Below are 199,188 nucleotides of genomic sequence, written 5' to 3'. Positions count from 1 at the left end.
TCACAATTGTCCATTCATCATTTACCCTAATTTTAATGTGAATCGTCAATTTTGCTTCGCAAGTGAAATGTCAATTGCTTGCACATATAAAATTCACTATTGACCATTCACCATTCACACTAATTTAATGTGAATCGTCAATTTGCTTCGCAAGTGAAATGTCAATTGTTTACATCTATAAAATTCACAATTGACCATTCGCCATTCACCTTAATTTAATGTGAATCGTCAATTTTGCTTCGCAAGTGAAATGTCAATTGTTAACACCTATAAAATTCACTATTGACCATTCGCCATTCACACTAATTTAATGTGAATCGTCAATTTTGCTTCGCAAGTGAAATGTCAATTGTTTACACCTATAAAATTCACAATTGACCTTTCGCCATTCACCTTAATTACTCTACTATTAAGTTAAGGATTTATTTTTATCAATGCATTAATCCTGTTTTATGAATGTTTTATTTTAACATTTATTAACGAATGACTTTTATTTCTTATTTTTGAAGGATTCAATTTTATACAATGAAATTACATAGATTTTCTTTATTGATGTTGGTTTTGGGGAGTTCTGCAATCGCACAGACCCAAAAATTTACAATGGCGGAGGCAGTAAATGGACTGAGAACAAATCTTGCCGTGAAAAATATATCCCAGTTCTCATGGTCCGCAGATGGTAAATCATATATTCAGGCTGTAAAAGGCGGTTATCTGATTACTGATATGAAGACCAATAAGCAGGATACTTTAGTGTCTCTGACCCAACTGAACAGATCATTTTCAGATGCTAAGCTAAAGGCAGTCCCTCAAATCAAATTTATCGGCGGTTCAAGTGGTTATTTCAACGCGAACGATAAAATGTTCTGGATCGAAAAATCAGGAAACGACTGGAAGGTAAAGACAGCGGCTGCAGTTGATGCAAATGCTTCCAATATGAAAATGTTCGGAGATAACCAGACCTTTGCCTTTACCGTAAAGAATAATTTATATGTAAATAAAAACGGTAAAACAATAGCGGTAACCAATGATTCTGATGACAATATCATCAACGGAGGTGCAGCGGTTCACAGAAATGAGTTCGGAATTGATACAGGAATTTTTCCGGCTCCTAATTCTGATGCTGTGGCATTTTACAGAATGGATCAGACAATGGTGGCAGATTATCCTGTTATTGACTGGTCGGTAACGCCTGCCGTAAATCACAATATCAAGTATCCCATGGCAGGGCAGAAATCCCATGAAGTCACTTTGGGGATTTATAATATCAAAAATCAGTCAACCACTTTTCTGAAAATTGAAGGTGAAAAAGATCAGTACTTAACAGCTGTTACGTGGAGTCCGGATTCCAAATATGTTTTTGTAGGCGTTCTGAATCGCGGGCAGAATCATTTAAAGATGAACCAGTACGATGCTGCTACAGGAAATCTGGTAAAAACCTTATTTGAAGAAACCAGTGATAAATATGTGGAGCCTCAGCATCCGCTTACTTTTTTCCCGAACTCCAATACAGATTTCATCTGGCAAAGCCAGAGAACAGGCTATAATCACCTGTTTCACTACAGTCTTGAAAAAGGACTTGTTGCCCAAATCACTAAAGGAGACTGGCTGGTAACGGACATTCTGGGTTTTAATGAAAAGAAAAAAGAGATTTACTTCACGTCTACGAAAGAAACACCGCTTGAAAAGCATTTATATAAGATCAACTGGACGAACTTTAAAATGCAGCGAATGGATGATGCGCCCGGTGTACATACAGGAATCCTGAGCAGCGACGGGAATTATCTTTATGATACCTACAGCAATGCAGGTACACCAAGATCGGTGAATATTATCAATACCAACATGGCGAAATCTACGAATATCCTGACAGCAGAAAATACACTGAAAAATTATCAGAGGCCTGAAATTAAAAATGTGGAATTAAAAGCAGATGACGGAACACCGCTTTACGGGAAAATCATTCTCCCGACAGATTTTGACGCCAGTAAAAAATATCCGGTTATCGTTTACCTGTACAACGGGCCACACCTTCAGTTGGTAACCAATACGTTCCCGGCATCAGGAAACCTTTGGTACGAGTATATGGCCCAAAACGGTTACATTATTTTCACAATGGACGGAAGAGGTTCCGCCAACCGTGGAATGAAATTCGAGCAGGCTGTTTTCAGAAACCTTGGAACAACGGAAATGAACGACCAGATGAAAGGAGTGAATTATTTAAAATCTCTTCCTTATGTGGATGCCCAGAGAATGGGGATCCACGGATGGAGCTTTGGCGGATTTATGACGACAAGCTTCATGCTTCGTCAGCCTGATGTTTTCAAAGTGGGAGTTGCCGGGGGTCCGGTGATCGACTGGAAAATGTATGAGATCATGTATGGTGAAAGATATATGGATACACCTCAGGAAAATCCACAGGGGTATGCCACGGCTAACCTATTGGATAAAGTTCAGAATTTAAAAGGAAAATTACTGATGATCCATGGTGCCCAGGACGATGTGGTGGTATGGCAGCATTCCATTAAATTTATAAAGTCCGCAGTAGATAATGGAGTTCAGCTGGATTACTTTGTTTATCCGGGACATCCGCATAATGTGATTGGGAAAGACAGGGTTCACCTGATGCAGAAAGTGACGGATTATTTTGATCAGTATCTTAAAAAATAATAGTAAAATCCAGCCTTAGGCTGGATTTTTTATTGATAACAGTATTCTTGAATAGCAATCCGTTCTTAACAAACATCAATGTTTTTGAGCTTTTTCATTCGTAATTTTGTCTATCTAAAATCTAAAAATATGGAATTAGGAATAGGAATGTTTGGTGATCTGGCCTTTGACCAGGTAACCGGAAAATATAGAGACGCAGGAATAAAGATTCGTGAAATACTGGATCAGGTAAAATTGATGGATGAGGTGGGAATAGATGTTTTTGCGATGGGAGAGCACCACCGCCCGGACTATGCAGTTTCGTCACCGGAGATGGTTTTGGCTGCTGCAGCAAGCATCACCAAAAATATAAAGCTGGCAAGTGGAGTTACGGTTTTGAGCTCTTCAGAACCAGTAAAAGTATATGAAGATTTTTCAACCCTGGACCTGATTTCAGACGGACGAGCTGAAATATTTGTCGGAAGAGGAAGCTTTATCGAGTCATTTCCGCTTTATGGTTATTCATTAAATGACTATGAAGAGCTTTTTGATGAAAAACTGGAATTGCTGTTAAAGATCAACTCAGAGGAAAATGTAACCTGGTCAGGAAAACTCCGCGCACCGATGCAGAACCAGACTGTTTATCCACGAGCAAAAAACGACGGAAAATTATCGATCTGGCGAGCAGTAGGTGGAACTCCGCAATCTGTTTTAAGTGCGGCAAAATTAGGAATGCCTTTGGTGGTAGCCATCATCGGAGGAATGCCGGTACAGTTTAAAAATCTGGTAGAATTTTACAAGCAGGAATATCAGAAAGCAGGACATGACGCATCCAAAATGCAGATCGCGATTCATTCGCACACATTTGTCAGTAATGATCAGGCTGTAGTGGACGGATATTTCAATAACTATAAATCTCAGATGGACAGAATAGGGGCAACCAGAGGCTGGGCACCTTACACGAAAATGCAGTATGACGGCGGAAGGGGAAGAGATGGTGCTTTATTTATCGGAAGTCCTGCAGAAGTTGCTGATAAAATTGCTTACATGAAGGAAATTTTTGGAATCACAAGATTTATTGGACATATGGATATTGGTGATCCTGCTCACGATATTATGATGAAGTCGATTGAACTGTTCGGGGGCGAAGTGAAACCGGCTATTCAGGATCTATAAGCTATAAAAAACTCTCCGCTAATTGTTTAGCGGAGTTTTTATTGACAACTGGCAATTCATTGAAAGGTATTACCTGTTTTTCTGTTATTCAAGTCAGGGAAAAGAAAAATAATTTCAATTAAATTCACAGTTTCTGGTGTGGGATATACAGGCGGAAATTTCCATATCAACTTATATTATTCTACTTTTACAAAAAAAATAACAATGCAGGAACCGTCAAAAGACCCGCTACACGGAAAAAGGCTTGATACCATTCTTGAGGAACTGGTAGAATATTACGGAGGTTTCGAGAAGCTTGGCGAGCAGATCAATATAAAATGCTTTACAGACAATCCAAGTATTAATTCTTCTTTGAAGTTTCTGAGAAAAACAGACTGGGCCAGAGCCAAGGTGGAAAGCCTTTACCTCTATGTATTGAGGCAGAAAAAACGGGATGAAACAAAGAACGGAAAATGAAAGGGTGCTGTTTTGAGATTTTTGTTCTAGTATTTTCCCAAAGCCAATCATTTCAAAAATAGTATATTTGTGACGTTAATCGTGAAAAACATCACGAAAAAAAGATAAAATATGACAATTGAAAACAACCATGTTGTAGCAGTAAGCTACATACTTCACACGATCGAAGAAGATGGAAGTAAAATTCTTGTAGAAGAAACAACAGCAGAAAATCCACTTACATTTTTATATGGTGTAGGAATGATGATTCCAAAATTTGAGCAAAATATTCTGGGCTTGAAAGCCGGTGATAAAGCTTCTTTTATCATTCAGGCAGAAGAAGCTTACGGAGAAAAAGACCCAAATTCAATCGTGCAGCTTCCTATTGATATGTTCCAGGAATCGGGAACTCCACCTTTGGGCGCTATTTTGCCTTTATCAGATGGACAGGGAAATAATTTCCAGGCATTTGTATTAGAGGTAACCCCTGAAGCAGTAGTGGCAGACCTTAACCATCCAATGGCTGGGAAAGTTTTAGATTTCCAGGTAGAAATTGTAAATACACGTCCTGCGACAGAAGAAGAACTGGCACATGGTCACGCTCATGGAGCTGACGGAACAGAGGCCCACTAAATTATAATCAATGTCCGGATATTTTCCGGACATTTTTCTTTATTCTAAAAATTCTCCACTTACATAAAACCAACGGTTTTGAATCATTTTGAATGTTGATAGTTCATGATGGATTTGCTCATGTTCTTCTTCATCAGTATAAAAGGCCTTAAACTCAACTTTGCTGACGGAAGGTTTATCTATAATTTCCAGTTTTGTCCATTCGTTAATTTCTCCCCATTCCTGCAGATCTTCTATGTTGTGCAATTTTCTTTTTGCCGGAGATGTAGTTTTCATTAAATATTCTCCGTTCGGAATAGCAAATGCGGAAAATCTGGAACGCATCAGAGCTTCCGCAGTAGGAGCGTTTTTTTCTCCGGTGTGGTAAGGCTTACAGCATTCTTCATAAGATTTTCCTGAACAGCAGGGACAGTTCATATATTAATTTTTGAACCACAAAAATAGAGATTTTAAGAATAGAAACGTGTTTTAGTCCGTGATAGAATGGACGTGTTAAAAACCATATGTTTTTTTATTCAATAGAAATGGGCTTCAGCCCATTTAACCAAATATAAAATCCCATTCATCGGCTTTAGCCAAAACCTATAAAAAAAAGAAGCACCCAATCGGATGCTTCTCTATACAATTTATTTTATAAAACCTCTGTTTCTCAATAAAGGTTTGATATCCGGGTCATGTCCGGTGAAATCTCTGAATGCCTGATTAAGATCTACGGAATTTCCTACAGAAAGAATATATTTTCTAAAACGGTCACCATTTTCTCTTGTCAGGCCTCCATTGTTTTTAATCCATTCCCATGCATCATTATCAAGGGTTTCAGACCATAAGTAAGCATAATATCCAGCGGAATATCCTCCACCCCAGATATGGGCAAAATAAGGAGTATGATATCTTGGTGGTACTGTAGATAAAGTAAACCCATGACTGGCTAATGATTGTTTTTCAAAATCAAGAACAGGAATTAGCTGACTTTCATTCGTCACTGTATGCCAGTCCATATCCAGCGCTGCTGCAGAAACAAGTTCTGTCGTCATATATCCCTGGTTGAATGTAGCTGCCTTTTTAATTTTTTCAACTAAGGCCTGAGGAATCGGCTGTTTTGTTTCGTAGTGAAGGGCATAATTCTTAAGAACAACAGGATCTAAAGCCCAGTGCTCATTGATCTGTGACGGGAATTCCACGAAATCTCTGGGAACACTTGTTCCTGAAAGTGACGGGTATTTCTGACTTGCAAACATACCGTGTATTGAATGACCAAACTCATGAAACATTGTGGAAACATCATCATAGCTAATTAGTGATGGTTTTCCTGGAGCAGGTTTCTGATAATTATAGCAGTTTACGATGACAGGTTTTGTTCCTAAGAGATAAGACTGCTCAACGAAATTACTCATCCATGCACCCCCGTTTTTAGAATCTCTGGTGTAGAAATCGAGATAATAGATTGCGATAGATTTTCCATCGTGGTCAAAAACCTCATACGTTACTACATCCGGATGATAAACCGGAAGGTCAGTTCTTTTTTTGAAAGTAAGTCCGTAGAATTTTTCAGCGGCATAGAAAACCCCTTTTTCCAGAACAGTAGTTACTTCAAAATAAGGCTTGATCTGGTTTTCATCCAGGTCGTATTTTGCTTTTCTTACCTGTTCAGCATAGAAATTCCAGTCCCATGGCTCCACTTTGAAACCGCCTTTCTGCTGATCGATCAGGTCCTGAATATCTTTTGCTTCACGTTTTGCCGTTTCTACTGCAGGAGTGGCAATCTGGTTCATTAATTTGGTAGCTGCCTCAGGTGTTTTAGCCATCTGGTCCTGAAGTTTCCATTCAGCGAAGCTTGCTTTGCCTAAGGTCTGGGCTTTTTTAAGTCTCAGTTTAGCTAATTTTTCAATTGTTTCACGGGTATCGTTTCCGTCACCTTTTTCAGCCCTCAGCCAGGATGCTTTGAACAGTTTTTCTCTGGTTGCTCTGTTTTTCAAATTCTGAAGAAGCGGCTGTTGTGTGGTATTCTGAAGGGCAAGAAGATATTTTCCCGGTTGTCCTGCAGTTTTAGCATCAGTCGCTGCAGCTTCAATCTCGTCGTCGGAAAGTCCGTCAAGTTCTTTAGCATCAGAGAAAAATACACCGCCCTGTTTTCTTGCTTCCAATAGTTTATTGGCATATTGAGTGGAAAGTGAAGCGAGTTCCTGATTGATCTGCTTTAGTTTTTCTTTATCAGCAGAAGAAAGATTCGCTCCTGCAATTTCAAAATTCTGTTTGTAAAACTGGACAAGTTTTTTACTTTCAGCATCAAGACCGTCTTCTTTGATCGATTTGATTCTTTTATATAAATTTTCATTCAGGTACATTTTATCAGAATGCGCTGCAAAAATAGGAGCATATTCTTCATCCAAAGCCTGAAGGGTAGGATTTGTGTTAGCACTGGTAAGGTTAGAAAATACGATAGTGGCTCTTTTTAAAACTTCACCGCTTTTTTCAAGGGCTACAATAGTGTTCTCAAAAGTAGGAGCCTCCGGATTATTCGCGATTTTCAGGATCTCAGCATCGTGCTGTTTTAGTCCAAAATCAAAAGCAGGTTTGAAATGTTCATTTTTAATTTTATTGAATTCCGGAGCTTCATACTGAAGCTTGCTTTTCTTCATAAAAGGGTTTGAAGACAGAGCTGGATCAGTAACAGGAATCTCCTGTTGAGTATCGGTTTTCTTCATTGTAGTACAAGATTGGTTAAGTGCCAGAGCAGAAATTAACAATACCGATGAAATATTTTTCATAAATTAGTTGTTATTAAAGTATAAAGATATTAAAAACTTAATTTATAAAAGCAGTAAACATGAAATCGACAACTCTTTTTATACTTTCAGCCTTCGCGCTGATAACCTCATGCAATGAAAAACATGATAGAAGAAACTATGAAAATAATGACCGTAATGATGATAACGGCTGGGTAGATAAAGTAATAGACAAAGACAGTGGTCCGGTGAAGGAAAAGGTATTTAACGGAGATTTTGACGAAATAGAAGTTTCCCAGGCTATTGATGCTCAGATAATCAAATCCGAAACTGAAAAAGTGGTCATTTCTGCGCCTGAAAATATCCTGAATGAGATTCTTGTGGACAATAGTGGCGGAAAGCTTCATATCCATTATAAACATGGGATCAGGGTTATGAACAGCCATAATGTAAAGGCTAAGATTTATACCAAAGATTTTTCTAAGCTCGTTGCCAATTCTGCAGCAAGTGTTACCATAAAAGATAAATTCACCCAGGAAAAAATGGATGTCGAAATATCCAGTGCAGCAAGCGTTTCCGGAGATCTGGAGGCCAATGATTTTGATCTTTCGGCAGATAGCAGCAGCAGTTTCAACGGAAAAGTATGGGCGGTGGACCTTGATGTTGATGCTTCATCAGCTGCAAGCATCGATATTTCAGGAAAAGCTAAAAATGCAGAGATCAGCTCTTCATCAGGCAGTAGTGTTTCAGCAGAGGGAGTTGTCGCAGAGAATGTAAAAGCTGATGCCTCCAGTGGTGCAAACATTCATATCAGTGCTGTTTCTTCAGTCAATGCCGAAGCTTCTTCAGGAGGAAGTGTAGATGTTTCTAAAAAAGGCGAGCTTAAAAATGTAACTAAGCAGGAGAGCAGTGGCGGAAGCGTCAGTATCCAATAAATCAATTTGGGGTTTCCTCGTCATTGTCGTCATCTACTGACGAGGATCCTTCCCAATTTTTATTGTCAAAATTAAGATTGTCATAAGCCAATAATTCCTCCTCACGCTGGAGGATTTCTTTTGTAGTGAAGGATAGGATTTCATCATCTTCCCTTGCTTTGGACAGCCGTCTGATCGAAGCTTTATCTATCGCCATAAATCTTTGTCCAAGACGTCTGGCAGCATATTTTCTCATGCCGGTTTCATGAAGAACGTCTACCGCCATATCCACGGCGGTTCCCAATGTTTCCCGGTATATGTTTTCAATGCCGTTGTTAAGATAATCATACGCATCGATCCTGTTTTTGGCTCTCACAAAAATTTTAACCTCCGGATAATGTTCGCGCACAAGATCTGCAATGAATTTATTATCCTCCCGGTCATCAAGGCATAAAACCAAAATTTCAGCATCTTCAATTCCTGCAGCCCTCAAAGTGGGAATTCTTGTAGCGTCTCCATAATAAACCTTAAAACCATAGCTTCTTAACAGCTTCACACGGTCTGAGTCCCTGTCCAGAACCGTCGCCGAAATTTTATTGGCCTTTAAAAGGCGGCCCACCGTACTTCCGAAATGTCCGAAGCCGACAATGATGATCTTCTTCTGGGTTACATTGTTATCCAGAATGTTAAAATCATTCTTTTCATCAGGAACTTCTGTAATGAATTTAGACGTAATGAACCGGTCGTTGATGATCAGGAGGATAGGAGTGATGCACATCGTGATCGCAGTAACAGCCATCATTTGTGCATTGAGTTCCGGACTTAACAGATAGAGATCCGAAGCATAATTAATCAGGACAAAAGCAAATTCTCCTACCTGAGAAAGAGCAAATGCATAAAATAAACTCTGGGGAGTATCAATCTTAAAAAACTTTCCGATGGCATAGAGAACTACAAATTTTACAGCCAATACGGCAAAAACAGTAGAGAAAATAAATATAGGATCCTGCTGAATGATGTTAAAATTGATCGTAGAACCTACGCTTACAAAAAACACGGCCAAAAGCAGTCCTTTAAACGGATTGATCTGTGCTTCCAGCTCATGCCGGAATTCACTGTTGGCAAGCATTACCCCGGCAAGGAAAGCTCCCAGCGCCGGCGAAAGTCCTATTGCCACCATGAGTTCTGAAACTCCGATCACAAGGAATAATGACGAAGCAGTAAGCAGTTCCGTCATTCCGGATTTTGAAACATATCGTAAGAAAGGGACAAATACATATCTTCCTAAAAGAATCAGTAGGGCAACCCCTAAAATGACCGTTCCGGCCTGCAGCCATTCCGGGAGTTTCTGGATCAGAATCTGTATGTCATTATCCTCGTGGCTGGCTTTATAGTTGGCGATGATCGGGAGAATAGCCAAAATAGGGATGACGGCAATATCCTGAAACAGAAGGGTAGAGAAAGAAGCTTCCCCGGCCATCGTTTTCAGATTATTTTTTTCCTGCAGGGTCTGCAGTACAATGGCTGTAGAAGAAAGAGCAAAACACATCGCAATGGCAATGGCCTTATCTATCCTCCATCCGGCACTGATGAAAACCAGGAAAAGTAAAGAGATGGAAAGAAGCATCTGCGTGAGGCCGAGTCCCATAATCTTCTTCCGCATTTCCCAGAATTTCCGGGGTTCCAGTTCCAGTCCCACCAAGAAAAGAAGCATGATTACTCCAAACTCACTGGCATGCATGATGTCGTTAACATCTTTTCCGGTAAGCCTTAAAACATATGGACCAATGATGATCCCTCCTAAAATATAACCGATCACAGAGCTCAGTCCGAATTTCCTGGCCAGCGGAACCATAATAATGGCTACACCCAAGAAAATTAATGTATTCATTGCTAAGCTGGACTCCATATATTACTGATTGAGTAGTTCTGCAAATTCTTTTTTATGTAAAATAATGTCTTTTTTGCTCAGTTTATTGGCTTCATAAACAATCTTGATATGTTTGATGTCGGCCTTGAAAACCTTTAAGGAAACGATCAGCCCGCTGACGAGTTCTTCTACGGTATACTGATACGTCCCGTTTTTAGTGAATGATCTTTCCTTACCTCCGGTCGTGATCAGGATATAAATCTCTTTGCCTTCCAATGGATTGGTTTCTCCTTCCTTGAGCCAGTCCCTGTCAAAAACTTCATCGATCCATAATCTGAGTAAAGGAGGCATTCCGAACCAGATCAGCGGAAACTGGAAAATAAAACGGTCATAGCTTTTTAGTCTTTTTCTTTCTCTGAATGCGGCAATGTGAAAATCCGGGTATTCTTCATAAAGATCTCTAAGGGTAAAGTGCTGGTGGCGGACATAGAAATTGATGAGCTCCACATTGGAATTGGAGTGCTCTAAATAGGGATGTGCAAAAACTACCAGCGTCTTTTTCATAAACCTGTTTTCAGTAAATATAATGAAAAAAAAATGATTAAAAAACGGGTTTTGCGTGGTTTTGTTAATTTTCTAATATGAAAATTTGAATTTAATGTTAAGATAAAACAAAGAAATGACTGTATTTTAGCATTTTAAATAAAAAATCGGGCACTAAGCCCGATTATATTGAATTTTGTTATCTTTTAAAATTACCATCCGCCTGAAGCGCCACCTCCTCCGAAGCTTCCTCCACCACCAAAACCGCCGAATCCACCGCCGCCTCCGGAGCTTCCACCTCCAAAACCGCCTCCTCCGAAGCTGCCAGGGAATGGGAAGAATCCGCCAGGATAATTTCTGCGTCCTCTTCTGGTGATGATCACATCGTCGTCATCATTATTGCCACCTCCGCCGCCTCTGCCTCCAAAGATAAAGGCCAGAATGATAAAGATGACAAATGCGATAATAAGGATCTTAAAAGCACTTCCGTTACCCGAAGGTGCTGAGGTTTCCATAGGTTTGAATTTTCCCTGAACAGCCTCCATGATTGCTGAAGTACCACGGTTAATACCATCATACCATTGCCCCTGCCTGAAATTAGGAGTGACAATATAATCAAGGATCTGTCCTGCAACAGAGGCTGTAAGATACTGTTCTACAGCTCTTCCCTGTTGGATAGACATGGTTCTGTCTTCCGTAGCGATCAGGAAAACAACACCGTTATCCACGCCTTTTTTTCCGATTCCCCATTTCTCTCCGAACATAGTTGCCAGAAAGTTAACATCTTCTCCTTTGGTAGAAGGGATAATAACCACTTCAATTTCCGTAGAAGTAGAATCTGCAAATTTGATCAGTTTGTTGTTCAGCTCGTCTTTTTGCTGCTGCGTGAGCAGGCCTGCCTCATCAAACACGGGATACAGAACCGCCGGTTTTGGCGGAATCGTGTATTGTGCTGATACAAACGTGTAAAAGCAGAAGAGTATGAATGAAAATACCAGTTTAAGAGAACGTAATTTCATTAGACAGCTGATTGGGATTTTTTCCTTCTACAGGAAAATGTTTTTTTAATTCAAGACCGGTTTCCAGGATGCCGCTTTTTAAAGCTTTATAATAATTTCCTTTGGCAAATTCAGCAGTGATATAGTCGTGCAGATGATCCCAGTACGACTGGTGTACTTTATCATGGATTCCGATGTCACCAATGATGGTCAGGTATTTCTGTTCGAAATTGACATGAAAAAGCACAGCATTTCTGTCGGCAGTTTTATTCATACAGAGTTCTTTGAAAACCTCAAATGCGGTCTGTGCATTTTCAGTTTCCGTGTTCGAGTCAATGTGTACCCTGATCTCGCCTGTAGAATGTTCTTCTGCCGACTGTATGGCTTCCACAAGGGAAGTGATCTGCTGATTTGTCAGAAAACGGCTCATTATTTAAATACTTCTGGTGCTTTTTCTGCACCGGCTTCAGCCTTGAAGAAAGGTTTTTCTTTAAAGTTTGTAAAATTCGCCAGAATATTATTCGGGAATGTTTTGATTGTTGTGTTGTAATCTTTAGCCGCATCATTATAATAAACCGTTTCAGTTCTGATGCTGTTTTCTATCGCCGTAAATTCCCTCTGGAAATTAATGTACTGCTGGTCAGCTTTTAAATTGGGATAAGACTCCACTACAGCCATTAATCTGCTTAATGCTCCGGATAATTCTCCCTGCGCTGCCTGGAATTTTGCCATATCAGCTTCTGTCATATTCGTAGGATCGATGTTGATAGAAGTTGCTTTGGAACGTGCCTCAACGACTTTAGTCAAAGTTTCCTGCTCAAATTTCGAATACGATTTAACGGTTCTTTCCAGATTCGGAATAAGATTGGCCCTTTTCTGATATACAGTTTCTATATTAGACCATTTGGAGTTTACGTTCTGTTCTTTCGAAACAAAATTATTATACCCGTTTTTCCCCCAGAAGAATATTACTCCTACAATAATAAGCAGTGCAATACCGATAGTTCCTGCGCTAAGGCAGCCTTTATTTTTCATAGTTTATTTTTTTAAATTTTTTGTGCTGATCAAATATACAAATTATGTGCTAATTTTGTAAAAAATTATTAGAATGACAACAATAGTGGTGGCCATGGGAGAGAAGAACGAGATCGGTTTTGAAAATAAACTGCTGTGGCATCTTCCTAAAGACCTGAAACACTTTAAAGATATGACTTCCGGACATCCTGTTATTATGGGAAGAAAAACCTATGAAAGTATAGGAAAACCGCTGCCTAACCGTACCAATATTGTAATTTCCAGAAAGAAAAACTGGTTTGAAGAAGGAATCCTGATCGTAGGGAGTATTAAAGAGGCGGTGAAATTCGCCAAAAAGATTGATGAAGAGATATTCATTATAGGAGGTGGAAATATCTATGAGCAGACTATGGAAATTGTTGATAAACTTGAAGTTACATTAGTTAAGGCGGATCTTGATGCTGATACATTCTTTCCAAAGATCAATCCGAAAGTCTGGAAAAAAACTGAAGAGACCTGTCATGAAAAAGATGAAAAGAATCAATATGATTTTTGCTTTCAGACATATGAACGGATCAAGAGCGAATAGTTATGAAAATTCTAACTTCTTACCTCTAGCTTCTAACCTGTAAATTTTCTATCTTTGCACTTCTAAAACTGAACAATGAATAAGTACATAAAAATTGTAATTGCAGCAGTTCTTATCCTTTTAGGACTTTATATGATGATTTTCACAAGAAGTCTGGGCTGGGGGATCGTAGTATTCCTTCTTGCAGCGCTGCCTATTATACTTTTCATCAAGAATGAATATATTCTCCTTGCCTTCTGGCAATTGAGAAAGCAGAATATGGAAAAAGCCGCACAGTGGTTAAACGGAATTACGAATTATCAGGCGCAGCTTCATAAATCCCAATATGGATATTTTCACTATTTGCAAGGGCTGACCCAGGCTCAGGAGCATCCTGCGAAAGTGGAACCGCTTATGAAAAAAGCTTTGGAATATGGTCTGAATATGAAGCACGACAGAGCAATGGCAACATTGAATCTTGCCGCCGCCGCCATTTCTAAAGGAAGAAAACAGGAAGGGCAGAGGCTTCTGGATGAAGCTAAAAGACTGGACTCGGCAGGAATGATGACAGATCAGATCAAAATGATGAAAGATCAGCTGAAAATGCCTTCTATGCAGAAACATATGCACAACCCGAATATGAGACAGAGAGGAAAATTCTTCTAAGAACAATATACAAAACTGAAAAAGCACCTGATCCAGGTGCTTTTTTTATGTTATGTGAATACATGACCGCTACATCTCAGAATTCTGATCATAGCCATAAAACTTAGGCATCTGCCATTGGTATTTTACGGCGAGAGTTCTGATCGTGACAATGAGAATAATAGTAAATATCTGTATAAACGTATAGGAAAGCGGAATAAACTTTGTCATCAGAAGAAAAGCAGATCCTCCGACGATACAAGCTGTAGCATAGATTTCTTTCCTGAAGATCAGTGGAATCCTGTTGAGGAGAATATCCCGTATGATCCCTCCGAAACAGCCGGTTATAGTTCCCAATGCAATACATATAAATGGATGGATATCAGCATTGAGGCCTTTCTGAACCCCGATAATGGTGAATAATCCGAGTCCAAAGCTGTCAAAAATAAACAAAGTCACTTTGAAATTTTTTTCAATAGATTTGAAGATCATAGCAAAAATGCTTGTTCCCAAAATCAGTGCACACGTTAAAAAATCATGCATCCAGAAAACAGGAATATCCAGCAGGAGATCCCTTACAGTTCCTCCACCTACAGAAGTGACGAATGCAATAATCAGTACCCCGAACGGATCAAGTCGTTTCTGCATCGCTGCAAAACTCCCCGACATCGCAAAGGAAATGGTTCCGAGCACCTCTATGGCAAAATTGAACTGTTCGTGCATAATTTATGAGTAATAGGTAATGGGCAATGGGTAATAAAAATTATGCCATTTAAAGCTGGGATAATCTAAATTTGTACTTAGTCATAACCTTTACAAGTTCTTCACATTCTGATTTTAAATGAATCATTTTTTCAGGACTTAGATATTCCAATTCTTCAATGATCTCAAGCCAAAGTTGAGTCTCATCAATTTCTTCTACAACAATGCAGAGCTTGGCAAACTTTTCCTTTTCAGATCTTGCTCTTGAAACAGCTCTGTAATTTGCTGCCACTGAAGTAGAAGATCTTATAATTTGCTTTCTTATGACCGAAACATCATCTGAATAAGGTAATAATGAAAGAGATTTGATCACAAGAATAGAAAAATTTTTAGTTCTTTCCCGAAAAACTTGATTGTAATCCATATTTCCCAATTAATTATTACCTATTACCCATTACTTATCGTTGTACCCTAACGGCTTCCGGGACCAGCAATTCATATTCTCCGTTGTGGTTGATGATTTCCCTTACGATGCTGCTGCTGATGAAAGATTTTCCGGATGAGGTTAATAAGAATACGGTTTCCAGCTTTTTATGGGCCAAAGTTCTGTTGGTGTGGGCTATTGCTTTTTCAAATTCAAAATCAGCGGGATTCCTTAAACCTCTCAGGATGTACTGCGCGTCCTTTTCAAAACAGTAGTCCACTGTTAATCCTTCAAAAAAGTCCACTTCTACATTGGGGAATTCAGCGACGGAATTTTGAATAAATTCCATTCTTTTCTCCAGGGGAAACATATATTTTTTTTGGGAATTCTGTCCGATCGCAATAATCAGTTTGTCAAAAAGCGGAGCCGCTCTTTCAATAATATCATAATGTCCCAGAGTAATAGGATCAAAGGATCCTGGGAAAACAGCAATTTTCATGTTTTACGTGTTATGATGAGTTACGTGTTGCGAGTTACTGGTGAGGCTGTGAGTTTAGGAATAGTAATTTTCAGGTTCTTAGTGAATTGTTACCTATATTTCCTGTCAAACTTCCATTTACTAATATCTAACCTCTAATTTCTAACTTCTATTATTATTTATTCAGTGCTTTTTCTACTTCATTTCCGCAAAGATCTGTGATGGATATTCCGTAAATTTTTGCCTGTTGCGGAAGAATGCTGGCAGGAGAGAATCCAGGATTGGTATTCATTTCAAGCATGTAAGGAATTCCATCCATAAGGATGAATTCACTTCTTGAAAAACCGCTCATACCAAGGGAATTGTAAGCTCTTTTTGAAATTTCTTCCACTCTGATTCTCGTTGCATCGTCAATTCTTGCCGGGGTAATTTCTTCTGAAGCTCCTTCGTATTTAGCTTCATAATCAAAGAATTCATTGGTGGGCACGATTTCGGTGATCCCTAAAACGATGGTTTCGCCTTTGAAATCTATCACCCCTACAGAAACTTCCATTCCGTTCAGGAAGCTTTCGATAAGGATTTCATCATCTTCTTTGAATGCTATCTCTGTAGCAGCAATTAATTCCGACTTTTCTTTTACTTTTGAAATTCCGAGAGATGATCCGGACTGGTTGGGCTTAACGAAAACGGGAAGACCAAGACTTTCAATAATTTCATCTGTATTGATCTCTTCTCCTTTTCTTAAATAAATGCTTTTGGCTGAAGGAATCCCATATTTTGACAATACGGCTAATGTATCTTTTTTATTGAAGGTCAGAGCGCTTTGATAGAAACCACAGCCGGTATATTTCTGCCCTATGGCATCCCAATAGGCCTGAAGGATTCCGTTTTCACCCGGAGTTCCGTGGATAATGTTGAAACAGACATCGAATTTCAGTTTTTCATTATTATCTAATATCACCGAAAAATCTCCACGGTTGACTTCATATTTTTGATCGTTTTCTCCTAAGAAATACCATTCCTCTTTAAGGATGACCACTTTATATACATCATATAGATTTCTGTCCAGAGAATCGTAGATCAACTGACCGCTTTTTAAGGAAACCACATATTCATCCGAATAGCCTCCCATAACAACGGCAACACTTTTTTTGCTCATAACCATTATAGTATCAATTAAGGCAAATTTAATCATTTTATGTAATGCAATAAGGGAAATTCAGAAATTTTAAAATTGAAATGAATTGTGTTAAATAAAAGCACATTTAAAATTATTAGCTATATTTGCCGTTATAATTAAAGTATTTTTAAGTATGCTTAAATCACTTTTCAATTGGAAAGTTTTACTGAATTTAGCAGTAGCCATCGGTATTTTTGTGGGGTTAGTGTGGCTTACTTTCCGCTGGCTGGAATACCATACCAACCACGGTCAGGAAATTCCTGTGCCCAATGTGATTAATAAATCGGTTTATGATGCCGTAAAAATATTAGAGGATACCGGACTGGAATATGAAGTAGACAGTGCTGAATATAATCCAAAATATAAGCCTTTCCAGGTTTTAAAGATGCACCCTCTATCCAGTTCACGTGTAAAACCGGGATCACTGGTAAGAATTGTAGTTAATCCCAGAACATGGGCTCCAATTACGGTTCCTGATGTGATTAATAAATATTCGGGGCTGGCTTTTCAGAGGCTGGATCAGGTTGGTCTTAAGATCGGCGATACCATCTATGAACCGAGCATTCAGAAAGATGCTCTTTTAAGAGTATTATATAAAGGTAATGCAGTTAATCCGGGGTCACGTCTTCCAAGATTCTCCGTGATTGATGTTGTAGTAGGCTCAGGCCCTATGAGAAATATCTCAATTCCTAATGTAGTAGGCCTTTCGGTAAAAGAAGCAAGAACGGTTATCGCAAAAAGTCTATTTGAAGTAGGTCTTATAGAACATGAAGATGGAAGTAAGGATGAATCGGACATTATCTATTACCAGGATCCGGCTTCCGGAGATGTAAGAGACCAGGGCATGCAGATTGACCTTTGGGCAAGTAAGAGAACGCCTGCGGAGCTTAGAGCTAAAGTAGAGCAGCTGAATTCTATCTACCGAATGAAAGTAGATACATCACTGCCACCGGTACATTATGACGAAGTGCCTAGCTATCCGGAACCGAGTTATGACCCACCTGCAGCAGTACCTGTACCCAAAAAAGAAGTTCCTAAAACTGAACCTGCTAAAACAGAGCCGGTAAAGACAGGCACTACAACTACTGGCACGAAACCTTCGGGAACCGGAGCAGAAAAACCTAAATCTGCTGCAACAAACAGTCAGGGTTCGGGAAGTAAGCCGGCAACAACGACAGGAAATGCAACACAGCAGCCGGTTCAAAAGCCAAAGGCTAAAAAAGTAGTGGTAGAATAACCACGGTTTATTATATAAAATTTAGGCTTCAACTGCAAAATGTTGAGGCCTTTTGCGTAAAAAATAAAATAATGGCAGAAGATAACGAAGACTTTTTAGATGAAGAATTATTAGACTCCGACAGTTTGGAGAACATCGATATTGATGAGGAAAATAAAGGGCTGTATGAGCATCTTAATATCAAAGTTGATAAAAACCAGGAGCCGTTAAGAATTGATAAATTCTTATTAATATACAGACAAAACTCTTCACGAAATAAAATTTCACAGACCTGCAGAGCCGGAAATGTAGTTGTAAACGGAGTTCCGGTAAAACAAAACTACCGTGTGAAGCCCGGCGATCAGATTTCGGTGCTTCTTGCCCATCCGCCGAGAGAAAATGTGATCATTCCTCAGGATATTCCTGTGAATATCATTTACGAAGATGATGATCTGGTAGTGGTAGATAAGGAACCGGGGATGGTTGTGCATCCCGGTCATGGAAACTGGGACAAAACATTGGTGAATGCACTGGCCTTCCATTTTGAAAAGAGCGGTGAAAAATCTGATCTGGACAGAGTAGGGCTTGTACACAGAATTGATAAAGATACCTCCGGCCTTCTGGTGATTGCAAAAAATGAATATGCATTGAGCTTTTTAGCCAAACAGTTTTTTAACAGAACTACCAAAAGATTATACTGGGCTTTCGTGTGGGGAAATCCTCAGGAAGATGAAGGGACTATAAGGGGGCATATCGGGAGGCATCCTAAAAACAGGATGCAGATGTCCGTTTATGAAGACGGAAGCCACGGAAAGCATGCGGTGACGCATTATAAGGTTTTGGAACGCTTTAAATATATGACCTGGGTAGAATGTAAACTTGAAACCGGAAGAACGCACCAGATCCGGGCTCATTTCAAACATATCGGCCATACTTTGTTTAATGACGAAAGATATGAAGGCCATACGCCTCTTCGAGGAGTGAATCTGCCTAAGTATAAGCAGTTTATAAAAAATGTTTTTGAAATTCTTCCTAGGCATGCACTTCATGCGCATACTTTAGGGTTTATACACCCAACTACTAAAAAGGAATTATATTTTGAGAGCCCAATGCCCAAAGATATGGCGGATGCTGTAAAAAAATGGAGAAATTATTTAGAAAACTAAAAATATATTGAGAATTTTTTTATATTTGTTGAATTGAAATCAAGATTTGTTATGAGAAAACTATATGCTATCGTATGTTTAGCTCTTTTGTCAAATGCATACAAAGCACAAGAATCACTACCATACTATCAGCAATATCTTTTGGATGGTGAATTCCTGTTCAACCCAGCTCAGTACGGAAAGACCGATTACGTACAGCTTAATGCTAATTACCACAAACAATTTGACAAGTTCAGCGATTCTCCAAATACGCAGTCTATAGGAATCAACGGGAACATTTTCGACAGAGTGGGAGCAGGGCTCTCTATTTTCAGAGACAGCAATGGCCCTATTTCTGCAGGCGGTATTACAGCGGGAGCTTCATACTTTATTCCACTAAGTAGTGAGGGAGACAGAAAAGACCAGTTCTCTTTCGGTACCAGTGTTTCATTCTATAATATGAACTTCGACTATACTTCAGTGAACGTTGAAGATGGTTACGATCCATTATTGATCGGGAAAGAAGGGAATATTTTTATGGCTTATGCCAACTTCGGTGCAGCGGCTACCTACAGAAACATCTTTGCAGGAGTATCCGTAAACGATATCGCATTAAGCAATGATAAGGCAATCGTAAACGGAATTGAGCCTTCACCAATTAAATTCTTCTTAAACTTAGGATATGACTGGCATTTTGCTGACAATATCTTCGTAACGCCATCAGCATTGATCAACCTGAATACCAATTCAACAAGAATGATCGACTATAACTTAATGGCTACTTTCTTTAATGACATCAATTCATTCTCTGCCGGAGTAAGCTACAGAACGGTACAGAACAGATTTGACAGCCAGCAGCTTCAGGTGGCACCGGTTGTTAAAGTAAGATTTAATAAATTCATGATCGGAGCAACGTATAACATCGGAATGTCTGATATCCAGACGTATGGTGGAAACAGCTTTATGATCAGCTTAGGGTATAACTTTGATAACTTTATTAATCATAGAGGATATAGATATTAATATGATTTAATTTAAATAAATTTGAGCTCTGAAATTTTCAGGGCTTTTTTTATGATATATATTCACATCCCATTCTGCAAACAGAAATGCAGCTATTGCAATTTTCACTTTTCTACCTCTTTGAATTTTAAAGATGAAATGATCCGTGCGATGAAGAACGAAATCAGGCTTAGAAAAGATGAGCTGCAGAATAAGAGTTTAAAATCTCTTTATTTTGGGGGCGGAACACCATCTATTCTTTCAGCAGATGAAATCAGATCGCTCATCGATGAGGTTCTGAAATACTTCAGTTTTGACAATGATATTGAAGTAACTCTGGAAGCCAATCCCGACGATCTGGACAAAAGCTTTTTAAAACTGCTAGCCCAATCTCCGGTCAACAGGCTTTCCATTGGTACCCAGAGTTTTTTTGAGGAAGATCTGAGACTGATGAACCGCGCACATAATGCTTCTGAAGCGGAGGATTCCATCAAAAGAGCACAGGATTTCGGATTTGAAAATTTGAGCATAGATCTGATTTATGGTTCGCCAACCTCTAATCTGGAGATCTGGAAAGAGAATTTAAGAAAAACAATTGCTCTTGAAGTACCCCATATTTCTTCTTATGCCCTTACTGTAGAACCCAAAACTGCTTTGGAGAACTGGATATCTAAAGGCAAAGTGGCCAGCCCGAAAGAAGAAGAACAGAATAAAGAGTTCTATTATCTGTCAGATTTCTTAAAAGACAATGGATTTGAACATTATGAGGTCTCTAATTTTGCAAAACCTGGCTTTCATTCAAGGCATAATTCAGCGTACTGGAAGTATAAAGAGTATCTTGGAATTGGTCCTTCCGCACATTCTTACAACGGATTTGATGTCAGAAGCTGGAATGTAGCCAACAATCAGCAGTATATTAAAAAGCTCCATACCGGAATTCTTGCCAAAGAAGAAGAGATTCTTTCACAGTATGATCAGTTTAATGAAATGATTATGATTGGCTTGAGAACAATTTGGGGAGTTGATATTGAAAGCCTGAACAGCAAATTCAATGATCAGATTATTGAACATTTCCAGCACGAGATAAAATCTAAAATAGAAGAAGGGATTTTAATCAAAGAGGACAATCATTTGAAGATACCGGAAAAGCATTGGTTTATGGCGGATGGAATTGCTTCGGATTTATTTTTGGTATAAGTAAAATATTCATAAAGTTATTTTGACTATGTTCAAGATGATAATGTTAAGCTGATTTTAAATTAGTAGTAGAGATCATGCTGAGTGTGGTCGAAGCATAATTATGAAATTTCTATCTGAAGTTAAATTATAACTGAACCAGTTACAAGTTTAAGAATTTAACACATTTAGTACTTCAATAATAAAGTCCAAAATCTGGAATACAAAAATCTAAAAATCTTTGTATTTTTGTATAAAATTTCAGTTCATTTGAAAACTAAAAAGCAAGATTATTCACATCTTTCACCAAGCCAGCCTATCGGTATCTTCGATAGCGGGGTGGGAGGGCTTACCGTAGCTAAAGAGATCAAAAGACTTCTTCCTCATGAAGATCTGATCTATTTTGGAGATACCAAACACCTTCCGTACGGTGAAAAGTCGAAGGATGCGATCATAGAATATTCTACGAAGATCACCAATTTTCTGCTTCAGCAGAACTGTAAAGCAATTGTCATTGCCTGCAATACAGCTACAGCGAACGCTTTAAACGAAGTGATGCAGTCTGTGAACGGAAAAGTTCCTGTCATAGACGTTATTAATCCCGTTGCCGAAAAAGTAGCCTATGAGATCCATAACAATGTTGGAGTCATTGCCACAAAAGCAACTGTGAATTCCGGATTGTATAAAAAGAGCATCAGGAAACAAAATAAATGGATCAAAGTTGATGAGCTGGCTACTCCGTTGCTGGTGCCTGCTATTGAAGAAGGATTCAAGAACCATCCGATTACGCATGCCATCATTTATAATTATTTAAGCAATAACAAGCTCAAGAATATTGAAACCCTTATTCTGGGGTGCACCCATTATCCTTTGCTGATCGATGAGATCAAGCAGTATTACGGAAACAGGGTCCGCGTGATCGATTCTCCCAATATTGTTGCCAACCACCTGAAGATCATCCTCGATAAATACCATCTTCTGAATGACAATAATCCCAAACCAAACTATCATTTCTACCTTTCGGATCTCACGAAAAACTTTGAAAAGATTTCTAAGAAATTCTTTGGAAAAACTATAGATCTGGAATTGAAAGTATTATAATACAAAAGCTGTTTCAACCCGAAACAGCTTTTATTTTTATGGGAAGGCATGAAATATTAAGGCTCTAAAATAACCATTTCACTCTTCAATCTTCTTTTGGGAGTTGTTTCCGGATGGTTGCTGTCATTTTCATCTCTTTTCCCTATGGCTACTGCAAAAAGTGTCTTATAAGAACTATTTTTAAGGATTTCGTCATATTTTTCGGTCTCAATACCTTCCATCGGAGTGGAATCTATTCCCATAGCTGCGCATGCAGAAAGTAAAACGCCCAGTGAAAGATAAACCTGATGTCCCATCCACGCGCGGATGGCAGCTTCGCCTTGTGGTTTTACCATATTCCTGTAGTAATTGACCGAACCTTCAGGAAGATTTTCTTCGATCTGTTTTTCAAAATCTTCCGGGTTCTTTATCACCTGGAATATAATGATATGGCTGCTGTCCAATACTTTTTCCCTGTTAAAATAGGAAGCTTCTGCCAGTTGCTTTCTGAGTTCAGGCTTATTAATGAAAATAAAATTCCACGGCTGGCTGTTAATAGAAGAAGGACTTAAATTAAGGATCTCCTTCAACTCTGCAATCTGTTCTGCACTGATTTTTCCCTGAGGATCATACTTTTTTACCGTATACCTCTTTTTCATTTGTTCTAAAAAGTTCATAAATTATTGTACTATCATTTTTATAGTTACAAAAGTAATTTAAGTTTAATATCTTTGCAATAACGGTAAAAAAGGATAGTATAAAAAATGTACACAATAGATAACAAAGAATACCCGTGCTGTACCAGCGTCACCATGAAATTTATAGGTGGGAAATGGAAAGCTGTCATTTTATTTCATCTTACAGACGGTGCCAAAAGATATAATGAGCTTAGGAAATTAATTCCTACCATCACAGAAAGAACGTTAAGCCTGCAGCTGAAACAGCTTGAGGAAGACCACATCATCAACAGAAAGGTGTATACCGAAAAACCTCCATTAATGGTAGAATATACGCTGACGGATTTCGGAAAGACACTCCAGCCCGTTATAGAAGCTATTACCAATTGGGGAATGGCTGCACCGGATCTTTCCGTAAAAAAAATAATCAGGAATTAAATTTCCTGATTATCTTCTTTATTCGCTTCGAAAAAACTGAAACTTACATTTCCGTATTTTCGGGTGTCTATTAAGTTGGGATGCTCCAGCTTCATCCTGCTCTGATGTTCTACGATTAGAACTCCGTTGGGCTTAACGAATTTATTGTTTAAAACCAGAGAAAGCAGCTCATAATATTTCTTCTCTTCCATTTCAAAAGGAGCATCGGAAAATACAATCTCAAAGCTTTTCTTATTTCTGAATTTTTTGAGCCAGTCAAAAACATCACCCCTCTGAACGTTGACCTGCAGAGACATATCAAGCTCTGAAGCCGTAGAATTAATAAAGCTGGTATGCTTTGGATTCAGCTCAACCGAAGTCACATCCTGGCATCCCCGGGAAGCAAATTCGAAAGTGATGGAGCCAATGCCTGCAAACAGGTCAAGCACGGAAATCGACTGCATATCATATTTGTTTTCCAGGATACTGAAAAGCGCTTCTTTGGCAAAATCTGTAGTAGGTCTTACATCAAAATTTTTGGGAGCGGCTATTTTTTTGGCTTTCCACTTGCCGGATATTATTCTGAACATATTTGTTTAGGGTTTAGGTAATAGGATTTAGGGATTAGGGAAGACATAGTAAGGCTAGGCCCTGTTCCCTTATTCCTAATCCCTTTAATTAAGTATAAAATTCTTATTAGGAATATTGTCAAAAACAATTCTCATATTTTTAACGAATTTCTGAAGCTCGGAAATAAAGGTTTCATTTTCAGTGGTTTCACCGTAAGCGTAAAAGTTGGTTTCGTTAATTCCGAAGCCTATTTTACTGAGCGTAAACATTACGAAATACAGAAAGTCCACTTCAGAATTCACATCCAGATTATTGTATAAAATAACCTTCTTGTTATCTATAGCAAAAAACTCACATTGATTGTGGTACAGATTGATGTGAATCTCCTTGTTATTTTTATTGTTGATCGAGTTCAGAAACTTTTCCCCTGAAAAATTAAAATGAACCGGAATTGCCAGCTCTTTTATTTTTTTGTAAAAGTTTTTAGGAAATGTATAATAAAACTGTACCCCGAACTTTTTATTGACAGAAAGCATGAGCTCTTCTTTTTCCCTGTCAGCCGGAGCATTAAAAGCAATCAGCTCAAATCCTGCCTCATGCTCAGAAAATCCTTCAGGCATCAGGGTAAAGTGATTCAGTGCCGAAATCACATGGATTTCATCAAACCTCTGCTTAAGGAGAATTTCATCCAGTTTATCTTCAATAAGAGTGTCCGGAGTTTCTTCAGTAACGAAATAAGACTTTTCCTCCTGAATGCTTTTGTTTTTGGCAATCTGGTAGATTAATCCGTCTTTGATAAAAAGTAAATTAAGTACGTTCATATTTCAATTGCTGCAAATTTAGTGAAATTCTATCATAACGGCACCCGATTGATGATGAAGTATTTCCTTATTATAGAAATCGATATCTGTCTGGCTTTCCAAAACATCCATAACCATTTTCTGCAGCGTTCCGTCACCGATCCCGTGAACGATCTCCAGCCTCTTCAGATGATGCTTTCTGCAGAAATCAAGAACTTCTGTTAATTTCGCTTTTTGGATAAAAAGTCTCTCAAAACTGTCATAATCGCTGGGATTCCTTACGAGATTGTGAAAGTGCAGATCCAGAACCATATGATTTTTCTGATGTTTTTTGGAAGTCACTTTCTTCGGTTCTGCTTTTCTCACTACCCGGATATTTTCATAAAGCTCTGCGTTTTTCGGAACCAGCTTCTCTTTCGGATATTGGTAGGTAAAACCATATTCATCTTTGAAAACAACAATATTCCCGTTCACGGAAGTAATGATCCCGCTCAAATCCTCATCTACTACAGAAACTTTGTCTCCGATTTTCATGTATTGTACTCCTTCTTTTATTGTTTTCAAAATTAAATCTTAGGTCCCAGTTCAATGATTTCCAAATCTTTGATCTCTTCACCTTCCACTACGAAACGCATCATTGTCCTCGTCTTATGCCATCCCTGCTTTCCGCAGGCTCCGGGATTCAGGTGAAGGAGGTTATTCTTTTGGTCAAACATGGCTTTTAAAATATGAGAATGTCCTGAAATAAACAGCTTTGGAGCCTTTGCAGAAATTTCTCTGTTTGTCAGTGGTGTGTATTTTCCGGGATATCCACCAATATGGATCATCAAAACTTCAAGATCCTCGCAGAAAAAACGGTTGACTTCAGGAAATTCAGCTCTGATTTTCGCGTTGTCTATATTTCCGTAAACCCCCTTTAAAGGTTTTATTTTTTCCAGTTCTTCAATTACCTCCATACTTCCGAAATCCCCGCAGTGCCAGATTTCATCGGCTTGTGACGCATATTCTAAAATACGGTCATCTATATAGGAATGGGAATCGGAGAGAAGAAGAATTTTCGTCATGAAGATTTGAAATTTTTACAAATTTAGGAAAGATTTATTTTCTATTAAGGATCAGGTTATTTTTAAATAAACAAAGTTTTACAGGAGAAGCCCGCGTCGCCTAATATTTACTAAATTTGAAAAAATTAAAAAAATGAAGCAGAAACTTTCTCTTTTACTTTTTCTTGTAGCGGTAGGGCTTTTCAATGCCCAGGTTGAAGAAAAGAAATTGGATGAACTGATCCGGAATACTTTAAAAACCTTCGATGTTCCGGGAATGTCGGTGGGAATCATAAAAGACGGAAAAGTGATTTATTCCAAAGGGTTCGGACAACGTTCTTTAACCACCAAACAGCCGATGGATGATAATACATTGGTAGGAATTGCATCTAATTCAAAGGGATTTACCTGTACTGCGCTGGCTATTCTGGCTGATAAAGGAAAACTGAACTGGGACGATAAAGTTTCAAAATACATTCCGGAATTTCAGATGTATGATCCGTATGTTTCCCAAAATATAACCATCAAAGATCTTGTAACACACAGAGCCGGATTAGGCTTGGGACAAGGCGACCTGATGTTTTTTCCTGAAGGCGGAAGCCTGACGGTAAATGATATTGTTCACAATGTAAGATATCTGAAGCCGGAGAATCCTTTCAGAACTAAATTAGATTATAATAACATCATGTTCATCGTTGCCGGAGAAGTCATCCACAGGATCTCCGGGCTGAGTTGGGCAGAATTTATCGAGCAGAGAATTATGAAGCCTGTCGGAATGACTTCAAGCTTTGGAAGCTACAACAGAGCGAAAGCCGTATCCAATAAAATTGATGCCCATGCTCCTGTAGATGGGAAAGCCATTGCCGTTCCGCACGACTGGAATGAAACGGGAAATGCAGCAGGAGGAATTATGAGTAATATTAAGGATATGACCATCTGGGCTGATTTCCTTTTAAATAATTTCACAACCAAAGACGGTAAAAAATTAGTTTCAGATAAAAATGTACAGCAGCTATGGAGCTTACAGATTCCGGATAGGGTTGCTTTAAAAAATCCTTATGATACAAGTTTCTACGGATATGGATTAGGATGGTTTTTAAGCGATGTGAAAGGGCACAAACAGATCCAGCATACGGGAGGTCTGATAGGAACCGTTACCCAATTTACCCTGATCCCGGATATGAAACTGGGAATCGTGGTACTAACCAACCAACAGTCCGGAGCCGCTTTTAATACAATCACCAATACAGTAAAAGATTCATATCTGGGAGTAGAAGACAGAAACTGGCTGAAAACCTATGGTGAAAGAATGACAAAAATAAATGCTGAGTATGATAAGCAGAAAAAAGAAGCTTTCGCCAAATCAGAATCCTTTAAAAAAGAAAAAAATCTTCAGCCGAAAGCCGAACAGTTTGTAGGAAAGTACAATGATAAATGGTTTGGCGATGTGGAAATTTCTCAGCAGGGAAGTACTTACAGAATCTCTTGTCAGAACTCTCCAAGGCTTAAAGGTGAACTGCTTCCCTATTCCAATAATTCATTCATTATAAAATGGGACGACAGAAGCTATGATGCCGATGCCTATATTATCTTCAGTTATGATGAAAGTGGAAAGGCGGAGTCTGCAAAACTAAAACCAATATCCGATGTTACAGATTTCAGCTTTGATTTTGATGATCTGGATCTTATGAGAAAGTAGAGTTAATTGCTGAAAGCAAATTAAATAAAAAATAGATAATTTGATAGGAGCGGGCTTTAGCCCGCTTTTTTATGCATGGCTTCAGCCAAAAATCTGAGTATATTAAAATCTTGTCTGGCATGTGAATATTCAGAATTCAACGCTAACATCATTTACCGCAATAGCTTCAATATAGGATTTCTCCTTTTTAGCACATGGAAAAAAGGAGTAAGAATAGCCAAAAGAAGATATAATTATATTTTCCCTGGCTCATAAAAGAACAGAAGTTTTTTCTTGGCACCGTCGAACTCAGACCAGGAATTGCAGTCTATTTCAAAACCGGCAACTCCACAGGTGGGAAAATGAAAAATATCTTCTGAGATGGAATTCGCAAAATTGGAAATTCCGTTATTATGGGAGAAAAAAGCTACAGAACTCACGCTGTCATCCAGGTTGTAGATTACAGATTCAAAATTTCTTTCCGAAGGATTATAAAGCTTATCCTCGGTAGAGACATTAAGCTGATAGGCCTGGTTAAAGATTTTACACGTATTCAGGGCACGCACAGCCGGGCTGGAAATAAACTGATCAATGGAAATATTATTGTTTTTCATGAATCTCGACATGTTCATAGCATCTTTCAATCCTTTGTCTGCCAAAGGTCTGTCGAAGTCCTCCGTTTCTTCCGGCCAGTCGCTTTTCGCATGTCTTACGAGGATGAGTTTCTTCATATTTTCGTTTTTTTGAAGATTAAAATTATAAAAAAAATAATGGAATAAAACATGATTTTTATAAAAAAACTGCGTTATGAATAAAATCATTAAATTTTACTAAATTTGCACACTTATGGGACAGATCCTTGCAATAGACTATGGAAAGGCACGCTGCGGTATCGCTGCAACAGATGATATGCAGATTATTGCAAGCGGACTGGATACCGTTGAGACCCAGTTTTTGATGGAGTTTCTGAAAAAATATTTCACCGAAAATAAAGTGGATGGTGTGGTAGTAGGCCTTCCTACAGATTTGAAAGGAAATGTTTCCGAAGTGGAGACGGATATTTTAAAATTCATTGAAGAATTTCAGAAAGAATTTTCAGGTATTACCGTCCACCGTTTAGACGAAAGGTTTACCTCCAAAATGGCTTCTTTTTTTATCTCCCAAAGTGGGAAAAGCAAAAAAAAGAAACAGGAAAAGGGGTTAATAGATAAAGTAAGCGCAACGATTATATTGCAGAATTTTTTAGAACAAAGAATAAGATGATTTTACCAATTAGAGCTTTTGGGGATCCTGTTTTGAGAAAGGTGGGAAAAGATATAGACAAAGATTATCCCGGTTTACAGGAACTTATAGATAATATGTTCGAAACGATGTACAGTGCGAATGGCATAGGGCTTGCAGCACCCCAAATCGGGTTGGATCTGCGCCTGTTTGTGATTGATGTGACGCCACTTGCAGATGACGAAGATTATGAAGATATCAGGGACGAACTGGCTGAGTTTAAAAAAGTTTTCATTAACGCAAGGATTCTTGAAGAATCCGGAGAAGAATGGAAATTCAACGAAGGATGCCTTTCTATTCCGGATGTAAGAGAAGATGTGAAGAGAAAAGGAACGATCGTTATTGAATATTATGACGAAAATTTTGTGAAACATACAGAAACTTTTTCCGATATTAGAGCCCGCGTAATTCAGCATGAATATGATCATATTGAAGGCGTGCTGTTTACCGATCATCTGAGCGTATTGAAGAAAAAGCTCGTAAAAGGCAAACTGGCGAAAATCTCACAGGGTGATGTAAGCATCAGCTATAAAATGAGATTTCCAAAGTAATTTAAACAAAGATTAAAAAACAAAATAATAAACGGCAAAAAGCCCCGTGCCTATTGCAGAATTTACAAAAAATAAAATTATGCTGTTAGAAAAAATAATTTCAATTTCTGGAAAGCCAGGACTTTTCAAATTAGTTTCTCAACTAAGAAACGGTTTTATCATTGAAGATGTTACCACCAAGAAAAAAGTAAGCATTGGAAACTCAAGTCAGGTGAGCTTATTGGATAATATCGCGATGTTTACATTTGATAAAGAAGTTCCTTTGTTCGAAGTTTTTGAAAATATTGCTAAAAACTACGATTATAAAGAAACAATTTCTCACAAATCTTCCGATGATGTTCTGAAAGAATTCATGACGGCTTCTCTTCCTAACTATGATACAGAAAGAGTATATGCTTCAGATATCAAGAAATTGGCACAGTGGTATAACCTTCTTCAGAAAGCAGGATACATTACTCCTGAGAGCTTCGTAAAAGCAGAGCCTGAAACACTGGATGGTGCACAGGCAGAAGTAAGCATTGAAAAAGAAGCGCCTAAAAAGGCAGCTCAAAAAGCAGAAAAGCCTGCAGCTCCAAAAGTAAAAGCTACTTCTGCAGCCAAAGCAGCTCCAAAAAGCACACATACTAAAAAAGGATAATCTATCCTAAATGTAAATACAAATCCCTGTCAAAGAATATTGACAGGGATTTTTTTCGTTCTTTGTTTCAGGACAAAAGAACTTAATTAAAGATTTACCCTAAATTTGCATCACTTTGAATTCTCGATTATGAATACCAGACAAGAAAAACTAGAAGCTTTCGGAAGATTATTAGACATCATGGATGATCTGCGCGAAAAATGTCCGTGGGATCAGAAACAGACCCTGCAGTCGCTCCGTCATTTGACCCTTGAAGAAACCTACGAGCTTTCAGATGCCATTCTGCAGGAAGATTTGCAGGAAATCAAAAAAGAGTTGGGTGATGTTTTGCTTCATCTTGTTTTTTATGCTAAAATTGGTTCTGAAAAAGAAAGTTTCGATATTGCAGATGTCATCAATTCTTTAAACGAGAAGCTGATTTTTCGTCATCCCCATATCTACGGTGATACAGAGGTGAAAGATGAAGAAGAAGTGAAGCAGAATTGGGAAAAGCTGAAGCTGAAAGAAGGAAATAAATCTATTTTGGGCGGTGTTCCGAAAAGCCTGCCAAGTTTGGTAAAAGCTTACAGGATTCAGGATAAAGTAAAAGGAATCGGGTTTGAATTTCACGATGCAGAAGATGCCTGGAAAAAAGTGGACGAAGAAATTCAGGAATTCCATGCAGAAACTGATTCAGATAAAAAAGAGCTGGAGCTTGGAGATGTATTTTTCTCACTGATCAACTACGCAAGGATTTCAGGACTGAATCCCGATTCTGCGCTGGAAAGAACCAATCTGAAGTTTATCTCAAGATTCCAGAAAATGGAAGGGCTGGCAGAAGAATCAAATGTAAAGCTCGCTGACCTGTCTCTGGAAGAAATGGACGTATTGTGGGAAAAAGCAAAACGGATGTCATAAATAAAAATCACCCTTGTTGAATCTCTGCAGTGGCGGCACTTACATAAAACTTTTTCTGAATATCCGCCAGCAGAATATACAAGTTTTCCGGAAGTTTATTGGAATAGGTTTTGCATGGTTCATCCCGATTTTGATCCTGTAAAATAAAAATGATTCTTATTTTATTGATGGAACCCCGAACGGGGTCATTATCAAAAACATTATTAATACCTTAGAGAAAATATACGGTACCCGTATTTTCAGTTTTAAAAGATTAAAAAAATAACTATGCTGCGTATTCTTACTTTATCTGCTTTTTTATTGTGGAGCTGTAATCCGAAAGCTCAGGATTCTCCTAAAACCGATGAACTGAAGGTGGAATTTTCATTACCTAAAAAATTGAAAGAAGTTTCAGGAATCGTTCTGTCTCAGGATAAAAATATCATTTGGGCGATAGAAGATCAGGGAAATAAAAATGTAGTTTATGGACTGGATAGGCAGGGAAAGCTTACAGCAGATATCCTGGTAGAAAATGCAGAGAATAACGACTGGGAAGATATTACAAAAGATGCTCAGGGAAATATTTACCTCGGGGATTTTGGAAATAATGACAATAACAGGCAGAATCTGGCAATTTTAAAGCTGGATTTGAAGGATGCCTCCCAAAAAACAACCAAAGCTGTTCAGACTACAAAATTTCATTATGAAGGCCAAACTGAATTTCCCCCAAAGAAATCGAACTGGCTGTATGACTGCGAAGCTTTCATAGAAATGAATGGGAATTTCTATCTTTTCACCAAAAACAGAAGCAAAGGTTTCGACGGAACTTTTCTTGTATTCAAGATTCCTAATAAAGAAGGGAATTTTGAAGCCAAACTGATAGGGAAACTTAAACTTGCAGGCAAGTATAGCGATGCTGCTATCACCTCGGCTGCCATCAACACTACCAATGATAAAATAGTTCTGCTTACCCATAAAAATATTCATGTACTTTCCGGATTCACGGCAGATAATTTTAATACAGCTAAAATTGAGAAAGTATCATTAAATCATAATTCCCAGAAAGAAGCTGTTGTTTTCCTTGATGATAAAACACTTCTGATTGCTGACGAAAAAGATAAGGAAACGGGCGGAAATGTATATAGATTTGAATTTAACCCTCAAACTAAATAGCTAGCTGCAAGGGTTAAATTCAAAAAGCTCTTTATGGAGTAAGGTAAGAAATATGAATGTTTCCGGCGGATAATCTGAAATTTTGGGTGTAGACGCAGCGCACCCTAAATGTATCGTTCGTATTAAAATAGGTAATTGAAGACAGATTGTGATTCACCGCTAATGTTCGTTCACCATGTCCGGTAGATGTGGATGCCAGTGTTTCCGTAACAGGAGAAACTTTTTGAATCGAAGACTTTGCTGTTCCTGCCGTATACCCGTTGCCATTTAAGCTGAGATCATACGTGATGTAAGGAACTATGTTGTAATATCCGGGCTTTATGACAGTAAATACTCCCGTGCTTGAGTTGTATTTCAGATACGCATTGTCTATTTTATTACTTACATTATAAACATAACTTTTCGTGTAGCTCTCGTGGGTACTTATCGGGTTGCTGCCGGTACCGGTATAGCTTCCCGAGCTGGGATTGATATCCGTTTTATTGCCGACAAATACGACCTTTAAAAAGTTCTGGGATTCAATAGTGCCCCATGAAGGAGCATTTCCAGCCCCATTGGACATCAGGACTTCACCCCGGTTTCCTGAACTTCCTTTGGTTTTGGCATCACCGCCCACATTTAAATCTTTTACCACCTGAAGGCTTCCGTTAACATGCAATGTATTTTGTGGTGTTGGTGTTTCGATACCGACTTGTGCTTGTACGTGTAAGGACACAGCAAATAGTGCCATGTATGATAGCGTTTTTTTCATCCAATAAGTTTTTTTTGTTGAAATAATTTAAAGCAAATATAAATTCTTTTAAAAACATAGAGTTTTTAAAGGATACATAAGCATATAACCCTATGGATGTGCTTTTTTAAAGCAGGAAAAAATATGAATTAGTTTTTCTGATTGTATTTAATTTATATGTAATGATATACAAATAGAAAACGAAGATTAAAAAATTTATTTTATATTAAATTAATACATAAATCAACTTTTCTGTATAATAAAATACAGACTTTTAAATTGTAAATAAGAAAATGAATTAGATTAAAAAGTCATTCCTACTCCTGCAGAAATCCTTCCTCCGTCAGAGCCATAGAAATAATTCAGTCTTGCGGAAAACATTTCTACAACGCTTAACCAGAATCCTGCTCCTACAGACTGATGCCACTTTTTAGAATCCTCGCCGTCATTCCAGACACGTCCAAGGTCATACCCGATCAGAACCCCCATATTCGCAGGAATAATATTGTTTCTTACCCTTCCAAAATCCCAGCGGATCTCAGAATTGTTGGTGAAATAGGATTTACCTGAAAACCTGTCGTTCCGGAAAGCCCTCATTCCATTGTTGCCACCTATGCTTGCTGCCTGGTAGAATTCGAAATTATTATTGCTGATCCACATGGCATTGCTGGAATTCGCAAAAACGAAATTTCCTCTTTTGTCAAGTCTGTGGTCTATCGTCAGTGTGCCATTCAGGGTAAAGAAATTTTTGTTGGTATCAGAGAGATTGGTTTTCCAGTCTGCATTCATCAGTAATTCCAGCCCTAAAGTAGGAAAGGCATTATTATCAAGATTTTTGAAGCTGAAGGTATAATTGGCCCCTGCAAACTGCTGGCTTTTAAAAACCTCAGGTCTCACGTCAGGTGACTGATCTACAAAACGGTCGCCGTTTCTCTGTACCTTATTATCTTCAAACGTCAGTTGGAACTGATGCTGAAGATTCATCCAGCTCTTTTTAGAGATAGAAGGAGCAAAATTGAACTTGGAAATTCTTGCCCTGTTGTATTCTCTTTCTGCATTTTCTTTATCGTATTTACTCTCATTGGACAGTCCGAAGAAATTTTCAGAAAACCGGGGAGTCGTATAAGCTGCATCAAGATTGAAATCCCATCCGGATATTGCTTTTTTGAAAATTCCTTTGTAGGCGGCATTAAAACCTCCGGTTGCTGTATAAAAATTAACCTTAAGACTATGCTTTTGGGTATAAGGATCGCGGATGAAATTATTGACCGTATAATTAGCCAGAACACCCAGGATCACACCGTCATCCGGGTTGTAATCTGCATTAGGATAGCCGGCAAAGAAATTATATTTCGGATGCTTGTAATTGTAGGTGTTGATATCGTAATCATCAGAAATATTTTTGGTTCCGGAACCATTATAAGTGTTTTTCTGACTTTTAAAATCATAAATCTTCACACTTTTTCCGTCTGCAATATGGTAAACATCATGGTTGTAACCGCCAATCAGCCTGATATTCGTTTTAGGTCTTCCTTCCCCTGATACTTCATAAATATCATCATCTTCAAGGCCATAGATCCAGAGCTCCTTTGTTTTAGAATCTTCGTACGTTTTTTCAAAAACCAATTCTGGATTTTCTTTGTTTTTATCTAATTTATACTGCTTTACATTGATGGAGTGGGCTGTTTTTGTAATAACGAACTTATCAGGATTCACCGTCCCTGCAAGAGGAACCTTTTCCTGCAGCACATCATAATACTGGGCAGCATAATCCTGCAGCTTTGTTTTTCTGATTTTTAATTTACGCTGGATATCAGCAATGGTCTCATCTTTTACTTCTTTAGGAAGATTGCTGAATGCATCGTCAATATCCGCATCAGTAAGATGTTCCTGGATATATTTTGCCTGTGCAGTCCATTCTTCCTGTGAAGCTCCTTTTAAAAAGATAAGGTCCAGCGGATACGGTTCCATATTGATCCACTTTACATTTTTGATTTCCTCCTTAAAGGTCTTCATATGGCGGATAGCCGGAACATTCATAATAAGCTTGAAAGCAGCACCGTCATAACGACTGAAAGCCTGATCCCTGTCCTTCGGGATCGGTTTGTAAACAACATTGTCTCCATCCTGGTATTCCGCCCATTTCCACTGGTCCGAATGCCTGTCCCAGTCACCGATCAGCATATCAAAGATTCTTGCTCTTATGTACGATTCGCGGTCTACGGAATATTTATAATTTTTGGTGAAATTTTTCAGAACATCATCTGTAGAAACAATATCTTTAGCATTGTCCAGCGAAGCCAGCGTTTTAGGATCAGAAGAGAAGCGCTCTTCAATCATGTACATTTCATCGCCATAATTTTTGTTATATTCTCCTAAGGCATATTGCTTCGGGATGTAATATAATTTCGGATTACTATGAAAGATGCCGAGCTTATCAGCCATATTTCCTACTGAAAAAGGGGTGAACGGATGATTGGTCGTATAAAAATCGAGCAGAAACTTTTCAGGAAATGTGTTATTCAGCTCATTCCCGAAAGTACTTTTCTTAAAAGCCATATTATTCAGAAAACGGACGGCACTTTTTTTCACTCCTCTCATCACAAATTCCTGTCCGTCTGCCGCTTTCAGCCTTAAGCTGTTCGATTGATTGCCTCCGCCTTCTCTGAAAGGGGTAAAGCTGCCATTCAGAGAAGCAAGATCTGCCGTAGGCGCCTCAATTGGAATTCCATAATATTTCCGGTAATGCTCGCCCCATAACCAACGGTAAACAGGTCCTTTTTGGGTCAGCTTCACAGGATAAATGCTTGAAGTGGCTGTGGCCGGAAAATCTTTGGGATAATTATTCACAAAAACATCCGGTTTTGAGATCACAGAAATATGGGTAAGTTTTTTAATGCTGTTATCTTTTGTCGAAAAATATTCAACATCTGTGCTCTGGTCTTTTCTGATATTCAGAATGGCGAACCCACTTCCTCCGTAAGAGAAATCGGTTTTTTCAGCAATAGTGGCAGGATCCGTTTTAGAACCTGCGCCGCTGATAATCTGCCTGATATTCCTTTCTTCATGATACTGCAGATTATGATCATGTCCGGAAACAAAAATAATATTTTCCTTATCCTGAACAATGCTCTTTAACCGGTTGGCCAGATCTGCATAGTGCTGGTTGTTAATATCTTCCAAACTTGCTCCTGAAGAACTTCTCAAAATATTGATCACACTTGAAACAACCGGTACGGGAATCTTACTTTTCAATGGATAAAGATGTGATTTTGCAGAATTGAATCCCGCATGGGTTCCGCTGCTGATCACAGGATGGTGCAGGGCAACAATGATCTTTTTATCCTGGTTTTTGTTAACGAGATCTTTAAACTCTGTGAAGAAATCCTCACGTGTTTTGATTGTACAGTTTTTATTGATTCCGGGATATTGATCCCAGTTGACCAATGCCCATTCGGTATCGATGACGATAAGTTTAATATCTTTCGATAAACTGATATCATCAATTCCACAGGAATTTTTAGGAAGAAAAGCTTTTTTGTCGTTGAAGTAGGCTTTCACAAGATCTTCCTGTGCTTTTAGCCCGTCCAGACCACTGTTCCAGTCATGATTTCCCGGAATAACCAGAGTTTTACCTTTGAAATTTTTGGTAATGGCAAGCTGGTTTTCCAGTTTTTGCTTGGCCAATGCATACGCTTTGTCAGATTCTTCAGGCAATCCGTTGGGATAGATATTGTCACCCAGAAAGATCAGCATGGAATTGCTGTCTGCCGAATCCAGTTTGCTTTTCAGTAAGTTTAAGGTGTTCTGTGCCTGAGGCTCATCTGCATTTCCGGCATCCCCGATCAGGAAAATTTTAAAATCATTTTCAGATTTTACATCAGAATTGTTTATTTCAAATAAGTTTTTACCCTTTTTTACGTTATATGTTGCGCACGAATAGAGAACTCCTGCAGATAATACTGTCCGAAAGGCAATAGAAGTTTTTTTTAAATGAGTTTTAAAGGATAAATTCATAAATTTACATTAACAAAAATTCAGGGATGAATATTTTACACAAAGCTAAAGATTATGTAGAAATCTTATTCAAAGATAAGTTATCTTCCGTATACTTTTATCATAATTTTATTCACACGACCTATACGGTAAATAAGGCCGAAGAGATCATGCGAAATATGCCTGTTTCCAAAGAGGATCAGGAGAAGGTGCTTCTGGCACTGTGGTTCCATGATACGGGTTACATAGAATGTGCACAGAATCATGAAGAAAAAGGAGTAGCCATCCTTACTGATTTTCTGAAGCAGGAAAATTATCCTGAAAACTTTATTCATGATGTTTCTCAATTGATTCTGGCTACTAAAATCACCTATGAGCCGCAAAACCTTCTGGAAAAGATTGTAAAAGATGCGGACTGCAGCCATTTTGCTAGCCATGATTACAATGATATTTCCGATGCGCTCAGAAAAGAATGGGAACTTACCAATGTAAAATGTTTCTCCAACGACGAGTGGAACGCCGGAAATCTTGAAATGCTTAAAAATAAGCATCATTATTACACAGATTATGCAAAGGAAAACTGGGAACCTCTGAAAAAGAAAAACATCAAGAAAATAGAAAAAAAGCTCGAAAAAGAAGAGGATAAAAAAGAAAATGCAGATAATAAGAAAGAACCGAAAGAGCCCAAATCTGACCGCAGCGTAGACACGTTGTTCAGAGTAACGCTGAATAATCATACAAGGCTGAGCGATATTGCTGACAGTAAAGCAAATATTCTTCTTTCCGTAAATGCCATCATCATTTCAGTCTGTCTTTCTGTACTGGTTCCCAAACTGGATACCCCAAAGAATGCGCACCTTATCATTCCTAGCTTTGTATTGCTTACTTCAAGTGTACTCACCATTATATTTGCGATCTTGTCCACAAAACCCAATGTAACCAAAACGAATTTTACAGCTCAGGATATTGCAGACAGAAAAGTAAACCTGCTGTTTTTTGGAAACTTTCATCAAATGTTATTCGGCGATTTTCAGGATGCAATGAAAGATCTCATCAAGGACCGGGATTATATTTATGATTCTATGGTGAAAGACCTTTATTTCCTGGGGAAAGTTCTTGACAGGAAATACAAGCTTTTATCTGTAACTTATAAGATATTTATGGCAGGAATTATTATTTCCGTACTTTCTTTTGCCTATGCTTTTCTTTCGCTTTAATAAAAACAGAGACAAATGATTGTAAGACAGCGTACCAATTGGCTGAAAATGTTGTTTATATGGAGAGGTTCCGTATTGAAGAAAATTGTTGTTCAGCTGGGTGTTATTTTAATATTTTCACTGCTGATCTATTTTTTTAAAGGAAAAATTTTCGATTATAAAGTACATCTTAATCCTACTATTTTTACGCTGATAGGCCTTGCACTGGCCATCTTCATGGGATTCTGCAATTCAGCAAGCTATGACCGTTTCTGGGAAGGACGCAAGCTGTGGGGATCATTGGTGATAGAGACAAGGTCTTTTACAAGGCAGATCCTTTCATTGGTAAATGATTTCTCGCCCGAGGCTAAAGAAGAAAAAGAAAAAATCATCAAAATGGTTTCGGCATTCTGCTGGTCCCTGAATTATCAGCTGCGAGACAAGTCCGGAACAGAGCATTTAACGCGACTGCTTTCTCCGGAACATGCGGAACATTTGAAAGATAAAAAATTTATCCCCAGCATCATTCTCGGTTTTATTGCCGACTGGCTGAATGAACAGCGGCAGAAAGGAAATATTGATACGATTGTTATGACTTCTATGGATCACCAGCTGAACCAATTTTCCAATATTTCAGGAGGATGTGAGAGGATTTACAATACGCCTTTGCCTTTTGCTTACAGTGTGCTGCTTCACCGTACGGTTTATCTGTACTGTTTCTGGCTGCCGTTCGGATTGGTGGACAGTCTGGGCTGGATGATGCCTTTGATTGTTTTGCTGATCAGCTATACATTTATTGCCCTGGATGCTATTATTCAGGAAATAGGTGAGCCGTTTGGAGAGGAAGAAAATGATCTTGCCCTGAACAGCATATGCAGAACGATTGAATATTCTATTTTCGAACAGGCAGGAATACCACAGGGTGAGCTGAAAAAGCCGGATTCTTATTTTATTGATTAAAAGTTATTCTATTTCCTTTAAAAATTCACTCACTGATATTCCGAGAGCATCAGAAATTCTCATAAGGCTGAGAACAGAAGTATTGATGATGCCTCTTTCTATTCTGGTAATCTGTGAAATTTCTATGTCTAATATAAAAGCAAGCTCCTTTTGCGTGAGATTTTTCTGTAGACGCAATTCTTGGAGCCGTTTTCCAATATTTTGCAGTCTTATGAAATCCAAATTTCTCACAGGATAAAATTTGGATTTTGTAATTAGTTAGAGGTAAGCAAATTTGCCTACTTTTAGTTTTATATTTATTCATATGTTTGTGAAAATTATATATATTTACAACTTAAAACAAACAAATGATTATAAGAAAAAATTTATTTCTCCGGCTATTCTTGTTGATAGCCCTCAGCACTTTGCTGCATTCCTGCAGGAATAATGAATTACTGACAGAACAGGAAGCATACAACAACAGCAGCCAGTTCAGACCTGTCTCCAAAACAATCCGTTTAGAACAGAGCAAACACCAATTGGTTCTTAAAACCGAATTGCAAAAAGCACAGGACAATCTGCAAAAAATAAAAACCAATGCATCCGGTAAAACAGTTGATTATGCAAATGGTGTTTCTGTTGATACAGACCATGTAACCTACATTGAATATGGACCTGTCTTCCATACCTACACATTCAATCTGATCCGGGAAAACGCCCCTGAAAATGCGCCTGTAGAAAACCTGGTATTGGCTTCTTTACCCGATGGCGGTTATAAAGAACTTTTGGTAACTTATAATTTTACACCTCAGGAAAAGCTCGTCTTAGTTTCAGGAAAAGGAGTGAAAACAGCAGGTAAAACGACAGCCATTGAGCTTGCACCAGGAACGTATAGTGGAGGAATTTCCAATAAGGGGATGGGAGGTACAGAGTCCTGCTCCTACAATACCGTAGATATGTACTTTTCCTGCTATACGGGAGAGCATAACGAGGGAAATGAAAGCAGCTGGGGAGGCTGTAACTGGCAGAGTGAAGGAGGTTACCCGGCCCAGCACCTTACGGTAGTGGCATTAGTTTGTACAGCAGATACCAGTCTTGGAGATGATGGCTCCGGAGGAGGTGTGAGTATTGGAGATACAAGTGGCTTGGGAAGTGGAACCAATGACGGAACTCCTACATTACCCACCCTGACACTTCCAAAACAAACACCCTGTGGGAAAGTGAAAACACTTATTAGCAGGCCAATAATAAAAGATTCTCTTATTTCTTTTAAAGCTTACGCTCAAACCAATAAAAAAACAGAAAGAGGTTTTCAGGAGTTTAAAAGCGGTAGCTTAGTAAAAGGAAATGTAAATGGAGATAATCTACTAGAATTTGGGATAGGGTCAAACTCTTTAGGTACCGTACACACCCACCAGCCAAAAACAATTGGTATACTTGCACCACAGGATATCATGACATTTTTGCATATTGTAAGACAACAGGATCCTAACAGTCTTGGGAATGCATACAGTGGAACGGTTTCTTCCAGTGGAACTTATTTTATTTATTTTACAGGAACGGCATCTGATTTGCCTCCTGAAATGACTGAAGCACAGGAAGAAGCATATGTCAATAATTTAGTTACAAATTATATAGATTTTAATGATTTGACATTAGAAGAAGAAGGAAAAAGTCCAAAAGGAAAATTATCAAATCAAGGTTTAGAAAAACTTTTTAATTATTTAATTAATACGATGGGATTAAGTGGTAAAATAATACTTATCAAAGAAGAAAGTGGGAATACTTCCACAATAGAATTTAATCCAGATGGAAGTCCTAAAATACCAAATCCTTGTTAAAACAAAACATTATGAAAAATAAAACATTCTTATACTTATTAATTATATTATTTTCAATTAGTTGTAAAGCACAACAATATCCATTAAATACGAATTTTACAACAATTCCAAATGGTTCTTATATAAAAGATACCAACAATGAATATAACAAATTTGTTGGAACCTGGAAAGTATTAATAGAAAACAAAGAGGTTTATCTTTATATTACAAAACAAGAAAATAGACCAACAGATCGTATAACTAAAACTTTCTTTCGAGATGTTTTATTAATTAGATATAAAGTTATAATAAATCATCAAATAGTAGAAAACACAATTAATTCTTCTAATGAAAGTATTAATATTGTTAGCACACGAATTGGAATAAATAATTCGGCTATGTTTAGTTATACAGGTGGAAAATGTGGTGTAGGATGGGGAATGATTGATTTAACATATGTAGATTCAACACATTTAAAATGGAATTATCAGCCTCAATCTACGGTAATTACTAATAAGAACTGTTCAGATTACCCTGCTGGTGGTATTAAAATAAATTTACCTGATGAACCTGCTGATATAATTTTCACTAAACAGTAATGAAAAATTTGGGAATATGTTTAGGAATTCTTGCTGTGTTTTCATGTAAAGCACAGCAAGAATATCCCTTATTAACAGATACTTCCAATATCCCTAATAATTCTTATATTAAAGATTTGGATAATGAATATGATTCATTTGTGGGAACTTGGAAGTCAAATTTAAATAATAAGACTGTAACATTGAAAATTACCAAAGTTTTGCAAAAGCCATTACAAAAACTGACTCAATCATATTATTCAGATGTTTTAATTGTCCAATATTCTATTCAGGATAATAATGGAAATATAATTGAGAATAATATTAGTTCAAATTTGAACGATTATAAAGTTATATCAACATTATATAGCAAGAAAGCACAAGTAGCAAAACTCTATTATCAAGGGGGTAAATGTCAAGTTGGCTGGGGAGGTATAAGCTTAAAAATGATAGATCCCACTCATTTTAAATGGAATTACCAACCAGAATCAACAGTTATTACAAATAAAAATTGTTCAGATTATCCAGCTGGAGGTATAAAAATAAATCTGCCATATGAACCTGCTGATATAATTTTCACTAAACAATAATGATATAAACCGCTGAAAGGCGGTTTTTTAATTGTGATAAATATCGATAAAATTAGCAGTTTGATTAAACCAAAGACACCCTCAATGCCAGCAATCCCGTAATTCCCTGCAAATCCTCTACTTTTAAAAACTCTATATCATTCTGCAGAATTTCTTTTTTCTGAAGCTTATTGATGTATTCCAGGTATTCTTTCTGGTTTTCCATCCCGAAATAAACGATGGTAATTTTTCCTGGGCAGGTAATTCTTTCTGAAGAGTCTTTGATGTGGGCTTTATCCAGTCGTTTTTTTACAATTTCATAATACGAATTGTAGGCACCGTCTACATCAAAACGTTTTTCATCCATCCTGAAGCGGATATCTATCTTTTCATTATAGACAAAAAGCAATGAGGCGATATCAAGCTGTATCGGCAGGCTTTTTTTGAAAGTCTGGAATTCGCGTTCCATACTGCATATCGTCTTCAGCTGCCAGTATCTTAATTTGTGGACCACTTTGGATGTATAGCTGAGATCCGGAGCAATATTATGCCCGATATACAGATTGTGCTCTACACCATCAGATTTAAACCTCTCATAATAATGCGGGAAGATCTGCTGGGCTTTCACCTGGCTCTCATCCAGCATGTCGGCAAGTTTTCTGTTGACCAGCGTTATGGAATCATCTAAATTTTTTCTGTTGGCATAGAACAGATCGGTTTGAGCAAAAACCTGTGTAAAATAATCTTTGATTTTATTTTTTATTTCCCTGTCGGTTTTCAGTTCCAGTTTCCCCTGCAGATAGGGGTGGACTTCCTCTCTCAAAAGTCTCTGAAGACGCTGTTCCGTATCAGCCTTGATTTCGTTGTTCAGTTCATTTTCAAAAACATCAAGAGCCAGAAGGTATTTTTCTGAATCGGAATTGATGAGCGTGAAAATATCATGAAGGCTTTCAAGCTGCTGGTTGAGGTCTTCAAGCATCAGATTAAAGCGTTTCTCTGAAGAGGAACGGATATCCGAGAACCCGAACAGTGGTGTCAGGTTTTTGAAGGAGATCTGTTTCAGTGTGTACATTTTTTTTCCCAGTGAAGCATTGAAATATTTTTCGGCTTCGTTCCTGAATTTCCATACTACACTGTCGTGGATAGAGGTGTATTCACGCTGGATAATGGCTTCTATCTGGTAGTTTTTTTCAAAGCTGAATCTGTTCAGGGAGAACAGGATCATATCGGTGAAAAACTCCATTTTTTTCAGTTTTAAACCGTTGAAACTGTTGGCTTGCGGAGATGTAAATTCCATAATAGCCAGAAGCTCGTTATCCTTCATGATCGGAATCACCATGAAGCTGTTGATATTGTTGTCCCTTAAAATACTGAAAGAAGGAAGTTCTTTGATGCTGTCATCCAGATTGTCCACATTCGAAATGACAATCGGTTTGGAATTATGATTTAAATTGGTAAAAGTATTTTTCCGGGTTTCCTCATCAAATGCATTGATCCAGAAATCCAGGACATGATGGGTGAAAACATTTTCGTAGATAGGAAGCCTGCCAAGTTTCTGATCTTTCTTGTCGAAAAGCATGAGCCCGAAATTAAGCTCCGGGACATCAAAATATGACTTGAAAATTTCAACAAGATTTTCATCCGGGCTCAAATCCTCCGGATCAATTTCTATCATACTGGACTTAAGATCGGAAAGGGCCACTTCAGAAGTGCAGTCTACCAGGGAAACAATAGTGAAGCCTTTTAACACCCATGATTTTGAAGGGAAATATTTTTTCCAGAGTTTAAAATCGTCCAGATTTTCAAGCAGCATATCCAGCACATCATCCGTTGGGATTTTTGCCTCCTCAGTGGGATAAACCTCTGTAAAATCTGAATTGACTGTAATTTTGTAATGTTTCATGATTCCCAGTTTGTTTGGGATATCATAATAAAGAGGCATGGTACTTTTGATGTCTCTTTTGAAGTAACTCTGAAGGATAAGGCAGCAGCAGAAGACATAAAATTCATCGTCCCCGATATTCCTCAGCTCTATTTCAAAATCCTTTCCGGCATCTTTAAGTATACCTTTAAATCTTTCGGTATAGTTGAAAGTAGTTTTGGAAAGCGGAACACTGGCGGCTTTGATTTCATTGTGTGTAAGACCGGTAGGGAAGAGGTCTGCAAGAAGCTGCCTGATGAGGTCTTCATGTTTTTCGAGAAGGGCTTCATCCAGGAATCCGTCTCTTAGCTCAGGAAATTTTTTTGTTCTTTCAATTAAAGATTGGGCATAATTAACCCTGTACTCCAAGCGGTCGTTGTAACGGATATGTTCCAGTACATCCAAATATTTTTTGAATGATATGAGAACCTGAAATGGAGCGTCTTTTTTGTAAAGATTAGCCAAGAGCTGTAATTTAAAGTAAAGTTATGAAAAAAACACCACTTTCAAGTACACTGTAAATGGATGAAAACCATATTTATAACAGCTTTGCGTATTTTTCTTAAACAAAATCCGAATATTGATACAGCATTATTTGTTACTTCTTTTCTTTTTTGAAAAATTCTGCAGTTTTGCGAAAAAATATGAGGGTGAAAGCTGAGAGTATATTTTTAAGATAAAAAATTATTGTTCATATTTTATCTTTAACGCAAAGTTTTATCTTGATACTTTATATTTTTAGGTTGCAAAGAAGGAATCAATCTTTGATTGATTTGATGAAGTACATGTTTTATCCAGCAGCTTAATCAGCGGCTTGTCATACCTCTTTGCTTTCCTTAAATTGAGCGGTTTTTAAAATAGAACTTTGCATTAAAAATCTATTAGACTTTAATATCTCTTGTTATAGCCACAAAAAAAGCACAACCGAAAAGTTGTGCTTTGTATATTTTGATATTGGGATCTTACAATCCGAACTGTCTAGCAAACAGATCAGGGAAAATTCCTAATATGATAATTGATGCAATTACAAATACGGCTACAATATTGTAAGTAAGGGTTACTTTTTCTGAAGATTTGAATGTTGTTTCTTTGAAGAAGAACATTGAAATGATCAGTCTTAAATAGTATGCAATAGATACTGCAGAACCTAATACAGCTACCAATACTAAGAAAACCCCGTGCGTTGAATTCATTGCCTGGGAGAATAAAGCAAATTTCCCCATGAAACCGGCTGTTAGCGGAACTCCTGCCATTGAAAGCATAGATATCGCCGCAACTGTAGCCAATAGAGGTTCAGATTTTGCCAATCCTTTGAAAGCCCCGAAGGAAGTTTCTCTTTTTAATTTTTCAACATAAATCAGACACATGAAAACTCCTACCGTTGATAAGGCATAAGCAAATAAATAGAACGCTAAATTATAAGTAGAAAGACTTGTCATTCCGAAGAAAACCAATCCGATATATCCTGCGTGGGAAACAGAGGAGTAGGCGAGCATCCTTTTTGCATTGGTCTGGGCAAGACCCATAACGTTGGCTAAAAGCAATGTGATGATCAGGAATACGCCAAACACATTGATCCATTCTTCAGTAACGCCTCCAAATCCGATAGTCATTAATCTGAATAAAGCAAAGAATCCTGAGATTTTTACCACACTGGCCATAAATGCAGTAATGAGTGAAGGGGCTCCATAATATACATCAGGACTCCACATGTGGAAAGGTGCCAATGCTACTTTGAATGCCAGCGCACAAAGAATAAGAAGAACTCCTAAAATAAACATAACGTCTTTAGGGTTTTTCACTCCGAAATCCTGGATCTTATATAAATCAAAACTTCCGGTACTTCCATAAATAAATGCAATCCCAAACAGCAAGAAACCTGTCGCAAATGCACCCATCAGGAAATACTTGATCGAAGCTTCATTTGATCTTAAATCTGTTTTGTTGGCACCGGCCATTACATACAGCGGAATGGAAAGAATTTCTACTCCCAAGAAAAGGGTTACCATATTCTGGAATCCAAAAAGAATGATTCCTCCGCATAATGCAAAAAGCATCAGTGCATATAATTCCGACTGGTGGCTTCTGTGGTTGCTGAACGCAAAACCTCCCAGAAAGAATAACAATAAGGTTGTTACAATAGATATTTTGGTGAATAACGCTGTATTTGCAGTATATTCATACATGTGTCTGTACTTTTCGAAGAAAGCACATTCAGGTAAAAAGCTTACATATAAAGCGACGATCAATCCTAAAATCCCAATGTATCTTGCGAATTTTCCCTGTTCAAAAACTCCTGAAAATAACGCAATAACTGCAGTTAGGAAAACAATAATTAAAACACTCATAATATAGATTTGAGATGTGAGATTTTAAGTTGAGAGTTTAAAGTTTAAGGTTCAGAGTTTAAAGCCCAGTGGAATAATCTCCCGTCTCTAATCTCCTTGTCTCCTTTCTTCTTACTCTTCTCTAATCTCTTAATTTTTTAATTTTTAAATCTTTTAATTTTTAGCTGGCCATTGCTGTGTAAATAAACGTCAGCGAGCTATTCACCATATTGATTATCGGTTGTGGGAAGATACCAAATACGATCACAAAAACCGCTATACTTGCCAATACAGAAAACTCTACTGCAGATAAGTCTTTTGCGGTACTTAATACTGCATCATTTCCCTGTCCGAACATTGCTTTTCCGTAGAATCTCAATAGATACACAGCAGCAAAAATTACCGTAAGACCAGCAATTACTGCAGCCAAACCGTTGAAATCATATACCGATTTCAGCAAAATAAATTCTCCGATAAATCCATTAGTCAATGGAACTCCCATTGAACCTAATATAATAATAAGAAACAGCACGGCAAATTTCGGCGCCACTTTCGCTAACCCTCCCATTTGTCTGATGTCTCTTGATTTAAATCTCTTGTATAAGATATCACAGCAGTAGAATAATCCCACTACGTTGATACCGTGGGCAAAAGTCTGTACCAATGCTCCTTCAGCTCCTTCAATATTGAATGTTCCTCTTAAAGTGATCACCGCAGAAGAGAAAATACCCGCCACCATTAATCCTACGTGAGAGAAAGAAGAATACGCAATGATTCTCTTCATATCGCTCTGGATGATCGCGATCAATGCACCGTGAACAATCCCTACGATAGCCAGAATAATGACGATCTGTCCTGAGATTCCTGCAATAGGAAGCGGAGTGATCGGAAGTAAATAACGGATAACACCGTACACCGCCATCTTCAGCATGATCCCTGATAAAAGCATGGATCCCTGAGTAGGAGAGTAGGTATACGTATCCGGCTGCCACGTATGGAAAGGGAATACCGGCAATTTCACTGCAAATGCAAAGAAGATAAACCAGAATACCACCGTCTGTTGTGTTTCATTAAGCTGAGCGTTATATAAATCTGTTAAAGCGAATGATGCAGAGTTGTTGTACACATAAATCAATCCGGCTAACATAAATAATGACCCAACGAATGTATAAACGAAGAATTTCGTAGTGAATTCAAATCTTTTATTTTCCTGGCCCCAAAGTCCGGCAATGAACCAGATCGGAATCAGGGTTACTTCCCAGAAAATGTAGAACAACAGTCCGTCTAAAGAAGTGAATACTCCAACAAGACCGAATTGCATCAGCAGGATCAGGCCGTAGAATGTATTTCTGTAGCTTACATTTTCGTTGAAAGAAGATAAAATAATGATTGGCGTTAAAATATTGGTCAGCAATAATAGAAGCAGACTCATTCCGTCAATACCGAAATGCAGTGAGCTTTTGATAAATTGTGACCAGGGATAATTGATCTCGTGCTGCAGTACACTGTCTACCGTTGGATTAAAATTAAAATCCGCTGTGATGTAGAAAGTAATAAGCATTTGGATCAAAGCTATTCCTAGCGCCAAATATTTGCTGGATTTATTTTTCCATGCAAAAACTAATCCCGAACCTACTAGAGGTAATAGTAATAATGTTAATAATAAACCAGACATTATTGTAATATAAAGTTAACAATCAGTATAATTCCCACTGCTAAAGACATGATAAGAATATAAGTCTCTACATTCCCGTTCTGGATACGCTTCATCGCTTTTCCGCTGTCTTCAGCGCCTTCGCCTACGAAGTCTACAAAACGGTCTAAGATCCCCTTATCGAACATCTTTCCTCCGCGTCCTAATCCTTCAACAGTTTTTACAATCAATGCATTGTAAAGTTCGTCTACATATAATTTCTTAGCAGAAAGTTTTTCCCATCCGGTATAGCTTTCTTCTGCCAGAGCCATTTTTTTCTTTTTCACGTAGGTATTTTTCACGATAAACCATACGGAGAAGAACATCAGCACTGTAGCCCCCAATAAGATCATTTCAGTCCCAAACGGAACTCCCGAAAGGGTAGCTTCCATCTGCTTGTAGCTCTGCTCGGTAAGAACAGGTTTCAGCCATTCCATTAATTTTGCATAATGACCGTGTCCGATGAAGTGAGGAAGGTTAATAAAACCTCCAAGCACAGAAAGGATAGCCAGAACGATCAACGGAAGGGTCATATTAGACGGGCTTTCGTGTAAATGGTGCTTCTGATCTTCAGTACCTCTGAACTCTCCGTGGAATGTAAGATAGTACAGTCTGAACATATAGGTTGCAGTCATGGCCGCTAAAGCAAATAAGATAACCCAGTAAACAGGGTTTTTAGCGAATGCTGCTACTAAAATTTCGTCTTTTGAGATCATCCCTGATAATAGAGGGAAACCTGAGATGGCCAATGTTCCGATAAGGAAAGTAGCGTGTGTGATAGGGATATATTTTTTCAGACCTCCCATGAAACGCATATCCTGCTCGTTGCTCATTGCGTGGATTACAGAACCGGCACCTAAGAATAATAAAGCTTTGAAGAATGCATGGGTCATTACGTGGAACATCGCTGTCGTATAAGCTCCCAATCCTAAAGCAATGAACATGAATCCAAGCTGTGAAACGGTAGAGTAGGCCAATACTTTTTTGATGTCGTTCTGACGGAGTGCATAGAATCCAGCCAAAGCAGCTGTTAAAAATCCGATGAATAAAATTCCTCCCTGAACCGTAGGTGCCAAAGTAAATAAGAAGTTTGATCTTACCACCAAATAGATACCTGCCGTTACCATTGTTGCCGCGTGGATCAACGCTGATACTGGAGTAGGTCCGGCCATCGCATCCGGTAACCATGTATATAAAGGAACCTGAGCAGATTTACCGGTAGCTCCGATAAATAAACTGGCTGTAATAAAGATAATTACTGTTCCGTCTAATTCAAATTTTGAAGAGTTCTGTGCTACTGTAAGATAATCCACCGCATTAGTCTGAGCAGCGATCATAAAAATTCCGATCAGTAAGGCAAGGTCACCAATTCTGTTCATGATGAACGCTTTTCTTGCTGCTTTACCGTATTCTTCATTGGTATACCAGAATCCGATTAACAGATAAGAACAAAGACCTACACCTTCCCATCCGATAAACAGGATCAGGTAGTTGCTTCCCATCACTAAAAGTAGCATGGAGAAGATGAAAAGATTCAGATAAGTAAAGAACTTATAGAAACCTTTATCGTGGCTCATATATCCGATAGAGTATAAATGGATCAATGAACCGATCCCTGTGATGATCATGACCATCATTAAAGAAAGCTGATCGATCTGGAATCCGAAATTGATCTGAACCCCGTTTACGGTGAACCACTCAAATGCTTTTACAATGATCGGCTGACTTTCAGAATCAAATTTCATGAAAAGACTTACTGCGATACAGAATGATCCGAAAACCACAGCTGTAGCCAGAGAGCCTACAAATATTTTTGGAAGATTTTTCCCGAATAAACCGTTAATAAGAAACCCTAATAGTGGTAAAAGTACTATTGCATACACTAAATTTTCCATTCCTTATCCTCTTAATTTATTAAATATACTAACATCCACAGAACGGGTATTTCTATACAGCATAGCAATAATTGCCAGACCTACCGCTACTTCAGCGGCGGCTACCACCATAATGAAGAAAACTAAAAGCTGTCCGTCTCCGTTTCCTTTATACGCTGAAAAAGCAGCCAATAAAAGGTTTACAGAATTCAGCATAAGCTCTACACAGCCCAAAATAACAATAGCGTTTTTTCTTAACAATACTCCCAATACTCCTAGAGAAAACAATACTGAAGAAAGTATGATGAAATAGTTAAGAGGGACGCTTTGTATAAATGTATTTACTTCTCCCATAATTTTATAAATCTTTTTTACCGATTAATACCGCACCTACAATACCTGCCAAAATCAGGATAGAAGCAAGCTCAAACGGTAAAACATATTGATTAAACAAAAGTCTGCCCAGATTTTTCGTAAGACCTACACCCTTATCTACATTCTCAACAACAATGTGATTGTCCTGAACGCCTCTGAATACCCCTAAAATTCCAATTAACAGAAGACCGGCTGTAAAAACTCCAACAAATTTTAAAGTATTGTTCTTCTTACTTTCGTCTTGCTTATTAAGGTTAAGCATCATCAGGATATAAAGGAATAATACCATGATGGCTCCGGCATATACTATAATCTGAATGATCGCAAGGAACTGGGCATTCAGAAGAATGTACATTCCGGCAATTGAAAACATCGTAACAATTAATGACAGAATAGCATAGAGAGGATTTCTTGCAAATACAAAATATACTGCACTAGCTACTGCTAAAAACGCCACCAAGAAAAATAAAAACTGATCCATTATTTTACCGCATTTTTTTGTTTCTCGGACTGTCTTGTCGTAATATCAATCCTTTCATTTATTTTTTCAACCAATTTATCTTTTCCATAGATGAAAGAGCCTCTGTTGGTTTCTACATCCACCAATCTGTCTGTAAGATAAATAGCAGATTTCGGACAGGCTTCTTCACACATCCCGCAGAAAATACATCTCAGCATATTGATTTCATATACAGAAGCATATTTTTCTTCTCTGTAAAGACCTTTTTCCTCTTTTGTTCTTTCCGCAGCCGTCATGGTAATGGCTTCTGCAGGACAGGCTACAGCACAAAGTCCGCAAGCCGTACATCTTTCCCTGCCTTCTTCGTCTCTTTTCAGAACGTGCTGACCTCTCCAGATGGTAGTTCTCGGTTTCTGTACTTCCGGATATGAATATACTGCGGGAGCACCTTTTATCACGGTTCTTACAGCATGCTTAAATGTAATCCCCATCCCTGTAAAAATAGCAGGAAGGTAGATTTTTTCAGCAAGGGTCATTTCTTTTTTGGAAACAACTTTTGATCTGTTTGTAAGTTTCATTTAATTATAGATGTTAGATGTTAGACGTTAGATGTTAGAAGATGGAAGTGGGTTTTTATTTCCCGCATCACCATATTATCACATCATCACATCATCTCATTTTCAAATTATTCTAGTTGGCAAATGCTAAAATTACAGCACCTGTAATCAATAGGTTTACTAATGCCATCGGGATCAAAGTTTTCCATCCTAAGTGCATCAGTTGGTCATATCTAAATCTTGGAAGCGTCCATCTGATCCACATGAAGATCAGAATTCCGATTACCGTTTTCGTTAAGAATGCTACGATACTCAATATTCCTGCAGCGTTTTCACCCCAGTTCTGAGTTACCCATTCGATTCCGGGATAGTTGTAACCACCGAAGAAAAGAACAACCATGAAAGCATTGGAGATAAACATGTTCACATATTCGCCGAACATATATAATCCCAGTTTCATGGAAGAATATTCCGTAGAATATCCTGTTACTAATTCAGATTCGCATTCAGGTAAATCGAAAGGGTGTCTGTTGGTTTCTGCCAGGGCAGCTACAAAGAATACAAGGAAAGCAATCGGCTGGTAGAAAATGTTCCAGTTTAAACCGGAAACCCAGGGAATAACTCCCCAAAGTTTTCCTGTAGTCTGGCTTTCTGTAATTTCTTTTAAATCCAAACTTCCCGTCATCATAATGATAGAAAGTAATGCTAATCCCATTGCCAGCTCGTAAGAGATCATTTGGGAAGAAGCACGGATAGCACCTAATAATGAATATTTGTTATTCGAAGCCCATCCTCCGATCATGATTCCGTATACGCCGATGGAAGCCATTCCGATGATGAAAAGTACACCAACATCGATATTTGCTACTTGTAAATCGTAAGAAATTCCACCAAAATTCAAGGTTTTACCCCAAGGGATAACCGCTCCTGTAATTAATGAAATAAACATAACCAAAGCCGGCCCTAATACGAAAAGAAACTTTTCAGCATTGGCAGGGGTAAAATCTTCCTTAAAGAAAAACTTTCCACCGTCGGCAAGAGGCTGCAGCAATCCGAAAGGTCCTGCTCTGTTGGGACCAATTCTATCCTGCATGATAGATGCAACTTTTCTTTCTGCCCAGGTAGAGTAGGCTGCTATCGTAAGAGATAACAGGAAAAGCGCCAGTACAAGTATAATTTTAAATGTTAGTAAATCCATTCTGAATTTTAGATTTTAGATTTTAAATTATAGATTTTAAATGACTTCATAATCTATAATTTAAAATTTATAATTTATTATTATTTTTCGTCTTTTTCACTGATTTCTTTCGCCATAGGATTATCTAATACTCTCAGCTCATCCTTAGGTTTTTCGTAGTGGTTCAATGAAATTACCGAGTGTCTGTCGATATGTCTAGGGCCTTCGATATTCCAGTCAGAAAGTTCTTTTCTTTCGAAACGGCAGGTATCGCAGATAAATTCTTCTACTTCACCCCACTGGTCTTTTCTGGCAGTAACTCTTACAATTTCATCACCTTTCATCCAAACTACAGCTTTTCCTGAACATTTATCACATTTACAAGAAGCATTCATCGGTTTTGTGAACCAAACTCTGCTTGCAAAACGGGAAGTTCTGTCTGTTAAGGCTCCAACCGGGCAAACATCAATAATGTTTCCGATGAAGTCGTTATCCAAAGCTTTATTTAAATAGGTAGAAATTTCAGCGTGATCTCCTCTGAAAAGAATTCCGTGTTCTCTTTCACCAGTTAACTGGTTGGCTGCCAATACACATCTTGCACAAAGAATACAACGGTTCATATTCAGCTTGATATTCGGACCAAGATCGTCTGCTTCGTAAGTATTTCTTTCAAATTCGGTTCTTGTCTCAAGGTTTCCGTGCTCGTACCCAAGATCCTGTAGGTGACATTCACCGGCCTGGTCGCAGATAGGGCAATCCAGAGGATGGTTTACCAATAGGAATTCGGTAACGGCTTTTCTGCCTTCCTGAGCTTTTTCGGAAGAAAGATTCTTCACTTCCATACCGTCCATTACGTTAGTTCTGCAACTTGCAACTAATTTAGGCATAGGACGCGGATCTGCTTCGGATCCTTTCGAAACTTCGACCAAGCAAGTTCTACATCTCCCTCCGCTGGTTTCCAATTTGCTGTAGTAGCACATTGCAGGAGGTACAGATTTTCCACCAATTTGTCTGGCAGCTTCCAAAATAGAAGTCCCAGGCAAAACTTCGGTAGTCTGTCCGTCTATAGTTATTTTGAATTTTTTAACCTCTTCGCTCATATTCTATGCTTTCGCTTATGCTTTTAAGGCGTTAAGCTATATTTTAATTATACTTCTTCGTGTTAAATGTATACCCGACTCCTGCAAGGACCTGTCCGAAAACAAAATCCTGACGGGCTTTATCCGGTTTGTTATTCAATGTAGTTTTAATATCCCACATATTGATATATCCGGCTTTTGCTTCTGCTCTGATCATCCAGTTTTTCCAGAAAACCAGGTTAAGGCTGGATCTGAGATCGGTTCCCATTCCTGCAACGTGAAAACGGTCACTTCTTTCATTTCCAAAAAGCCTTACATTACTTTTAGGAAACATAACCCCGATTCCTGCTCCGTAAGACCATATTAAATCTATATTTTTCTTATGAATAAGATTTTTATATTTCTCAAGACCTAAATTTTCATAATTAAGTCCGTCTGTGTGCTCGAAAGTAAGGAACTCAGTATCTGCTAAATTCACCTGTCCGTTATGCACCATCGCTGCATATTTAGGATCTGAAATTGTTCCTGAAAAATCAACCGTCTGGTCCTGTTTCATTACATATTTCATATGATCTATTCCTAGAACAAGGGCTAAATTATCTTTTATAAAATATCCGATTCTGAAATTGTACTGCGTTACGGTAAACCAGCTTGGATCAATATATACGATTCCGAACTTGGTAGGTTTATCTCTTGCCTGTACATTATTCAACTGAAAATCATATCCGTTTCCGGTAAAATGGATATCAGAATTACTGAAAGCTCCTCTGTTCCATCCGTAAAAAACAAAGACCTGACCTTTCTTGCTCAAAGGATTAGGTTTCTGCCTCTTCTCTTTCTTTGGAGCTACCTCCAGTTTATATTCTTTGTCTAATGTATCCTGTTTTATTTGCCCAAAAGCAAATCCCGACATCATTAAGCCGACAACCAATAACTTCTTCATCTTTTAGTTATGCATTTTTTTCAACAGCCGGAATTGGATCTGCATAATTTGCCAATCCATAATTTTGTGTTTGAGACAGTTCCGGGTTTTTAATATGCCATTCAAATTCATCTCTGAAATGGCGGATCGCTGCTGCAACCGGCCAAGCTGCTGCATCACCCAATGGACAAATAGTATTTCCTTCTATTTTTCTCTGTATATCCCAAAGAAGGTCAATGTCTTCCATTTTTCCTTCTCCTTTTTCAATTTTTTTCAGGATTTTGTACATCCATCCCGTTCCTTCACGACAAGGGGTACATTGTCCACAACTTTCGTGATTATAAAATCTCGCTAAAGTCATGGTGTGCTCCACGATACACTGGTCTTCATCCAAAACGATGAAACCTCCTGAACCCATCATGGTTCCGGTAGCAAAACCGCCGTCAGCCAATGATTCATAGTTCATGTATCTTGGTTCTCCGTTTACAGTTCTCAGTAATAAATTAGCTGGAACAATAGGAACAGAGCTTCCTCCCGGAATACAGGCTTTTAGTCTTTTTCCGTCTTTAATACCACCGCAGTATTCATCAGAATAGATGAATTCTTCAACAGTAATCGTCATATCGATTTCGTAAACTCCGGGCTTGTTGATGTTTCCGCAGGCAGAAATTAATTTCGTTCCTGTAGATCTTCCAACCCCGATTTTAGCATATTCGGCTCCTGTAATATCAATGATTGGAACGATAGCTGCGATAGATTCTACGTTATTTACCACCGTTGGTCTTTCCCAAAGTCCTTTTACAGCCGGGAATGGTGGTTTTAATCTTGGGTTTCCTCTTTTACCTTCAAGGGATTCAAGCAATGCAGTTTCTTCACCACAGATATAAGCTCCACCACCTCTCTGAACATAAATTTCACAGTCGAATCCGGTTCCTAAAATATTTTTACCTAAAAATCCTGCTGCTTTGGCTTCTTCAATTGCTTCTTCTAAAATATCAGGAATCCATGAGTATTCTCCACGGATATAGATATAAGAAACGTTTGACCCTAAACAGTAAGAGGATATAAGCATACCTTCGATCAGTAAATGAGGAAGAAACTCCATCAGATATCTGTCTTTGAAAGTTCCCGGTTCAGATTCATCAGCATTCACGACCAGGTGTCTTGGTACTCCTTCCGGTTTTGCCAGAAAGCTCCATTTCATTCCTGTCGGGAATCCTGCTCCACCACGTCCACGAAGTCCTGAAGCTTTTACTTCTTCAAGAATTTCGTCAGGGGTCATTTTCAAGGCTTTTTCTGCAGCGGTGTAACCTCCCTGTTTACGGTAAGTTTCAAAGTAGCGAATGCCTTCTATATGTGCATCTTTAAGTAAAAGTTTTTTACTCATCGTATATTTTAATTAATCTAAAGCAACCTGTCCCTGTCTGCAAAGATCAAGGATTTCGTCTACTTTTTCTATCGTTAAATTTTCATGAAAGAATTTCCCCAACTGCATCATTGGTGCGTATCCGCAGGCTCCAAGACATTCAGCAGGCTTCAGGGTAAACATACCGTCTTCGGTAGTTTCTCCGTCTTTAATATTCAGTTTGGTTCTGATGTGGTCAAGGATTTTTTCGCTTCCGCACACCATGCAAGGTCCTGTTCTGCATACTTCCAAAACATATTTACCAACCGGCTTCATATTGAACATGGTATAAAAAGTAGCTACCTCATATACTTCAATTGGCTTAATACTTAATAATTCAGCAACATAATCCATTACAGGAACGTCTAACCATCCTCCGAATTCTTTCTGTGCTAAGTGAAGTACAGGAAGAAGAGCAGACTTTTGTCTTCCCTCAGGATATCTTGCGATAATTTTGTGTACCTGTTCTAAACTTTCCGGTTTAAAAGCTATTGTTTCGCTCATATTTAAAGATTTTAGATTTTAGATTATAAATTTTAGATGAAAAAATCATAGTCTAAAAATCTTATCATTTTTTATTATTTATCTTGAACACTTATTTTAGATTAATTTAAAATTTGTAATCTAAAATTTATAATTTCAATTATGCGTCTAATTCTCCTGCAATAATATTCATACTACACATCGTAACGATGGCATCTGAAATTACAGAACCTGTGATCATTTCAGGGTATGCCTGGTAATAGATGAAGCATGGTCTTCTGAAGTGAAGTCTGTAAGGGCTTCTTCCTCCGTCACTCACCAAATAGAATCCTAATTCTCCGTTTCCACCTTCTACAGCATGATAAACTTCTCCTTTTGGCACATCGGTTTCTCCCATAACGATTTTGAAATGGTAGATCAAAGCTTCCATTTTCTGATAAACATCAGCCTTTTCAGGAAGATAGAAGTCAGGGACATCCGCATGGAATGGTCCTTCAGGAAGATTGTCGTATGCCTGATTGATAATTTTAAGTGATTCCCAGATTTCCTGCTGACGAACCATGAAACGGTCGTAGGTGTCACCTGCAGTTCCTACAGGAATAATGAAATCGAAATCTTCGTAAGAAGAATAAGGCTGCGCAACTCTTACATCATAATCCACGCCTGCTGCACGTAAGTTTGGACCTGTAAAACCATAGCTTAAAGCTCTTTCCGCAGAAATTGCTCCTGCTCCGATAGTTCTGTCCATGAAAATCCTGTTTCTTTCCAATAAAGTACAGAATTCTTTAAATCTTGCCGGGAATGTTTTTAGAAAGTCTTTTAATAACTCATGGAATTTTGGAGTGAAATCTCTTTCAAAACCTCCGATTCTTCCCATATTGGTTGTCATTCTTGCGCCGCAAATCTGCTCATACATATCGTAAATACGTTCTCTTTCGATAAACATATAAGTAAGACCTGTAATAGCTCCTGAGTCCATTCCGGTTACCCCGTTACAGATCAGGTGATCACCGATTCTGGCTAATTCCATTAAAATAACACGCATATAGTCTACACGCTTTGGAACCTGTACCCCAATCAGTTTTTCTACTGTCATATGCCATCCAAGGTTATTGATAGGCGCTGAGCAGTAATTCATACGGTCGGTAAGGGTCGTTATCTGAGAATAATTTCTTCTTTCAGAAATTTTTTCAAATGCTCTGTGAATATAGCCCACTGTTTGCTCCGCATGAAGAATTCTTTCTCCGTCCATCGTTAAGATATTCTGGAAGATCCCGTGGGTCGCAGGGTGAGTAGGCCCCAAATTGAGGGTATAAAGCTGCCCGTCAATCTGCTCCTTACTTTCGTATTGGTTAAGTATATTAGATAATGAGTTATCTTTCATAATTTAAATGCTTTAGGCTCTAGGCTCTAGGCTTTAAGCTTATTGCTTATTGCTTATCGCTTATTGCATTATTTTTATCTTCCGAACATATTATCGTCCTTATCTGTTCTGGTGCCATCTTCAAGACGGTATTCTTTCAGCATAGGGTGGTATCCGAGATCTTCCATATTCAGGATAGGTCTCAGGTCAGGATGTCCTTTGAATTTAATTCCGTAGAAATCAAACGTTTCCCTTTCCATCCAGTTCGCTCCGGCAAATAAATCTACAAGAGAATCCACTTCGATATTTTCTCTGGACATAAAGATCTTCAGGCGTAATCTGACATTAGCCATCATATTGTGCAGGTGATACACCACACCGATTTCCTTGTCCGGAAATTCAGGATAATGGATACCGCAGATATCGGTAAGAAAGTTAAATTCCAATGATGAATCTTTCAGATAATGAATAATCTTTTTGATATCATCTTTTTTTACTTCAATAGTTAACATTCCATAAGGCTCTGAACTAGAGATTACAGATTCCGGAAATTCTCTTGTGATTGCTTCTAATACAAATTCGTTCGTCATTTCCGTTTTAGTTGCTAATGTTGTAAGAATCTAACAATTTTTGGTATTCAGGCATATCTCTCCTTCTGATGCTTTCGCTCTCTGCCAAAGCCTGAACCTGCATTACGCCTTCAATGATCTGCTCCGGTCTTGGAGGACATCCGGGAACATAAACGTCTACCGGAATAATTTTATCAATTCCCTGTAAAACAGAGTAGGTGTCAAAAATACCACCGCTGGAAGCACAGGCTCCAACAGCAACCACCCATTTTGGCTCGGCCATCTGGGTGTACACTTCTTTTAGGACAGGTCCTAATTTTTTAGATATAGTCCCGCAAACCATCAGCATATCTGCCTGTCTTGGCGAGAAAGAGTTTCTTTCCATACCAAATCTTGAAGCGTCATACGTAGGGTTCAGGGTAGCCATAAACTCGATACCACAACAAGAGGTTGCAAATGGTAACGGCCAAAGAGAGAATTTTCTGGCCATCCCAATTACACTGCTCAGTTTCGTTGCGAAAAACCCTTCTCCTTCAAATCCTTCGGGAGCAGGTGCATCTGTTCTTATTACTGGTTTGTTATCTGACATCTTGTAGATGATTTTAGATTTTAAATTTTAGATTTTAAATTAACTTCTCATTGATTTAATTTAAAATCCCCATCTAAAATTTTTAATTTAAAATTTTTAATTTCTCTATTTGTCCCAATCTAATGCACCGCGCTTCCATACATAGAAAAATGCCATGAAGAAAATTGCGACAAATGTAAGTACAGCAAGGAATCCTTCCATCCCAAATTCTCTGAAGTTTACAGCATATGGATAAAAAAATACGATTTCAATATCGAATAGTACGAATAATACCGCTGTCAGGAAATATTTGATAGAAAACGGTGTTCTCGCATTTCCCTCTACAGGAACTCCACATTCCCAGCTTTGGTTTTTCACAGAATTTCCTTTTTTCTGTTTTGGTCCCAGAAAATGGGCTCCAAGCAAAGAAACGGCTACGAATGCGATAGCTACACCTGCTTGAATAAGGATTGGAATATAACTTTCAGGTAAATTCATTTTTGCATTATTATCTCAATTTGCAAATTTAGCGAATAAACAAGAAAGCATGAAATTAATAAGCTTAAAAGTGGGATTAAAATAGGGAAAAGCAGTAATTTAGAATCAATAAAAATAGTATTTATTTCTTCATTTTTTTGAGGATAGAATAGGCCATGAACGATATATATCCAAAAAGAATGCTGGCAAGTGCTATATTAACTACAGTATTCATCCTGTCGTCTTCGATCTTAAAAAAGAGGTTATAAGCGATAAATGCTGCAATGAGAACGGCGAAAACAATGAGGTGTGGTTTCATAGGATAAATTTACGAAAGAAATTCAGGTTTTTAGTGCAGTTTTTTTGAAGTGTAAAATATGAATTATCAGTTTCCGGATTAAAATAAGTCACTAATAACTCATGATCTGTCATCTATCATTAATCAATAATGAATAAGTTTTTCTTCTTTTATGATTGACCGGGTTATAGTCCTGCCACAGTACCTGAACGCTTTTATTTTCTTCCAGTTCAGGATTGGTTTCAGCAAATTCAATCCCCATGCTGGTAAAACGCACAAAAATTTCTTTGAATATAATGGCTGTAACGCCCCGTCTCTGGTATTCAGGATGAATTCCGATCAGGTAAAAGTTGGCGCGGTCATTTTTCTTTCCTGCCTGTAAAAAATGCCACCATCCGAAAGGAAACAGCTTCCCTTTAGATTTTTGTAAAGCCTTTGAATAAGAAGGCATTGTGATGGCAAATGATACCAGTTCGTTATTTTCATCCACTACACAGATTACGTAGTTTTTGTCTATAAAAGGGAAGTATTTTTCCCTGTAAGTCTGTATCTGTTCGTCCGAAATGGGAGTGTAGGTTGAAAGGTGTTTATAAGTTTCGTCAAGCAGTTTAAACATGGGTTCCACAAAAGGCAGAATTTCCTGTTTTGATTTGAAGTTGAGAACTTTAAGTTTGTATTTCTGTGCAATCAGCCCACTGAATTTTTCTACTTTTTCCGGCAAGACTTTAGGGAAATTCATCTCATATTCTACCCATTCTTTTTCTTTGGTCAGGCCAAGATCTTCCATGTGTTTCGGATAGTATTCATAATTGTAGATCCCGATCATAGTGGCCAGCTTATCAAAACCCATGGTAAGCATTCCTGCTTTATCAAGATTGGTAAAGCCCATGGGCCCTTCAATCTTATCAATATTGTTTTCTTTGGCGTAATCTATTGCTTTTTGGATCAGAGCTTTGGAAACTTCTTTATCATCAATAAAATCGATCCATCCAAAACGCACTTTTCTGATGCCTAACTCCTTTTCTTCCTTGTGATTGATGATCACGGCTATTCTTCCAGCCACTTTATCGTCTTTCAGGGCAAGAAACTGCCTGGATTTTGAATAATTTAAGGCCGGATTTTCTTTTATGTCCCAAATTTTAAATTCGTCTTTAATAAAGGAAGGGACATAATAGGGGTTGTTTTTATAAAGATCCATGGGAAACCTTACGAATTTTTTTAATTCGTCTTGATTCTTCACTTCAATAACTGAAACTTTAGACATAGATAAAGGGATAATTAGAGAGCAAATATAGATAATAAAATGTAATACTTTGGCACAGTTTTTACATCATTATGCTTAAAATTTAAACACAAAAATCTATATAAAATGATGGGTTATTATATTATTATCGGTGTTTCAATGCTGATAAGCTGGTGGGTTTCGTCCAGATTAAAATCGAAATTTGAATACTATTCCAATGTACATCTTAGAAATGGTCTTTCTGGAAAAGAAATTGCGGAAAAAATGCTGAGAGATAACGGAATCACTGATGTACAGGTAATTTCTGTTCCCGGCCAGCTGACGGATCACTATAACCCGGCGGATAAAACAGTTAACCTTTCAGAAGGAGTCTATATGCAGAGAAATGCAGCAGCTGCAGCAGTAGCAGCACATGAATGCGGACATGCAGTACAGCATGCTGTAGGCTATTCGATGCTGAATCTGCGTTCAAAGCTGGTTCCCGTTGTGAATATAAGTTCTAATCTGATGCAGTTTGTTCTTATTGCAGGGATCGGCATTATGGCTGCAACACGATCTATTGATGATCCCAATGGAAATACTACAGTTTTGGCGATAGGAGTGGCAATGTTTGCATTGACTACACTTTTTGCTTTTGTAACGCTTCCTGTGGAATATGATGCGAGTGACAGAGCAATGAAATGGATTAAAGATACGGGAACGGTTACCCAGGAAGAATTTGTAGGAGTACAGGACAGTTTAAAATGGGCAGCAAGAACTTATGTTGTGGCAGCCCTCGGATCGCTGGCTCAGCTTCTTTATTGGGGTTCTTTACTCCTTGGTGGAAGAAGGAATTAATCTTTAAATTCAAATGAAACATATTGCATCTCGGATAATTTATCTGAGATGCTTTCTTTTTGAGCTAATTTTAAAGATGCGGTGAGAATGCAGTTTTCATTGGCATCAAAATTCAAAACTTTAGCATCAAATTTGGAAAGCAAAGTGAAAATAGTATTCTGCTGGTTGAAGTTGAACTGAATTTCAATTTCTGTTTCAAGCTCTTTGGTGATGATCTTGGCCTCTTCCAATGTAATCTTTGCGCATTCTTTGTAAGCTTTTACAAGACCTGAAACCCCGAGCTTTGTTCCGCCATAATAACGGACTGATATAACCAGAACATTGGTAATTTCATGGGCTAAAAGCTGATTGTAGATGGGCAGGCCTGCACTTCCTGATGGTTCTCCGTCGTCATTTGCCCTGTAATTTTCACCTTCCAGGCCCATTCTGAATGCATAACAGTGGTGGGTAGCCTTAGGATGTTCTGTCCGGATTTTTTCCAATGCTTCTTTCAGCTCCCTTTCGTTATTGACCGGAAAGGCAAATCCGATGAACTTGCTTCCTTTTTCTTTTAATAAGGTATTTTCTATGGGTTTTTCTATGGTTTTGTATTCGAACGTCATTACAGCCGGCTTTATCAATGCAAAAGTATAAATACAACATAAGTTATGCAATCATAAATAAATAAGCCGTCAATATTTTGACGGCTTATTTATCTTTCATGTGATACGTTGAATTCTCCTATGATCCGCAATAATCTAAGGGAAGTAAACACATATAACTGGTAGGACTGCAGAAGTCCTGAGGACATTTGTCTCTGCATCTTGTAGGTTCACCGGTAGGTAATGTGCAGTTTACAAATACTCCACCTGTAATAGTCTTTAAACCAATTCTGGAAATTTTCTTTAGATTTTTCATTTAATTATAATTTGGATTTCAAAGCTTTAATTCACTATGAAGTTAATTATTTATTTTAAATTAAAATGCAATTTTGTAAAATTTTTATTATGTTAAATTGATTTTCTGATATTATTAAACTATAGAATAATAAAAATGGATTAATATTATTTTTACAAGCATAGATTACCAGTTTATATCTATGGGAGATAAAATGAAACTGTATTGTCTCTGATTATTTTAGTTTCGTGAGGCTTTAAATCCAGCTTGGGCGCTTTGGTTCCATTTTTCAGTTCCAGGCTTTCATTTCTTATCACAATAGCTTCATCCCAAAGTTTTGCATTGATAAACTGTAGTAGAGTATAGCTGCCTCCTTCTATGATGACAGATTGGATTTGTTCCTGATAAAAGGTATTCATCAGATCGTGCAGGAAGCTTTCTTTTCCGGCTTTTATAAATTTTATGTTGTTTTCAGACCCTTCTTTTTTACTGTTGATGACCAAAGTTGGTGCTTCATCATTATAAATTTTGAAATCTTCCGGTACTTTCAGATCAAAATCAATGAGGATTCTCACAGGATTTGTTCCTTCAACATTTCTTACGGTCAGGCTTGGATTATCGTTCAAAGCAGTTTGAGTTCCTACTAATATAGCATGTTCGTCGGCTCTTAGCTGATGTACAAACTGGTTGGCCAAAGAATTTGAAATGGCTGTTGGTTTAAAATCTTTATCAAGAAATCCGTCTCCTGATTCGGCCCATTTCAGTATGATGTAAGGTCTTTTCTTTTCATGATAGGTGAAAAATCTTTTATTCAGTTCGATACATTCTTTTTCCAGTATTCCAGAAACCGCTTCAATACCTGCATCCTGAATGATTTTTTTTCCTTTCCCGTTCACTTTGTCATGGGAATCCATGGCGCCGATAACAACTTTTCTGAAGCCAAGTTCTTTAATTTTTAAAGCACAAGGTGGCGTTTTTCCATAATGGGCGCAGGGCTCCAGTGAAACATAGATCGTAGATTCCGGTATAAGATCTTTTTTTTCTACAGAATCGATCGCGTTGATTTCAGCGTGGTTTTCTCCGGCTTTATGATGGTATCCTTCTCCGATAATTTTTCCGTTGTGAACGATCACGCTGCCGACAAGCGGGTTGGGGTAGGTTTTGCCCAGTGCTTTCTGAGCAAGCTCAATGCATCTTTTTATATATAATTCGTCGTTGTTCATAAAGTAAAAAGAAAAAGCGAAGACAAATTTCTTTGCTCCGCCTTTTTTATATTATTTAATAAATTAATCTCCGGTAATGATATTGTGAAGATTCTGCTTTAAGGTTTCCAGATGAGCCTTCTTCTCGTCGATAGTATTGAATGTATCTCTAAGAAGAGGATTTTCTCTTGACGGCTTGTTGAAGAATGCCAGGTTGTTTTCCAGTTTTACAATTTCGCCCTCAAGATCAGAAATCTGGCTCTTGATCTTTCTGGCTTTATCTGTAAGCTGGTTTTCCGTTAAGCCTTCTTCTTTCAGCTCAAGCTCATTGATCTTATTCAGCTTCAGCTTTTCTCTTAACGTTCTGTTGAACTCGGTATTGATTGAGATCTTGTCTCTCGGTACTTTCCCGATATTGTTCCATGCGGTTTTTATGGCTTCTATTCTTTCGATACTGCCTTCGTCATTGGAAACGGTTTTCAGTTCTTCAAGAATTTCTTTTTTCTGTTTGTAATTCTCTTTCCAGTTATCGTTGGAAGCATTGTTTTTCTCTCTGTAATTGTTGAAGAACGTATTACAGGCGTCACGGAATTCGTCCCAGATTTTATTGGTCATGCTCTTTGGAACGTGTCCGATTTTTTTCCAGTCTTCCTGAAGCTTTTTGAAAAGAGGAACGGCGATATCCCATTCTTCATTGTTCATATTGTCCTGAGCAGTCTGGATGAGCTTTAATTTTTCTTCCAGGTTGGTTTGCTGGGAACCTTTGAGAGATTTATAATAATTATTTTTTGTTGTATTGAAAGCTCTGAGGGTTGTTTTGAAATCATTCCAGTTCTGGTTGGACAGTTTTCGGGGAACACTTCCTGTTTTTAAGAATTCAGTACGAAGGTCTTCAACTCTTTTGATCGAATTCTGCCAGTAGCTGTGGTTAGGAGTTTCAGAAGGTTCAGACAGTTTTTTGATTTCTGCGATGATCTCGTTTTTCTTTTCAAGATTATCATTCTGTTCGCCTTCAATGGCTGCAGAGAGTTCAGATTTTCTTTCGTGGATCTTGTTGGAGATCTCTTTGAACTCTTCCCATGTTTTTTCACGGAATTCCTCTGCTACAGGTTCAGCTTCTTCTTTCCAAAGCTTGTGAAGATACTGAAGCTCATTCAGGGCTTTCTGAATTACAGGCTCACTTTCCAGTTCTTTAGCGCGTGCAATGATATGCTGTCTTTTCTCTAAATTATGGCTGAATTCCTGCTCCAGAAATTCTTTATTCAGGTCCAGCATCTGATAAAACTGGTTCAGATGGTGGAAGTAATTATTATTAAGGATCTTGAATTCAGATTTTGCAACCTGGCCGGCTTTTGACCATTCTTCTTTGATCTCACGGATGGATTTGAAGAGATTGGTTCCCGGTTCAGAATTGGTATAAAGGTTTTTAAGTCTTTCTATGATGTTCTGGCGGTGGTCAAGGTTTTTCTTCTGCTCTTCATCCTGAGATTTCTGGTAGCTGTCATGTTTTTCCCTGAAAATATTAACCAGAGCGGAGAATTTGGATTGTAAAGGATGTTCATAGCTGAAGTTTTCAGGAGCATTTCCGGCTTCTGTATATTCATGCTTTTTGTCTTCCACTTCATCATGAATGTAATGGCTTGCTATTTCTTTTAACTGATTGAATCTTTTGAAATTTTCACCGGCATTGGCCGAGTTGATGATAGTTTCCATTTCTTTCAAAGCATCAGCCAGAGAAATATCGTTAGCATGCTCCTCTTCAAGATGTTCTGCGTCATCTTCATGAGCGCTTTCACCATGAGGTACAGGTGTTTCAGATGTTTCTTCTTGAGATACTTCGTTAGAATTTTTGTTTTCTTCGTTTTCAGAAAGATTGTTTTCTGTAATCATAGCAAATCTTTTATGTGAGTGGCGTTAATATCCTTATTGTATATAGCCGCAAAGCCAATTAAGGTACTAATTTAGTTTATTTTTTTTGAAAATTCCAAATTTCCCAAGCTTTTTCTGCTTGCTGTTCAAGCATATAATAGCCATTCACAGTTTTGGCTCCTTTTTCAGAAGCTTTAATGATGAACTGGGTGTAGTTCGGGTTGTAGATCAGGTCAATAATCAGGTGTTCCGGGGTGATACCTTCAAAAGGAAATTGCAGGCAGTCTTCCACATTTGGAAATGTTCCTACCGGAGTGCACTGAATGATGATCTTATGGTTCCGGACTGTCTCACTGTCGATATTCTTGAAATTGATTTCGGAATTTCTGGAAATGGTGAGTGATGGAATTCCATGTTTATCCATCATATATTTTACCGCTTTTGCGGCACCTCCGTTCCCTAGAATCAGCGCTTTGTCCTGATGGGCTTTTTTGTGGAGCAGAAGTGTTTTTTCAAAACCGAAGGCATCAGTATTGTAGCCTGTTTTTTTACCGTCTCTGATCAGAACACAATTGACGGCACCAATCTTTTCTGCTTCGTCGCTGAGTTCGTCAAGATAATCAACAATCTTTTCTTTGTAAGGAATGGTAACATTGAATCCTAACAGTTCAGGATCGTTCATGAGGGTTTCTACTTCACCAATTTCATTCAGATCAAAAATATCGTAAGTAAAGTCTTTCAGCATCAGCTTCTGGAACTTGTCTTCAAAGAATTTTTTGGAAAAGGAATAGGAAATATTCTTTCCTATCAGTCCTAATTTTTTATTGGAATCCATGTATCAAAAATAAAAAAAAGACCGAATAAATCGGTCTTTGTGATCAAATATTTTTTACAGTTTAGTCTACCATGAATTTTGTAGAGAAACGGTCTGTTTTCAGGATGTAATTTCCTTTTGTAAGTCCTTTGATATTGATCTTATTGGAGTTTTTGAAAGGATTTGAAATTACTTCAATCAGTTTTCCGGAAAGGTCATAGATCTCAGCTTTTGAAATTTTGCTTAAGTTTTCACCTTTTACGAATAATTCGTTATTTTTTACCGGGTTAGGATAGATGGTGAATTCAGAATTATTCTTTTTCACATCTGAAGTTCCCAGTGAACCGAAGCATGTCCATGTAAGATCATCTATAGCAACTCTGTTTGAGCCAGGGTTAGTGATCTTAATAATTGCATTTCCACTGATATTTGCGTTAACTGTTGTCGTAGTTACTGTTGTGCTGTATGGAACAGTTCCTATCACAGTTCCATTAACTTCAATATTCAAATTACCATTTGAACCCGTAGTGAATTTTCGTTGAGTGGTTATTGTTATAGACTGTACTCCTCCTGAAATTGTAGAACTTGTTAAATCTCCACCCTGAATAGTAATTGCTCTTCCGTTAATGGTCTGGTCTGTTCTTGCAAAGTTAGCTGTCCATGAAATATTATTATTTGTCCATGTTCTTGTTAAGTATTGGGAATCTGATGCCGGAATATTCTCAAAGTTTTCAGTTCCACAGCTTGTATTTCCGCCAGGCTGTCCTGCGAGAGTTGTTCCGTCTGCGTTATTGCTTGGTGGAGAAGAGTTTCCTGAAGCATCTTTAGCAATGACATAGAAAGTATAGGTAGTAGACGGAGATAATCCCTGAACAGTCGCTGTAGTCCCTGCAACTGTAGTTTTCAGTATTCCGTTAGCATAAACATCATAAGCTGTAACACCGATATTGTCTGTAGCAGCAGTCCAGCTTAAAGAAATCGTATTCGAAGTTGGATTCAGAGTAATAAGATTGGTCGCAGCAGTTGGAGCCTGTGTATCTATAACCGGTGTTCCCCAGATCTGTTCAGCATAAGAAGGATTGTCTATAAACGGATTTCTGTTTCCCTGATAAGTATATGATGCATTATTTCTGGCAATTTCTTCAGCTGAAACGGGATCCATTACATGCCATGCCAAAAGCTGGTTCAGTTCCCATGCCTGAAGCCCAGGATAGGTAGATCCGCCCAGCATATTTCCGGTACTGAAACCTGGAAGTTCAGCTTCATATCTCGTTACAAAATAGAAGATCATTCTTGCTACGTCACCTTTAAAAGCATCGATGGGTTCAAATACGGTCCCTCCATATCCCGGTGATACTGAATTTCCAAGTTTAGATCCGTTATATGATGTATAAGAGGCAGTCTGTACTTTACCAAAAGGGTAGTTTGATCTCATACCATTTACTTTTCCATCGGTGGCACGGATGAAATGGATATCTGCTACCATTGGACTGGCTGAACTGAATAGGCTTTGAGGTACAATGTGCTCTCTGTTGTAGCAGTCACCTTCACCGTTATAACCACTGCCGCCACATTGGTTTGTACCTAAAGTATATGCGTAAGAGTCCGGTCCGTTCGGGTTTTCGGAATAAATATCCAAAATCGTTCCGTCATTTTCGTAAAAAAAGTCACGGTCAGTCGTTGCATATCCTGTCCACAGGCCGCCGTAGCCGTGGTCCTGATGTCCCTGTTTGATTATATTTTTAAGAGCCGTTTTAAGCGGGGCGCCTGTAAATCCTGCAGCGTTATCATAATAACCGGCAGGAGCCTGAGCTGAAGCGAAAATAAATGCAGCACTCAGCAGAAAAAAAGATAAAATTCGTTTCATTTAAAAAAAATTGGGCCGTAAAGGTACAAAAAATTGAAAGTGAAGCCGATTTTATTTCAAATCAGACATATTAACTTTTAGTAATATAATCTTTGCTGATTTTAGAAAAGAACCATGAAATGATGATTCCAAACAGGGAGGCGGTAAACGCTACAATAAGATAATTTTTTCCAACAATTTTTACAGGGAAAGGAAGTATTTCATTAGCTCTGAAAAATTCCGTATAAAGTTGGAAATAGCAGAGTAGGGTTCCTGCAATCAATCCGGAAATCACTCCGGAAACCACGATAAGAAGGCCGGTATAGAAATAGGTCATTCTTAAATGGCTGATCGGAAAGCCTAGTGAAATAAGAGATCTTGACTGTTCTCTTTTGTCAAGCTGAAGAATAATGATAGCTCCTGCCAGATTGAACGTAGTAATGAAGATCACCAGTGCAAAGATAAGATAGATGAACATTTTTTCTGTATTGATCATCTTCCAGAACGCAGCATTCTCTTCTTCCTTGGTTTTTATTTCAATATTTTTTCCCAATGAGGCAAGAAGACTCTGCTTTACAGCATCAGCATTTTCCGGATTTTTTAATTTAATTACAATCTGGTAGGCTGATTTTTTTGGAAGGCTGAGTAATTCTTCTGTAAGCTCTATTGGGGCGATGATATAACTGTCCAGCTGCTCTTTTCCCGGGAAAACTCCAGTCACAAGAAAATCTCTTTTATTATAGATATCTTCTTCTTTGTTAATGATACCGGTTCCCGGCTTGGGCATAAAGATTGTCGCGTAATTGCTTGTGGAATCTATAGGAATTGAAAGTCTGTTGTGCAGGTTCGTTTCCATTAACACCTCATTGGAAAACTCGAAACTTGGGTAAGTTCCATAGAATACATCTTTATCAATAGGATTCACTTTTGTGTAAGCGGAATCAACTCCTCTTAAGTAAGCGATGTCACCTTTACCTTTATAATTAACATACACTTTTTCCTCAATGACGCGAGAAAAGCTGCTGATTGCCTTGTTGTTTTTTAAAATTGTGATGACCTTATCCAGATCTTTCACTGTTTTTCCTGAAATACTTTTCAGTGTCAGATCTGCGTGAAGATTGGAGATCAGATCTTTGTTCAGGGTCTCAAGTCCTGAAAATACTGAAATAATCACAAACATTGCAGTCACAGCAACCGTCATGGCCCCTACCGAAAGCCACGTTATGAATGTCACGGCAGTGCTACCTTTTTTAGCCAAAAGGTATCTGGATGCTATGTAAAATGCAATATTTTTCAAGATTTATAAAACCGGATTGTCGCCTTCGCCTCTTAATTCTCTTTCCAATTTTTCAACATCATCAAGAGCAGTGTCCAGATAAAAGTTAAGCTGCGGAATAATACGTACCTGTTTTGCCATTTTCTGGCCAATAAAATTTCTGTACTGAGGTTTGTTTTCTTCAATTTCCTTCATCACCGCGGAACGGAATTCCTGCGGGAAAATACTTAAATAAATTTTAGCAATACCCAGATCTGCCGATACTTTTACATCTGAAACGGATACCAATATGCTCTGCTTGCTTTCTGAAGCCTGTTTGCGGAAAAGCTCTGCGAAGTCTTCCTGAATGATCTGTGCTACTTTTCTTTGTCTGTTACTTTCCATAAGTTATGCAAATTTAGTACTTTTGTTTGAATTGATACCTTTGAAATTCAGCTCCGGTATCAAATTTACGATTTAATTATATTTATTAGTATTTATGAAGCTAGAACATATCGGTATTGCCGTAAAATCTTTAGGAATTTCTGATGACCTTTTTACCAAACTGTTAGGAAAAGATTCCTATAAAAAAGAAAGTGTGGAAAGGGAAGGGGTTGTCACTTCTTTTTACGAAACCGGTGAAAGTAAAATCGAGCTGTTAGAAGCCAGTAATCCGGAAAGCCCGATCTCGAAGTTTATTGATAAAAAAGGTGAAGGTATCCATCATTTAGCATTTGGTGTAGAAAATATCCTTGAAGAGATTGAAAGATTAAAAAAAGAAGGATTTCAGTTTATCTCCGAAGAACCGAAAGAAGGTGCTGATAACAAATTAGTTGTCTTCCTGCACCCAAAATCCACGAATGGGGTGCTGGTAGAACTTTGTCAAGAAAAGCAATAAAAAGTTTTGTAGTGAAAGAAATTTTGCTATTTTTGCAATCACAAAATTTAACCAAGTTTTGAGGTCCTATAGCTCAGTTGGTTAGAGCACCTGACTCATAATCAGGTGGTCCCTGGTTCGAGCCCAGGTGGGACCACAACAAAAAACCGTAATACTCTAATAAAAGTATTACGGTTTTTATTTTTCCATGGAGCAATATTTAACTTTTCATATTCAATCTTTCCTCCTGAAGATCGAGTAAACGAAGATGTTTTCTGATGATTTCCTCATCTAGTAGAAGTTCTTCGCGGTTTTTATTAATAAGCCAGATTCTTTGAGTTTCAAGAATGTCAATATAAATATTCCGGTATTCATTGTAATTAATAATGATTTCGGAACTGCTCAGCTGTTTTTCATATTTCTGTAGTTGATCCTTTAATGCCGGGAAGCTTTCTATTTTGTGAGCATAATCACTACGGATTTTATCAACTGCCACCTGAGCAAGACTGTTCTGAATTTCATAATCGATTTCCTTTTCACTTCTCACAAAATCCCGGTCTATTGGAGGGAATTTTTTTAATAAAAAAGGAAGCGTAAGTCCCTGAACAAGCAATGTTAAAAGAATCACAACAAATGTGATGAAAAGAATCAGATTTCTTTGTGGAAAAGGAGTTCCGTCTTCTAAAGTCAGGGGAATTGAAAGTGCGGCAGCTAAAGAAACTACGCCTCTCATTCCCGTCCAGCCAATGATCATAGGCGTTTTCCAGCCAGGAGATTGTGCATCTGCAACGGTGATGAAATTTCTCATAATTAGGGTTGTAACCACCGCTGCATAGCCTGCCAGAATTCTAACAATAACCAAAACTGCGGTAACGGCAACTCCATAGCGGATTGCTGTGTAAATATCGGTCTCACCTAAGCCGGAAACAATCTCAGGCAGATCTAAGCCGATGAGCATGAAAACAATCCCATTGAGCAAAAAACAAAAACTTTCCCAAACTGTTACAGTACGTATTCTGGATGCACTGCTCAAAAAATCATGACTGCGATAGGAGAGAAATAAACCACCACTTACCACCGCCAGAACTCCGGAAGCGTGAAGTTGTTCTGCTGCCAGATACATCGAAAAAGGCGCAATAAAAGTGAGTAAAATATCAGTGTTTGAATCGGTGGGTAAGATCTTGTGCATTTTCAGAAAAATATAAGCGATTGCAAGGCCTATTCCTACACCACCAATGCACATCCATACAAAACTTCCCGCTGCTTCGTGCCATACAAATTGCCCGGTTGCTGCAGCAATCATGGCAAAACGGAAAATGATTAAGGAAGAAGCATCATTCAGCAAACTTTCGCCTTCGAGAATGGAAGCTAGCCTTTTGGGCACTTTTACAAATTTCAGAATCGCTCCGGCACTTACTGCATCGGGTGGAGAAACAATCCCGCCCAATAAAAAGCCTAGTGCTAAGGAAAATCCCGGGATAAAATAATTGGCGAAAACCGCAACCGATAAGGCCGTGAAAAACACCACTACGAAAGCAAAACTGAAGATTATCCTGCGCCACCGCCAAAGTTCTTTCCATGAGGTAGACCAGGCTGCTTCATACAATAAAGGGGGCAGAAAAATAATAAATATTAATTCAGGTTCTATTTTTATCGGAGGTACTCCTGGAATAAAGCTTATTAAAAGCCCTGCCAGCACAAGCAAAACAGGATAGGCAACCTTAATTTTTTTTGCCAGCATAATAAGCATGGTAATGAGCAGAACCAGAAAAAGATAGAATTCGAAATTTTCTAACATGCATAAATTTTAGATAAATATATAGTAAATTTTAGAAATATTGAAAGCCTGTTTAAAAATTAAACCGGCTCTAAATGTTGGAGATATATAAATGTTACCAATTAAATTGGACTCTACTATTATCATTTACATTAGCTCTTTCATGAGCTATTAAAATCCCATATAAGTGATATATTTCATGTTGTTTTGCTTTTTTCACTGAACGTTGAATATTACTTTTGTTGAAAATTTTAAAAACTATGAAAAAACAAATTTTACTTTGCATCAGCACATTGCTGATGCTTTTCATGGCTTCATGTTCTTCAGAAGAGCTGAACACTGAAGTGACATCTGAGAATCCGGGAAAAGAGAGTCGTATAGCCGCCGGAAAATTTGCAGGTGACGGGCAATATGATGTTCTGGGCCATGGTTATAACGCAACAGGTGAATACGCAAATGCGAGTGCAGCAGGCTTTAAAGTAATTGATATTGACAGATTCAAAGCTGAGCAGGGTCCCAGATTGGTTGCTGAAAATACGCTTTCACAGGATTATGTTGAAGAGTATGGTGAAAATGCTGAAACCTATTCTAAAATGGTGTCGACCAAAGTGGATGTAACGGCTGGTATCCCATTATTTAAGAAAACACTTTCTGTGGGCTTCAATTCTGCAGTGACTAACACCAATAAGTTCGATGCAAAATATATTTATGGAAGCTACAATCTTTTAATCAAACAAAGAAGATTGAGATTCAATGCAACCACAGACATGTTGGGAGATTATCTGACTCCTGAATTTGTGCAGGATTTACAGACAAAAACGCCTCAGCAAATTGTTCAGGATTATGGTACCCATGTAACGGTAGATATTTATACAGGGGCTAAAATGGATGTTATATTCCAATCCGAAACCACTAATGAATCCCGTGACCGTGCAGCCAGAATCGGTGTGAAAGTCGGGATGAAAGGTATTTTTGATGTCAATGTAGAGAATGATGTAAATACATCGGAATCACACAAAAATTTCTCCAGGAAGTTATCATATAGAACAAGAGGGGGAGATCCTTCAAAAGGTCTGATCGGTGAATTGAACCTGGACCAATCCAATCCTAAAATCAATATCGCCAACTGGCAAAACAGTTCTACTGCGAATAATGCTGTTTTGGTAGATTTTGGAAACAATGGACTGGTATTTATTTATGACCTAGTAAAAGACCCTGTAAAAAAAGCTCAGCTTCAGGCATATGTTAATCAGTATCTGATTGATAATAAAGTTTTCTTAGATTATATTCCTGTTCCGGTTTACGGTTTTTATAGTCCTGGAGACAGAGATCATTACCTTGCAACTTCTCCCGGAACACCTTATAATTATCAGGCTGAAGGCGAGCAGTTTAAAGCATATACTTATAAAGCCCCGAATACTGTTCCTGTTTATCAGTTCTACAGTGGAAGCGAAAGAGATCACTATTATTCCACTCATTCCGGAACGCCTAACCAATATGCCTATGAAGGAATTGCATTTTATGCAACAATGGACAGTTCAAAAAAACCTATTTATCAGTTCTATAGTGGAAGTGAAAGAGATCACTATTATTCTACTTATCCCGGAACTCCAATTAATTATGTAGCAGAGGGCATTCCTTTTTATGCCTATTAATTAAATATATTTGTTGATATCTTTACAGGAGGCCGTCTCACATCAAGGTGAGACGGTTTTTTATTGGGTTCAATTTCAATAAGTTTTATTATGAATATTTGTTTTGATTCTGTGGTGAAAAAAATGATACACTTATACGATGAGGCAAATAATTTCAAATCCTTAACTTTGTAGTTTTCAAAGGGTATTAAACTCGTGAAAAAAAATTCATATAACCAAAAGAAATAACAATGTCAATAACAAATGAACATGAATTGGCAGGAATGCAGAAAGTGAGTGAAGCTGTAGCCTATACCTTAAAAGAAATGATTAATTATGCCCAACCCGGCATGACGACAAAAGAAATTGATGAATACGGGGCTAAGATTCTTTCCGGTTTCGGTGCAAAATCAGCTCCTTATTTAACGTATGGTTTTCCGGGCTGGACCTGTATCAGTGTAGATAATGAATTTTGTCACGGTATTCCGACCGATGAACGGATTTTAAAAGAAGGAGATCTTATTAACATTGATGTTTCAGCAGAGCTTAACGGATATTGGGCAGATAACGGAGGTTCTTTTATCATTGGAAAAGATATTAATTTCCATCAAAAACTGGTAGATGCTTCCAAAGATATTTTACAGAAAGCCATCAATTCTATAAAAGGAGGCGTAAAAATAGCTGATATTGGATTTCTGATGGAAACTGAAGCTAAGAAAAGAGGTTTTAAAGTGATTAAGAATCTTGCCGGGCATGGTGTTGGGAAAAGCTTACATGAGCAGCCTGATGAGCTGTTTAATTATAAAAACCGTTTCGATTCCAGACGGTTCAAGAAGAATTCTGTGGTGGCTATCGAAACATTTATTTCAACTTCTTCAAACTTAGCTGTAGAACTCAATGACGGTTGGACTATGGTAGGGAACAAAGGAGGGTATATGGCACAGCACGAACATACCATTGTGGTGACGGATGGAAAACCCATCATTTTAACACAGATGAATGAAATCCTGAACTAAGAATTTACTCTTCATATAGAATAAAAAGACACTTACATCAATGCAAGTGTCTTTTTTAGCTATTATTCTTGTTAACTTATATGTTTGCAAGCAGGCTGGCACCACTGATTTTTTATTTTTATTTTCCTCCGCCGCTATTTTTCTCTACATCCGTCTTGGTATTTCCTTTTACTTTCTGATTTCCGAAACGTTTCACAAAAGTAAGTGAAAATCCATACCAGTCGGATCTGGTAGAGCTTCTGTTGGTTCCGACCTGGCTGAAGCTAGTGGAATCAAAATTGGGTCTGCTGAAAATATTCATCAGCTGAAGGCTTATCTCCATCTGTGTTTTAGGGAATATTTTGGTGGCAGAGATATTATGGAAGATATTCGTTTTGTTCGCATATGAGTTTCCGTTGTTCTGGTTGGAGAGCTCTACCCATGCACTCAGGTTAATATTTTTATTAAACAGGTTGGTGTACGACAGGTTGGCCGAAGCGCCCAGATAGCTTATATAATTTTTACCCTTCAGATTATTGACTTCGTTGAAGTCATGATTGTCAATATAGTACCATCCAACACCCACATTCACATTCATTTTATTTTTCAGGAAAGTCTGGTTGGTATTCGCAAACAGATAATACTTTTGCACCTTTCCGTTGAAATTGGCAGGCAGGCTGACCGTTCTGCCGTTTTCCTCTGCGATAGATGTCCAGTAATCCCTGTCAGTATACATATACCTGGCTGAAAGAAAATACTTTTTCAGGATCCCGAATTTCATATAAAGCCTGTGGCTCGGGTTGGGTTCCAGGTCCATGTTTCCGCGTGAGTACGTTCCGTCATTGGTAGGGACAAGAAAAGGATTAAATTCCGAATACCACGGACGCCAGAGATTACGGTTATAGGTCAAGCTCAGATCATATTTATCCGAAAAAGAATATTTCACCAGTAAATTGGGAAGCAGAGTACTGTAAGAATCTTTTCTTTCCGTGCCGGCTATATCCTGTCTCATTTTATAATCGATGTGTTCATAACGGACTCCCACTCTTGTTTCCAGCTTTTCGAAGAAAGTTTTGCTGTAGTTTACATACAGGGAATTAATATTATCTTCGTAATGGAACACATCGTTCGGACGGAGGTTATCTGCGTTGTTCCCGGACAGATTATTAGGAATCACATTGTTATTGAAATCCATTTTTCCACCCACTTCAAAGTTTCCGCCCTTTCCAAGGGGTTGTGTATAATCTACTTTTAAATAATAGTTTCGGGTTTGTTCGTGAGAATTCAGACCTAGCAAGCTCACATCCGGTGTTATGTTGGATGTTTTTAGAAACTCATTTGTATTTTCCTGGGAATTGTAATTGGCTACTAAATTGACATCCAATATCCTGTTTTTCTCTTTATCGTAATATTTATAAAAGACATTCGTTCCCAGTGTGCGGTTACGCCCTGTTGCATCCTGATCCTGGTGATAAGAATCGAACAGCAGATCATTCTTTGTCCTTATGAAGTCAGAATCCGAGGTTGTGGAATTTTTGCTTTGATAATATTCAAGGATAAGCCCTATATTATTTTTATCATTCAGCTCATATTCAGATGTTGAGGAAAGGGAAGGGCTTTTATTTCTGCTTATGTTTTCATTATTGGTTTGGGTAACATCATTATCCTTGTATAAAGAGTTGATATATAGGCTTTTCTGTGCCCAGGTGTTGTCGCTGTAGCTTCCGACAAGCGTTTGTGTGAAATTTTTCTTATGATAATTAAGATTAAGATTGGTATACTGAGAATTCTTAGTATTCTGCCTGTTATTGAGGGTGATACTGCCCTTCATACCCTCATCATCTCTCTTTTTGAGCACGATATTAATGACCGATCCGGCTGTTTCGTAACGGGATGACGGACTTGTGATCACCTCAATTTTCATCAGGTTATCCGCGGGAATGGTTTTCAGGTATTCCTTTAATTCTTTCCCTGTGAAAACAGACTTTCTGTCATTGATGTAAACCGTCACCGATTCGCCCTCCGCTTTTATAGCATCATTATTGTCAATGCTCACCAAAGGCGTCATTCTAAGGACATCCCAGGTTGTATTTCCTGCAAGTATAGAGCTGTTGGATACATTAAACACTGTTCTGTCTACCTTAGATTCTACAGTAGGTTTTCTTGCTGTTAACGTAACTCCCTCAATCTTATTTTCCTTTTCCTTGATGGTGTCATTTTTTACTTGTGCAAATGTTAAAGAACCTATTAATAATGCAGCTGAAGATATAATTATTTTCATTCAAAGTGATATTTCACCAATAAGACAGTTATTGAAGAAGATTTGTTACATCGTATTAAGAAATAATTAAAAAAATTAATTTATGTAATCATTTTTATGAAAATCATACTATGAAAGCCAGGGCCTTGTGTAAAAAGATATGTGGCCATATAAAGTAAAATACGCCCTTTATTCGTTGATTCATATAAATAAGAAAATCTATTCTTATATTTATTCATCTGATACATCTTAATGACCAGATCGATTCAGAGCAAAAAACAGTGAAATGAATTTAAAGAAACAAATGGGACAGTTTCCCAACGAGAAAAGAAAAACCTATTTCAGTACGCTGACCAACTATATCCACGGGAAATTTCAGAATATACTTCCCACACCCGCATTACTGGAAGGAGAAAGTATGACCAAATTACTCCTGCAGGCATTATGTACAATAGAAAATGCAACTCCCAAAACACCCATTCCATTTGTAATCACAAATCTGAAAAACCTTAAACCGGAAGAAAATGTTCTCGTATGGTTCGGGCACAGCTCTTACTTTATCCAGGTCGATGGCAAAAAATTCCTTGTAGATCCTGTCTTCAGTGGAAATGCCTCACCAATGCCGGGTTCAATAAAAGCCTTTTCCGGATCAGATCATTACAAGCCTGAAGATATGCCGGACATAGATTTCCTCCTGATTTCACATGATCACTGGGATCACCTGGATTATTCCACGGTCCAGGCACTCAAAGACAAAGTAGATCAGGTGATATGCGGACTGGGGACAGGGCAGCATTTCGAGTACTGGGGATGGGATCCCGAAAAAATTATTGAAAAAAACTGGTGGGACAGCATTCATCCGGCAGATGGTTTCACCATTACACTGACTCCTGCAAGACATTTCTCGGGAAGACTCCTGAACCGGAATATCTCACTGTGGACCTCCTTTGTATTACAGACCCCATCTAAAAAATTGTTCTTAGGTGGCGACAGTGGTTACGGAGATCACTTTTCAGAGATCGGGGCGAAATACGGACCGTTTGATCTTGCGGTGATGGAATGCGGTCAGTATAATGAAAAATGGCCTTACATCCACAGCCTTCCGGAACAGATCATCAAAGAAGTGCAGGAACTCAGAGCCGGGAACTTTATTCCGGTCCATCATTCAAAATTTAAATTGGCCCAGCATCCCTGGTTTGAACCCCTGGAGCTTGTTTCAAAATATGCAGAAGAAAACAACATACCGGTTACCCATCCGATGATCGGAGAAAAAGTAGACCTGGATGTGCTGGGAAAGATACGATGGAAAAAATGGTGGGAAGAATTGATGTAATTCGGAGCTTTGTAAACAATCTTGATTCTGTATATCAATCTTATAAAATATCTGTAAATGGATATGTTTAAATCCTGTATTCCACTAATTTCAGATCCCTGGAAAGAAAAATATCAGGCAGTTCTTGCCGTAGAGCATCTGCAGATTATAGAAGATAATATCCTGAAATTTCGGAATAACACGCTGGAATGGGAGCTTCCCTATTTTAATGAAGAAATTAAAACAGACAGAAAAGAAAGTTCTGACCTCTTTATCAATGTATTTCGGAGCAATGATACAGATGAGGTGAAAGCAGCTGCGCTTGAAAAAATTCCGTTTGAACACTGGCTGAATATTTTAGGACAGAGGCTTACCTCTGCCAGCATTCGTGACGAAAATGCGATTCCGCCTTTACGGGACACATTGCTGCAAGCCTGCAGGAAGCCCTTTAACAGCGAAATTACCATTGCGCAGAGAGCATGGGAAAAGCATATCGGAAGAATGGATGATGAATTCTGGGGCGAAATCAAAGGAAATAATCTGCAGAAACAGGAAAAGGTTATGGAGAAGATCAGCTATATTCTGGACAACAGAACCTGGTGGAATGTTTTCTATCATTACAAACATGAACTTGTTTTTGAAGCCAGGGAAAAAGAAGGTCACGGGATTCGCTGGAGCCATGATGGGAAACAGCTGATCGGTTTTCTGGAAATATTTATCAACGATTAAAATATAAATTTTAGTGCGTAAAAAGACTGCGTACTGTGCAGATAATTTTGCACAGATAAACTGAAGCTATGGATTTTTTTAAATGGCCGGGAAACCTGTTTCAAGGTTCCTTATCTGCTAATCAATATTTTCTTTGCTTCAACAAAACAAAAACAAATGAATACATACATTGATATTGGCATTAATTTAACCAATAAACAGTTCTATAATGAACACGAAAAAATGATCAACCGTGCCCTGGATAATGGAGTAGAACAAATGATCCTTACCGGGACAAGCGTACGGGGGAGCAAAGAATCTGCTGAGATTGCAGAAGAATACCCCGATATTTTATTTTCTACAGCGGGAATCCACCCTCACGACGCCAAATCATTGAATCAGGAAAGTATCCGGGAACTTCGAAACCTTTTAAAATTGGATTATGTGGTAGCGGTAGGAGAATGCGGACTGGACTTTGACCGGGATTTTTCACCGAGGCCCATTCAGGAAAAATGTTACAAGGCTCAGCTGGAATTAGCCGTTGAGGTCAATAAACCGCTTTTTCTTCATGAAAGATCAGCCTTTAAAAGATTTAATGAAATTACAGATGAATATTTATCTGAATTACCGGAAGCGGTTGTCCATTGTTTTACAGGAACGCTGGAAGAAGCTAAAATCTATCTGGACAAAGGATTTTATCTGGGATTCACCGGAGCGATAAGTGACGAAAAAAGATTTAAGCAGTTGGAAGACGTTGTAAAATATACTCCGCTAGACCGGATGATGATAGAAACTGATGCCCCGTTTATGCTTCCGAAAAATATGCCGAAAGTACAGAATCGTCGGAATGAACCTTCTTTCCTGCCGTATGTAGCACAGACGATTGCACATCTGAAGAAAATGAGTATTTCAGAAGTCGCACATGAAACTACGGAAACCGCCAGAAATTTTTTCAAACTATAAAAAAGAGCTCTACTCATCAGGTAAAGCTCTTTTTTTATGGCGAAACTGCAAAATAGCAGCTTAATTTCTTTATTAAAGACTTTTTATCGCTGATTCCAAGGCCAGTTCCATCATTGGTTTAAGGGCCTTTTCTCTCTCATCAGCAGAAATCTTTTCATGGGTAGGAATAATATCAGTTACCGTAAGAATCGTAGCTGCATTTTTTCCTAAATGCTGTGCATTTGCGAATAATCCGAAAGCTTCCATTTCTACAGCCGGACAGTTGTACTTAGTGGCAATGGCAGGAATATTCGGGTCTTTTCTGTAGAAAATATCGCTGCTGTGTACATTGATCGCTTTGGCAGCTAAAGAAAGCTCCTGAGCCGTTTCATTGATTGTTCCGAAGATATTTCCCTGGTGAGGAAGGATATCCTCTTCAATTTCCCATGCATATTTTGCATATGTACTTTCACTCGCTGCATTTTCAATATTTAAAATATCAAAAAGTTTAAGATCTGTAGTATAAGCCCCGCATGTTCCGATTCTGATGATGGTATCTACTTCATATTCTGTAAATAATTCAAAAGAATAGATCCCGATGCTCGGAAAGCCCATTCCGCTAGCGCCTACAGTGATTTCCTTACCTTTATAAAGACCGGTATAGTAAAAGATTCCTCTTGTTTTGCTGACCAGTTTAGCATTTTCCAAATAATTTTCAGCAATATATTGTGCACGAAGCGGATCCCCCGGCTGCAATACTACTTTAGCAATTTCTCCTTTTTTTGCACTGATGTGAATACTCATAATGTTATTTTGAAGCGACAAAGATAGCAACTTTTAGATTGAATACTCCAATGTTGTATCTCAATGGACAAGTTTTCTAAGCACAAATTCCCCTCCTTCGGAGGGGTGGCAGATCGAAGATCTGACGGGGTGGTTAAAAAAGAAAAAAACTTCTCCGAACAGACCTCTTAGATTTCCAAACCTATGAGGTTTAATCAGAAGCTTAATATTTATTAATGACAATACAGTTTCAAAAGAGAATAACACAGAAGAAGTATTGGTGGCATCTCTTTCTTACTTTAGCAAAGCTAAAAGATGAATCATAATGAAAATTGAACATATTGCCTTCTGGGTAAAAGATCTGGAGAAGATCAGAGAATTTTATCAGAAATATTTTGGTGCCGTTTCCAATAAAAAATATCACAATCCTGCAAAACATTTCCAGTCTTATTTTTTAAGTTTTGACAATGGATGCCGTCTCGAGATTATGAACAGACCGGATATTCAGGAAAGTGCAAATTCTTATGATGCCCAGCAATATGGGATCATTCACTTGGCATTCTCGACAGGCAGCAAAGAAAAGGTAGATAAACTGACTGAAATTTTAAGAAAAGACGGCTATACCATAGCCGGAGAGCCGCGTACAACAGGTGACGGCTATTATGAAAGTGTTATTCTGGATCCCGAAAACAATATTATCGAAATAACAGATTGACCTTTATCTGAAATAATTTTTCATAAGATTAAAATGACACACAACAACCTGATACCATTTGCTAAATCTGCGGAAGCAAAAATACAGCACAAAACATCCAAGTATTAATCAACAGGCATTTTGTGAATTATTTATCATAAAGATTATTTAGCTGCCAGTCACTCACATAAAAAATTTTATTCTCTGCAAAATAGTTTTATTTTTGTTAGATGATGGAAACCAGATCACCATTTTTAGACACTATTTTTCTGCTTCGAAAAAGCGGCTGCATGACTGTTTTTTCAAATTTGCATGAGATCTCAAAAAAAGAAGAACAGGAAGCCGGTGATTATTTTGAAACAGAATTGGAAAAAGAAAGACTGGAATTTTTATCTCCGGAAGTTCCCTGTCATAAAGAGGCTGCGGTTTGGGCCGCGAAAGTTCTGTACTACAGTGCACAGCTTTATCTTATCCGTGAAAATACAGCAAAAGATCTGGATAAGCTGATCCCGAAACTGAAAATAACACCTGATACTTCCTCTGTTTTATCTGCTGATCTGTCATTAAGATTCCTTCCACAGATAGCATCTTTGCTGCATACTGCAGATCCTCATGATCCGTTGGTGAAGATTCTGGAAGACATTCTTGTACAGTTTCATTATTCCGGAATCGGATATCCGCTTAATCTGGAAAAAGTGAACTGGGAAAAAGAACTGAAAGATAAAACATACCGGAAATTATATCTCGAAAGAATCGTAGAAAAAAAGGCCTATGAACTGGCTGAAATTCCTTATGTTAATCAACTGCTTATGGCAGAATTCGGTCTGTATAAAGAGACATTCTGGAGAGAGTTAAAAATAATAACCGAAGAAAATTAATGATACAAAATATTACAAAACTAAATACGGTTCTCAACTATGTGAAAGATACTTTCGTAGGAAAGAATGATGTTGTAGACCTGTTGGGAATATGCCTCTTGGCCAAAGAAAACGCATTTCTGTACGGACCTCCGGGTACCGCAAAATCCGCCATCGTAAGAACACTGTCGAAAACAGTAAAAGATGGAAGAAACTTTGAATATTTATTAACCAGATTTACAGAGCCAAACGAAATTTTCGGTCCGTTTGATATCCGTAAACTAAAAGAAGGAGAACTTCTCACCAACACCGAAGGCATGATGCCCGAAGCTTCACTCGTTTTTCTGGACGAGATCTTCAATGCTAATTCTGCGATCCTGAATTCACTGCTGACCGCTTTGAATGAAAAAATCTTTAAACGAGGAAAAGAAACAAAACATCTGCCGGCACTGATGTTCGTTGGTGCCAGTAATGTTCTTCCGGAAGATGAATCCCTGAACGCATTATTTGACCGTTTTCTGGTTAGAATTAATGTCGATTATGTAAATCCTGAACTGCTTCAGCAGGTACTTCTGGCCGGAAGAAAGCTGGAAAATCAAATAGAGAGCGATATTCCTGAAATTCATGCAGAGGAAATCAGGGAACTTCAGAACCTGTGCAAAACCATAGATCTGAGACCCATCTACGAAGTCTATTTAAATACAATTATCAGCCTGAGAAATACAGGAATTACTATTTCCGACCGTAGAGCCGTAAAGCTTCAGAACCTGATTGCGGCAAGCGCACTAATCTGCGGAAGAAATGAAGCTGTGCTCTCCGATCTTTGGGTGCTGAAGCATATCTGGGACACAGAAGAGCAGATTGAGATTCTGGAAGGCATCATCAACAGAACCATTGAAAAAGATGATCACCCAAAATCCCATCCACAGGCTATGCAGAACAAAACTCCGAACCCGGAGGATGTCATGAAAGATGTAAAGATCCTTGTGGAAAAGTGGAACAGTGGAATGCTGAGTTTTGAAGAACAGAACGTAATCAAAGATAAATTGAGATACCTGCAGACCCGCTGCGACTGGATCAGAAATCCGGAGCAGAAGCAATATATTCAGCAAGAAATTGAAAGCTTATGGCAGAAAATCCTTCAAAGTGTGTAAAAGAATTCTTTGCAGAACTTCCCCTGGCCGATGAGGATTTCCTTGGTGCCATCCGGGACTGGAAAAATGTACAGATTGCAGTGGACGACGAAACAGTCTGGCTGAAAGGCTTTACAGAAGAACAGGCTTTATCCTCAGAGATCCAGCAACTCCCTGATTTTATACTATACGAATTGCGTGAAGGTCTTTTATTCAGAAAAGAGGCGCTGGTACCAAGTAAAAAAATGAGAACGGCTCTGCTTTGGTCACCAATAGATAAAGCACTCCGTCTTACTTTTCCCACTTCTAACAATAATTATTTTGGAATCAGCGAAAAAGTTATGGTTACATTAAAGCCGGGCGATGAAGAGCATCCTGTTGTAGCCCTATTATGTGCAATTGAAAACATAAAAGATAGTATTCCGGTACAGCCGAAATTTAAGTTGGAAAAGCTCGAATGGACTGTCATTGAAGATAAAGCACTGTTTCTGGGAACACCGTTGCTGAGTTTGCCCGGAAAAACATATTGGACCAGGGATAACCACCTTCTGCCTGCAGGTTTTGACTTTGAATTTAAAAATTTGAGTTCCCTTTTACGGCAGCAATATAACAAGGAGTCAGACAAATGGTTACTATGGAATGAAGACGGTACTTATCTTCCCATTAAAAAAGAAGATTTCCGGCCATTGTCCGTAAGCTCGTTCCGTCTTACTGAAAAAACAAAAGAATGGATTTAAACGAATATTTCCAGTCATACGAAAACTACTTTTGGGAGTGGGGGACCGACGAGGATATCGCCGGAGATTCCGGGTACCATGACTATAATCTTATCTCGATTCCCGGTGTTGGGGCTATAGCTTACAGACCATATGTCATGGAAATCCTGAAAGAACTTCAGCCACAGGGATGGCCTCCTTTTGGAGCATTGCTGATGGTTTTATATGCCATGCAGGATGGATACACCGATTTTGCAGGCCCATTGAAACATACCGCCAATTTTCACAGCATCGGAAACTTTGATTTCACAGCGGAAAAAAGCATCGAGTTCCTTGAAAAGCTGAAATCATTAAATAAAATCTATAAACAGGGGCAGAACAGAATTGTACTCCTCCAGACACTTTTCCAGGATTCTCACAACAGAATCGCTGCCGGAAAGGCAGAAATGATTCTGACCAACTATTACAGAAGACCCCATATGCTGGCCACCAGTGCCGAGAAAAAATATGCAGGACCGTCAGCCATTAATAAAGACCTGAGTACACTCAACCTGCTGAATGAAAAATTCCCGACTGTCCAATCTATTGTTGATGCCATGAGGGATCACATGGATGAGCCTGAACTGGATGACGAAGTAGTGGAAGAAGAGACAACTGTAGAAACCGATAAAGATTTTATCCAGCAGCTGATCGAAGAGCCCAAAACATTTCAGGTAGGAAGCCTGATCAAAAGAATATGGAGCGGACTGAGAATTCCTATGAGACACCTTTCTCCCGGAGAACAGCCCATCGGGGGAATTTCTGATATGGCCAATAAAGGCGATCTCCACAGAATGCTTCTTTCCGAATTTGCTAATGATGATGAGGTTTTCATGAACCGTGTAGCGAATAATGAAGCACTGTATATCCAGAGAGAAATCCCGCCGGAAGAAAATATTTTTGAACGGATTATTTTAATTGATACTTCCCTGAAAAACTGGGGAACCCCTAAAGTATTGGCGTTTGCGTCGGCTATTGCGGTGATCAGACATCCAAAAGCTCATTCCGAATGTAAAGTTTTTGCTTTGGGGCAGGCTGGAATACCAATTTCCCTGGACAAGCCGGAAAATGTTATCGAAAACCTGAATCAGGTAAGCCCGGTCCTTGAAGTTTCAGAAGCACTTGGAAAATTTTTTAGTGAAGAACATACCGGGAAAGATCTTGAAGTTTTTTTTATCACCCATCAGGAAAACCTGGCTGATGAAAAGGTCCGGAAAGTAATCCACGAAAACAGGGACAGGCTGAAATTCCTAATAACCACAGCCTCAGACGGTGAACTGAATTTTTATAAACATCATAAAGGAGCGCGTAAGCATATTCAGAAAATAAAGCTTCCGCTTCAGGAATTATGGGCCAATCCTCCACAACGTAAACAAAAAGCTCATAATATTAACGGTAAAAAAACGGATCTCCCGCAGAATTATCCGATCCTGTTTCCGACTCCGTCCAATAAGATTGCCCGGTTTCTCTATGAAGGCGAATTCTATATTCTAAGTTCGAAAAAGCAGTTGTTGAAAACGTATCTTTCTGATAATTACTATGACCGGAACTCTTATGATTACTACAAAACATACCATGGATGCGAAGTTTTGATAGAAGATATTTCTGTGAAACCAAGAGGAGAGTTTGCTTTGGCCAAAAACAAACAGCAGCATTTTATCTTATGCCAGTATCAGCCGGATAAAAAGCTCATTTCCAGGCTGAACCTCAATACAAAGGAATATTCCGAACAGAATGTTACCGGGTTTAATATCCCGGGCTCATACCGTCTGATCTATTTTGGAAAGAATTTTTATCTGCATCAGCCTATGAATTCTTCCCGTTATAAGATCAATTTAGAAGGAAATATATCTGTAGAATCCATTTTTAATGATGATGCTGAAATAGATAAAAATATAGCCAAAGCGGAAGCAGAAGTTGCCAAACTGAATCGCAGCGGCATGAAAATAATCAGTAACTTCAATAAAATAGGGATCAATGAGAATAATAATCTCGTCATTTCCGGCAATGAACTGTGCAGGCTGTATGACAACTCACTGAACCTTTATAAAAACAGGTTTACGGTTAAGATCCCTGCAGAACAGAACAAAAACAAATTTACATTTCAGGACGGAAGCGAGATCATTACAGATTCCCGCGGAATGCTTACTTTTAAAAGCAGCAATACCGGTATTCCTACATTTTACATTCCTTCCACGGAGTATGGATTTTTGGCTTTAGCAACCAATACAGAGTATGGGGGCTCGGAATATTACCTTCCGAAACAGACCCTGCTGAAGGTGAAGACTATGGAAGAAATGTATGCTCAGTATTTAACAGCATTTATTGATCAGATCCTGGATTATGGAGCTTAGAATAAAACCTTTTCCGAAAAATAACTATCCTAAAAAAGGGCTTTTGATCAAGGACCCGTCGCCCCGCGTATGGCTTTATGAAATGGAAGTATTGGGGATAGATCTCAATAAAGTAAAATCCTATGCTATTCCGGCAGACCAGCCTGATGTCTTGTACGGATGCTTGCTTGTATTTTATGATGAAGCTCCACAGGAAATCGGGAAAAATGCTTATTTCCAATGCGTTGATGACAGACTTTTTATTCCTGAAAATACCGTATTCTATCCCAGGATCAACCCGGAAGACTGGCAGTCTGTCGGTTCACGGTATATCGTTATGCATCCTGATTTTGGTCTTGTGAAGCTTTCAGAAGAAATAAACTGGATTTCTCTGCTGCAGGAACCGGAAATAACAAAAGGCAAAGTCAGAAAGCCATCGAATGGCGTGAAAACTCTACAGCACATCGAAAGCTTTGCTGTTGAAATGGATGATGAAAAAGTTCTGGCAACCCTTCAGCAGCCGAGAAATGAAGAAGAATGGATGAAAAACCTGCCTTTTGACCTCAAAAAAGTGATGGCAGGAAATAAAAAAGAAATTGAAAAGTATTTAAAATATATTGAAAAATATCCTGACAGAGCTGTAGAATTAGGAGTGCCTTTAGATATTATGGGGACTTCCCGTGGTGACGGCTTTGGAAAATTTACTTTTGGAGACAGCTGGCTGAGTGCCCTGTTCGGAGGCTCAGGCGATAAAAAAGAAACAGCAGGGAGCCGGAATTTCCGCTGGATATTCTGGGGTGTTGTCGTGATGGCAATACTCTTCAGAATTTTTATGCCCTCAGATAAAGACAGAACCCAGAAAGAAGATTTTCTCGTTTCATCCGGCAAAATTATGAACGGAACTGAAAAAACGCAGGCAGACATGATCGCCTATCAGTCCGGAGTAACAGATATTGACATGAAAATTGACTCTATTTACGGAAAGACAAGGAAAAAACTTTCCAGTGAATATGTTGCGGCAGGCGCTGCCATGTCAAAAGACAAAAACGAAAGGGAACAGTATAAAAAATCAGGAGGCAGAAACCTTGGCGAAGTCGGAAATGACATCGAAAAGCTCAATGCCAGAGAACAGAACAGCAGGGACTCCCTGAAAATTGTGTATTCAAAAAGAATAACAAAGCATCTTGTTCAGCAGGAACCAGCTATGAAACGCCGCATTTCGGATTCTCTCAAACAGAACAGCAAAGGAAAACCGGTCAACGGTGAAGTCGTAAAATTTGTTTTAAAGAAAAAGCAGGTGCTTATGGCGGATTCTCTTGGAAAGCTTTATGGAACACTTGATATAACGGACCTTCCTCCGTCTCCGGTTAAAGATTCCAACATAGGGACTTTGGAGAAAAATACCAGTACATCAGAAAATAAAACTTCCGTTCTAGATATCCTGTATCTTGTGATTTTTATGTTTGGAGCTGTGGGGATCTATTCTTTCATTTTCAGAAGGAAATCACTGAACCTTGGCGGCGATAATGTGCCTTTATGGGTAAAGCTGATTCTGTCTGCAGTTCTTGTTTCCATGCTGGTGTATCTGTTTTACCCTTTGATAAATATGTTTGGGTACAACTGGTTTGTATGGATCCTGGTGATCTGTGTCATCCTTCTTCTTTACCGCCTGTTCAACGAAGATAAAACCATTTTAAACCCTGAAGATGATGAATAAGCAGAAATTTATAGACAAATTCCTGATTGCATTTATGATCCTGGCGGTGTTTAAGATCATTGGCATTGCAGCACAGCTGTTTCACGAAAGCTTTTGGAGCGTGGTGGGAACGCTGGTGATCTTCCTTGTCGTGGCTTTTATAATCATGATTGTGATTACTGCTTTAAAAGATAAAGAACGGAACCGGAAAAACTCCGGACGTAGAGGTTCCGGAGGCGGAAATTTTTACCTGGAAACCTCTTTATTTGATAGAATCAGAAATAAATATGAAGAGCTTGCCGAAAAATATATCGCTGAAAAGGATTATAAAAAAGCAGCAAAAGTGTATATGAATCTTCTTCAGGATAGTTTCCGGGGCGCAAAGACCCTGGAAAACGGAGGTTTCTACAATGAAGCGGCAGCGGTTTATCTTAAAAAACTAAACAATAAATCGGAAGCAGCCTCCTGTTACGAAAAAGCAAAACAGTACAAAAAAGCTATCGATCTGTACAAAGAAATGCAGCAGAAAGAGAAAGTAGGAGACCTTTACAAGGAACTCAATGATCTTAAAAATGCCCACAGCTACTATCAGATGGTGGCAGATGACTATACAGCCAACAGCCAGATGGTAAAAGCTTCTTTGGTATACAGCAAAAAAATGGAGCTGCCGGAAGAAGCACAAAAAGTATTGCTGAAAGGCTGGAACGAAGACAAAGATGCATTCAACTGCCTGAATAATTACTTTGCCAATGTTTTTGACGTTAAAAAACTGGAAGCTGAAATTCAGAATCTTTACCGGGAAACTCCTTCCTACAAAAAGATGATTTATCTTGAAGCCATGAAGCATGAATTTAAAAAAGATCCGAAATTACAGTCAATAACCCGCCATATTGCCTATGAAATTATTGCAGAAAAAGTGGGTACGCGGTCGGAAATTATTAATGAACTGAAATATTTCAATCCGGATGACAACGTAATACTGAAAGATATTTCGAGGTTTAAAACAGGAAGGAACAAAATGTTGAGGAAGTAAGATTTAAAGATTAAAATATTTAAAGATTCCTAGAGCCGGAGAATGTAAGGTGGCTGAGGCACTCGAAGCCACCGTCTCATATCTTCCATAACTGATCATTTCACAATTAAACTAATCCCCCGATTAGTGAACAAAAACATTATTTTCATTGCTCAAAAACAATTTTTCATATCTTTGCGCCAGAAAATTATGACACTACAAAGAGCACATATCAACGTAAATCTATGCGATAGCCCTTCAATAAAAGGATTATTCGGATACGAATGGATGATATGGAATGAGGCGAAATGTGCTTGCTTTGAAAATTATTTACAATAAACCCGTAAGAATTTAAACAAAATACCGCAGAAACGCCTCGAGTTATCGAGGCGTTTCTTGTATTTTAGGCCATAAATTATTTAGAATGAAAAAAAATAACCATAAAAACAAAAATTTTTTAATTAACAATGAACATTTAATACAATAAATAAGAGTGATAAGTAACCCGATGAGAGACAGTCATTTAGGTATTTAAGAGATCTGCAGGATATTGCGGACAGTTATTTCTTATGCTGAAATTTGAATATAATAAACTGATTTTCAGTGTTTTAAATGAAAAATAAATTTGTGAGTTAAAAAATTTCATACTTACTTTGCAACCGAAAATTGAAAGCAACAGGTTTTTCAGGATTCAAAAACTTTTTAAACAACAGGAATATAATGAAACAATTACATAACATATCTAATCAGTATTCGAGATTACACGGACAGGAGCCGAAAGGATATGCATGTATCATTCTTGATAGTGAATTTATAGTTAAAAGGTGCTTATATACGTGGGTCAGCTAATGATCTCTTACGTCAGAATATACAGCACCTCCCGAAAAGAGGTGCTTTTTTTATGGTTTCTTTAGCTTATTTGGTAAAGCACCGGTCTGTGGAACCGGAGAACAGGGTTCGATCCCCGAAGATACCCCAATAAATGGGAATGATTAATGATGAATCTTATTAAATGTGAAATGGTCAATAGTGAATTGTGAATATAAAATTGACAGGCAAAGCAAATTGACAATTCACCAGTCACAACAAAACAATCTCATAGCTCAATAGGTCAGAGCACCGGTCTTTTAAACCGGGGGTTGAAAGTTCAAGTCTTTCTGGGATTACAAAATAGTTCTGTAGCTCAATTGGATAGAGCGTTGGTTTTCTAAACCGAAGGTTAGAGGTTCGATCCCTCTCAGAATTACAAAAAAGGTCTATTGAGGTAAAGGCTAACCTGCCCGACTGTCTCTTGGGCACTGCGGGTTCGATTCCCGCATAGACCGCAAGGTTCATGAGAAAATTTTAATTCGGCTGTCTCCGGGAAAAATTGGAAACTGAACCTGAAAAACTGGAAAGATAACGGTGGTTGTTTACCCGTCTTGGACGCGGGAGGTCGCAAGTTCGAATCTTGCTTTCCAGACTAAAAAAGTGAATGGTGAATTGTGAATTCTGCTTCGCAGGTGAATTTAAAAATTGACAGTAAAACGAATTGACTGTTCACGATTCACAAAAAAAGATTTCGTAGCTCAAGTGGTTAGAGTGTCGGTCTGATACACCGAAGGTTGAAGGTTCAAGTCCTTCCGGAATTATAAGATATGAAAAAGTGAATGGTGAAGAGTAAATTCTGCTTCGCAGGTGAATTTAAAAATTGACAGTAAAACGAATTGACTGTTCACGATTCACAAAAAAAGATTGCGTAGCTCAAGTGGTTAGAGTGTCGGTCTGATACACCGAAGGTTGAAGGTTCGAGTCCTTCCGGAATTACAAGATATGAAAAAGTGAATGATGAATGGTGAGTTTGCTTCGCAGGTGAATTTAAAAAATTGATCGTAAAACGAATTGACAATTCGCCATTCACAAAAAAGATTTCGTAGCTCAATGGTAGAGCGCCGGTCTGTTAAACCGGAAGTTGAAAGTTCAAATCTTTCCGGAATCGCAGATAACTAAATGTTAATTGTTTCAAAAGAGAAGAAAAAAGGTATGTCAAGAGCAGAAGATCTTTACGCCAAATATGGAAAATACCGACAGCCTTTTTCTTTTTTTATTAGAAGCTAGAAGCTAGAAGTTAGATGTTAGAAGTTAATAGGGGTGTAAATTCACTATTAATCATCAACTATCGATCATCAATTATCATTTATAATCCTATCTGATGGTTCGCCGAAGTGGAAGAGTCGGGGCGGTCTGCAAAACCGTTGCATAAGCTGAGTGGGTTTGAATCCCATAGCCATCTCAAATAGCTAAAATGAGATTAGTTCCGGAGAAAAAGTAAAAGTTTGTCGAGCGAAGAAGTTCTTATATCAAACAAAAAATTAAGACAGGCTTTGTTTTTCTTCAAAAAAGAAATTAGAGACTAGAAGTTAGAAGTTAGAAATGGGAGGAAATCACGGATTGACGGATAGCTATCATTGATTAAGATTATTGATCATTTTTAAAATTTAGTTAATTCAGAAGAAAAAGTAAAAGTTTGTCGGGCGAAGAAGTTCTTATATCAAACAAAAAAATAAGACAGGCTTTGTTTTTCTTCAAAAAAGAAATTAGAGATTAGAAGTTAGAAATTACCCATTACCCATTACTAATTGCTTATTACCTGTTACTCATTATACTGGGAAGTACGCCGGAGTTGGAGAGCCGGGGCAGACTGTAAATCTGTTGCTTCATTGCTGAGCAGGTTCGAATCCTGCTACTTCCACAAAACCACTGATAATGTAACGGCAGCATGCAGGAAAAGTACTCTTGTTGTTCAGGTTCGATTCCTGGTCGGTTGGTTTAAACGCTCCATTAGCATAACGGTAAGTGCATCTGGCTTTCTGCCGGACAACAAGGGTTCGATTCCCTTATGGAGTACAGACGTGAATGGTCCGAAGTCAGTTATGAATATTAATACCATGAAAGTTCAGATTGAGAAATAGATTGGCTGATCATTCACAGAAACAGGAAAGAGAAAAGTTTGTCAAGCGCAGAAGATCTTACAAACACTAACAGGCATAGTTTTATATAGACAGGCTTTCTCTGACCTTAATTCATAAATAATGAGTAATAAGCAATGAGTAATTGTGGAAATGATGAGAGATCAGTTGTGAATTGTCAATAAGTTAATTTTTTAATTACTAATTACCGATTACCCATTACTGGTAAAAACTTGCGGGAGTGGCGGAACTGGCAGACGCACTTGATTTAGGCTCAGGATATTGGGGGTTCGAGTCCCTCTTCCCGTACAACAATTGCCTCTCTATTCCAATTGGCAGAGAAAACAGCTTTAAACCCTGTAAAGTCCCGGTTCGAATCTGGGGAGAGGTACAAAACATAAATGATGATTCATAAAAGATGAATGATGAATACCAATATAGCTATTTCGTGATTACTCATTACCAATTACTTATAAAACAGGGAAGAGTGGTGTAGCTGGTCTGCACGTTAGTCTGAAAAACTAAAGGTACAGGTTCGATTCCTGTCTGTTCCACAGAAATATAAATGATGATTGATCAATGGTGAATAAAAGAAAAGTGAATAGTCAATAGCGAATATTAAATTGACAGCAAAGCAAATTGACATTTCATAAATTAACAGATAAATAAAACAAATTTAAAACATGTAAAAAAATGGAAACGCAACAAGAAGTATGGCAGAATATGAAAGGAAATTTTTTCCAGAAACCTATCACACAGCTGGTAGAAGAAGCCATTATCCGCGAACAGGCTAACGGTCACCGCCTGAAAGTATGTGTGGGCTCAGATTCCCATGTTTACGGTGAAGCGATCAGCTATGCTACGGCAGTAGTATTTGTACGTGAGGGAAAAGGAGCGTTTACCTTTATCAGAAAAGAAAGACAAATACAGAAGATCAGTATCAAAGAACGAATGCTGAATGAGGTCAACAGATCCGTAGAAATTGCTTACGCCATCTGTGCTATTCTGGATGCTTATGGGGTGGAAATGGAGGTGCACGCAGACATTAATACCGACCCGGATTTCAAGTCAAATGCTGCTTTGAAAGACGCTATGGGTTATATTCTGGGAATGGGATATGTGTTTAAAGCAAAGCCTCATGCATTTGCAAGTTCCAATTGTGCCGATATGATGGTTTAAAATAATAATTGTATGAGTAAGCTTTCAGGCTTAAAAAATAAAACGATGGAATGACAAAAAGATTACTGTTTCTGGATGATATAAGATATCCTATTGAAGCCTATCATTATACCAAACAGGATATTTTCCTCAGAAAGGACTGGCATATTGTTCGCAATTACGAGCAGTTTACTAAGCGGATTATGGAAAAAGGACTTCCGGAAATGATCTCTTTTGACCATGACCTGGCGGATATACATTATCTGAAACCCAATTCTGATGAGTATGCGGAAAAAACTGGCTATGACTGTGCCAAATGGCTCATAGAATATTGTTTGGATAATTATATGGATCTCCCAAAATTCTATTGCCATTCAATGAATCCAGTGGGCAAGAAGAATATTCTAAGTCTTTTAGAAAATTTTAAAAACTATTGAAAAAATGAAACCCAATGTATTTACAGCTAATCACCAATCAAGATGATCTGGATCTTAAGCTCGAAGGCACCCATTATAGAGGGTTAGATGATGCGAAGAAAATCGCAAAAAGTTTGCAGCAATATTGATTCAATTGAAATCTGATAACTCCCTTTTTTAAGGGAGTTTTTTGTATGAAAAAGATTGGGAATATTATTTATTTCCATTATCTGACAAATAAACAGCGGAAATAAAGCCATATACATTGAAGGAAAATTTTTAACTTTTATTCAGAAATAATGTTTAAACCGTTCTTAAAAGCATAATTTTTTGTTAAAAAAATCACTTTAAAAGCTTGATTTAATGTCTGTCAGACATTTTTCACTATTTTAGTCCCTAAGTTTGGAATTATGCTTATTGAAGATGAATTAAAGGAGATTTATTTAAACTATAAAAACAGGAAAATTATTCCTTTTCCTATAAGGCGGACCCAAAAGAAAAACATCCCGGTCATTCTAAAGAAATTCTTAAATAAAGATTGGGAAATAACAACATTTCTATTGCCGCAATACCAACAGACCTTGTGATGAATTATATGATCATGCTGTAGCCGGACCAAATGAACGCAAAACGAAAAATAACCTGAAAAAAATTATTATCAAATTAAAAACAAATGAAAGAAAGACTTTATGAGATCCTTAATGAGGAAAAAGTACATGAGATTATTCCATTTCTGAAACAGCTTACAGCACAAGAAAGGAAAGCATTGGTCCCCACTATAAAAAAGCTGGACCGCGAAATCAGCAAGATTATAATGACGAAAAACTCCTATCATACTGCCGGTTCAGCAGATCAGCATTCTATTATTGATATAGCATCATTTGTCTGTATGGATCAGAAGCATTACGGGAAAAATTACTGGAGTCTTTTCAGAGATAAGGAACAGACCGAAAAAATACTGGAATGGGGATGTCCGCACTGGTTTTCGGATTTTATTAATGACTCTATAGATGCAGAATTTACAGCATTTAATTACCACGATATCTTAGGATGGGCAGAAAAAGGCTATGTACAGCCCAGGCCCGAGCTTCTTGGGTATCATTTAAGCCTCCATCCATACGATCTGGATAAATTTCCGGAAACAATGGAAACTCACTTCTGGTATCTATGCGAATTTCCTTCAAAATCTCTGCCTTTTAAAAGAGAATGGCTCCCACTGATTCAAAAACTGATTGCTGAAAATAAAATTGAAAGAAAAAGATTCCTCAGAGAATGCCTTCTGGCTTCAAACAGGAATTTTAATAAAAATGTGACAGGATGGTTTATGGATGCATTCAACATTCTGAAACCTTCTGACGATGAGCTGATCATGCTTCAGGACGAACTGATGGCAGGGTTGGCCTCCGTACAATCAAAGGCGGTCAATACCATACTCGCCCATTTGAAGAAAATAGTTCAGGAACCTGCATTCAGAACCGGTGAATTCTCATATTTCCTTCCCAATATGTTAAGTTCAGAGGTCAAAACAGTTGTAGCAGCCAGCCTTGGAGTGACTGAAAAAATCTTTCAGAAAAAGAAAACGGATACAGAAAATCTGGCAACGGCTTTAAGTGCAGCATTTGTAAACAAAGACGAAAGTATACAAACCAAAGCGGCAAAAATCATTATTAAATATATCCCTGTATCAGAAGGAATAAAAGAAGCTTTATCCCATTATGCAGATAATATATTGGCTAATGTAAGAGCGGGGTTGGTTCAATACATAGACAACAGACAGCTGGAGCTGGACCCCGTTGATACAGAAACGCTGGAACTCATCAATGAAGAGTGCAAAGTTCAGGAGCCTGAAAGCTTTGAGGATCTCATGTTTCTTCTTCCGCAGGCTATAGAAAATCCCGGAACTTATTATTACGATCTGGCGCTGGCAGGACTTATACGTTTTGCTGATGAAGCTGATGCTGATTCCGTAAAACTTTTTGAACCTGTATTTCAAAAAGCATGTAAAACCATTGCCAGATGGGAAGTACACCATTTTAATGTATTGCTGTGCAATCTGATCATTAATTACGGGCTTTCATTATTAGAAAAATTTCCGGTTCAGCTTAAAAACCTGGAAAAAATATATAAAAAAACCCGTGAAGATGAAGCCACAAGAGAAGCTTATTCTTCCTATCCTAAAAAACTGAGGCCCATCAAAGATATATACGCCGGAGGATTGGCCATGGAGCCGTTCAAACATATCGCAGTACATATTTTTAACAAAATAACATCAGGAGATCAAATTCCGCTGCTGTCTGCAGTAACCCATGAGCCATGCTGGATAAGCCCAGAAGTATTGGTAGAAAGATTTAAAATCTATCAGGACAAAAATATAAAGCCCGATGACCTGGATGTACAGCTTGCATTGCAGCGCTGTTCACTGGAAAAAACCTCAGGCGCATTACAGCAGACTGAAAAGAAATTAAAAGGAGAATATAAAGAGCTTCTGCTTTTCTTCTTTAATAAAAACGCTGCTCCGAAAGGAAAATTTGAACATCCTTCATGGTGGATGACTGCAGGAATTACGCGCTCCCCGGGAAAAGTTTTTGAACAATTCAAAGACTTCGGATATGATGATATTCCTAAAGAATTCCTTACCGGTCATTATGAATGGAAAACCATCGACAGCAAAAAGAATTCCTATTATCCGGTCGAGCTTAATATTACTGTTCCGAAATATAACCTCAAAAAAAGAGAACATCAGCTTTTCTTAGAATACTTTATTGCAGAACAAAAAGATATTTCTGAAATGCCTTCATTCATATGGAGCTTCCCCAATACACCTGGAAATATTTTTGCCAAGATCATTAAAAACTGTCTGTTTTATTCAGGGATCGCAGAAGTATACGAAAGAAGTCTCGTTCTGAGTACAGCCCAGGCACTCCATCAGATGAAAAAGCCTCTGGATGCAATGGGATACCTGTTTCTGGGGACCATTTTTCTGGACGGAGACAAAGTGATCCGCGGAACCGCTGCTGAAATCTGGCTGGAACATGTTTCCCATAAAGTTATGGATAATGCTCGTTTGGGAAAGGTGATCGGGCTTCATGAAAAACTGGAATGGGCTCCTGTAAAAAGATTTACAGATATTGTACAGCATCTCATGCTCAACGTCAGTAAAGATCACAATCTGGCGCTGGAACTGCTTTTTACCAATATTTTGCTTCAGATGGAAATCCCGGTTACCAATCTTAAAAAGATACTGGATATTTACCACGAGGTTTTGGCTTTGAATCAATCGGAACCCGATAAAAACTTAAAAGAAAAACTGAATAGCTGGAAAGACAATTCCAGTCTGAAAAAAATCTGCAATCTTCTTCTAAAAAAATAGATTATGGAAGATGTGCTCATATACAACTATCAGAGGCCATCGTCTCTGATAAAAAAAGATGTATCCGAAGAATTATTCCTGTCCAAGTACAGCGAAATTCAGAAGAATACAGATGCTCCCTGCTTTTTCTGGGGAGATGTCAGCCAGCCGTTTATACTGGCAAGATGCCTGATTACGCTTTCCAATATTGTGAAATCAAGTTTTAACCTCTCGCCGTTTCAGATGGCTTTGCTTAAAGATCCTATCGTTACTGCCGGAAACAGCAGGCTGCGCTTTGAAGGATTTTCACACTGTGCCGGTGTTTATGCCAGGGTAGATGTACTGCCGGATGGCCTGCACGGTGAGTTTCTGGAAAACGGAACCACCAATGTAGATTTTAACCAGCCGATGATTACTGCGCTGGGAAGCATCCGTCCCAATGAAAAAATAATGCTTTCCGTGGGTGAGAGAGAAGTCGGGCTTTACAAAGAAGAAGAAAAAGTGACCGAACGAAAAGTTCCGTTGCCTGTAAAATGGATTAAAGGATTAAGTACCGTTCAGATCTGTCTGTCCGAATCAGAAAAGCTTCTTACATTTAATAAAATCCAGACCCAGCAGCTTTTCAGAGGAATACCGAAAGGATCTGTAAAATCAGATTACTACCTGATCATCCGAGGGAACAAGCCCATGTTTTCGCCGGTAAAATCGGTGGATGCGGTTTGTATCGGCGGACTTCACAGGTTACGCCTTTTAGAACCTCTTCTTCCTTATATTGACCAGATGCAGGTATTTCCACATGCTGAGATGCAGTCCACGACATGGCAGCTTTATATGGGAAACATAAGATTCAGCTTCTCATTGTCAAGAGAAACCTGGCGGGGTTTTTCCGGAGAAGGTGCGGTGCTGGACAGCCTTATCGGTGATATTTCTGACGAATGGATCGATGCACTGGATAAATATGCTTATGCAAATCAGTCTTTTAGCCCTTCAGTATTTGCCTTAAATGAAAATATCAGTCTGGAAAAAACAGCCAATCTTACAGGAAGACTGGCTGCAATGGGGCTTTTGGGTTTTGATCTGGATGACAATGGTTTTTTCTACCGCAGGCTGCCCTTTAAGCTCAACCGTATTGCAGGTCTGAATCCACGGATTAAAAATGCAGAAAAACTCATTGAAGAAGGAAAGGTGGAGATTTTAAATATCAATAAGGTCAGAACCGAAGCAAGGGTACAGGGTTCCGTTGTGCAGCATACTGTCATCATAGACCGGGATAAAGAACGGTGTACCTGCGAATGGTTCAGTAAATATCAGGGTGAAAGAGGATCATGTAAACACGTTCTTGCCGTAAAAAAATTAGTACATCATTAATTAAAAGGACAGCTTCTGAAAATAAGTCTGTCCTTTTTATTGATGAACTTTCATCCATTCCTTATAAGAAACTACACCCAATTCCGGTCTTCCTTCGCCTTCAAGAACCGAAATAAATTCAAGCTGATTACCGTCTGGATCATTAAAATAGATCGCTAGCGCAGGCATCCATGCAAAGACCATAGGTTCATTGCTGCCATCTTTTAGAAAATTATAAGGCTTCAGATCTTTTTTCGTCAGAAAATCTGCAGAATAATTTAAGATATCCTCCTTAGTGCTGGAGAATGCAAAATGTCTTGGCTGAAGGTTTTCCTTCTGTTCCCACAATCCCAGCATGAATTCTTTCCCTTCACCGATCCACAAAAATGCAATAGGACGTGTTTCATCCCTATGTGCCAGTTTTAAGCCCAGGACCTCAGTATAAAATTTAATAGAATTCTCTAAACTGCTTACCTGAATATGGGTTTCATATAATCCTTTAATCATAGCCTTAATTTAATGTACACAAAGCTAGACAAAGCATTTTCAGAAAGGAAAGATTTTTGATCCCTTTATTTGAAATGAATGATAGATAAAAGATAAAAGATAAAAGATAAAAGATAAAAGATAAAAGATAAAAGATCTTGTTGCTAAAATTCAATAGGAGCGGGCTTTAGCCCGCTTGCAAAATATATCGTAGCCATTGGCTTCAGCCAAAATCTAAATTTTTAATCACAATTTCAATAATCATCCTTGCACGAAAATCTGCTGCGGAAAATATTTTTCATAAACAAAAAATAAAAATTTTCATTTAAATATTTACTGCGCAAAAAGACTGCGCAATGCTGTCTTTACTTTGCATCAGAAATCAGAGAGGAAGTGGATCCTCCATGTCTAACAAAAAAAACAGTAACTCATGAAATTTAATTTTTTAAAAAAAGAGAAAAATACCGTAGCGAACTACGAAGGTGCAAAGGCCTTTACCATGACGCCTGCGGAAGAACTATATAGTGCTGTTGTTACAACAGGATTATCCGGCACATCTTATGAAAAAGGAAATGACAGATTGGAAAGAATTCAGTCTCTGATCAAAAAAAATGATCCGGAATTTGTAGCTAAGCTGGCGGTTTATGCAAGAAAAGATATGTATTTACGTTCAATTCCTCTGGTGCTGACCGCAGAACTGGCAAAACAGGCCTCAGGTACAGACTTAGTGAGCAAAACAGTAGATGGTGTGGTGCAGAGAGCGGATGAAATCACTGAACTTTTGGCGTACTATCAGACGAGTAATCAAAGGACGGAAATGAAAAAGCTGAACAGGCTTTCCAAACAAATTCAGAAAGGTCTGGCGAAATCTTTCAATAAATTTGATGAATACCAGTTTGCAAAATACAACAGAAAGGCAGAAGTAACGCTTAAAGATGCCTTATTTCTGGTTCACCCGAAAGCAAAAGATGAAAATCAGCAGGCCGTTTTTAATAAAATTGTGGGAGATACTTTGGAAACTCCTTATACATGGGAAGTTGAACTTTCTGTATTGGGTCAGACAAAGTTTGCAGATGAAGCTGAAAAAAAACTGGCTTTTAAGAATAAGTGGGAAGAATTGATTTTCAGCAATAAGTTGGGTTATATGGCAACCTTAAGAAATCTGAGAAATATTTTGGAATCGAAAGTTTCTTCTGATGCGATGTTTAAGCTTTGCAGTTATTTATCTAATGAAAAGGCTGTCATCAACTCAAAGCAGCTTCCGTTCAGGTTTTTAGCGGCTTACAGAGAATTGAAGGCTATGAAATCGCCTTATCTGTCATCTGTTTTGGAAGCATTGGAAGATGCTGTGATGATCAGTGCAAAAAATATTAAAGGTTTTGGTTTTGATACTTCCGTGGTAATTGCGGCGGATGTTTCAGGTTCTATGCGGCAGCCTGTTTCTCCTAAAAGTAAAGTCTTGCTTTACGATATTGGATTACTGATGTCTATGATTTTGCAGTCACAGTGTAAGAATGTAATCACCGGTATGTTCGGTGACAGCTGGAAGAGAATTCCGATGCCTAAAAATGGTATTCTGAGAAACGTGAATGAGTTTTACAAGCGCGAAGGTGAAGTAGGTTATTCTACCAACGGTTACCTGGTGATCGAAGATCTTATCAGAAATAGAGAAAAAACAGATAAAGTAATGCTGTTTACCGACACCCAGTTGTGGAACAGTAAGGGTACCGGACATTCTTTTGAAGATTCCTGGGATCATTATAAGCAGATAGCTCCTGATGCGAAATTATATATTTTTGATCTGGCAGGTTACGGAAAGCAGCCGCTGGATATCAAAAAAAATGATGTATACCTTATTGCCGGCTGGTCAGACAAGGTTTTCGATGTACTGAATGCCTTGGAAGACAGAAAGTCTGCTGTTCAAATCATTAAAAAAGTAGTGCTGTAAAAGGCACTGCTTTAAAAGATTAAACAAAAATTTGAACTAAAACAACAATATATAATTCGCGCGAGTTTTAGAATTTTTAGAGAGTATAGATTATTATTTAAAAAATAAAATAAAATTAACTGCGTAAAAAGAATGCGCACTTCAACAATAACTTTGCATTGTTATTAATCCGGTGCCGTAAGGGAAGAACTTCTTCGATTCCGACTTGAAACAAAGTCTTTCCGCTTAATCGCCGGTAAAACAAACCAATGCCGTACACTAAGAGTTTCATCGTCAAACTTCCAATTTGAATACATTCAAAGACTCTTATGGCTAATTGCTTGGTTTTATACAATGAAAAGATAAAATTTAAAACTATTAACCATGAAAATGTATAAATACTGTCTTAAAGGAACTGTGTATTGAGGTTAATTCTCAATAGACATGAAAAAATATAAGACATTAAAACAAACTTTTGGAGTCAATGAATCCGGCCTCATTGACTTTCCGAAGAAAATTTCCGGGATACAGATCTCAAGATTAATGTATGGAATTGAAATGGGTTGTTCATATTGCTTTCCACATGGCTTCGAAACGGTGAATTCCCATCAGGAAAAATACCAGCGGAACTGGAAAAAATACAGGAAGACCCGTTATAAAATATAAAGCAGGTGCCGTAAAACAGAATTGCTTCGTTGGGAGACAGCAATACAGGTTCGAATCCTGTTCTGGAAACAGATGGTGTAAGGGTATCACTCTGTCCTAAGTTTCTGTTTGGCCAAATGCCCTTCTTAAAAATAATCAAGTGTCGTTTTAGGATCATACTTCGACTGTTAAACGTTTAGGTCGCAGGTTCGATCCCTGCCTTCCTTGTTGTAAACGGGATTGTAGCTCAGCAGGTAGAGCAAAACGCAGAAAGATCCTTTCAGTATTACCTTGATTTAAAATAAAAGAGTGCCGTAGAAAAAGCTTACTTCGAATCAGAATTAGACCGAAAAATCTAAGAAAAGTGCAATACTCCTGAATAACAGTAAGGAAAAAGGTGCATGTCTGCTTTTTCGCCTTTTGCCTCTTTGAAATTAAAAAATAAACAAGTGCCGTAGAATAGTGTTACTTCGCTCATCACGACGGGGTCGCGGGTTCGAGTCCCGCCTCTTCCACAAAAAAAACACAGTCTGTCAATAGGAAGAGTAGCTCAGTTGGTTAGAGCACGACTGCACTCTCAGCTGTTGCCTTGTTTAAAATATAAAAGTGTCGTAAAGGAAAGTTACATCGTCACATATTTGGGAGGAATAGCGAAGTCGGTAATTCCGGCAAGGCTATCCGGTTCGAATCCGGCACAGACAGCCCCTTACTCTCTTTGATCATTACCTTTTACAAAAATGCCGGCGATTATTCGCCGGCATTAATTACTTCTTCTATTTCTTCTTCGAAAGCTTTCTTCCAGTTCATGATCGTTGTTCTGCTGATCTTATATTTCCTGGACATATAGCTGGTAGAAAAACCATGTTTATTCTGATACTGTAAAAGCTTGAACATCGTTTCTTTATCATAGGTTTTAAGCTTCTGGTTGTTAATCTGGCTTTCTTTCGACTGTTCAAAAATCTTTTCGTTGAATTTTAATATATCTTCTGTGGTATTCAGTTTTCCCAGAAGTTCTTTGATCTTTGGATCTTTCAGCTTTTCCGGATGTTCCAGTTTCAGCATATCATAGTATATCTTTTTGTAATTGGGGCGCATAAGAATTTCTGTTTATCCGTTAGTATTATCATTATTTTTCTGAAGCCATCGGTGAAGAGTGCTTTTGGGGATAGAATATTCTTTGATGACCTCACCGTAGGTCATTTCGCCGGATAAAATCCTTTTCATAATAAAATCTTTGATCTCCTGAGTGTAAATATTTTTCCTGAAATAAGGAATCTTATCAGATTTCTTTTGATTCTTATTCACCGCAGAGGGAGGTGCATACAGGATGAGATGCGAACTGTAAAGTCTGAAAAAATCATATTCCAGAAGCTTGCTCCATCTCAAAAGTAAATCCGTGTCTATGGATTTACTTTGGTATATATTTTCAATAAATTTAACATCTTTATTGAGAAAATTACAGATCCTTTCCATGGATATCTCATTTTCATCAACCATCTCCTTGATAAACTTTCCTATATGAATTTCTTTATATAACATTTATTGAGTACTTACTATTTATTAATTCATGAATTAAAGAAAATAGAAAATATATTACATTTCTGCGAATGACAGCACAGGTAAAATACAGGTACGTCGAGAAAATCAGTACCATACCTTGATTATGTACAGTCGGCAGTCCGAGGGATGACCAGCCGATATTGTTTTAGGCTATTTATGACTTAAGAATATTTTATTCCTGATCAATTGCTTTATGTCGCCTTTATCATGGTTCTGTAGGAATATGCCATTATAACTTTTTCATACAGTTACGTAATATTTTTAACTATTGACCTTAGTGTCGGCAGATCCTGCTATCTGTAAATGTTAATAGATAGTGAATAATCTGCCTGTTAGTTTTCAAATTTAAAGAAAAAATAGAACCTAATTCTCAAAAATGCATAAAAAATCTCTTTCAAATCGAATTTTAAATAAAATTAACAAATTAATTATACAGCTATGTGAATTATTTTAATTAAAAAGATCAAACATAGTAATTGCATTCCATCTTTCAAGTATATACCTTTGCAGTTCAATGAAAAATACAATAAGTTTATTCGATTTCTCGAAAAAAATAAATTATAAGAACGAACTTCTGGCGGGCTTTACAGTGGCTATGACCATGATCCCTGAATCACTTTCTTTTGCGATTCTTGCCGGGCTTTCTCCGCTCACCGGGCTTTATGCAGCCTTCATGATGGGAATTGTTACCGCAATTTTGGGCGGCCGTCCCGGAATGGTTTCAGGAGGCGCAGGAGCTACCATTGTTGTATTAATCGCTCTGATAAAATCTCACGGAGTAGAATATCTTTTTGCCGCCGTTGCCCTTGCTGGAATTTTCCAGATACTTGTCGGAGTTTTTAAGCTTGGAAAATTTGTAAGACTTATCCCACAGCCCGTGATGTATGGTTTTTTGAACGGTCTCGCGGTTATTATTTTTATGGCCCAGGTAGAACAGTTTAAAATAACAGACAGCGCAGGAGCATCCGGGTGGCTTCAGGGTATGCCCTTATATATTATGGCAGGGCTTACAGCTCTTACCATTGCTATTGTATATTTTTTTCCTAAGATCACAAAAGCTGTTCCTGCGTCTTTAGTAGCAATTATCATAGTTTTTTTTGTGGTTTTGGGTTTTGGTATTTCCACAAAAACGGTAGGAGATATTGCCCATATCAGCGGAAATCTTCCAAGTTTTCATATTCCTCAGATTCCTTTTACTTTAGAAACCCTGCAGATTATTTTTCCTTATGCTTTGGTAATGGCAGGAGTTGGTCTTATCGAATCTCTTCTTACATTGTCCATGGTAGATGAGATCACCAATTCAAAAGGAAATGCAAACAAAGAATCTGTAGCACAGGGAATAGCCAATATTACCAATGGTTTTTTCGGAGGAATGGGAGGCTGTGCAATGGTGGCACAAACCCTTGTTAATCTCAATGCAGGTTCAAGGGCCAGACTTTCCGGAATTATCGGGTCGGTAATGATTCTGATCATTATTTTGTTCGGAGCCCCTTTTATTGAAAGAATACCGATGGCTGCGCTGGTTGGGGTGATGATGATGGTTGCTATAGGTACATTCCAGTGGGTGTCCATCCGCATTGCCAATAAAATGCCTAAGTCCGATATATTTGTTGGAATTACTGTAGCCCTGATAACCGTTATTCTTCACAATCTTGCATTGGCAGTGCTCGTAGGGGTTGTAATTGCTGCACTGGTTTTTGCCTGGGACAATGCAAAAAGAATCCGGGCAAGAAAATCCATCGATGAAAAAGGCATCAGGCATTATGAAATATACGGTCCCTTATTTTTTGGTTCAGTAACTGCATTTATGGATAAGTTTGATCTGATGGATGATCCGGGCGAAGTCGTAGTAGACTTCAGGGAAAGCCGCATTGTAGATATGAGTGCTATTGATGCTCTGGATAAACTGTCTAAACGGTATAGTCAGCAAAACAAAAAACTCTATTTGCGCCATCTCAGTGAGGATTGTCGTAAAATGCTGAAAAATGCCGAAGCCGTAATTGAAGTCAATATCCAGGAAGATCCTACGTATAAGGTGATGCCGGAGAAGTAGGGGATTTGAAATTGAAAGATTTAAAAATTTAAATATTAAAAGATTTAGAGATTCAGAAATTTAAATTTTGGGGAGGCAAAATATCAACCACAAAAGTCACAAAAGATTTTTTAAGTTGAATATATGACCAGTATAAAGTACACTGAAGTTTTATGAAAATCTTTGATTTTTTACTTATGTGATCTTATTGTTTTCAGGATGATAAACTTTTGAAACTAAAGTGATCTAAAGTGTTTAGAATGAAAATCTTTTGTGACTTTTGTGGTTAAATAGTACACGAAATTCACAATTGACCATTCATATTTCACCCTGCAATAACCAAACAAGGACTGTAAATCACTTTACAGCCCTCGTTTTTTAGGTTATTAATGTATTCGCAATGAAATCCGGCACCAAAGCATAGTGCGACAGTTTCATGCTGATCGAAGCTCTTCCGCTCGTCAGAGTTCTCAGATCGGAAATGTATCCGAACGTTGAGGCCAACGGAACTTCTGCTGTGAAAATCTTTCTTCCTGATCTTTCATCAATGGACGAAATAATTCCCCTTCTTCGGTTGATATCAGCAGTTACAGCACCTGTGTATTCTTCAATACTTTGGATTTCCACCTGCATCACTGGTTCCAGAAGCTTAGGACTGCATGATAAAGCAGCCGCTCTGAATCCGTCTCTCGCGGCATTTTCAAAATCAAATGCTGCAGAATCCTGATTATGGAAAGAACCGTCCAGAAGTCTGATCTTCATACTTTCTAAAGGATAGCCCTTTAATGGTCCATTTTCCATAGAGTCCCTGAACCCCTTTTCTACAGAGGGAATGAATTCACCAGGAATAACACCTCCTTTGATCAGATTAATGAATTCCAATCCAGGTTCATTATTTTCTCTTGGACCAATTTCAAAAGTGATATCGGCAAACTGTCCGCTTCCACCATTCTGCTTCGAAAGCTTTTCCCTGTGGGTTCTTGTTTCCGTTAAAATCTCACGGTAAGATACTTTAGGTTTCCCCTGATTGACTTCTATACCATGATTGAGCCGGATCTTTTCCAGAGTGACCTCAAGGTGAAGCTCACCCAGACCGCTCAATAAAGTTTCTCCGGTTTGCCGGTCTCTTTCAACCACCAAAGAAGGATCCTCTTCCTGAATTTTAGCCAGAACCAAACCGAAAGATTTCTCATCTCTGTTCGTTTTAGGCTCTATTGAAACCCTGATCACAGGAGCAGGAATGGTAATCGCTTCCAGAAGGACAGGTTTTTCTACTGCTGATAGTGAATCTCCGGTTTTGGCGTCTTTTATTCCTGTTAAAGCCACAATATCACCTGCTTTTCCTTCCTCTACCGATAAGGTTTTATCAGACTGCATCTTCAGAATTCTCGATATTCTGAAACTTTCCCCTGTTCTTACATTCAGAACCGTATCTCCGGATTTTATCGAACCGGAATACAGACGGAGCATGGCGAGCCTTCCCATATGTTTATCGATCACGACTTTAAAAACAAGGCCTGAAAAGGATTCCGTTTCATTTCTTACCAATTCTACAGCTTCTTCCGTATCGGGATCTTTTCCCTGAATAGCAGGAAGTTCATCCGGTGCCGGAAAATAAGTTACTACTGCGTCCAAAAGAGGCTGTACTCCTTTGTTTTTAAACGCAGAACCACATAAAACCGGAACTGCAACTCCTGATCTGCAAACTTTCTGTAAGGCTTCAGTGATCATTTCCTCGGTAATTCTGTTTTCAGGATCCATGAAAATCTCAAAGAATGTTTCATCATATTCTGCGAGGGTTTCCATTAATTTCATTCTGCATTCATCAGCATCTGCTTTATAATTCTCTGGAATTTCTTTGTCAACAATGGTTTCTCCGTTTTCATCGGTCCAGTATAAAGCTTTCTGTCTGATTAAATCTATCACTCCCTCAAATTGGTCTTCTGCTCCGATAGGGATTTGAAGTGCCATAGTAACTGTATTAAGTTTCGTTTCAATTTCTTTAAGAACCGCAAAGAAATCCGCTCCGATTCTGTCCATTTTATTGATGAAGCATATCTTTGAAATTCCGTGTTTTTCAGCCTGGAACCAAACATTTTCGGTTTGTGGCTGAACCCCTGAAGAAGCGCAAAAAACGGCAACAACGCTATCCAGAATTCTTAAAGAACGCTCGACTTCTACGGCGAAATCAATGTGTCCGGGCGTATCGATAATATTGATGTTATAAACTGTTTCTCCTTTTTTCCATTGCGTGGAAACGGCTGCGGATGAAATGGTGATACCCCTGTTTTTCTCCTGGATGTCTTTATCCATGGTGGTATTTCCATCATCTACATTTCCGATTTTATGAATGAGGCCTGTGTAATAAAGAAGCCTTTCCGTTAAAGTGGTTTTTCCTGCATCTACGTGTGCTATGATTCCTATATTTCTTGTGTTATATTTCATTTTGCTGAATTTAAATTGTTGATTTTGAGAATACACTTAGGTATTCTCTTCGTTTTGAGGTCTGAAAATAAGGCAGCAAAAAAGACCCATCTGAACAGATAGGTCTTCAATATATTTTTAGTAATAAAAGATCTAAGGAACTATTCAGATAAATATTGATTGCTGCCAGAGTACACAGCTCTCACAGGGTTACTTAAAGTTATTATATTTATCATTGTTGTTGACATTGTTGATTTTTAATCGGTTGCGAAATTAGATAAATTTTTTAATTGACAAAATTTTTTTTGAAGAAATTTTTAAAAATTGAATTTAAACAAATTGTTAAGTCTGGCTATAATCAGTAGAAAAGTAGACAGAAATTCATAAAAATTTCTTAAAACAGAGAAGTAGGTAATGCTTTTCTAAGAAAAATTTTATCTTTGGAAATAATACCCAATTAAACACTTGTTGATGATTAAATAATTTAAATCTTTTTCAAGAAAGCTAAATAAAACTTTTAACTTAAAACTATTGAAAACGGATATCGACATTCACAACCACTGTCATTTTTCTTTTGATTTGTGGCTCACCCTAATCAAATCTCACCCTGAATTTAAAACAAAAAGAGTTGAGCTGTTCTCCTCGTTTTTTGATATTGACAAACCCATTGACGAAGTTGCGAAAACCGTAAAATATTACGATGATCTGTGCAACACGATCAATGAGGTTACAGGAGGAAATATTGATACTTTTGAAATATATTTAATGATCCTCGGTTCATTGGATGTTGATATAAAACAAATAAATAAGGAAAAACTGGAAGGGTTCTATCTTAAAAGTGAAGAACTGTTTTTAGAATATAAACCGGTTATCATTTTCGAAAATATAAAAGAGTTTTTTGATCAGATTAAAAATCAAGGTAAAACAGTGAATATTTTGAGTAATACCGGATTTATCAAAGGAAAAACGATGAGGAAATTTCTGATCCGGGAAGAGCTGGATCAATATATAGATTTTCACATTTATTCTGATGAGATCAATATTTCAAAACCGAATCCTCTTATTTTTCAGGAAGTAAAGAATAACCTTAAGGACCAGGAGCTTCCGATGCACCGTATCCTCCATATTGGGGATAATCCTGTGGCAGATTATAAGGGCGCGAAAGATTTCGGCTTCAGTGCACACCTACTTAAACACTAATATTAATATGAATAACAGATACAGCTTACACCACATTCATTCTGCAGATGAGTTCAGTTTCTCACCCGCAGAATACAGCTATTTCAAGTATGGCGATAAGTCGTATGCCGAAAAGTTTGCTAAAGAATTATTCAACGGATTTATCGCAGAACATGCAGATCTTTTAAATACAGAAAAAGAGATCGTGGTTCTTCCAAGTCCATATATGGCTATTCCTACGGCTTCTAATTTTTTATGTTTTTTCTTTAAAAAGCATCTGGACCTGTACCTGTTTCAGAAAGGAATGAGATCCAGTATTATATCCAAGATCAACCGTAACCATACCTATATTACGGATTATGGAAACCTTAATTTTGAAGACCGTAAAAACCTGATCGCCAATGATACTTATTATATCGATAAGGATTTTTTACGCGGAAAACTTTGTATTTTTATAGACGATATAAAAATCACGGGAAGCCATGAATATACGGTGAACAGAATCTTGAACGAATATCATGTAGAAGCAGATTTTATATTCCTCTACTATGCGGAGCTAATGAATTTTGATATCGATCCAACAATTGAAAACTTTTTCAATTATTATGCGGTGAAAAATATCAAACACGTTGCAGAAGTAATGGCAAAGCCAAGTTTTGAATTTAATACAAGGATCGTAAAATATATTTTAGGCCTGGATTCAAGTAATTTTGACTATCTTACGTCTAAAGTAAAAAAGGAACAGATGGACCTGCTTCTGGAGCTGGCGATCAGCAATAATTATCACTTAATAAAAGAATACGAAAATAACATCAATACTTTAACACAAACGGAACTATATTATGGCTATTAACTTACAAAAAGGACAGAGAGAAAACATTAACGCACCTAAATTCACTGTAGGTTTAGGATGGGATATCAATAATACTTCTACAGGAACAGCATTTGACCTTGACGCGTCTTTATTTTTGCTGGGCGAGGACAAAAAATTAGTATCAGACAATCACTTTATTTTCTATAATAATTTAGAATCTCCGGACAAATCTGTGATCCACACAGGAGACAACCTTACAGGAGAAGGTTCAGGAGATGATGAGCAGATCAAGATCGATCTTACAAAAATAGATTCAGCAATTCAGGAAATTACAGTAGTGGTAACGATTCACGATGCTGATGCAAGAAAACAGAACTTCGGGCAGGTAAGAAATTCTTTTATCAGAATTTTCAATACAGATACCAACGAAGAAATCCTGAAATATGAATTAGACGAGGATTTCTCTATTGAAACTGCAGTGGAATTCGGAAGAATCTACAACAGAAACGGAGAATGGAAATTTGAAGCTGTCGGAGCTGGTCAGAGAGACGGCCTTGACAAATTCGTATCAATTTATCAAAAGTAATTATGGACAACCAGGACAATCAACCTATAGATCCGATGGGATCAATTGAGCCTCTTAAGACATTCGAACCCACCCCATTGGCTCCACCGAGCCAGCCTGTACAAAATACAGCGCCTGCGGTTCTTGTGGATAAAGAAGGAAATGTAAACCTGACTCAGCTGCAGGTGGAAGAACGCCAAAAATATGAGGTTCTTGCCAATTCTATTGATGAAACCAATCCAAGTTCCATCGTGAATTATGGAGCGGAGCTTCAGAAAACATTATCCAACCAGAGTGACAGCTTTTTAGGAAATGTAAGAAGATCCAATTCAGGAGAAGTGGGAGTGCTTATCAATGATCTTTTGGTAGAACTTAATTACGTTGATGTTGATGAACTTCAGCAAAATAAAGTGAAAAGCTTCCTGAGCAAGATCCCGTTCATGAAAAAAATTGTTTCGCAGGTAGAAAATCTGTTCGCGAAATATGATAAGATCATCAACAACATCGAACAGATTGCTCATAAAGTAAACGCAGGAATTATCACCTCTACCAAAGACAATGCTGTACTTCAGACGATTTTTGAGAGCAATGTAAATTCCATCAAGCAGATCGAAGAGCTTGTGATCGCAGGAAATGTAAGAATGGAAAGAGCTGCAGGAGAATTGGCCCAAATGGAAGCCGACCCGCAGAGCTACCAGGATTATCAGATTGCTGATAAGAGAGATTTTATTGCAAGATTAGACAGAAGAATGGCTGACCTTAAAGTGGTGCGTATCATTATGATGCAGTCACTTCCACAGATCAGGCTGGTACAGAATAACAACGTTTCTATTGCTGAAAAGGCACAGACGATTCTTACCACAACACTTCCGGTTTGGAAAAACCAGCTTTCGCTGGCGGTGGCGATGTACAGACAGCAGCAGAATATCGAGATCCAGCAGAAGGTATCTTCCACAACGGAAGCAATCCTTAAGAAAAATGCAGAACGTTTGGGTCAGAATTCAGTGAATGTAGCAAGAGCAAACGAACAGACTATAGTATCTGTAGAAACCTTGAGAGAAACCACTTCCATGTTGATCAATACATTGAATGAAGTGAAACAGATCCAAAAGCAAGGCGCTGAAGGCAGAAGAAAACTGGATCAGGATCTTCAGACACTGGAGCATGAATTAAAAGCAAACGTCAGAGGTTAATAATTAGAATACCAAGGTGGGGGATGATGCAGCAACCATAATGTCTCAGAGTAAAAGAAGATTAACAAAGCTTAAACTTCTTGCTAATTTTTTTGAACATATTGATATCATATCTATTTACATCAAAACAGATATTATACACAATTTATTTCAAGAAAATAAAACTTTGGACTACCATAAGCTGGAACTTTTTCACCTGCAGTATACAGACAGCCTTATAGAACTTCTTACCAAAATAAAAAGGCAGAAGGAAAATGATATGCTGGCTGTGATCAACGAAATCGGCGTTAATAATAAATATATTGAAGGCTTTGAAGAACGGCGCGGAGACAGCTTTCAGACTGAGCGGAAGATGTACAGCGGTATATTTTCCCAGCATCTGAAAGTACTCTATAAAGATCTTACCGAAGATATCTTTACGGCAGACTGGAACAAGGTCCTGTATTTCCATAAAAAATACGGGAAGGAGTTCTACAGAACCCATGCAGATGAAGAACAGCTGAAATCCCAGCCTTTTCCAGCTTATCAGTATAAAGATTATACGATAGAAAGAAAACTCCTGGGAAGGCTGAATATCCAGAACTTTAAGGTACGTTTTGTCTGCGGCTATCTGATCGGGACCTATGAGTATGAGCTTTTCAGGATATTTCAGTCAGATGATTATTTTATTTTTGGCATTGATGAAAAAAAGCTCTACCTGTTTGACGGTGATCTGGAAAAACTTGATATTTCCGAGAACCAGTCGAACCAGACAACAATCATCAATCAGTTGAAAAATAAAAATGAGCTGCTGGAAAATTCCATCAACGAAAGAAAGCGAATGCTTCCTGCAGAAGTGGAAAATGTGCTGAAAGACTATCTTAAAAACCTGGAAAATATAGATATTATGAGCAAAATATTCGATTTTGATGAAGAAACAAATATTCTGCGTGCTATGCTTAATTTAAATTTAAATAATAATTAAAGCGGAAAGAAAACTAATCATTTCGCTCAACAATAAAATAACAATACTAAACCATAAAAAAATGGCTATTAACTTACAAAAAGGTCAAAGAATCAACCTGAAAAAGGAAAACGGTGCCGAGCTAACCCAGGCCTGTGTGGGAATCAACTGGGGGGCAATTGAGAAAAAAGGACTTTTCGGAACTAAAAAAGAAGCCGTAGACTTAGACGGAAGCTGTATCTTATTTGATTCAAACAAAACGCTTACAGAAGTAATCTATTTCGGAAACCTGAAGTCAAGAAACGGTTCTGTAAAACATAGTGGGGACGACCTTACCGGAGACGTAAACGGGGATGACGGACTGGACAATGAAGTGATCACGATAGACTTCAGCCAGCTTGAACCGAATGTAGAACACGTTGCACTGGTACTGAACAGTTATCAGGGACAGGATTTCGGAACAATTCCTTTTGCATCTATCCGTATCTATGAAGGAACTCCTACCAATGTAAGAGAGGTTTTCGCTAAATATGATATCGCCAACGATGCTTCATTCAAAGGGCATGTTGCCATGGTAATGGGTGTTTTCTACAAAAGAAACGGAGAATGGAAGTTCAATGCGATCGGAGATCCTACTTCGGACAGAAAACTGGAACAGACGATCCAGACTGTTCAGGCCAATTATTTATAATCAATAGGTAATCAGTAAGAATGGGCTTTGGTTCATTCGAAAAAAATGAATAGTTTTACAGGCTTGAGCCAAAGCCTATTTATAATATTGATATCAAATAAAAACATTAAAAATTAGCAATATTTGTGCATACCGTACATCTATTGCTTTTATCATATAATAACATAAACTGAAGTGGAACATCAAAGTATTTTAGAATTGCACCCGGGCTTGGTGTGGGGATTTGCGGTAACAGTTGTTATCATGCTGCTCCTGGATTTAGGAGTATTCAACAAAAAAAGCCATGAAGTATCGTCCAAAGAAGCTACCATCTGGTCTATCGTATGGATTTCATTATCCATGGTATTCTCCGGTGTGGTGTATTGGGTATTCAATACAGACGGAAGTCCTGAAAGCCATGCCCTGGCCGTAGAGAAATTTACGCAGTATCAGGCTGCCTACTGGATTGAAAAAGCCCTCTCTGTGGATAACTTATTCGTATTTATCCTTGTTTTCGGGTTCTTTAAAGTTCCGAAATACCTTCACCACAAAGTTCTCTTCTGGGGAATTATTGGGGCATTGATATTCAGAGCGATATTTATCTTTGCCGGAGTTGGACTGATTAACCTGACGTATCTTCCTGAAATGAATATTTTCGGAAAAGCAGTACAGATCAATGTGGTAATGGCTCTATTCGGTCTCTTCCTTGTGTATGCCGGGATCAAATCCTGGGGCGACGGCGATGGTGATGATGACGAAGATTACAGCAATACGGCTGGTGCAAAGCTGATCAAAAGTTTCTGGAAAGTTTCCGATAATTATGATGGAGATAAATTCTTCACCATTCAGAACGGAATCAAGATGGCAACACCACTTTTAGTAGTGGTAGGGGTTATTGAATTTACCGATGTTCTTTTCGCGGTAGACTCTATTCCGGCGATCTTTGCCATCTCCAATGATCCGTTCATCCTTTATACATCAAATATTTTCGCGATCTTAGGATTGAGATCCTTATATTTCCTGTTGGCGAATTTTATCCACATGTTCAGCAAGCTTTCTTACGGACTGGCCATTATCCTTTCATTTATCGGGATAAAAATGCTGATTGCACCATGGATTCATATTTCATCTCCGGTTTCATTGGGAATCGTTGGAGGAGTATTATTGCTTTCTGTTCTTTTATCCATTATGTTCCCTGAAAAGGAAGATGAGGGAAAAGAGAAACTGGAAGATAAATAGATATTAAGAATCTTTCTTAAAAATAAAAGCTCCTGAAATTTAATTTCAGGAGCTTTTTTATTACAGACCAGTGATTTTTTTACCTGAAAATAAAATTCTAAATAATGTACAGACAAGTCTGTCTGTTTTAAAGTTTTGTTGTACATTTGTCCTGTAAATTCATAAGTATGACATCTCCAAGAGAAAGAATTGTTCAAACGGCTACCGGCTTATTTGGTAAGCAGGGATATAATTCTACGGGCATCAATCAGATTATTTCTGAAGCTAAAGTAGCAAAAGCAAGCTTTTATCAGCATTTCAAATCTAAAGATGACCTGTGTGTAGAATATCTGAATGTAAGGCACCGATACTGGTTCGATGAATTAAATCATTTTTGCTCACATGAAGAAAACCTTAAGCAGAGAATCCTGAGGTCTTTTGATTTTCTGATCCATATGAATCAGAAAGAAAATTTTCAGGGATGCAGTTTCCTGAATATTTTGTCTGAAATCCCCATGGACGATGCTGAAATTTTAAACGTCATCCAACATCATAAAACAGAACTTAGACATTATTTCACAGAGCTGTTGAAGGATGATACTTTGTCAGACCATATCTATTTATTGTTTGAAAGCTGCATTATAGAAACTCAGCTTTTTAAATCCAATGAATTAATAGAAAGATCAAAAAAAATAATCAACAATTTAATTCCTTAAAAAAATGGAACAGAAACACCCACTTCCGCCTTTCACCTTTGAAACGGCAATAGAAAAAATACAGATGGCTGAAGATGCATGGAACAGCCAGGACCCGGAAAAAGTATCCAAAGCTTATACTCCTGACAGTGAATGGAGAAATCGGGATACTTTCATTAACGGAAGAGAGGAAATCGTTGCTTTTTTACAAAAAAAATGGGAAAGAGAGCTTAACTACAGGCTTAAAAAAGAATATTGGGCCCATACAGACAACCGTATTGCCGTCCGTTTCGAATATGAATATCAGACCAATGACGGAAACTGGTTCAGAGCATACGGAAATGAAAACTGGGAGTTTGATGAGAATGGCCTTATGCAGAAAAGATATGCAAGTATCAATGATGTAAGCATCAAAGAAGAAGACCGGAAACTTAAATAACGATATAAAGACTGCTCAGAATAGCAGTCTTTTATAGAAAAAATTTAACCTGTTAATAATTAAATCCTGATTATTGATGCCTATTCAGCAACTTATTAATCTTTCTTCTGGTCTGCAAAGAAACCTTATAAGCCTCATCACGCAGCTTCTGTATCTTGCCGACAGGCTGGAAAAAAGATTTGCTTTCAAAGGGATTAAATGAAAGCAGTTCATTGGTACAGTCACGGGGATCAAGCAGTGCTCCCTGGTTGATGATCACTTCCCCGACCTTAATGTAAGGAGCATTTTTCCATTCTACGTTCAGTCGGTTGATGGGCTGGTCTTTCAGATTATAGCAAAACTGTATAAAAACCTCTGCTGTATAAGTATTATCCTGGAAATAGTTTTTTAAGGCATCTTTCATCTTTAATTTCCTGCCAAATTTTTTATCGACGGACCTCGGAACCAGTTTTATCTTGATCATATTCTCACCAAGACGGTAAGCGCCTACGGAATAATAATCAAAAGACAGGATAAAATCATTCCTTTTGCCCAGAAGTTTTACAATATTTTTGAAAAAAGACAGCGTAAAAAAATAAGGAATCATCTTCACAGACTGAGCGGCCAGCGAGAACACACCTCTCCATTTTTTCATATACAATCGGTTTACAGCAGTAAACAGTTTCAAAAAATGAGAAACGGAATTGGTTGGAAATAAAGGAAAATTAACCAGTGGAAAATTTGCGATCAATCCACCGTTTTCATCCTTTACTTTAGCTGCAAATCCATAAGCAGGAATATCTTTTTCAGTTGTATTGATTTTCAGATTGGCATTCGAAATCCTTATGGTCAGATCAAATTTTTCACTGTCGAAAAACTTAAAAAGATCTTCAGGAATATTTTTATCAATAATGAATGAGCCATCAGCTGCTGCATACGTTTTTGCATGGGCGTTTCTGGTGGCATAGTTGACATCGCTTATAGAAGAGGACTGTTCAACAAAATCGGCAATCGACTTTTTATTGATTTCGAGAAGTTTCTTTTCCTCTTCATTAAGCTCATCGAATTTCTTATTATATTTTAGTGGTTGTGGCATTTAGTTTTTAAATCCAATTATAACGCCAAGTTTCCGAATCCGCGTTAACCCAATGTTAAAATTATTTGAATTTTGCGGCAGACAGAGATATGGGTGTTCAAGTTATTGCTATTCTATGATTTAGAAAAAAGGAGGGGAGATGGAAGGAGGAAGCTGTAAGAACTCATGGTTACCCTTTAACCGGAAGGCTTTTAAATTTATTTTTTTAATTATACATTATACATTATACATTATACATTATACATTATACATTATACATTATACATTATACATTATACATTGCCCCTTAAACTCGCAACCCATAACTCTTACCCTACCACCCACCACCATAACTCCCATCCACCGGCTTCCCTCTTCCGTTCTCTCCAAAACTCCTATCTTTGTAAAAAAATATCAACAATGGGAGTAGCAGATATGTTATTTAAAAAGAAAAAAGAACTTGCCGAAAAGAATCTTAATGACGGTAAAGAGTATATGGAAGAATATGGTAAGAGAGAAAGCGTTGTACAGTTGCCTAGCGGTTTGCAGTATGAGATCATTACCGAAGGAAGCGGGGCAAAACCAGGACCTAAATCCACAGTAAAATGCCATTACCACGGAACTACCATTTCCGGTAAGGTTTTCGACAGCTCTGTAAAAAGAGGAACGCCTGCATCTTTCCCTTTAAACAAGGTGATCAAAGGATGGACGGAAGCTCTTCAGTTAATGCCTGTCGGAAGTAAATGGAGACTGATCCTTCCTCCGCACCTGGCATATGGAGATCAGCAGATCAGTAAAGAGATCGGGCCGAATTCTACATTGATTTTCGAAGTAGAGCTGTTGGATATAAAATAATTCTGCTTAAAAATAGCTTAAAAAATTACCTGGATTCGGGTAATTTTTTTTATTTGTACTATATTCGTGTTGATCAATTTCAAAGAATAAAGATGGTTATAATTTTCTGAGGTTCCAGGGAGCCCCGAAAGATGGTGTACAAAATATGCAGAAATCATTGTGCCTTAAAAAAGTAAACCATTACTCTCTTGCGTCTTTGCGATTCCCAACACTATTACACAAAGAAAAAATATAAACTGAATGAAAAAACTCTTTTACCTTTTGGTGATATTCAGCCTGCTGACTTCCTGTGTTTCAAAAAAGAATCAGGTGATTAAACAAAATATCCTTACGCTGAAGGACAGTTACTGTAAAGCACCTTTCAAATACAATTACAGCAACAGAATCCCATCGTATAATGCGGATTCTATTCTTGTGGCCAATAAAGAGCTGCAGGGTCTGTTTTCCGATCAGAGCATCCTTATTCTTAATGCTCTGGATAATCTGGATGAGGTTCATGAAATCATTGATCTTAAAAAAGATTCATCCATTGCTTCTCAGGTTAAAGTACTGCAGCTTAAAACCAGGATCAATAGCAAAATTACAATCGCCCTTACAGAGCTGGATGCCGTAGCTGCGGAATTTGACTGTGAAGGGGAAAGAGTGACACAGATTGGAAATTATGTGGATAATCTAAATGATTCCAAAAATAATAAGCTGATTCTGCTCTCTATTGTAACAGGAGCGGCGGCATCTGTGGCCGGAGGAATCATCAGTGATGGAGGCTGGAGTAATGCCGTTGACATCAGTGGAGGAGTGCTGGGAGCAGGCTTTGGGCTTGCAACCCTTAATCCGAAAGGCAAAAAAGTAGAATTTATTCATCAGAGAAACCTGTTGAGAGACATCTGGAGAGAAAAACTGGAATCTCCGAATTTTCCGCCATTCATCTGGTATATGTATACGGAGAAAAAATTTTCCAATAAAGAAACTCATTCTATAATCGGCAATATGAAGGAAAGATGGCTTCATTATCAGTTTGATGACAATAAAGCAGCAGCTGATCAGTCTGTCATTTTCAGTGATGGGGGCTTTTACCGGGCAGATGATCTTCATAACCGTGCTGCCATGCTGAATCAGATGCAGTCTGCAACAAGAACCATTAACCAGAATATCAATTATCTGCTCCTGGATCTGGATAAATTGATCCTTTAAGAAAAATTTAACTGTAATGAAATTTGTTACATTTAAAAATTTGCTTACATTTGCACTGTAATTACAATGAACAATACAAGATTTGCTACGGCAATACATATCATGACCTTATTGGCGAAAAGTCCTCAGGAGTGGCTCACTTCTGAATGGATGGCAGGGAGCATCAATATCAATCCGGCCATTGTCAGAAAAGAGATCAGTGTATTGAGAGAAGCAGGCCTCATTGCCAGCAGACAGGGTAAAGACGGGGGAAGCCAGCTTGCCAGAAATGCAGATCAGATCAGTATTTCGGAGATTTACAGAGCTGTGAAAAATACAGAAGTTCTGGGCAAGAAAAATCAGAATCCCAATCCTGCATGCAGTGTTGGTAAAGAGATTAATATCCATTTAAATACCTTATTTGAAGAAACAGATCTATTGGTTAGTCAGTTTTTAGGCGATAAGTCCCTGAAAGAATTTTCGGAGCAGTTCGAATAAAATTTTTTTAACCATAAATGTAACAGGTTTTATTACAATTTAATTTTAAAATAAAATATTATGAAAAAAGTATCAGTAATCGGTGCGACCGGTTTTGTAGGAAAAAAAGTAGTTGATGAATTAGCAGAAAGAGGATATGCTGTGGAAGCTTTGGTAAGAGATGCCTCTAAAGTAGAAACAAAGGAAAATGTAACAGCAAAAAGTGTTGATGTAAACAATACAGAAGAACTTGCAGAAGCTTTAAAAGGAAGTGATGCCGTGATTAGTGCTTTCAATGCAGGATGGACGAATCCAAATCTCTACAACGATTTTCTGAACGGTTCTATCAATATTGAAAAAGCAGTAGAGCAGTCAGGCGTAAAAAGACTTATCGTCGTTGGCGGAGCCGGAAGCCTTTACACACCGGACAATGTACAGATTGTGGATACCCCGGACTTCCCTGAAGCGTACAAACCGGGTGCAACGGCAGCAAGAGATTATTTAAACAAAATCAAAGAAAACAGTGCACTGGATTGGACTTTCTTCAGCCCTGCTATTGAAATGAATCAGGCCAATGTAGGAGAGAGAACAGGAAAGTACAGAACATCTTTAGAAACCCCTGTTTTTGACGAAAATGGAAGAAGCCGTCTTTCTGTTGAGGATGTAGCTGCTGTTTTGGTAGACGAGCTGGAGCAGAATAACCATATCCGTGAGCGTTTTACAGCAGCTTATTAATTCACTAAAACATAAACAATGTTAAAAAAGAAATTATTATCACTGCTGGCACTGCTGGGATTTGTAAGCATAGTGTTTGCAGGAAATTTAAAGATTAAGGTTTACAATCCCGGCCCTAAAGCTATCTTTCCTATCACTTCCACCATTATTTATGGAGATAAAGACGCGGTGCTTATCGATGCCCAGTTTCAGAAGCAGTATGCAGAGCAATTGGTCAAAGAAATAAAAGCAACAGGAAAAAACCTGAAAACAGTTTTTATTTCTCACAGTGACCCCGATTTTTATTTTGGACTGGATGTTATCAAAAAAGCATTTCCCAATGCAAAGATCATTTCAACAGCACAGACTGCCTACCTTATATCCGCATCCAAAGATGAAAAAATGGCCGTATGGAAGCCACAGCTGAAAGAGGATGCTCCTTCAGAGATCATTATTCCCGAAGCGGCCGATGCAATTCCGGACCTGGAAGGAAATAAGATCGAGATAAAACAGAATGTGGAAGATCCTGCTCACAGTTTTGTATGGATTCCATTTTTAAAAACAGTGGCCGGCGGCATTTCTGTTTCTGTGGATTCTCATATCTGGATGGCTGATACCCAGAATATCAAAGCAATTGATCAGTGGATCAGACAGATTGATGCCATGAAAGCCCTAAAGCCTGTACAGGTTGTCCCTTCTCATTTTGCAAAAGAGTCTCTGTCTCCGCAATCTCTGGATTTCGTTAAAAACTATCTGGAAAACTATAAAAAAGCAGTCACAGAAAATAAAACATCTGCTGCTGTTATAGATTTTATGGTTAAAAAATATCCTGATCTTCATGGAACGGATGAGCTGGGAATGGGAGCAAAAGTTTTCTTTGGCGAAATGGACTGGGATCTGAAGTCTCCTTATCCGGCGATAGGAAACAAAGTGGAAGTTGATTTCGGAACACTTAAATTTATCCTCGATTTTAAAGATAACAAAGAAATGTCTTTTAGAGGAGTTTCCGAAAATGTAAAAGACAGTAAGGATACTGTACAGTACAATGTTGTAGAAGTGGCGAAAAATGTTTTTATGGTATACTGGCACGAACCTAAATTAGGGTCTAATGTCACCCATGTTCAGGATTACAATAAGAATATAATCTACACCAATATTGCAGAACCCAACGGATCATTCACTCACCTGAAAGGAACACTTAAAATTCTGAAATAATAAATAAGAACTGCCGTCACAAGATGGCAGTTTTTTGCTATAAATGGTTCACACGCATATCAACAGTATGAAACCATCCGCTTCATCGAATCAATGTATTGATTCCTGTCTTTGCCTCCTACATCTACAGTTCATATGATAAATTTTGCGTTAAATAAAAATGCTCTCAAATTTTTTCTGAACCATTAAAATTATTGAAGAAGTTAAGCTTTGTTAAGAAAATCAGGTAGATTTTTTAAGACAGTTTTGCATAAAGCGAAGCTTATCTTAATCTTCTTAAAAACTTAATAAGGTCTTAATGGTTAAAAGAGCTGTTTGTTTTCTGTAAACCTTACCAAATTTCTCAGACTTTAGTCTTTGAATAATATCAATAAAAAATGGCTGTCGTACAGACAGCCATTTTTTTATAAATTCATAAACAGTTTCGGATTTACCGGAGTGTTGTTTTTATGTACTTCGTAGTGAAGGTGAGGTCCGGTAGAACGCCCAGAATTCCCGGATTTGGCAATAACCTGTCCTACCTTTACCTTATCATTTACTTTTGATACCAGCTGTGACAAGTGACCGTAAAGTGTAGCAAGTCCGTTTCCGTGGGATATGATAACACAGTTTCCATATCCTCCTTTCTGACCGGAAAAAATCACAGTTCCGGCAGCGGCAGCTCTCACATCTGAACCGAATGCAACCGCAATGTCGAGTCCTTTATGAAACTGCATCTGGTCGGCTTCAGCAGGTGGATTGTTCTTTTCCACAGGAGCTTTCGTTGAGGTATTGCCGGCAACAGCTTTTGTTGATGCAGCAGTGGAAGATGGGGCCGGAGCAGCAGGTGCCGCTTTTGGAGTCACCATTACTTTTACCTCTCTTTTATTGCCGTAGCTGTCCGTTAATTCGATAATTTTCTCAACAGGCTCAGCTTTTACTTCCGGTTTTGGAGCTGCAGCGACTGCCGGTTTAGATTCTGCAGCAGCGCCTGACTTTACAGAAGCAAATACGGTTTTAAAAGGAATCGGATTTTTTCTGATGCCAAAATTAGAGGAGATATACCCGTCGGTAGGCATTCCCAGAGGAACTTCCATCAGTTTTTTTTGAAGATTCATTAAATATTGGCTGTAGCGGTTGGCCTGCTTGGCCAGATATACAGAATTGGAGATGCTGTCTTTACTCAGGATCATCAGCTTTTGGTCTGTAATGTTTTTGGATTTCAGGAAAGAATTAAGCTCAGCTACAGTCTGATCTACCATGGTGAGATCAGTTTTCATTTTTAAATAATCTACACTGTCTTTCTCAGTGTTTATTTTAACAAGGTTTACCTCATACAGCTTGTCATCCTTATCAGAAAATAACCTGGCGATAAGGATCGCCTGTGCAAAAACTACTAGCAAAAGTCCTCCCAGGAGAATATTCACGTTCTTCTTGCTGTTTAGAAATTTCTTCATTTTTCTTCTCTTAGTAAATTACAAAACGGTTTTTTAAGCATGCAAATTTAATTAAAAATACTCTTTGACGGATATTTTTAAAGAAAACTTAGTTTTTTCTGTATTTAACGTCTGATTAGATATTTAATTGTGTTCAAGTGTTAATTTTTTCAGAAAGTGGCTTTTTATCATAGCTCCAAAGTCTGCGTTCCGTCTTTGTTTTAATATATTTGCAGTTCACATTCCAATTATGGCTAAAAAGAAAATAATTTCAGAATCTTCTCATCCAAAAAAGAATAAGAAAGACATTTCTGTAGGAGTAGTAGGAAGCGGAAGTTTTGCAACCGCTATCGTAAAAATGCTTGTTGAAAACTGCAAAACAGTGCACTGGTGCGTAAGAAGTGAATTCGTAAAAGGAGCTATTGAACTCCGTGGGCATAACCCTTCTTATCTTACAGCAGTTAATTTTAATCTTAAAAGTCTAAAGCTTACAACAGATATCAACGAGCTGGTGAGTGCCTGCGATGTGATCGTCTTGGCCACACCTTCCATCTACCTGTCGGATACCATGGATAAAATAACCTGTGAATATGGTGATAAAATCTTTGTTTCCGCCATTAAAGGGATTATTCCTAAAGTAAATGATGTGGTAGCGCATTATTTAAGGGATGAATTTAAGATAGGTTTCAGAAACCAGGCTGTTATCGCAGGGCCATGCCATGCAGAAGAAGTCGCTATGGAAAGACTTTCTTACCTTACCGTTGCTGCTGTAGAAGATGAAACGGCCCAAAAGCTTGAAGGAATTTTCAGTTCAGATTTTATCAAAGTACATTCCAGTAAGGATATTTTAGGAAATGAGTATAGTGCCATCCTTAAAAATATTTTTGCAATTGGCGCGGGTATAGCAAGCGGGCTCGGTTATGGTGATAACTTCACAGCTGTTTTTGTTTCCAATGCGATCCGTGAAATGGAAATCTTCCTGGAAGCTGTATACGAGGCCCCAAGAGACGTTAATGAAAGTGCTTATCTGGGTGACCTTCTGGTAACGGCGTACTCTCTTTTCTCAAGAAACCGAAGTTTAGGAAACCTTATCGGAAAAGGATATACCGTAAAATCTGCAATCCAGTCCATGAACATGGTGGCAGAAGGATATTATGCCGCAGATTCCATCTATAAAACAGCGAAGCAAAAACATTTGAAGCTTCCGATCATTGATACGATTTATGCAATTCTTTATGAAGGCAAAAATGCAGAAAAGCAATTCAAAAAGCTGACTGCAAAACTAAACTAAACAATAAGGCTTTAATTATTTAAAGCCTTATTGTTTTGAAAATTATTGAGCCATTTTAGTAATTGTTAAAGAAAAGGAAGACCTGACCAATAGATTACTTGCGGTAAAACCATTTCCCGTATCAAATTCAAATTTTTGTTTGATTGTCGTAGGCACAACCAGTTTTAAAAAGAATGTTCCCTGGAAAAAAGTGAAAGTATCGCTCAGCTGGCATGTTCTGTTAAATTCTGTCAAATTCGTATTGGTAGCAGCATTAATCAGATAAGACCTGGTACAGACAAAGTTCTTTGACAGATAAGTTGTGTTTGCTGGTCCTGTATTATTAGTATCAGTAACAGTATCGGTAGAATATCTGAAAATGTAAGTTCCCGCCGGTAGGGTAATCGTTGATTTGTCCGCAGCAAGTGAGGCTCCTGCAATTTTATTAACACCCACTACAAGATTGGGAACAACATTATTAGAGCTGTTAGTTGCAATCAATATATTAGGGTTCGTAACAGTGATGTTGGTAAGCGACATAATCTGTGGCTCTGATCCTGCAAGGATCGCTCTCTGCCATTGGCCTCTTATCCAGATGTAGTATCCTTTAGGGTAGGTAGATGCTCCGCCTTTGTTATAAATCATTAATCCCTCGGCCGGACTGGCAACCGGGGTAGAAGTACTGTTCAGAACTGTTAAATCATATTGAGGAAAAAGAACCCCTTTATTGGATGAAGTGATGTCTAAAACACTGCTGGCATTTGGAGTGTTGGTGTTAATACCGACTTGGGCACTTATTTTCATATTAAATGATAAAAAAGCTAATATGAAATAGATTGTATGAAGATATTTTTTCATTTCGTGTTAATTATTGGTTTAGTGCAGATCTTTGAATATCCACTTTTGCATTGGTGATAATGATCTCTCCGTTATTAGGGGCAGTACCTCCTGTTCCGGACTGGTAAGTACCTCCTGCTGCGTGCGCAATAGCCGGTAAAAGATTGATAGGTGTTGCAGAAGAAGTCACAAACGAAAAACTCAAATTAAGCGTATGTACTTTATTACTTGCAATAGACATCGCATTGATGCTGAGTGTCTTTCCGTACTGGGTACCTGTGCCCGGATCTATAAGTTTTAGCGTGTATTGATGCACATGAAGAGGAGTTCCTCCTATGCCTGCGGTCGTACTTTCCTGTATATCTCTTATGTCTAAACAAAGATTTACAAGATAACCGCTGTTTCCTGGTAATGTAATAAGTCCGGTTCCGGAATTGTAAGATGCACCAATATCATTAGAAACAACTGTAAAAGCTGCATCATTGAAATTTTTGTAGGTACCGTTGGCAAGGCCTCCCAGCACAGTGTAATCTGTGGATCTTTGCAGGACCAGATAACTGACCAGATTATAGGTGTCTGCTATCTGGTTCCATTTACTGTTTTTCCAAATATAAAGTCCGGGAGCTATTGTATTTCCTTTATTGTAGACAATCAGGCCATCTGCAGGTGAGTTCACAGGTGCCGTATTATTCAGGATATCGATGATGTCAACTCTTGGTGGTAAGACTCCTTTGTTGGTAATATTTGACACTTCCAATACTGCGGAGCTATTAACATTGGTTTGCCCGATAGCTACTTGGGCATACATCATATTAGCAAAAACTAATAATAAGGGTAAGATATAATTTTTTTTCATGTTTTTAAAGCTTAGATATTTTAATGTAAGACTCGTCTCCAATGACGTTTACCAGGTCATAGAATGTGCTTCCCTGCATTCTTCCTAGATATAATCTTAATCCTCCTATGATATTGGTATTGGCATTAGCGGGTACACTGTAATAGAACGACCATGTAGCAAGGTGGTTGGTACTTACTTTAGAGACTATAGGAATTTCTTTTCTTGAAGCAGTTCCCGCTGTAAAAATTCCTGTTGAATTATTATATACATCACTGTAAAAATCTATGAAGTAGCCCATAATATAGTAGGTACTTCCTGCTAAAGGAGCTGTTCCGTTAAATCCGGCAGGGTTTTCCTGGGGAGAGTTAAGGTTAAGATTTACTTCCACCAGATAATTTCCCTGTGGTAAAATTAAAGAATAAGCATTATCATAAGGCAATACTTTAAAACCGTTAATATTAGAAACGGCAGAAGTGGAAAGAGGATTCTTTAAAAGCCTGTCACTGATGCCCTGAATAGAATTATCCAGTAAAGGCAGATTTCCCGTAAGCTGTATGTAAGCGATCTTGGGAGTATCTTCAGCATCAAGAGAGCTTTGCCATTGGTTGGTTGTGGAATTAAAGAAATGCAGAGCTTTATTATTGCTGTTTGCACCGCCATTATACGCTATCAAACCATCAGCCGGTGAAGCTACCGGGGTAGTCGTGCTGCTTAGATTAGCCAGGTTCAAATTTGGAAATAAAAGTCCTTTATTCCCTCCCGAAATTACGATAGTTGGTGCAGTGGTATAGCCAGTACCTCCACTGTTGATCGTAATGCCGGTAATTACGCCTCCTGAAACGGTGGCTGTAGCTTTTGCTTTAGTACCTCCGCTTACAACAGAACCTCCGCCATAGAAATTAACGGTGGGTGGGCTTGTGTAGCCGCTGCCTCCATTGTTAATACTGATTCCAGTGACCACACCGCCAGATACAGTAGCTGTAGCCGTTGCAGGGGTTCCACTAAAATTTTCAATGTGTAAAATGGCACTGTTGTCCGGGGTGGACGTGTTGATTCCTATATTTCCACTTTGGGAAAATAGCAATGGGGCGAGTAAAATACCCGCCAGGTTAAAAATTTTCATCTCTGTTATTTTAAATTCGAAATAATTCTAATACGATTTAATTATTATCGTATTAATTTGATGCAAGTTACATAAATAAATGGTTATGTGTTTAGGTCTTTAATAAAATTTCAGGTGAGATTTTTAGTATTTTTCACCTGTTTTTGATATTTGATATGAAATATTTAAATTTATCACTGTTTTTTGATAAATTTACTTTTGTGATTGATTGTTAGCAGGGACTTTCTTTGTGTAAACTTAAGTGATCTTATAATTACACTAAATTAGAATTGAATTGCTTAATTATTTTGTGTGATAAAAAAATAATATAAAAAAAATTATTTCACATGAAATAATTTGGACTGTTTTCTGCTTCTTGTGGTACCTGGGAGCAGATTTGTATCTCATTGGCCTGCAATAAGTAAGCTAAATCCAAAAAAATATGAAACTTTATGTTTACTAGCCTGGACGGTTGATCTTGCTTAGATTGTTGTAGGTATCGATATAGGACTTTGGAGATTGTCCGATAACGCTTTTAAATACCCTGTTGAAATTGGTAATACTATTAAATCCTGCTCTGTAGGCGACTTCTGAAATACAATCGGTTTTTTCTCTGGAAATAAGGTTTTTACAGGCTGCATTCACTCTTACTTCATTCAAAAAAGAAATAAAGGTATGGCCTGTATGTTTTTTAAAATACCTGCAGAAAGCCTGCGGTGTCATAAAAGCAGTGTTGGCAACATCTTCCAGTGAAATAGGGTTATTGTAGTTCTCTGTAATGAAATTAATGATTTTACTCAGCCGCATCCCTTCATTCTCACTGAAATTGGATGAATACAGATCAGAACAGATCAGTTCTACATTTTCGTTCAGACCCTGTAAAGTATTAATCAGTTTCACAAAACTGAATAGCACATCCGTACCTGCTGCCTGATGAATCGTAAAGATTTGCGGGATGATGTCTTTGGTAAAACCATAGGGAACTTTAAAGCCATGTTTGTTTTTGTCTAAAAAAGCTTTCGCGATCTTCATTTCGGGCAAATTAAACAAGGAGGCCAGGATACCATTGGGATTAAAATAAATAGAACAGGCCTTGATCACCTTATCACTGTCTACGGAAAAATATTCCGGATTATTTTTAAATAAATGCGGAAGTTTGGCACCGATCACAAAAATATCTCCCGACTGGAAAGCATGCATATCGCTACCGGCAATTAATGTTCCCTCACCACGTTCTACGTATGTAATCTGCCATTCATCATGCCGGTGAAGGTATGGATAAAAATGAGGGAGTTCAATATACTCCGATATCACACTTTTATCTTTGGGTACAAGGATGGTAAAGGGTAAAACTTTCATAATAAAGGGTTTATCAATTCCGGATTGAAATTAATGATATTAACCCAAATAAAAATGCTAAATATAAAATAAGGTTAAAATATTGCTATATTCCGATAATATTTGAATAAAAGCGTCTTATAAAAATTAGCTGGGAGAATGTTAAGTCCTTACCGGGCCACTGCAAAAGGGTCCAATTTAAGCTCGGTAGCCATTCCTGAAGCAATCTGACTTACTAGTAAGCCTGTTGCCGGGCCTAAACTCATTCCCATCATGCCATGACCGGTAGCGACGATTAAATTTTCTCTTTTTTCACTTCTTCCAATATAAGGCAAACCATCAGGAGATGAAGGACGGAAACCGTACCAGATATCTTTTTCTGCCGGAAGTACAGGTTTTAAATCCGGGAAATATTGGGGAACAGATTCTACAATTCCTTTAACCCGTTGCCTATTTATGCTGGTATTTATCTTATCCAGTTCCATGGTGCCACCATACCTGATCTGGCCGTTCATAGGGGTAAGGGCCACTCTTGCCTCGCATAGCAATGCCGGTATGGTTAAACGGTTTTCGGGTTCAGGTTCCATAAATGAGTAGCCTTTGCCGGGCATTAAAGAGATGTTAACACCTGCCATTTTTGCTATTGCCGGCGACCATGAACCCGTTGCAATTACAAATTGGTCAGCTTCCCAGCTTTGCTTTCCTGTAAAAACTTTGACCACACGTTTTCCTGCTGTCTCCATTCTATCCACTTCTTTACCCCGCACTATCTTAACCCCATTACCGGTTAAATATTGAAGCAAAGAATTCATCATCTTGGTAGGATAAAGATGGGCATCGCAACGGTAATGGACGGCACCTAAAACATCCAAATTTAAATCAGGCTGTAACAAACTACATTCGGAAGCATTTAATACAGCCATATCCAGGCCAAGCTCAATTGCTCTTGCTGCCAGATGTGCTTCCTCCTCTCCGGCTTTCTCGGTTTTGTAAAACGCTAAAATACCGTTATGGGTAAGTTCGAAATCAAACCCCGGTTCTCCGGCGAAGTCTTCATATAATTTTTTACTGAGCAGGGAAAGATCACGTAAAGGTTCTGCCGAATGGTTCACATGTTTTGCTGTGGCATGTTTCATAAACCTGAATCCCCATCTGATAAGATCTGCATTTAATGAAGGGCGCACATAAAACGGGCTTTTACTGTTAAACATCCATCGGATACCTTGCTTAACCATTCCGGGCGCTGCCAGGGGAACAAAATGGCTGGGCACAATCATTCCTGCATTACCAAATGAGCAGTTGTCCGTGATATCACCCTTATCTAAAACGGTTACCTCATAGCCTTTTTTTTGTAGGTAATAGGCTGAGGTCAGGCCCACAATTCCTCCTCCTATAATCAATACTTTCGACATTCTTCTATTTTAAAATCTTCTTAAAATTTAACCTAAATCACCTGAAACCCATAAGCATAAGGATCGTCTTCAGGATCAATTTTAAGAGTGTTATAACCATATATTTTGGCCCAGCCTTCTACACTTGGAATGATTGCTTTGATCCCGTTAAGTTCCACTTCCTCTTCAACCTTTCCTGTAAACTTGCTGCCGATAAAACTTTCATGGATGAAATCTTCACCCGGTTTTAATTTCCCTTTAGCATACCATTGAGCCATACGGGCAGAAGTTCCTGTTCCGCAAGGTGACCGATCGATTGCTTTATCTCCGTAAAAAACAGCATTTCTGGCAGTTGATGCAGGATCGATGGTTTTACCTGTCCACAGGACATGACTACAGCCATTGATCGTTGGGTCTGAAGGATGGACAAAAGTATATTGCTCGTTGATCCTTTTTCTGATGGTCTGGCTCCAGGTAATCAGTTGCGAAGCGGTATAATTTTCCAGTCCCGGAAAATTTTCCTGAGGATCTACAATAGCATAGAAATTTCCACCGTAAGCTACATCAAAAGTAAGTGTACCTAAATCCGGACATTCTACCTGTAGATTTTCAGCAGCAAGATAGGAGGCTACATTTTTAAGTTTAACGGACTTAACTTTTTTTCCTTCCTGCTTATATTCGATCAAGACCAATCCCGCCGGGGCCTCCATTCTGATCACTCCGGGTACTTTTGGACAGATGAGCCCTTCTTCTATAGCGATGGTAATGGTACCGATAGTTCCGTGACCACACATAGGCAGGCAACCACTGGTTTCGATAAAGAGAACCGCCACATCGTTATTGGGGTCGTGTGGTGGATAAAGAATGCTACCCGACATCATATCATGTCCGCGTGGTTCGAACATCAGACCTGTTCTGATCCAATCGAATTCTTTTAAAAAATGCTGGCGCTTTTCGCTCATATTTGAACCAACAAGCTGAGGACCTCCACCTGCAACCAACCTAACGGGGTTGCCGCAAGTATGTGCATCCACACAAAAAAAGGTTTTATTCATAAGAGTTTGTTAATTGCTGATTAACCGTTCTGAAAATACCTAAAGGATTTCCATCCTTTAATTCATCAGGTAATAGTTCCGGGTCCCAATCCTGATAGGCCAGTGGCCTTACAAAACGATTAATAGCGGTAGAACCTACTGAGGTGAACCTGCTGTCGTTAGTAGCGGGGAAGGGGCCTCCATGCTGCATAGCCGCACAAACTTCTACGCCTGTAGGAACTCCGTTTAAGATAATCCTTCCGGTTTTATCGGTCAATTTATTGATTAAAGTCCGGTAATTCTGAAGTTCATTTTTTTCAGCCATTAGGGTCACCGTAAGTTGCCCTTCCAGTACATCGATTGTTTTTTCTAGTTCGGAACTATCCTGTGCAACGACCAAAAGTGAATATGGACCGAAAATTTCTTCACGAAGTTTCGGATTCTTAATAAAATTGCTGGCGCTAACCTGTGCAATTTTAGCTTGAGATTGGTTTTGAAGTTCGTTGTTCTTTACTGTTGAAGCTGATAAAAGAGTAACACCAGTCTCATTTATAATCTCAGAAGAAAGCTGACTGTAATTACTGGCAATTCCTTCAGTAAGCATGGTTGCCGATGGAATAACGGCAATAGAATCTTTTAAAACATTTTTAAAGTTTTCAAGTGCCGGAGATTGTATTGCTAACAGTAAGCCGGGATTGGTACAAAACTGCCCGGCTCCCAGAGTAATGGATGCCGCATATTTTTTAGCCAGTTCTTCAGCCCGGTTTTCTATGGTTTCGGGAAGAAAAATAACAGGATTGATACTGCCCATTTCAGCAAAAACCGGAATAGGCTGTTCGCGTTGCTGCGCAAGATGAACCAAAGCCATACCTCCTTTAAACGAACCTGTAAAAGTTACCGCCTTAGTTAAGGGATGCTGAATCAAAGCAGCACCAACTGTATAACCATCATCGTATAATAAAGAGAAAACACCTTTTGGCATTCCCGTTTTTTCAGCAGCTTTGAGGATAGCACCGCCTACCAAAGCGCTGGCTCCGAAATGGGCAGGATGCGCTTTAACAATCACCGGACAACCTGAAGCTAACGCTGAAGCCGTATCACCACCCGCAACTGAAAAAGCAAGCGGGAAGTTACTGGCTCCAAAAACGACTACCGGCCCGATTGGGATTAGCATTCGTCTGATGTCAGGTCGTGGCAGAGGTTGTCTGTCAGGTAATGCTGTATCAATAATGGCATCTACCCAGGAACCCTCAGCAACGAGATTGGCAAATAACCTTAACTGACCTGTTGTTCTGCCCAGCTCTCCCTGCAGACGGGCCAAAGGTAAACCACTTTCTGCCGAAGCCCGATTAACAAGTTCTTCCCCAATATTTGTAATTTCGTCGGCAATGGCGTTTAAGAAAGTGGCTTTAAGGTCTTTATTTAATGTTCTATAGCTTTGGAAAGCTGTTGTTGCGGATATCAGACTGTCATTAACAAGGCTTTCGTTAGCTTTAAAGAATTCGCCGTCAAGTGTTAATCCCGTTGCGGGATTAACAGCTTTAAGGCTTCCTTCACTAACTTGGGTATATGTATGGGCTACAATATTTTTTCCGTTCATAGTTTTTTTACTATTTACCCCAGCTGCCAGCAGGCAATTCCGGTCTGGTTGCTATACCATCGTTAATTATTTTCAATACCCTTTCTCGTTCTGCGCCTTTTAAAGCTAAACGTGGTGCTCTTGTTCTTTCTGTTCCGATCCCGGTACCTACTTCGGCCAGTTTAATATACTGAACCAATTTAGGATGGGTATCCAGTTCCAAAATTGGTAAGAACCAACGGTGGATTTTTAAAGCTTCAGCGGTTCTGTTTTCTTTTACCAGGCGGAAGATCGCAACCGTTTCTTTAGGGAAGGCACACACTAATCCGGCAACCCATCCTACGCAGCCCATTACAATACTTTCCATGGCAATTGGATCAACACCGGTGAAAATGGCGAAACGGTCGCCGAAACGGTTAATTAAACGCGTTATGTTAGAAATATCCCGGGTGCTTTCTTTTATAGCCTGTATGTTAGGGTATTTGGCCAATTCTTCGAACATATCCAAAGTGACCTCGATTTTATAATCAACTGGGTTGTTGTAAATCATGATCGGTAATTTTGTGCTTTTAGCCACTTCTGTTAAGTATTCAAGGGTTTCGTCAGAATCCGCCAAATAACGCATAGGTGGCAGTAGCATTAATCCCTGTGCTCCTGCTTCTTCAGCTTTTTGGGCCGCAGCAATTGCTTTTTTGGTAGTAGGTTCTGCAATGTTTAGTAAAACCGGAACCCGGCCATTTACAGTTTCAAGCGTATGTTTTAAAATTTCGATTTTCTCATCATCACTTAAAACACTTGCCTCACCCAATGTGCCTCCTAAAATAATACCTTCTGCACCAGCTTCTAATTGTGCCTCAATATTTAAATCAAATGCCGGAAAATCTAATTCATCGTTCGCAGTAAACTTCGTCGTTACAGCAGGGAAAACCCCAGTCCATTGTATACTCATGTATTTTTATTTTTTGTAATTGATAAAAGTGTTGATCAGCCTTTTGCTTAGCTGATTAAAACATTATTTCTTCAAAATTAGAGGATAAATCCAGATTTAAGTTATTGGATTTTAACCAATACCAGCCGGAATTATACTGTTTTAATAACGTTAATAACCAGATGAAATTCTGAATGAAAGAAGGTCCCGCTGTGCCGGAAAATAGTGCTGCAAATAAACAAAAAATGGTATTCTTTTTCGGAAGAATACCATCTGTGAATAGGTCAGATGTTGGAATCTGACGGGACTATAGAATTTTTTAATAAGTTTGGCTCCTGATTGATTCGATTTCTTCAGTAGTTAAAGCCAAATGTTTACCCAACATTCTGCTTCCGCTTTCAGTAATCAGGAAATCATCTTCTACTCTGATGCCGCTGAAATTTCTGAAAGTTTCCAGTTTATCATAATTGATGTATTCGGTAAACTGATTAGACGCTTTCCAACGGTCAATGAGCTCAGGGATAATGTAAATACCAGGCTCAACCGTTAACACATAACCTGCTTCCAGTGCTTTACCCAACCTTAAAGATTTAAGACCAAACTGGGTCGTATTTTTAATGAGATCATCAGTATATCCTACATATTGTTCTCCCAGATCTTCCATATCATGCACATCCAGACCCATCATGTGGCCTGTACCGCACTGAAAAAACATAGCATGGGCACCAGCGTTTACTGCATCCTCAATATTACCTTTCATCAGGCCGATATCTTTTAAGCCCTGTGCCAGTATTTTGCATGAGGCCAAATGCACATCCAGATACCTTACACCAGGTGCCAAGAGACTTTTTGCATGATGATAGGCACTGAGTACAATATCATAAACATCTTTTTGCTCTGCACTGAATGTTTTGCCTACAGGAAAAGTACGGGTAAGATCGCCGGCATATCCTAAAGCGGTTTCCACTCCGGAATCGTTTAAAACTAATTGGCCCTCCTTAAGCTGATTCCCGTAATAGTGGTTGTGGAGAATTTCACCCTGAACCGTTAAGATTACCGGATAAGCCAGGTTACCTCCTGAAGCCAGTGCTTCGTTTTGTATTTTTGCGGCAAGTTCGCGCTCAAACATTCCGGCCTTTGCCTGTTGCATCACCATCAAATGAATATTAGCCGATATCGATGCTGCACGATCCAGTTCTGCAATTTCCTCAGCCGATTTTATTGAACGCTGTGCAACAACGGCTTTTATGAAGCTTAATGATGCATGTTCTTTAAGCTGATCTATGGGAATATCAAACCAATTCGCCAGTTTAATTTTATTTTCCGGACGGTAAGGTGGTAAAAAATGGACGGTGCGGTTTTTTGCCTGATATTTTTTGAGATAAATATCAAGTTGGTCCAGCGGAGCAACATTTGATAAGCCGGAATCTGCACTTTTTTCGGCTAGCGTTTTCTGCCTGCCCATCCACACAATATCGTCAATACTCATTTCATTTCCGAATAGAATGGTTTCATCTTCATCCAGATCGATAATGGCTGCCAGTGAAGGTTCGTTGATCCCAAAATAATACAGAAAGGTACTGTCCTGTCTGAAGTGATAAATATTATCTTTAAAGTTCATAGGGCTGTCTTCATTACCCAAAAAGAGCAATATCCCTGAATTTAATTTCGATTTTAATGCAGAACGTCGTTGAACGTATACCTTCTTTTCAAACATATCATTAAGTATTAAAACAAATATCTTAAAAAGCGGATATTAACTGATTAATATTTTGATAACCGGCTAAAATGTGGTTGATATTTGCAAATTATAAGCTAAAATATAAAAGTTATAAATAAAAAACGAAATATGATTCGATTACTTATTTCAATAATGCAGTATTAACTGTATCCTAGATTTTTTCTGTTGGTTAGAAAACAGTTTAAGCATAAAAAATTAACGTGTTAAAATAGTTAAACCCATTCTTACTTTTAAAACTTTTCCCGAAATTTGATGTAAAATTTAGAATTATGCCACACTCGCTTACAAGCAGAACACCGAAGCCAAAATATGACGTTGTACTGATAGGCGGCGGAATCATGAGCGCCACTTTAGCAACACTGCTTCACGAATTTGATCCCAATCTGGAAATCGCCATATTCGAAAGGCTTGGCAGGTTTGCAAAAGAAAGTACAGCGGCCTGGAATAATGCAGGGACGGGGCATTCAGCTTTCTGCGAACTCAATTATACTCCTGAAAAATCAGATGGAACTGTTGATATTACCAAGGCGGAAAGTATCGCAGAGCAGTTTGAAATGTCGAAACAGTTCTGGGCATATCTGGTTACTAAAGGATACGTTCAGGATCCTAAAGATTTTATTAATTCATGTCCGCATATGAGTCTGGTATTCGGCGAAAAAGATGCAGAATATCTTAGAAAGCGTCACGAAAAAATGTCCGGTTCCGTGCTGTTTTCCGGAATGAAATACTCCACGGATCATGAGCAGCTCAGAGAATGGCTTCCCTTGGTGATGAGCAAAAGAAATCAGTCTGAAATAATGGCTGCGACTAAAATGGATATGGGAACAGATGTTAACTTCGGAACATTAACCAGAAAAATGGGGAGGCATCTGCTGGAAGACTCCAATGTTGAGGTATTCCTGTACCACGAAGTAAAAGACGTTGATCCTAGAGAAGATGGCAAATGGGAAATGAAGGTGAAAGACAGAATCCACAATCATAAACAGGAAGTAGTCGCTGATTTTGTATTTATTGGTGCCGGAGGTTACGCACTTCCGTTGCTGGACAGTTCGGATATTAAAGAAAGTGAAGGCTATGGAGGTTTCCCTGTTTCCGGTCAGTGGCTCGTGAGTCATAATCAGGAACTGGTAGAAAAGCACCATGCAAAAGTATACACCCAGGCGACAGTAGATGCTCCGCCGATGTCGGTTCCTCACCTGGATCTTAGAATTATTGACGGTAAAAAAGCGCTTCTTTTTGGGCCTTTTGCCGGATTTTCTACAAAATTCCTGAAAGAGGGAAGTTATCTGGATCTGCCTGAAAGTGTTAATACAAAAAACTTAAGATCACTATTCGGGGCATGGTGGCATAATCTTCCTTTGACCAAATACCTTATTCAGCAGGTGGCGATGACAAAGTCTCAGAGAATGCAGCACCTGAGAGAATTCATCAAAGATGCCAAAGAAGAAGACTGGGAACTGAAAGTAGCCGGGCAGAGAGTGCAGATCATTAAAAAAGATGAAAAAGAAGGTGGAAAGCTGGAATTCGGAACTGAAGTCGTTGTAAATAAAAGCGGAACCATTGCCTCATTGCTTGGTGCTTCTCCGGGAGCCTCCACAGCAGTATATGCCATGCTGAATGTTCTCGAAAAATGTTTCCCTGAAAAATTACAAGGCGAATGGAAAGACAAGTTGCTGGAAATGGTTCCTTCTTACGGACAGAAATTAGCCCACAACCCGGAGCTGACTGAAAAGGTGAGAAATTATACAAAAGAAAAGCTGGAATTAGAATATTAAAAAAGTGAATGGTGAATAGTCAATTGTGAATTTTGCTTCGCAAGTGATATGTGAATCGGGATTTAGACTTCAAACTATTGAGGTTTTTGATTCATTATTATTTTGCCTAATAAATGAAAAATAAATATTTAAGCAGAATTAAAAATTCACAATTGACTATTCACCATTCATATTACTCATCACTCATTACCTATTACTCATTATTTATGGAGGTGGAAGAAATAATTGTAAAGCCTGTAATTGCTAAAGAACTCCTGGAGTCTCTTCAAACCAAAATAGAAGAGGAGAAGCAGGTTATTGTACACTGCTGTTTTCCTGCATCACCGTTTCTGGGTAATCTGATCAGGATATGGAATTCCACTTATCTTCTTGATAACCAGTCTGAGCATAAAAGCAAGCTGATTCATGCTGAAAACATAACGATATATCCTAACTGGACGCCGGTACCGTTTATGCGGGATTTCTGGTTTACGTTGGTGTTTTCCGGTTTGCCGAGAGACTGTAAAAGTTTCGATCTCAAAGAAGTTATTCCGGAAGAAGGAGGCTTCTTTGTGGAATCTATCAAAAGAAATTCTCTGGATGTTTACCGCGTGAAAATTTCAGAATCTTATTAACGGGAATGATGAAAGCACGTGATGAAAAACTGAAGCAGATCATCAGTTGGGCAGAAAATAATCCTGACATCCGTGCTGTACTGCTGACCAGTTCACTGGTGAATCCCTATGCGCCTGTAGATGATTTCAGCGATCTCGATGTAGAGATGGTTTTTGAAAACATGAAGGAATATGAGGCTGATAAAAAATGGATTTATCTTTTTGGTGAGCCTATTTCCATGGTCGAAGAAGATGAGACTTATTTTGACGGAAAGCACGCCATGAAAATGGTGCTGTATGCCAATCATGTAAAGGTTGATTTTAAACTTTATCAGAAATCAGAATTTATAAAAGACTGTCAAGAGGAAAGTCTTCCCGAAGATTGGGATGTGGGCTATAAAGTCCTGGTGGATAAAGACAGCCTTACTAAAGATCTGAAAATGCCGACCTATCAGTCTGTCATGATCCAAAAGCCAACACAACAGAGATTTCAGCAATTAATCAATGATTTCTGGTGGGATACAACCTATGTTGCAAAATGTCTTAAACGCGGAGATCTGTTTTATGCCAAATTTATGTCCGAAGATGTGATCAGAACAGATTATCTCATTCCTCTCATCGAATGGTATATTGCCAGCTCTCATGACTGGAAAAATATAACGACCAATAAACATGGCCGCCTTTTCAGGAAATATCTTTCTGCAGAACTCTGGACACGGGTAGAAGCTACGTTTTCCGGCAGCAATATTAATGATAACTGGCATGCTCTGTATGCCGCTGCGGATCTTGTACACGAGCTGGGAACAGCTTTGGCAAAGAAACTTGATTTTGAATATCCCCAGAAACATGAACATGACATCAGGAAATACCTTGATGAGGTGAAATCTATGCCCTGACATCAGGCAAATTCATTCTGCGTGATAAGGTTTTCCATACAGTATTCTGCAATGGCGGTGATCGTTACAAACGGATTGACACCAATGGTTCCCGGAATCAAAGATCCATCCAGGATATAAAGATTTTCATGACCTTTTAATTTTCCGTATTCATTAGTCGCTTTACCTAAAACACAGCCACCCAACGGATGGTAGCACACATCTGCACCGAAGCCGTTATTAAATAAAAAATGGCTTCTTGTTCCGCCATTGGCTCTGTTCATCTTCTTTATGAAATAATCAGCATTTTCCCTCATTTTAGCGGTATGGCTCTGGTCCCAGTTCAGGCTGAGATTTTTCTTTGCGCTGTCATAAGTAACCTCTCCCTTTTTATCCACCCGGTTGATCAGCAGATACAATGCAGTAGCCACATCCATTCCCATGGGAAGCGGAGCGATTTCTGTGAAAAAAGGATGTTCCTTATCATCCCAGTTATCTATACCGCCCACAGGAATAGTGGATTGCTTGGAGCCTGTTCCCCCTGAAAGTGGTTTTACCCAGTTTCTGCCGGTCATGAAATTCCCGTTGTTTCCCCAGTTTTTTCCGATCTGTTCATGAATGGGAAAACCATTGACTGCATTAGAATGTAAAAGCAGTTTTAAAGTTCCCATCGTACCTGCAGCCAGAACCAGCTTCTTACAGTTGAATACTTTATCAGAAATTACAGCTCCCGAAGTATCGGTTTGCTCAACTTCCAAAGTATAGGTTTTATCCTCATTAAGTTTAATATTTTCAACACAGTGCAGATCCAGGATCTCAAGATTTCCGGTTTCCAGGGCTTTTTTAAGATATGTTTTATCCAGGCTGTTCTTACCGTGATTATTCCCGTAGATCACCTCAGTGTTAAAAGCAGAGCGGGGAACTTCATTTTTATATTCCTTTTCCATATACTGAAAGTCGTAGACATTTGGAACCCGTATGGTTTTAAAGCCTGCTTTATGGGCTTCTGCTTCACCTACTCTTGTAAATTTATAATAAGGACAATCCTTTAAAAACTGCTCATCAATAATATTTACCTTGAGTTCTTTGTGTACCAGGGGAAAGTAGTGGCTGTAGAACTTTTCAGCATCCAGATCAGGAAATATCTCTTTGAAATAGTTTTCTTTCGGAGTTACTGCCATTCCGCCATTCACTAAGGAACCACCGCCAACGCCCCTGCCAACCCAGATATTAATATTTTCAAAATCCATTCTGTCCAGAGTTCCTGTAAAAGGTGTCAGAGAAAAGATATTCATGAACGGCGCAACCGTCTTTTTTTTCAGCCATGCAGCACTTTTCCCGGGCTTCAGCATACTAGAAAACGGAATCCCGGATTTTTCCCAGTTAAGGCCCATTTCCAGCATAATAACCTTTTTTCCGGCTTCGCAGAGGCGAAGGGCAGAAACAGCACCTCCGTATCCGCTTCCAACAATTAAGATGGGAGCATCTATGATATTTTTTTCTTCTTTACCAGCTGTGGGCTGCATAGCCTGAAACAGATTGGAATTAAGGAAATAAAAACCTGATATTGCGAGAATGCCTGTCTTAATGAATTTCTTTCTGTCCATGTACTTTGTAGGGTCAAAAAATATGCTAAAGAAATTGGAGTATGGATTATTTAAAACAGATTGTGTTTTTTTATTACAATTTTAACTTTTCATGCCATGAAAAATTCATAGTTTTACTCATAGTTTTTGAAAAAATCATGAAAAAATATATTTTACTGTTCCTGCTGTTTCCGCTTTTTATCTTTTCTCAAAAAATGGTGTCAAAAGAGATCATGGAGATCAGGAAGTTTCAGGAAGATCTCAATGCAGAATATCTTAACCCAAAGGAAACGCCTTTGCGTGGAGATAATTTTACCAGTTTTAAAGGACATCCGTTCTTTCCGGTAGATTTAAAATATATTGTCACTGCTGAATTCAGTAAAACAAAAAATGCCAGACCTTTTGAGCTTCCAACTTCTTCCGGTAAAACGAAATCTTATAAGGAATACGGAAAAGCAATATTTCAGCTGGACGGAAAATCCTATACACTGACCTTGTATCAAAGTCTTGATCTGATTAAGCAGAAAAAATATAAAGATTATTTATTTCTTCCCTTCCGTGATGCTACCAATGAAAAAGAAACCTACGGGGGCGGAAAATATATGGATCTGAAGATTCCAAAAGGAAATACCATCATCCTGGATTTCAATCAGTCCTATCAGCCTTACTGTGCATACAATGCTTACGACTACAACTGTCCTGTCGTGCCTGAAGAAAATAAGCTTCCGGTAGAGATCAGAGCCGGTGTGATGTACCAGGATGTTTATCATCATTAAGCATATGGTCAGATTAGAATTTTTTAAAGAATCCGATTTCACGGAGCTTAATTACGCTCTGGATGAAAATCAACTGCAATATACTTCAACGGTAGAAAAGGCTTTAGCGAGAATTAATGGCAGAAATGACGGAAAAGAATTTGCAGTGACCATCTTCGATGATGAAAAGCCTGCAGGTTTTTTTGTCCTGGATTTTGGAGAAGATAAACTGGATCTTACTGACAATGAAAAATCTGTTTTGTTGAGATCTTTGTCTATAAATCCCGGCTTACAGGGAAAAGGAATTGGTAAAACTGCGATGCACAAAGTAGACGGTTTTGTCAGGGAAAATTTTCCACATTGCGATGAAATCGTTCTTGCAGTTAACCAGAAAAATGTTTATGCGTATCATATCTACCTGAAAGCAGGTTATCAGTACGACGGTAAAACCAGAACAGGAAGAAGCGGTCCCCAATATCTGATGTATAAAAAATTTTAAGAAAATTTTAAATTCAAAAATTCCATCCTGCTGATTTCTTTCCATAACTTTGAGTAAAACCAAATAGTAAAATATGGAAATATCACTTCGTAATCAGGTAGCTGTCGTTACAGGAGGCTCAAGCGGAATAGGTTCAGGAATAGCAAAATCTCTGGCTTCTGCGGGAGCAACAGTTATTGTCAACCATTCTTCAGAAAGATCAACAGATGAGGCACAAGCTGTCCTGAAAGAAATTACAGATGCCGGCGGAAAAGGGATCACGTACCAGTGTGATGTCTCCAAAGAAGATCAGGTTGTCAAAATGTTTCAGGATACCGTTTCTCAATTCGGAACGGTAGATATTTTAATCAATAATGCCGGAATTCAAAAAGATGCCAAATTTACTGAGATGACTCTCGATCAGTGGAATGCGGTGATAGGAGTGAATCTCACCGGACAGTTTCTCTGTGCCCGCGAAGCTATAAAAGAATTTTTGCGCCGTGGTATAGATCCGTCCCGTTCCATTGCCTGCGGAAAAATTATTCATATAAGTTCAGTTCATGAGATTATCCCTTGGGCGGGCCATGCCAATTATGCGGCGAGTAAAGGGGCAATCAGGATGCTCATGCAAACCCTGGCACAGGAATATGGAGCTGACAAAATCCGTGTTAATTCCATCTGTCCGGGTGCTATTCAGACACCGATTAATAAAGACGCGTGGAGTACCCCGGAAGCTTTGAATTCACTGCTCAACCTTATCCCTTACAATAGAATTGGTCAGCCACAGGACATCGGGAATTTAGCTGTTTTTTTAGCAAGTGACCTGGCGGATTACATCACAGGAACCAGCATTTTTGTAGACGGGGCAATGACCACTTTTGAGAGTTTTTCTACTGGAGGATAGATTTGGGAGTGTTAGAGTATTAGAGTGGAGAAACTGCTAGTTAAATATAACAGCATTTCTTATTTCAATATCTGATACCTCATGTTTAAAATCTAAACTCTTGTTTCACAAAACATTTATATTATACAAAAATCAATACATGTCAGAAAAACAAAGACTTTCAGATCTTGCATGGAAAAAATGGGGGCCCTATGTCAGCAACCGCGAATGGGGATTAGTACGTGAAGATTACAGCGAAAGTGGTGATGCATGGAATTATACGACTCATGATACTGCGGAAGCCCAAAGCTACCGATGGGGTGAAGAAGGGATTTGTGGGATCTGTGATGATCTTCAGCAACTGGTTTTTTCCATAGGATTCTGGAATAAGAAAGATAGAATAATAAAAGAGCGTTTCTTTGGACTTACCAATGGACAGGGAAATCATGGAGAAGATGTAAAGGAATATTTTTACTATCTGGATTCCACACCCACCCATTCTTATATGAAAATGCTGTACAAGTATCCGCAGAATGCTTTTCCTTACGAAGATCTTTTAAAAACCAATGCAGAAAGAAATAAAAAAGAGCCTGAATATGAACTGATCGATACAGGAATTTTTGATGGGAACGAATATTTTGATCTTTTTATTGAATATGCCAAAGAAAGCGAGCATGATATTCTGGTTAAGCTTACAGTAGTCAACAAATCTAAAAACGAAGCTCCCATTGTTATACTGCCGACAGTTTGGTTCAGGAATACATGGAAATGGGGTTATGATAACTATAAGCCGCAACTTGAAAGCGAAGATGCGCAGCATATTGCCATCAACCACAAAAATATTGAAATCAAAAATATATATGCCAGGCAGTCTCTGAAGACCTTGTTCTGTGATAATGAAACCAATACCGAAAAACTTTATCAGTCGGCCAACGAATCAAAATACTGCAAAGACGGGATCAATGAATTTGTCATTAACGGGAATTCGCAGGCTGTAAATCCACAGTGTACAGGAACTAAAGCCTCTTTTTTTCTTGATCAAATACTGCAAGCCGGAGAATCAAGAATTTTTGAATTCAGAATGACGGATAAGGACTTAAAAGATGCATTTGCTGATTTTAATAAAATTTTTGATCTGAGGAAAAAAGAAGCAGATGAATTTTATGCTGAAATTCAGAAAGGAATAGAGTCGGAGGATGAAAAACTTGTACAGAGGCAGGCATTTGCGGGAATGCTCTGGAACAAAATGTTTTATCATTACAATGTCGAAAAATGGCTGAAAGGAGATCCTGCAGAAATGCCGCCAGCCAAATCCCGGGAAAAGATCAGGAATTACGACTGGAAGCACCTCAATAACGAACATATTATTTCTATGCCCGATAAATGGGAATATCCCTGGTATGCAACATGGGATCTGGCATTTCACACCATCAGTTTTTCGTTAATCGACCCGGACTTTGCCAAGCACCAGCTGAAACTTTTCCTGTTCGAATGGTATATGCATCCTAATGGGCAGCTTCCTGCTTATGAATGGAATTTCAGTGATGTGAATCCCCCGGTTCATGCATGGGCTGTGTTCAGGGTTTTTAAAATTGATGAATACATCAAGGGAAAACCGGATATTGAATTTCTGGAAAGTGCATTTCAGAAGCTGTTGATGAATTTTACATGGTGGGTCAATAAGAAAGACAATAATGGCAATAATATTTTTGAGGGAGGCTTCTTAGGACTTGATAATATTGGTGTTTTTGACCGGAATACAACCCTTCCGAACGGTGAACAGCTGGAACAGTCGGACGGGACAAGCTGGATGGCCATGTTTGCCCTGAATATGATGAGAATTGCTCTTGAGCTGGCTCTGTACAACAAGGTGTATGAAGAAATGGCGATGAAGTTTTTTGAACATTTCCTTTCCATTGCCAATTCACTGGATAATATGGGGGAAGAGAATTTCAGCCTTTGGGACCAGGAAGATGAATTTTTCTATGATGCTATTTCTTCCAGCGACGGAAATCATATGTATTTAAGACTAAGGACTATTGTAGGATTAATACCCATGTTTGCCGTAGAGGTAATAGATGATGAAATGATCGAAAATCTGCCCAATTTCAAAAAAAGAATGAAGTGGGTTCTTGAAAATAAGCCGGAGCTGGCTTCCCTGGTGTCAAGATGGGAAGTGAAGGGGCAGGATTCCAAGCATCTTCTGTCGCTGCTGCGTGGCCATCGATTAAAAAGGCTGCTGAAAAGGCTGCTTAATCCTGAAGAGTTTTTAAGTGAATATGGAGTGCGGGCATTGTCAAAAGAATATGAGCAGAATCCGTATACCTTGAATTTGAACGGAGCTGATTATTGTGTAAAATATACTCCTGCGGAAAGCGACAGCAGTCTTTTTGGCGGAAACAGCAATTGGCGCGGACCGATATGGTTTCCCATCAATTTTCTGATTATTGAGAGTCTTCAGCGGTTTTTCTTTTATTACAGCCCGGATTTTCTGGTCGAATATCCTACCGGAAGCGGAAATTATTCAAATCTGGATCAGATTGCAGATTCTTTAAGTAAAAGACTGTCCAAAATCTTTTTAATGGATGAAAACGGAAAACGTCCGGTAAATGGCCAGTATGAAAGATTTCAGACTGATCCGGATTTTAAAAATTATATTTTATTCTACGAATACTTTCATGGGGATAACGGGAGGGGAGTAGGGGCTTCCCATCAAACAGGATGGACAGGTCTTATTGCAAAAATTCTGCAGCCAAGATTCTCCAAAAAAGAAATAGCAGAATCCGAAACGGAAATGCCTGGGGAGGTAAAGGGATAATAGTAGAGTTAGAAGAGGGAAGTTGTGGGCTACTTTTAGGCTTTTAATTTCTCTCTCGGCTATACACTTGATGGAATATACTCTAAAATTACAATGAAAATTGTTCAGTATCCTTGTCAAGGTTTTAAACCTTGACAAGGATACTCGTCGAAACTTTGCGATGATGTTTTTACAGCATAAAAATTAATAAAACTGTGCTTTAATTCTTTTTCATACCTCAATAACTTCCTTGTTCCGGAGCTTTAAACGTCCTTACCTAAAACTATTCAAAGATCTGCTGAATAACTTCCAGCGATGCTGGTATTTTAAAGTCCGTAATATGATAATGGTAATAGACCAGAAGGCTATCCAAAAAATCTTTTCTTAATGAGGAATGTATCTTTGTTGCATAAAGATTTTCTGAGCGCATGGCTGCTTTCCAGATGGCTGATATTTCTTCGGTAAACAACTGGTGAGATAGAGTTACAGAGAATGTTCCGGTTTCGGGATCTAAATATTGCCCCTCATTGATCAGAGGAGCTACCCCCTGAATTTTTAATACCATAACTAAAAAAAGCAGATGGCACTGATAATTTTTGCCTGCCAGCTCATTGACAAATTCATCGATACTGAAAAAGAGATTTTGGTTTTTATTTTCGTGCCTTAGAACCTGATTCAGGAAATCGGAGATGAAGAATATGACCGTATTGGCTTTGATATCCATATACATATCGTGGTTCTTTACCAGCTCAAATCTTGAGACCGAAGGAATTCCGTTACCTCTTGCCGGATTAATGGTAAAGCTGAGCATACTCAAAGGCTGAAGCAGGGCTTTCTTTTTATTTCTTTTGGAATAGATCCCCTTTACAAAATAGGTCTGAAAGCCTTCGTCTTCTGTAAAACAATGCAGAACTGCATCATTTTCGCCGTATTTTATGAATGATAATAAAAATCCGTTTTGTGAATTCATTAATTAACCACAGCTATTTTTGCAGTAGCTTTATCCGAACCGTCTTCATTGGTCATCAGTACAAAATAAATACCTGAAGCTACTCTGTTCCCTTTCATGTTGTTAAGGTCCCATTCATAATAACCTCCTCTGGCTACCGCAGAATGTATTACATTTCCTGCCGCATCAGCAATTCTGATATTTGTTTTTTCTGCAAGCCCTTTAATGGTAACTTTCCCTTTAAAGTTTGAATATACTACAGGATTAGGATACACCACTACATTTCCGAAGTTGGCCGTTACATCTGCTACATCTCCCTGATAAGCTACAATACCGTTAAATGTTACAAAATACACCTTTCCTGTTTTTCTGTCTACCTTTATATCGGTAACGGAATTGGTGGGAAGAGGAGAGTTTTCTTTTGTAAAATGCTTTATAGTCTGCTGTCCGTCGGAAGAAAGGTAATATACACCACCACCGTCTATGGAAATCCATTTATAATCCCCGGCATCTACTTCTATCTGCTGTATTTGGGCATCTCTGAAAAGTTCTTCTCCAAGTCCGCCTTGTTCTATAATGATCGGTTCCACTTTCGGATCCGGATTTTTTATTGCTGCAGCGGCATTGGGTAATATTCTTAAGCCGCTGTCGGTGCCGATCCAGGCATCCCCTGATTTACTAAAAGCTACTGATAAGCTTCCTCTTGCATTTCCTGCGAATCCGTTGGTATCTTGTAATATGTAATCAGTGTCATCAGAAAGATTGGTCGCGTTTTTATAATCGTAAACTATAAAATTATTGCTTCTCGGGGTTGGGATCCACAGCATATTTTCATAATAAACAGGAGTTTGTACACCATCACTTGTTATTCCGAATTTTTTTATCACAAAATCATCTGTTCCCCTGTCATAGATTCCAATGGACGGACTTCCATAATTGAAACCAAAAGAAACAAAAAGATTATTTTGCGGATCTGTGGCGAAACCTACGGGACGGTGTGAGAAATCACCCGGAGATCCCAGATCATAGCGTTTTACAAAATCAAAATCTTTACTGCTGGCATTGTATTTCATTTTATAAACTCCCTGGGCAGTAGTTGTATAATTCGTAAAAAATACCTCATTGTTATTAGCCGGGTTGAACACAGCATCCAATACATTGATTGGAGCGGAAGTTGTTGAGAAAAAAGAAGATCGAAGCCACTCTGATCCGTTAAAATAATAAAATCCGGGCTTTTTAGGATTATCTCCTGGCTGATTGTATCTGTTCAGTCTTGCTCCGGACGATACCAGCATTTGATTATTGTCATACAGATTGATCTTGTATGAGGAGTTTGAATAAGGGCCTGATGGTTTATAGGTCGTACCACTTTCTTCCTTTATTCCGGACAGTATTGTTCCGCCATATACCTTTCCGTTGGCCGTTATGGCTGTGTTGCAATCTTCCCCCATACTTACAGCGCCTAAAGATACTCCGTTCAGTCCGAATGTATAAATTCTGCTGTCCGTTACTATAATGTTGCTTGAATTGATAACAATATCCTGAATATTTCCGAAACTCGCCGGAAGCGGGGTGCCCGTACCGTTATTGTAGATAAATGCTGAGGTGGCAGATGAGAATACAAGTAAAGATTCCGCGTCGATATGTTTATATGATCCTGGAATTTCTGTTGACCAGGTAGAGAATACCGGAAATGTAGTGTTCATCTCATGGCTTTTAAGGCCGGTATTGGTCACAGAATATACTTTATTTCCAAATAGGGTTGCTTCGTTGCTGGCTTCATATACGCCACCAGTTACAAAGAATGCAGAATCCCCGAATTCTTTTTTATTAATATTAAATATAGAAACTCCATAGCCTACAGACACTACAGCCTGATCTCCTGTAATAGAAATATGATTGATTCTTTTGCTTCCGTTATAGCCGGTTGCAATAGGAATATCCACAATATATTTGATCTCCTGCGGGGTAACAACATCCATGGAACCGTTTGCATATCCTATTACACCTGTTTTAGTTTGTGGATTATAATCGAAGGCGGATATATTAACGTCATGGAGACCGTTAGCCTTAGACAGCTTGGTAATCTCTCCGGTTGAAATGGTATAATAAAATATCCCGTTTTCAGTAGCGGCAATTATTTTTCCATTGTCTTCCTTCATGGCCAGGACATTGTTGTAGGAAAAAAGATCCGTCCATTTTTTGGACGAAATCACCTGCGCATTCAAAAACTGCAGGGATGTTAAAATACCAAGAGAGATTAAAGAGAGTTTTTTCATATTATACGGTTATGCTGCTGTCTATGATCTGGTTGTTCCAGGAAATATGCTTTACATTTTTATTTGCATCAAAGTAAAAGTCTATTCTGCCAAGAAGAAGACCTGCCCAGCCTACCTGATTCACCAGAACATTTTTACCCTGTCTGTTGGTAAAAGTCTGCGGTTCAGGTAAAAAAGTATGGGTATGCCCACCCAGGATGATATCAATATTTTCTGTTTTGGCAGCCAGAATTTTGTCGCTTACTTTATTGGGTTCATCTTTATAATCATAGCCGATATGAGAAAGGCAGATCACAAGATCACATTTTTGTTCGTTTTTCAGGAAATTGGAGTAATGTTGTGCCACATCTACAGGATCAGAATATACGGTTTCACTATACTGCTTCTTGCCCACAAGGCCGTCCAGCTGAATACCTACTCCGAAAATTCCGACTTTTATTCCATTTTTATTAAAAATCTTATACTGTGAGGTCTTTCCATCCAGAACTGTATTTTTAAAATCATAGTTTGAACAGATGAATGGAAATTTCGCATTAGGAAGAACTTTCAGGAAACCGTCCAGGCTATTGTCAAAATCATGATTTCCCATGGTAGAAGCATCATACTTCATCATAGACATCAGCTTAAATTCCAGTTCGCCTCCAAAAAAATTAAAATAAGGAGTTCCCTGAAAAATATCACCCGAGTCCAGAAGAAGAACATTGCTTTCCTGGCTCCTGATCTGCTGTATCAGGCTTGCCCTTCTTGCAAATCCGCCCTGATTGGGATTCTTCGTATAGCTTGCATCAAAAGGTTCTATTCTGCTGTGCTGGTCATTGGTATGAAGAATGGTGAGTTTATTTTCAGATTTAAAAGGATTGAATTTCAATTCTTCTGCCATCATCATATTGGGAGCTAAAGCTGCTGCTAAAGATCCGCTACCTATTACTTTTAAAAAACTTTTTCTATCCATTATTGCTTACCGGTAAAATTTAAACGAACATCTGTATTCGGAACTACTTCAGATGTTTTCCTGAAATATTCAATGAAAAGATCCCTTAACCTGATTCCTGTGGAAATAGATTCCCCTTTGGAAAAGAACTTCATATTGTCTCCGCCAAGCGCCAGATAATCTGAAGTAGCAATATAATAATCCTGATCGGGATTTACTGGCTTTCCATTGATCTGAGATTTGACAAGCTGTCCGTTATTGGTTTCAATATATAAGTGAGAAACAGGATTGTTGACCTGAGTTTTTGCATAATAATCAAAAAGTCCCTGCAGATCTGATCCTTTCATTTTTACGATGATCACCTCATTTTCAAAAGGCATTACTTCAAAAACACTTTTCAGAAGGATATCCCCTTTTCCAATAGTTGTACGTATTCCACCAATGTTGATCAGGGCAGCATCTACACTTTTATTAAGATTCTTTTTCGTCCATGCATCAGCTCCGTCAAAGGTATAGTCCGCTAAAAGATTACCCAGATTGCTGTTGTCTCCCTGCTTCGTAAGATCTATGCTGGTGTGGGAGATCTTTTGGTTCATCTCCTTATCCAGTTTTTGCTTATAAGGTTCAATAACTTTTACAAACTCCTCATCATTCTTCAGCTCATTATTAATAGAAATATTTTTCTGAGGCTGAACTTGTGCCAACTGCAGTGTAGAAGCTGTTTTGCAGGCAGTAAGTGTGGCCAGAGCAATTCCTAGTAACAAGAATTTATTTTTCATATGTTGCAAATTATTTTTTAAAGGTCTTATGTAATCGCCGGTAATGACAGTGTTTTTTGTAAACAACTTAGCTCATAGCGATGCCATAATATCTTTTAGTATATGCAAATATAATTATATGTATAATAAAACATTATTATTTATTATAAATTCTTATCGTAAATTATTAAATTTGAAAAAAATAATTCTAACAGATGAGCATTTTAAAAGGAGTAGGTGTTGCGTTGGTAACGCCCTTTAATGAAGATTTATCCGTTGATTTCGATAGCTTAACGAAACTTGTTGAGTATAATATTGAAAACGGAACCAATTATTTAGTTGTTTTGGGAACTACAGCAGAAGCTGCAACACTTTCTGAAGAGGAGAAGAAACAGGTAATTGAGCATATCATTAAGGTTAATAATAAACGCCTTCCCCTGGTTTTGGGAATTGGCGGAAATAATACTCTTGAAGTAAAGAAACAGATTGAAGAAGCAGATCTTTCTGCATTTGATGCAGTACTTTCTGTATCTCCATATTACAATAAACCTAACCAGGAAGGTCTTTACCAGCACTATAAAATGTTGGCATCCACCGGGAAGAATATTATTATTTACAATGTTCCGTCAAGAACAGGTCAGAATGTTGAGGCTGAAACCACTATTCGTCTGGCCAATGAATTTCCAAACCTATTCATGATCAAAGAAGCGGCACCCAATATTCTTCAGTATTTTGATATTTTGAGAAAAAAATCTGAAGGATTTTCCCTGGTTTCCGGCGATGATGAATATACGCTTCCTGTAACCTTAGCAGGAGGAGATGGCGTGATCTCTGTAATAGGGCAGGGGTATCCGAAAGAATTTTCTACCATGGTTCAGCTTGCTTTTGAAGGAAAAGTGAAAGAGGCCTATGAAATTCACAATAAACTGGTAGAGATCACCCGACTGATTTTTGCAGAAGGAAATCCTTGCGGGATCAAAGTGGTCCTTACAGAAAAAGGAATTATTAAAAACTATCTGAGACTTCCTTTAGTCCCTGCTTCAGAAGGGCTTTACACGAAAATAAAAACTGAAATGGCGAGAATTTAAAAGATGTGAATAGTGAATAGTCAATGGTGAATTTTTAAATGTACGGTTGAAAATTAATCATTTACCTGCGAAGCAAAATTGACCATTCACCATTGGCCATTTACAATAAAATAACAGGTGAAAAGTTCCGGCTTTTCACTTTTTTTAATCATAAAAATTATGAAATTAACAGCAGCAACAGAAAAAGATATTCCTCTTATTCAGGATCTGGCGAGAAGATCCTGGGAAAACGCTTATGCAGATATACTCTCCGGTGAGCAGATGGAATATATGCTTTCAGAGATGTACTCTGAAGCTGAAATTGGGAGTCATTTGCAGAATCCCGATTACCATTATTATATAATTCAGGATGAGAATAACAGCTCTTATGAAGGCTTTATCGGATTCCAGCATCATTATGAAGAGGGAACTACAAAACTGCACAGGATTTACTTGGTTCCTGAAAGCAAAGGCAAAGGTTTTGGTAAAAAAGCGCTTCAGTTTTTGAACGGCAAAGTTTCCGAGAGCGGTGATCAGCGAATTATTTTGAATGTCAATAAACATAACGCAGCCCGAAACTTCTATGAATCCCAGGGATACAAGATTTATGATGAAGGAATCTTTGATATCGGGGGCGGATATGTAATGGACGATTACCTTATGGAGTTCTTAATTCACAAATAATTGACTTAAAATTTTGTAACATTTAATTTTAATTCTATAACAAGTGATGTTTCTTTTTGCGCCATCTTTGTATCAGAACCAAATCACTTTCAATAATACATTCATATGCTTGGTTTTGAGCTTTGCAGCTTTTTATCAGTATATTTTTTTCATCCTTAGTGTTTAATTCCTGTATTCAATATGCAGGAGTTTTTTCTTTATTATATATTGTAATAAAAAATTCACAGTCTATTTCACTTTTAAATGAAATAAATTATTATATTTACTTCGAAATCTAACACACTTATATCAGGATGAAAATGTATGTAAAATTTGATTTCAATGCTCTCTGCAAGAAAGTATTGGATGAGAAGCTAAAAGAGCACGGGCTGAAATACCGCCTGCTGAACTTTGGTGAAGTGGAGTTCTATGAACCCATTACCCAGGAGCAGCATAATCTTTTTAAGAAGAATCTTGAAGATTACGGCATAGAGATTATTGAAAGCCAGAAGACGGCTTTGGTACAGAAAATAAAAGATGCCATCGTAGAACTTGTTTTCTCTGAAAACGCTGTTCCCGTTAAAGCATCCATTTATATTGCTGAAAAACTGAACCACAGTTATGGATATCTTTCCAATCTTTTTTCTGAGGTTGCTTATACCTCTATAGAAAACTTCATTATTCTTCAGAAAATTGAGTATGCCAAGGAACTAATTCTGAATAATAAGCAGAGCCTGACAGAGATTGCCCACAAACTGAATTATTCAAGTGTGGCCCATTTGAGCACCCAGTTCAAAAATACAACAGGTATCACGCCTTCTCAGTTTCATAAAATCATTATAAAAAGAAGAAAAAACCAGAGTATAAATTCAAAAATGCTGTATGAATAAAGAATATCTGAATGTAATCACAGTAGATGATGACGAGGGTAATATTATATTCTTTAAAAATATTTTCAAAGATTTAAAGATAGGAGTAAAATCGCAGTGTTTCTCCGACGGAGATGATCTTATGAAATATTTGAGCAGCAGTGGTGCAATTATTCCTGAAATAATATTCATTAAGTATGATATTCCGGGAAAAAGCTGTATGGAATGCCTGAGAGAAATTAGAATAAATCCTGGATTCAGCAACATCGTAATTACAGTATACGCCAGCCAGATTTCCGAAAACGAAACAGAAGAAATATTCGTTAACGGAGGTAATATTTTTATGAAAAAACCTGAGACTTATGAGGGCCTTAAAAAATCGCTTACAGAAATTATTACCATAAACTGGCAGTATCATTCTTCAGGCCTGAACAAAGATAATTTTATTATGAAAGTATGATGGATAATGGTTTTATGATGTTAATTTTTTTAATTAAATTATAATATTCAGCGCATACTATTCACATAAAAGTGAAAATTGTATAATTAATAATTAAAATAATATAATAAGAAATCCACGCAATATCATCAATTTTGTAAATGTAAACTTTGGAACACAAATTAGCTATATAAAAAAGCAATGGATGGTAGAAAATAGATTATTTCATTTAGAAAGTAAGATATAAGTCACAATGTTAGTTTAACAAAATGAATTATGTTTATTTCCAGCTATAAAGCATAGAAGATCTTTAAACAAAACGGTACAATCATGAAAACTTAAGAGAGTTGAAGGGTATTTATTCGTTTCATTCCCACTCCTTCAACTTGAAACAGTTAGTTTTTATAATAAGCAAGTTGGAAAAATAATTCATTTTGTTTTTTTAATTTATTTTAATAGTCAGGACTGAGAATTTAAATACATATAAATATTTTCAAACCAAATCATAAGATATTAGTTCTTGCTATTAAAATAAATTTTTTAAACAGACTAAAAGTAATTTCTTCTAAATAACAGTTTTATAAGGGGGCCGCGGGGAGATTTTCTTTTCGCGGTTTTTTTATGAAATTTTGCTCCACTTATTCTTTCCCCTGTAGTGTTTCAGGTAATAATTTTTGATAATCAGGTTGTCCGGATTTGTCAGATGTGGATCTGCCTCCAGGATTTTATCAACCGTATTTTTTGTGGTTTTTATAATGGCGGAATCATTCACAAGATCAAGTCTTTTAAAATCTACAACGCCGCTCTGCTGTGTTCCCAGGATATCTCCGGGACCTCTTAGCTGCATATCCACTTCAGAAATCTTGAATCCGTCATTGGTTTCCGTCATCGTCTTGATGCGGGTTCTGCTTTCCTTCGATAATTTATCAGAGGTCATAAGAATACAGTAGCTCTGTTCTGCTCCTCTTCCAACACGCCCCCGAAGCTGGTGAAGCTGGGAAAGCCCGAATCTTTCTGAACTTTCAATCACCATTACAGAAGCATTGGGAACATTAACGCCCACCTCAATCACGGTGGTAGCTACCATAATCTCAGCTTTACCCGAGGCAAAATAATTCATGGCGATATCTTTTTCAGCAGGTTTCATTTTCCCGTGCAGCATTGTGGTATTGTAATCGGGGAATGCATTCATCACATGATCGAGCCCTTCCATCAGATTTTTATAATCCAAAGTTTCCGATTCCTCAATCAGCGGATACACAAAATAAACCTGTCTGCCTTTTTTAATCTCATCTCTGCAGAAATTATATACATACGTTCTGTCTTTTTCCCTTCTGTGTGCGGTAATGATAGGTTTTCTCCCTACCGGCATTTCATCGATCACAGAGACATCCAGATCAGAGTAAAAACTCATCGCCAGCGTCCTTGGAATAGGGGTGGCGGTCATTACCAGAATATGTGGGGGAATTTTATTTTTAGCCCATAATTTTGCCCTTTGCGCCACACCAAATCTATGTTGCTCATCAATGATAGCCAGTCCAAGGTTTTTAAATTTAACTTTATCTTCCAGAACCGCGTGCGTTCCTACCAATATAGACAGTGTTCCGTTGTCCAGTTCTTCGTGAATGATTTTTCTTTCCGAGGTTTTGCTGGAACCTGTAAGCAGACGGACGTTGATATCCGTGGCTTCCAAAAGATCTTTGATGCCGTTATAATGCTGTTGTGCCAGAATTTCTGTAGGAGCCATTATACAGCTCTGAAACCCATTGTCCATAGCGATTAGCATGGTAAGCAGGGCAACCATTGTTTTTCCGGATCCTACATCACCCTGAAGAAGCCTGTTCATCTGGATAGGTCTTTTCATATCTAAGCGGATTTCTTTTAAAACCCTCTTCTGTGCATTAGTAAGATCAAAAGGAATATGGTGATTATAAAAATCATTAAAGTGGTTACCTACGATAGGAAAAGGGTTTCCTGGTGAATGGGTTTTATGATGAAGCTTTTTCAGGGCGTATCCCAGCTGAAAAAAAAAGGACTCTTCAAACTTCAGCCTGTTATCAGCTTTTTCAAAATGCTTCATATCCTTTGGGAAATGAATGTTTAAAAAAGTATGCTGCCTTGATAAAAACTTAAATGCTTTCATCATATAATCAGGGAAGTTTTCTTCAATCAGATTGGGGATCTCTTTGCAGATATTCCTTAAGACAACCTGGAAAAACCTTTGATTCAAACCTCTTTTAGTCAGTTTTTCAGAGCTTGGATAAATAGGTTTCAGGCGGGTGTCGCTTTCTTTATTTTCCACAGCTTCAATTTCGGGATGAGGCATGGAGAACTGACGATTAAAAACATTGATCTTTCCGAAAATATAAACTTCACGGTTGATCGGAATCTGTTCTTTCAGCCATTTTGAATACTGAAACCATACCAGATCCATCGTTCCGGTATCATCATTGAATTTTGCAGAAAGTCTTTTTACCTTCCCGGTCTGAATTTCCTGTACCTGTGTGATTCTTCCTTTAAGTTGTAACTCAATACTGCTTTCCTCGAGTTGAGAAATTTTAAATACTTTACTTTTATCCAGATATCGGATAGGGTAGAAGTTCAGAAGGTCATCAACGGTTGACAGGCCCAACACATTCTTGATGAGTTTGGCTCTTTCGGGACCTATGCCTTTTACATATTCTATAGAAGTATCTAAAGTCATTTTAAAAATGAGCCCTAATTTCGGTAAAATAGGCTTAAGATTAAAATTTTTGACCGAAAATATTGAGCTTAAAATCAAAAAAAGCGGCTCTCAATTTTTGAAAGCCGCTGTATGGTTAATCTTTGATTTTGGATTTAAATTTTTTCTGGTAATCTTCCCATTGTTCCCGGGTACGGATCTTTTTGAAGAGGTCTTTCGAAATAAATTCTAAATAGGGTTCAAGCTCTTTGGCTGACAGTTCTCCCTGAAGAATAGTAATGGGGCCACCTTTCTCATCAAGGAATACAGTACTTGGAACAGCACCAACGTTCATATATTGGGTGAATTCGTGCAAAGAATTTCTGCCTTTTTTATGCTCAGTATTATCATTGGAAAATGTTCTTCCGAAAACATCAATAGACTTTTTTTCTTCTGCATTAAATTTTACAGGATAGAAATTTTCATTTAAGATTTGTATAATAATATCGTGACCGTATGTTTTTTTATCCATGATTTTGCATGGTCCACACCAGTCAGCATAAAAATCGATCAGGATTTTCTTTGGATTTTCCTTCTGCGCTTTTAAGGCTTCTTCAATAGTCATCCATTTTACCTGGGCAAAACTGAAACTTACCAAAAATAAGAGTATTATGCTTATAATTTTTTTCATAATTTGATATTTACGTAAAAATAAGCATAATCTTGCTTACTTTATTTTACATCCTGCATTAATTTTTTTACGAACGGAGATATCAAAATTAATACCACACCGGCAATTACCGCGTATAATCCCAATTGTTTATATCCATCAGTATAAGTGATCAAAGCATCATAGTTGGTAGACCCTTCTTTTGCTGTAGCAAGTCCGGCACCAATAATTCCGGCAACGTACTGTCCGTAAGCCGAAGCCAGGAACCACATTCCCATCATCATTCCCTGTAGGTTTTTGGTGGAAAGCTTGGTCATAATAGACAGTCCTATCGGAGAAAGGCATAGTTCACCGAGAGTGATAATCAATAATGCCAGTGTGAAGAAATTCAACGATGTTATTCCCTGAAGGTCAGCAAACAGTCTGGTTGCGAATAAAACATAATATCCAATACCCAGGAAAATAAATCCTAAACCGAATTTAACGATGGTATTGGGTTCAATCTTTCTTTTATTCAGCCATATCCAAAGAAGTCCGATAAGCGGTGCGAGGAAAATAATAAAAAAGGCTCCTCCTGAGTTATTCACTCCATTCGGATCTAATCCAAGAAGATCTTTATTCAGATTTTTGGCAGCAAAAATACTTAACGAACCACCACTTTGCTCATAAATTCCCCAGAACAGGATCGAGAAAATAATGAAAACTAAAGCTGCCCAAAGTTTTTTACGTTCTGATGTGGTTACTTTTGACATTTCATAGAACAGATAGATCAGTGTCAAAGGTCCGATAGTCAACATAAAATAATCTGTATATTCCGTTTTGGCAACCATCTTCATGATAATCGGAACGAAAATAAGAGATAATACGTAAACTCCATATTCTTTCCACTTCGGAATCGGAGCAGATTTTACTTCTGCCAAAGGATGTCCTGGCTGAAGTCCTATTGTTCCCATTCTTTTTTGGGTGAAAATAAAGTTGATAAGACTTATGACCATTACTACTGAAGCCAGGCCGAAAGCTACATTCCATCTCATTGCTTCCGGAATAGTGCCGCCCAAAATTTCTCCTTTACCAATGGCAATACATAAATAACCACCTAATAAAGCTCCCAGATTGATTCCCGCATAAAAAAGAGAAAAACCTGCATCTGCTCTTGAATCATTAGGTTTGTAAAGCTGTCCAACCATAGATGAAATATTCGGTTTGAAGAACCCTGTTCCTACCACAGTGAATGCAATTCCTAAGAAAAAGAATTTGTGGGGATCAGTTGCCAGAATCAAACTTCCAACGATCATCAGAAGACCGCCCCAAAAGAGAGATTTCCTGAATCCGAGAATTTTGTCTGCAAAAAGGCCGCCTACAAAGGTAAAGGCATACACAAATGCCTGGGTAGCACCGTATTGAAGGTTAGCTTCTTTTTCATGGAAATTAAGCTGGGAGATCATAAAGAAAACCAGCATTCCGCGCATTCCGTAAAAACAGAAACGCTCCCACATTTCAGAGAAAAACAGGCTCCAGATCTGTCTGGGGTATTTTCCTTTGAAATTTTGTATTTCATCTAGAGTTAAGCTCATAATTGTATATGATTGTTTTAATTAGGGTTTTATTGTTGTTTTGGTCCAGTTCAAAACGGATTCTGTCCTGGTCTATGATTTCTTTTAACTCTTCTTCTTTTGGTAAGTAAAGAAGATATTTGCTGGCAAAGAGATTGTTTTTGTCATTCAAAACAGAATATTTTACAATAGTTTCATCTTTTTCTGAACAGAGAAGAATTCCAATGGTAGGATTATCACCTTCGCCACGTTTCAAATCATCATACATTCTCACATACATATCGATCTGCCCGATGTCCTGATGAGATAGTTCACCGGTCTTAAGGTCGATAATGACAAAGCATTTTAAAATATAATTGTAAAAAACGAGGTCTATATAAAAGTCTGAAGTATCAGTGGAAATATGCTGCTGTCGGGCTACAAAAGCAAATCCTTTCCCGAATTCGAGAAGGAATTTCTGAATATGATCAATGATGGCAGTTTCAATTTCTTTTTCTGATATTTTTTGATCGGCTATTAAACCTAAAAATTCAAATATATAAGGATCTTTTAATAAGCTGTGGATGTTTTCTTCGGGAGATTTCTTGTGTTCCAAAACTCTTTCGTAGGCAAGTGAGTTGATCTGTCTTTTTAAATCCCTGTAATTCCAGTTATTCTGAATAGTTTCACTAATGTAATAGTTCACTTTACCAATATGATCCAGTCTTACGAGTAATCTGTAATGGGTCCAGCTCAATTCGTGACGCAATGCGTCACATTTTGGAAAAGTCTGGTAAAAGGAGCGCATATTTCTTAAATTACTCTCATCAAACCCTTTCCCAAATTCCAGAGAAAGTTTTTTAGAAAGATTTTTCAACGTTTGTTTTCCGTATTCAGCACGTTCTTTTCCCTGCTGTTCATCTTCCACGATCAGTTTTCCTATTTGCCAGTAGGTAAGCAATAAAGTAGAGTTCGCAATCCGAAATACTTTTTCGCGCGACTGCCTAATAATTTCCTTTACGGACTGGAATAAAGAATCTTCGGAAATTTCCATCATACGAAAATAAAAAAAACCTCTGACTTTGCAGAGGTTTTGTTGTATTTATTGATGCGGTTATTTTACACCGTGCATCATTTTCTTTAAGATTGGAGAGATCAGCCCCAAAATAACAGCTGCAATACCACAAAGTACCACGAATACCATAAAGAATTCGAATAGGTTGTGGATCTCAAATCCTGCAAATGTAGGATTGTGTAATGGTAACTGAGCTTTCTCAAATGCTGCTGCCTGCTCAGCTGTTAATGTTACTTTTTTGTCCAGAACATCCTGAAGGTTTACTCCTATTTCCTCGGCTTTTTTAAACTTATCACCTGTAGCTGGTATAAGAGCTCCTAACGAACCTGCTAAAGCATACCCTGCAGCATTGGAAATAAAGAATACACCGTACAATAACGAAGCAAATCTTTTTGGAGCAAGTTTACCCACTAATGAAAGACCAATTGGAGATAAACAAAGTTCACCACAAGTCTGGATGAAATAAAGAAGCATTAGCCATTTGATGGCTAATAATCCTGAATTCCCAAGATCTTTTACGTTGTGTGCAATGATAAAGTAAGAAAGAGCGATCAACGCCAATCCCATTGCCTGCTTGAACGGAGAAACGGGCTCTCTTCCTTTTGTTCTTAATTTATCCCAGGTTAAACTGAATGGAACGGCTAATAGAACTACAAAGATACCGTTGAAGATCTGAACCATGGAAGGAGGCATATTCCAACCGAAAATGTTTCTGTCTGTCTGGTTATCAGCAATAAATGTTAATGAAGATCCTGCCTGCTCGAAAGCGGCCCAGAAGAAAATGATAAAGAAGGATACAATATAAATTACCCAGATTCTCTGTCTTTCAATTTTGTTTTCTGCAGAACTCATAATCAGGAAAGCCAGAGAAATACCGGCCGCATAGATGAAAGGATAAATAATTCCTTTGATCATTTGTCCCATTTCTACAGCGTTAAATCCGAATTCCCCTACCAGCAGATACCTGAAGGCAAAGAATAAAACGACAAATAAAAATCCGGTAATACCCAGAGATGTTCCTGAGAATTTTGCGGTCTGAGTTTCACCTTCTTCAAAGTCTGCACTTGTATTGTTCTTTGGTAACCCGCCGATAGGTCTTCCTTCCGGAGTTACCACATATTTATTTTTAAGGATAAAGAATGTTACGGTTCCAATTATCATTGCAATTGATGCGGCTAAGAATCCCCATTTAAAAGCAAAAATATCTCTTACTCCGGTAGTTGCATCTTTCACATCTCCTACATATGGGCAGATAAACTGTCCCAGGAATGCTCCGATGTTGATCCCCATATAGAAAATGGTAAAAGCAGAGTCAAGTTTGGATTTCTCCTGCTTAGGATAAAGACTTCCCACCATTGAGGAGATATTAGGTTTGAAGAATCCATTACCGAAAATGATAACGAATAACGCCAGCCACATCACCATTTTGGAACTGCCCAGATCGGCAGAGAAAGTAGAGGCGCTGATAAAAAGAAGGAACTGGCCGATAGCCATTAAAGAACCACCAATTAAGATAGCATTTCTGTTTCCTATGTATTTATCCGCAATGAATCCTCCCAAAAGAGGTGTTAAATAACATAAAGCTAAAAATCCACCGTAGATGATTGCCGCATCAGCTTCTTTTATCAATAAGGAATTTACCATGAAGAGCGTCAAAAGGGCTCTCATCCCATAAAAGTTGAAACGCTCCCACATTTCTGTTCCGAAAAGAACCCACAATCCTTTTGGATGCCTTGAATTCTTATTCTCTACAAATTCATCCGGTTTCGGACTTAATGCTTCAATATTATCCATTCTATGTTAATTTTTGTTAAGACTGACAAATATAGTTTTTTTTGAGTTTTTGGCAAGGTTTTAATTTTATATTTAAATAAAAAAGCTGCAGAGTGATTCTGCAGCTTGATATTCTTTATGATAAATAAGGATTAGTGTCCTTTTTCCTTCATGATTTTGTTTAGTCTTTTTAACATGGAAAGGCCTAAAAGTGTTGCAAATATTAACAAAGCAAAGTTGACAAGGAAATAATTCATCTTGTTATCGTAACTGTACCACGTACTCGCCAGGATCCCTGAAAGTTTATTGCCGACTGAGTTGGCCAGGAAGAAACCTCCCATCATTAAAGCGGTAATTCTTGCCGGTGATAGTTTAGATACGAAAGAAAGACCCATGGGAGAAAGGCAGAGTTCCCCAATGGTAATCACTCCATATCCTGCTACCAGCCATAACGGTGAAACTTTTTCGGCTCCATTATCCCCAGCCATAACGGCAATAACCATAACCAGACATGATAATCCTGAAATAAATAATCCTAAAACAATTTTTGTAGGAGTAAGCGGTTCTTTTCCTTTTCTTCTTAATAAAGCCCAGAATCCTACAATGACAGGTGTTAGGGCAATTACCCAGAATGGATTGATAGACTGGAACAATTCCGTGTTGTATAGATAGACTTTAGATTCCGGGTTTCTTTCCAGAGCGGCACGCTGCTCAGAAGAGATATTTTCGAAATAAATATCTTTTCCTATTTTTTTTAAAGGTTTCCCATTTTCATCTTTTTGAGACCTGAATTGTTCATCATAAACAGGTACCTCTTTATCTTCGTAGCTTTTACCCTCTACCATATAAATATCCTCAAGAGGCTTTTCCAGTGAAGCAGGAACACTTCTGTCCGTGTAATAGTTCGCCCATCTTGTTAAAGCCGTACCGTTTTGCTTGAAAACTGCCCAGAAAAACATGCTGATCAGAAATACCGAGAGCAGGGCCCCGATTGACGGTTTCTCTTCCGGCTTAGCTTTAAAGTATAGTGAAGCATAAAAATAAATAACAGGAACACAGGCAAAAATAAAGGCGTCCGTACTGTCGCTTCCGAAAATATTTCCGGGAATGAACCATCCAATAGCCCCAACAGCAATTGCCGGAACAAAAACTTTCATTAAAATTTCAGAAAGCTTGGTATCTCCTTCCTCTCCGGGCTTCATCTGTGCGGCATGGATATAGTGTTTTCTGCCGATGGTAAAGATCACAAGACCAACAAGCATTCCTACTCCCGCAGTGATGAAGGCTTCACCCCATCCGAATTTATTACGCATAAAAGCAGCAATAATATTACAGATAAATGCTCCGATATTGATCCCCATATAGAAAATATTATATCCGGAATCTTTATTGGCTTTATAAGGTTCCTCAGAATACAGGTTTCCTAACAGGGTAGAAATAGTAGGCTTAAAAAAACCATTTCCAATGATGATTAATGCCAGAGAACCGTAAAAAAGGGGCAGCTCTTTGAAGACACCCATTCCTATATATCCTGCAGCCATTAGAATTCCGCCCAGATAGATAGATTTGATATATCCTAAAATCCTGTCAGCCAAAAATCCTCCAAGGAACGGTGTTAAGTAGGTCAGGGCGATGTATGTTCCGAAAATATCATCAGCTGTTTTGTCCGGGAGCCCAAGTCCTCCTTTCAATCCGGTAGGCTCAATGACATAAAGAACAAAGATTCCAAGAATCAGATAATACCCGAAACGTTCCCACATTTCTGTGAAGAAAAGGAAAGGCAGGCCTTTAGGATGTTTAGTCTTCATATAATCAATTTTCAAATTTCCCAAAAATAAGTTTTTAATTTCAATTGATAAAATAAATAATCTCTGCAGAAATGATTAATGAAATAAATGTAAAAAACCTCTCAAAAGAACATTGAGAGGCTTTAAAAATTTATTTAAGGAAATTATAAATTATTCAAAATGAAATCTGTCATTTTCTGGTACAGTTGCGGTCTTGTCTGGCCACCATTAATTCCGTGTTTTTTATCCGGATAAGCCATAAACTCAAACTGTTTTTTGTTCTGGATCAAAGCTTCAGAGAATTCCATAGAATTCTGGAAATGAACGTTGTCATCAGCTGTTCCGTGGATCAATAGAAATTTACCCTTCAACAGACTGGCGTATTCCGTTGGAGAATTTTTATCATATCCATCAGGATTTTCCTGAGGGGTTCTCATATATCTTTCGGTATATACAGAATCATAATATCTCCAGTTTGTTACCGGGGCTACGGCAATTCCGGCCTTGAAGACATCGGCTCCCTTGGTCATGGCCAGGCTGGTCATATAGCCTCCAAAGCTCCATCCGAACATCCCGATTCTTGTTTTGTCAATATAAGACTGGTTTCCGAACCATTTTGCCGCGGTGATCTGATCTTCAATTTCATATTTTCCTAAATTCATATAGGTAACTTTTTTGAACTTAGTCCCTTTGTAACCCGTTCCACGACCGTCTACACAGGCAACGATATAGCCTTTCTGTACCAGATGGTTGAACCATAAGGCATTTCCATTGTCCCATGAATTGGCAACCTGCTGCGATCCAGGGCCGGAGTACTGGAACATAAACAGTGGATATTTTTTATTGGGATCAAAATTTTTAGGTTTCATGATCCATGCATTCATCTGGTCACCTGCATCGTTTGGAATCGTAATGAATTCCTTTTCTACAAAATTATCTGCCTTTAATTTCTGCAGTTGGTCATTATTGTTCTGCAGCTCTTTTACCGTTTTACCGTTTCCGTCTTTTAAAACATACGTGTAAGGTTTTGACACCGAAGAAGATGTTTCAATGAAATAACTGTAGTTTTTGCTGAAACTGGCAGAATTGTTTCCTTCCGCATTAGAGATCAGCTGTGACTTTCCGTTTTCAATATTAACTTTGGAAACTACTTTATTAATACTTCCTTTTTCAGTGGTCTGAACATAGATTTCTTTAGATTTTGGATTGAATCCGTAGTAGTCGGTTACTTCCCAGTTTCCTTTTGTTACCTGCTTTTTAAGCTTTCCATCCTTGTCATACCAGTACAAATGACGGTTTCCGTCTCTTTCGGATGCCCAAAGGAAAGAATCATCTTCCAGGAATTCCAGGGTAGAATCGGCTGTCTCAATCCATTTGTCATCGGTTTCTGTGAATAGCTTTTGAACGGCTCCGGTTTTGGTATTGACCTTTAAAATATCTGAAGCATTCTGAATTCTTTCAGAAGTAACGAGAACAATTTCATCAGGTTTAGCCGTTTGGATAATGTTCGGAATATAATAGTTTTTAAACGAACTTAAATTGATAGGCATTGTTTTTCCTGTATCAAGACGGTACAGCTGGGCAGAAACTATAGAATTTTTTTCTCCTGCTTTAGGATATTTATAACGCATTTCTTCCGGATAAAGTTTTTTTCCATAGATCGGAATATAGATCTCCGGAACCTGGCTTTCATCGGATTTTACAAATACAATGGCATCTGAATTTTTTGTCCATTCATACTGTCTTGCATGCCCGAATTCTTCTTCATATACCCAGTCTGCCAATCCGTTGATAATCGAGTTTTTCTTGCCATCATTCGTAATCTGGGTAATTTTTCCTGAACTCAGATCCTGGTAGAATAAATTATTTTCAACAATAAATGCTACTTTAGTGGCGTCAGGAGAAAATCTGGGTTCCTGTACTGCTTTACCCTCATTCAGATTAATCGTTTTCCCCGATTTCAAATCTTTCACCTCAAACTTTCCAAGGAAAGAATGTCTGTAAATTGGCAGGCTTTCTGTCAAAAGAAGAATCTTTGATTCATCATCGGAGAATTCATAACTCTCAAATTTACCATCAACAATGTTGCCTTCCTTTTGTGAAGTTTTGTAAGAATATTTGGCAATTCCTGTAGGTTCAATGACCAGATAATTTTCTCCGTTCTTCATGGATGTTATACCGGAAATCCCTTTTCCACGATAATATCCTGAATATATTTTATTTAAAGTGATTTCCTGTGCCGATACATTATGAAATGCTACGGCAATAGTAAGAGTTAATAAGAATTTTTTCATTTTGATTATAAAAGAAATCCAAAGATATAAAATATTGTGAATAGATGTGTCAAGTGCCGTAAATATTATATATTATGAAAATAAATATTCTATATTATATGTCAAATATTTGTGAATATTGTAATTTTAATGAATATTTTTGTTGTTTGTCTCGAAAATAATTATTTTTTTTTATTTAATTGATTGTTGTGTGAACGCAGAAATTATTTACTTTTGTATAAACACAAAATGGTTATGGTTCCGCATTATAACTTTGGGAAGAAGCTTTGCTTTTTCTTTTTATTGATCTTTTCATACCACTTCGCACAGGTTGGTACTGAAGCTGCTGAAATTGACAGCCTGCAGAAAAAAGAATATGAAAGATTAAAAGAAATAGGAGATTTTAAGGGCATTGTCTTACAGGAACAGAAATTGATCAGAAAATCTGAAGAACTCCATTATATTAAAGGGGTCATTACAGGATATCTCAATATTGCCAACTCATTATTTGTACTTAACAGGAATAAGGAAAGTCTGAGCTTTCTTGAAATTGCGAGCCAGAAATTAAAAAACTACAATGATCCTGTATTAGAGACGAAGCTCAATATTATTTATAGCAAAAATTATACGATATTAGACTTGCATAAGCAGTCTAATACGATTTTGAATAAGGCTGAGGGTTCAGCACGTCATATTGGCAATAAACAAGAAAGGGAGAAGCTGTTATTTCTTATCTATTCATGGAAAAAAAGGAATTTTAGCAAAATGCAGATTAACGATTCTGTATTTAAGATGGAGCGTATGGCTTTGGCGCTTTCACCTGATCCTGAGTTTTATGCAGGAATTGCCGAAAGGAACTTATACAGTAAGAAAATAGATTCAGCGGAATATTATTTGACGAAAGCAATAGCATTATGTAATAAATGCCCTGTTAGACAAAAAGCTGTTGTTTTTAGAACTTTCGGAAAATTATATACAGAAAAAAAAGAATACGAAAAAGCGATTCAATATCTTTATAAATCATTGGAAATCACTCGTAAAGCAGGCTTTGTAAAAGTAACCCGGGATACTTATAAGGTTATCTTTGAGACCTACAGAAAGATGAACAATATTGAAAAAGAGAATGAATATCTGAAAAAGTACACCTTACTGAACGATAGTCTCAATGCGGCTGACAAAAGTGTTTTGATGATCCCTATAGAAAATCTTTTGAAAGAACATGCTGAGGCTCAGAAAAACAGTAAAAAAAACCTTTACTATTTGATTATCGGGATTATTTTGATCTGTCTGGTCATTATTTTGATTATTTTCCGTACATATAGAAAAAAACAAAAGCGGAAGGATACACTTATTGTACAAAAAGAGGCAGAAACAGATATTCTCAAGAAGAAATTAGACGACGTCTTGGAAAATATAATACAGCTTGCCATCAACAAGGATCCCTTATTCATTATCAAATTTAAAGAAACCTATTCTGAGTTTTATCATAGCCTGGCCCGGCAGTATCCCGATCTGACTCCTGGTGACTTGAAATTTTGCGCCTTCGTAAAGCTTAATTTTTCCAATAAAGAAATTGCAGAATATGGGAATATGTCCATACGTACGGTAGAATCAAAAAAATACAGGTTGCGAAAAAAGATGAATCTTCCTTCTGATATTGATCTGAACAAATGGATAGCTTCATTAGCATAGTAGTAATTTATAAATACATTGTATAAAATGGCTCAATTTTACGGCTTAAAAAAAATATTTTGTTGTTTCCTTTTATTATTTTTTTCATACCATGATGCACAGGTAGGATTAGCTAATACAGCTGCAATTGACAGTTTGCAGAAGAAAGAATTTAAAATATTGCTGAAACGGGGTAATTACAAAGAGATAATCCTGAAGGAACAGAAACTGATTGCAAATTGTCAGAAGCTCAATTACACGAAAGGAGAAATAACAGGATATCTTAATATGGCCAATGCACTATGTGCAATGACAAGAAATAAAGAAAGTTTTTACTTTCTCGATATCGCAGACAAAAAACTTAAAAAAATTGATGACAACGAGCTGAAAGCACGGCTGGAGCATCTCTATGGACGGAATTATTACTTTCTGGGATTACATAAACAGGCTATTAAAAGTTTTGACAAGTCATTTCAAATTGCCTTAAAAATAAAGAACAAAAAAGAGCGACAGAGAAGAATATATGATGTTTATGATTGGAAAAGGTCAAGCTTCAGTTTTCTGAATATGATGGATTCTGTTTACAGCAATGAAAAAAAATGTATGAAGTTTCCCAAACCCGTGCTTTATATAGATATTGCGGAAAGGCATTTGAAGGCTAAAAATATTGATTCTGCTGAATATTATGTAAACAAAGCCAATAGTCTTGTATTGGCAGATAATGATTTGATAGAAGGAAAAGGCAATGTACTCCGGGCTTTCGGTAAATTATATATTGCTAAAGGAGAAAATGAAAAAGCACTGAAGGCTCTTTTTGCGTCATTGGCAATTACTAAAAAAATGGGAAACAGAAGAAGAGATCTTGGATCCTATAAGCTTATTTCTCTGGCTTATAAAAATATAAATGATGTTGAGAAGGAAAATGAGTACCTGGAAAAATATACAAAATTAGATGACAGTATTACTCAGGTGGACAAAAGCATTCTCAATATGTCCATACAAAAATTCCTGAATGAGTCTACAGAAAATGAACAGGAAAATAAGAATAAGCTTTACTATATTATTATAGCAATTATTTTAGCAAGCGCCGCAGCTATTCTTATTCTTTTTAATGTATATGAAAAAAACCAGAAACAAAAAGACGCTCAGCTAAGCCAGACTGATCTTGAGACCCATAAACTCAGAAAAAAGCTGGATGCTGTGTATGAAGAAGTAGCGCAGCTGGTTATCAGGAGAGATCCGTTATTCATGTCAAAATTTAAAGATGTTTATCCTGAATTTTATCGTCATCTTATTTCTAAACATCCTAATCTTACGGAGAATGATATAAAATTCTGTGCCATGGTAAAACTTAATTTTTCCAATAAAGAAATTGCACAGTATGATAATATGTCTATCCGTACCGTAGAATCAAAAAAATACAGGTTGCGGAAAAAATTAAATCTTGCAGCAGATACTGATTTTAATGGGTGGATCATGTCATTATAATCATTTATTTAATATTTATGGGGTATAAACAAAAGCCCGGTTAACCTTTATAAGAACATTGATGATTAAAAATTCGCAATTCGTTATACGCAAAGTATCCATTTTTATCACTGTATTTCTGGCTTTACTGTTGGATGCTCAGGCTTATACAGTTCCTGAAATTGATAGTCTGCAGTCAGAAGGATTCGACAAACTACTTCGGGCGGGAGAGGTTAAAAAAGCTTTTATTCTGGAACAAAATGCAATAAACAGTTCGCGGAAGCTGCATTATGACAAAGGAGAGGTGATGGGATATCTTAATATGTCAATAATGATAACAGGAATGGAAAGATATGAAGAAAGTATGCGTTTTCTGGAAATGGCAGATAAAAAGCTTAAAAGAATTAAAGACGACGACCTAAATACTGTATTGTATCACCTTTATGGTAGGAATTATTGCCTTTTAGGATTATACCAACAGGCAATTGACAACTTTAATAAATCTTTACAGTATGTTGTTAAACTTAGAGATAAAAAGGTTAAAGCATCTCGTATGTATGATACTTATAATTGGAAACGGTCATGCTTCATGGGATTGAATATGATAGATTCTGTATACAGCTATGAGCGGAAGTGCATGCAGTCTCCCGCGCCTATACTTTACATAGATATAGCTGAAAGGCATTTAAAAGCCGGTGATGTTGATTCTGCAGAATATTACATCTATAAGGCCAATGATCTTACGAAGAAAGTAGAATATGAAGAAGGAAAAGCTAATGTGCTACGGGCCTTGGGGGAATTATATATTGCTAAGAATGAAAATGAAAAAGCTCTGGATTATCTCTTCCGGTCATTAGCGATAGCTAAAAAAATGGATTACAAAACTAGAACCTTAGAGGCATATAATTATATTGCTAAGGCATACAAAAATATGAATGATATAGAAAAAGAAAATGAATATCTGATAAAATATGTCACATTGAGTGATAGTATTACGTACATAAAAAAGAGTAATCTGAATATACCGGTAGAAAAATTTCTTAAAGAACAGGAAGAAAGTGAAGAAAAACATAAAAAAAACCTTTATTATCTTATTACTTGGATTTTTCTGGCAGGCATTACAGCAATAACATTTTTTCTCGTTCAGAATAAAAGAAAGCAAAAGCAAAAAAACAGGCTGATTCTTCAAAAAGAATGGGAAAATAATACCATAAAAAGAAAACTGGATACTGTTTCTGAAAAAATAGTACAGCTTGCCATAAAAGGAGATCCTTCATTTTTTAAAACCTTTAAAGAAGCTTATCCTGAATTCTATAATCATCTTATTAGCGAGTATCCGCACCTTACAATGAAAGATGCTGAGTTTTGTGCGATGGTAAAACTTGGCTTTTCCAATAAAGAAATTGCACAGTATAGTAATATATCCATTCATACCGTAGAATCAAGAAAATACAGGCTCCGCAAAAAAATGGGCCTTTCCGAAGACGCTAATTTTAATAAATGGATTATGGGACTGGGTTGATTTAGCAGAGTATCCGCACTGCATTCCCAATGTTTTTTTAAATTCAATTTACTTTAATTCAATTATTTATAATTATGCACCGTATATGCGGTGCATATTTTTTTTTAAACTTTTCTAGTTTTGTTCTCAGATTTTTGTCCTTCTTATGAAATGTATAATTGGGTATAGACACTTGCTCATATCACTAAGTATTTTAAAAAATATTCTGTTTTTATTGTTCCTTGTTTCCGGGTAATACAACTATTAAAATTAACAGCCTGCAGACAAAAGAATTTTGAAACCGATACCTTCAAGAAAAAACCGGATTATGCCTATGAAGAGTTCGTTCAGCTGTCTATAAAAAATGATAACCCGTTGCTGATGTTAAAATTTAAGGAAGTCTATCCTGAATTTTATAATAATCTTATTTCCCGATATCCCACCTTCACAGCAAATGACATGAAGTTCTTGCAATGATAAAGCTTAATTTTTCTAATAAAGAAATTACACACTACGATAATGTGTCATCCATACTGTAGAATCAAAAAAATACAGGTTGTGAAAAAATTGAAACTGGCGTCTGATATTGATTGTAATAGCTGGATATAGCATTATGATAACTTATTAATCTTATAGATTATAAAGAAAAATTCAATTAAAATTACTAGAATGCTGATGATTAAAAATTCGCAATTCGTTATATACAGAGTATCCATTTTTATTACTGTATTTCTGGCTTTACTCTTGAATGCTCAGGCTTATACGATTCGTGAAATTGACAGCTTACAGACAGAAGAGTACAGAAAATTGACACAGGCAGGAAATCTTGAAAAAAATTTTATTCAGGAGCAGTATTTAGTGGATTATTCCCGGGAATTAAACTATGTTAAAGGTGAAGTAAGAGGCTGCCTTAATATAGTGACCATATTGTTAGCACTGGGCAAATATGAAGAAAGCGTGCGTGTTTTGGAAATTGCAGATAAAAAACTTAAAACACTTAATGACAATGAGCTGAAAGCACGATTGGAGCATCTCTGTGGAAGGAATTACTATCATTTGGGGTTGTATAAGCAGGCCATTAAAAGTTTTGACAAATCGTTAGAATTTGCCTATAAAATAAAAAATGAGAAAGAACGGCAGTGGAGAATATATCAGGTGTATGACTGGAAAAGATCAGGTTTCAGTTTTCTGAATATCATGGATTCTGTTTACAGTAATGAAAGGAAATGTATGAAGTCTCCAATGCCCATGCTTTATATAGACATTGCAGAAAGGCATATGAAAGCTAAAAATATTGATTCTGCGGAATATTACATTGATAAAGCCAATAACCTTTTGCTTACCAAGAAAGTCGTTTCTGAAGAAGGGAAGGCCAATGTATTACGGGCATTTGGGGAATTGTATATTGCTAAAAATGAAAATGAAAAAGCATTGGAATACCTTTTCCAATCTTTAGCGATTGCAAAAAAAATGAAGCTCAGGACAAGGAGCCTGGAGGCATACAGGTGTATTGCGGAAGCCTATAAAAACATGAATGATATAGAAAGAGAAACTGAATACCTGGCAAAGTACGCCGTACTGAATGACAGTCTGATCCGGATTACAAAAAGCAATCTGAATATAACAATAGACAAGTTTCTTAAAGAACAGGAAGAAGGCGAAGAAAAAAATAAAAAATCCCTTTATTATCTCATTATCGGGATTTCTCTGGCGGGTATCACGGCAATAACATTTTTTCTCGTTCAGAATAAAATAAAGCAAAAGCAAAAAAATAGGATGATTCTTCAGAAAGAACGGGAAAATAATACCATAAAAAGAAAACTGGAGATTACTTCTGAAAAAATAGTACAACTTGCCATAAAAGGAGATCCTTCATTTTTTAAAACCTTTAAAGAAACTTATCCTGAATTCTATAATCATCTTATTAGCCAGTATCCGCACCTTACAATGAAAGAGGCTGAGTTTTGTGCGATGGTAAAACTTGGCTTTTCCAATAAAGAAATTGCACAATATAGTAATATATCCATTCATACTGTAGAATCAAGAAAATACAGGCTCCGTAAAAAAATGGGTCTTTCCGAAGGTGTTAATTTCAATAGCTGGATTATGTGGTTAAGTTGATTGAGTGTGATATCCTCACTGCATTATCAATGCTTTTTTTTTATTTAATTTATTGATATTCAATTGTTTATTATTATGGGTCGTAACTGAAGTACATGTTTTTTTTTAAAAACTTTTCTAATTTTGCACCCTCTTTTTTGTCCTACAGAATGCATATTTGGGTACTGACACATTATAGAGAAACTAAGAATTTAAAAAAAATACACAAATGAGAAAAAATGTTTATCCGGTTGCGGATGATTTAAAACAGTATTACCTCCTTTCAGGAGAAATTTCTTCTTTCCGACAATGTAATGATATTTGGCTATATGAAAGAGACCTAAACATTAAAAAAACAGTTAAATGATGAAAAAAATGAAAGGCATAGTTAATTTCTTTATGATATGCTTATTTCTCTCGGCAGGGACAGGTATAATGAAAGCACAGGATTCAGATGGCGATGGTATAGTAAATACTAATGATCAGGATGATGATAATGATGGTATTCGTGATGCGATTGAAGATTGTCCTTTTCTCTCTCAAAATTCATCGGGAGTTTGGATTGGCCAGACTGCCTCTAATGCTTCGGTCACTACCAATAGTCTATATTAAGTTTTGGGTTTACATATAATATGTATCAAAACAGATTTATTTTTTCTAACAGAAGAGAATATCTATCCCCTAGTGGACAACTTACTTTTAGAGTTACCTTCAGCAATCCAGTTCCTGTAAGTGAAATCGCGATATCTTTAACGCTGAGTCCATACCCTTTAAATACCAATTCTCGAGGTTATACAATCAGGATAAATAATGCAGCTCCTAATAATACACTGGTTCCAATACCATCTTCTTCCAGTTATATGAGTTATAATACAATGACTGGAGTCGCTACGTATAATGGTAATCTATTCATAGGTCTGCAAGGTACCGGAAGCACAATGGTATCTTCGTTTGAGGTTACAAGTACAGGAATGGCAGGTGATACAACAGCTCTCGAATTTTTTGGTAAAAAGATCTGTGATGCAGACGGAGATGGTTCTCCCAACCACCTGGACCTGGATTCTGATGCGGATGGTTGTTATGATGCGCTGGAAGGAGATGAAAATGTTACCTCTGCTCAGCTAAATCCTGATGGAAGTATTAATACAATTTCAACCGGAGGGGTGGGGTCAAGTGCTAGCAGTCTCACTATGGGGGTTCCTAATTTAGTTAACCCGGGAGGCGCAGCTGATATGGGTAGCGATGCTGGTCAGGGTATTGGTGATTCCCAAAATGCTTCTGTAAGTTCAGGATGTCTCCTTCCCTCCTGCTATAAACCGGCGGCAACTGTTGGAACTGTTTTAGATATCAAGCATGGGATAACGGCATTAGGCCGGGCCGGGGTAAATTCCGGCAACTGGCCAATGGTTCGCAAAGGAGCCTGGACAGCCCTTGAGGCTAAAACCAAAGGGTTTGTAGTGAACAGGATTCCTACCACAGCGCAGGTCATTGCAATTGCCAATCCTGTAGAAGGGATGATGGTATACGATGAAGAAGCGGATTGCCTGAAAATCTATACGACTACAGATAACGGTGCTACTTTCAGCTGGCAATGCTTTAACACCCAAACCTGTCCGGATTAATACAAGATTAATTGATAACACAATAAAAAGATGAAAAAAATATTTATATCCCTATTTGCCTTTATTTCCGCCTGTGTTTATTCACAGGTGGCGATAGGCAAAAGCTCAGTAACAAATTCCTCAGTTTCTTTAGAATTCGGAAATACCGAAGCCAGAGGATTGCTGCTGCCCCGGGTAACCTCTGCAGGGGCGGTATCAGGAGCAGTGGACGGTACAATGATCTATGATACGACTGATAAAAAAATAAAATACAGGAAAAACGGGAACTGGTTTGACCTGAGTGTAGATACTACAGGAACAGTGAATACAGCCTTACAGGATCCTCTTTCGGAGCAGACTGCTGCAAAGACCGCTATAGGACCCAATGCAGGAACAGATCCAACTCCGGGCATTCTGGTATTAACTGATACCAATAAAGCCATGATCCTTCCCAAGGCAGACAGTCCGCATCTCAATATTATCAATCCTGCCCCGGGAATGATGGTTTATGACAATATAAAGCACCAGCTGGCTGTCTTCAATGGGACAGTATGGTCTTTCTGGAAGCCTTAAAACTTAAAATGCAAACCATAAAAATTAACAGATTCTAATTACACAATGAAAAATTATACATTATTAATCGTTTATTTTATTGATAATATAAGATTTAATTGATATGATGTCATCCACTGCATTTACACCGCGATATTTAATTAACTATTTAATTATTAGTTATTTAAAATTATGCGATGTATTTGCAGTGGATGTATTTTACTATCTGAACATTAGTTTTGTACGAATTTTTGTATCATATCAGAACCTTCAGGTCCTGACACAAAAAATTAAACACAATTAAGGATAAAAAAAACACATGAAAAAAATTGTTACCCTTTTAGGGCTTATTTCTTATGAAGCTCTTTATTCTCAAACTGGTAACGTAGGGATTAATACTATCCCTATGCAAAAAACCTTATATGTTAACGATTATTTGCAATTGACTTGATTTGGAGGAATCAGCATCAATAGTCAGAATTGCGAGAACTTCAGGTGGTTTTATTATCCTCATCTGGGTATGGCAAACATGTGAACTACTTCTACAGCTATCAAATATTAATAAGTATTTAAAAACAAATTAAAGATAACAAATAAAGATGATGAAAAGTTTAAGTTTTTTAATTAAATTTTTTTCTATATGTTTATTTCTGTCAACAGGAACCCATATAGTAAAAGCCCAGGACTCAGATGGTGATGGCATTACAAATGTCATTGATCTGGATGACGATAACGATGGTATCCCGGATGCAGAAGAATCACCGGACTGCTTCTATACCGTATACGAAGCCAACAGGATTGCTTCTGTTATTTCAACATTAAATGGAGGAGTCGGGGATCCTGCAGCAGGAAGTGATATTCCGTTACTATATAATGACAATACCAATGATGGAACTACCGTTACTGCTTATAATTTTGCGGCATTACAAACGATTACTTCGGGATCAGGAATCTTTACGGTTCAGTACCCAACTCCGGTCGTTCTGAAATCATTGTCCGTTACCCAGGCTGCCAGTGGAATGGCTGCCAGTGGTTTTGCCAAATTATATGGCTCAAATGACGGTTCTACGTTTACCCTTCTTACGACAGGTGCAGGGATCAGTATATCAGGTACAAATCCCGTCTTTACCAATACCTCAACAACACCTTATCTATATTACCAGATCAGGTATATAGGAACTGTTTCTGCAGGTAATGCAACCTCGGTCACAGCGGGTACGGCTGCTATACATGAGATCACATCCCTGCTTTCCACAACTACGGTCTATATCCCTTCAGCGCACCCGAAATCCGGAATTTGCAGTGTTGATACCGATGGAGACGGAACTCCTAACCATTTGGATACCGACAGTGACGGAGATGGCTGCCCGGATGCTTATGAAGCAGGAGCGACTTCGAATAAAACAGTCAGTGTTCTACCTGCTCCTTATGGAACGAACGGTTTGGCCAATTCAGTAGAAACCAGTGCAGACAGCGGACAGGTTTCTTATGTTTCAACCTATGCAAAATATGCCAGCAATTCTAATCAGAACCTGTGTACCGATACAGATAATGACGGAGTTCCCAACCCTATTGATATAGATGATGATAATGACGGAGTACCGGATACCACCGAAGGAGACTTCTGCGGAAGAATAAACAGGAACATCAGGGTAGGGTATTTAGCAAGTGGTGCAGGAGATGACGGTCTGGCTTCCAATATGCTTTTAAACCTTAACAACTTTGGTCCCTATGGAACCTATAATAAGACCACAGGGATTACTCTGGTTCCTTTTGCCACAGAAGCCAGTATCACCGAAGCTAGCTTACTGGCTAATAATGTAGATGTATTTTTTGTAGGATCTTCTGCTAACGCACCTCCATATGTTAGTACAGATAAAGTTTCTACAGCACTTAATACCATCCTGATCAATTGGGCAAAGAATAATAATAAATCTATATTCGCTCTTCAGAATAATGCCATAGATTATGGCTATACCATTACAAATAACAACGTAAACCCAAACACTCCCTCGGGAACAATAGGAACGAATACCTATACAAACGGATATTGGCCAACACCAGCTTTGAATCAGTCAGGAAGTGTTCAGATGACGATCCAGTCCAGTACAAGGCAGTTCGATATTTTGATGACGGATGCGAATCTCAGACCTGTGGTGATTACAGACCGGGAGTATAATTTATTAATTTTTCCCGATGCCACTATCTATAATGCAGAATCGGGTATGATCACTCCGACGACCGATGATCAAAAGGCCATTGCAGACACCTGGACGTATTTTTTTGACAGGTTTGTTGCGCCTCAATGCAGCACACTGGATACGGATGGAGACGGTACTCCCAATCATCTGGATTTAAATTCGGATGGGGATACCTGTAGTGATGCTTTAGAAGCCGGAGCAACAACTTCCTTAACTCCTAACTTTGCCTTTACTTCACTGGCGGGTACGGCAACGGATACCAACAGTGATGGGTTAGCAGATATTGTAGATGCCAATACCAACGGAATCCCGAATTACCTGAGTACCTATGATCCTCAGGCATTAGATGCTACGATCAGAAAATGCCTGGACAGTGACGGGGATATTCTGCCGGATGCTGCGGATCTGGATGATGATAATGACGGTATTTTGGATACGAATGAGGGGAATACCTGCAGTGGATTGACCAGAAACCTTAGAATAGGATATTTAAATACAACTCTTGGAAGAACTGGTTTTACGATGAATATGCTGAGCAATACGGCTAATTTCGGACCTACAGGAACCTATAACAAATTTCCGGGGATCACTTTTGTTCCATATGCTACTGAAGCTGCGATTACCGAAGCTCAATTATTAGCGGACAATATAGATATCTTTTATGTCGGTTCATCTACAAATGATGCCCAGACTTCTGCAGACAAGCTTTCAACAGCGGTGAATACCAGAATATTATCATGGTCTGACAATAATAACAAAGGTGTGATTGTAATGCAGAACAATGCGAATGATTACGGATACCAGATCACTGCAGATAATTTAAACACAGATGTTCCTTACGGGCTTATCGGTGATGCTGTTTTTACCAATGGATACTGGCCTCAAAATACTTTCACCCAATCGGGTACAGTGCAGATGACAATTGCTTCTCTGACAAGAACCTATGAAACTGCAATGGTTGATGCTAACGGGAAAGCTGTTTTCATCCGCGATGCAGACAGGAAAATTGTACTTCTCCCAGATGCCACGGCTTTCAACGATATTGCCACAAACTTCGGCAGTAATGGTAGTATTATTGATACTAATTATGAAAGAATAGCTGCAGATGTCTGGGCTTATGGTTTTGATGTGTTTTTAGGCGGGTTTGAAACATGTACTACACAAGACACTGATGCAGATGGCACCCCCAATCAGCTTGATCTGGATTCTGATAATGACGGATGTGTTGATGCACTGGAAGGAGCGGCTAATATTGTAACCTCACAATTAGTAACTGCGGCAAGCAGTCTTTCTGTAGGAACAGGATCTACGGCTTCTAATCAGAATTTATGTGCAGGTTCTTCATGTGTTGATGCCAACGGTGTTCCTACTATTGCAGGAGCCGCAGGACAGGCAATAGGTGATTCCCAAAACGCTTCCATAAGCTCAGGATGTTTGTGCTATAAGCCTGCAGTGCTGGCCGGAACTGTACTGGACACTAAATCTGGTATCACAGCATTAGGAAGAGCAGGGGCAGACATGGGCAACTGGCCAATGGTCAGAAAAGGAGCCTGGACAGCACTGGAAGCCAAAACCAAAGGATTTGTAGTAAACAGGATTCCTACCACCGCCCAGGTGAATGCCATTACCACTCCTGTGGAAGGTATGATGGTGTATGATGAAGAAGCGGATTGCCTGAAAATCTATACCACTACAGATAACGGAGCTACCTTCAGCTGGAAATGCTTTAGCACACAAACATGCCCGGATTAATACAAGATTAATTGATAACAATAAGAAGATGAAAAAAACATTTATATCCCTATTTGCCTTTATTTCCGCCTGTGTTTATTCACAGGTGGCTATAGGCAAAAGCTCGGTAACAAATTCCTCTGTTTCTTTAGAATTCGGGAATACCGAAGCAAGAGGCTTACTGCTGCCTTGGGTAACGTCTGCAGGGGCAGTATCAGGAGCGGTGGATGGTACCATGATCTTTGACACTACCGATAAAAAGATCAAGTACCGTAAAAACGGAAGCTGGTTTGATCTGAGTATAAATACTACAGGAACAGTGAATACAGCCTTACAGGATCCGCTTTCAGAGCTGGCTACTGCAAAGACAGCTATAGGTTCTAATGCCGGAACAGATACAACTCCGGGCATTCTGGTATTAACAGATACCAATAAAGCCATGATCCTTCCCAAAGCAGACAGCCCGCATCTCAATATCATCAATCCTGCCCCGGGAATGATCGTCTATGACAATGTAAAGCACCTGCTGGCTATCTTCAATGGGACAGTATGGTCTTTCTGGAAGCCTTAAAACTTAAAATGCAAACCATAAAAATTAACAGATCTGATTACACAATGAAAATTATACATGATTAATTGTTTATTTTATTGATAAGATAAGATTTAATTGATATGATGTCATCCACTGCATTTACACTGCGATATTTAATTAACTATTTAATTATTAGTTATTTAAAATTATGCGGTGTATTTGCAGTGAATGCATTTTGCTATCTGAGCATTAGTTTTGCCTGAGTTTTTGTATCAGACCAGAACCTTCAGGTCCTGACACAAAAAATTAAACACAACTAAAGATAAAAAAAAAACACATGAAAAAAATTGTTACCCTTTTAGGGCTTATTTCTTATGGAGCCATTTTTGCTCAGACTGGTAATGTAGGGATTAATACTGCAACACCAAATGCTAATGCTGTTTTAGATGTTGTTTCTACCAACAGAGGTTTTTTACCTCCAAGAATAGCATTAACCTCAACAGCTTCATCATCACCACTTTCAGCTCACGTGGCAGGGATGGTAGTGTATAATACGGCAACAGCCGGAACATCTCCCAACAATGTAGTACCGGGCTTATACTATAACGATGGGACACAGTGGGTGCTTAGCAAAGGGACTTCCGGTGGGCCGGCGGTTAATATTTACAATTCAGATGGTACCCTTACCTCGGCTAGAACTATGACTATGGCCGGAAATCAGCTTACTATGGCCAATGGAGGAACAAATACTACATTTGTTCATAATTCCGGAGAATCCATTATTAGGAATACAGGAACAAACAGAGGTACATTTTCAGCAAAAGCTGGAAGTTCTTCTTTAGACATGTTCATAGACAATGGTAGTGTTGCTCAGATTAGTTCCTCTGGTACTGCAACAGGACTTAATATTGGACCTAGTACAGCAACCCCTTTGAAACTTCAGACTTCCGGAGTAGACAGGGTGACTGTTACTTCTTCCGGTCTTGTTGGAGTTAATACAGTTTTTCCTACCGAACAACTGGATATAGCTACAGGTAATGTAAGGATAAGAAATATCAATACCATTACCGGAACAAGTGCCGACAGGGTAGTAATAGCTGATGCTACCGGGGTTTTGAAAAGCATTCCTGCCTCGGGTCTAGCAATTAATAATATTTATAACTCAGATGGGACCTTAACGGGTAACAGGCTGGTAACCCAAAATGCCAGTAATCTGACTTTTGGCAGTACAACCGGTAATCTGATCTTTAGCCCAAGCAGTACAGGCAGATTCGGTGTGGGTACGGCTTCACCTACCGGTATTGCCCATATTGTAAACCCTGTTCCCGGTAATACTACCGATGCATTGCAGGTGGGAATCAACAATTGCGGCCTTGCATGCGCGCAAAGCACGGCCCGTAATATTGTCATGTATAATCTCAACTCAAGTAATTCCCAGTTTGCCAATCTTGCTTTTGTGCCTTCCGGCACTCCAACAGCCCAGGAAGGAGCTTTAATAGCGGGAATAGACAGGGATGCCACCAATAATTCTGCCGGCATACTGATCCAGACAAGGGATGTTCCGGTAGCCTCAGGCGGCACAGGTACCACCAATATGATCGATCGTTTCGTAGTAAAAAACACAGGGAATGTAGGAGTGAATACTTCTGTGCCAAATGGTAATGCCATATTAGATGTTGTCTCTAGCAACAAGGGTTTTTTACCTCCGAGAATGGCATTAACTTCCACAGCTTCACCATCGCCTCTTTCATCACATGTTGCGGGAATGATGGTATATAATACAGCAACAATAAATGACGTATCACCTGCTTTATACTACAATGACGGAACCCAATGGGTTATTAGTAAGGGAGGAGGCACTATGAGTAATATTTATAATTCAGATGGTACACTCACTTCGGCCAGAACCATGACTATGGCAGGAAATAAACTTACTATGGAAGACGGAGCGGGGAACATATATTTTAGTCCTAGTGCTGCAGATTCTCGAATAATAAACACCGGAACTAACAGAGCCTCTTATGGATTTAGGGCAGGAAGCTCAGCTTTAGATATAATTGTAGATAATGGTAATGTGGCTCAGATTAGTTCCGCTGGTACTGCAACAGGGCTTTCTATCGGAACAGGTACGGCAACTCCTTTGACTTTAAAAACTTCAGGAACAGGAAAGGTTACTGTTACATCTTCAGGATTGGTCGGGATTGGAACCACATCACCCACCTCAACACTTTCGGTAAACGGATCGGCGGATAAGCCGGGTGGGGGATCCTGGGGAACTTTTTCTGATCGCAGGGTAAAAAAAGATATTCAAGAGTTTAAAGATGGGTTAAATGTGATCAATAAGCTTACTCCTGTGACGTACCGGTATAATGAAAAATCCGGATATGAAGATCTGGACAAAAAATATGTAGGCTTTATTGCCCAGGATGTGGAAAAAGCAGCTCCGTATATGGTAAATATTATTGATGACAGCAAAAAAAGCGGTTTAAAAGATAAACGCGAACTTGATGAAAGTGCCCTTACCAAAATACTGGTGAATGCGGTAAAAGAACAGCAGCAGGAAATTGCACAGCTGAGAAAAGAAGTTGAAGAACTGAAAAAAAGGAAAAAATAATATTTTTCTTAAGAAGAATGAATGATGCAGCTCCTATTGAGCTGCATCATTTTTAATATGGGATAGGATGTGAAAAAATAGATTAATCGAAAATCAAAAAACACAAATGAAAAAAGTGATTACTTTCTTAGGGCTTGTGTACTTTGGAGCTGCCTTTTATCTGATCGGGAATGTAGGAATTAATACGAGTACTCGCCAAAAAACTTTACATGTGAATGGCTTCCCTGCGGATTACTAATGAACTCAGTATACGAGGAACTGCAGGGCAGTTTTTTACAGTCAAACGGCCCGAATGCAGCCTTCTTGCAATCGGCATTTGGAATAATGCAATCAAAATATCCGGTAGCCAGAGCTAATGATCAGTATACACGTATCTGTTACAAATGGTCTGCAGGCCTATATATTGGTTACGTCTATTCTCTATGTTGATTTCCCATACTTATTCATTTAGAATTACTGATAACAATTTTATTGCTATGGAAGCAATTAGCTCCAGGACTGCCGGATCGGGTCTGGTAACACAAGTAACATTAAGGTAGTTGAAGCAAAAAGACATTTTACTGCATTTGCACTGCATATGTTTTGTTTTGCGTTATAAAATAAGGGTTTATGCGCGCGCAGTGTAGATGCAGTAAAATATTTTTTAATCAGACTTATTAGATTTGTTTCACCTCTGTATCAAATAAGGCTTTTACGCTCTTAATTGTAATTCAATAAGATCCGCCACGAGAGCATTTTTATATAGTTTTCTGCAACCGATTTGGTAATGTAGAGATTGATACTGAAAACAAGGTACAGAAGAATAATTGAGACATTTATAATAAAATAAAAATAATACGATTCTAAACCACAAACAATGATGAAGTAGGTATAGTTCATAAACCTAATGGACTATACCATTTTAAGACAAATTAATTTTTAAAATAATAATATAAGTCATGAAAAATTTACTAGCTATAGCATTATTCGCATTCTCAGGGGTTTGGCATGCACAAACCGGGAATGTAGGTATCAATACAGTTTTACCAGGGAGTACCCTTACGGTAAGCGGCTCTATGGCAGGACAGTACAAAAATGTATCAGCATCCACGACACTTGGAGTAAACGATTTTTATACGGCTTTTAACGGATCTTCTGCAGGAACATTTACACTGCCTGCTGCAACAGCTGCAGCCCCTGCCTCTGGAAATACACTTGGAAGGGTTTATTACATTAAAAACACCGGAACTGCTCCTCTTAGTATTGCAGCCAGTGGATCTGAGCTCATCGATAATCAATCCGGTGCAGGAGTGGCAAGCGTATCTGTAACCCCGGGAGGATATGTCATGCTGATAAGCAAAGGAACTACAACAGGAACTACCTGGGAAATCGGGCTTTTAATTAACAAAACAACACCTACCATAGCGGCATTGGCAGCTACAGATACGGTGACTTGGACCGGAGCAGCCCTTACTAACTTTAATGCCGGTACTCCACAAATCATCCCTTTTTCGGTAGGAGATATTATTGTGAACCAGGGAGGTTCTGCTGTCTGGAATGATGCAGGAGATTACTGGCAGATAATAGAATCAGGAGTTTATAAAATAGAGGGATATGCTTATTTTGCTAGTGGAAGTAATACTTCAGGAACAGCCGGATGGTCAGGGATTAACCTGAATATTACCAAAAACGGGACAGCTATTAGCAATATTATTGGAGGTAACAGGGCAAATATCGTGGCCACAGTTGTAGATGCTGGAGCAAATACACCGATTAATGTGAATTGTATAGTGCATTTGAATGCCGGAGACAGGGTTTACCTTTCGATGAATTGGGCATTCGCAAATAAGCCTGTTGGTGATGTCCATATTGATGCGCCGGCATCTTTGTTGGAAAGCAGGAATTTTTCTGTTCAGCAGTTATCTACTCCTTAAGCACCTATGATTCTAAAAAACACCAATGATGAAAAAAATATGCATTCTCGGAAATATCTTACTGGCCGGACTTGCGTTTGGTCAGGTAGGTATCAATCAAAACAGTCCCTCGGCTACCCTGGATATTGTTTCCAAAGGAAATACTTCTGCCACGAAAGCGCTGGAGATCAATAATTCTTCAGGGACTGAAATGGTAACGGTATTGGATAACGGGAATGTAGGGATCAATGTACCTAACCCTACCGCCAAACTGCATACTAACGGAAATGTACGGTATGAAAACCTTCCTGTAATTTCCGGGGGAACCATTATGCCATTGGCCATAAAGGATGATGGTGCGGTGGGTACTTATGTTCCGGTACCCACAAGATATCTGTATATGGAGCTTCCGGCGGCAACAGCTACAGCCTCATTTCCATTGGCAGATACAAACAATTATACTAATATTCCGCTTACCGCTGCAGAATCCGTAGGGCATCTTCCGGGATATCAATCCTTAGAAGAAGTGAAGAAAAAGGATATGACGGTAGATATTACTCAGAATTCCATTACCAATATGGAGAAAATTGAGGAATTGTATCTGCATGTTATAGAGCTTGATAAGAAAATCAAGTCTTTGGAGGAGAAGAATGGAGAACTTGAAAAGCTCGTTCTGCAGGTAAAATAAAAAAACAAATAAGCAATAAATATGAAATTTAAAAATATTCATATAGGTTCAGTCATTAATCAAAGAGTTACAGAATATGGGATAGAAATACCCCGTATCTGTAATTTCTTTAAATGTAGTGAAGAAGAAATAGAAAAAATGTATAACGCGGAAAGTCTGGATTGCCAGGTTCTTTTACGCTGGAGTAAGCTGTTGGGATATGACTTTTTCAGAATATATTCTCAACATTTAATTCTGTATTCTCCCCAGATCAATGTAAAGGAAAATGCTATTTCCAATACAGCTGCAATTCAACCCCCTCAATTTAGAAAGAATATCTATACTAAAGAATTAGTTGATTTTATCTTAGAATTATTAGAAACAGAAGAAAAAACCAAACAGCAAATTATGGATGAATATAAAATACCTAAAACCACCCTATACAAATGGATAGAGAAATACAAAAAATAAGCACCCCCGATTACAGGCGTATTTATCATGATATTATTGTAAGAAAATATCCGGATAAAAAAGAGAAATGTTTACCTATATTGGAAAAGACCAGCCTATCTGCCCTGGATATTATAAGGCTCAATACTATGATATTTGATAATGCCACCAAGGATGCTCTTTTGTTTAATCAAAGGCACAGATCTTACAGACCTTCAGCAATTCGGGAAATATTAAAATATCAGACAAAAAATGGCTTGAATAATAGCCAATTAGCTAGTCATTTTAAACTTAGCAGGAATACAGTGGCAAAATGGAAAAAATTATATGCTTAACTAGCTAGCCTGAGGTTACGAAGTGCAGTTACTTATATTATTATTTTGATAGATTGGCAAAAAAATTGAATGTATAATAGTTAAATCAAATTAATATAATAATTATGGAAACGAATGCCTACAACCAAAAATTAAATCGGTATGTTTTAGATGATCAGGTAATATATACAGGATTTTCAAGTTTCAAAGATGCTGAAGAATGTGCGCAAAAAAAAGGGGGATTATTGGTCGAAGTAGAATTTAAAGACGGCAATGATAACCCTCAGATATCGGATGAAGCAGGACTGATTGAAAAACATCTTCATTATTATGTTTATGCAGGTGAAGAGTATCAATTTATACATTCATCTGATCCGGGATTCCGAAAATATGCAGACGAATTACAAAAAATCAGAGCAAAGCAGCTACAGTCACCACCAGACGAGAGGTATTTAGCTAATTTTGAGTTAGAAAATGCAGAAGATCCGATCGTAGTGATTAAAAATGGTCATTTTGAATCGGTAACTTCAAGAGAGCGTTCAAAATATTTGAAGCATGCAAAAGTTTATGAAATAGGGATATCCCTGCCAAAATCTTAAAAAAAATTATCATGAGCAAGACAAAATATTCAGAAAAAGCTCAGGACAAAGTAGGAAAAGTAATGCACGAATTCAAGGAAGGAAAGTTAAAAACGTCTTCCGGGAAAAAAGTGACAAGCAGAAAACAGGCGGTCGCCATAGGTGTTTCTGAAGCCAGAGAAAAAGGCTTGAAAGTACCGCCTGAAAAGAAGAAAGATTAATTTTCTTGTTCCTGAAAGTTAATTAATCTAATCAGATCAAATACAGGAAAAAGCACCTTACTGTTCTACTTACATTCCTGTAAGGTGCTTTTAATAATAAGAAAAGAGATTTCCCAAATACAATCCCACTTCGTATATGTATATATTGTATACAGTTATATATTTTTCCCAATAGAACAATCAATTGGAAGTAGGTTATTCATTGATTCCCTGAGGTATTTTATTGAAGCGGTCGGTACACGGAAGCAAAAATAAGGCATCAGAATGGAGATATACAACCTTTATATATCCAGCTGTTGAAGCTATTATAGCATTAAACAAATTTTAAAATTTTAATATATGTTCAAATTTTTATCCTTAACAACTTTGTTACGTGTTATCCTTTTTATTATACCAATTACCGGTATGGCACAAGGGAAAAAAAGTAGTCGTCCCAATGTTATATTTATTACTGTGGATGATTTAAGACCAGAGCTGGGAGTATATGGCAGCCCTGTAAAAACGCCCAATATTGACAGGCTGGCAAAGAGAGGAACGACATTTACAAATGCTTATTGTCAGGTAGCCGTTTGTGCCCCTTCAAGAGCAAGTGCATTAACGGGGCTAAGGCCGGATTCTACCAGGGTATGGGTACTGGGCGAAGAGTTTCGTAAGATCCATCCGAAGGTAGTGACTATCCCTCAACAGTTTAAGAAGTTCAACTACCATACTGTTTCTATCGGAAAGATTTTTCATAATTATATGCCGGATTCACTTTCTTTCGACGAACCGGATCTTCGTCCCGCAGCCTATACAACTAGGGATATGGTAGACCGTGATCCCGAATCCTTCTATTTTGATGACGACATTAAAAAGGAATTGGCAGCCAAAAGGTTAGAAAGAATAGCTAAAAACCCTAAGAGATATTCTAACGGATGGGCTTACGGACGTTCTGTAGAAGTAGCGAATTGTCCGGATGATTCTTTATATGACGGTGCTCAGACAGCCCTCGCCATCAAAACTATAAACAGGATCAAAAATAAAAAGCAACCTTTCTTTCTGGCTATGGGATATTTCAGGCCACATTTACCGTTTGTAGCTCCTAAAAAATACTGGGATATGTATGATCCTAAACAAATCCCATTGGCCGATAATGATTTTATTCCATACAATATGCCAAGCATGGCACTGTATAATCAAAAGGAAATGACAGCATGTTATGATCTCGAATATGTGAAGCCTCCTGCCCAGTTCAGAATGCCTGAAAATGTGGCAAGGACACTTAAGCATGGTTATTATGCTTCCGTAAGCTATATAGATGCGTGCATTGGAAGATTAATAGATGAGCTGGAAAAGCAAAAGCTAATGGATAATACCATTATTGTGCTATGGGGAGATCACGGATGGAAGCTGGGCGAACATAACGCCTGGGGTAAACAGACCAATTTTTTAAATGATACCCGTGTACCGCTTATTGTCTATGCCCCGGGAATGAAGAATTCAGGAAATAAAAATAATGAACTTGTTGAAATGGTAGATGTCTATCCGACATTATGTGATCTTGCAGGCATAGAAACCCCGGATTATTTACAAGGATTAAGCTTCAAAAAACTGTTGAATGAAAATAACATTACCTGGAAACAGGCTGCATTCAACCAGTTTCTTCGTCCGGCAGGAGAAGGTGTCGATATACTGAAGAAAGATTATATGGGATATTCAATGGTAACCAAAAACTACCATCTGGTAGAGTGGTATTATTGGAATAAAGAAAAAAAGCAGCCCGAAGACTTAGTAGCCAGGGAACTTTATGACCTGACCAACGATCCGCAAGAGAATTTTAACATAGCAGTTTATCCTGAAAATAAAGAATTGATAGATAAGCTCTCTGAACAGCGCAAACGAGGATGGAGAGCCGTAAAAACCCAGTTGATTACTGCTGATAATTAAAAGTCAGAAGAAGATTCATTATATAATTTAAAAAAGAGTTTACATATGAGATATCAAAATTTCATCAAAGCTATATGGGCTTTATCCCTATGTTTCATGGTGATGAGCTTTTCTGAAAATCCCGGGAGCAAAAAAAATCCTGTAAGGAAAGTAAAACCGACACAAAAGCAACAAAAACCCAATATCCTTTTCATTCCCATTGACGATTTAAGACCTGATGCAATAGGTTGCTATGGAAATGCCATTATAAAAACACCTAATATAGACAAGCTGGCAGCCAGGGGAGTGGTCTTTAACAGGGCCTATTGTCAACAAGCAGTTTGTAATCCGTCGCGGGCAAGCCTGCTTACAGGATTACGTCCCGATTCTACCCAGGTATGGGATCTTCAGACAGACGTCAGGAAAAACCTGCCCAATGTAGTAACCCTGCCACAAATATTTAAAAATAATGGGTATTATACCGTAGGCATTGGAAAAACTTTTCATAATGATATTCCCGACAATGTTTCTTGGAATGAAGAGCTTCATATAGATGGCTTCCCTTTTGACCCTGATGCTACTTATCAGTTGAAGGAAAATCTTGTTATTCAGAAAGAAAAAGAACTTGCGCTTTTGAAAGATGGAAAAGCTAAGTTTGATAAGTATGGTTTTATATATACCAAAGCTAATGCAACTGAAATGGTAGATGTGAATGATGATGCTTATTATGATGGCGCGCAAACCACAATGGCGATCAATAAACTAAAAGAACTGAAACAAAAACAAGAACCCTTCTTTTTTTCAGTAGGCTATTACCGTCCACATTTGCCATTCAATGCTCCTAAAAAATATTGGGATTTATATAATCGTAACGACATTCCGCTTGCCAGAAATCAATTTGTACCCAAAAATGCACCTGAATTTGCTGTACATGGCGATGCCGAGCTCAGAGCATACACAGGTAGAGGAGATTTACCCTTGCCCTCAGACAAACCTTACGATATAGAAAAACAACGTGAGATTTTACATGGCTATTACGCTTCTGTGTCTTATACGGATGCACAGATAGGAAGACTTTTGAAAGCATTGGAAGAATTGGGCCTTAGTGACAATACAATAATTGTGCTGTGGGGTGACCATGGCTGGAAACTGGGAGAACATAATAGCTGGGGAAAGCAGACCAATTACGAAATTGATACCAGAGTTCCGCTTATTGTGAGTGGTGTTGGTGTAAAAGCAAAAGGACAGAAAAGCAACGCCCTTACCGAATTTGTAGATGTTTATCCTACCTTATGTGATATGACAGGAATAAAGCGACCTGATTATCTTCAGGGGACCAGTATGAAACCTTTACTTACTAACCCAGACAGAAGCTGGAAAACAGCAGCTTTCAGCCAGTTTTTGCTGGGCAGATTTGGACCAAAAGAAAGCCGCAAAGCCGAAAGAATGGGGTATGCCATCCGGACAGACAGATATCGGTATGTAGAATGGTATGAATGGAACAAGGAAGCTAAAAAGCCGGGAAACTATTTGGCACGGGAACTTTACGACCATACCAATGATCCTGATGAAAATGTGAATATTGCTGAAGAAAAAACAAATAAAAAGCTTGTAGAAAAACTTTCTTCACAATTAAAAAAAGGATGGAGGTATAGCAAACCCAGCAAAGCATATCAATAAAACAGATGAGAAATTTAATATTCCCTGCAAAAATAGCCCTTCTCGGTTCATGTATTTTAGCTATCCTATGTTCCTGTAACAAAGATAAAACTTTAAAAAATCAGCAAGATAAAAAAACTGCCCACAGTTGCATGAATATGCCCGGACGTTTTGGAGCTGGAAATTCATCAGGTATAGCTTTCAGTGGAAACACTTCTGTGGAAGGAATGGTATTGATATCCGGAGGCAGATTTGATATGGGAGGTGATAACAATCAGGCCGATGCCGATGAATATCCTAAACATCAGGTGCAGGTTTCATCATTCTATATAGACATAACGGAAGTCACTAATGCCCAGTTCAGAAAGTTTGTGGATGCTACGGGATATATAACTACCGCAGAACGTACACCTGATTGGGAAGAATTGAAAAAAAATGTGCCTGAGGGAACACCCAAACCTCCTGACAGCTTATTGGTGGCAGCATCGTTAGTATTTAAACCCACCAGAAAACAAGTGGATTTAAATGATTTTACCCAATGGTGGAGCTGGATAAAAGGAGCCGACTGGAAGCATCCAAAAGGCCCTGGAAGCAATATTGAAGGTAAAGATAATTATCCTGTAGTGCACATAAGCTGGGACGATGCCCAGGCTTACTGCAAATGGTCCGGCAAACGCCTGCCGACAGAAGCTGAGTGGGAATATGCGGCCCGTGGCGGATTGGAAAATAATATTTATCCCTGGGGCAACGAATCCATAAATAAAGGAATACCGAAAGCAAATAGCTGGGAAGGGAAATTCCCGTATTTTAACGAAAAAAAAGACGGATATACAGGACTTGCTCCCATAAAATCATTCAAAGCCAACGGATATGGACTTTATGATATGGCCGGAAATGTCTGGGAATGGTGTAGTGATCTCTATTCTTACGATTATTATAAGAAATTGGAGGGTAAAGTAAGCCTGAATCCCAAAGGCCCGGATACATCTTATGATCCACAGGAGCCCTATACATCAAAACACAGTTTGCGCGGTGGAAGCTTTATGTGTAATGACAGCTATTGCAGTGGTTACAGGGTGGCACGTCGTATGAAAAGCAGCCCAGATACAAGCTTGGAAAATACAGGCTTCAGATGTGTTAGAGATTTAAAATAATAAAAAATAAAACGGTTTGAAATATTAAATCTTTTCTAGTTAAAATGAAAGTAATGAAACGGCTTGGGAAAATTTTCCCAGGCCGTTTTTTATTGATAAAGCTGCTTCTTACAGACTGCGGATTATCATAACTCAGGTAATTTTAATAAAATTAAATTTAATTATTTATAATTAATTATTATTTATCTTATCATAATGTTTAATCTTGTTGCTTATAAATATAGAAAAAATAAAAATTTGAAGATTCTGGAAGAGTGTATGGGCTTATAACAAAGGAAAAGCACCTCATCATAATAAAAATAGAGGAATTAAAAAATAAGTCGTAACTTAACTAATGAAATAAAGATGGTAATTACAGATTGCATAATTAAGAAAATAAATTGAATTATTGTGAGGAAGAAATAATTCAACACTAAACTATACAGATGGATGAAAATAGGTATGGTTCTTAAGAGAAGCTATGAACTGTACTATTTTAAATTTTAGATCAACTTTAAAATAATACGACCATGAAAAATTTAATGATTTTAGCATTAGTAACATTTTCAGGATTTTGGTATGCCCAAACCGGAAATGTAGGGATCAATACAGTTTTACCCGGGAGTACTCTTACGGTAAACGGTTCCATTGCCGGGCAATATAAAAATGTATCAGCATCCACGACACTTGGAGTAAACGATTTTTATACGGCTTTTAATGGAACCTCCGCAGCAACATTTACTTTACCTGCTGCTGTAGCAGCCAGTCCTGCTGCCGGGAATATTTTAGGAAGAATCTATTATTTCAAAAATATCGGGACAGCGACTCTTACAATTGCAGCTAGTGGATCTGAACTTATTGATAATCCGCAGGGGCCTGGAGTTTCCAGTGTCTCTATTACTCCGGGAGGGTATGCTATGCTTATCAGCAAGGGAACAACAAGCGGAACTACATGGGAAGTTGCCCTTTTAATTAACAAGACAACACCTACCATAGCGGCATTGGCAGCTACAGATACGGTGAATTTTACCGGAGCAAATCTTACTAATTTTAATGCCGGTGTTCCACAAATCATCCCTTTTTCAGTAGGAGATGTTATTGTGAACCAGGGTGGTTCTGCTGTTTGGAATGATGCCGGAGATTACTGGCAGATCCTGGAATCGGGAGTATATAAAATAGAGGGATATGCTTATTTTGGTAGTGGAGGTAATACTTCAGGAACAACCGGATGGGCAGGGATTAACCTTAATATTACTAAAAATGGTACAGCTCTTAGCAATATTATTGGAGGTAACAGGGGAAATATCATGGCTCAGATCGCAGATGTTGGAAATACACCGATCAATGTGAATTGTATAGTGCATTTGAATGCAGGAGACAGGGTTTACCTTTCTATGAATTGGGGATTTGGAAATAAACCTACTACAAGTGTGGATATTGCTACTCCAAACTCTCTGGTAGAGAGCAGGAATTTTTCAATACAGCAATTATCAACACCTTAAACATAACGATATTAAAATTATAAATGATGAAAAACATTTATTCTCGGAAATGTTTTTGAGCGAAACATTCAAATATAATGATCATAGGAATTTCAAAAGCCATAGAAAAAGGCCTGAAAGTTCTGAAAAAGAAAAAAGAATAATACCATAATAAAATTCCGTGAAATTAATTTCACGGAATTTTTATAGAGATGTAAGTTGTAACCAGTTGGCTGGTTTTTACCTTTTTACTTATTTGTAAAGCACTTGGTAATATTCATCCGCCATCCTGTCACTGTTGAATTGGTCCTGAACATCATTCATAGCCTTATACTGAATATTTCTCCATTGGTCAGGATTGTCGTAATAAGCCGGCAAAATTTCGTTTTCAAGAATTTCGTACAGCTTATTCAGATCATAAGTATCCTGTTCGTAAATACTCATATTTAAATAATCGGCTTTCGGAACTACAAACGAATTTTCGCCCGGTTTTGCAAATTCCGGGATCCATCCGTCATCAGTAGAAAGATTTACAGATCCGTTCATGGCAGCGGTCATTCCCGAGGTTCCCGAAGCTTCTCTTGGTACCCTTGGATTGTTAAGCCACAAATCAGAGCCTTGTTTCAAGGACTTGCTTAAAGCAAGCTCGTAACCGGTAAGGACCGCCATATTTTTGTGATTTTTGCTTTCCTCTACCAGGGAGTTAAAAGTAGAAATCGCGGAATAGTCCATCGGGTAAGGTTTCCCTGACCAGATAATCTGTACCGGATATTTCTGATTATTCAATAATCTGTAGAATCTTTCCTTATCATGAAGCAGTAAGTCTGCACGTTTGTATCCTGCAAATCTTCTGGCCCAGACAATAGTGAAAATATCAGGATTGAACAGATTTCCGGTCTGGTCTGCGACAATGGTGAATAATCTTTTCTTTAAATGCTTTTTGCGGTCATCAAAAACAGTTGCATCGTTTTCATCTTTGGCTTTATAAAGAGGCTTATCCGCCCAGTATTTAAATTCCTGTGCGTTGGTAATGGAAGTAATTTCGCAGATTCCGGGATATTTACTCCACATAGCTCTGGAAACCTCACCATGCAGCTTAGATACTCCGTTCGCCATTCTTGCCATTTTCAGAGCACACAGCGAGTGGTTGAAACGGTCATCATTTGTTCCTTCGATACTTTTTACTTCATCCATGCTGAAACCTGAAAAATAAGACATATCATAACATAGTTTCAGATTATGCTTTTCATTTCCGGCCTCTTCAGGAGTATGGGTGGTGAAAACCAGTTTTTCTTTTACCCGGTTCAGATCTCCGTTGTACTTTTTGAGCAGATAAAATGCAGCCGGAAGTCCATGAGCCTCATTCAAATGATAGACTTCTCTTTCGGCATTCATTTCGTCCAGTAACTGAGCACCTCCTTTTCCAAGTAAAATATACTGAGCCAGTTTTGTAGATTCGTTGGCATCATATAATTTGTGGCAGATTGTTTTGGAAACATGATCATTTTCCGGAACATCCGTAGAAAGGAAAAACATGGGTGCCGTATTGAAAATTTCAGGGTCAAGATACCATACTTTTACCCAAACAGGGGCGCTGTGGATCTCTATCTGAAATTTTATTCCGGTATCTTCAAGGAAGCTGTACATCTTTCTTGTCCAGACCGGCTGAAGAGTCTGGTCATGATTTCTGGCCTGGTCATAATACCCGAATTTCCATAGAATTCCGATCCCGATAAGGTCTTGTTTTAGGTTATAGGCACTTCGCATATGGGATCCTGCAAGGAATCCTAAGCCTCCCGAATATATTTTTAAAACCTGTTCAATGGCAAATTCCATCGAAAAATAGACGGCTTTTTTAGAATATTGTGGATTGATGCTGTAAGGTATTTTAAAATTTTTAAAATCCATATAAATCACAGTTTTATTATTTGAACGCTAAAGGTATTGATTATGAAAATAAACTTTACATTAATTATTTGATAAATTAAATTAAAAGTATCCTGTGAATAGTTTTTTTACTTACCTTTAATATGTAAATTTTTGAAAATCAAAAACTTCTAACGGTGAAAACCATATGGCACATGTTCTTTGGTCACATAAAAAAATCACCTATGAAAAAGACATTTTCTGATGAAGATTTAATAAAGAATCTAAGCCTATACTATATGAACCGGCATTTGAAAAAAAAGCCGATGGAAAAGTATCACCGTAAAATAGACGAATCTCTGCTTCATGACCGTGAAAAATACAGAAAAAAATCTGAGATTCTGCTGCTTAATTCTTTTATGCATCATTTCCCCGATGTCAAATTTGAAGATCTTACCTGCGAAAGTCCGGACTTTATCGCCAAACTCAACGATAAGAAAATTGGTATAGAACTGACCGAAGTGATTAATCATCTGGAAATGAAAAAAGTGGAAAGTACTTTGAATAAGATGTTCCGTCAGGCAGAAATATTATTAGAACAGGAAGACACCGCGAAATATCGTGGTGTTTATTTTTTAGAATTTCACCCGAATATTAAATTTGATAATATAGAACAGCAGGAGGAAAATATTCTCAGTATTTACAGAAGCATTAAAAAGAATAAGCCTTTAGGCTGTGTGAAAGGAATGAGGAAATCTTTTCACCGCAGAAATGTTTTTATCACCCATGAATACAGCATGAATCTTTTTGATGAACTTTGCTCCGAGAAGATCCTGGAACTTATTGATAAGAAAAATGAAAAATTTCCATATTACGATACGTCCGTAGATGAATGCTGGCTGGTGATTGTTTCCGATATGAACTCCATTGCGTCAAGGTATACATTCATTCAGGACAAAGAACATTTGAAGGAAGTGAAGAGCCCGTTTCATAAAATTTTCCATCTTGAAAATCTGTGCGGAAATATTACAAGCATAAAATAGTTGGTGTTTATCGTTCGATATCATAATTATTCTATGTTTTTATTTAAAATAATTCAATATTTTTAAAAATCCATTGTTTGTGATTAAAATATAGGTATATTTGATATATGTTGCCAATCAACATATACGTGTGGTTTTCAAATCATTCACTAAAAACTATATATCTATGAAAAAACTTTTACTCCTTATTTTTTTAGGTATTTCTCAGGTATTTTTTGCGCAGGCAGACTGTTCAACGGCGCTTGCCGTCTGCGGAAATTCCAATATTACTTACAGCCCGACCGGATATGGCAACACTAATGAATTGATTAATTCAGGAAGTTGTATAGACGCAACCGGTGAACACAATTCAATCTGGTATAAAATAACAATTGCGACAGGAGGAACCCTTACTTTCAATCTGGTCCCGAATAATCCGGATGCCGATTATGACTGGGCCATTTTCGGTCCTAATGTAAACTGTGGAGCTTTAGGGGCCCCCATACGATGTAATGCTGCAACGGTTATTGGACCCGGACCGGCTACCGGCTTAAATATGACAAGTACTCTTACCACGGCTGTTGGAGGTTCACTCACACCTTATTGTAAATACCTGGATGTTTTGCCGGGGCAAACCTATTATTTATTTATTGACAACTGGGTGAGCAGTACAAGTACGATAACGGCTCCGTTTTCTTTAACATGGGGTGGAACTGCAACGTTGGCTTCTCCATTTACAGATCCAACTTTACAGCCGTATCCGTTTATTCCTCCGGGAGTTCCGGCCGCTAATCCGGCCGATCCAAAAGAGGTAATTATATGTGTAAACCCCGCCGTATTTGATTTTTCTACACTTTCTGCAGGAATTTTAAATGGAAATCCTAACTTTAGCGTAAGCTATCATACAAGTCAGAATGATGCATTAACCGGAAATAATGCCATTACTGTTCCTACAACTGTAAATACAACGTCTGTTTACTATTACAGCATAAGTTATACAGATCCAACCAACCCAAACAGTCCGCTCAATAAATGTAAGCAGATCGGAACATTTAAATTTAAGGATGGTAAAATCACGGCAAAAAATGCAACACTCACCCAATGTAACAATAATAATGCAGGAACAGCAGTATTTGATCTTACAACAGCAGACGTTATTACAGATCCAACCGTGACCAAGAAATATTACCATACACTCTCAGATCTGAATGCAGGTATCAATGAAATTATAAATCCGTCAGCATTTACTTCTGCAGAAGGAGCCATTTTTGTCAAAGTGATTTCATCCTTCGGATGTACTGCTGTTGCACAGATAATATTGAAATTCCATCCGGTGGTTGTGGTAAATGATACTACATTAAGATCCTGTGCAATTGAAGGTAATCCGTCTACATCATCCTTTAATCTTACAGTTGCATCGGTAACCTCACAGATCGGGGCAGGTAAAAAATACTATCCTTCTGCGACGGATGCCGTTAATCAGACCAATGAAATTTTAACGCCAGCAGCATACATTGCTCCCAACGGTGTGGTTTATGTGCGGGTTTCCAATGCGCAGGGTTGCTACAACATAGCTAAAATTACATTAGTGGTTATTCCGCCGGTTTATTCCACCATTCTTAAAGATAAAATCATTTGTATAGAAGACAGAACAACTTTGGATGCAGGCCCGGGATTTAACGGTTACGAATGGAGTACTGGAGCAACCACCCAGACGATTACAAATGTGGGCGTAGGAACCTATTGGGTAAAGCTTAAAACAGGGGATTGTACTGTGGTACAGAATGTAAAAGTATATCCTTCTGAGCAGCCCGTTGTTTCAAGTATAGAAATTTCAAACACTAATGTTACGGTATTTGTGATAGGAGGAACACCACCCTACAAATATTCCATGGATAATATCCACTGGCAGGACTCTAATGAATTCAGTAATGTTAAAAGAGGCGATGCCACTATATTTGTAAAAGATTCTTACGACTGTGATCCGATAGACATCAGCATAGTAGTTCCTAATCTTGTTAATGTCATTACACCCAATGGTGACGGATACAATGATGTTATTGATTATTCTGCCTTAGCCAATAAGAAGAATTTGGTCATGAATATTTTCGACCGTTACGGAAATATGATCTTCCAGATTGATAAATTTACCGGCTATAAATGGTACGGAACCAGCAAGGGCGGATTAAAGGTGCCTACCGGAAACTATTGGTATTCTGTGGGCTGGAATGAAAATGATAAAATGAACACACCAGTTAAATATTCAGGATGGATCTTGGTTAAGAACAGGGATTAAGCTTTTTAATAATAAACTATATAGACAAAACCATTTCGAAAGAGATGGTTTTGTCGTTAAAATAATTTTAAATTAGTTCCACCAATAATAGAAAAATGAAAGATCTTTTTGTAAATCGCTTTAAGTACTATAAATCTCTCGGAGATAAATCATTCGGACAGCTTTCCGATGAACAGATGTTCTGGCAGTATAATGATGAAAGTAATTCAATTGCTGTCATTGTTAAACATATCGCCGGCAATATGCTTTCAAGGTGGACTAACTTTCTAACGGAAGACGGAGAAAAAGCAGGGCGCAACCGAGATGGTGAATTTGTCAATACTTTTAAAACAAAACAGGAGGTTATTGATTTCTGGGAAAAAGGCTGGGGGTGTTTTTTTGATGCTTTAAGCCAGATCAATGATGAAAATTTATATTCTACTATTTATATCAGGGGAGAAGGACATTCGGTTTTAGATGCAGTTTTGCGTCAGCTCGCCCATTATCCCTATCATATCGGACAGATTGTTTCTATTGCGAAAATGATGAAGAATGACGATTGGAAAACACTTTCTATTGAAAGAAACAAATCCCAGCAGTTTAATGACGAAATGAAACATAAGTTTTCTAAAGAAGATGCTTCCAATTCATCTCCGGTATGCTTTCAAAACAGCCCTGAAGTAAGAGATGAATATAAATAATAGACTGAATCGATTCAGAATTATTATTTAAATTACTATCTTTGCACCCAGAAAATTCAGGAGTAAATAAATGTCAACTTTTCACGGAACTGCCGCATTTCATACACTCGGCTGCAAATTAAATTTTGCGGAAACATCTACTATTGCCCGCCAATTGACAGATGCTGGTTATGATAAAGTAAGTTTTGATGATAAAGCTGATGTCTATGTCATCAATACCTGCTCGGTAACTGAAAACGCAGACCGTGAGTGTAAACTTCACGTAAAGCGGGCGATGAAAGCTAATCCGGAAGGGCTGGTGGTGATCGTTGGATGTTATGCCCAGTTGAAACCTGAAGAGATTTCACAAATCGATGGTGTGGATCTGGTTCTGGGAGCCAAAGAGAAATTCAATATCTTAAGCTACCTGGATGATTTGGAAAAATCAGAAAGTGAAGGCATTGTCCATTCTTGCGAAATTGAAGAAACAGATTTCTTTATTGGAAGCTATTCAATTGGCGACAGGACAAGAGCTTTTCTGAAAGTACAGGATGGGTGTGACTACAAATGTACCTATTGTACCATTCCGCTGGCAAGAGGGATCTCGCGTTCAGACACCATCGAAAACGTTCTTAAAAATGCCAAAGAAATTGCCGAAAGAGACATCAAAGAAATTGTTCTTACCGGAGTTAATATCGGTGATTACGGTAAAGGTGAGTTCGGAAATAAAAGACACGAACATACTTTCCTTGATCTGATCTCAGAGCTTGATAAAGTGGAAGGAATTGAAAGAATACGTATTTCTTCCATTGAACCGAATCTTTTGAAAGACGAAAGTATCGACCTTGTTTCCAAAAGTAAAAGCTTTGTTCCTCATTTTCACATCCCGCTACAGTCAGGATGCGATGATCTGCTGAAAAAAATGAAGCGCCGTTATCTTACGAAGCTTTATAACGACAGGGTGAATAAAATTCGCGAGGTAATGCCTGATGCTGCTATCGGGGTTGATGTTATTGTAGGATTTCCTGGCGAAACAGAGGAAAAATTCATGGAAACCTATAACTTCCTGAATGAGCTTCCTATTACCTATCTTCACGTATTTACCTATTCCGAAAGAGAAAATACAGAAGCAGCCGGTATGGATGGGGTAGTGCCTATTCCTGAAAGAAAAAAACGTAATAAAATGCTGAGAATACTTTCTGAAAAGAAAAAAATGGCATTCTATCAGACCCAACTTGGAAAAACGCTTCCCGTTCTTTGGGAGCATGAAAATAAAGACGGCAAAATGTATGGCTTCACTGAAAACTATGTGAGAGTCCAGAAAGATTTTGATCCCGCATCAGTTAATCAGATTGAATTTCTAAATTTAGAAAAAATCCTGTCAGATGGCACGGTTTCTGTGCAGTCATCCTTCGAAAGTTTTTTAGCAAAAGCGTAGTCTCTTTGCAAAATTTCTACTAAATTTATTTTAAACTTTAAATACTACATTCATGAGAGATAAGTTTTTATCTTGGGGAATTGTATTAGTAATTGCTACATGGATCGTCGCATTACTGATCAGAGCGCATTACTGGATACCCATCCTGTTATCTGCTATTTATGCATTGGGTGTTTACAATGCCTACCAGTCGAAACATGCTATTTTGAGGAACTTCCCGGTATTGGGATACTTCAGGTACTTTTTCGAAAGTATTTCACCCGAAATGCAACAGTATTTCATAGAAAGGGAGACAGATGGGAAACCATTTCCCCGAAATCAGCGTTCTGCAGTTTACAGACGAGCCAAAAACCTAAGTGATACCGTAGCTTTCGGAACACAGCTGGAAGTCAATCACCGAAAATATGAAGGAATAAAGCATTCTATTTATGCAAAATCACCTGTAGAAGAGCTTCCTAGAGTATGGGTAGGGGGAGAGCAGTGTACGCAGCCTTACCACGCTTCTCTGTTCAATATCTCAGCAATGAGCTTTGGGGCGTTAAGCGACAGGGCACAGATTTCATTAAACAGAGGGGCAAAAAAAGGAAATTTTTACCACAATACCGGAGAAGGAGGTATTTCTCCCTATCACATGGAAGGAGGAGATCTTTGCTGGCAAATTGGAACCGGATATTTTGGCTGTCGTGACGAAGAAGGGAAATTTAACCCGGAACTGTTTAAAAACTATGCAACCCTTCCCAATGTGAAGATGGTGGAAATTAAGCTGTCTCAGGGGGCAAAGCCAGGACATGGAGGTGTGCTTCCGGGTGTGAAAAACACCCCGGAGATCGCAAAGATTCGTCACGTTACCCCGGGAATGACTGTTATTTCACCGCCATCCCACAGTTCGTTTTCTGATGCTGCAGGCCTGTTGAGGTTTGTGCAGCAGCTGAGAGAGCTTTCAGGAGGTAAGCCGGTCGGTTTTAAACTTTGTATTGGTGATACCAAAGAGTTCGAGGATATTTGTGTACAGATGAATGTTTTAAAAATCTATCCGGATTTTATCACTATAGATGGAGCAGAAGGAGGAACTGGAGCCGCACCGCCGGAATTTTCAGATGGAGTGGGGATGCCTTTGGAACCCGCCCTGATCTTCGTTAACAGAACGCTTAATAATTATAATTTAAGAAGTAAGTTGAGAGTGATCGCCAGTGGAAAAGTACTGACAAGCTTGGATATTCTCAGAGCTGTGGCTATGGGTGCGGATATGTGTAATAATGCGAGAGGATTTATGTTCTCATTAGGATGCATACAGGCTTTAAGATGCAATAGCAACAATTGTCCTACAGGAGTGGCTACGCAGGATAAAATGCTGATCAAGGGACTTGATGTTACTGATAAAAGTGAAAGAGTATACCATTTCCATAAAAACACTCTGCATACCTGTAACGAGCTGATTGCAGCAGCAGGAAGAAGCTCTTACGAAGAAGTGGATGCCACGATGTTCATGAGAGGAGATGAGTTTGACCATCTGGCAGATCTTTATTTCCCGGATATCTTAGGAAATGTAAAGCAGAAAGCAAGATTTTAAAAAAAACAAAGACTGACAATAAAAAACCGCCTTCAATTTGAAGGCGGTTTAATTTATAGTTCTTGTCTAGTCCTGAAATATCGATACACAAAAAAAGAATCGTTATGGAAGAACATTTAGAAACCCGATACGTTAAGCGTACTCAGAGAGATTACAATTTGAGTTTGAAGCTTCAAATTGTAAGAGAAATAGAAACGGGAAAATCAGGAATTACCGACTGTCGGAAAAAATACGGTATACAAGCACGCTCTACAATTGTGAGTTGGCTTAGA

The 199,188-nt window shown here is 38.1% G+C and carries 174 protein-coding genes and 15 tRNA genes; 112 read left to right on the top strand and 77 right to left on the bottom strand.

Annotated features, from left to right (window positions below; all coding sequences use genetic code 11):
- The first annotated feature begins 525 nt into the window (after window positions 1-525).
- From AC4IFE_RS13950 to AC4IFE_RS13935, 4 genes are all read left to right on the top strand, one after another.
- Window positions 526-2,667, top strand: a complete 2,142-nt coding sequence (locus tag AC4IFE_RS13950) for a S9 family peptidase (RefSeq protein WP_490757765.1) — start codon at window positions 526-528, stop codon at window positions 2,665-2,667.
- A gap of 129 nt (window positions 2,668-2,796) precedes the next feature.
- Window positions 2,797-3,822, top strand: coding sequence for an LLM class flavin-dependent oxidoreductase (locus tag AC4IFE_RS13945; protein ID WP_490757764.1), 1,026 nt, complete (start codon window positions 2,797-2,799; stop codon window positions 3,820-3,822).
- A 204-nt stretch (window positions 3,823-4,026) separates the two neighbouring features.
- On the top strand, window positions 4,027-4,278 hold the full coding sequence (locus tag AC4IFE_RS13940) for a VF530 family protein (RefSeq protein ID WP_490757763.1): 252 nt from the start codon (window positions 4,027-4,029) through the stop codon (window positions 4,276-4,278).
- Between the two features lie 111 nt (window positions 4,279-4,389).
- Window positions 4,390-4,890, top strand: a complete 501-nt coding sequence (locus tag AC4IFE_RS13935) for an FKBP-type peptidyl-prolyl cis-trans isomerase (RefSeq protein ID WP_490757762.1) — start codon at window positions 4,390-4,392, stop codon at window positions 4,888-4,890.
- A gap of 39 nt (window positions 4,891-4,929) precedes the next feature.
- On the opposite strand, the gene AC4IFE_RS13930 is transcribed toward AC4IFE_RS13935, so the two are convergent.
- Together AC4IFE_RS13930 and AC4IFE_RS13925 are read right to left on the bottom strand one after the other, a co-directional pair.
- On the bottom strand, window positions 4,930-5,307 hold the full coding sequence (locus AC4IFE_RS13930) for a YchJ family protein (RefSeq protein ID WP_490757761.1): 378 nt from the start codon (window positions 5,305-5,307) through the stop codon (window positions 4,930-4,932).
- A 209-nt stretch (window positions 5,308-5,516) separates the two neighbouring features.
- Window positions 5,517-7,658: a M3 family metallopeptidase gene (locus AC4IFE_RS13925; RefSeq protein WP_490757760.1), complete on the bottom strand. Its 2,142-nt coding sequence runs from the start codon at window positions 7,656-7,658 to the stop codon at window positions 5,517-5,519.
- Between the two features lie 59 nt (window positions 7,659-7,717).
- Between AC4IFE_RS13925 and AC4IFE_RS13920 the strand changes: the two genes are divergently transcribed.
- Window positions 7,718-8,551: a head GIN domain-containing protein gene (locus tag AC4IFE_RS13920; RefSeq protein ID WP_490757759.1), complete on the top strand. Its 834-nt coding sequence runs from the start codon at window positions 7,718-7,720 to the stop codon at window positions 8,549-8,551.
- A 1-nt stretch (window position 8,552) separates the two neighbouring features.
- Here the strand turns inward: AC4IFE_RS13920 and AC4IFE_RS13915 are convergent, their stop codons facing one another.
- The 5 genes from AC4IFE_RS13915 to AC4IFE_RS13895 form a co-directional block, all read right to left on the bottom strand.
- Complete coding sequence (locus AC4IFE_RS13915; RefSeq protein WP_490757758.1) at window positions 8,553-10,439, bottom strand: monovalent cation:proton antiporter-2 (CPA2) family protein; 1,887 nt, start codon at window positions 10,437-10,439, stop codon at window positions 8,553-8,555.
- 3 nt (window positions 10,440-10,442) lie between these two features.
- Window positions 10,443-10,964: an NAD(P)H-dependent oxidoreductase gene (locus AC4IFE_RS13910; RefSeq protein WP_490757757.1), complete on the bottom strand. Its 522-nt coding sequence runs from the start codon at window positions 10,962-10,964 to the stop codon at window positions 10,443-10,445.
- Window positions 10,965-11,155: 191 nt separating this feature from the next.
- A complete protein-coding gene (locus AC4IFE_RS13905; protein WP_490757756.1) occupies window positions 11,156-11,962 on the bottom strand; it encodes a TPM domain-containing protein in 807 nt (268 codons plus the stop codon).
- Entirely contained in the window at window positions 11,943-12,371 is a 429-nt protein-coding gene (locus AC4IFE_RS13900; protein WP_490757755.1) for a TPM domain-containing protein, read from the bottom strand. The genes AC4IFE_RS13905 and AC4IFE_RS13900 overlap by 20 nt, the downstream gene beginning before the upstream one ends.
- Entirely contained in the window at window positions 12,371-12,976 is a 606-nt protein-coding gene (locus AC4IFE_RS13895; RefSeq protein ID WP_034703627.1) for a LemA family protein, read from the bottom strand. The genes AC4IFE_RS13900 and AC4IFE_RS13895 overlap by 1 nt, the downstream gene beginning before the upstream one ends.
- Before the next feature lie 73 nt (window positions 12,977-13,049).
- Here AC4IFE_RS13895 and AC4IFE_RS13890 point away from each other — a divergent pair, with 73 nt between their 5' ends.
- Together AC4IFE_RS13890 and AC4IFE_RS13885 are read left to right on the top strand one after the other, a co-directional pair.
- The gene (locus tag AC4IFE_RS13890) at window positions 13,050-13,544 is read left to right on the top strand and encodes a dihydrofolate reductase (RefSeq protein WP_490757754.1); all 495 of its coding nucleotides are present in this window, start codon (window positions 13,050-13,052) and stop codon (window positions 13,542-13,544) included.
- Window positions 13,545-13,619: 75 nt separating this feature from the next.
- Window positions 13,620-14,189, top strand: a complete 570-nt coding sequence (locus tag AC4IFE_RS13885; RefSeq protein WP_490757753.1) for a DUF2892 domain-containing protein — start codon at window positions 13,620-13,622, stop codon at window positions 14,187-14,189.
- A gap of 69 nt (window positions 14,190-14,258) precedes the next feature.
- Here the strand turns inward: AC4IFE_RS13885 and AC4IFE_RS13880 are convergent, their stop codons facing one another.
- The 4 genes from AC4IFE_RS13880 to AC4IFE_RS13865 all read right to left on the bottom strand — a co-directional run bounded on the left by AC4IFE_RS13880 (window position 14,259) and on the right by AC4IFE_RS13865 (window position 16,931).
- Window positions 14,259-14,891, bottom strand: a complete 633-nt coding sequence (locus tag AC4IFE_RS13880; protein WP_490757752.1) for a trimeric intracellular cation channel family protein — start codon at window positions 14,889-14,891, stop codon at window positions 14,259-14,261.
- Window positions 14,892-14,940: 49 nt separating this feature from the next.
- On the bottom strand, window positions 14,941-15,294 hold the full coding sequence (locus AC4IFE_RS13875; RefSeq protein WP_490757751.1) for a four helix bundle protein: 354 nt from the start codon (window positions 15,292-15,294) through the stop codon (window positions 14,941-14,943).
- Window positions 15,295-15,328: 34 nt separating this feature from the next.
- Window positions 15,329-15,793 carry a pantetheine-phosphate adenylyltransferase gene (gene coaD / locus AC4IFE_RS13870; RefSeq protein ID WP_111959999.1) on the bottom strand — a complete coding sequence of 155 codons (465 nt, stop codon included), beginning with the start codon at window positions 15,791-15,793 and terminating at the stop codon, window positions 15,329-15,331.
- A 154-nt stretch (window positions 15,794-15,947) separates the two neighbouring features.
- Window positions 15,948-16,931 carry a D-alanine--D-alanine ligase gene (locus AC4IFE_RS13865; RefSeq protein WP_490757750.1) on the bottom strand — a complete coding sequence of 328 codons (984 nt, stop codon included), beginning with the start codon at window positions 16,929-16,931 and terminating at the stop codon, window positions 15,948-15,950.
- Window positions 16,932-17,085: 154 nt separating this feature from the next.
- Here AC4IFE_RS13865 and AC4IFE_RS13860 point away from each other — a divergent pair, with 154 nt between their 5' ends.
- From AC4IFE_RS13860 to murI, 5 genes are all read left to right on the top strand, one after another.
- A complete protein-coding gene (locus tag AC4IFE_RS13860; protein WP_490757749.1) occupies window positions 17,086-18,189 on the top strand; it encodes a PASTA domain-containing protein in 1,104 nt (367 codons plus the stop codon).
- A 71-nt stretch (window positions 18,190-18,260) separates the two neighbouring features.
- The gene (locus AC4IFE_RS13855) at window positions 18,261-19,334 is read left to right on the top strand and encodes an RluA family pseudouridine synthase (protein WP_306846534.1); all 1,074 of its coding nucleotides are present in this window, start codon (window positions 18,261-18,263) and stop codon (window positions 19,332-19,334) included.
- Window positions 19,335-19,385: 51 nt separating this feature from the next.
- Window positions 19,386-20,336, top strand: coding sequence for a PorP/SprF family type IX secretion system membrane protein (locus tag AC4IFE_RS13850; protein ID WP_490757748.1), 951 nt, complete (start codon window positions 19,386-19,388; stop codon window positions 20,334-20,336).
- Window positions 20,337-20,387: 51 nt separating this feature from the next.
- The gene (hemW, locus tag AC4IFE_RS13845) at window positions 20,388-21,512 is read left to right on the top strand and encodes a radical SAM family heme chaperone HemW (RefSeq protein ID WP_490757747.1); all 1,125 of its coding nucleotides are present in this window, start codon (window positions 20,388-20,390) and stop codon (window positions 21,510-21,512) included.
- Window positions 21,513-21,761: 249 nt separating this feature from the next.
- Window positions 21,762-22,592 (top strand): glutamate racemase, encoded by an 831-nt coding sequence (murI, locus tag AC4IFE_RS13840; RefSeq protein WP_048502928.1) that lies wholly within the window; start codon window positions 21,762-21,764, stop codon window positions 22,590-22,592.
- A gap of 56 nt (window positions 22,593-22,648) precedes the next feature.
- Here the strand turns inward: murI and AC4IFE_RS13835 are convergent, their stop codons facing one another.
- A complete protein-coding gene (locus AC4IFE_RS13835) occupies window positions 22,649-23,248 on the bottom strand; it encodes a nitroreductase family protein (protein ID WP_490757746.1) in 600 nt (199 codons plus the stop codon).
- An 87-nt stretch (window positions 23,249-23,335) separates the two neighbouring features.
- Here AC4IFE_RS13835 and AC4IFE_RS13830 point away from each other — a divergent pair, with 87 nt between their 5' ends.
- Window positions 23,336-23,686, top strand: a complete 351-nt coding sequence (locus AC4IFE_RS13830; RefSeq protein ID WP_306846542.1) for a winged helix-turn-helix transcriptional regulator — start codon at window positions 23,336-23,338, stop codon at window positions 23,684-23,686.
- Here AC4IFE_RS13830 and AC4IFE_RS13825 read toward each other — a convergent pair.
- The 4 genes from AC4IFE_RS13825 to AC4IFE_RS13810 form a co-directional block, all read right to left on the bottom strand.
- Window positions 23,683-24,255: an RsmD family RNA methyltransferase gene (locus AC4IFE_RS13825; protein ID WP_490757745.1), complete on the bottom strand. Its 573-nt coding sequence runs from the start codon at window positions 24,253-24,255 to the stop codon at window positions 23,683-23,685. The genes AC4IFE_RS13830 and AC4IFE_RS13825 overlap by 4 nt on opposite strands.
- An 84-nt stretch (window positions 24,256-24,339) precedes the next feature.
- On the bottom strand, window positions 24,340-25,056 hold the full coding sequence (locus AC4IFE_RS13820; protein ID WP_490757744.1) for a DUF3822 family protein: 717 nt from the start codon (window positions 25,054-25,056) through the stop codon (window positions 24,340-24,342).
- Window positions 25,057-25,074: 18 nt separating this feature from the next.
- Complete coding sequence (locus AC4IFE_RS13815; RefSeq protein WP_490757768.1) at window positions 25,075-25,569, bottom strand: Smr/MutS family protein; 495 nt, start codon at window positions 25,567-25,569, stop codon at window positions 25,075-25,077.
- Window positions 25,570-25,601: 32 nt separating this feature from the next.
- On the bottom strand, window positions 25,602-26,099 hold the full coding sequence (locus tag AC4IFE_RS13810) for a metallophosphoesterase family protein (RefSeq protein ID WP_490757743.1): 498 nt from the start codon (window positions 26,097-26,099) through the stop codon (window positions 25,602-25,604).
- Window positions 26,100-26,232: 133 nt separating this feature from the next.
- Here AC4IFE_RS13810 and AC4IFE_RS13805 point away from each other — a divergent pair, with 133 nt between their 5' ends.
- Window positions 26,233-27,777 carry a serine hydrolase gene (locus AC4IFE_RS13805; protein WP_490757742.1) on the top strand — a complete coding sequence of 515 codons (1,545 nt, stop codon included), beginning with the start codon at window positions 26,233-26,235 and terminating at the stop codon, window positions 27,775-27,777.
- A 233-nt stretch (window positions 27,778-28,010) separates the two neighbouring features.
- Here AC4IFE_RS13805 and AC4IFE_RS13800 read toward each other — a convergent pair whose 3' ends face one another.
- A complete protein-coding gene (locus AC4IFE_RS13800; RefSeq protein ID WP_490757741.1) occupies window positions 28,011-28,487 on the bottom strand; it encodes a SixA phosphatase family protein in 477 nt (158 codons plus the stop codon).
- 115 nt (window positions 28,488-28,602) lie between these two features.
- Between AC4IFE_RS13800 and ruvX the strand changes: the two genes are divergently transcribed.
- The 5 genes from ruvX to AC4IFE_RS13775 all read left to right on the top strand — a co-directional run bounded on the left by ruvX (window position 28,603) and on the right by AC4IFE_RS13775 (window position 32,274).
- Complete coding sequence (ruvX, locus tag AC4IFE_RS13795; protein WP_490757740.1) at window positions 28,603-29,019, top strand: Holliday junction resolvase RuvX; 417 nt, start codon at window positions 28,603-28,605, stop codon at window positions 29,017-29,019.
- A complete protein-coding gene (gene def / locus AC4IFE_RS13790) occupies window positions 29,016-29,588 on the top strand; it encodes a peptide deformylase (protein ID WP_490757739.1) in 573 nt (190 codons plus the stop codon). Before ruvX ends, def begins: the two co-directional genes overlap by 4 nt.
- A 79-nt stretch (window positions 29,589-29,667) precedes the next feature.
- On the top strand, window positions 29,668-30,225 hold the full coding sequence (locus AC4IFE_RS13785; RefSeq protein WP_490757738.1) for a DUF5606 family protein: 558 nt from the start codon (window positions 29,668-29,670) through the stop codon (window positions 30,223-30,225).
- A gap of 129 nt (window positions 30,226-30,354) precedes the next feature.
- Entirely contained in the window at window positions 30,355-31,122 is a 768-nt protein-coding gene (gene mazG / locus AC4IFE_RS13780) for a nucleoside triphosphate pyrophosphohydrolase (RefSeq protein WP_490757737.1), read from the top strand.
- A gap of 267 nt (window positions 31,123-31,389) precedes the next feature.
- Complete coding sequence (locus AC4IFE_RS13775) at window positions 31,390-32,274, top strand: hypothetical protein (RefSeq protein WP_490757736.1); 885 nt, start codon at window positions 31,390-31,392, stop codon at window positions 32,272-32,274.
- Window positions 32,275-32,305: 31 nt separating this feature from the next.
- Here the strand turns inward: AC4IFE_RS13775 and AC4IFE_RS13770 are convergent, their stop codons facing one another.
- Together AC4IFE_RS13770 and AC4IFE_RS13765 are read right to left on the bottom strand one after the other, a co-directional pair.
- The gene (locus AC4IFE_RS13770) at window positions 32,306-33,025 is read right to left on the bottom strand and encodes a hypothetical protein (RefSeq protein ID WP_490757735.1); all 720 of its coding nucleotides are present in this window, start codon (window positions 33,023-33,025) and stop codon (window positions 32,306-32,308) included.
- Window positions 33,026-33,307: 282 nt separating this feature from the next.
- The gene (locus AC4IFE_RS13765; protein WP_490757734.1) at window positions 33,308-37,021 is read right to left on the bottom strand and encodes a metallophosphoesterase; all 3,714 of its coding nucleotides are present in this window, start codon (window positions 37,019-37,021) and stop codon (window positions 33,308-33,310) included.
- A gap of 26 nt (window positions 37,022-37,047) precedes the next feature.
- Here AC4IFE_RS13765 and AC4IFE_RS13760 point away from each other — a divergent pair, with 26 nt between their 5' ends.
- Complete coding sequence (locus AC4IFE_RS13760; protein ID WP_490757733.1) at window positions 37,048-38,217, top strand: Pycsar system effector family protein; 1,170 nt, start codon at window positions 37,048-37,050, stop codon at window positions 38,215-38,217.
- Window positions 38,218-38,232: 15 nt separating this feature from the next.
- Window positions 38,233-39,156: a bestrophin family protein gene (locus AC4IFE_RS13755; RefSeq protein WP_490757732.1), complete on the top strand. Its 924-nt coding sequence runs from the start codon at window positions 38,233-38,235 to the stop codon at window positions 39,154-39,156.
- 3 nt (window positions 39,157-39,159) lie between these two features.
- On the opposite strand, the gene AC4IFE_RS13750 is transcribed toward AC4IFE_RS13755, so the two are convergent.
- On the bottom strand, window positions 39,160-39,387 hold the full coding sequence (locus AC4IFE_RS13750) for a helix-turn-helix domain-containing protein (protein WP_490757731.1): 228 nt from the start codon (window positions 39,385-39,387) through the stop codon (window positions 39,160-39,162).
- Between the two features lie 116 nt (window positions 39,388-39,503).
- Between AC4IFE_RS13750 and AC4IFE_RS13745 the strand changes: the two genes are divergently transcribed.
- The 3 genes from AC4IFE_RS13745 to AC4IFE_RS13735 are packed head-to-tail and all read left to right on the top strand — an operon-like array spanning window position 39,504 to window position 42,123.
- Window positions 39,504-40,976: a hypothetical protein gene (locus AC4IFE_RS13745; RefSeq protein ID WP_490757730.1), complete on the top strand. Its 1,473-nt coding sequence runs from the start codon at window positions 39,504-39,506 to the stop codon at window positions 40,974-40,976.
- Window positions 40,977-40,987: 11 nt separating this feature from the next.
- Window positions 40,988-41,554, top strand: coding sequence for a DUF6705 family protein (locus tag AC4IFE_RS13740; RefSeq protein WP_490757729.1), 567 nt, complete (start codon window positions 40,988-40,990; stop codon window positions 41,552-41,554).
- Window positions 41,554-42,123 (top strand): DUF6705 family protein, encoded by a 570-nt coding sequence (locus tag AC4IFE_RS13735; RefSeq protein WP_490757728.1) that lies wholly within the window; start codon window positions 41,554-41,556, stop codon window positions 42,121-42,123. Before AC4IFE_RS13740 ends, AC4IFE_RS13735 begins: the two co-directional genes overlap by 1 nt.
- A 64-nt stretch (window positions 42,124-42,187) precedes the next feature.
- Here AC4IFE_RS13735 and AC4IFE_RS13730 read toward each other — a convergent pair whose 3' ends face one another.
- From AC4IFE_RS13730 to AC4IFE_RS13645, 18 genes are all read right to left on the bottom strand, one after another.
- A complete protein-coding gene (locus AC4IFE_RS13730) occupies window positions 42,188-44,488 on the bottom strand; it encodes a GAF domain-containing protein (RefSeq protein ID WP_490757727.1) in 2,301 nt (766 codons plus the stop codon).
- A 497-nt stretch (window positions 44,489-44,985) separates the two neighbouring features.
- Window positions 44,986-46,371: an NADH-quinone oxidoreductase subunit N gene (locus tag AC4IFE_RS13725; protein WP_490757726.1), complete on the bottom strand. Its 1,386-nt coding sequence runs from the start codon at window positions 46,369-46,371 to the stop codon at window positions 44,986-44,988.
- A gap of 160 nt (window positions 46,372-46,531) precedes the next feature.
- Window positions 46,532-48,025, bottom strand: coding sequence for a complex I subunit 4 family protein (locus AC4IFE_RS13720; protein WP_490757725.1), 1,494 nt, complete (start codon window positions 48,023-48,025; stop codon window positions 46,532-46,534).
- Complete coding sequence (gene nuoL / locus AC4IFE_RS13715) at window positions 48,025-49,938, bottom strand: NADH-quinone oxidoreductase subunit L (protein ID WP_490757724.1); 1,914 nt, start codon at window positions 49,936-49,938, stop codon at window positions 48,025-48,027. Before nuoL ends, AC4IFE_RS13720 begins: the two co-directional genes overlap by 1 nt.
- 3 nt (window positions 49,939-49,941) lie before the next feature.
- Complete coding sequence (nuoK, locus tag AC4IFE_RS13710) at window positions 49,942-50,271, bottom strand: NADH-quinone oxidoreductase subunit NuoK (protein WP_099765818.1); 330 nt, start codon at window positions 50,269-50,271, stop codon at window positions 49,942-49,944.
- Window positions 50,272-50,275: 4 nt separating this feature from the next.
- Entirely contained in the window at window positions 50,276-50,773 is a 498-nt protein-coding gene (locus AC4IFE_RS13705; protein WP_116012811.1) for an NADH-quinone oxidoreductase subunit J family protein, read from the bottom strand.
- Window positions 50,773-51,330 carry a NuoI/complex I 23 kDa subunit family protein gene (locus AC4IFE_RS13700; RefSeq protein WP_116012812.1) on the bottom strand — a complete coding sequence of 186 codons (558 nt, stop codon included), beginning with the start codon at window positions 51,328-51,330 and terminating at the stop codon, window positions 50,773-50,775. Before AC4IFE_RS13700 ends, AC4IFE_RS13705 begins: the two co-directional genes overlap by 1 nt.
- 112 nt (window positions 51,331-51,442) lie before the next feature.
- On the bottom strand, window positions 51,443-52,507 hold the full coding sequence (nuoH, locus tag AC4IFE_RS13695; RefSeq protein WP_490757723.1) for an NADH-quinone oxidoreductase subunit NuoH: 1,065 nt from the start codon (window positions 52,505-52,507) through the stop codon (window positions 51,443-51,445).
- Window positions 52,508-52,587: 80 nt separating this feature from the next.
- A complete protein-coding gene (locus AC4IFE_RS13690; RefSeq protein ID WP_490757722.1) occupies window positions 52,588-53,586 on the bottom strand; it encodes an NADH-quinone oxidoreductase subunit G in 999 nt (332 codons plus the stop codon).
- Window positions 53,587-53,629: 43 nt separating this feature from the next.
- Window positions 53,630-54,508, bottom strand: a complete 879-nt coding sequence (locus AC4IFE_RS13685; protein ID WP_490757721.1) for a hypothetical protein — start codon at window positions 54,506-54,508, stop codon at window positions 53,630-53,632.
- Window positions 54,509-54,515: 7 nt separating this feature from the next.
- Window positions 54,516-55,874: an NADH-quinone oxidoreductase subunit NuoF gene (gene nuoF, locus AC4IFE_RS13680; protein ID WP_111960061.1), complete on the bottom strand. Its 1,359-nt coding sequence runs from the start codon at window positions 55,872-55,874 to the stop codon at window positions 54,516-54,518.
- A gap of 12 nt (window positions 55,875-55,886) precedes the next feature.
- Window positions 55,887-56,396, bottom strand: coding sequence for an NADH-quinone oxidoreductase subunit NuoE family protein (locus AC4IFE_RS13675; RefSeq protein ID WP_040996940.1), 510 nt, complete (start codon window positions 56,394-56,396; stop codon window positions 55,887-55,889).
- A 139-nt stretch (window positions 56,397-56,535) separates the two neighbouring features.
- On the bottom strand, window positions 56,536-57,759 hold the full coding sequence (locus tag AC4IFE_RS13670; RefSeq protein ID WP_490757720.1) for an NADH-quinone oxidoreductase subunit D: 1,224 nt from the start codon (window positions 57,757-57,759) through the stop codon (window positions 56,536-56,538).
- 74 nt (window positions 57,760-57,833) lie between these two features.
- A complete protein-coding gene (locus AC4IFE_RS13665) occupies window positions 57,834-58,328 on the bottom strand; it encodes an NADH-quinone oxidoreductase subunit C (RefSeq protein ID WP_116012818.1) in 495 nt (164 codons plus the stop codon).
- A 7-nt stretch (window positions 58,329-58,335) separates the two neighbouring features.
- Window positions 58,336-58,896 carry an NADH-quinone oxidoreductase subunit B gene (locus tag AC4IFE_RS13660; RefSeq protein WP_047397471.1) on the bottom strand — a complete coding sequence of 187 codons (561 nt, stop codon included), beginning with the start codon at window positions 58,894-58,896 and terminating at the stop codon, window positions 58,336-58,338.
- Between the two features lie 105 nt (window positions 58,897-59,001).
- On the bottom strand, window positions 59,002-59,373 hold the full coding sequence (locus AC4IFE_RS13655) for an NADH-quinone oxidoreductase subunit A (RefSeq protein WP_048502955.1): 372 nt from the start codon (window positions 59,371-59,373) through the stop codon (window positions 59,002-59,004).
- A gap of 121 nt (window positions 59,374-59,494) precedes the next feature.
- Window positions 59,495-59,671, bottom strand: a complete 177-nt coding sequence (locus tag AC4IFE_RS13650; RefSeq protein WP_490757719.1) for a hypothetical protein — start codon at window positions 59,669-59,671, stop codon at window positions 59,495-59,497.
- Window positions 59,672-59,780: 109 nt separating this feature from the next.
- Window positions 59,781-60,914, bottom strand: coding sequence for a GNAT family N-acetyltransferase (locus AC4IFE_RS13645; RefSeq protein ID WP_490757718.1), 1,134 nt, complete (start codon window positions 60,912-60,914; stop codon window positions 59,781-59,783).
- Window positions 60,915-61,022: 108 nt separating this feature from the next.
- Between AC4IFE_RS13645 and AC4IFE_RS13640 the strand changes: the two genes are divergently transcribed.
- Window positions 61,023-61,730 carry a zinc metallopeptidase gene (locus AC4IFE_RS13640; protein ID WP_490757767.1) on the top strand — a complete coding sequence of 236 codons (708 nt, stop codon included), beginning with the start codon at window positions 61,023-61,025 and terminating at the stop codon, window positions 61,728-61,730.
- Here the strand turns inward: AC4IFE_RS13640 and AC4IFE_RS13635 are convergent.
- The 8 genes from AC4IFE_RS13635 to rbfA all read right to left on the bottom strand — a co-directional run bounded on the left by AC4IFE_RS13635 (window position 61,727) and on the right by rbfA (window position 69,997).
- Window positions 61,727-62,332 carry an IMPACT family protein gene (locus tag AC4IFE_RS13635; protein WP_490757717.1) on the bottom strand — a complete coding sequence of 202 codons (606 nt, stop codon included), beginning with the start codon at window positions 62,330-62,332 and terminating at the stop codon, window positions 61,727-61,729. The genes AC4IFE_RS13640 and AC4IFE_RS13635 overlap by 4 nt on opposite strands.
- A gap of 118 nt (window positions 62,333-62,450) precedes the next feature.
- Window positions 62,451-62,627 carry a bacteriocin-like protein gene (locus tag AC4IFE_RS13630; protein WP_490757716.1) on the bottom strand — a complete coding sequence of 59 codons (177 nt, stop codon included), beginning with the start codon at window positions 62,625-62,627 and terminating at the stop codon, window positions 62,451-62,453.
- A 179-nt stretch (window positions 62,628-62,806) separates the two neighbouring features.
- Window positions 62,807-63,829 (bottom strand): bifunctional diaminohydroxyphosphoribosylaminopyrimidine deaminase/5-amino-6-(5-phosphoribosylamino)uracil reductase RibD, encoded by a 1,023-nt coding sequence (ribD, locus tag AC4IFE_RS13625; protein ID WP_490757715.1) that lies wholly within the window; start codon window positions 63,827-63,829, stop codon window positions 62,807-62,809.
- Between the two features lie 63 nt (window positions 63,830-63,892).
- Window positions 63,893-65,698 (bottom strand): DUF349 domain-containing protein, encoded by a 1,806-nt coding sequence (locus AC4IFE_RS13620; protein WP_490757714.1) that lies wholly within the window; start codon window positions 65,696-65,698, stop codon window positions 63,893-63,895.
- Window positions 65,699-65,774: 76 nt separating this feature from the next.
- Window positions 65,775-66,512, bottom strand: coding sequence for a shikimate dehydrogenase family protein (locus tag AC4IFE_RS13615; protein WP_490757713.1), 738 nt, complete (start codon window positions 66,510-66,512; stop codon window positions 65,775-65,777).
- A 61-nt stretch (window positions 66,513-66,573) separates the two neighbouring features.
- Complete coding sequence (locus tag AC4IFE_RS13610; protein WP_490757712.1) at window positions 66,574-68,358, bottom strand: endonuclease; 1,785 nt, start codon at window positions 68,356-68,358, stop codon at window positions 66,574-66,576.
- A 70-nt stretch (window positions 68,359-68,428) separates the two neighbouring features.
- Window positions 68,429-69,634, bottom strand: coding sequence for an ABC transporter permease (locus AC4IFE_RS13605; RefSeq protein ID WP_490757711.1), 1,206 nt, complete (start codon window positions 69,632-69,634; stop codon window positions 68,429-68,431).
- Window positions 69,635-69,637: 3 nt separating this feature from the next.
- The gene (rbfA, locus tag AC4IFE_RS13600) at window positions 69,638-69,997 is read right to left on the bottom strand and encodes a 30S ribosome-binding factor RbfA (protein WP_111960081.1); all 360 of its coding nucleotides are present in this window, start codon (window positions 69,995-69,997) and stop codon (window positions 69,638-69,640) included.
- 94 nt (window positions 69,998-70,091) lie between these two features.
- Here rbfA and mce point away from each other — a divergent pair, with 94 nt between their 5' ends.
- Window positions 70,092-70,490 carry a methylmalonyl-CoA epimerase gene (gene mce, locus AC4IFE_RS13595; RefSeq protein ID WP_490757710.1) on the top strand — a complete coding sequence of 133 codons (399 nt, stop codon included), beginning with the start codon at window positions 70,092-70,094 and terminating at the stop codon, window positions 70,488-70,490.
- Window positions 70,491-70,552: 62 nt separating this feature from the next.
- Window positions 70,553-70,626 (top strand) — tRNA-Ile (locus tag AC4IFE_RS13590).
- Window positions 70,627-70,689: 63 nt separating this feature from the next.
- Here AC4IFE_RS13590 and AC4IFE_RS13585 read toward each other — a convergent pair.
- Complete coding sequence (locus AC4IFE_RS13585; protein ID WP_490757709.1) at window positions 70,690-72,267, bottom strand: Na+/H+ antiporter; 1,578 nt, start codon at window positions 72,265-72,267, stop codon at window positions 70,690-70,692.
- 239 nt (window positions 72,268-72,506) lie between these two features.
- Between AC4IFE_RS13585 and AC4IFE_RS13580 the strand changes: the two genes are divergently transcribed.
- Complete coding sequence (locus tag AC4IFE_RS13580) at window positions 72,507-73,901, top strand: MAC/perforin domain-containing protein (RefSeq protein ID WP_490757708.1); 1,395 nt, start codon at window positions 72,507-72,509, stop codon at window positions 73,899-73,901.
- 230 nt (window positions 73,902-74,131) lie between these two features.
- Window positions 74,132-74,896: a type I methionyl aminopeptidase gene (gene map / locus AC4IFE_RS13575; protein WP_490757707.1), complete on the top strand. Its 765-nt coding sequence runs from the start codon at window positions 74,132-74,134 to the stop codon at window positions 74,894-74,896.
- 118 nt (window positions 74,897-75,014) lie between these two features.
- On the opposite strand, the gene AC4IFE_RS13570 is transcribed toward map, so the two are convergent.
- The gene (locus AC4IFE_RS13570) at window positions 75,015-77,156 is read right to left on the bottom strand and encodes an outer membrane beta-barrel protein (protein ID WP_490757706.1); all 2,142 of its coding nucleotides are present in this window, start codon (window positions 77,154-77,156) and stop codon (window positions 75,015-75,017) included.
- A 265-nt stretch (window positions 77,157-77,421) separates the two neighbouring features.
- Between AC4IFE_RS13570 and AC4IFE_RS13565 the strand changes: the two genes are divergently transcribed.
- The 3 genes from AC4IFE_RS13565 (at window position 77,422) to AC4IFE_RS13555 (ending at window position 80,118) form a co-directional block, all read left to right on the top strand.
- Entirely contained in the window at window positions 77,422-78,468 is a 1,047-nt protein-coding gene (locus AC4IFE_RS13565) for an MBL fold metallo-hydrolase (protein ID WP_490757705.1), read from the top strand.
- 57 nt (window positions 78,469-78,525) lie between these two features.
- Window positions 78,526-79,176, top strand: coding sequence for a hypothetical protein (locus AC4IFE_RS13560; protein WP_490757704.1), 651 nt, complete (start codon window positions 78,526-78,528; stop codon window positions 79,174-79,176).
- A gap of 156 nt (window positions 79,177-79,332) precedes the next feature.
- A complete protein-coding gene (locus tag AC4IFE_RS13555; protein WP_490757703.1) occupies window positions 79,333-80,118 on the top strand; it encodes a TatD family hydrolase in 786 nt (261 codons plus the stop codon).
- A 72-nt stretch (window positions 80,119-80,190) separates the two neighbouring features.
- Here AC4IFE_RS13555 and deoD read toward each other — a convergent pair whose 3' ends face one another.
- Window positions 80,191-80,901, bottom strand: a complete 711-nt coding sequence (deoD, locus tag AC4IFE_RS13550; RefSeq protein ID WP_490757702.1) for a purine-nucleoside phosphorylase — start codon at window positions 80,899-80,901, stop codon at window positions 80,191-80,193.
- A 304-nt stretch (window positions 80,902-81,205) separates the two neighbouring features.
- Here deoD and AC4IFE_RS13545 point away from each other — a divergent pair, with 304 nt between their 5' ends.
- The 25 genes from AC4IFE_RS13545 to AC4IFE_RS13425 all read left to right on the top strand — a co-directional run bounded on the left by AC4IFE_RS13545 (window position 81,206) and on the right by AC4IFE_RS13425 (window position 98,599).
- A complete protein-coding gene (locus AC4IFE_RS13545; RefSeq protein WP_490757701.1) occupies window positions 81,206-81,595 on the top strand; it encodes a VOC family protein in 390 nt (129 codons plus the stop codon).
- A gap of 209 nt (window positions 81,596-81,804) precedes the next feature.
- Entirely contained in the window at window positions 81,805-82,452 is a 648-nt protein-coding gene (locus AC4IFE_RS13540; RefSeq protein ID WP_490757700.1) for a hypothetical protein, read from the top strand.
- Complete coding sequence (locus AC4IFE_RS13535; protein WP_490757699.1) at window positions 82,452-83,585, top strand: AAA family ATPase; 1,134 nt, start codon at window positions 82,452-82,454, stop codon at window positions 83,583-83,585. The genes AC4IFE_RS13540 and AC4IFE_RS13535 overlap by 1 nt, the downstream gene beginning before the upstream one ends.
- Entirely contained in the window at window positions 83,558-84,301 is a 744-nt protein-coding gene (locus AC4IFE_RS13530) for a hypothetical protein (RefSeq protein ID WP_490757698.1), read from the top strand. Before AC4IFE_RS13535 ends, AC4IFE_RS13530 begins: the two co-directional genes overlap by 28 nt.
- Window positions 84,292-86,673, top strand: a complete 2,382-nt coding sequence (locus AC4IFE_RS13525; protein ID WP_490757697.1) for a hypothetical protein — start codon at window positions 84,292-84,294, stop codon at window positions 86,671-86,673. Before AC4IFE_RS13530 ends, AC4IFE_RS13525 begins: the two co-directional genes overlap by 10 nt.
- Window positions 86,663-88,369, top strand: a complete 1,707-nt coding sequence (locus AC4IFE_RS13520; protein ID WP_490757696.1) for an APC family permease — start codon at window positions 86,663-86,665, stop codon at window positions 88,367-88,369. The genes AC4IFE_RS13525 and AC4IFE_RS13520 overlap by 11 nt, the downstream gene beginning before the upstream one ends.
- The gene (locus AC4IFE_RS13515; RefSeq protein ID WP_490757695.1) at window positions 88,359-89,381 is read left to right on the top strand and encodes a soluble NSF attachment family protein; all 1,023 of its coding nucleotides are present in this window, start codon (window positions 88,359-88,361) and stop codon (window positions 89,379-89,381) included. Before AC4IFE_RS13520 ends, AC4IFE_RS13515 begins: the two co-directional genes overlap by 11 nt.
- Window positions 89,382-90,264: 883 nt before the next feature.
- A tRNA-His gene (locus tag AC4IFE_RS13510) sits at window positions 90,265-90,338 on the top strand.
- A 114-nt stretch (window positions 90,339-90,452) separates the two neighbouring features.
- Window positions 90,453-90,526, top strand: a tRNA-Lys gene (locus tag AC4IFE_RS13505).
- 6 nt (window positions 90,527-90,532) lie between these two features.
- Window positions 90,533-90,606, top strand: a tRNA-Arg gene (locus AC4IFE_RS13500).
- Between the two features lie 7 nt (window positions 90,607-90,613).
- A tRNA-Asp gene (locus AC4IFE_RS13495) sits at window positions 90,614-90,685 on the top strand.
- Window positions 90,686-90,750: 65 nt separating this feature from the next.
- Window positions 90,751-90,822: transfer RNA gene (locus tag AC4IFE_RS13490), tRNA-Pro, on the top strand.
- Window positions 90,823-90,917: 95 nt separating this feature from the next.
- A tRNA-Ile gene (locus AC4IFE_RS13485) sits at window positions 90,918-90,991 on the top strand.
- 101 nt (window positions 90,992-91,092) lie between these two features.
- Window positions 91,093-91,166, top strand: a tRNA-Ile gene (locus tag AC4IFE_RS13480).
- Window positions 91,167-91,266: 100 nt separating this feature from the next.
- A tRNA-Asn gene (locus tag AC4IFE_RS13475) sits at window positions 91,267-91,338 on the top strand.
- A 212-nt stretch (window positions 91,339-91,550) separates the two neighbouring features.
- A tRNA-Cys gene (locus tag AC4IFE_RS13470) sits at window positions 91,551-91,632 on the top strand.
- Window positions 91,633-92,007: 375 nt separating this feature from the next.
- A tRNA-Tyr gene (locus AC4IFE_RS13465) sits at window positions 92,008-92,091 on the top strand.
- An 83-nt stretch (window positions 92,092-92,174) separates the two neighbouring features.
- A tRNA-Glu gene (locus AC4IFE_RS13460) sits at window positions 92,175-92,246 on the top strand.
- Between the two features lie 297 nt (window positions 92,247-92,543).
- Window positions 92,544-92,617, top strand: a tRNA-Leu gene (locus tag AC4IFE_RS13455).
- An 8-nt stretch (window positions 92,618-92,625) separates the two neighbouring features.
- Window positions 92,626-92,699 (top strand) — tRNA-Leu (locus AC4IFE_RS13450).
- 90 nt (window positions 92,700-92,789) lie between these two features.
- Window positions 92,790-92,862: transfer RNA gene (locus tag AC4IFE_RS13445), tRNA-Phe, on the top strand.
- A 139-nt stretch (window positions 92,863-93,001) separates the two neighbouring features.
- Window positions 93,002-93,487: a ribonuclease H-like YkuK family protein gene (locus AC4IFE_RS13440; protein WP_490757694.1), complete on the top strand. Its 486-nt coding sequence runs from the start codon at window positions 93,002-93,004 to the stop codon at window positions 93,485-93,487.
- Between the two features lie 50 nt (window positions 93,488-93,537).
- Complete coding sequence (locus AC4IFE_RS13435; protein WP_490757693.1) at window positions 93,538-93,903, top strand: cyclic-phosphate processing receiver domain-containing protein; 366 nt, start codon at window positions 93,538-93,540, stop codon at window positions 93,901-93,903.
- 652 nt (window positions 93,904-94,555) lie between these two features.
- Window positions 94,556-97,252 carry a DUF6493 family protein gene (locus tag AC4IFE_RS13430; protein WP_490757692.1) on the top strand — a complete coding sequence of 899 codons (2,697 nt, stop codon included), beginning with the start codon at window positions 94,556-94,558 and terminating at the stop codon, window positions 97,250-97,252.
- Window positions 97,253-97,255: 3 nt separating this feature from the next.
- On the top strand, window positions 97,256-98,599 hold the full coding sequence (locus AC4IFE_RS13425) for an SWIM zinc finger family protein (RefSeq protein WP_490757691.1): 1,344 nt from the start codon (window positions 97,256-97,258) through the stop codon (window positions 98,597-98,599).
- A gap of 36 nt (window positions 98,600-98,635) precedes the next feature.
- Here the strand turns inward: AC4IFE_RS13425 and AC4IFE_RS13420 are convergent, their stop codons facing one another.
- The gene (locus AC4IFE_RS13420; RefSeq protein WP_490757690.1) at window positions 98,636-99,085 is read right to left on the bottom strand and encodes a VOC family protein; all 450 of its coding nucleotides are present in this window, start codon (window positions 99,083-99,085) and stop codon (window positions 98,636-98,638) included.
- A gap of 409 nt (window positions 99,086-99,494) precedes the next feature.
- Between AC4IFE_RS13420 and AC4IFE_RS13415 the strand changes: the two genes are divergently transcribed.
- Both AC4IFE_RS13415 and AC4IFE_RS13410 read left to right on the top strand, forming a co-directional pair.
- The gene (locus AC4IFE_RS13415) at window positions 99,495-101,012 is read left to right on the top strand and encodes a TROVE domain-containing protein (protein ID WP_490757689.1); all 1,518 of its coding nucleotides are present in this window, start codon (window positions 99,495-99,497) and stop codon (window positions 101,010-101,012) included.
- Between the two features lie 423 nt (window positions 101,013-101,435).
- Window positions 101,436-101,657: a phosphate ABC transporter substrate-binding protein gene (locus AC4IFE_RS13410; RefSeq protein WP_490757688.1), complete on the top strand. Its 222-nt coding sequence runs from the start codon at window positions 101,436-101,438 to the stop codon at window positions 101,655-101,657.
- 726 nt (window positions 101,658-102,383) lie between these two features.
- On the opposite strand, the gene AC4IFE_RS13405 is transcribed toward AC4IFE_RS13410, so the two are convergent.
- Window positions 102,384-102,731 carry a helix-turn-helix domain-containing protein gene (locus AC4IFE_RS13405; protein ID WP_490757687.1) on the bottom strand — a complete coding sequence of 116 codons (348 nt, stop codon included), beginning with the start codon at window positions 102,729-102,731 and terminating at the stop codon, window positions 102,384-102,386.
- Window positions 102,732-102,743: 12 nt separating this feature from the next.
- A complete protein-coding gene (locus tag AC4IFE_RS13400; protein WP_490757686.1) occupies window positions 102,744-103,175 on the bottom strand; it encodes a transposase in 432 nt (143 codons plus the stop codon).
- A 535-nt stretch (window positions 103,176-103,710) separates the two neighbouring features.
- On the opposite strand from AC4IFE_RS13400, the gene AC4IFE_RS13395 reads away from it, so the two are divergent.
- Window positions 103,711-105,249: a SulP family inorganic anion transporter gene (locus AC4IFE_RS13395; protein WP_490757685.1), complete on the top strand. Its 1,539-nt coding sequence runs from the start codon at window positions 103,711-103,713 to the stop codon at window positions 105,247-105,249.
- A 357-nt stretch (window positions 105,250-105,606) separates the two neighbouring features.
- Here AC4IFE_RS13395 and fusA read toward each other — a convergent pair whose 3' ends face one another.
- On the bottom strand, window positions 105,607-107,673 hold the full coding sequence (gene fusA / locus AC4IFE_RS13390; protein ID WP_490757684.1) for an elongation factor G: 2,067 nt from the start codon (window positions 107,671-107,673) through the stop codon (window positions 105,607-105,609).
- Between the two features lie 510 nt (window positions 107,674-108,183).
- Here fusA and AC4IFE_RS13385 point away from each other — a divergent pair.
- The 9 genes from AC4IFE_RS13385 to AC4IFE_RS13345 all read left to right on the top strand — a co-directional run bounded on the left by AC4IFE_RS13385 (window position 108,184) and on the right by AC4IFE_RS13345 (window position 115,368).
- Entirely contained in the window at window positions 108,184-108,852 is a 669-nt protein-coding gene (locus AC4IFE_RS13385; RefSeq protein ID WP_490757683.1) for an HAD family hydrolase, read from the top strand.
- A gap of 7 nt (window positions 108,853-108,859) precedes the next feature.
- On the top strand, window positions 108,860-109,684 hold the full coding sequence (locus tag AC4IFE_RS13380) for a phosphoribosyltransferase family protein (protein WP_490757682.1): 825 nt from the start codon (window positions 108,860-108,862) through the stop codon (window positions 109,682-109,684).
- On the top strand, window positions 109,674-110,231 hold the full coding sequence (locus AC4IFE_RS13375; RefSeq protein ID WP_111959107.1) for a TerD family protein: 558 nt from the start codon (window positions 109,674-109,676) through the stop codon (window positions 110,229-110,231). The genes AC4IFE_RS13380 and AC4IFE_RS13375 overlap by 11 nt, the downstream gene beginning before the upstream one ends.
- A 2-nt stretch (window positions 110,232-110,233) precedes the next feature.
- Entirely contained in the window at window positions 110,234-111,403 is a 1,170-nt protein-coding gene (locus tag AC4IFE_RS13370; RefSeq protein WP_490757681.1) for a toxic anion resistance protein, read from the top strand.
- A gap of 166 nt (window positions 111,404-111,569) precedes the next feature.
- Window positions 111,570-112,367, top strand: a complete 798-nt coding sequence (locus AC4IFE_RS13365) for a hypothetical protein (RefSeq protein WP_490757680.1) — start codon at window positions 111,570-111,572, stop codon at window positions 112,365-112,367.
- 61 nt (window positions 112,368-112,428) lie between these two features.
- A complete protein-coding gene (locus AC4IFE_RS13360) occupies window positions 112,429-113,037 on the top strand; it encodes a TerD family protein (RefSeq protein ID WP_276734628.1) in 609 nt (202 codons plus the stop codon).
- Window positions 113,038-113,211: 174 nt separating this feature from the next.
- Window positions 113,212-114,255: a TerC/Alx family metal homeostasis membrane protein gene (locus AC4IFE_RS13355; RefSeq protein ID WP_490757679.1), complete on the top strand. Its 1,044-nt coding sequence runs from the start codon at window positions 113,212-113,214 to the stop codon at window positions 114,253-114,255.
- A 167-nt stretch (window positions 114,256-114,422) separates the two neighbouring features.
- Window positions 114,423-114,950: a TetR/AcrR family transcriptional regulator gene (locus AC4IFE_RS13350; protein WP_490757678.1), complete on the top strand. Its 528-nt coding sequence runs from the start codon at window positions 114,423-114,425 to the stop codon at window positions 114,948-114,950.
- A 4-nt stretch (window positions 114,951-114,954) separates the two neighbouring features.
- Window positions 114,955-115,368 carry a nuclear transport factor 2 family protein gene (locus AC4IFE_RS13345; protein ID WP_490757677.1) on the top strand — a complete coding sequence of 138 codons (414 nt, stop codon included), beginning with the start codon at window positions 114,955-114,957 and terminating at the stop codon, window positions 115,366-115,368.
- Between the two features lie 70 nt (window positions 115,369-115,438).
- On the opposite strand, the gene AC4IFE_RS13340 is transcribed toward AC4IFE_RS13345, so the two are convergent.
- Window positions 115,439-116,443, bottom strand: a complete 1,005-nt coding sequence (locus AC4IFE_RS13340; protein WP_490757676.1) for a catalase family protein — start codon at window positions 116,441-116,443, stop codon at window positions 115,439-115,441.
- Window positions 116,444-116,842: 399 nt separating this feature from the next.
- On the opposite strand from AC4IFE_RS13340, the gene bamJ reads away from it, so the two are divergent.
- From bamJ to AC4IFE_RS13315, 5 genes are all read left to right on the top strand, one after another.
- Window positions 116,843-117,277, top strand: a complete 435-nt coding sequence (gene bamJ / locus AC4IFE_RS13335; protein WP_490757675.1) for a BamJ family beta-barrel-assembly machinery protein — start codon at window positions 116,843-116,845, stop codon at window positions 117,275-117,277.
- A gap of 240 nt (window positions 117,278-117,517) precedes the next feature.
- Window positions 117,518-118,468, top strand: a complete 951-nt coding sequence (locus AC4IFE_RS13330) for a hypothetical protein (RefSeq protein WP_490757674.1) — start codon at window positions 117,518-117,520, stop codon at window positions 118,466-118,468.
- Between the two features lie 66 nt (window positions 118,469-118,534).
- Window positions 118,535-118,945, top strand: coding sequence for an Rrf2 family transcriptional regulator (locus tag AC4IFE_RS13325; protein ID WP_490757673.1), 411 nt, complete (start codon window positions 118,535-118,537; stop codon window positions 118,943-118,945).
- Window positions 118,946-119,005: 60 nt separating this feature from the next.
- The gene (locus AC4IFE_RS13320; protein WP_490757672.1) at window positions 119,006-119,659 is read left to right on the top strand and encodes an NAD(P)-dependent oxidoreductase; all 654 of its coding nucleotides are present in this window, start codon (window positions 119,006-119,008) and stop codon (window positions 119,657-119,659) included.
- Window positions 119,660-119,677: 18 nt separating this feature from the next.
- The gene (locus AC4IFE_RS13315; protein ID WP_490757671.1) at window positions 119,678-120,853 is read left to right on the top strand and encodes a MoaF-related domain-containing protein; all 1,176 of its coding nucleotides are present in this window, start codon (window positions 119,678-119,680) and stop codon (window positions 120,851-120,853) included.
- A 404-nt stretch (window positions 120,854-121,257) separates the two neighbouring features.
- On the opposite strand, the gene AC4IFE_RS13310 is transcribed toward AC4IFE_RS13315, so the two are convergent.
- The gene (locus AC4IFE_RS13310; protein ID WP_490757670.1) at window positions 121,258-122,289 is read right to left on the bottom strand and encodes a M23 family metallopeptidase; all 1,032 of its coding nucleotides are present in this window, start codon (window positions 122,287-122,289) and stop codon (window positions 121,258-121,260) included.
- A gap of 229 nt (window positions 122,290-122,518) precedes the next feature.
- Between AC4IFE_RS13310 and AC4IFE_RS13305 the strand changes: the two genes are divergently transcribed.
- Window positions 122,519-123,559 carry an NAD(P)H-dependent glycerol-3-phosphate dehydrogenase gene (locus AC4IFE_RS13305; protein WP_490757669.1) on the top strand — a complete coding sequence of 347 codons (1,041 nt, stop codon included), beginning with the start codon at window positions 122,519-122,521 and terminating at the stop codon, window positions 123,557-123,559.
- Between the two features lie 42 nt (window positions 123,560-123,601).
- On the opposite strand, the gene AC4IFE_RS13300 is transcribed toward AC4IFE_RS13305, so the two are convergent.
- The 9 genes from AC4IFE_RS13300 to AC4IFE_RS13260 form a co-directional block, all read right to left on the bottom strand.
- A complete protein-coding gene (locus AC4IFE_RS13300; protein WP_490757668.1) occupies window positions 123,602-124,396 on the bottom strand; it encodes a phage tail-like protein in 795 nt (264 codons plus the stop codon).
- Between the two features lie 10 nt (window positions 124,397-124,406).
- Window positions 124,407-125,231: a phage tail-like protein gene (locus AC4IFE_RS13295; protein ID WP_490757667.1), complete on the bottom strand. Its 825-nt coding sequence runs from the start codon at window positions 125,229-125,231 to the stop codon at window positions 124,407-124,409.
- Window positions 125,232-125,235: 4 nt separating this feature from the next.
- Window positions 125,236-126,336, bottom strand: a complete 1,101-nt coding sequence (locus AC4IFE_RS13290) for a phage tail-like protein (protein ID WP_490757666.1) — start codon at window positions 126,334-126,336, stop codon at window positions 125,236-125,238.
- Window positions 126,337-126,774: 438 nt separating this feature from the next.
- Window positions 126,775-127,674 carry an AraC family transcriptional regulator gene (locus AC4IFE_RS13285; protein WP_490757665.1) on the bottom strand — a complete coding sequence of 300 codons (900 nt, stop codon included), beginning with the start codon at window positions 127,672-127,674 and terminating at the stop codon, window positions 126,775-126,777.
- 149 nt (window positions 127,675-127,823) lie between these two features.
- The gene (locus AC4IFE_RS13280; protein WP_490757664.1) at window positions 127,824-129,065 is read right to left on the bottom strand and encodes an NAD(P)/FAD-dependent oxidoreductase; all 1,242 of its coding nucleotides are present in this window, start codon (window positions 129,063-129,065) and stop codon (window positions 127,824-127,826) included.
- A 32-nt stretch (window positions 129,066-129,097) separates the two neighbouring features.
- The gene (locus tag AC4IFE_RS13275) at window positions 129,098-130,099 is read right to left on the bottom strand and encodes a 4-hydroxyproline epimerase (RefSeq protein WP_490757663.1); all 1,002 of its coding nucleotides are present in this window, start codon (window positions 130,097-130,099) and stop codon (window positions 129,098-129,100) included.
- The gene (locus AC4IFE_RS13270) at window positions 130,092-131,678 is read right to left on the bottom strand and encodes an aldehyde dehydrogenase (NADP(+)) (RefSeq protein WP_490757662.1); all 1,587 of its coding nucleotides are present in this window, start codon (window positions 131,676-131,678) and stop codon (window positions 130,092-130,094) included. The genes AC4IFE_RS13275 and AC4IFE_RS13270 overlap by 8 nt, the downstream gene beginning before the upstream one ends.
- A gap of 10 nt (window positions 131,679-131,688) precedes the next feature.
- Window positions 131,689-132,606 (bottom strand): dihydrodipicolinate synthase family protein, encoded by a 918-nt coding sequence (locus AC4IFE_RS13265; protein ID WP_490757661.1) that lies wholly within the window; start codon window positions 132,604-132,606, stop codon window positions 131,689-131,691.
- Window positions 132,607-132,904: 298 nt separating this feature from the next.
- Window positions 132,905-134,302, bottom strand: coding sequence for an aminopeptidase P family protein (locus tag AC4IFE_RS13260; protein WP_490757660.1), 1,398 nt, complete (start codon window positions 134,300-134,302; stop codon window positions 132,905-132,907).
- A gap of 293 nt (window positions 134,303-134,595) precedes the next feature.
- Between AC4IFE_RS13260 and mqo the strand changes: the two genes are divergently transcribed.
- The 3 genes from mqo (at window position 134,596) to AC4IFE_RS13245 (ending at window position 137,590) form a co-directional block, all read left to right on the top strand.
- Window positions 134,596-136,101, top strand: coding sequence for a malate dehydrogenase (quinone) (gene mqo, locus AC4IFE_RS13255; protein ID WP_490757659.1), 1,506 nt, complete (start codon window positions 134,596-134,598; stop codon window positions 136,099-136,101).
- A gap of 113 nt (window positions 136,102-136,214) precedes the next feature.
- A complete protein-coding gene (locus AC4IFE_RS13250; protein ID WP_490757658.1) occupies window positions 136,215-136,715 on the top strand; it encodes a hypothetical protein in 501 nt (166 codons plus the stop codon).
- An 8-nt stretch (window positions 136,716-136,723) separates the two neighbouring features.
- On the top strand, window positions 136,724-137,590 hold the full coding sequence (locus tag AC4IFE_RS13245; RefSeq protein ID WP_490757766.1) for an AadS family aminoglycoside 6-adenylyltransferase: 867 nt from the start codon (window positions 136,724-136,726) through the stop codon (window positions 137,588-137,590).
- A 2-nt stretch (window positions 137,591-137,592) separates the two neighbouring features.
- Here the strand turns inward: AC4IFE_RS13245 and AC4IFE_RS13240 are convergent, their stop codons facing one another.
- Window positions 137,593-139,176: a GMC family oxidoreductase N-terminal domain-containing protein gene (locus tag AC4IFE_RS13240; RefSeq protein WP_490757657.1), complete on the bottom strand. Its 1,584-nt coding sequence runs from the start codon at window positions 139,174-139,176 to the stop codon at window positions 137,593-137,595.
- Between the two features lie 137 nt (window positions 139,177-139,313).
- Between AC4IFE_RS13240 and AC4IFE_RS13235 the strand changes: the two genes are divergently transcribed.
- From AC4IFE_RS13235 to AC4IFE_RS13220, 4 genes are all read left to right on the top strand, one after another.
- Window positions 139,314-139,931: a DUF1684 domain-containing protein gene (locus AC4IFE_RS13235; RefSeq protein WP_490757656.1), complete on the top strand. Its 618-nt coding sequence runs from the start codon at window positions 139,314-139,316 to the stop codon at window positions 139,929-139,931.
- 4 nt (window positions 139,932-139,935) lie between these two features.
- Complete coding sequence (locus AC4IFE_RS13230; RefSeq protein WP_490757655.1) at window positions 139,936-140,409, top strand: GNAT family N-acetyltransferase; 474 nt, start codon at window positions 139,936-139,938, stop codon at window positions 140,407-140,409.
- 73 nt (window positions 140,410-140,482) lie between these two features.
- On the top strand, window positions 140,483-141,292 hold the full coding sequence (locus tag AC4IFE_RS13225) for a glucose 1-dehydrogenase (protein WP_490757654.1): 810 nt from the start codon (window positions 140,483-140,485) through the stop codon (window positions 141,290-141,292).
- A 139-nt stretch (window positions 141,293-141,431) separates the two neighbouring features.
- Window positions 141,432-144,089 carry an MGH1-like glycoside hydrolase domain-containing protein gene (locus AC4IFE_RS13220; RefSeq protein ID WP_490757653.1) on the top strand — a complete coding sequence of 886 codons (2,658 nt, stop codon included), beginning with the start codon at window positions 141,432-141,434 and terminating at the stop codon, window positions 144,087-144,089.
- A gap of 262 nt (window positions 144,090-144,351) precedes the next feature.
- On the opposite strand, the gene recO is transcribed toward AC4IFE_RS13220, so the two are convergent.
- Genes recO through AC4IFE_RS13200 form a run of 4 tightly spaced genes read right to left on the bottom strand, consistent with a single transcriptional unit; the run spans window position 144,352 to window position 149,006 of the window.
- Window positions 144,352-145,038, bottom strand: coding sequence for a DNA repair protein RecO (gene recO / locus AC4IFE_RS13215; protein WP_490757652.1), 687 nt, complete (start codon window positions 145,036-145,038; stop codon window positions 144,352-144,354).
- Window positions 145,038-147,296 (bottom strand): type IX secretion system anionic LPS delivery protein PorZ, encoded by a 2,259-nt coding sequence (gene porZ, locus AC4IFE_RS13210; RefSeq protein WP_490757651.1) that lies wholly within the window; start codon window positions 147,294-147,296, stop codon window positions 145,038-145,040. The genes recO and porZ overlap by 1 nt, the downstream gene beginning before the upstream one ends.
- A gap of 1 nt (window position 147,297) precedes the next feature.
- Window positions 147,298-148,248: a bifunctional metallophosphatase/5'-nucleotidase gene (locus AC4IFE_RS13205; RefSeq protein ID WP_490757650.1), complete on the bottom strand. Its 951-nt coding sequence runs from the start codon at window positions 148,246-148,248 to the stop codon at window positions 147,298-147,300.
- On the bottom strand, window positions 148,248-149,006 hold the full coding sequence (locus AC4IFE_RS13200) for a 5'-nucleotidase C-terminal domain-containing protein (protein ID WP_490757649.1): 759 nt from the start codon (window positions 149,004-149,006) through the stop codon (window positions 148,248-148,250). Before AC4IFE_RS13200 ends, AC4IFE_RS13205 begins: the two co-directional genes overlap by 1 nt.
- Window positions 149,007-149,200: 194 nt before the next feature.
- On the opposite strand from AC4IFE_RS13200, the gene dapA reads away from it, so the two are divergent.
- The 4 genes from dapA (at window position 149,201) to AC4IFE_RS13180 (ending at window position 152,044) form a co-directional block, all read left to right on the top strand.
- Complete coding sequence (gene dapA / locus AC4IFE_RS13195; protein WP_490757648.1) at window positions 149,201-150,073, top strand: 4-hydroxy-tetrahydrodipicolinate synthase; 873 nt, start codon at window positions 149,201-149,203, stop codon at window positions 150,071-150,073.
- A gap of 159 nt (window positions 150,074-150,232) precedes the next feature.
- The gene (locus AC4IFE_RS13190; RefSeq protein WP_490757647.1) at window positions 150,233-150,736 is read left to right on the top strand and encodes a GNAT family N-acetyltransferase; all 504 of its coding nucleotides are present in this window, start codon (window positions 150,233-150,235) and stop codon (window positions 150,734-150,736) included.
- Between the two features lie 293 nt (window positions 150,737-151,029).
- Window positions 151,030-151,605, top strand: a complete 576-nt coding sequence (locus AC4IFE_RS13185) for a helix-turn-helix domain-containing protein (protein ID WP_490757646.1) — start codon at window positions 151,030-151,032, stop codon at window positions 151,603-151,605.
- The gene (locus AC4IFE_RS13180; RefSeq protein ID WP_490757645.1) at window positions 151,598-152,044 is read left to right on the top strand and encodes a response regulator; all 447 of its coding nucleotides are present in this window, start codon (window positions 151,598-151,600) and stop codon (window positions 152,042-152,044) included. The genes AC4IFE_RS13185 and AC4IFE_RS13180 overlap by 8 nt, the downstream gene beginning before the upstream one ends.
- Window positions 152,045-152,642: 598 nt before the next feature.
- On the opposite strand, the gene recG is transcribed toward AC4IFE_RS13180, so the two are convergent.
- The 7 genes from recG to AC4IFE_RS13145 form a co-directional block, all read right to left on the bottom strand.
- A complete protein-coding gene (recG, locus tag AC4IFE_RS13175) occupies window positions 152,643-154,727 on the bottom strand; it encodes an ATP-dependent DNA helicase RecG (RefSeq protein ID WP_490757644.1) in 2,085 nt (694 codons plus the stop codon).
- A gap of 115 nt (window positions 154,728-154,842) precedes the next feature.
- Complete coding sequence (locus tag AC4IFE_RS13170) at window positions 154,843-155,376, bottom strand: thioredoxin family protein (protein ID WP_490757643.1); 534 nt, start codon at window positions 155,374-155,376, stop codon at window positions 154,843-154,845.
- Between the two features lie 41 nt (window positions 155,377-155,417).
- Entirely contained in the window at window positions 155,418-156,929 is a 1,512-nt protein-coding gene (locus tag AC4IFE_RS13165) for a peptide MFS transporter (protein WP_490757642.1), read from the bottom strand.
- A complete protein-coding gene (locus AC4IFE_RS13160) occupies window positions 156,910-157,944 on the bottom strand; it encodes a PDDEXK nuclease domain-containing protein (RefSeq protein WP_490757641.1) in 1,035 nt (344 codons plus the stop codon). Before AC4IFE_RS13160 ends, AC4IFE_RS13165 begins: the two co-directional genes overlap by 20 nt.
- 57 nt (window positions 157,945-158,001) lie before the next feature.
- Window positions 158,002-159,756, bottom strand: a complete 1,755-nt coding sequence (locus AC4IFE_RS13155) for a peptide MFS transporter (RefSeq protein ID WP_490757640.1) — start codon at window positions 159,754-159,756, stop codon at window positions 158,002-158,004.
- A 131-nt stretch (window positions 159,757-159,887) separates the two neighbouring features.
- Window positions 159,888-161,543: a peptide MFS transporter gene (locus tag AC4IFE_RS13150; RefSeq protein ID WP_490757639.1), complete on the bottom strand. Its 1,656-nt coding sequence runs from the start codon at window positions 161,541-161,543 to the stop codon at window positions 159,888-159,890.
- A gap of 143 nt (window positions 161,544-161,686) precedes the next feature.
- On the bottom strand, window positions 161,687-163,816 hold the full coding sequence (locus AC4IFE_RS13145) for a S9 family peptidase (RefSeq protein ID WP_490757638.1): 2,130 nt from the start codon (window positions 163,814-163,816) through the stop codon (window positions 161,687-161,689).
- Window positions 163,817-164,029: 213 nt separating this feature from the next.
- Between AC4IFE_RS13145 and AC4IFE_RS13140 the strand changes: the two genes are divergently transcribed.
- From AC4IFE_RS13140 to AC4IFE_RS13040, 21 genes are all read left to right on the top strand, one after another.
- Window positions 164,030-165,487 (top strand): tetratricopeptide repeat protein, encoded by a 1,458-nt coding sequence (locus AC4IFE_RS13140; RefSeq protein ID WP_490757637.1) that lies wholly within the window; start codon window positions 164,030-164,032, stop codon window positions 165,485-165,487.
- A 27-nt stretch (window positions 165,488-165,514) separates the two neighbouring features.
- Window positions 165,515-166,954, top strand: a complete 1,440-nt coding sequence (locus AC4IFE_RS13135; protein WP_490757636.1) for a tetratricopeptide repeat protein — start codon at window positions 165,515-165,517, stop codon at window positions 166,952-166,954.
- A gap of 61 nt (window positions 166,955-167,015) precedes the next feature.
- Window positions 167,016-168,455 carry a LuxR C-terminal-related transcriptional regulator gene (locus AC4IFE_RS13130; RefSeq protein WP_490757635.1) on the top strand — a complete coding sequence of 480 codons (1,440 nt, stop codon included), beginning with the start codon at window positions 167,016-167,018 and terminating at the stop codon, window positions 168,453-168,455.
- Window positions 168,456-169,103: 648 nt separating this feature from the next.
- The gene (locus tag AC4IFE_RS13125) at window positions 169,104-170,555 is read left to right on the top strand and encodes a tetratricopeptide repeat protein (protein ID WP_490757634.1); all 1,452 of its coding nucleotides are present in this window, start codon (window positions 169,104-169,106) and stop codon (window positions 170,553-170,555) included.
- A 342-nt stretch (window positions 170,556-170,897) separates the two neighbouring features.
- Window positions 170,898-171,146 (top strand): hypothetical protein, encoded by a 249-nt coding sequence (locus AC4IFE_RS13120; protein WP_490757633.1) that lies wholly within the window; start codon window positions 170,898-170,900, stop codon window positions 171,144-171,146.
- 20 nt (window positions 171,147-171,166) lie between these two features.
- Window positions 171,167-172,156 (top strand): phage tail-like protein, encoded by a 990-nt coding sequence (locus AC4IFE_RS13115; protein WP_490757632.1) that lies wholly within the window; start codon window positions 171,167-171,169, stop codon window positions 172,154-172,156.
- Between the two features lie 30 nt (window positions 172,157-172,186).
- On the top strand, window positions 172,187-172,708 hold the full coding sequence (locus tag AC4IFE_RS13110) for a phage tail-like protein (protein ID WP_490757631.1): 522 nt from the start codon (window positions 172,187-172,189) through the stop codon (window positions 172,706-172,708).
- Between the two features lie 298 nt (window positions 172,709-173,006).
- On the top strand, window positions 173,007-173,138 hold the full coding sequence (locus AC4IFE_RS13105) for a hypothetical protein (protein WP_490757630.1): 132 nt from the start codon (window positions 173,007-173,009) through the stop codon (window positions 173,136-173,138).
- A gap of 148 nt (window positions 173,139-173,286) precedes the next feature.
- On the top strand, window positions 173,287-176,640 hold the full coding sequence (locus AC4IFE_RS13100; RefSeq protein ID WP_490757629.1) for a phage tail-like protein: 3,354 nt from the start codon (window positions 173,287-173,289) through the stop codon (window positions 176,638-176,640).
- Between the two features lie 28 nt (window positions 176,641-176,668).
- Window positions 176,669-177,190 carry a phage tail-like protein gene (locus AC4IFE_RS13095; RefSeq protein WP_490757628.1) on the top strand — a complete coding sequence of 174 codons (522 nt, stop codon included), beginning with the start codon at window positions 176,669-176,671 and terminating at the stop codon, window positions 177,188-177,190.
- Between the two features lie 298 nt (window positions 177,191-177,488).
- On the top strand, window positions 177,489-179,765 hold the full coding sequence (locus tag AC4IFE_RS13090) for a phage tail-like protein (protein WP_490757627.1): 2,277 nt from the start codon (window positions 177,489-177,491) through the stop codon (window positions 179,763-179,765).
- 938 nt (window positions 179,766-180,703) lie between these two features.
- On the top strand, window positions 180,704-181,678 hold the full coding sequence (locus AC4IFE_RS13085; RefSeq protein WP_490757626.1) for a hypothetical protein: 975 nt from the start codon (window positions 180,704-180,706) through the stop codon (window positions 181,676-181,678).
- 25 nt (window positions 181,679-181,703) lie between these two features.
- Window positions 181,704-182,345: a hypothetical protein gene (locus AC4IFE_RS13080; protein ID WP_490757625.1), complete on the top strand. Its 642-nt coding sequence runs from the start codon at window positions 181,704-181,706 to the stop codon at window positions 182,343-182,345.
- A 21-nt stretch (window positions 182,346-182,366) separates the two neighbouring features.
- Window positions 182,367-182,795: a transposase gene (locus tag AC4IFE_RS13075; RefSeq protein WP_490757624.1), complete on the top strand. Its 429-nt coding sequence runs from the start codon at window positions 182,367-182,369 to the stop codon at window positions 182,793-182,795.
- The gene (locus tag AC4IFE_RS13070; RefSeq protein ID WP_490757623.1) at window positions 182,771-183,109 is read left to right on the top strand and encodes a helix-turn-helix domain-containing protein; all 339 of its coding nucleotides are present in this window, start codon (window positions 182,771-182,773) and stop codon (window positions 183,107-183,109) included. The genes AC4IFE_RS13075 and AC4IFE_RS13070 overlap by 25 nt, the downstream gene beginning before the upstream one ends.
- A gap of 104 nt (window positions 183,110-183,213) precedes the next feature.
- Window positions 183,214-183,687, top strand: coding sequence for a hypothetical protein (locus AC4IFE_RS13065; protein WP_490757622.1), 474 nt, complete (start codon window positions 183,214-183,216; stop codon window positions 183,685-183,687).
- 11 nt (window positions 183,688-183,698) lie between these two features.
- Window positions 183,699-183,887 (top strand): DUF6496 domain-containing protein, encoded by a 189-nt coding sequence (locus AC4IFE_RS13060; protein WP_490757621.1) that lies wholly within the window; start codon window positions 183,699-183,701, stop codon window positions 183,885-183,887.
- Between the two features lie 339 nt (window positions 183,888-184,226).
- Complete coding sequence (locus AC4IFE_RS13055; protein ID WP_490757620.1) at window positions 184,227-185,813, top strand: sulfatase-like hydrolase/transferase; 1,587 nt, start codon at window positions 184,227-184,229, stop codon at window positions 185,811-185,813.
- A gap of 45 nt (window positions 185,814-185,858) precedes the next feature.
- The gene (locus AC4IFE_RS13050; RefSeq protein ID WP_490757619.1) at window positions 185,859-187,472 is read left to right on the top strand and encodes a sulfatase; all 1,614 of its coding nucleotides are present in this window, start codon (window positions 185,859-185,861) and stop codon (window positions 187,470-187,472) included.
- A gap of 5 nt (window positions 187,473-187,477) precedes the next feature.
- Window positions 187,478-188,605, top strand: a complete 1,128-nt coding sequence (locus tag AC4IFE_RS13045; protein ID WP_490757618.1) for a formylglycine-generating enzyme family protein — start codon at window positions 187,478-187,480, stop codon at window positions 188,603-188,605.
- A gap of 509 nt (window positions 188,606-189,114) precedes the next feature.
- On the top strand, window positions 189,115-190,086 hold the full coding sequence (locus AC4IFE_RS13040; RefSeq protein ID WP_490757617.1) for a hypothetical protein: 972 nt from the start codon (window positions 189,115-189,117) through the stop codon (window positions 190,084-190,086).
- Window positions 190,087-190,317: 231 nt separating this feature from the next.
- Here the strand turns inward: AC4IFE_RS13040 and glgP are convergent, their stop codons facing one another.
- A complete protein-coding gene (gene glgP, locus AC4IFE_RS13035; protein WP_490757616.1) occupies window positions 190,318-191,973 on the bottom strand; it encodes an alpha-glucan family phosphorylase in 1,656 nt (551 codons plus the stop codon).
- Between the two features lie 203 nt (window positions 191,974-192,176).
- On the opposite strand from glgP, the gene AC4IFE_RS13030 reads away from it, so the two are divergent.
- From AC4IFE_RS13030 to AC4IFE_RS13010, 5 genes are all read left to right on the top strand, one after another.
- On the top strand, window positions 192,177-192,974 hold the full coding sequence (locus tag AC4IFE_RS13030; RefSeq protein ID WP_490757615.1) for a hypothetical protein: 798 nt from the start codon (window positions 192,177-192,179) through the stop codon (window positions 192,972-192,974).
- Window positions 192,975-193,140: 166 nt separating this feature from the next.
- Window positions 193,141-195,249, top strand: a complete 2,109-nt coding sequence (locus tag AC4IFE_RS13025) for a T9SS type B sorting domain-containing protein (RefSeq protein ID WP_490757614.1) — start codon at window positions 193,141-193,143, stop codon at window positions 195,247-195,249.
- Window positions 195,250-195,344: 95 nt separating this feature from the next.
- Window positions 195,345-195,929 (top strand): DUF1572 family protein, encoded by a 585-nt coding sequence (locus AC4IFE_RS13020; protein ID WP_490757613.1) that lies wholly within the window; start codon window positions 195,345-195,347, stop codon window positions 195,927-195,929.
- Between the two features lie 70 nt (window positions 195,930-195,999).
- The gene (gene mtaB / locus AC4IFE_RS13015; RefSeq protein WP_490757612.1) at window positions 196,000-197,346 is read left to right on the top strand and encodes a tRNA (N(6)-L-threonylcarbamoyladenosine(37)-C(2))-methylthiotransferase MtaB; all 1,347 of its coding nucleotides are present in this window, start codon (window positions 196,000-196,002) and stop codon (window positions 197,344-197,346) included.
- Window positions 197,347-197,398: 52 nt separating this feature from the next.
- Window positions 197,399-198,916, top strand: coding sequence for an FMN-binding glutamate synthase family protein (locus AC4IFE_RS13010; RefSeq protein ID WP_490757611.1), 1,518 nt, complete (start codon window positions 197,399-197,401; stop codon window positions 198,914-198,916).
- Window positions 198,917-199,188 lie beyond the last annotated feature (272 nt).

The sequence above is a fragment of the Chryseobacterium sp. UF-81 genome (assembly GCF_058245105.1).
The sequence above is the reverse complement of the archived record's forward strand: the minus strand, read 5'-3'. Positions and strand labels throughout refer to the sequence as shown.

Coding starts and splice junctions, on each gene's coding strand:
- AC4IFE_RS13950 (WP_490757765.1), top strand. CDS start 526: ATGAAATTACATAGATTTTCTTTATTGATGTTGGTTTTGGGGAGTTCT.
- AC4IFE_RS13945 (WP_490757764.1), top strand. CDS start 2,797: ATGGAATTAGGAATAGGAATGTTTGGTGATCTGGCCTTTGACCAGGTA.
- AC4IFE_RS13940 (WP_490757763.1), top strand. CDS start 4,027: ATGCAGGAACCGTCAAAAGACCCGCTACACGGAAAAAGGCTTGATACC.
- AC4IFE_RS13935 (WP_490757762.1), top strand. CDS start 4,390: ATGACAATTGAAAACAACCATGTTGTAGCAGTAAGCTACATACTTCAC.
- AC4IFE_RS13930 (WP_490757761.1), bottom strand. CDS start 5,307: ATGAACTGTCCCTGCTGTTCAGGAAAATCTTATGAAGAATGCTGTAAG.
- AC4IFE_RS13925 (WP_490757760.1), bottom strand. CDS start 7,658: ATGAAAAATATTTCATCGGTATTGTTAATTTCTGCTCTGGCACTTAAC.
- AC4IFE_RS13920 (WP_490757759.1), top strand. CDS start 7,718: ATGAAATCGACAACTCTTTTTATACTTTCAGCCTTCGCGCTGATAACC.
- AC4IFE_RS13915 (WP_490757758.1), bottom strand. CDS start 10,439: ATGGAGTCCAGCTTAGCAATGAATACATTAATTTTCTTGGGTGTAGCC.
- AC4IFE_RS13910 (WP_490757757.1), bottom strand. CDS start 10,964: ATGAAAAAGACGCTGGTAGTTTTTGCACATCCCTATTTAGAGCACTCC.
- AC4IFE_RS13905 (WP_490757756.1), bottom strand. CDS start 11,962: ATGAAATTACGTTCTCTTAAACTGGTATTTTCATTCATACTCTTCTGC.
- AC4IFE_RS13900 (WP_490757755.1), bottom strand. CDS start 12,371: ATGAGCCGTTTTCTGACAAATCAGCAGATCACTTCCCTTGTGGAAGCC.
- AC4IFE_RS13895 (WP_034703627.1), bottom strand. CDS start 12,976: ATGAAAAATAAAGGCTGCCTTAGCGCAGGAACTATCGGTATTGCACTG.
- AC4IFE_RS13890 (WP_490757754.1), top strand. CDS start 13,050: ATGACAACAATAGTGGTGGCCATGGGAGAGAAGAACGAGATCGGTTTT.
- AC4IFE_RS13885 (WP_490757753.1), top strand. CDS start 13,620: ATGAATAAGTACATAAAAATTGTAATTGCAGCAGTTCTTATCCTTTTA.
- AC4IFE_RS13880 (WP_490757752.1), bottom strand. CDS start 14,891: ATGCACGAACAGTTCAATTTTGCCATAGAGGTGCTCGGAACCATTTCC.
- AC4IFE_RS13875 (WP_490757751.1), bottom strand. CDS start 15,294: ATGGATTACAATCAAGTTTTTCGGGAAAGAACTAAAAATTTTTCTATT.
- coaD (WP_111959999.1), bottom strand. CDS start 15,793: ATGAAAATTGCTGTTTTCCCAGGATCCTTTGATCCTATTACTCTGGGA.
- AC4IFE_RS13865 (WP_490757750.1), bottom strand. CDS start 16,931: ATGAGCAAAAAAAGTGTTGCCGTTGTTATGGGAGGCTATTCGGATGAA.
- AC4IFE_RS13860 (WP_490757749.1), top strand. CDS start 17,086: ATGCTTAAATCACTTTTCAATTGGAAAGTTTTACTGAATTTAGCAGTA.
- AC4IFE_RS13855 (WP_306846534.1), top strand. CDS start 18,261: ATGGCAGAAGATAACGAAGACTTTTTAGATGAAGAATTATTAGACTCC.
- AC4IFE_RS13850 (WP_490757748.1), top strand. CDS start 19,386: ATGAGAAAACTATATGCTATCGTATGTTTAGCTCTTTTGTCAAATGCA.
- hemW (WP_490757747.1), top strand. CDS start 20,388: ATGATATATATTCACATCCCATTCTGCAAACAGAAATGCAGCTATTGC.
- AC4IFE_RS13835 (WP_490757746.1), bottom strand. CDS start 23,248: ATGAACTTTTTAGAACAAATGAAAAAGAGGTATACGGTAAAAAAGTAT.
- AC4IFE_RS13830 (WP_306846542.1), top strand. CDS start 23,336: ATGTACACAATAGATAACAAAGAATACCCGTGCTGTACCAGCGTCACC.
- AC4IFE_RS13825 (WP_490757745.1), bottom strand. CDS start 24,255: ATGTTCAGAATAATATCCGGCAAGTGGAAAGCCAAAAAAATAGCCGCT.
- AC4IFE_RS13820 (WP_490757744.1), bottom strand. CDS start 25,056: ATGAACGTACTTAATTTACTTTTTATCAAAGACGGATTAATCTACCAG.
- AC4IFE_RS13815 (WP_490757768.1), bottom strand. CDS start 25,569: ATGAAAATCGGAGACAAAGTTTCTGTAGTAGATGAGGATTTGAGCGGG.
- AC4IFE_RS13810 (WP_490757743.1), bottom strand. CDS start 26,099: ATGACGAAAATTCTTCTTCTCTCCGATTCCCATTCCTATATAGATGAC.
- AC4IFE_RS13805 (WP_490757742.1), top strand. CDS start 26,233: ATGAAGCAGAAACTTTCTCTTTTACTTTTTCTTGTAGCGGTAGGGCTT.
- AC4IFE_RS13800 (WP_490757741.1), bottom strand. CDS start 28,487: ATGAAGAAACTCATCCTCGTAAGACATGCGAAAAGCGACTGGCCGGAA.
- ruvX (WP_490757740.1), top strand. CDS start 28,603: ATGGGACAGATCCTTGCAATAGACTATGGAAAGGCACGCTGCGGTATC.
- def (WP_490757739.1), top strand. CDS start 29,016: ATGATTTTACCAATTAGAGCTTTTGGGGATCCTGTTTTGAGAAAGGTG.
- AC4IFE_RS13785 (WP_490757738.1), top strand. CDS start 29,668: ATGCTGTTAGAAAAAATAATTTCAATTTCTGGAAAGCCAGGACTTTTC.
- mazG (WP_490757737.1), top strand. CDS start 30,355: ATGAATACCAGACAAGAAAAACTAGAAGCTTTCGGAAGATTATTAGAC.
- AC4IFE_RS13775 (WP_490757736.1), top strand. CDS start 31,390: ATGCTGCGTATTCTTACTTTATCTGCTTTTTTATTGTGGAGCTGTAAT.
- AC4IFE_RS13770 (WP_490757735.1), bottom strand. CDS start 33,025: ATGAAAAAAACGCTATCATACATGGCACTATTTGCTGTGTCCTTACAC.
- AC4IFE_RS13765 (WP_490757734.1), bottom strand. CDS start 37,021: ATGAATTTATCCTTTAAAACTCATTTAAAAAAAACTTCTATTGCCTTT.
- AC4IFE_RS13760 (WP_490757733.1), top strand. CDS start 37,048: ATGAATATTTTACACAAAGCTAAAGATTATGTAGAAATCTTATTCAAA.
- AC4IFE_RS13755 (WP_490757732.1), top strand. CDS start 38,233: ATGATTGTAAGACAGCGTACCAATTGGCTGAAAATGTTGTTTATATGG.
- AC4IFE_RS13745 (WP_490757730.1), top strand. CDS start 39,504: ATGATTATAAGAAAAAATTTATTTCTCCGGCTATTCTTGTTGATAGCC.
- AC4IFE_RS13740 (WP_490757729.1), top strand. CDS start 40,988: ATGAAAAATAAAACATTCTTATACTTATTAATTATATTATTTTCAATT.
- AC4IFE_RS13735 (WP_490757728.1), top strand. CDS start 41,554: ATGAAAAATTTGGGAATATGTTTAGGAATTCTTGCTGTGTTTTCATGT.
- AC4IFE_RS13725 (WP_490757726.1), bottom strand. CDS start 46,371: ATGAGTGTTTTAATTATTGTTTTCCTAACTGCAGTTATTGCGTTATTT.
- AC4IFE_RS13720 (WP_490757725.1), bottom strand. CDS start 48,025: ATGTCTGGTTTATTATTAACATTATTACTATTACCTCTAGTAGGTTCG.
- nuoL (WP_490757724.1), bottom strand. CDS start 49,938: ATGGAAAATTTAGTGTATGCAATAGTACTTTTACCACTATTAGGGTTT.
- nuoK (WP_099765818.1), bottom strand. CDS start 50,271: ATGGGAGAAGTAAATACATTTATACAAAGCGTCCCTCTTAACTATTTC.
- AC4IFE_RS13705 (WP_116012811.1), bottom strand. CDS start 50,773: ATGGATCAGTTTTTATTTTTCTTGGTGGCGTTTTTAGCAGTAGCTAGT.
- AC4IFE_RS13700 (WP_116012812.1), bottom strand. CDS start 51,330: ATGAAACTTACAAACAGATCAAAAGTTGTTTCCAAAAAAGAAATGACC.
- nuoH (WP_490757723.1), bottom strand. CDS start 52,507: ATGGATTTACTAACATTTAAAATTATACTTGTACTGGCGCTTTTCCTG.
- AC4IFE_RS13690 (WP_490757722.1), bottom strand. CDS start 53,586: ATGAGCGAAGAGGTTAAAAAATTCAAAATAACTATAGACGGACAGACT.
- AC4IFE_RS13685 (WP_490757721.1), bottom strand. CDS start 54,508: ATGAAGAAGTTATTGGTTGTCGGCTTAATGATGTCGGGATTTGCTTTT.
- nuoF (WP_111960061.1), bottom strand. CDS start 55,874: ATGAGTAAAAAACTTTTACTTAAAGATGCACATATAGAAGGCATTCGC.
- AC4IFE_RS13675 (WP_040996940.1), bottom strand. CDS start 56,396: ATGAGCGAAACAATAGCTTTTAAACCGGAAAGTTTAGAACAGGTACAC.
- AC4IFE_RS13670 (WP_490757720.1), bottom strand. CDS start 57,759: ATGAAAGATAACTCATTATCTAATATACTTAACCAATACGAAAGTAAG.
- AC4IFE_RS13665 (WP_116012818.1), bottom strand. CDS start 58,328: ATGACGAACGAATTTGTATTAGAAGCAATCACAAGAGAATTTCCGGAA.
- AC4IFE_RS13660 (WP_047397471.1), bottom strand. CDS start 58,896: ATGTCAGATAACAAACCAGTAATAAGAACAGATGCACCTGCTCCCGAA.
- AC4IFE_RS13655 (WP_048502955.1), bottom strand. CDS start 59,373: ATGAATTTACCTGAAAGTTATATTCCAATCCTTATTCAAGCAGGTGTA.
- AC4IFE_RS13650 (WP_490757719.1), bottom strand. CDS start 59,671: ATGAAACCACACCTCATTGTTTTCGCCGTTCTCATTGCAGCATTTATC.
- AC4IFE_RS13645 (WP_490757718.1), bottom strand. CDS start 60,914: ATGTCTAAAGTTTCAGTTATTGAAGTGAAGAATCAAGACGAATTAAAA.
- AC4IFE_RS13640 (WP_490757767.1), top strand. CDS start 61,023: ATGGGTTATTATATTATTATCGGTGTTTCAATGCTGATAAGCTGGTGG.
- AC4IFE_RS13635 (WP_490757717.1), bottom strand. CDS start 62,332: ATGACGTTCGAATACAAAACCATAGAAAAACCCATAGAAAATACCTTA.
- AC4IFE_RS13630 (WP_490757716.1), bottom strand. CDS start 62,627: ATGAAAAATCTAAAGAAAATTTCCAGAATTGGTTTAAAGACTATTACA.
- ribD (WP_490757715.1), bottom strand. CDS start 63,829: ATGAACAACGACGAATTATATATAAAAAGATGCATTGAGCTTGCTCAG.
- AC4IFE_RS13620 (WP_490757714.1), bottom strand. CDS start 65,698: ATGATTACAGAAAACAATCTTTCTGAAAACGAAGAAAACAAAAATTCT.
- AC4IFE_RS13615 (WP_490757713.1), bottom strand. CDS start 66,512: ATGGATTCCAATAAAAAATTAGGACTGATAGGAAAGAATATTTCCTAT.
- AC4IFE_RS13610 (WP_490757712.1), bottom strand. CDS start 68,358: ATGAAACGAATTTTATCTTTTTTTCTGCTGAGTGCTGCATTTATTTTC.
- rbfA (WP_111960081.1), bottom strand. CDS start 69,997: ATGGAAAGTAACAGACAAAGAAAAGTAGCACAGATCATTCAGGAAGAC.
- mce (WP_490757710.1), top strand. CDS start 70,092: ATGAAGCTAGAACATATCGGTATTGCCGTAAAATCTTTAGGAATTTCT.
- AC4IFE_RS13585 (WP_490757709.1), bottom strand. CDS start 72,267: ATGTTAGAAAATTTCGAATTCTATCTTTTTCTGGTTCTGCTCATTACC.
- AC4IFE_RS13580 (WP_490757708.1), top strand. CDS start 72,507: ATGAAAAAACAAATTTTACTTTGCATCAGCACATTGCTGATGCTTTTC.
- map (WP_490757707.1), top strand. CDS start 74,132: ATGTCAATAACAAATGAACATGAATTGGCAGGAATGCAGAAAGTGAGT.
- AC4IFE_RS13570 (WP_490757706.1), bottom strand. CDS start 77,156: ATGAAAATAATTATATCTTCAGCTGCATTATTAATAGGTTCTTTAACA.
- AC4IFE_RS13565 (WP_490757705.1), top strand. CDS start 77,422: ATGAATTTAAAGAAACAAATGGGACAGTTTCCCAACGAGAAAAGAAAA.
- AC4IFE_RS13560 (WP_490757704.1), top strand. CDS start 78,526: ATGGATATGTTTAAATCCTGTATTCCACTAATTTCAGATCCCTGGAAA.
- AC4IFE_RS13555 (WP_490757703.1), top strand. CDS start 79,333: ATGAATACATACATTGATATTGGCATTAATTTAACCAATAAACAGTTC.
- deoD (WP_490757702.1), bottom strand. CDS start 80,901: ATGAGTATTCACATCAGTGCAAAAAAAGGAGAAATTGCTAAAGTAGTA.
- AC4IFE_RS13545 (WP_490757701.1), top strand. CDS start 81,206: ATGAAAATTGAACATATTGCCTTCTGGGTAAAAGATCTGGAGAAGATC.
- AC4IFE_RS13540 (WP_490757700.1), top strand. CDS start 81,805: ATGATGGAAACCAGATCACCATTTTTAGACACTATTTTTCTGCTTCGA.
- AC4IFE_RS13535 (WP_490757699.1), top strand. CDS start 82,452: ATGATACAAAATATTACAAAACTAAATACGGTTCTCAACTATGTGAAA.
- AC4IFE_RS13530 (WP_490757698.1), top strand. CDS start 83,558: ATGGCAGAAAATCCTTCAAAGTGTGTAAAAGAATTCTTTGCAGAACTT.
- AC4IFE_RS13525 (WP_490757697.1), top strand. CDS start 84,292: ATGGATTTAAACGAATATTTCCAGTCATACGAAAACTACTTTTGGGAG.
- AC4IFE_RS13520 (WP_490757696.1), top strand. CDS start 86,663: ATGGAGCTTAGAATAAAACCTTTTCCGAAAAATAACTATCCTAAAAAA.
- AC4IFE_RS13515 (WP_490757695.1), top strand. CDS start 88,359: ATGATGAATAAGCAGAAATTTATAGACAAATTCCTGATTGCATTTATG.
- AC4IFE_RS13440 (WP_490757694.1), top strand. CDS start 93,002: ATGGAAACGCAACAAGAAGTATGGCAGAATATGAAAGGAAATTTTTTC.
- AC4IFE_RS13435 (WP_490757693.1), top strand. CDS start 93,538: ATGACAAAAAGATTACTGTTTCTGGATGATATAAGATATCCTATTGAA.
- AC4IFE_RS13430 (WP_490757692.1), top strand. CDS start 94,556: ATGAAAGAAAGACTTTATGAGATCCTTAATGAGGAAAAAGTACATGAG.
- AC4IFE_RS13425 (WP_490757691.1), top strand. CDS start 97,256: ATGGAAGATGTGCTCATATACAACTATCAGAGGCCATCGTCTCTGATA.
- AC4IFE_RS13420 (WP_490757690.1), bottom strand. CDS start 99,085: ATGATTAAAGGATTATATGAAACCCATATTCAGGTAAGCAGTTTAGAG.
- AC4IFE_RS13415 (WP_490757689.1), top strand. CDS start 99,495: ATGAAATTTAATTTTTTAAAAAAAGAGAAAAATACCGTAGCGAACTAC.
- AC4IFE_RS13410 (WP_490757688.1), top strand. CDS start 101,436: ATGAAAAAATATAAGACATTAAAACAAACTTTTGGAGTCAATGAATCC.
- AC4IFE_RS13405 (WP_490757687.1), bottom strand. CDS start 102,731: ATGCGCCCCAATTACAAAAAGATATACTATGATATGCTGAAACTGGAA.
- AC4IFE_RS13400 (WP_490757686.1), bottom strand. CDS start 103,175: ATGTTATATAAAGAAATTCATATAGGAAAGTTTATCAAGGAGATGGTT.
- AC4IFE_RS13395 (WP_490757685.1), top strand. CDS start 103,711: ATGAAAAATACAATAAGTTTATTCGATTTCTCGAAAAAAATAAATTAT.
- fusA (WP_490757684.1), bottom strand. CDS start 107,673: ATGAAATATAACACAAGAAATATAGGAATCATAGCACACGTAGATGCA.
- AC4IFE_RS13380 (WP_490757682.1), top strand. CDS start 108,860: ATGAATAACAGATACAGCTTACACCACATTCATTCTGCAGATGAGTTC.
- AC4IFE_RS13375 (WP_111959107.1), top strand. CDS start 109,674: ATGGCTATTAACTTACAAAAAGGACAGAGAGAAAACATTAACGCACCT.
- AC4IFE_RS13370 (WP_490757681.1), top strand. CDS start 110,234: ATGGACAACCAGGACAATCAACCTATAGATCCGATGGGATCAATTGAG.
- AC4IFE_RS13360 (WP_276734628.1), top strand. CDS start 112,429: ATGGCTATTAACTTACAAAAAGGTCAAAGAATCAACCTGAAAAAGGAA.
- AC4IFE_RS13350 (WP_490757678.1), top strand. CDS start 114,423: ATGACATCTCCAAGAGAAAGAATTGTTCAAACGGCTACCGGCTTATTT.
- AC4IFE_RS13345 (WP_490757677.1), top strand. CDS start 114,955: ATGGAACAGAAACACCCACTTCCGCCTTTCACCTTTGAAACGGCAATA.
- AC4IFE_RS13340 (WP_490757676.1), bottom strand. CDS start 116,443: ATGCCACAACCACTAAAATATAATAAGAAATTCGATGAGCTTAATGAA.
- bamJ (WP_490757675.1), top strand. CDS start 116,843: ATGGGAGTAGCAGATATGTTATTTAAAAAGAAAAAAGAACTTGCCGAA.
- AC4IFE_RS13330 (WP_490757674.1), top strand. CDS start 117,518: ATGAAAAAACTCTTTTACCTTTTGGTGATATTCAGCCTGCTGACTTCC.
- AC4IFE_RS13325 (WP_490757673.1), top strand. CDS start 118,535: ATGAACAATACAAGATTTGCTACGGCAATACATATCATGACCTTATTG.
- AC4IFE_RS13320 (WP_490757672.1), top strand. CDS start 119,006: ATGAAAAAAGTATCAGTAATCGGTGCGACCGGTTTTGTAGGAAAAAAA.
- AC4IFE_RS13315 (WP_490757671.1), top strand. CDS start 119,678: ATGTTAAAAAAGAAATTATTATCACTGCTGGCACTGCTGGGATTTGTA.
- AC4IFE_RS13310 (WP_490757670.1), bottom strand. CDS start 122,289: ATGAAGAAATTTCTAAACAGCAAGAAGAACGTGAATATTCTCCTGGGA.
- AC4IFE_RS13305 (WP_490757669.1), top strand. CDS start 122,519: ATGGCTAAAAAGAAAATAATTTCAGAATCTTCTCATCCAAAAAAGAAT.
- AC4IFE_RS13300 (WP_490757668.1), bottom strand. CDS start 124,396: ATGAAAAAATATCTTCATACAATCTATTTCATATTAGCTTTTTTATCA.
- AC4IFE_RS13295 (WP_490757667.1), bottom strand. CDS start 125,231: ATGAAAAAAAATTATATCTTACCCTTATTATTAGTTTTTGCTAATATG.
- AC4IFE_RS13290 (WP_490757666.1), bottom strand. CDS start 126,336: ATGAAAATTTTTAACCTGGCGGGTATTTTACTCGCCCCATTGCTATTT.
- AC4IFE_RS13285 (WP_490757665.1), bottom strand. CDS start 127,674: ATGAAAGTTTTACCCTTTACCATCCTTGTACCCAAAGATAAAAGTGTG.
- AC4IFE_RS13280 (WP_490757664.1), bottom strand. CDS start 129,065: ATGTCGAAAGTATTGATTATAGGAGGAGGAATTGTGGGCCTGACCTCA.
- AC4IFE_RS13275 (WP_490757663.1), bottom strand. CDS start 130,099: ATGAATAAAACCTTTTTTTGTGTGGATGCACATACTTGCGGCAACCCC.
- AC4IFE_RS13270 (WP_490757662.1), bottom strand. CDS start 131,678: ATGAACGGAAAAAATATTGTAGCCCATACATATACCCAAGTTAGTGAA.
- AC4IFE_RS13265 (WP_490757661.1), bottom strand. CDS start 132,606: ATGAGTATACAATGGACTGGGGTTTTCCCTGCTGTAACGACGAAGTTT.
- AC4IFE_RS13260 (WP_490757660.1), bottom strand. CDS start 134,302: ATGTTTGAAAAGAAGGTATACGTTCAACGACGTTCTGCATTAAAATCG.
- mqo (WP_490757659.1), top strand. CDS start 134,596: ATGCCACACTCGCTTACAAGCAGAACACCGAAGCCAAAATATGACGTT.
- AC4IFE_RS13250 (WP_490757658.1), top strand. CDS start 136,215: ATGAAAAATAAATATTTAAGCAGAATTAAAAATTCACAATTGACTATT.
- AC4IFE_RS13245 (WP_490757766.1), top strand. CDS start 136,724: ATGAAAGCACGTGATGAAAAACTGAAGCAGATCATCAGTTGGGCAGAA.
- AC4IFE_RS13240 (WP_490757657.1), bottom strand. CDS start 139,176: ATGGACAGAAAGAAATTCATTAAGACAGGCATTCTCGCAATATCAGGT.
- AC4IFE_RS13235 (WP_490757656.1), top strand. CDS start 139,314: ATGAAAAAATATATTTTACTGTTCCTGCTGTTTCCGCTTTTTATCTTT.
- AC4IFE_RS13230 (WP_490757655.1), top strand. CDS start 139,936: ATGGTCAGATTAGAATTTTTTAAAGAATCCGATTTCACGGAGCTTAAT.
- AC4IFE_RS13225 (WP_490757654.1), top strand. CDS start 140,483: ATGGAAATATCACTTCGTAATCAGGTAGCTGTCGTTACAGGAGGCTCA.
- AC4IFE_RS13220 (WP_490757653.1), top strand. CDS start 141,432: ATGTCAGAAAAACAAAGACTTTCAGATCTTGCATGGAAAAAATGGGGG.
- recO (WP_490757652.1), bottom strand. CDS start 145,038: ATGAATTCACAAAACGGATTTTTATTATCATTCATAAAATACGGCGAA.
- porZ (WP_490757651.1), bottom strand. CDS start 147,296: ATGAAAAAACTCTCTTTAATCTCTCTTGGTATTTTAACATCCCTGCAG.
- AC4IFE_RS13205 (WP_490757650.1), bottom strand. CDS start 148,248: ATGGATAGAAAAAGTTTTTTAAAAGTAATAGGTAGCGGATCTTTAGCA.
- AC4IFE_RS13200 (WP_490757649.1), bottom strand. CDS start 149,006: ATGAAAAATAAATTCTTGTTACTAGGAATTGCTCTGGCCACACTTACT.
- dapA (WP_490757648.1), top strand. CDS start 149,201: ATGAGCATTTTAAAAGGAGTAGGTGTTGCGTTGGTAACGCCCTTTAAT.
- AC4IFE_RS13190 (WP_490757647.1), top strand. CDS start 150,233: ATGAAATTAACAGCAGCAACAGAAAAAGATATTCCTCTTATTCAGGAT.
- AC4IFE_RS13185 (WP_490757646.1), top strand. CDS start 151,030: ATGAAAATGTATGTAAAATTTGATTTCAATGCTCTCTGCAAGAAAGTA.
- AC4IFE_RS13180 (WP_490757645.1), top strand. CDS start 151,598: ATGAATAAAGAATATCTGAATGTAATCACAGTAGATGATGACGAGGGT.
- recG (WP_490757644.1), bottom strand. CDS start 154,727: ATGACTTTAGATACTTCTATAGAATATGTAAAAGGCATAGGTCCCGAA.
- AC4IFE_RS13170 (WP_490757643.1), bottom strand. CDS start 155,376: ATGAAAAAAATTATAAGCATAATACTCTTATTTTTGGTAAGTTTCAGT.
- AC4IFE_RS13165 (WP_490757642.1), bottom strand. CDS start 156,929: ATGAGCTTAACTCTAGATGAAATACAAAATTTCAAAGGAAAATACCCC.
- AC4IFE_RS13160 (WP_490757641.1), bottom strand. CDS start 157,944: ATGATGGAAATTTCCGAAGATTCTTTATTCCAGTCCGTAAAGGAAATT.
- AC4IFE_RS13155 (WP_490757640.1), bottom strand. CDS start 159,756: ATGGATAATATTGAAGCATTAAGTCCGAAACCGGATGAATTTGTAGAG.
- AC4IFE_RS13150 (WP_490757639.1), bottom strand. CDS start 161,543: ATGAAGACTAAACATCCTAAAGGCCTGCCTTTCCTTTTCTTCACAGAA.
- AC4IFE_RS13145 (WP_490757638.1), bottom strand. CDS start 163,816: ATGAAAAAATTCTTATTAACTCTTACTATTGCCGTAGCATTTCATAAT.
- AC4IFE_RS13135 (WP_490757636.1), top strand. CDS start 165,515: ATGGCTCAATTTTACGGCTTAAAAAAAATATTTTGTTGTTTCCTTTTA.
- AC4IFE_RS13130 (WP_490757635.1), top strand. CDS start 167,016: ATGATTAAAAATTCGCAATTCGTTATACGCAAAGTATCCATTTTTATC.
- AC4IFE_RS13125 (WP_490757634.1), top strand. CDS start 169,104: ATGCTGATGATTAAAAATTCGCAATTCGTTATATACAGAGTATCCATT.
- AC4IFE_RS13120 (WP_490757633.1), top strand. CDS start 170,898: ATGATGAAAAAAATGAAAGGCATAGTTAATTTCTTTATGATATGCTTA.
- AC4IFE_RS13115 (WP_490757632.1), top strand. CDS start 171,167: ATGTATCAAAACAGATTTATTTTTTCTAACAGAAGAGAATATCTATCC.
- AC4IFE_RS13110 (WP_490757631.1), top strand. CDS start 172,187: ATGAAAAAAATATTTATATCCCTATTTGCCTTTATTTCCGCCTGTGTT.
- AC4IFE_RS13105 (WP_490757630.1), top strand. CDS start 173,007: ATGAAAAAAATTGTTACCCTTTTAGGGCTTATTTCTTATGAAGCTCTT.
- AC4IFE_RS13100 (WP_490757629.1), top strand. CDS start 173,287: ATGATGAAAAGTTTAAGTTTTTTAATTAAATTTTTTTCTATATGTTTA.
- AC4IFE_RS13095 (WP_490757628.1), top strand. CDS start 176,669: ATGAAAAAAACATTTATATCCCTATTTGCCTTTATTTCCGCCTGTGTT.
- AC4IFE_RS13090 (WP_490757627.1), top strand. CDS start 177,489: ATGAAAAAAATTGTTACCCTTTTAGGGCTTATTTCTTATGGAGCCATT.
- AC4IFE_RS13085 (WP_490757626.1), top strand. CDS start 180,704: ATGAAAAATTTACTAGCTATAGCATTATTCGCATTCTCAGGGGTTTGG.
- AC4IFE_RS13080 (WP_490757625.1), top strand. CDS start 181,704: ATGATGAAAAAAATATGCATTCTCGGAAATATCTTACTGGCCGGACTT.
- AC4IFE_RS13075 (WP_490757624.1), top strand. CDS start 182,367: ATGAAATTTAAAAATATTCATATAGGTTCAGTCATTAATCAAAGAGTT.
- AC4IFE_RS13070 (WP_490757623.1), top strand. CDS start 182,771: ATGGATAGAGAAATACAAAAAATAAGCACCCCCGATTACAGGCGTATT.
- AC4IFE_RS13065 (WP_490757622.1), top strand. CDS start 183,214: ATGGAAACGAATGCCTACAACCAAAAATTAAATCGGTATGTTTTAGAT.
- AC4IFE_RS13060 (WP_490757621.1), top strand. CDS start 183,699: ATGAGCAAGACAAAATATTCAGAAAAAGCTCAGGACAAAGTAGGAAAA.
- AC4IFE_RS13055 (WP_490757620.1), top strand. CDS start 184,227: ATGTTCAAATTTTTATCCTTAACAACTTTGTTACGTGTTATCCTTTTT.
- AC4IFE_RS13050 (WP_490757619.1), top strand. CDS start 185,859: ATGAGATATCAAAATTTCATCAAAGCTATATGGGCTTTATCCCTATGT.
- AC4IFE_RS13045 (WP_490757618.1), top strand. CDS start 187,478: ATGAGAAATTTAATATTCCCTGCAAAAATAGCCCTTCTCGGTTCATGT.
- AC4IFE_RS13040 (WP_490757617.1), top strand. CDS start 189,115: ATGAAAAATTTAATGATTTTAGCATTAGTAACATTTTCAGGATTTTGG.
- glgP (WP_490757616.1), bottom strand. CDS start 191,973: ATGGATTTTAAAAATTTTAAAATACCTTACAGCATCAATCCACAATAT.
- AC4IFE_RS13030 (WP_490757615.1), top strand. CDS start 192,177: ATGAAAAAGACATTTTCTGATGAAGATTTAATAAAGAATCTAAGCCTA.
- AC4IFE_RS13025 (WP_490757614.1), top strand. CDS start 193,141: ATGAAAAAACTTTTACTCCTTATTTTTTTAGGTATTTCTCAGGTATTT.
- AC4IFE_RS13020 (WP_490757613.1), top strand. CDS start 195,345: ATGAAAGATCTTTTTGTAAATCGCTTTAAGTACTATAAATCTCTCGGA.
- mtaB (WP_490757612.1), top strand. CDS start 196,000: ATGTCAACTTTTCACGGAACTGCCGCATTTCATACACTCGGCTGCAAA.
- AC4IFE_RS13010 (WP_490757611.1), top strand. CDS start 197,399: ATGAGAGATAAGTTTTTATCTTGGGGAATTGTATTAGTAATTGCTACA.